The sequence below is a fragment of the Bradyrhizobium sp. IC4059 genome (assembly GCF_020193615.1).
Taxonomy (GTDB): Bacteria; Pseudomonadota; Alphaproteobacteria; order Rhizobiales; family Xanthobacteraceae; genus Bradyrhizobium; species Bradyrhizobium yuanmingense.
In genome coordinates, this window is record NZ_JADYVH010000006.1 from 108,463 (window position 1) to 328,882 (window position 220,420).

221 protein-coding genes, 6 tRNA genes and 4 pseudogenes (2 of these 231 running past the window's edge) are annotated in these 220,420 nt (G+C 65.1%); 117 read left to right on the top strand and 114 right to left on the bottom strand.

Annotation, left to right across the window (positions count from 1 at the left end):
* A protein-coding gene (gene purL / locus I6F12_RS19730; protein ID WP_225157062.1) for a phosphoribosylformylglycinamidine synthase subunit PurL crosses the window boundary here: on the top strand, positions 1 to 666 show its final stretch. It extends 1,545 nt beyond the left edge of the window; 666 of the gene's 2,211 nt are visible here — the last part of the coding sequence; the start codon falls outside the window, past its left edge; its stop codon occupies positions 664 to 666.
* Positions 667 to 792: 126 nt separating this feature from the next.
* Here purL and I6F12_RS19735 read toward each other — a convergent pair whose 3' ends face one another.
* Positions 793 to 1,980 carry an acyltransferase gene (locus I6F12_RS19735; RefSeq protein WP_225124752.1) on the bottom strand — a complete coding sequence of 396 codons (1,188 nt, stop codon included), beginning with the start codon at positions 1,978 to 1,980 and terminating at the stop codon, positions 793 to 795.
* 175 nt (positions 1,981 to 2,155) lie between these two features.
* On the opposite strand from I6F12_RS19735, the gene I6F12_RS19740 reads away from it, so the two are divergent.
* The gene (locus I6F12_RS19740; RefSeq protein ID WP_036012969.1) at positions 2,156 to 2,329 is read left to right on the top strand and encodes a DUF1328 domain-containing protein; all 174 of its coding nucleotides are present in this window, start codon (positions 2,156 to 2,158) and stop codon (positions 2,327 to 2,329) included.
* A 156-nt stretch (positions 2,330 to 2,485) separates the two neighbouring features.
* Here I6F12_RS19740 and I6F12_RS19745 read toward each other — a convergent pair whose 3' ends face one another.
* Positions 2,486 to 2,845: a DUF427 domain-containing protein gene (locus tag I6F12_RS19745; protein WP_036043505.1), complete on the bottom strand. Its 360-nt coding sequence runs from the start codon at positions 2,843 to 2,845 to the stop codon at positions 2,486 to 2,488.
* A 196-nt stretch (positions 2,846 to 3,041) separates the two neighbouring features.
* On the opposite strand from I6F12_RS19745, the gene I6F12_RS19750 reads away from it, so the two are divergent.
* Positions 3,042 to 3,278: a BolA family transcriptional regulator gene (locus tag I6F12_RS19750; RefSeq protein WP_036012929.1), complete on the top strand. Its 237-nt coding sequence runs from the start codon at positions 3,042 to 3,044 to the stop codon at positions 3,276 to 3,278.
* A 42-nt stretch (positions 3,279 to 3,320) separates the two neighbouring features.
* Positions 3,321 to 4,514, top strand: a complete 1,194-nt coding sequence (locus tag I6F12_RS19755) for a low temperature requirement protein A (RefSeq protein WP_036027841.1) — start codon at positions 3,321 to 3,323, stop codon at positions 4,512 to 4,514.
* Between the two features lie 9 nt (positions 4,515 to 4,523).
* On the opposite strand, the gene egtD is transcribed toward I6F12_RS19755, so the two are convergent.
* A complete protein-coding gene (egtD, locus tag I6F12_RS19760) occupies positions 4,524 to 5,495 on the bottom strand; it encodes an L-histidine N(alpha)-methyltransferase (protein WP_036027840.1) in 972 nt (323 codons plus the stop codon).
* A 48-nt stretch (positions 5,496 to 5,543) separates the two neighbouring features.
* Positions 5,544 to 6,839, bottom strand: coding sequence for an ergothioneine biosynthesis protein EgtB (gene egtB / locus I6F12_RS19765; protein ID WP_225157063.1), 1,296 nt, complete (start codon positions 6,837 to 6,839; stop codon positions 5,544 to 5,546).
* A 238-nt stretch (positions 6,840 to 7,077) separates the two neighbouring features.
* On the opposite strand from egtB, the gene grxD reads away from it, so the two are divergent.
* Genes grxD through I6F12_RS19785 form a run of 4 tightly spaced genes read left to right on the top strand, consistent with a single transcriptional unit; the run spans position 7,078 to position 10,553 of the window.
* Positions 7,078 to 7,404, top strand: coding sequence for a Grx4 family monothiol glutaredoxin (gene grxD / locus I6F12_RS19770; protein ID WP_018647423.1), 327 nt, complete (start codon positions 7,078 to 7,080; stop codon positions 7,402 to 7,404).
* 3 nt (positions 7,405 to 7,407) lie between these two features.
* On the top strand, positions 7,408 to 7,959 hold the full coding sequence (locus I6F12_RS19775) for an O-acetyl-ADP-ribose deacetylase (RefSeq protein ID WP_109143232.1): 552 nt from the start codon (positions 7,408 to 7,410) through the stop codon (positions 7,957 to 7,959).
* A gap of 46 nt (positions 7,960 to 8,005) precedes the next feature.
* Positions 8,006 to 9,292: a serine hydrolase domain-containing protein gene (locus I6F12_RS19780; RefSeq protein WP_225157064.1), complete on the top strand. Its 1,287-nt coding sequence runs from the start codon at positions 8,006 to 8,008 to the stop codon at positions 9,290 to 9,292.
* 1 nt (position 9,293) lies between these two features.
* Entirely contained in the window at positions 9,294 to 10,553 is a 1,260-nt protein-coding gene (locus I6F12_RS19785) for a serine hydrolase domain-containing protein (RefSeq protein WP_225157065.1), read from the top strand.
* Between the two features lie 112 nt (positions 10,554 to 10,665).
* Here the strand turns inward: I6F12_RS19785 and I6F12_RS19790 are convergent, their stop codons facing one another.
* From I6F12_RS19790 to I6F12_RS19825, 8 genes are all read right to left on the bottom strand, one after another.
* On the bottom strand, positions 10,666 to 11,733 hold the full coding sequence (locus I6F12_RS19790; protein WP_036027826.1) for a threonine aldolase family protein: 1,068 nt from the start codon (positions 11,731 to 11,733) through the stop codon (positions 10,666 to 10,668).
* Between the two features lie 62 nt (positions 11,734 to 11,795).
* Positions 11,796 to 12,011, bottom strand: a complete 216-nt coding sequence (locus I6F12_RS19795; protein ID WP_225132719.1) for a hypothetical protein — start codon at positions 12,009 to 12,011, stop codon at positions 11,796 to 11,798.
* Positions 12,012 to 12,082: 71 nt separating this feature from the next.
* Positions 12,083 to 12,700, bottom strand: a complete 618-nt coding sequence (gene rpsD, locus I6F12_RS19800) for a 30S ribosomal protein S4 (protein ID WP_036012915.1) — start codon at positions 12,698 to 12,700, stop codon at positions 12,083 to 12,085.
* A 222-nt stretch (positions 12,701 to 12,922) separates the two neighbouring features.
* Positions 12,923 to 13,690 (bottom strand): acyltransferase, encoded by a 768-nt coding sequence (locus I6F12_RS19805; RefSeq protein WP_036012914.1) that lies wholly within the window; start codon positions 13,688 to 13,690, stop codon positions 12,923 to 12,925.
* A gap of 221 nt (positions 13,691 to 13,911) precedes the next feature.
* Complete coding sequence (locus I6F12_RS19810) at positions 13,912 to 14,685, bottom strand: aldolase/citrate lyase family protein (RefSeq protein WP_225114211.1); 774 nt, start codon at positions 14,683 to 14,685, stop codon at positions 13,912 to 13,914.
* A gap of 61 nt (positions 14,686 to 14,746) precedes the next feature.
* Entirely contained in the window at positions 14,747 to 15,544 is a 798-nt protein-coding gene (gene murI, locus I6F12_RS19815) for a glutamate racemase (protein WP_036027824.1), read from the bottom strand.
* A gap of 136 nt (positions 15,545 to 15,680) precedes the next feature.
* Positions 15,681 to 16,487, bottom strand: a complete 807-nt coding sequence (locus I6F12_RS19820; protein WP_225114210.1) for a cyclic nucleotide-binding domain-containing protein — start codon at positions 16,485 to 16,487, stop codon at positions 15,681 to 15,683.
* 229 nt (positions 16,488 to 16,716) lie between these two features.
* The gene (locus I6F12_RS19825) at positions 16,717 to 17,796 is read right to left on the bottom strand and encodes a hypothetical protein (RefSeq protein WP_057029492.1); all 1,080 of its coding nucleotides are present in this window, start codon (positions 17,794 to 17,796) and stop codon (positions 16,717 to 16,719) included.
* Positions 17,797 to 18,022: 226 nt separating this feature from the next.
* Here I6F12_RS19825 and I6F12_RS19830 point away from each other — a divergent pair, with 226 nt between their 5' ends.
* The gene (locus I6F12_RS19830; protein ID WP_109143239.1) at positions 18,023 to 19,930 is read left to right on the top strand and encodes an acyl-CoA synthetase; all 1,908 of its coding nucleotides are present in this window, start codon (positions 18,023 to 18,025) and stop codon (positions 19,928 to 19,930) included.
* A gap of 168 nt (positions 19,931 to 20,098) precedes the next feature.
* Entirely contained in the window at positions 20,099 to 21,925 is a 1,827-nt protein-coding gene (locus tag I6F12_RS19835; protein WP_225157066.1) for a caspase family protein, read from the top strand.
* A 19-nt stretch (positions 21,926 to 21,944) separates the two neighbouring features.
* Here the strand turns inward: I6F12_RS19835 and I6F12_RS19840 are convergent, their stop codons facing one another.
* Both I6F12_RS19840 and purB read right to left on the bottom strand, forming a co-directional pair.
* Positions 21,945 to 23,117: a M20 aminoacylase family protein gene (locus I6F12_RS19840; protein ID WP_225157067.1), complete on the bottom strand. Its 1,173-nt coding sequence runs from the start codon at positions 23,115 to 23,117 to the stop codon at positions 21,945 to 21,947.
* A 168-nt stretch (positions 23,118 to 23,285) separates the two neighbouring features.
* Positions 23,286 to 24,593: an adenylosuccinate lyase gene (purB, locus tag I6F12_RS19845; protein ID WP_225157068.1), complete on the bottom strand. Its 1,308-nt coding sequence runs from the start codon at positions 24,591 to 24,593 to the stop codon at positions 23,286 to 23,288.
* Positions 24,594 to 25,156: 563 nt separating this feature from the next.
* Here purB and I6F12_RS19850 point away from each other — a divergent pair.
* Entirely contained in the window at positions 25,157 to 25,744 is a 588-nt protein-coding gene (locus tag I6F12_RS19850; protein ID WP_036012895.1) for a TetR family transcriptional regulator, read from the top strand.
* 451 nt (positions 25,745 to 26,195) lie between these two features.
* Here the strand turns inward: I6F12_RS19850 and I6F12_RS19855 are convergent, their stop codons facing one another.
* The gene (locus I6F12_RS19855) at positions 26,196 to 26,849 is read right to left on the bottom strand and encodes a response regulator transcription factor (RefSeq protein ID WP_036027820.1); all 654 of its coding nucleotides are present in this window, start codon (positions 26,847 to 26,849) and stop codon (positions 26,196 to 26,198) included.
* Between the two features lie 7 nt (positions 26,850 to 26,856).
* A complete protein-coding gene (locus I6F12_RS19860) occupies positions 26,857 to 28,227 on the bottom strand; it encodes a histidine kinase (protein ID WP_225157069.1) in 1,371 nt (456 codons plus the stop codon).
* Between the two features lie 198 nt (positions 28,228 to 28,425).
* Here I6F12_RS19860 and I6F12_RS19865 point away from each other — a divergent pair, with 198 nt between their 5' ends.
* From I6F12_RS19865 to I6F12_RS19885, 5 genes are all read left to right on the top strand, one after another.
* On the top strand, positions 28,426 to 29,196 hold the full coding sequence (locus tag I6F12_RS19865; RefSeq protein WP_036027818.1) for a MotA/TolQ/ExbB proton channel family protein: 771 nt from the start codon (positions 28,426 to 28,428) through the stop codon (positions 29,194 to 29,196).
* Complete coding sequence (locus I6F12_RS19870; protein ID WP_036043556.1) at positions 29,193 to 29,879, top strand: hypothetical protein; 687 nt, start codon at positions 29,193 to 29,195, stop codon at positions 29,877 to 29,879. Before I6F12_RS19865 ends, I6F12_RS19870 begins: the two co-directional genes overlap by 4 nt.
* Positions 29,872 to 30,477, top strand: a complete 606-nt coding sequence (locus I6F12_RS19875) for a hypothetical protein (protein WP_036027815.1) — start codon at positions 29,872 to 29,874, stop codon at positions 30,475 to 30,477. Before I6F12_RS19870 ends, I6F12_RS19875 begins: the two co-directional genes overlap by 8 nt.
* Before the next feature lie 118 nt (positions 30,478 to 30,595).
* On the top strand, positions 30,596 to 31,336 hold the full coding sequence (locus I6F12_RS19880; RefSeq protein WP_036043558.1) for a metallophosphoesterase family protein: 741 nt from the start codon (positions 30,596 to 30,598) through the stop codon (positions 31,334 to 31,336).
* Between the two features lie 3 nt (positions 31,337 to 31,339).
* Complete coding sequence (locus tag I6F12_RS19885) at positions 31,340 to 32,773, top strand: bifunctional serine/threonine-protein kinase/universal stress protein (RefSeq protein WP_225157070.1); 1,434 nt, start codon at positions 31,340 to 31,342, stop codon at positions 32,771 to 32,773.
* 27 nt (positions 32,774 to 32,800) lie between these two features.
* Here I6F12_RS19885 and I6F12_RS19890 read toward each other — a convergent pair whose 3' ends face one another.
* The 5 genes from I6F12_RS19890 to rpe form a co-directional block, all read right to left on the bottom strand.
* On the bottom strand, positions 32,801 to 32,989 hold the full coding sequence (locus I6F12_RS19890) for a hypothetical protein (protein WP_036012880.1): 189 nt from the start codon (positions 32,987 to 32,989) through the stop codon (positions 32,801 to 32,803).
* Positions 32,990 to 33,010: 21 nt separating this feature from the next.
* Positions 33,011 to 33,190 (bottom strand): hypothetical protein, encoded by a 180-nt coding sequence (locus I6F12_RS19895; protein ID WP_036012879.1) that lies wholly within the window; start codon positions 33,188 to 33,190, stop codon positions 33,011 to 33,013.
* 4 nt (positions 33,191 to 33,194) lie between these two features.
* The gene (locus I6F12_RS19900; protein ID WP_167361692.1) at positions 33,195 to 33,335 is read right to left on the bottom strand and encodes a hypothetical protein; all 141 of its coding nucleotides are present in this window, start codon (positions 33,333 to 33,335) and stop codon (positions 33,195 to 33,197) included.
* A gap of 90 nt (positions 33,336 to 33,425) precedes the next feature.
* Positions 33,426 to 34,025, bottom strand: a complete 600-nt coding sequence (locus I6F12_RS19905) for a hypothetical protein (protein ID WP_225114379.1) — start codon at positions 34,023 to 34,025, stop codon at positions 33,426 to 33,428.
* A 47-nt stretch (positions 34,026 to 34,072) separates the two neighbouring features.
* Positions 34,073 to 34,774, bottom strand: a complete 702-nt coding sequence (gene rpe, locus I6F12_RS19910) for a ribulose-phosphate 3-epimerase (RefSeq protein WP_036012875.1) — start codon at positions 34,772 to 34,774, stop codon at positions 34,073 to 34,075.
* A 254-nt stretch (positions 34,775 to 35,028) separates the two neighbouring features.
* Between rpe and I6F12_RS19915 the strand changes: the two genes are divergently transcribed.
* Positions 35,029 to 35,781, top strand: a complete 753-nt coding sequence (locus tag I6F12_RS19915; RefSeq protein WP_036012873.1) for an EF-hand domain-containing protein — start codon at positions 35,029 to 35,031, stop codon at positions 35,779 to 35,781.
* A gap of 13 nt (positions 35,782 to 35,794) precedes the next feature.
* Here the strand turns inward: I6F12_RS19915 and I6F12_RS19920 are convergent, their stop codons facing one another.
* Genes I6F12_RS19920 through I6F12_RS19930 form a run of 3 tightly spaced genes read right to left on the bottom strand, consistent with a single transcriptional unit; the run spans position 35,795 to position 39,923 of the window.
* Positions 35,795 to 36,007: a KTSC domain-containing protein gene (locus tag I6F12_RS19920; protein WP_225157071.1), complete on the bottom strand. Its 213-nt coding sequence runs from the start codon at positions 36,005 to 36,007 to the stop codon at positions 35,795 to 35,797.
* A gap of 48 nt (positions 36,008 to 36,055) precedes the next feature.
* Positions 36,056 to 37,054 (bottom strand): P1 family peptidase, encoded by a 999-nt coding sequence (locus I6F12_RS19925; RefSeq protein ID WP_225157072.1) that lies wholly within the window; start codon positions 37,052 to 37,054, stop codon positions 36,056 to 36,058.
* Between the two features lie 55 nt (positions 37,055 to 37,109).
* Positions 37,110 to 39,923, bottom strand: coding sequence for a PAS domain S-box protein (locus tag I6F12_RS19930; protein WP_036043571.1), 2,814 nt, complete (start codon positions 39,921 to 39,923; stop codon positions 37,110 to 37,112).
* A gap of 235 nt (positions 39,924 to 40,158) precedes the next feature.
* Between I6F12_RS19930 and I6F12_RS19935 the strand changes: the two genes are divergently transcribed.
* Positions 40,159 to 40,545 (top strand): response regulator, encoded by a 387-nt coding sequence (locus I6F12_RS19935; protein WP_225157073.1) that lies wholly within the window; start codon positions 40,159 to 40,161, stop codon positions 40,543 to 40,545.
* A 94-nt stretch (positions 40,546 to 40,639) separates the two neighbouring features.
* Here I6F12_RS19935 and I6F12_RS19940 read toward each other — a convergent pair whose 3' ends face one another.
* The 5 genes from I6F12_RS19940 to I6F12_RS19960 all read right to left on the bottom strand — a co-directional run bounded on the left by I6F12_RS19940 (position 40,640) and on the right by I6F12_RS19960 (position 45,723).
* Positions 40,640 to 41,758, bottom strand: a complete 1,119-nt coding sequence (locus I6F12_RS19940; RefSeq protein ID WP_036012868.1) for a branched-chain amino acid ABC transporter substrate-binding protein — start codon at positions 41,756 to 41,758, stop codon at positions 40,640 to 40,642.
* A 151-nt stretch (positions 41,759 to 41,909) separates the two neighbouring features.
* Complete coding sequence (locus tag I6F12_RS19945; protein ID WP_025037253.1) at positions 41,910 to 42,647, bottom strand: ABC transporter ATP-binding protein; 738 nt, start codon at positions 42,645 to 42,647, stop codon at positions 41,910 to 41,912.
* Positions 42,644 to 43,477 (bottom strand): ATP-binding cassette domain-containing protein, encoded by an 834-nt coding sequence (locus I6F12_RS19950; protein WP_036012867.1) that lies wholly within the window; start codon positions 43,475 to 43,477, stop codon positions 42,644 to 42,646. Before I6F12_RS19950 ends, I6F12_RS19945 begins: the two co-directional genes overlap by 4 nt.
* On the bottom strand, positions 43,474 to 44,793 hold the full coding sequence (livM, locus tag I6F12_RS19955; protein WP_225157074.1) for a high-affinity branched-chain amino acid ABC transporter permease LivM: 1,320 nt from the start codon (positions 44,791 to 44,793) through the stop codon (positions 43,474 to 43,476). The genes I6F12_RS19950 and livM overlap by 4 nt, the downstream gene beginning before the upstream one ends.
* A 12-nt stretch (positions 44,794 to 44,805) precedes the next feature.
* Positions 44,806 to 45,723, bottom strand: coding sequence for a branched-chain amino acid ABC transporter permease LivH (locus tag I6F12_RS19960; RefSeq protein WP_109143253.1), 918 nt, complete (start codon positions 45,721 to 45,723; stop codon positions 44,806 to 44,808).
* Positions 45,724 to 45,985: 262 nt separating this feature from the next.
* Here I6F12_RS19960 and I6F12_RS19965 point away from each other — a divergent pair, with 262 nt between their 5' ends.
* Together I6F12_RS19965 and I6F12_RS19970 are read left to right on the top strand one after the other, a co-directional pair.
* On the top strand, positions 45,986 to 46,147 hold the full coding sequence (locus tag I6F12_RS19965) for a hypothetical protein (protein ID WP_192893160.1): 162 nt from the start codon (positions 45,986 to 45,988) through the stop codon (positions 46,145 to 46,147).
* Between the two features lie 301 nt (positions 46,148 to 46,448).
* Positions 46,449 to 46,988: a hypothetical protein gene (locus tag I6F12_RS19970; RefSeq protein ID WP_225157075.1), complete on the top strand. Its 540-nt coding sequence runs from the start codon at positions 46,449 to 46,451 to the stop codon at positions 46,986 to 46,988.
* On the opposite strand, the gene I6F12_RS19975 is transcribed toward I6F12_RS19970, so the two are convergent.
* The 3 genes from I6F12_RS19975 to I6F12_RS19985 all read right to left on the bottom strand — a co-directional run bounded on the left by I6F12_RS19975 (position 46,950) and on the right by I6F12_RS19985 (position 49,606).
* Entirely contained in the window at positions 46,950 to 47,342 is a 393-nt protein-coding gene (locus tag I6F12_RS19975; RefSeq protein ID WP_024340834.1) for a carboxymuconolactone decarboxylase family protein, read from the bottom strand. The two genes, I6F12_RS19970 and I6F12_RS19975, sit on opposite strands and share 39 nt — an antisense overlap.
* A 110-nt stretch (positions 47,343 to 47,452) precedes the next feature.
* Entirely contained in the window at positions 47,453 to 48,235 is a 783-nt protein-coding gene (gene pcaD, locus I6F12_RS19980) for a 3-oxoadipate enol-lactonase (protein ID WP_225124767.1), read from the bottom strand.
* A 15-nt stretch (positions 48,236 to 48,250) separates the two neighbouring features.
* Positions 48,251 to 49,606: a 3-carboxy-cis,cis-muconate cycloisomerase gene (locus I6F12_RS19985; RefSeq protein WP_225157076.1), complete on the bottom strand. Its 1,356-nt coding sequence runs from the start codon at positions 49,604 to 49,606 to the stop codon at positions 48,251 to 48,253.
* Between the two features lie 172 nt (positions 49,607 to 49,778).
* On the opposite strand from I6F12_RS19985, the gene I6F12_RS19990 reads away from it, so the two are divergent.
* The 11 genes from I6F12_RS19990 (at position 49,779) to adhP (ending at position 58,886) form a co-directional block, all read left to right on the top strand.
* The gene (locus I6F12_RS19990) at positions 49,779 to 50,225 is read left to right on the top strand and encodes a carbon monoxide dehydrogenase subunit G (protein ID WP_036043583.1); all 447 of its coding nucleotides are present in this window, start codon (positions 49,779 to 49,781) and stop codon (positions 50,223 to 50,225) included.
* 149 nt (positions 50,226 to 50,374) lie between these two features.
* Positions 50,375 to 50,860, top strand: a complete 486-nt coding sequence (locus I6F12_RS19995; protein ID WP_014494194.1) for a (2Fe-2S)-binding protein — start codon at positions 50,375 to 50,377, stop codon at positions 50,858 to 50,860.
* 27 nt (positions 50,861 to 50,887) lie between these two features.
* Positions 50,888 to 51,694, top strand: coding sequence for a xanthine dehydrogenase family protein subunit M (locus I6F12_RS20000; RefSeq protein ID WP_036012847.1), 807 nt, complete (start codon positions 50,888 to 50,890; stop codon positions 51,692 to 51,694).
* Between the two features lie 62 nt (positions 51,695 to 51,756).
* The gene (locus tag I6F12_RS20005; protein ID WP_036027789.1) at positions 51,757 to 52,680 is read left to right on the top strand and encodes a MoxR family ATPase; all 924 of its coding nucleotides are present in this window, start codon (positions 51,757 to 51,759) and stop codon (positions 52,678 to 52,680) included.
* A 130-nt stretch (positions 52,681 to 52,810) separates the two neighbouring features.
* Positions 52,811 to 54,013 (top strand): VWA domain-containing protein, encoded by a 1,203-nt coding sequence (locus tag I6F12_RS20010; protein WP_057029512.1) that lies wholly within the window; start codon positions 52,811 to 52,813, stop codon positions 54,011 to 54,013.
* 10 nt (positions 54,014 to 54,023) lie between these two features.
* On the top strand, positions 54,024 to 54,347 hold the full coding sequence (locus I6F12_RS20015) for an XdhC family protein (RefSeq protein ID WP_025037240.1): 324 nt from the start codon (positions 54,024 to 54,026) through the stop codon (positions 54,345 to 54,347).
* A gap of 2 nt (positions 54,348 to 54,349) precedes the next feature.
* Positions 54,350 to 55,051 carry an XdhC family protein gene (locus tag I6F12_RS20020; protein WP_225124770.1) on the top strand — a complete coding sequence of 234 codons (702 nt, stop codon included), beginning with the start codon at positions 54,350 to 54,352 and terminating at the stop codon, positions 55,049 to 55,051.
* Positions 55,048 to 56,652 (top strand): molybdopterin-binding/glycosyltransferase family 2 protein, encoded by a 1,605-nt coding sequence (locus tag I6F12_RS20025; protein WP_225124772.1) that lies wholly within the window; start codon positions 55,048 to 55,050, stop codon positions 56,650 to 56,652. Before I6F12_RS20020 ends, I6F12_RS20025 begins: the two co-directional genes overlap by 4 nt.
* 203 nt (positions 56,653 to 56,855) lie before the next feature.
* A complete protein-coding gene (locus I6F12_RS20030) occupies positions 56,856 to 57,245 on the top strand; it encodes a DUF4189 domain-containing protein (RefSeq protein WP_057029515.1) in 390 nt (129 codons plus the stop codon).
* Between the two features lie 65 nt (positions 57,246 to 57,310).
* Positions 57,311 to 57,721 carry a DUF2000 family protein gene (locus I6F12_RS20035; protein WP_057029516.1) on the top strand — a complete coding sequence of 137 codons (411 nt, stop codon included), beginning with the start codon at positions 57,311 to 57,313 and terminating at the stop codon, positions 57,719 to 57,721.
* 139 nt (positions 57,722 to 57,860) lie between these two features.
* A complete protein-coding gene (gene adhP, locus I6F12_RS20040; RefSeq protein WP_225157077.1) occupies positions 57,861 to 58,886 on the top strand; it encodes an alcohol dehydrogenase AdhP in 1,026 nt (341 codons plus the stop codon).
* 67 nt (positions 58,887 to 58,953) lie between these two features.
* Here adhP and I6F12_RS20045 read toward each other — a convergent pair whose 3' ends face one another.
* The 3 genes from I6F12_RS20045 to I6F12_RS20055 are packed head-to-tail and all read right to left on the bottom strand — an operon-like array spanning position 58,954 to position 60,176.
* Positions 58,954 to 59,367, bottom strand: coding sequence for a GFA family protein (locus tag I6F12_RS20045; RefSeq protein WP_036012827.1), 414 nt, complete (start codon positions 59,365 to 59,367; stop codon positions 58,954 to 58,956).
* Between the two features lie 15 nt (positions 59,368 to 59,382).
* On the bottom strand, positions 59,383 to 59,844 hold the full coding sequence (locus I6F12_RS20050) for an SRPBCC domain-containing protein (protein WP_036027779.1): 462 nt from the start codon (positions 59,842 to 59,844) through the stop codon (positions 59,383 to 59,385).
* Positions 59,841 to 60,176, bottom strand: a complete 336-nt coding sequence (locus I6F12_RS20055) for a metalloregulator ArsR/SmtB family transcription factor (protein WP_036012825.1) — start codon at positions 60,174 to 60,176, stop codon at positions 59,841 to 59,843. The genes I6F12_RS20050 and I6F12_RS20055 overlap by 4 nt, the downstream gene beginning before the upstream one ends.
* Positions 60,177 to 60,284: 108 nt before the next feature.
* On the opposite strand from I6F12_RS20055, the gene I6F12_RS20060 reads away from it, so the two are divergent.
* The 6 genes from I6F12_RS20060 to I6F12_RS20085 all read left to right on the top strand — a co-directional run bounded on the left by I6F12_RS20060 (position 60,285) and on the right by I6F12_RS20085 (position 66,273).
* On the top strand, positions 60,285 to 60,980 hold the full coding sequence (locus I6F12_RS20060) for a TetR/AcrR family transcriptional regulator (RefSeq protein WP_225124775.1): 696 nt from the start codon (positions 60,285 to 60,287) through the stop codon (positions 60,978 to 60,980).
* Positions 60,977 to 61,780, top strand: a complete 804-nt coding sequence (locus I6F12_RS20065) for an efflux RND transporter periplasmic adaptor subunit (protein WP_036027776.1) — start codon at positions 60,977 to 60,979, stop codon at positions 61,778 to 61,780. Before I6F12_RS20060 ends, I6F12_RS20065 begins: the two co-directional genes overlap by 4 nt.
* Positions 61,777 to 62,709 (top strand): ABC transporter ATP-binding protein, encoded by a 933-nt coding sequence (locus I6F12_RS20070; RefSeq protein WP_036027774.1) that lies wholly within the window; start codon positions 61,777 to 61,779, stop codon positions 62,707 to 62,709. The genes I6F12_RS20065 and I6F12_RS20070 overlap by 4 nt, the downstream gene beginning before the upstream one ends.
* Complete coding sequence (locus tag I6F12_RS20075) at positions 62,706 to 63,869, top strand: ABC transporter permease (protein ID WP_036027772.1); 1,164 nt, start codon at positions 62,706 to 62,708, stop codon at positions 63,867 to 63,869. Before I6F12_RS20070 ends, I6F12_RS20075 begins: the two co-directional genes overlap by 4 nt.
* A 29-nt stretch (positions 63,870 to 63,898) precedes the next feature.
* Positions 63,899 to 65,206 (top strand): adenylate/guanylate cyclase domain-containing protein, encoded by a 1,308-nt coding sequence (locus I6F12_RS20080; protein WP_225124777.1) that lies wholly within the window; start codon positions 63,899 to 63,901, stop codon positions 65,204 to 65,206.
* Positions 65,207 to 65,358: 152 nt separating this feature from the next.
* Positions 65,359 to 66,273, top strand: coding sequence for a PhzF family phenazine biosynthesis protein (locus I6F12_RS20085; RefSeq protein ID WP_225124778.1), 915 nt, complete (start codon positions 65,359 to 65,361; stop codon positions 66,271 to 66,273).
* 136 nt (positions 66,274 to 66,409) lie between these two features.
* Here the strand turns inward: I6F12_RS20085 and I6F12_RS20090 are convergent, their stop codons facing one another.
* A complete protein-coding gene (locus I6F12_RS20090; protein ID WP_225124779.1) occupies positions 66,410 to 66,871 on the bottom strand; it encodes a DUF488 domain-containing protein in 462 nt (153 codons plus the stop codon).
* 7 nt (positions 66,872 to 66,878) lie between these two features.
* The gene (locus I6F12_RS20095) at positions 66,879 to 67,715 is read right to left on the bottom strand and encodes a DUF72 domain-containing protein (RefSeq protein WP_225114390.1); all 837 of its coding nucleotides are present in this window, start codon (positions 67,713 to 67,715) and stop codon (positions 66,879 to 66,881) included.
* Positions 67,716 to 67,813: 98 nt separating this feature from the next.
* Between I6F12_RS20095 and I6F12_RS20100 the strand changes: the two genes are divergently transcribed.
* From I6F12_RS20100 to I6F12_RS20115, 4 genes are all read left to right on the top strand, one after another.
* Positions 67,814 to 68,227 carry a hypothetical protein gene (locus I6F12_RS20100; RefSeq protein ID WP_225157078.1) on the top strand — a complete coding sequence of 138 codons (414 nt, stop codon included), beginning with the start codon at positions 67,814 to 67,816 and terminating at the stop codon, positions 68,225 to 68,227.
* Between the two features lie 113 nt (positions 68,228 to 68,340).
* Complete coding sequence (locus tag I6F12_RS20105) at positions 68,341 to 68,541, top strand: hypothetical protein (RefSeq protein ID WP_036027765.1); 201 nt, start codon at positions 68,341 to 68,343, stop codon at positions 68,539 to 68,541.
* A 242-nt stretch (positions 68,542 to 68,783) separates the two neighbouring features.
* Positions 68,784 to 69,911 carry a glycosyltransferase family 2 protein gene (locus tag I6F12_RS20110; protein ID WP_225124781.1) on the top strand — a complete coding sequence of 376 codons (1,128 nt, stop codon included), beginning with the start codon at positions 68,784 to 68,786 and terminating at the stop codon, positions 69,909 to 69,911.
* Between the two features lie 6 nt (positions 69,912 to 69,917).
* The gene (locus I6F12_RS20115) at positions 69,918 to 71,420 is read left to right on the top strand and encodes a glycosyltransferase family 39 protein (RefSeq protein ID WP_225124782.1); all 1,503 of its coding nucleotides are present in this window, start codon (positions 69,918 to 69,920) and stop codon (positions 71,418 to 71,420) included.
* Positions 71,421 to 71,424: 4 nt separating this feature from the next.
* On the opposite strand, the gene I6F12_RS20120 is transcribed toward I6F12_RS20115, so the two are convergent.
* On the bottom strand, positions 71,425 to 73,314 hold the full coding sequence (locus I6F12_RS20120; RefSeq protein WP_225124783.1) for an adenylate/guanylate cyclase domain-containing protein: 1,890 nt from the start codon (positions 73,312 to 73,314) through the stop codon (positions 71,425 to 71,427).
* Between the two features lie 56 nt (positions 73,315 to 73,370).
* Positions 73,371 to 73,895: a FecR domain-containing protein gene (locus I6F12_RS20125; RefSeq protein ID WP_036043640.1), complete on the bottom strand. Its 525-nt coding sequence runs from the start codon at positions 73,893 to 73,895 to the stop codon at positions 73,371 to 73,373.
* A gap of 658 nt (positions 73,896 to 74,553) precedes the next feature.
* Between I6F12_RS20125 and I6F12_RS20130 the strand changes: the two genes are divergently transcribed.
* On the top strand, positions 74,554 to 75,633 hold the full coding sequence (locus I6F12_RS20130) for a tlde1 domain-containing protein (protein WP_225124784.1): 1,080 nt from the start codon (positions 74,554 to 74,556) through the stop codon (positions 75,631 to 75,633).
* 7 nt (positions 75,634 to 75,640) lie between these two features.
* Here the strand turns inward: I6F12_RS20130 and I6F12_RS20135 are convergent, their stop codons facing one another.
* Positions 75,641 to 76,270, bottom strand: coding sequence for a glutathione binding-like protein (locus tag I6F12_RS20135; RefSeq protein ID WP_225114395.1), 630 nt, complete (start codon positions 76,268 to 76,270; stop codon positions 75,641 to 75,643).
* A gap of 13 nt (positions 76,271 to 76,283) precedes the next feature.
* Positions 76,284 to 76,877 carry a cysteine hydrolase family protein gene (locus tag I6F12_RS20140; protein ID WP_036012801.1) on the bottom strand — a complete coding sequence of 198 codons (594 nt, stop codon included), beginning with the start codon at positions 76,875 to 76,877 and terminating at the stop codon, positions 76,284 to 76,286.
* A 128-nt stretch (positions 76,878 to 77,005) separates the two neighbouring features.
* Here I6F12_RS20140 and I6F12_RS20145 point away from each other — a divergent pair, with 128 nt between their 5' ends.
* From I6F12_RS20145 to I6F12_RS20170, 6 genes are all read left to right on the top strand, one after another.
* The gene (locus tag I6F12_RS20145) at positions 77,006 to 77,845 is read left to right on the top strand and encodes a LysR family transcriptional regulator (RefSeq protein WP_225124785.1); all 840 of its coding nucleotides are present in this window, start codon (positions 77,006 to 77,008) and stop codon (positions 77,843 to 77,845) included.
* Positions 77,846 to 78,041: 196 nt separating this feature from the next.
* A tRNA-Phe gene (locus I6F12_RS20150) sits at positions 78,042 to 78,111 on the top strand.
* A gap of 4 nt (positions 78,112 to 78,115) precedes the next feature.
* Positions 78,116 to 78,181, top strand: a tRNA-Lys gene (locus tag I6F12_RS20155).
* 338 nt (positions 78,182 to 78,519) lie between these two features.
* On the top strand, positions 78,520 to 79,683 hold the full coding sequence (locus I6F12_RS20160; RefSeq protein ID WP_225157079.1) for a slipin family protein: 1,164 nt from the start codon (positions 78,520 to 78,522) through the stop codon (positions 79,681 to 79,683).
* Between the two features lie 161 nt (positions 79,684 to 79,844).
* On the top strand, positions 79,845 to 80,588 hold the full coding sequence (lepB, locus tag I6F12_RS20165) for a signal peptidase I (RefSeq protein ID WP_225124788.1): 744 nt from the start codon (positions 79,845 to 79,847) through the stop codon (positions 80,586 to 80,588).
* Positions 80,589 to 80,657: 69 nt separating this feature from the next.
* Complete coding sequence (locus I6F12_RS20170; RefSeq protein ID WP_225157080.1) at positions 80,658 to 80,945, top strand: GIY-YIG nuclease family protein; 288 nt, start codon at positions 80,658 to 80,660, stop codon at positions 80,943 to 80,945.
* Positions 80,946 to 81,276: 331 nt separating this feature from the next.
* On the opposite strand, the gene groL is transcribed toward I6F12_RS20170, so the two are convergent.
* Positions 81,277 to 82,917: a chaperonin GroEL gene (gene groL, locus I6F12_RS20175; RefSeq protein ID WP_057029537.1), complete on the bottom strand. Its 1,641-nt coding sequence runs from the start codon at positions 82,915 to 82,917 to the stop codon at positions 81,277 to 81,279.
* Between the two features lie 48 nt (positions 82,918 to 82,965).
* A complete protein-coding gene (locus I6F12_RS20180) occupies positions 82,966 to 83,280 on the bottom strand; it encodes a co-chaperone GroES (protein ID WP_025037205.1) in 315 nt (104 codons plus the stop codon).
* Positions 83,281 to 83,659: 379 nt separating this feature from the next.
* On the opposite strand from I6F12_RS20180, the gene I6F12_RS20185 reads away from it, so the two are divergent.
* The gene (locus I6F12_RS20185; RefSeq protein WP_036015394.1) at positions 83,660 to 83,947 is read left to right on the top strand and encodes an usg protein; all 288 of its coding nucleotides are present in this window, start codon (positions 83,660 to 83,662) and stop codon (positions 83,945 to 83,947) included.
* Between the two features lie 134 nt (positions 83,948 to 84,081).
* Here the strand turns inward: I6F12_RS20185 and I6F12_RS20190 are convergent, their stop codons facing one another.
* A complete protein-coding gene (locus I6F12_RS20190) occupies positions 84,082 to 86,211 on the bottom strand; it encodes a tetratricopeptide repeat protein (protein ID WP_225157081.1) in 2,130 nt (709 codons plus the stop codon).
* A gap of 290 nt (positions 86,212 to 86,501) precedes the next feature.
* Between I6F12_RS20190 and I6F12_RS20195 the strand changes: the two genes are divergently transcribed.
* Positions 86,502 to 87,029: a cupin domain-containing protein gene (locus I6F12_RS20195; RefSeq protein ID WP_036029806.1), complete on the top strand. Its 528-nt coding sequence runs from the start codon at positions 86,502 to 86,504 to the stop codon at positions 87,027 to 87,029.
* Positions 87,030 to 87,180: 151 nt separating this feature from the next.
* Complete coding sequence (locus I6F12_RS20200) at positions 87,181 to 88,380, top strand: rhomboid family intramembrane serine protease (protein WP_225157082.1); 1,200 nt, start codon at positions 87,181 to 87,183, stop codon at positions 88,378 to 88,380.
* Between the two features lie 120 nt (positions 88,381 to 88,500).
* On the opposite strand, the gene I6F12_RS20205 is transcribed toward I6F12_RS20200, so the two are convergent.
* On the bottom strand, positions 88,501 to 89,751 hold the full coding sequence (locus I6F12_RS20205; protein ID WP_225157083.1) for a nucleoside transporter C-terminal domain-containing protein: 1,251 nt from the start codon (positions 89,749 to 89,751) through the stop codon (positions 88,501 to 88,503).
* Between the two features lie 160 nt (positions 89,752 to 89,911).
* Here I6F12_RS20205 and I6F12_RS20210 point away from each other — a divergent pair, with 160 nt between their 5' ends.
* Entirely contained in the window at positions 89,912 to 91,150 is a 1,239-nt protein-coding gene (locus I6F12_RS20210) for an MFS transporter (RefSeq protein WP_036029811.1), read from the top strand.
* A gap of 240 nt (positions 91,151 to 91,390) precedes the next feature.
* Here I6F12_RS20210 and I6F12_RS20215 read toward each other — a convergent pair whose 3' ends face one another.
* The 6 genes from I6F12_RS20215 to I6F12_RS20240 all read right to left on the bottom strand — a co-directional run bounded on the left by I6F12_RS20215 (position 91,391) and on the right by I6F12_RS20240 (position 97,013).
* Positions 91,391 to 92,149, bottom strand: coding sequence for an SDR family oxidoreductase (locus I6F12_RS20215; protein WP_036029803.1), 759 nt, complete (start codon positions 92,147 to 92,149; stop codon positions 91,391 to 91,393).
* Between the two features lie 26 nt (positions 92,150 to 92,175).
* Complete coding sequence (locus I6F12_RS20220; protein WP_036015360.1) at positions 92,176 to 92,934, bottom strand: proteasome-type protease; 759 nt, start codon at positions 92,932 to 92,934, stop codon at positions 92,176 to 92,178.
* A 192-nt stretch (positions 92,935 to 93,126) separates the two neighbouring features.
* Positions 93,127 to 93,534: a carboxymuconolactone decarboxylase family protein gene (locus I6F12_RS20225; protein WP_225157084.1), complete on the bottom strand. Its 408-nt coding sequence runs from the start codon at positions 93,532 to 93,534 to the stop codon at positions 93,127 to 93,129.
* A 65-nt stretch (positions 93,535 to 93,599) separates the two neighbouring features.
* Positions 93,600 to 94,448, bottom strand: coding sequence for a transglutaminase family protein (locus I6F12_RS20230; RefSeq protein ID WP_036029799.1), 849 nt, complete (start codon positions 94,446 to 94,448; stop codon positions 93,600 to 93,602).
* A gap of 197 nt (positions 94,449 to 94,645) precedes the next feature.
* The gene (locus I6F12_RS20235; protein WP_036015356.1) at positions 94,646 to 95,590 is read right to left on the bottom strand and encodes an alpha-E domain-containing protein; all 945 of its coding nucleotides are present in this window, start codon (positions 95,588 to 95,590) and stop codon (positions 94,646 to 94,648) included.
* Between the two features lie 4 nt (positions 95,591 to 95,594).
* Positions 95,595 to 97,013, bottom strand: a complete 1,419-nt coding sequence (locus tag I6F12_RS20240) for a circularly permuted type 2 ATP-grasp protein (protein WP_036015353.1) — start codon at positions 97,011 to 97,013, stop codon at positions 95,595 to 95,597.
* A 278-nt stretch (positions 97,014 to 97,291) separates the two neighbouring features.
* On the opposite strand from I6F12_RS20240, the gene I6F12_RS20245 reads away from it, so the two are divergent.
* The 3 genes from I6F12_RS20245 (at position 97,292) to I6F12_RS20255 (ending at position 99,313) form a co-directional block, all read left to right on the top strand.
* Complete coding sequence (locus I6F12_RS20245) at positions 97,292 to 98,029, top strand: molybdopterin-binding protein (RefSeq protein WP_036046217.1); 738 nt, start codon at positions 97,292 to 97,294, stop codon at positions 98,027 to 98,029.
* A gap of 35 nt (positions 98,030 to 98,064) precedes the next feature.
* On the top strand, positions 98,065 to 98,592 hold the full coding sequence (gpt, locus tag I6F12_RS20250) for a xanthine phosphoribosyltransferase (protein ID WP_036015348.1): 528 nt from the start codon (positions 98,065 to 98,067) through the stop codon (positions 98,590 to 98,592).
* A 103-nt stretch (positions 98,593 to 98,695) separates the two neighbouring features.
* Entirely contained in the window at positions 98,696 to 99,313 is a 618-nt protein-coding gene (locus I6F12_RS20255; protein WP_225157085.1) for a hypothetical protein, read from the top strand.
* Positions 99,314 to 99,338: 25 nt separating this feature from the next.
* Here I6F12_RS20255 and I6F12_RS20260 read toward each other — a convergent pair whose 3' ends face one another.
* Positions 99,339 to 100,361: a methionine synthase gene (locus I6F12_RS20260; protein WP_225157086.1), complete on the bottom strand. Its 1,023-nt coding sequence runs from the start codon at positions 100,359 to 100,361 to the stop codon at positions 99,339 to 99,341.
* A gap of 118 nt (positions 100,362 to 100,479) precedes the next feature.
* On the opposite strand from I6F12_RS20260, the gene I6F12_RS20265 reads away from it, so the two are divergent.
* The 3 genes from I6F12_RS20265 (at position 100,480) to I6F12_RS20275 (ending at position 102,890) form a co-directional block, all read left to right on the top strand.
* Positions 100,480 to 101,181 carry a glutathione S-transferase N-terminal domain-containing protein gene (locus tag I6F12_RS20265; protein ID WP_225139803.1) on the top strand — a complete coding sequence of 234 codons (702 nt, stop codon included), beginning with the start codon at positions 100,480 to 100,482 and terminating at the stop codon, positions 101,179 to 101,181.
* Between the two features lie 126 nt (positions 101,182 to 101,307).
* Positions 101,308 to 101,916, top strand: a complete 609-nt coding sequence (locus I6F12_RS20270; protein WP_225157087.1) for a 2-hydroxychromene-2-carboxylate isomerase — start codon at positions 101,308 to 101,310, stop codon at positions 101,914 to 101,916.
* Positions 101,916 to 102,890 carry an NADPH:quinone oxidoreductase family protein gene (locus I6F12_RS20275; protein ID WP_225157088.1) on the top strand — a complete coding sequence of 325 codons (975 nt, stop codon included), beginning with the start codon at positions 101,916 to 101,918 and terminating at the stop codon, positions 102,888 to 102,890. Before I6F12_RS20270 ends, I6F12_RS20275 begins: the two co-directional genes overlap by 1 nt.
* On the opposite strand, the gene I6F12_RS20280 is transcribed toward I6F12_RS20275, so the two are convergent.
* From I6F12_RS20280 to I6F12_RS20320, 9 genes are all read right to left on the bottom strand, one after another.
* The gene (locus tag I6F12_RS20280; protein ID WP_225114408.1) at positions 102,879 to 103,325 is read right to left on the bottom strand and encodes a hypothetical protein; all 447 of its coding nucleotides are present in this window, start codon (positions 103,323 to 103,325) and stop codon (positions 102,879 to 102,881) included. The genes I6F12_RS20275 and I6F12_RS20280 overlap by 12 nt on opposite strands.
* A 137-nt stretch (positions 103,326 to 103,462) precedes the next feature.
* The gene (locus tag I6F12_RS20285) at positions 103,463 to 104,353 is read right to left on the bottom strand and encodes a crotonase/enoyl-CoA hydratase family protein (RefSeq protein ID WP_036045899.1); all 891 of its coding nucleotides are present in this window, start codon (positions 104,351 to 104,353) and stop codon (positions 103,463 to 103,465) included.
* Between the two features lie 157 nt (positions 104,354 to 104,510).
* A complete protein-coding gene (locus I6F12_RS20290) occupies positions 104,511 to 105,932 on the bottom strand; it encodes an amidase (RefSeq protein ID WP_225157089.1) in 1,422 nt (473 codons plus the stop codon).
* Positions 105,925 to 107,097: a M20 aminoacylase family protein gene (locus I6F12_RS20295; protein ID WP_036015333.1), complete on the bottom strand. Its 1,173-nt coding sequence runs from the start codon at positions 107,095 to 107,097 to the stop codon at positions 105,925 to 105,927. Before I6F12_RS20295 ends, I6F12_RS20290 begins: the two co-directional genes overlap by 8 nt.
* Positions 107,098 to 107,111: 14 nt before the next feature.
* Positions 107,112 to 108,617 (bottom strand): M81 family metallopeptidase, encoded by a 1,506-nt coding sequence (locus I6F12_RS20300; protein ID WP_225157090.1) that lies wholly within the window; start codon positions 108,615 to 108,617, stop codon positions 107,112 to 107,114.
* Positions 108,618 to 108,883: 266 nt separating this feature from the next.
* A complete protein-coding gene (locus I6F12_RS20305) occupies positions 108,884 to 110,533 on the bottom strand; it encodes a dipeptide ABC transporter ATP-binding protein (RefSeq protein WP_225124813.1) in 1,650 nt (549 codons plus the stop codon).
* Positions 110,534 to 110,662: 129 nt separating this feature from the next.
* A complete protein-coding gene (locus I6F12_RS20310; RefSeq protein ID WP_036029754.1) occupies positions 110,663 to 111,550 on the bottom strand; it encodes an ABC transporter permease in 888 nt (295 codons plus the stop codon).
* A gap of 18 nt (positions 111,551 to 111,568) precedes the next feature.
* On the bottom strand, positions 111,569 to 112,510 hold the full coding sequence (locus I6F12_RS20315; RefSeq protein ID WP_225114725.1) for an ABC transporter permease: 942 nt from the start codon (positions 112,508 to 112,510) through the stop codon (positions 111,569 to 111,571).
* A 221-nt stretch (positions 112,511 to 112,731) separates the two neighbouring features.
* A complete protein-coding gene (locus tag I6F12_RS20320; protein ID WP_036015323.1) occupies positions 112,732 to 113,862 on the bottom strand; it encodes a M20/M25/M40 family metallo-hydrolase in 1,131 nt (376 codons plus the stop codon).
* Positions 113,863 to 114,129: 267 nt separating this feature from the next.
* Here I6F12_RS20320 and I6F12_RS20325 point away from each other — a divergent pair, with 267 nt between their 5' ends.
* Positions 114,130 to 115,737, top strand: coding sequence for an ABC transporter substrate-binding protein (locus I6F12_RS20325; protein WP_036015319.1), 1,608 nt, complete (start codon positions 114,130 to 114,132; stop codon positions 115,735 to 115,737).
* A 381-nt stretch (positions 115,738 to 116,118) separates the two neighbouring features.
* Here I6F12_RS20325 and I6F12_RS20330 read toward each other — a convergent pair whose 3' ends face one another.
* On the bottom strand, positions 116,119 to 117,369 hold the full coding sequence (locus I6F12_RS20330) for a multidrug effflux MFS transporter (RefSeq protein ID WP_225157091.1): 1,251 nt from the start codon (positions 117,367 to 117,369) through the stop codon (positions 116,119 to 116,121).
* Positions 117,370 to 117,695: 326 nt separating this feature from the next.
* Here I6F12_RS20330 and I6F12_RS20335 point away from each other — a divergent pair, with 326 nt between their 5' ends.
* Positions 117,696 to 119,006: a hypothetical protein gene (locus I6F12_RS20335; protein WP_225157092.1), complete on the top strand. Its 1,311-nt coding sequence runs from the start codon at positions 117,696 to 117,698 to the stop codon at positions 119,004 to 119,006.
* A gap of 10 nt (positions 119,007 to 119,016) precedes the next feature.
* On the opposite strand, the gene I6F12_RS20340 is transcribed toward I6F12_RS20335, so the two are convergent.
* Positions 119,017 to 119,105 (bottom strand) — tRNA-Leu (locus tag I6F12_RS20340).
* Between the two features lie 173 nt (positions 119,106 to 119,278).
* Between I6F12_RS20340 and I6F12_RS20345 the strand changes: the two genes are divergently transcribed.
* On the top strand, positions 119,279 to 119,701 hold the full coding sequence (locus tag I6F12_RS20345) for a twin-arginine translocation pathway signal (protein ID WP_225157093.1): 423 nt from the start codon (positions 119,279 to 119,281) through the stop codon (positions 119,699 to 119,701).
* Positions 119,702 to 119,726: 25 nt separating this feature from the next.
* On the opposite strand, the gene I6F12_RS20350 is transcribed toward I6F12_RS20345, so the two are convergent.
* A complete protein-coding gene (locus I6F12_RS20350) occupies positions 119,727 to 120,929 on the bottom strand; it encodes an FAD-dependent monooxygenase (protein ID WP_225132671.1) in 1,203 nt (400 codons plus the stop codon).
* Positions 120,930 to 120,949: 20 nt separating this feature from the next.
* Entirely contained in the window at positions 120,950 to 121,195 is a 246-nt protein-coding gene (locus I6F12_RS20355; protein WP_008562814.1) for a zinc-finger domain-containing protein, read from the bottom strand.
* 307 nt (positions 121,196 to 121,502) lie between these two features.
* On the opposite strand from I6F12_RS20355, the gene I6F12_RS20360 reads away from it, so the two are divergent.
* Together I6F12_RS20360 and I6F12_RS20365 are read left to right on the top strand one after the other, a co-directional pair.
* Positions 121,503 to 122,639 (top strand): hypothetical protein, encoded by a 1,137-nt coding sequence (locus tag I6F12_RS20360; protein WP_225124824.1) that lies wholly within the window; start codon positions 121,503 to 121,505, stop codon positions 122,637 to 122,639.
* Positions 122,640 to 122,756: 117 nt separating this feature from the next.
* Positions 122,757 to 123,512 (top strand): alpha/beta hydrolase, encoded by a 756-nt coding sequence (locus I6F12_RS20365; RefSeq protein ID WP_225157094.1) that lies wholly within the window; start codon positions 122,757 to 122,759, stop codon positions 123,510 to 123,512.
* Between the two features lie 257 nt (positions 123,513 to 123,769).
* Here the strand turns inward: I6F12_RS20365 and I6F12_RS20370 are convergent, their stop codons facing one another.
* On the bottom strand, positions 123,770 to 124,837 hold the full coding sequence (locus I6F12_RS20370) for a tripartite tricarboxylate transporter substrate binding protein (protein ID WP_225157095.1): 1,068 nt from the start codon (positions 124,835 to 124,837) through the stop codon (positions 123,770 to 123,772).
* A 102-nt stretch (positions 124,838 to 124,939) separates the two neighbouring features.
* Here I6F12_RS20370 and I6F12_RS20375 point away from each other — a divergent pair, with 102 nt between their 5' ends.
* Positions 124,940 to 125,746, top strand: coding sequence for an IclR family transcriptional regulator C-terminal domain-containing protein (locus I6F12_RS20375; RefSeq protein WP_225157096.1), 807 nt, complete (start codon positions 124,940 to 124,942; stop codon positions 125,744 to 125,746).
* Between the two features lie 162 nt (positions 125,747 to 125,908).
* Here the strand turns inward: I6F12_RS20375 and I6F12_RS20380 are convergent, their stop codons facing one another.
* Positions 125,909 to 126,844, bottom strand: coding sequence for a LysR family transcriptional regulator (locus I6F12_RS20380; RefSeq protein ID WP_225157097.1), 936 nt, complete (start codon positions 126,842 to 126,844; stop codon positions 125,909 to 125,911).
* Between the two features lie 107 nt (positions 126,845 to 126,951).
* Here I6F12_RS20380 and I6F12_RS20385 point away from each other — a divergent pair, with 107 nt between their 5' ends.
* Positions 126,952 to 127,365, top strand: coding sequence for a hypothetical protein (locus I6F12_RS20385; RefSeq protein WP_225157098.1), 414 nt, complete (start codon positions 126,952 to 126,954; stop codon positions 127,363 to 127,365).
* A gap of 124 nt (positions 127,366 to 127,489) precedes the next feature.
* On the opposite strand, the gene I6F12_RS20390 is transcribed toward I6F12_RS20385, so the two are convergent.
* Positions 127,490 to 128,848, bottom strand: coding sequence for a hypothetical protein (locus I6F12_RS20390; protein WP_225157099.1), 1,359 nt, complete (start codon positions 128,846 to 128,848; stop codon positions 127,490 to 127,492).
* 274 nt (positions 128,849 to 129,122) lie between these two features.
* Here I6F12_RS20390 and cysE point away from each other — a divergent pair, with 274 nt between their 5' ends.
* The gene (gene cysE / locus I6F12_RS20395; protein ID WP_145640657.1) at positions 129,123 to 129,947 is read left to right on the top strand and encodes a serine O-acetyltransferase; all 825 of its coding nucleotides are present in this window, start codon (positions 129,123 to 129,125) and stop codon (positions 129,945 to 129,947) included.
* A 130-nt stretch (positions 129,948 to 130,077) separates the two neighbouring features.
* The gene (locus I6F12_RS20400) at positions 130,078 to 130,296 is read left to right on the top strand and encodes a DUF3126 family protein (protein ID WP_007602550.1); all 219 of its coding nucleotides are present in this window, start codon (positions 130,078 to 130,080) and stop codon (positions 130,294 to 130,296) included.
* A 263-nt stretch (positions 130,297 to 130,559) separates the two neighbouring features.
* Here I6F12_RS20400 and I6F12_RS20405 read toward each other — a convergent pair whose 3' ends face one another.
* Complete coding sequence (locus I6F12_RS20405; protein WP_225157100.1) at positions 130,560 to 132,377, bottom strand: caspase family protein; 1,818 nt, start codon at positions 132,375 to 132,377, stop codon at positions 130,560 to 130,562.
* A gap of 266 nt (positions 132,378 to 132,643) precedes the next feature.
* A complete protein-coding gene (locus tag I6F12_RS20410; protein WP_225147517.1) occupies positions 132,644 to 133,351 on the bottom strand; it encodes a hypothetical protein in 708 nt (235 codons plus the stop codon).
* 222 nt (positions 133,352 to 133,573) lie between these two features.
* On the opposite strand from I6F12_RS20410, the gene I6F12_RS20415 reads away from it, so the two are divergent.
* From I6F12_RS20415 to I6F12_RS20430, 4 genes are all read left to right on the top strand, one after another.
* Positions 133,574 to 133,903: a hypothetical protein gene (locus I6F12_RS20415; RefSeq protein ID WP_036015295.1), complete on the top strand. Its 330-nt coding sequence runs from the start codon at positions 133,574 to 133,576 to the stop codon at positions 133,901 to 133,903.
* Between the two features lie 85 nt (positions 133,904 to 133,988).
* A complete protein-coding gene (locus I6F12_RS20420; protein ID WP_225157101.1) occupies positions 133,989 to 134,519 on the top strand; it encodes a gamma carbonic anhydrase family protein in 531 nt (176 codons plus the stop codon).
* A gap of 133 nt (positions 134,520 to 134,652) precedes the next feature.
* On the top strand, positions 134,653 to 136,347 hold the full coding sequence (locus tag I6F12_RS20425; protein ID WP_225157102.1) for a PAS-domain containing protein: 1,695 nt from the start codon (positions 134,653 to 134,655) through the stop codon (positions 136,345 to 136,347).
* A gap of 141 nt (positions 136,348 to 136,488) precedes the next feature.
* Positions 136,489 to 136,863: a hypothetical protein gene (locus tag I6F12_RS20430; RefSeq protein ID WP_225147515.1), complete on the top strand. Its 375-nt coding sequence runs from the start codon at positions 136,489 to 136,491 to the stop codon at positions 136,861 to 136,863.
* Positions 136,864 to 137,043: 180 nt separating this feature from the next.
* Here I6F12_RS20430 and I6F12_RS20435 read toward each other — a convergent pair whose 3' ends face one another.
* The 6 genes from I6F12_RS20435 to I6F12_RS20460 all read right to left on the bottom strand — a co-directional run bounded on the left by I6F12_RS20435 (position 137,044) and on the right by I6F12_RS20460 (position 142,628).
* Positions 137,044 to 137,535 (bottom strand): hypothetical protein, encoded by a 492-nt coding sequence (locus I6F12_RS20435; protein ID WP_225157103.1) that lies wholly within the window; start codon positions 137,533 to 137,535, stop codon positions 137,044 to 137,046.
* 180 nt (positions 137,536 to 137,715) lie between these two features.
* The gene (locus I6F12_RS20440; protein WP_225157104.1) at positions 137,716 to 138,447 is read right to left on the bottom strand and encodes an aspartate/glutamate racemase family protein; all 732 of its coding nucleotides are present in this window, start codon (positions 138,445 to 138,447) and stop codon (positions 137,716 to 137,718) included.
* 21 nt (positions 138,448 to 138,468) lie between these two features.
* Positions 138,469 to 139,347, bottom strand: a complete 879-nt coding sequence (locus I6F12_RS20445) for an ABC transporter permease (protein WP_025037151.1) — start codon at positions 139,345 to 139,347, stop codon at positions 138,469 to 138,471.
* A gap of 3 nt (positions 139,348 to 139,350) precedes the next feature.
* Positions 139,351 to 140,304 (bottom strand): ABC transporter permease, encoded by a 954-nt coding sequence (locus I6F12_RS20450; RefSeq protein WP_036015279.1) that lies wholly within the window; start codon positions 140,302 to 140,304, stop codon positions 139,351 to 139,353.
* Positions 140,305 to 140,309: 5 nt separating this feature from the next.
* Positions 140,310 to 141,599: a PotD/PotF family extracellular solute-binding protein gene (locus I6F12_RS20455; RefSeq protein ID WP_225157105.1), complete on the bottom strand. Its 1,290-nt coding sequence runs from the start codon at positions 141,597 to 141,599 to the stop codon at positions 140,310 to 140,312.
* A gap of 42 nt (positions 141,600 to 141,641) precedes the next feature.
* Entirely contained in the window at positions 141,642 to 142,628 is a 987-nt protein-coding gene (locus tag I6F12_RS20460; protein ID WP_036015276.1) for an ABC transporter ATP-binding protein, read from the bottom strand.
* Between the two features lie 258 nt (positions 142,629 to 142,886).
* On the opposite strand from I6F12_RS20460, the gene I6F12_RS20465 reads away from it, so the two are divergent.
* A complete protein-coding gene (locus I6F12_RS20465) occupies positions 142,887 to 143,594 on the top strand; it encodes a GntR family transcriptional regulator (protein WP_036015275.1) in 708 nt (235 codons plus the stop codon).
* A 40-nt stretch (positions 143,595 to 143,634) separates the two neighbouring features.
* Here I6F12_RS20465 and I6F12_RS20470 read toward each other — a convergent pair whose 3' ends face one another.
* The 3 genes from I6F12_RS20470 to I6F12_RS20480 form a co-directional block, all read right to left on the bottom strand.
* On the bottom strand, positions 143,635 to 144,594 hold the full coding sequence (locus tag I6F12_RS20470; protein ID WP_085974787.1) for a tripartite tricarboxylate transporter substrate binding protein: 960 nt from the start codon (positions 144,592 to 144,594) through the stop codon (positions 143,635 to 143,637).
* Positions 144,595 to 144,716: 122 nt separating this feature from the next.
* The gene (locus I6F12_RS20475) at positions 144,717 to 145,532 is read right to left on the bottom strand and encodes a helix-turn-helix domain-containing protein (RefSeq protein WP_036015272.1); all 816 of its coding nucleotides are present in this window, start codon (positions 145,530 to 145,532) and stop codon (positions 144,717 to 144,719) included.
* A gap of 104 nt (positions 145,533 to 145,636) precedes the next feature.
* On the bottom strand, positions 145,637 to 145,864 hold the full coding sequence (locus I6F12_RS20480; RefSeq protein ID WP_036044010.1) for a hypothetical protein: 228 nt from the start codon (positions 145,862 to 145,864) through the stop codon (positions 145,637 to 145,639).
* 126 nt (positions 145,865 to 145,990) lie between these two features.
* Between I6F12_RS20480 and I6F12_RS20485 the strand changes: the two genes are divergently transcribed.
* Both I6F12_RS20485 and I6F12_RS20490 read left to right on the top strand, forming a co-directional pair.
* Positions 145,991 to 147,538, top strand: a complete 1,548-nt coding sequence (locus I6F12_RS20485; protein WP_225157106.1) for an FAD-dependent oxidoreductase — start codon at positions 145,991 to 145,993, stop codon at positions 147,536 to 147,538.
* A gap of 177 nt (positions 147,539 to 147,715) precedes the next feature.
* The gene (locus I6F12_RS20490) at positions 147,716 to 149,476 is read left to right on the top strand and encodes a CYTH and CHAD domain-containing protein (RefSeq protein WP_225157107.1); all 1,761 of its coding nucleotides are present in this window, start codon (positions 147,716 to 147,718) and stop codon (positions 149,474 to 149,476) included.
* Positions 149,477 to 149,594: 118 nt separating this feature from the next.
* On the opposite strand, the gene I6F12_RS20495 is transcribed toward I6F12_RS20490, so the two are convergent.
* The 4 genes from I6F12_RS20495 to I6F12_RS20510 form a co-directional block, all read right to left on the bottom strand.
* Complete coding sequence (locus I6F12_RS20495; RefSeq protein WP_225157108.1) at positions 149,595 to 150,221, bottom strand: transglutaminase-like cysteine peptidase; 627 nt, start codon at positions 150,219 to 150,221, stop codon at positions 149,595 to 149,597.
* Positions 150,222 to 150,551: 330 nt separating this feature from the next.
* Positions 150,552 to 151,163 carry a PilZ domain-containing protein gene (locus tag I6F12_RS20500; RefSeq protein ID WP_026312634.1) on the bottom strand — a complete coding sequence of 204 codons (612 nt, stop codon included), beginning with the start codon at positions 151,161 to 151,163 and terminating at the stop codon, positions 150,552 to 150,554.
* Between the two features lie 123 nt (positions 151,164 to 151,286).
* Complete coding sequence (locus tag I6F12_RS20505; protein ID WP_345944171.1) at positions 151,287 to 152,537, bottom strand: MFS transporter; 1,251 nt, start codon at positions 152,535 to 152,537, stop codon at positions 151,287 to 151,289.
* A gap of 267 nt (positions 152,538 to 152,804) precedes the next feature.
* The gene (locus tag I6F12_RS20510) at positions 152,805 to 153,743 is read right to left on the bottom strand and encodes an acyl-CoA desaturase (protein WP_225132654.1); all 939 of its coding nucleotides are present in this window, start codon (positions 153,741 to 153,743) and stop codon (positions 152,805 to 152,807) included.
* Positions 153,744 to 153,939: 196 nt separating this feature from the next.
* Here I6F12_RS20510 and I6F12_RS20515 point away from each other — a divergent pair, with 196 nt between their 5' ends.
* Entirely contained in the window at positions 153,940 to 155,091 is a 1,152-nt protein-coding gene (locus tag I6F12_RS20515) for a zinc-binding dehydrogenase (protein WP_225157109.1), read from the top strand.
* Positions 155,092 to 155,104: 13 nt separating this feature from the next.
* A pseudogene (locus tag I6F12_RS20520) lies at positions 155,105 to 155,538 on the top strand (VOC family protein).
* Positions 155,539 to 155,544: 6 nt separating this feature from the next.
* On the opposite strand, the gene I6F12_RS20525 reads toward I6F12_RS20520, so the two are convergent.
* Positions 155,545 to 156,285 (bottom strand): metallophosphoesterase family protein, encoded by a 741-nt coding sequence (locus I6F12_RS20525; RefSeq protein WP_036015251.1) that lies wholly within the window; start codon positions 156,283 to 156,285, stop codon positions 155,545 to 155,547.
* Positions 156,286 to 156,556: 271 nt separating this feature from the next.
* On the opposite strand from I6F12_RS20525, the gene I6F12_RS20530 reads away from it, so the two are divergent.
* The 3 genes from I6F12_RS20530 to I6F12_RS20540 all read left to right on the top strand — a co-directional run bounded on the left by I6F12_RS20530 (position 156,557) and on the right by I6F12_RS20540 (position 159,705).
* Complete coding sequence (locus I6F12_RS20530; protein WP_225157110.1) at positions 156,557 to 158,482, top strand: DEAD/DEAH box helicase; 1,926 nt, start codon at positions 156,557 to 156,559, stop codon at positions 158,480 to 158,482.
* A gap of 394 nt (positions 158,483 to 158,876) precedes the next feature.
* Positions 158,877 to 159,362, top strand: coding sequence for a phasin (locus I6F12_RS20535; protein WP_225157111.1), 486 nt, complete (start codon positions 158,877 to 158,879; stop codon positions 159,360 to 159,362).
* Positions 159,363 to 159,477: 115 nt separating this feature from the next.
* Positions 159,478 to 159,705: a hypothetical protein gene (locus tag I6F12_RS20540; protein ID WP_225115087.1), complete on the top strand. Its 228-nt coding sequence runs from the start codon at positions 159,478 to 159,480 to the stop codon at positions 159,703 to 159,705.
* 45 nt (positions 159,706 to 159,750) lie between these two features.
* Here the strand turns inward: I6F12_RS20540 and I6F12_RS20545 are convergent, their stop codons facing one another.
* The 3 genes from I6F12_RS20545 to I6F12_RS20555 all read right to left on the bottom strand — a co-directional run bounded on the left by I6F12_RS20545 (position 159,751) and on the right by I6F12_RS20555 (position 162,160).
* Positions 159,751 to 160,257 carry a GNAT family N-acetyltransferase gene (locus I6F12_RS20545; protein ID WP_225157112.1) on the bottom strand — a complete coding sequence of 169 codons (507 nt, stop codon included), beginning with the start codon at positions 160,255 to 160,257 and terminating at the stop codon, positions 159,751 to 159,753.
* Positions 160,258 to 160,336: 79 nt separating this feature from the next.
* Complete coding sequence (locus I6F12_RS20550) at positions 160,337 to 161,470, bottom strand: DJ-1/PfpI family protein (RefSeq protein WP_225157196.1); 1,134 nt, start codon at positions 161,468 to 161,470, stop codon at positions 160,337 to 160,339.
* A 135-nt stretch (positions 161,471 to 161,605) separates the two neighbouring features.
* The gene (locus I6F12_RS20555; protein ID WP_036029643.1) at positions 161,606 to 162,160 is read right to left on the bottom strand and encodes a PAS domain-containing protein; all 555 of its coding nucleotides are present in this window, start codon (positions 162,158 to 162,160) and stop codon (positions 161,606 to 161,608) included.
* A gap of 449 nt (positions 162,161 to 162,609) precedes the next feature.
* On the opposite strand from I6F12_RS20555, the gene I6F12_RS20560 reads away from it, so the two are divergent.
* Positions 162,610 to 163,428: a rhomboid family intramembrane serine protease gene (locus tag I6F12_RS20560; protein ID WP_036015285.1), complete on the top strand. Its 819-nt coding sequence runs from the start codon at positions 162,610 to 162,612 to the stop codon at positions 163,426 to 163,428.
* 188 nt (positions 163,429 to 163,616) lie between these two features.
* Positions 163,617 to 164,045 (top strand): CBS domain-containing protein, encoded by a 429-nt coding sequence (locus tag I6F12_RS20565; protein ID WP_036015240.1) that lies wholly within the window; start codon positions 163,617 to 163,619, stop codon positions 164,043 to 164,045.
* Here the strand turns inward: I6F12_RS20565 and I6F12_RS20570 are convergent, their stop codons facing one another.
* Positions 164,046 to 165,119, bottom strand: a complete 1,074-nt coding sequence (locus I6F12_RS20570) for a patatin-like phospholipase family protein (RefSeq protein WP_036015237.1) — start codon at positions 165,117 to 165,119, stop codon at positions 164,046 to 164,048.
* A 247-nt stretch (positions 165,120 to 165,366) separates the two neighbouring features.
* On the opposite strand from I6F12_RS20570, the gene I6F12_RS20575 reads away from it, so the two are divergent.
* From I6F12_RS20575 to I6F12_RS20585, 3 genes are all read left to right on the top strand, one after another.
* Complete coding sequence (locus I6F12_RS20575) at positions 165,367 to 166,440, top strand: hypothetical protein (RefSeq protein WP_036015235.1); 1,074 nt, start codon at positions 165,367 to 165,369, stop codon at positions 166,438 to 166,440.
* A 318-nt stretch (positions 166,441 to 166,758) separates the two neighbouring features.
* On the top strand, positions 166,759 to 166,998 hold the full coding sequence (locus I6F12_RS20580; RefSeq protein WP_225115011.1) for a hypothetical protein: 240 nt from the start codon (positions 166,759 to 166,761) through the stop codon (positions 166,996 to 166,998).
* 980 nt (positions 166,999 to 167,978) lie between these two features.
* Entirely contained in the window at positions 167,979 to 170,441 is a 2,463-nt protein-coding gene (locus tag I6F12_RS20585) for an EAL domain-containing protein (protein ID WP_036010486.1), read from the top strand.
* Here the strand turns inward: I6F12_RS20585 and I6F12_RS20590 are convergent.
* From I6F12_RS20590 to thrS, 3 genes are all read right to left on the bottom strand, one after another.
* On the bottom strand, positions 170,427 to 171,695 hold the full coding sequence (locus tag I6F12_RS20590) for a serine hydrolase domain-containing protein (protein WP_225139833.1): 1,269 nt from the start codon (positions 171,693 to 171,695) through the stop codon (positions 170,427 to 170,429). The two genes, I6F12_RS20585 and I6F12_RS20590, sit on opposite strands and share 15 nt — an antisense overlap.
* 64 nt (positions 171,696 to 171,759) lie before the next feature.
* Entirely contained in the window at positions 171,760 to 172,323 is a 564-nt protein-coding gene (locus I6F12_RS20595) for a nitroreductase (protein ID WP_036010490.1), read from the bottom strand.
* 92 nt (positions 172,324 to 172,415) lie between these two features.
* A complete protein-coding gene (gene thrS, locus I6F12_RS20600) occupies positions 172,416 to 174,458 on the bottom strand; it encodes a threonine--tRNA ligase (RefSeq protein WP_225157113.1) in 2,043 nt (680 codons plus the stop codon).
* Positions 174,459 to 174,645: 187 nt separating this feature from the next.
* Between thrS and I6F12_RS20605 the strand changes: the two genes are divergently transcribed.
* Together I6F12_RS20605 and I6F12_RS20610 are read left to right on the top strand one after the other, a co-directional pair.
* Positions 174,646 to 175,821: an MFS transporter gene (locus I6F12_RS20605; protein ID WP_225132641.1), complete on the top strand. Its 1,176-nt coding sequence runs from the start codon at positions 174,646 to 174,648 to the stop codon at positions 175,819 to 175,821.
* An 89-nt stretch (positions 175,822 to 175,910) separates the two neighbouring features.
* Positions 175,911 to 176,276, top strand: a complete 366-nt coding sequence (locus I6F12_RS20610) for a hypothetical protein (protein WP_225157114.1) — start codon at positions 175,911 to 175,913, stop codon at positions 176,274 to 176,276.
* A gap of 21 nt (positions 176,277 to 176,297) precedes the next feature.
* On the opposite strand, the gene I6F12_RS20615 is transcribed toward I6F12_RS20610, so the two are convergent.
* A complete protein-coding gene (locus I6F12_RS20615; protein WP_225157115.1) occupies positions 176,298 to 177,617 on the bottom strand; it encodes an alpha/beta hydrolase in 1,320 nt (439 codons plus the stop codon).
* Positions 177,618 to 177,977: 360 nt separating this feature from the next.
* On the opposite strand from I6F12_RS20615, the gene I6F12_RS20620 reads away from it, so the two are divergent.
* A complete protein-coding gene (locus I6F12_RS20620; RefSeq protein WP_109143312.1) occupies positions 177,978 to 179,345 on the top strand; it encodes an amino acid permease in 1,368 nt (455 codons plus the stop codon).
* Positions 179,346 to 179,347: 2 nt separating this feature from the next.
* Positions 179,348 to 180,562, top strand: coding sequence for a hypothetical protein (locus tag I6F12_RS20625; protein ID WP_225157116.1), 1,215 nt, complete (start codon positions 179,348 to 179,350; stop codon positions 180,560 to 180,562).
* Here the strand turns inward: I6F12_RS20625 and I6F12_RS20630 are convergent, their stop codons facing one another.
* Positions 180,563 to 180,769, bottom strand: a complete 207-nt coding sequence (locus I6F12_RS20630; RefSeq protein WP_225142720.1) for a hypothetical protein — start codon at positions 180,767 to 180,769, stop codon at positions 180,563 to 180,565.
* An 89-nt stretch (positions 180,770 to 180,858) separates the two neighbouring features.
* The gene (gene yidD, locus I6F12_RS20635) at positions 180,859 to 181,197 is read right to left on the bottom strand and encodes a membrane protein insertion efficiency factor YidD (protein ID WP_036010511.1); all 339 of its coding nucleotides are present in this window, start codon (positions 181,195 to 181,197) and stop codon (positions 180,859 to 180,861) included.
* 255 nt (positions 181,198 to 181,452) lie between these two features.
* On the opposite strand from yidD, the gene I6F12_RS20640 reads away from it, so the two are divergent.
* Entirely contained in the window at positions 181,453 to 182,349 is an 897-nt protein-coding gene (locus tag I6F12_RS20640; protein ID WP_036027720.1) for a hypothetical protein, read from the top strand.
* Positions 182,350 to 182,454: 105 nt separating this feature from the next.
* On the opposite strand, the gene I6F12_RS20645 is transcribed toward I6F12_RS20640, so the two are convergent.
* Positions 182,455 to 182,910 carry an iron-sulfur cluster assembly scaffold protein gene (locus I6F12_RS20645; protein ID WP_036044037.1) on the bottom strand — a complete coding sequence of 152 codons (456 nt, stop codon included), beginning with the start codon at positions 182,908 to 182,910 and terminating at the stop codon, positions 182,455 to 182,457.
* 252 nt (positions 182,911 to 183,162) lie between these two features.
* On the opposite strand from I6F12_RS20645, the gene folE reads away from it, so the two are divergent.
* From folE to I6F12_RS20665, 4 genes are all read left to right on the top strand, one after another.
* On the top strand, positions 183,163 to 183,855 hold the full coding sequence (gene folE, locus I6F12_RS20650) for a GTP cyclohydrolase I FolE (RefSeq protein WP_036027718.1): 693 nt from the start codon (positions 183,163 to 183,165) through the stop codon (positions 183,853 to 183,855).
* 27 nt (positions 183,856 to 183,882) lie between these two features.
* Entirely contained in the window at positions 183,883 to 184,305 is a 423-nt protein-coding gene (gene hisI / locus I6F12_RS20655) for a phosphoribosyl-AMP cyclohydrolase (protein WP_128264665.1), read from the top strand.
* A gap of 96 nt (positions 184,306 to 184,401) precedes the next feature.
* Entirely contained in the window at positions 184,402 to 185,475 is a 1,074-nt protein-coding gene (locus tag I6F12_RS20660) for a transglycosylase SLT domain-containing protein (protein ID WP_225157117.1), read from the top strand.
* Positions 185,476 to 185,802: 327 nt separating this feature from the next.
* Positions 185,803 to 186,978 (top strand): DUF2336 domain-containing protein, encoded by a 1,176-nt coding sequence (locus I6F12_RS20665; protein WP_225157118.1) that lies wholly within the window; start codon positions 185,803 to 185,805, stop codon positions 186,976 to 186,978.
* Between the two features lie 140 nt (positions 186,979 to 187,118).
* On the opposite strand, the gene I6F12_RS20670 is transcribed toward I6F12_RS20665, so the two are convergent.
* The 3 genes from I6F12_RS20670 to I6F12_RS20680 all read right to left on the bottom strand — a co-directional run bounded on the left by I6F12_RS20670 (position 187,119) and on the right by I6F12_RS20680 (position 189,143).
* Positions 187,119 to 187,697, bottom strand: coding sequence for an Hpt domain-containing protein (locus tag I6F12_RS20670; protein ID WP_225157119.1), 579 nt, complete (start codon positions 187,695 to 187,697; stop codon positions 187,119 to 187,121).
* A 28-nt stretch (positions 187,698 to 187,725) separates the two neighbouring features.
* Complete coding sequence (locus I6F12_RS20675; RefSeq protein WP_011088265.1) at positions 187,726 to 188,271, bottom strand: response regulator; 546 nt, start codon at positions 188,269 to 188,271, stop codon at positions 187,726 to 187,728.
* Positions 188,272 to 188,363: 92 nt separating this feature from the next.
* Entirely contained in the window at positions 188,364 to 189,143 is a 780-nt protein-coding gene (locus tag I6F12_RS20680) for an NAD kinase (protein WP_036010536.1), read from the bottom strand.
* 253 nt (positions 189,144 to 189,396) lie between these two features.
* Here I6F12_RS20680 and I6F12_RS20685 point away from each other — a divergent pair, with 253 nt between their 5' ends.
* Positions 189,397 to 190,965 carry a peptidase S10 gene (locus tag I6F12_RS20685; RefSeq protein ID WP_225157120.1) on the top strand — a complete coding sequence of 523 codons (1,569 nt, stop codon included), beginning with the start codon at positions 189,397 to 189,399 and terminating at the stop codon, positions 190,963 to 190,965.
* Here the strand turns inward: I6F12_RS20685 and I6F12_RS20690 are convergent.
* Together I6F12_RS20690 and I6F12_RS20695 are read right to left on the bottom strand one after the other, a co-directional pair.
* Complete coding sequence (locus tag I6F12_RS20690; RefSeq protein ID WP_225157121.1) at positions 190,952 to 192,340, bottom strand: serine hydrolase domain-containing protein; 1,389 nt, start codon at positions 192,338 to 192,340, stop codon at positions 190,952 to 190,954. The genes I6F12_RS20685 and I6F12_RS20690 overlap by 14 nt on opposite strands.
* 108 nt (positions 192,341 to 192,448) lie before the next feature.
* Complete coding sequence (locus I6F12_RS20695) at positions 192,449 to 192,991, bottom strand: tetratricopeptide repeat protein (RefSeq protein WP_036010542.1); 543 nt, start codon at positions 192,989 to 192,991, stop codon at positions 192,449 to 192,451.
* A 248-nt stretch (positions 192,992 to 193,239) separates the two neighbouring features.
* Between I6F12_RS20695 and I6F12_RS20700 the strand changes: the two genes are divergently transcribed.
* From I6F12_RS20700 to I6F12_RS20715, 4 genes are all read left to right on the top strand, one after another.
* On the top strand, positions 193,240 to 193,647 hold the full coding sequence (locus I6F12_RS20700) for a hypothetical protein (RefSeq protein WP_225157122.1): 408 nt from the start codon (positions 193,240 to 193,242) through the stop codon (positions 193,645 to 193,647).
* A 230-nt stretch (positions 193,648 to 193,877) separates the two neighbouring features.
* The gene (locus tag I6F12_RS20705; protein ID WP_036010577.1) at positions 193,878 to 194,273 is read left to right on the top strand and encodes a hypothetical protein; all 396 of its coding nucleotides are present in this window, start codon (positions 193,878 to 193,880) and stop codon (positions 194,271 to 194,273) included.
* Positions 194,274 to 194,534: 261 nt separating this feature from the next.
* Positions 194,535 to 195,239 carry an outer membrane protein gene (locus tag I6F12_RS20710; protein ID WP_036010580.1) on the top strand — a complete coding sequence of 235 codons (705 nt, stop codon included), beginning with the start codon at positions 194,535 to 194,537 and terminating at the stop codon, positions 195,237 to 195,239.
* A gap of 297 nt (positions 195,240 to 195,536) precedes the next feature.
* Positions 195,537 to 195,779: a DUF6719 family protein gene (locus I6F12_RS20715; protein WP_036010549.1), complete on the top strand. Its 243-nt coding sequence runs from the start codon at positions 195,537 to 195,539 to the stop codon at positions 195,777 to 195,779.
* Between the two features lie 27 nt (positions 195,780 to 195,806).
* On the opposite strand, the gene I6F12_RS20720 is transcribed toward I6F12_RS20715, so the two are convergent.
* Both I6F12_RS20720 and I6F12_RS20725 read right to left on the bottom strand, forming a co-directional pair.
* Positions 195,807 to 196,061, bottom strand: a complete 255-nt coding sequence (locus tag I6F12_RS20720) for a hypothetical protein (RefSeq protein ID WP_036010552.1) — start codon at positions 196,059 to 196,061, stop codon at positions 195,807 to 195,809.
* 312 nt (positions 196,062 to 196,373) lie between these two features.
* Positions 196,374 to 196,742 (bottom strand): hypothetical protein, encoded by a 369-nt coding sequence (locus tag I6F12_RS20725; protein ID WP_036010583.1) that lies wholly within the window; start codon positions 196,740 to 196,742, stop codon positions 196,374 to 196,376.
* Positions 196,743 to 196,841: 99 nt separating this feature from the next.
* Between I6F12_RS20725 and I6F12_RS20730 the strand changes: the two genes are divergently transcribed.
* Entirely contained in the window at positions 196,842 to 197,006 is a 165-nt protein-coding gene (locus tag I6F12_RS20730) for a hypothetical protein (RefSeq protein ID WP_167361680.1), read from the top strand.
* 43 nt (positions 197,007 to 197,049) lie between these two features.
* Here I6F12_RS20730 and I6F12_RS20735 read toward each other — a convergent pair whose 3' ends face one another.
* Entirely contained in the window at positions 197,050 to 197,253 is a 204-nt protein-coding gene (locus I6F12_RS20735) for a hypothetical protein (RefSeq protein WP_050991987.1), read from the bottom strand.
* A 320-nt stretch (positions 197,254 to 197,573) separates the two neighbouring features.
* Between I6F12_RS20735 and I6F12_RS20740 the strand changes: the two genes are divergently transcribed.
* The gene (locus I6F12_RS20740) at positions 197,574 to 198,293 is read left to right on the top strand and encodes a class I SAM-dependent methyltransferase (RefSeq protein WP_225157123.1); all 720 of its coding nucleotides are present in this window, start codon (positions 197,574 to 197,576) and stop codon (positions 198,291 to 198,293) included.
* Here the strand turns inward: I6F12_RS20740 and I6F12_RS20745 are convergent.
* Together I6F12_RS20745 and I6F12_RS20750 are read right to left on the bottom strand one after the other, a co-directional pair.
* Positions 198,281 to 198,355: transfer RNA gene (locus I6F12_RS20745), tRNA-Thr, on the bottom strand. The genes I6F12_RS20740 and I6F12_RS20745 overlap by 13 nt on opposite strands.
* 171 nt (positions 198,356 to 198,526) lie before the next feature.
* Positions 198,527 to 199,021, bottom strand: a complete 495-nt coding sequence (locus I6F12_RS20750; protein ID WP_225157124.1) for a hypothetical protein — start codon at positions 199,019 to 199,021, stop codon at positions 198,527 to 198,529.
* A gap of 281 nt (positions 199,022 to 199,302) precedes the next feature.
* Here I6F12_RS20750 and I6F12_RS20755 point away from each other — a divergent pair, with 281 nt between their 5' ends.
* Positions 199,303 to 199,785 carry a hypothetical protein gene (locus tag I6F12_RS20755; protein WP_109143325.1) on the top strand — a complete coding sequence of 161 codons (483 nt, stop codon included), beginning with the start codon at positions 199,303 to 199,305 and terminating at the stop codon, positions 199,783 to 199,785.
* Positions 199,786 to 199,826: 41 nt separating this feature from the next.
* A complete protein-coding gene (locus I6F12_RS20760; protein WP_225124867.1) occupies positions 199,827 to 200,339 on the top strand; it encodes a hypothetical protein in 513 nt (170 codons plus the stop codon).
* Positions 200,340 to 200,602: 263 nt separating this feature from the next.
* Here I6F12_RS20760 and rlmB read toward each other — a convergent pair whose 3' ends face one another.
* Complete coding sequence (gene rlmB, locus I6F12_RS20765; protein WP_225157125.1) at positions 200,603 to 201,433, bottom strand: 23S rRNA (guanosine(2251)-2'-O)-methyltransferase RlmB; 831 nt, start codon at positions 201,431 to 201,433, stop codon at positions 200,603 to 200,605.
* A 207-nt stretch (positions 201,434 to 201,640) separates the two neighbouring features.
* Between rlmB and I6F12_RS20770 the strand changes: the two genes are divergently transcribed.
* Positions 201,641 to 201,726 (top strand) — tRNA-Tyr (locus I6F12_RS20770).
* A gap of 126 nt (positions 201,727 to 201,852) precedes the next feature.
* Here I6F12_RS20770 and I6F12_RS20775 read toward each other — a convergent pair.
* The 3 genes from I6F12_RS20775 to I6F12_RS20785 form a co-directional block, all read right to left on the bottom strand.
* Positions 201,853 to 202,884 (bottom strand): LLM class flavin-dependent oxidoreductase, encoded by a 1,032-nt coding sequence (locus tag I6F12_RS20775; RefSeq protein WP_109143328.1) that lies wholly within the window; start codon positions 202,882 to 202,884, stop codon positions 201,853 to 201,855.
* Between the two features lie 95 nt (positions 202,885 to 202,979).
* Complete coding sequence (locus tag I6F12_RS20780) at positions 202,980 to 203,960, bottom strand: NADPH:quinone oxidoreductase family protein (RefSeq protein WP_225157126.1); 981 nt, start codon at positions 203,958 to 203,960, stop codon at positions 202,980 to 202,982.
* Between the two features lie 56 nt (positions 203,961 to 204,016).
* Positions 204,017 to 206,074: an ATP-dependent helicase gene (locus I6F12_RS20785; RefSeq protein ID WP_225157127.1), complete on the bottom strand. Its 2,058-nt coding sequence runs from the start codon at positions 206,072 to 206,074 to the stop codon at positions 204,017 to 204,019.
* 121 nt (positions 206,075 to 206,195) lie between these two features.
* Between I6F12_RS20785 and I6F12_RS20790 the strand changes: the two genes are divergently transcribed.
* Complete coding sequence (locus I6F12_RS20790; protein ID WP_036010860.1) at positions 206,196 to 206,789, top strand: TMEM175 family protein; 594 nt, start codon at positions 206,196 to 206,198, stop codon at positions 206,787 to 206,789.
* On the opposite strand, the gene I6F12_RS20795 is transcribed toward I6F12_RS20790, so the two are convergent.
* Complete coding sequence (locus I6F12_RS20795; RefSeq protein ID WP_036010863.1) at positions 206,756 to 207,130, bottom strand: YciI family protein; 375 nt, start codon at positions 207,128 to 207,130, stop codon at positions 206,756 to 206,758. The genes I6F12_RS20790 and I6F12_RS20795 overlap by 34 nt on opposite strands.
* 211 nt (positions 207,131 to 207,341) lie before the next feature.
* Between I6F12_RS20795 and I6F12_RS20800 the strand changes: the two genes are divergently transcribed.
* Complete coding sequence (locus I6F12_RS20800; protein ID WP_036027686.1) at positions 207,342 to 207,527, top strand: hypothetical protein; 186 nt, start codon at positions 207,342 to 207,344, stop codon at positions 207,525 to 207,527.
* Between the two features lie 27 nt (positions 207,528 to 207,554).
* Positions 207,555 to 207,816 (top strand): annotated as a pseudogene (locus I6F12_RS20805) (hypothetical protein).
* 11 nt (positions 207,817 to 207,827) lie between these two features.
* Here the strand turns inward: I6F12_RS20805 and I6F12_RS20810 are convergent.
* Positions 207,828 to 207,956 (bottom strand): annotated as a pseudogene (locus I6F12_RS20810) (ABC transporter substrate-binding protein); the annotation flags it as partial.
* Positions 207,957 to 208,409: 453 nt separating this feature from the next.
* Here I6F12_RS20810 and I6F12_RS20815 point away from each other — a divergent pair.
* Together I6F12_RS20815 and I6F12_RS20820 are read left to right on the top strand one after the other, a co-directional pair.
* Positions 208,410 to 210,155: pseudogene (locus I6F12_RS20815) on the top strand (ATP-binding protein); the annotation flags it as partial.
* Positions 210,156 to 210,484: 329 nt separating this feature from the next.
* Positions 210,485 to 210,558 (top strand) — tRNA-Gly (locus I6F12_RS20820).
* A 70-nt stretch (positions 210,559 to 210,628) separates the two neighbouring features.
* On the opposite strand, the gene I6F12_RS20825 is transcribed toward I6F12_RS20820, so the two are convergent.
* Both I6F12_RS20825 and I6F12_RS20830 read right to left on the bottom strand, forming a co-directional pair.
* Positions 210,629 to 210,823, bottom strand: a complete 195-nt coding sequence (locus tag I6F12_RS20825) for a hypothetical protein (protein WP_225157128.1) — start codon at positions 210,821 to 210,823, stop codon at positions 210,629 to 210,631.
* 88 nt (positions 210,824 to 210,911) lie between these two features.
* On the bottom strand, positions 210,912 to 211,775 hold the full coding sequence (locus I6F12_RS20830) for a formate/nitrite transporter family protein (RefSeq protein WP_225157129.1): 864 nt from the start codon (positions 211,773 to 211,775) through the stop codon (positions 210,912 to 210,914).
* A 164-nt stretch (positions 211,776 to 211,939) separates the two neighbouring features.
* Between I6F12_RS20830 and I6F12_RS20835 the strand changes: the two genes are divergently transcribed.
* The 8 genes from I6F12_RS20835 (at position 211,940) to I6F12_RS20870 (ending at position 218,613) form a co-directional block, all read left to right on the top strand.
* Positions 211,940 to 212,392, top strand: coding sequence for a DUF2231 domain-containing protein (locus I6F12_RS20835; RefSeq protein WP_225132621.1), 453 nt, complete (start codon positions 211,940 to 211,942; stop codon positions 212,390 to 212,392).
* A complete protein-coding gene (locus tag I6F12_RS20840; RefSeq protein ID WP_225157130.1) occupies positions 212,389 to 213,723 on the top strand; it encodes a sorbosone dehydrogenase family protein in 1,335 nt (444 codons plus the stop codon). Before I6F12_RS20835 ends, I6F12_RS20840 begins: the two co-directional genes overlap by 4 nt.
* 61 nt (positions 213,724 to 213,784) lie before the next feature.
* Positions 213,785 to 214,000, top strand: coding sequence for a hypothetical protein (locus tag I6F12_RS20845; RefSeq protein WP_036010879.1), 216 nt, complete (start codon positions 213,785 to 213,787; stop codon positions 213,998 to 214,000).
* 13 nt (positions 214,001 to 214,013) lie between these two features.
* Complete coding sequence (locus I6F12_RS20850; RefSeq protein ID WP_167361681.1) at positions 214,014 to 214,184, top strand: hypothetical protein; 171 nt, start codon at positions 214,014 to 214,016, stop codon at positions 214,182 to 214,184.
* A gap of 303 nt (positions 214,185 to 214,487) precedes the next feature.
* Positions 214,488 to 215,315, top strand: a complete 828-nt coding sequence (locus I6F12_RS20855) for a 3-keto-5-aminohexanoate cleavage protein (protein ID WP_225157131.1) — start codon at positions 214,488 to 214,490, stop codon at positions 215,313 to 215,315.
* Positions 215,316 to 215,446: 131 nt separating this feature from the next.
* The gene (locus I6F12_RS20860; protein ID WP_225157132.1) at positions 215,447 to 216,649 is read left to right on the top strand and encodes an MFS transporter; all 1,203 of its coding nucleotides are present in this window, start codon (positions 215,447 to 215,449) and stop codon (positions 216,647 to 216,649) included.
* A gap of 180 nt (positions 216,650 to 216,829) precedes the next feature.
* Positions 216,830 to 218,059: a CaiB/BaiF CoA-transferase family protein gene (locus I6F12_RS20865; protein WP_225157133.1), complete on the top strand. Its 1,230-nt coding sequence runs from the start codon at positions 216,830 to 216,832 to the stop codon at positions 218,057 to 218,059.
* A 338-nt stretch (positions 218,060 to 218,397) separates the two neighbouring features.
* Positions 218,398 to 218,613: a hypothetical protein gene (locus I6F12_RS20870; RefSeq protein ID WP_036010888.1), complete on the top strand. Its 216-nt coding sequence runs from the start codon at positions 218,398 to 218,400 to the stop codon at positions 218,611 to 218,613.
* A 303-nt stretch (positions 218,614 to 218,916) separates the two neighbouring features.
* Here I6F12_RS20870 and I6F12_RS20875 read toward each other — a convergent pair whose 3' ends face one another.
* A complete protein-coding gene (locus I6F12_RS20875; protein ID WP_036027671.1) occupies positions 218,917 to 219,579 on the bottom strand; it encodes a TetR/AcrR family transcriptional regulator in 663 nt (220 codons plus the stop codon).
* A gap of 208 nt (positions 219,580 to 219,787) precedes the next feature.
* Here I6F12_RS20875 and I6F12_RS20880 point away from each other — a divergent pair, with 208 nt between their 5' ends.
* A protein-coding gene (locus I6F12_RS20880) for an acyl-CoA dehydrogenase family protein (protein ID WP_036027669.1) crosses the window boundary here: on the top strand, positions 219,788 to 220,420 show its 5' portion. 603 nt of this gene lie beyond the right edge of the window; only the first 633 of its 1,236 coding nucleotides appear in the window; its start codon is at positions 219,788 to 219,790; its stop codon lies beyond the right edge, outside the window.

Sequence of the window (220,420 nt, forward strand, 5' to 3'; positions counted from 1 at the left end):
TCGGAAGCCTGCCGCACGCTCGACTTCCCGGTCGTGTCCGGCAACGTCTCGCTCTACAACGAGACCAATGGCCGCGCGATCCTGCCGACGCCCTCGATCGGCGGTGTCGGCCTGCTCGACGATTTCACCAAGTCGGCGTCGCTCGCCTTCAAGGCCGAGGGCGAGGCGATCCTTCTGATCGGCGAGACCCATGGCTGGCTCGGCCAGTCCGTCTATCTGCGCGACATCTGCGGCCGCGAGGAGGGCGCACCGCCGCCGGTCGATCTCGCCGCCGAGAAGCGCAACGGCGATTGCGTACGCGGCATGATCCATGCGGGCACCGCCACGGCCGTGCATGACCTTTCCGACGGCGGCCTCCTGATCGCGCTGGCCGAGATGGCGATGGCGGGCGGCATCGGCGCCAAGCTGCTGGCGGCGCCGACTGCGCTGGTGCCGCAGGCCTACTGGTTCGGCGAGGACCAGGCGCGCTATCTCGTCACCGTGCCGGAAACCGAAGCCGGCCGCGTGCTCGCCAAGATGCGCGGCTGCGAGGTGCCCTGCGTGCGGATCGGCACCACCGGCGGCGATGCCATCGCGATCGCCGGCGAGGCGCCGGTTACGATCGACAGCTTGCGCAAATCGTACGAGCGCTGGCTGCCGGAATATATGGGTGGGAAGGCGGCATAAGGCGCTGCCACAAATCAGATCTGTAGCCCGGATGGAGCGTAAGCGTAATCCGGGACCGCTATCACTTGTGGCGAGGTCCCGGATTGCGCTGCGCTCCATCCGGGCTACGGACCGAGAGACCGCGCCTCACAACACCTTCGACGCGCCCGGGATCTGCCGCAACGCTCGCGTCAGCGCCCAGCTCGCTGCGACAGTCAGGACGAACCCGACCGTGGCCTTGACGATCGCCGGCAGGTCATAGTCGAACAGCCAGTATTGCAGCCACAGCGCGATCGGATAGTGCACAAGGAACATGCCGAACGCGTCGCCCTGCATTGGATCGAGCAGCCTGGCTGAGCCTGATTGCTTGAATCTCTGGAAAAGGGCCAGGATCAGAAACATGATCGCCACGCTGAAGACGGTGAAGCAGATGGCATAAAGCGCTTCATACCAGTCCGGCAACGGCGACGGGTTGCCCAGTATTTCGCGCTTGATGAAGATCAGCCCCCACAACAGGCAATACGGAACGATCGCCAGGACCATCCAGTCCCAGCTGACCTTCGCCATGCGGCCGTCGACAGAGAGCAGCCCACGATCCATTTGCGCAACGCCGATGCCGGCACCGAAAAAGAAATAGGTCGCGTACAGCATCACGCGCCCGTGCTGGACCGAGAACGGCCCGAACTCGAACCAGCTGCTGTGTCCGTAGTGAACCAGCCCGGGAATGTAGAACGCGGCGGTGACCGCCAGCATGACCGCAAAGAACACGGCGGGCCGGCGGCGACCATGTAGCGAGAGGCGATTGATCGGATCGAGCAGGTTGGGTGACAGCCGGTACAAAAGGCAAGCAACCAGGTCGAAGGCGAACAAGACCCACAGGAACCAGATCGGCCCGCTCGGCCACGGGCCCTTCGTGACCATATTCCACCAGAATTCCGCAAAACCGATCTCGGGATGGTGCCGCAGGGAGATCGCGTAATAGGCGAGCGGAATGACTGTAAAGGCGCAGATCGCGAAGGGTAGGCCAAGCCGAAGCAGGCGATCTGCCAAATAGCTCCGGACTCCCTTCCGGGCGATGCCAGACCAGGCGAACAGTCCCGACAGGAAGAAGAACATCGCCATGAAGAAGCTGTCGGTGGCGAGCACGATCATGTCGAAGCCGAAGAAATAACTCGGATCGGTATGCCCGAAATAGGTATAGGGGATCACCGCGTGATGCAGCAGCACCACCAGAGTGAGGAAGGTGCGGGCGCGATCGATCGCCAGATTGCGCACCTTGCTCGTGGGCGCGGCATGCACCTCCGCGCCGATCGTCGCTGAATGTGACATCGTCATCGTGGCCGCCCCGATCCTGACCTCGGCTGGACTGTGCCGCCGGGAACTCGATTCAGCAAGGGCCGTTTGTTTCGGAGGTCGCCCCCGACTACCTCTAGGAACCAGTTCCTCGCAGCAATGTTAGCGTTCGCCGAAAACAGCGTAGGCCGTGAGACGCGGCAGTTCGGAGCTGGCGATGTCGATCCTGAAATGGGCCCTGATCTTCCTACTTGTCTCGATCGTGGCCGGCGTGCTCGGCTTCACCGGAATCTCGGCCGCCTCCGCCGATATCGCGCGCTTCCTGTTCTACGTCTTCGTGGCGATCTTCCTGGTGCTGCTGATACTGGGACTCACGATCTTCAGGACGTAGCTGATTCAGCCCTCTCCGCCGTCATGGCCAGGCTTGACCTGGCCATCCACGCCTTACCGCGTACAGAACGTGGATGCCCGGGCCTTCGCCTCGCCGGAGCGGCTTCGACCGCGCAGGCGGGACAAGCCCGGGCATGACGGTCGTGGGCTGCGGCGCTTATCCCACTTCCTCGATCTTCACCTTGTCCGGATAGAACGCGAGATGGCCTGAAATCTCCGTCATCGCGGGGAAGGGTGTCTCGTAGGTCCAGATCGCGTTGTCCAGCGTCTTGCCGTCGGCCTTGACGCTGTAATAGTTCGCGTCCCCCTTGTAGGGGCAATGGGTGACGCGGTCGGTACGCTCCAACAGGGCCATGTTGGCGTCCTCCCGCGGTACATATTGCACTGCCGGATATCTGGCCTCTTTCAAGGTCAGCGCCTTGCTGGTCTCGGCGATCACGATGTCGCCCGCCGTGACGCGGACGCGCCGGGGATTTGGGGTGATGGTGATCGGGTGGTCGGGCCCTGGAAGCTTCATGATTTCACGCCTTTTCGATCAATCTGCCGCGCGCGGCACTTTGTCGTGCCTTTGTCCTGATGGGATCAGGGATATAGTGCCGGAAAGCGTGACGTAGAAGGCCGTTCACGCTAAGTTTGACCTTGCCGGCGAGGGGACCCCCGGCAGCGATTCGATGATGAGGCTGTTTGCAGCCGAGATAAGGAGCAAGACCCGAATGCCCATGGACGCCCACGATATCGAGGCGATGATCAAGGCAGCGATCCCCGATGCCGAGGTGACCATCCGTGACCTCGCCGGCGACGGCGACCACTATGCCGCGACCGTGATCTCGGAATCCTTCCGTGGCAAATCGCGCGTCCAGCAGCACCAGATCGTCTACCAGTCCCTGCGTGGCCAGATGGGCGGCGTGCTGCACGCGCTGGCGCTGCAAACCGGCGTGCCAGGTAACTGACGAAGCTGCACCTGACCTGACCAGCGCCACGAGGGGACGATGATGGCTGCGGACAATCCGCACGGCGCGATGTTCCGCGTCATTGTGCCGAACCAGCACAGCCGCGTCACTTTCGTCGAGCTGTTCTTCGACCTTGTCTTCGTCTTCGCCGTCACGCAGATATCGCACACGCTGCTGCACCATTTCACGCCGCTCGGCGCCGTGCACGTCGCGGTGCTGTTTCTCGCGGTGTGGTGGCTGTGGGTTTTCACCGCCTGGGTTACCAACTGGCTCAATCCCGAGCTGACCCCGGTCCGGCTCCTGCTCTTTGCGATGATGTTGGGCGGCCTCGTGCTGTCGACCACGATCCCGACCGCCTTCGAGGGCCGTGGCCTGTGGTTCGCGATTGCCTATGCGGCCATGCAGGTGGGGCGTACCGCGTTCTGGCTGCTCGCAACGCCGCTGCATCGAACAGCGGTGCGGCATAACGCAATCCGCATCCTGACCTGGCTGTCGATCTCCGCGGCGTTGTGGATCGCGGGCGGCCTGGCCGAGGGCGAGAGGCGGCTATGGCTGTGGATCGCGGCGGTTACCTGGGAATACATCTCGCCGGCCGCGCGGTTCTGGGTGCCGAAGCTGGGCTTTTCTTCCGTTGAGGCCTGGGCGGTCGAAGGCGGCCATATGGCCGAGCGTTGCGGTCTATTCGTCATCATCGCGCTCGGCGAGGCCATTATCGTCAACGGCGCGACCTTCGCTGAACTGGAGTGGACCGCGAGCAACATTCTCGCCTTCGTCTCAGCGCTGGTCGGCGCCATCGCGATGTGGTGGATCTATTTCCACAAGGGCGCGGAGGCCGGCTTGGAGCGGATCTCGAAGTCAAGCGAGTCCGGCCGCCTGGCGCGGCTCGCCTACACCTATCTGCATATGCCGATCATCGCCGGCATCATCCTGACCGCGGTCTCGGACGAACTGGTGCTGAAGCATCCGTCCGGCCATTCCGACGTCCGCACGGTTCTGAGCACGATCGGCGGCCCGCTGGTGTTTCTGATCGGCACCATCCTGTTCAAGCACGCGGTCCGCGGCTTCCTCCAGCTTTCGCACGGCATCGGCATCATCCTGCTGCTGGTGCTGTGGTGGTTCGCGTCGGAACTGTCGCCGCTGTGGCTGTCAATGGCGACGAGCGCCATCTTAATCGTGGTGGCGGTGTGGGAGTCGGTGTCGCTGGGGTCGAAGGTGGAGGAGGCCGGGGAGCATTGAAGCCCGGCCTTACTCCGCGACCTCCAGCGCGTGCACCGAGAACATCTTCGCCGCATCCGTCCAGCTCTCGCGGACCCGCCAGCCCGCGCCCTGGGCCAGCGCGGCAAAACGCGCGATGCTGTATTTGTAGCTGTTCTCTGTGTGGATGCTCTCGCCCGGGCGGAACGAGAAGCTGGTGCCCAGCAGGCGCACGGTCTGGCTCTTCCTGCTGATCAGGTGCATCTCGATGCGGTGCCGCTCGCGGTTGTAGATCGCGCGATGGGTGAAGGCGGACAGGTCGAAATTGCCGCCGAGCTCGCGGTTGATGCGCACCAGCACATTGAGGTTGAAGCGCGCGGTGACGCCGGCCGCATCGTTATAGGCGTCGAAGAGGATCCGCTCGTCCTTCTCGAGATCGGCGCCGATGATCATCTGCGCGCCCTTGCCGAGGATCTTGCGCGCGCTTTTCAGGAAGGCCTGCGCTTCCTGCGGCTCGAAATTGCCGATGGTGGAGCCGGGGAAGAAGCCGACCTTCGGCATGGATGCAACCTGCTTGGGCAGCTCGAACGGCGTCGTGAAATCGGCCGCCACCGGATAGATGCCGAGCGCCGGGAAATCCCGCTTCAGGCCGCTCGCCTGTGCCTTCAGGAAGTCGCCGGAGATGTCGACGGGGACATAGGCTGCGAATTTGCAATGATCGAGCAGCAGGCGCACCTTCGTGGTCGCGCCGGCGCCGAACTCGACCAGCGCGGCGTGCTCCGGGATGATGCTTGCGATCTCGCTTCCGCGCTCCTTCAGGATCGATAGCTCGGTGCGCGTCGGATAATATTCCGGCAGCTTGGTGATCGCCTCGAACAGCTCCGATCCGGTCGCGTCGTAGAAGTATTTCGGCGACAGCTTTTTCGGCTGCTGCGAGAGGTCCTCGATGGCCTCGCGGGCAAAGGCGGTGGTCTGCTCGTCGGGAAGATGGGCCTCGGCCAAAGCGCTGGCGTGCACATTCATGATACTCTCCTGAACGCGCTGTCCGGCGCGCATCTGTCGTCGGAATACTTAGTCGTAATCGGCAAGCCGCAACCCGGTGAACTGCCAGCGGTGGTGCGGATAGAAGAAGTTGCGATAGGTGGTACGACTGTGGCCCTGCGGAGTTGCAAGCGAGGAGCCGCGCAGCACCAGCTGGTTGACCATGAACTTGCCGTTGTACTCGCCGAGCGCGCCTTCGACGGCGCGATAGCCGGGGTAGGGCGCGTAGGAGCTGCGGGTCCATTGCCAGACGAGGCCGAAGGCGTCGTTGAGCTGGCCAGCGCGGGCCGCGACCTCCCATTCCATCTCGGTCGGCAGGTGTTTTCCGGACCAGCGCGCGAACGCATCCGCTTCGTAATAGCTGATGTGGCAGACCGGCGCGTCCGGATCGACCGGCTTGAGGCCGGCCAGCGTCATCACCTGCCATGCGCCGTCGACCTCGCGCCAATAGCCGGGGGCTTGCCAGTCTTCCTTGCTGGCCGCGGCAAAGCCGTCCATCAGCCACAGGGTTGCGGTCCGGTAGCCGCCGTCCTGCATGAAGGCGAGCCACTCGGCATTGGTGACCAGATTGCGGGCGATCCTGACCGGACCGACCAGGGCGCGGTGCGCCGGCTTCTCGTTGTCGAAATGAAAGCCGTCGTCGACATGGCCGACGGTGTGGATGCCTTCGTTCAGCGTCAGCCAGTCATCGCCGCCGCGCGTTGCGGCCGGGAAGCGCCAGGCCGGGTCATACGCCGGATAGATCGGGTTCTGCGCAAAGGCATGCAGGATGTCGGTGAACATCAGCTCCTGATGCTGCTGCTCGTGATTGAGCCCGACCTCGACCAGCGGCGCGATTGCGCGGAGCTTGTCCGCGCCCGCCTCGCGGAAGAATTTGCTGACCGCCGTATCGACGTATTTGCGATAGGCGCCGACCTCGTCGGCGCTGGGGCGGGTGATGTCGCCGCGATGATTGCGAGCATGTCGCGGGCCGGCGCTGACGTAGTAGGAATTGAACAGGAACGCGAAATCGGGGTGGAAGGGCCGGTAGCCCGCAGCATGCTCGCCGAGCAGGAATTGCTCCCAGAACCAGGTCGTATGGGCCCGGTGCCATTTGGTCGGGCTGGCATCCGGCATGGACTGGATCTGCTGGTCCTCGGGCGACAGCGGTGCGGCCCGGCGTTCGGTCTCATTGCGGACAGTCGAGAACGACGCTTCCAGCCGCTGGGCGAGTTCGTCCTCGCGGGACGACGGTGACGAACGCAGGGAGGCCGTGGCTGAGGCTTGTTTCGTCACGTTTTTCTCCAGACAGGACAAGAGAACGTTGTTCGCACGACCCGGTTCCATGAACAGGGTTCGTCCTAGATAGGGGCTCCGTTACGGTATGAAAGTCCTCTGCGGCGATGATATTGATGTCATCAGCCTATGGACCCGGCTGGGGTCAATCCGGCCGCGGGGACCCGTCGCCGCCATTTTACTTTGGATGCACAACGGTTTGGGCTACATATATGGGCAGGTATCGGGTTAAATCGGCTGAGCCGGCCCGAAGCAATTGGTGAGGGCTCTGCCCCAGAAGGACACGGATATGAGCATCGCGGAATTCATCGACAATGAAGTGAAGTCGAACGACGTGGTTCTGTTCATGAAGGGGACGCCGCAATTTCCGCAGTGCGGTTTCTCCGGCCAGGTGGTCCAGATCCTCGACCATATCGGTGTCGGCTATAAGGGGCTCAACGTTCTCGAATCCGCCGAGCTGCGCAACGGCATCAAGGAATATTCGAACTGGCCGACCATCCCGCAGCTCTATGTGAAGGGCGAGTTCATCGGCGGCTGCGACATCGTCCGCGAGATGTTCCAGGCCGGCGAATTGCAGCAGCTCTTCTCCGAGAAGGGCGTCGTCGTCGCGGCCTGACACGTGACCGTGCTGACGCGCCGGATTGGCGGCGCGGAGCTCGAGGTCATCGTCGCTGATATCACCACACTCGGCGTTGACGCCATCGTCAACGCCGCGAACACGTCGCTCCTTGGCGGGGGCGGCGTGGATGGCGCGATCCATGACGCCGCTGGTCCCGAGCTTCTCGCCGAATGTCAGACGCTCGGGGGATGCCCGACCGGCGATGCCAAGATCACGAAGGGCTATCGTCTGCCCGCCCGATACGTGATCCATGCCGTCGGTCCGGTCTGGCACGGCGGCACTCGCGGCGAGGCGGCGGCACTTCGTTCCTGTTACCGCCGTGCGCTGGAGCTCTCCCAGGCCAATGGGCTGACTTCGCTGGCGTTCTCCGCGATCTCGACCGGCGTATATCGTTTTCCTGCCGACCAGGCGGCAAAGATCGCGGTCCATGCCGCCATCGAAGCCCTGCCTGCTGCGCCGCTGGTTGCGCACGTCATATTTTGTTGTTTCTCGGAGGCAAGCGCCGCCCTCCATTCGGATGTCTTGGCGCGGTACGGCAGCCCTTGTGCCTGATGACGCGGTCGGTACACTCCGAGGCGCCATGTTCCGGGGAGGGGATATGATTTCACAATTTGGACTGCGTGCGCTCGCCTGCGGCGCGTTGGTGTCGCTTGCCACGATCTCGCCGGCGCGCGCGGAGGGCACTTACGAGATTCCGGCCGGCGCACGTTTCAACCAGGAGAAGCTCGGCAGGATCACCGAGTTCTTCAAGAACGAGGTTGCGACGGGCAAGATCGCCGGTGCAAACGTGCTGATCCAGCAGCATGGCAAGCCGGTCTATCACGAAGTCTTCGGCGTTCAGGACGTGGTCAGCAAGGCTCCGATCACGGACAAGACCATCTTCCGCCTGTTCTCGATGACCAAGGCGATCACTGCGGTGGTCTCGATGCAATTGGTCGAGGAGGGCAAGATCAAGCTGGACGATCCCGTCTCGAAATACATTCCCTCCTTCGCCAATGTGAAGGTCGGTGTCGAGAAGAAGGCGGAGGACGGCACGAAATCGCTCGAGCTGGTGCCGCCGAAGCGGCCGATGACCGTGCACGATCTGATGACGCACACCTCGGGCATCACCTACGGCTTCTACGGCGACAGCCTGGTCCGCAAGGCCTATCGCGAGGCCAACATCTATGCCGGCGACTTCGATCTGGCGGAGTTCGCCGAACGCATCGCCAAGCTGCCGTTGCACAACCAGCCGGGCGCGCTCTGGCAATACGGCCACTCGACCGACGTGCTGGCGCGTGTGATGGAGGTCGCCGCCGGCAAGCCGCTGATCGACATCATGCGCGAGAAGCTGCTCGATCCTCTCGGCATGGTCGATACCGGCTTCTTGGTCACGGACCCCGCGAAGCAGAAGCTTCTGGCCCAGCCCGTGCCGAACGATGCCGATTTCCGCGTCGGCCGCATCAATGATCCGACGGTCGTCAAGAAGATCCAGTTCGCCAGCGGCGGCATGGTCACGACCATGGCGGATTACAGGCGCTTTTCGCAGATGCTGCTCAATGGCGGCAGTCTCGACGGCAAGACCATCCTCAAGCCCGAGACGTTCAAGCTGATGACCACTGATCAGGTCGGCCCCGGCTCCGGCGTCGAGCGCGACTATTTCTATTTCCCCGGCGACGGCTTTGGCTTCGGCCTTGGGCTTGCGGTCCGTACCGAGCCCGGCAATGCCAAGCCGCCGCCGCCCGGCAACCTCGGCGAACTCAAATGGGACGGCGCCTCCGGCTGCTATTTCGTGATCGACCCCAAGCAGGACATGTTCTTCGTGCTGCTGGAGCAGACCCCGAGCGAGCGCCAGCGCGTGCAGCGGACATTGAAGCAGCTGGTTTATGAAGCCATGGAGAAGTGACATGAACGGGCGCCGCGCGCTGTTCGCGGCGCTCGTTCTTTTGTTCGGCGCCGTAAGTGCGCGGGCGGGCTCGGAGGGCCGCGCGCACAGATTCACGCCCGAAGGCCTGGCAAAAGTCTCCGACTACATCAGGAATGAGATCGCGACCGGCAAATTTCCGGGAGCGATTCTGCTGCTCCAGCAACACGGCAAGCCGGTCTACTGCGAGAATTTCGGCGTCCGCGACGTCGCGACCCAACTTTCGATGAGTGCGGACACGATCTTCCGCCTCTATTCGATGACCAAGCCGATCACCTCGGTCCTGGCGATGATGCTGGTCGAGGAGGGTAAGCTTGCGATCAGCGATCCCGTCTCGAAATACATTCCGGCCTTTGCCGGCATGAAGGTCGGCGTCGAGAAGAAGGCCGAGGACGACAAGGTCTCGCTGGAGCTGGAGCCGCTCAACCGTCCGGTGACGATCGAGGATTTGATGCGGCATACCGCCGGGATTCCTTATGGCTATTATGGCGGGGACCTGGTGAACAAGCTCTACGCCGACGCCGGACTGTTCGACAGGAATTCGACCAATGCCGAATTCGTCGCGAAGATCACCGCGCTTCCGCTCGCCGAACAGCCCGGCACGATCTGGGACTACGGCCACTCCACCGACGTGCTCGGGCGCATCATCGAGGTGATCTCGGGGACATCGCTGCTCGAGTTCGCGAAGACGCGGCTGCTCGATCCACTCGGGATGAAGGACACGGCGTTCTACGTCGCCGATTCCGCCCAATGGCCGCGTATCGCCGAGCCGATGCCGCAGGATCGGGCGATCAGCCCGATCACGCAGGTTCGCGATATCAGGAAACCGCTGCGATGGGAGTCGGGCGGCGGCGGCCTCGTCGGCACGGTCGGCGATTATGCCCGCTTCTCGCAAATGCTGCTCAACGGCGGCACGCTTGAAGGTCGACGCTATTTGAAGCCGGAAACCATCGCCTTGATGGCGAGGGATCATATCGGTCCCGAAACCCGCGTCGAGCGCGACAAGCACTACTATCCGGGTGAGACCAGCGGCTACGGCCTCGGCTTCGCCGTACGTACCGCAGTGCCGCCGGGCACGAACTGGCCGCTTGGCGAATATCGCTGGGACGGCGTTGGCGGCACCTTCTTCTTCATCGATCCCGAAGACGACCTGTTCGGAATCTTCATGGTGCAGACCCCCTCGCAGCGCGGCCGGATCCAGCTCGAGCTGAAGACGCTGATCTATCAGGCCTTGGGGCGGTGAGACCTCTCCCCCTTTGCGTAGCCGGATGGAGCGAAGCGCAATCCGGGACGTCCTCACCGCGTGGATAGATCCCGGATTTCGCTGCGCTCCATCCGGGCTACGGGGCTGAGCTTTACGCCCCGCGCACGATCTCGCGCACGTACCCGATCGTCTCCTCGATCTGGCTCGCATTGACGTCCAGATGGGTGCAGGCGCGGATGCGGCCGTCCATCATCGCGAGCGTCACGCCGCGCTGACGGAGGGCCGAGACCATCTTGTCGCCGGGAATGCCGGCGCCGTCGGGCTTGAAGAACACGAGATTGGTCTCGGGCTCCTGCACCTCCATGCCCGAGATCTGCGACAGGCCGCGGGCGAGCGCGCGCGCATTGGCGTGGTCGTCGGCCAGGCGCTCGACGTGGTGGTCGAGAGCATAGATGCACGCTGCGGCGCAGATGCCGGCCTGCCGCATCGAGCCGCCGAGCCGCTGCTTCCACTGCCAGACCGCGTCGATGAAGGCGCGCGAGCCTGCGAGCACGCCGCCGATCGGTGCGCCCAGGCCCTTGGAGAAGTCGATCCAGGCCGAGTCCCAGCCCGCGGTCATGTCGCGTGGCGAGATGCCGCTCGCGACCGTGGCGTTGAGCAGGCGCGCGCCGTCCATATGGGTGACGAGGTCGTGCTGCCTGGCGATCGCGACGATCTCGTCGAGCACCGCCTTCTTCCAGATCGTGCCGCCGCCGATATTGGCGGTCTGCTCGACGCTGACGACGGTCTGCGGCGGCTGGTACCGCGTGCGCGGATGCAGCGCCTTGCGAAGAGTCTCCGGCGTGAACTGGCCATCGGGGCCCTTGAGCTGGGTGACCTGGAAGCCGCCGATTGCGGCATGCGCGCCGCCTTCGCGCGCGATGATATGCGCGGTCTCATGGGCGAGGATCTCGTCGCCGGGGCGGCAATGCACCAGCGTCGCGGTGACGTTGCACATCGTGCCCGAGGGCATGTAAACCGCAGCTTCCTTGCCGAGCAGATCGGCCACGCGCTCGCACAGCGCGTTCACGGTCGGATCGTCGCCGACCTGTTCGTCGCCGACTTCCGCCCGCGCCATCGCCTCCCGCATCCCTGCCGTCGGCTTGGTCTGCGTGTCCGAGAGCAGATTGATGCGCACCGGCGGCGCCTTGGGATCGACGGGGGGAGGGGTGTAGAGCATGGCGTGTCTCATCTCTAGTCGAACAATTGCGACGTATTGCGTGCGTGCCCCGATGACCTGTACTAGCCACGAGAACGTTGAGCGACGCGCTGTCGCGCGGCGAGGAGGATGTCGTCTGGCGTGTCTGCTGTGAAGATATTGCAATCGGGCAGAGCGAACAGCCCCTGATATCGGCAGATCTGCTCGGCGCGGGAGAGGGCCTCCCACGCGCGAAGCGCCGCTTCAGTCGGCGTTGCAGAAGGCAGAGTGTTGGCGAACTGGTCGGCCGCGCGAGACATCGATGACATGCTACCAAACAAAAAGGCCCCGGAGAACCGGAGCCTTTTGAATGTCGATCTGCCGAAACTTATCAGCGCGAATAGAATTCGACGACCAGATGCGGCTCCATCTGCACCGGGAACGGCACGTCGGAGAGGCCGGGGATGCGGGCGTACTTCGCGGTCATCTTGCCGTGGTCGACTTCGAGATAGTCGGGGACCTCGCGCTCGGGAAGCTGGCTGGCTTCGAGCACGTGGGCGAGCTGCTTGGAGGCTTCCTTGACCTCGACCACGTCGCCGACCTTGAGCTGATAGCTCGAAATGTTGACCTTGCGGCCGTTCACCTTGATGTGGCCGTGGTTGATGAACTGGCGTGCGGCGAAGATCGTGGAGACGAACTTGGCGCGGTACACGACCGCGTCGAGACGACGCTCCAGCAGGCCGATCAGGTTCTCGCCGGTGTCACCCTTGAGGCGGCTGGCCTCGACATAGATGCCGTGGAACTGACGCTCGGAGATGTTGGCGTAATAGCCCTTCAGCTTCTGCTTGGCGCGCAGCTGCACGCCGAAGTCGGAGAGCTTGCCCTTGCGGCGCTGGCCATGCTGGCCGGGGCCGTATTCGCGGCGGTTGACGGGACTCTTCGGGCGGCCCCAGATGTTCTGGCCCATACGGCGATCGATCTTGTACTTCGCCTCACTGCGCTTAGTCATCGCGTCCTCTTCAGGTCATGGTTTGAGGAAACGCGCCCTCCTGTGTGACGGGATGATCCCGGCACCGACAGGTCCGATCCCCAAAGCTTAAGGGAGAGGACCACGGGTCGCGAAACGCGTCGCGGGCCGAAATCGGCCCGCGAGCAGGCGGCTTTTAGGGGACTTTGGGGTTGGCTGTCAATTCTTTAGCCTGTCATTCCGGGACCTGCGACGACGGTATTCTTATGTCCTGACCGCCCGGACCGGCTTTGACCCCGCCGCCCGCAATTCGGCAGCAATTTCAGTGTTCAGGACCTGTTCCAGCCGGGTCAGGACCCGCGCGATCGGGGCGGCGTCGGTGACGCGGTGGTCCCAGCGGATCACGACATGGATGGTCTGATCTGGCTCGACCAGCCCATAGCTCAGGACAAAGGGGCCCGGCGTGATCGGGTGGAGCTCGCCGCCGCCGTAGGCGGCGACCGAGCTTACCGCAAAGCTGCCGAACCAGTTACCGCGCTGACGGCCGAAATTCAGACCGATGGCCAAGGACAGGCGCCGCAATGGCAAAGGCAGGCGGGTCGCCCGCATGATCTTGCGGTACATCGGAACATCCTCGATCGGGGCCGTCTTGCCGCGTCGGATTTCCGCATCGACTTCTGCCAGCGAAAGAGCCTCGGGACCCGCGATTCGCTGCAGCAGCACGCATTCCTCGCCATCCTCGACCCGCGCGATCGCGACCGTCGCCACGCTCTTTGGAAGCTCATACAGAGCCGGCCAGGGCCATTTGACGTAAAGGGTGCGCAGGATCGGCTCGTCCTTTGCAACCAGGGCGAAAGCCTTGACGAACATCGCGGCCCAGCCGGCGGGCGCGGCCGCGTCCGCGCGGGCCTCCAGCAGGGGGCGGATATTGAGCGAACGGGCCAATGAAACGAAAGGTACGCCCTTCGAGGCGTGCATGAGGTCGCAGATCACACGACGACGCAGCGAAATGGTCTTGGGCGTCCCGCGCATAGGCCTCCGGTTCCAAATCAAAAGATCAAAATATGTGCAACGAGCGGGGCCCGCCTGCTCGCTCTAGCACGAACCAACCCGCTTGGGGCCGGTCGGTTCGCCGCACCGAGCAGCGCCAAAGATGGACCCCCTTTAGACCAAAAAATCATCCATTTTCAATGATTTATATCTCGATCAGGCGCTCTTGGTCGCGTCGGTCGGTCATGCGTCGATCGGCCCGATCAGCGCCTGACCCCCTCGTAGGCCGCCATGATGCCGCGCTGGAACAGCGACCAGTCGAAGCCCAGCGCAATCGCGCGGTAGCCGCGGTCGATCAGCGCATTGGCCTGATCGGCGGTGCGCGCCACCCCGCCGATCGGCACCCCGCTCTTGAGGATGCCCGCCTCGGCGCGCGCGATCAGGTCCAGCAATTGCGGATCATCCATCTGGCCGCGCTTGTTGATGGAGGTGGCGAGATCGCCGGGACCGATGACCGCGACATCGATACCGGGCGTTGCCATGATCTCGTCGATGCGATTGACCGCGTCGACGTGCTCGATCGTGATCATGCAGATCATCTCGTCGTCGACAGAGGCCATGTAATCAGGCATCGACTGGCCCCAGCGGAACGGCGCGTGGAAGGGACCCCAGAGCCGATCGCCGCGCGGCGGGTAACGCACGCTGCGCACCGCTTTCTCGGCATCCGCGCGGCTCGTGATCATCGGGAAGTTGATGCCGAAGGCACCGATGTCCATCGGCGCTTTCGCCAGCCACGGCTCGTTGGCGGCGATCCGCACCAGAGGCGTGCACGGCGTGCCCGTGGTCGCGGCGATCATCGCGTGGGCTTCGGTCAATCCGATCGGGCCGTGCTCGAGATCGACGATGATCCAGTCGAGCGAGCGCGCCATGATCTGCACCATCTGCACGCTCGGGATGGTCGCGATCGCACCGAAGGCGGGGCGACCCTCGCGCCAGAGCTGGCGGAGGCGGTTCAGCGGCTTTGCGGGGACCGACATGGAAAGTCCTGCGGGACGATGGCGACGGCAAAGCCTAGCAGCGCGCCGCCAGTGCGCAAGCTCAGGCCACCGCGCGTCCGCCGAAGAACGGCGTCAGCGTGGCGCTGAGACCATGCACGCGGTTCGATGTAAAAATCATCTCGGCGCCGGACTGCGCGATGCCGCCGGTCGGCGGGCCGAGCAGGTCGGAGACGCGACGGGCGATCGCGGGCGCCGGATCGATCCAGTCGACCGGCCAGGGCGCGAGCTTCTTCATCCGGTCCAGCAGAAGCGGGTAGTGCGTGCAGGCGAGCACCACGGTGTCGGTGCGCGCGCTCGCATCCGAGGCGTCGCCGACGAAGCAGGGAGCGAGCTCGGCGAGGATGGCTTCGTCGCTGATCGGGCTACCGCCGAGCGCGGCTTCGGCCAGCGAAGCGAGCTCGGGCGAGCCGACCAGCGTCACCTCGCATCCTTGTGCGAAATCGCGGATCAGCGCCTTGGTGTACTCGCGCTTCACCGTGCCCTTGGTGCCGAGCACCGAAACGCGGCGGGTCCTGGACTGCGCACAGGCCGGCTTGATCGCCGGCACCGTGCCGACGAAGGCTACGGAATAGGCGGCGCGCAAGTGAGACAGGACCAGGGTGGAAGCCGTGTTGCAGGCGATGACGACGAGGTCTGGACTATGCCGGCCGATCAGCTCCCCCATCAGCGGCACGACGCGGGCGATGATCTCGTCCTCGCTGTGGTGGCCATAGGGGAAGAAGGCGTCGTCCGCGACATAGACGTAATGCGCGTCGGGCCGCGCCGCCACGACCTCGCGGAGCACCGTGAGCCCGCCAAGGCCGGAATCGAACACCAGGATCGTCGGAGAATTGGTCACGTCGCCACCCTAGCCCGGCATGGTTACCATTCGGTTTTTAGGGCGATTTTGCGGCGATCCCGCAAAGACCGGGGGGCGTCTCGTGTCACGGACGCGCTGCGTCATCATCCCCGGCGTCAGATCGGCCGCGCGGCGCTCACGCGATCCTGTTGGTGGTGGTCCCGCGCTCGGTTGCCAGCTGCTTCTGCAGGCGATCGATGTTCTGCAACAGGCGCTGGCTGGTCAGCACCAGGAAGTAATAGCCGAATTGCGGATCCTGGAAGTAGATCTCGAGCAGCCGGTCATAGGTGATGGTCAGCACCTGGCCGTCCTCGATGCATTCGACCGTCCCCGTGCGCCGGTTGTCCGGCGTGAGGAAGCCGAGCTCGCCCATCAGCGCCCCGGGCCCGATCTCGACGTTGATCTCCTTGACCAGGAACTTGCCGGTGACGGTGAGGAACATTTCGTTGGCTGGGTCACGCATCTTGAAGAGGATGTCGCCGCGCCGGTATCTGCGCTCGGTCATGAATGGCTTGAGCCATTCGATCGACATGTCCCCTTCGGCCGCATGGCGCGCCTTCTTGACCAGCTTCAGCATCTGCCGCAGGCGCAGCGCGTTGATCGGAAGCATCAGGAGATAGAGCAGGAACGTCGCGACGTTGGCGGAGAGCGCGCCGAAGAGAGCGAAGAACGCGCAGCCGATCATGTTGGCGACGCGCAGCGGCACCATTGTCCGCATCAAGAGGGTGGCGACGAAGAAGACCGCCCCGACCACGGCGAACAGATTGGCGAGCGTGATATTGTGGACGAAGATCTCCAGGAGCCGGTTGAAGATCGCCTCGTAGGTGACGCTGTCGGGATCGAGGCCCATCTGGACCAGGATTTTCGCGATCCTGAGGTTGTCCGTGGCCGCTTCAAGGATGCGGTCGAGGATCGACGAAATGTCTGCGCTGCCGGACGGCATGGTACTAACCCCACGTAAGGCATTCAGTCCTGGTCGGCACCCGTATAGCCGAAATCGAATGACGACCGCTTGAATGACGCTTCCGGCCATCGTGCCGCAAGGGGCAAATTTTAGCCTGATCGGGCGTTTCGGCAATTGCCCGTTGGTTGCGCGTCCGGCCGCGCAGGCCCGTGATTCGGGCCAGCCGTGCGGGCTTGAGCGTCGCTGACGGGCCCGAAGCGACCTTCGTTTACGGCTTGGCGGCGGGTTGCACGACCCGCTGCTCGACGAGGCCGAGCCGCCCCGGCAGAGAGCCGGCGCGCAGCAGCATGGCGACGCTGTTGGCCTCTTCCAGGGTGAAATTGCCGGAAATCTGGCCGGAGCCGCCGGTGATGGGCTCGCGGATCACGGGCGCGGAGATCACCTTGTCGTCGAGCACGATGGCAAAAGGCTTTCCGACATTCTCTGCCGTGATATGGGCGAAGCGCCGCGTGCCGCGGCCGTTGAAGCGGAACGATGCGATCGGCTCCTTGCTGTCGCCGGTCAATCCCGGGCCGGCATAGCTGATCTCGCCGCCCTCGAGGGCGCTGTCCTTGGCGACGAGATAAGGAAGCTTGTCCTTGAAGCCGAGCAGGACTTCCGTGCCCGCCGGCGGTGTGCCCGATTGCGCCTGCTCTGCGGACATCGAGAGGTCGATCAGGCGGAAGCCGACCTTGACCTTCCTGGCGAAGATCGCGGTGATTTGCTCGGGCTCCATCAATCCGGGCAGGAAGATGCGGATACGGTCCATTCCCTCGGGCTGGACGCTGGCGAGCTTGACGCCGGCGTCCTTGAGGCGCTGCTCGATCATGGCGATGGAATCTTCGACGAGATCGCGCAGCCGCGCGGCTGATGCGGCATCGGTCGGCGCGAGCCTGAGCAGCCCGTCGCCGGCGTCGGTGACGTTGAGCGCGTGTGTCGGCAACCCCTCCGCCGCCGCGACGAGCTTGCGCGTGAGCTGTTCGCGGCCTTTGCCGTCAGCGATCTTCACGTCGACGCCGCCGTCGCGGATCGCAAGTCCGGAGAACGCGATGCGGCCCTCGCGCAGAATCTTGTAGACGTCGTCGCGCAAATCCGTGACGACCGCCTCCCGCAAGGCATCGGTGTCGACCCTGTAGACGATCCGCGATCCGCCCAGCTTCTCCATCTTGTCGGCGATGAAGGCGGCGACCTTGACCCGCACCTTGTCGAGCTGGCTGTCGGCAAGCGAGGCACCGGGCAGGGCGATCGCGGATACCATTGTGAACGCAGCGACCAGCCGTGCGATCCGGTTCCGCAGGGGCGTCGTCATGATGACCTCGAGTCTTGCGGCAGGGCGCTGGCGAGTGAATTCAGTGGCAGTTCTTGGTCCCTCGATCAGGCGCAGAGGTTCAAGTGGCGCAGCCGGTAGGCAATGGACGAACGGCAAATCATCCATCATTCTGGTCCGGCTCGGCCGAACACGGCCGAGACCTCGCCGAACCAAACTGTCAAAAGATACGGCGGCGGGGACATGCATCTGAGGGAGGACGGAATTCATGGCGGGCATCCACGCGCTCGATCGGTTGATCGGCAACGACTATCCGGAACTGTTGACGGACGAGGAGGTCCGGGCCTTCGAGCAGGTCCCCTACGCCGACCGCGTCGCGGCCGAGAGCACCTATGACGCCATCAGGCTTGGTGCCGAGCGCAATCCCGACGGGGCGGCGATCCAGTTCCTGCAAAATGCCGATCCCGCCGACGCGCCGCTGGTCGTCACGCACCGCGATTTCATCGCGCGCGTCACCCAGGCCGCCAACATGTTTCACGCGCTCGGCGCCGAGAAGGGCGACGTCATCAGCTTCATGCTGCCCTTGGTGCCGGATGCGTTCGTCACTCTGTTCGGCGCCGAGGCCGCCGGCATCGCCAATCCCGTCAATCCGCTGCTCGAGCCGCACCAGCTCGCCGAAATCCTGGAAGCTGCGAACACCAAGATCCTGGTGGCGCTCGGGCCGATGCCGGGCACCGACATCTGGCAGAAGGTCGAGCAGATCCGCCCGCATCTGAAGCATCTGAAAGCCATCGTGCAGGTGTTCGGCGGCGGCGATCCGGCCAATGGCATCTTCGCCTTCAGCGACCTGATCAAGCAGCAGCCGTCGGATCGGCTGGTCAGCGGGCGCAAGATTCGCGGCAGCGACATCGCAGCCTATTTCCACACCGGCGGCACCACGGGTACGCCCAAGCTGGTGCGGCATACCCATGCCAACCAGGTCTATCAGGCCTGGGCACTCAATCTGCTGTTGAAGGGCAAGCCCGGCGCCAACCTGCTGTTCGGCATGCCGCTGTTTCACGTCGGTGGATCGCTGACCCAGGTGCTGACGACGCTGTCGGGCGGGGGCTCGCTGGTCGTGCTGTCGCCGAGCGGCTGGCGCAACCCGAATGCGGTGAAGAACATCTGGCAGCTCGTCGAGCGCTTCAAGCCCGAAGCGCTGTCGAGCGTGCCGACCGTGCTCGCCGCGACGCTCGCGGTGCCGCCGGGGAATGCGGATATCTCGAGCCTGAAATATGCGGCCGGCGGCGGCTCGGCGATTCCGGTCGCGGTCGGCTCGGCGATTCAGGAGACGCTGAAGCTGCCGGTGGTCGAGGTCTACGGCATGACCGAGACCTCGAGCGTGCACACGCTCGCTTATCCGGGCCGGCCGATCCGGCTCGGCTCGGTTGGCCTTCCCATGCCCTATGCGCGCGTGCGCATCGTGCAGCTCGACGCCGACGGCCGCCTGATCCGCGACTGCAAGCCGGACGAGATTGGTGTCGTCATCATGGCCGGGCCCGGCGTGTTCGGCGGCTATCTCAACGACGAGCACAACAAGGGTGCCTTCATCGACGGGGTCTGGGTCAATTCCGGCGATCTCGGCCGGCTCGATGCCGACGGCTATCTGTGGATCACCGGCCGCGCCAAGGATCTCGTGATCCGCGGCGGCCACAACATCGATCCGGCGCCGATCGAGGAGATCATGTTCCGCCATCCCGCCGTCGGCTTCGCCGCGGTGGTTGGCCAGCCCGACGCTTACGCCGGCGAACTGCCGGTGGGCTACGTGCAGTTGAAGCCGGGCGCAAAGGTCGAGCCGGGCGAGCTGGAGGCCTGGGTGCGCGAGCGCACGCCGGAGCGCGCCGCCGTACCGGTGCAGGTCATCCCGATCGATCCAATGCCGGTGACGGGCGTCGGTAAGGTGTTCAAGCCGCAGCTGCGCTGGGACGCGGCCGCGCGCGTGTTCACCAAGGTGCTGGCGCCGCTGGTCGAGCGCGGCATCGATTGCAAGGTGAAGGTCGGTCCGCACGGCAGCCACGGCTCGATCGCGACCGTGACGCTGACGGGCCTGCCGGCTGGGCAGCGCGAAGCGGTGGAGGGGGAGGTGCACGCACTGCTCGCACCCTTCGTGATGCGCCACGAGGTGGTGCAGGCGTAGGTCCGCGCCTGCGGGGCGAGGGCTGACTGCATTAGCTATAAGCCGCGATCGAGGCGTTTATGTGATGGGCCTCACATAGAAAAATTTGGCTTTCGTCGGCGCTCCGAATAGTCTCAGGAAATTGCATCCGAGGGGGCTGCAGTGATTCCGTTTCGGCTATTTGGTTTATTGATTTTTGCGACCTTACTGGCCTGCGGATCGGCACACGCCGATCGGCGGGTCGCGCTCGTCATCGGCAATTCCGCTTACAAGAGCGCGCCCAAGCTCACCAATCCCGCGAACGATGCCACGCTGATCGGCGGCATGTTCAAGAAGGCCGGCTTCGATTCCGTCGATGTCAGGCTGGATCTCAGTGCGAGCGAGATGCGGCGCATGTTGCGCGAGTTCGCCGGCAGGTCACGCGATGCGGACATGGCGGTGATCTACTATGCCGGCCACGGCATCGAGCTCGACGGCAACAATTATCTCATTCCGACCGACGCGACGCTGGAGACGGATGGCGACGTTCTCGACGAAACCATTCCTGTCGAGCGCGCATTGTTCGCGGTCGAGCCGGCCAAACAGCTGCGCCTGATCATCCTCGATGCCTGCCGCGATAACCCCTTTGCGAAGACGATGAAGCGCACGCTGGCCTCGCGGGCGATCGGACGCGGCCTCGCTAAGGTCGAGCCAACCAGCCCGAACACGATGATCGCCTTCGCCGCGAAGGCCGGCTCGACCGCATCCGACGGCGATTCTCGCAACAGTCCGTTTGCTGCCGCGCTGGTCGAGCACCTGCCGAAGCCGGGCCTCGATCTGCGCAAGGCGTTCGGCTTCGTGCGCGACGACGTGCTCAAGACCACCGGCTACAAGCAAGAGCCCTATGTCTATGGCTCGCTCGGCGGCGACGACGTGCCGCTCGTAATGAAGCCGGCCGCAACCGGTCCGCAGGCAAACCCTCAGGACGCGGTTCGCAGGGACTACGAGCTCGCGCTCCAGCTTGCGACGCGCGATGCCTGGGGAGCCTTTTTGGCGACCTATCCGGACGGCTTTTATGCCAGCCTCGCCAAGGGACAGTTGAACAAGATCGGTGCCGAAGAGACGCGTCTGGCTGCCGAGCAAAAGGCCAAGGCGGCCGAGCAGGAAAAGGCAAGGCTGATCGCCGAGCGCGCTCAGAAAGCCGAGCAGGAGAAGGCGGCTGCTGCTGCGAAGGCCGCTGAAGAGGCGCGAATCGCTGCGGAGAAGCAAAAGCAGATTGAACAGGCCAGGGCGGAAGCGGCCGAGCAGCAGCGCAAAGCTGCCGAGGCGGCGGCCGCGAAAGCGCTGGCCGAGAAACAGGCGGCAGAGAGGGCCAAGGCCGAGCTGGCGGCCAAGCAGGCCGCCGAGAAAGCGGAGCAGGCCGCCAAGCCGGCCGCCGATCGGCAGATGCCCGAAGTCGAGAACCAGAAAGTGGCTGCGCTCTCGCCCGGACCCACATCCACATTATCGGCGGCCGAGCTTTCCAAATCGGTACAAAGCGAACTGCGCCGCGTCGGTTGCCTGACCTCGTCTGCGGAAAGCGAGTGGAGCTCGGCCGCGCAGCGCTCGCTGACGCTGTTCAACAAATATTCCGGCACCAAGTTCGACGTGAAGCTGGCCAGCGTCGACGCACTCGATGCTTTGAAGGCCAAGCCGGGACGGGTTTGTCCGCTGGTGTGCAATTTCGGATTCAAGGCCGACGGCGACCAATGCGTGAAGATCACCTGCCGGGCCGGTTATCGTGTCAACGACGATAACGAATGCGAAAAGGTGCAGGAGAAGAAGCCGGTTGCGACGCGCGAGAATTCCAGACCGCGAGACGATGAGCGGAAGGCAAGCGAGTCCGCGCCGTCAAAACCGCAGGCGACCGGTCAGGTCTTTTGCAACAGTGCAGGGTGCCGGCCGGTCCGGCAGGGTTGTCGGCTCGAGACGTGGGGCAATAGGACTGCCGGCCAAACGGCCGGCGGCGGCACCAGCATGGTCGAAGTCTGCAACTGAGCTGGTGATTGCCCGCCTGCTACCCCGCAGGCATTCGTGTTTCCACCAGCCGCGCCCAGAACGAGGCGCCGTGACCCAGAATGTTGTCGTTGAAGACGTAAGCCGGGTGGTGACACTCGTTGCCGTCGCCCATGCCGACCAGCACCATCGCGCCGGGGCGTGCTTCCAGCATGAACGAAAAGTCCTCGGCGCCCATCATCGGGACGAACTTGTCGTTGACGCGCTCAGTGCCGACGATGTCGCGCGCGACGTCGGCGGCGAGTGCGGCCTCGCGGGCATGGTTCATCGTCACCGGATACATCCGCGTGTATTTCGTTTCGGCCGAGCCACCATAGGCGCGGGCGATGCTGTCGGCGACTTCGCCGATGCGGCGTTCGACGAGATCGCGCACTTCGGGGTCGAGCGTGCGCACGGTGCCGGCGAGCTCGGCGACCTCCGGGATGATGTTGAAGGCGGTGCCGGAGTGGAATTGCGTGATCGAGATGACGGCGGACTTCAACGGATCGACGTTGCGCGCCACGATCGATTGCAGGGCATTGACGATCTGCGAGCCGATCAGCACGCTGTCGACCGATTTGTGCGGACCGGCGCCGGCGTGGCCACCCTTGCCGCGGACGGTGATCTGGATGTTGTCGGAGGAGGCGAGCATCGCACCCGGCGTGGTGGCGAAATGGCCCTCGGGCAGGTTCGGCATGTTGTGCATGCCGTAGACCTCCTGGATGTTCCAGCGCGTCATCAGCCCGTCCTCGACCATGGCCTTGCCGCCGCCGCCGCCTTCCTCGGCGGGCTGAAAGATCATCACGGCCGTGCCGTCGAAATTGCGCGTCTCGGCAAGATATTTGGCCGCGCCCAGCAGCATCGCGGTGTGGCCGTCATGGCCGCAGGCGTGCATCTTGCCGGGCACCTTCGAGGCATAAGGCACGCCCGAGGTCTCCATGATCGGCAGCGCGTCCATGTCGGCGCGCAGGCCGATGGTCTTGCCGGAGGCCGACTTGCGGCCGCGGATCACGCCGACCACGCCGGTGCGGCCGATTCCCGTCACCACCTCGTCACAGCCGAATTCGCGCAAGCGATCGGCGACGATGCCGGCGGTGCGGTGGACTTCGTAGAGCAGCTCGGGGTTCTCGTGGAAGTCATGGCGCCAGGCGGCCATTTCGTCGGAGAGGGCGGCGACGCGGTTGACGATGGGCATGAGGTAATCCGTTTTCTGGTTGTCGTTTGTAGGGTGGGTTAGCCCCGTGGATGCGCAAGCGCATCCACTAGGCGTAACCCACCACGGTTTCCGTGGGAGCGAAAGAGGTGGGTTACGCCCAGCGGACTGCGCTTCGCGCAGGCCGCAAGGCTAACCCACCCTACGATCCTACGCTTCCCCGAACACGCGCCTGAAGATCGTGTCGACGTGCTTGAGGTGATAGCCGAGGTCGAACTGCTCCTCGATCTCGGCGTCGGTGAGATATGTCTTCACCTCACTGTCCTTCTTCAGCAGCTGGAGGAAGTCGCCTTCGCCGCGCCAGACCGGCATGGCGTTGCGCTGCACGAGCCTGTAGGCGTCCTCGCGGCTGGCGCCCTTCTGCGTCAGCGCCAGCAGCACGCGCTGCGAATGCACGAGGCCGCCGAGGCGGTCGAGGTTCTTTTGCATGTTGGCGGGATAGACCAGCAGCTTGTCGATCAGGCCGGCGAGGCGCACCAGCGCGAAGTCGAGCGTCACGGTGGCGTCCGGGCCCATCATGCGTTCGGCCGAGGAGTGCGAGATGTCGCGCTCGTGCCAGAGCACGACGTTCTCCAGTGCCGGCGTCACATAGGCGCGCACCATGCGGGAGAGGCCGGTGAGGTTCTCCGACAGCACCGGGTTGCGCTTGTGCGGCATGGCGGAGGAGCCCTTTTGTCCCTCCGAGAAGAACTCTTCGGCCTCGAGCACCTCGGTGCGCTGCATGTGGCGGATCTCCACGGCGATGCGCTCGATCGAGGAGGCGATCACGCCGAGGGTCGAGAAATACATCGCGTGACGGTCGCGCGGGATCACCTGGGTCGAGATCGGCTCCGGCACGAGTCCCATGGCCTTGGCGACATGCTCCTCGACGCGCGGATCGATCTGCGCGAAGGTGCCGACGGCGCCGGAGATCGCGCAGGTCGCGACCTCCTTGCGCGCCGCGATCAGACGGTCCTTGGCACGGGTGAATTCGGCATAGGCATAAGCGAGCTTGAGGCCGAAGGTGACGGGCTCGGCATGGATGCCGTGGCTGCGGCCGATAGTCGGCGTCATCTTGTGCTCGAAGGCGCGCTTCTTCAGCGCGGCCAGCACCTTGTCGAGGTCGGCGAGCAGCAGGTCGGCGGCGCGGGTGAGCTGGACGTTGAGGCAGGTATCGAGCACGTCGGAGGAGGTCATGCCCTGGTGCACGAAGCGCGCCTCGGGGCCGACGATCTCGGCGAGGTGGGTGAGGAAGGCGATGACGTCGTGCTTGGTCTCGCGCTCGATCTCGTCGATGCGGGCGACGTCGAAGATGGCGTCCTTGGCCTTGGCCCAGACCGTCCGGGCGGCCTCCTTGGGGATGGTCCCGAGCTCGGCGAGGGCGTCCGCCGCATGCGCCTCGATCTCGAACCAGATCTTGAACCGGGTCTGCGGCTCCCAGATCGAGGCCATTTCCGGGCGGGTGTAGCGGGGGATCATGGGGCGGCTCCAGGAAGGTGGGCGGGCGGTCCCGAGAACGGCGGCGCCGGCCAAAATGCTTTTTACGCCGTGATGTAACAGAGCAGGCAGGGCGAAACAAACGGTCTGGGCCCCGGAAGAAGGGCATCGCCGACCTTTCCACCGGACCGGCCGGCCGGGATGGCGGCGCTTGGCCGCAGATATTAACTGTCAATCACGGATCATTGACTGACAGATATTGAAATCTGTCAGCGAGACGTGTATATCCGTTCTCGGACGCTCCGATTGGGCGTCCCGCGACAAGCCCCGGGGAGCCCGACATCCGAGCCACGCTCGGATCGGAGGGCGGATTGAAGAGCGGGGACCGTGGACGAATGGAGACTTAGACAATGACGACCGAAATCCTCAATTTCACTGGCGTGATTGGGCATTGGCTCAATTTGCTGGTGGCGCGCCAGATCGCGGCGCAGGCTGCAAAACTGCCGCATTAAGGCATAGGCTTTCCGAAACGACCGGCCAGGGCGCTTCGGAAGCAGCCCTACTGTCGGAGTAAACTGAGCCCTGAACGGGAACATGGTGCTGGCATGAATGAAGCTGTTGTCTTGACGCCGGAGCGGATCCTCGAAGTCACCGAGGACGTGCTCAGGCGTTACGGACTTGCCAAGGCCACCGTGGTCGACGTTGCCCGTGCGCTCGATGTGAGCCACGGCAGCGTCTACCGTCATTTCCCCAGCAAGGCCTCGCTCCGCGAGGCCGTTGCCAAGCGCTGGCTGGACCGCATCGACGCCCCGCTGCTGGCGATCGCCAGGGAGCAGGGGTCGGCGCCCGACAGGCTCGACCGCTGGCTGCGCACGCTGTTCGCGGCCAAGCGTTCGCGTGTGCTCGACGATCCTGAAATGTTCGAGACTTATCTGACTCTGGCGCGTGAGGCCTGCGCGGCCGTCAAGTGCCACAAGGACACTATGATCGACCAGATCGCCGCGATCCTGACCGACGGCGTGCAGCAGGGCGAGTTCGCCGTGGGCGACGTCAAGGTGACCGCGCGCGCGATCTTCGATGCGACCGTCCGCTTCCACCATCCGGCCCATGCCGAGGAATGGAAGGACGCCGATCTCCCCGCGCGCCTCGATGCGACGCTGGCGCTGCTGCTGCGTGGGCTGAAGGCGGCCTAAGGCCGCAGAACCCGTTCAGCCCTGGGTGCTGTCAATCAACCTCGCGTTTTCTGGAGAGCGGCGCCGTCGCGGGGCAAGGGTGCGGATGCCGAATGTCTGCGCGTGTGGAAGGCAGGATCGGACGATGGCACGACCGGCGGACTATCCGGATAAGCGTTGACCGCGATTTCGACGGCATCCTTCGATCGCCTTCGAAGCCGGTAGAATGTCAGCTCCTGATCGAACATCGGGCAGCGAAAGTGGACGATGGCGGTGTCCGGCAGACGGCAAAGTTCGTCGATGAGCTCGCCTACTGTGATGATGGGGGGATGGTCGACTGCTTTGGGGTGACCCTTACTCATGACCCTTTACTCCTTGTCTGCCGTACTAACCGGAGCCGGATCGGAACCGTTCCAATTTCGTTCGGCAGATTGAGGATCGCGAGGGATGAGCCTGTGCGGCAGCTTTGCTGCTAGATCCTCGTCAGCCCGCAGGTCGCGGCGAGCCGCACCAGCTGCGCATCGGTGCGCGCGCCGGTCTTCGACTTGATCAGGTAGTGATAGTTCTGCACGGTCTTGACGCTGAGATTGAGATGCGCCGCGATCTCTTCGGTGGTGGCGCCGCCGGCGAACTGGCGCAAGATCTCGATCTCGCGCTCGCCCAACTGGTCCAGCACCGAGCCGGTCGGCGACAGGCTGTCCTCCGCCAGCACATGTGCGATGTCATCGCTCATGGCGCGCTCGCCGCGGGCGACGCTGCGAATGGCGTTCACGACCGCGGACGGCTCGCTGCTCTTGGTGACGAAGCCGGAGGCGCCAGCGCCGAAGGCCGCCTTCACTAGCACGGCCTCATTGTGCATGGTGAAGACGAGAATGCGCGCCCGCGGGCTGCGGGCGCGGATGTTGCGGATCGCCTCCAGCCCGCTCGCGCCGGGCATCGAAATGTCGAGCACGACCACGTCGGGGTCATGCGCCTTGAACGCGCCGTAGGCGTCGGCGGCGTTGTCGGCTTCCGCCACGACATGCAAATCGCCCTGGCTCTCCAGCACGCGCCGATAGCCTTGCCGCACGATCGGATGGTCGTCGACCAGCAGCACGGAGATGCCTGTTGCCGCCACCTCGTTCATCCCGGCCTCATGCAGCGAGCGGGATGGTCGCGGCAACGCTGAGGCCGCCGCGGGCGGGCAGGATCGACAGCGATCCGCCGGCCGCCGTGACGCGCTCGCGGATTCCGGTGAGGCCGAAGCCGGCCGATTGCGCGACGCGCTCCGCATCGCCGCCGCCGTCGTCCTCGACGCGGATCAGCAGCGCATCGTCCTCGCCGGCGCGCCGCTCGACACGGAGCGAGATCTCGCGCGCTGCACTGTGGCGCAGCGCGTTGGTCAGGCATTCCTGTGCGACTCGATAGGCCGTGGTGGCGGCCGGGCCGCTGATATCGGTGAGGTCGCCCCTGAGATCGAGCTGGATCGCCGGCCGCGCCGCGCTGTGCGAGCGCCAGCTGTCGACGAGATTGACCAGGCTCGCCTCGAGCCCGAGCTCCTCCGGCAGCGGATTGCGCAGCCGGTTCAGCGCGTCGCGCAGCGAGGCCATCAGATGGTGCGTCGCCTGCGAGATCATGCGCGCGTCCTGCGCGATCCCATCATCCTTGTGCTGCTTCGTACTCGCCGTCTCGATCGTGTTGGCGAAGGCGAGAATGGCGGATAGATTCTGCCCGAACTCGTCGTGCAGCTCGCGGGCGAGCGCGCGGCGCTCGTCGTCGCGGATCTCGATCAGGCGGCGCGTCAGCGCGGCGCGCTGCTCGGTCGCTTCCTCCAGCCGGCCGCCGAGCTCGCCGACGGCGCTGCCGATCATCGCCAGCTCCATCGAGCGGAAGCGCGGCAGCCTGGTGCGATATTGGCCGCGCGCCATGCGCTGAAGCGCGGTGACGATCGCGCGCGCCGGCGCCAGCGCGTGCGCGATGGCGAGCGAAGCAAGCAGGGCGATCGCCGCCGCCATCAGCAGCGCGACGTCGATGACGTTGAGGACGTAGTCCCAGGCGAGCGCGATCGCGGCGGCCGCATGGGGCGTCGCAACGACGGCGCCGGCGGCTGCGGCGCGGGGACTGACGGGCCGCACCACCTCGGCGTGGCTGCCGAGGAAGCTCGGCACGATGGCGGCGAACCAGCGCGGCGGCGTCTTGCCCAGCCCCTCGCTCTGGCCGCAGAGCGGCTTCTCGAAGGCCGCCGCGGGCTGGAACTCGACGCAGACGCCGGGCGAGATCAGCTTCATCGTCTCCAGCGTGCGCCACTCCGGAACCGGCAGGAGATGCTCGCGCGCCCTGCTGCTGCGCAACAACAGCTCGCGCCAATACAGCGCCTGAAGCGCCTGCGCGACCCGCTGGGCCGACGCCGCCGTCGCCCGATCGACGCTGCGATAGGCATCGAACGTGGCCCATACGGTCGCGGCTCCCAGGCACAGCGCTACGATTAGAAGCAGGCGAGCTACAAGCTGAAGCACGAGGCGCATGCGATCACCCCCGACGTTTGCTAAGGTCAGCCTAACAACGCCGCCGTGCCTTGCCAATCGCAGAACGCTAGGGATTGCAGCTCGGGCAAATTTCCCAAGCCGGATTGGGCATGGGTCTTTGGACCTGAAACGGCGGCTTTGATCTAATCGGTGAGGACACGTTGCAGGCCGGCGCCTGCAAGCCAGGAGCGGTGCAGCATGAGTTCGATAACGATTGGACCAATCGCAAGCCAGGCTGCCGATCCATCCGAGCGCAGCGCGCTGCTGTTCTGGATGATCTTCACCGGGCTGTCGATCTTCGCTGTCGTGCTGCTGTGGCGCTTCGGCCTGATTCACCTGATGCTGACCTCGGATCGCACCTACATTTCAGCGGTGATCGCGGCGCTCTACGTCCTCACCTGCGGCCACTGCTTCCTGCGGACCCGGGCCATCGCGCGGGAAGGGGCGGCGACGCGGCGCTGCCGCGCGGTGCTGTCGGCAGCGGGCGGCAGCAAGGCGCTCGATGCGAGCGCCGTGGCGCTGCCGCGCGGTCTGGTGCGCGACCACATCGAAAGCCTGGTGACCAAGGCCGCGGCGCAGGACTACCGGCCGGTCGACCAGACGCTGCTGCTACGTAATCTCGCCGATCGCTTGCGCGGCTCCAACGGGTTCGGCGCCTTCGTCTCCGATACGCTGATGAAGCTCGGTCTGCTCGGCACCATCATCGGCTTCATCATCATGCTGGCGCCGATCGCGGGGCTGGACGCCGCCGACAAGGTCGCGATGCGCTCCTCGATGGGCTTGATGAGCGACGGCATGGCGATCGCGATGTACACGACGCTGGCCGGCCTTGTCGGCTCGATCCTGATCCGCATCCAGTACTACATGCTCGACGCCGCGACCCAGCGGGTGTTCTCGGACGCGGTGGTGCTGACCGAGACCTATGTGACGCCGGTGCTGGAGCGCAAGGGTTCGGGAACGCCGTCATGATGGATGATTTCGGTCTCTATCCGCGCGAGGAGCCGTTCGACCCGCTGGGCGTGATGCTGTTCAAGGCGCTCCAGGTGATCGCCTTCCTGTTCTTCCTGGCGCTGCTGGCGGTCTCCCCCGACGCCAAGGACGGCAAGATCGATTCCAAGGCGGAGTTCATGATCACGCTGGACTGGCCGGACAACCACCCCGACGATCTCGACCTGTTCGTGCAGGATCCCGCCGGCAACATCGCCTGGTATCGCCACCGCGAGGCCGGCTTCCTCACGCTCGACCGCGACGACCGCGGCGGGGCCAACAATTTCATCATCGTCAACGGCAAGAAGATCGCCTCGCCGATCCGCGAGGAGATCGTCACCGTGCGTGGCATCCTCGCCGGCGAGTACGTCGTGAACGTCTCGCATTTCGTCGCCACCACGGGCGAGCCTGTGACGGCCAGTGTGAAGGTGCAGAAGCTCAATCCGACCGCGCAGGTGATCTTCGACAACAAGTTCACGCTCGACCACACCGGCGACGAGAAGACCGCGGTCCGATTCCGGATCGATGCGGAAGGCAAGGTCGTCGATGTCGATCAGCGGCCGAAATCGCTGTTGGAGACGTTCCGCAGCAGCTGGCGCAACGGCGGCGATCTCGATGCCAGGACCGGTGTGAGCAGGAACGCTACGAGGGTACGCCGTGAGTAACCTGCAAACGGTCATCCTGACGCTATCGGTCGCGTATGCCGTCATCGGCGCGCTGCTGCTGGTCGTTCTGGTCTATGCGCGGCTGCACTGGTCGCTGAAGGCGGTCGCCGTGGTCGTGACCAGCACCTTCTACATCGTCAGCTTCACCGAAATGCGCGGCCTGCTCGGTTGGGCCAGCACGGAGCGGCTGCCGACCACCTTCAAGCTGCTGAAGGCCCGCATCGTCGAGCCGCATTCGCTTGAGGGCGATCCCGGCTCGATCTATCTCTGGGTCGAGGCGCTGGACGAGGACAATCGCCCGAGCGGCATCCCGCGCGCTTTTCGTGTGCCGTACAATGACCGGCTGGCCGACAAGACCCACGCCGCCGAGAACGAGATCGCGGCCGGACATCCGCAAGGAGGGCGCGCGGCGGATTTCGGCGGCGGCGACGGCAGCCTGATCGACTTGGTTCGAGAATATGTGACGCCGAAGACCATCCTGGAGACCAGCGGCGGCGATTCCTCGACCGGCGAGTTCACTGCGCCGCCGGCCGGTGCCCAGGACGCGGTATTCACGCCGATTCCGCCGCCCCGGATGCCGCCCAAGGACGAGCAATAGGCCCATCACCATCACTGCAGAGCAGCGCTGGCAAACGGCCCAGTGCTGGCGCATCCTGTTGACCTCCCTCAATTTGGCCTCATCGGCCCCGAATAAGAATCTGAGGGGTGGAGGGTGCGTGCTTCTCGCTGTCTTCTCGGATATCCATGGCAACAGGCAGGCGTTCGAGGCCTGCCTGAAGATCGCGCGTGCGAAGGGCGCGGAGGGCATCGTCCTGCTCGGCGACTTCGTCGGCTATGGCGCCGATCCGGAATGGGTGGTGGACACCGCGATGGAGCTGGTCGCGCAGGGCGCCGTCGCGGTGCGCGGCAATCATGACCAGGCGATCAATTCCACGGCCGAGACGATGAACGCCGAGGCGCAGATCGCGATCGAATGGACCCGCGGCCGCCTCGACACGGCGCAGCGGCGGTTTCTGGCCGAATTGCCGATGCAGGTGGAGGACGATGGCCGCCTGTTCGTGCATGCGGAAGCCTCGCATCCCCAGCGCTGGCACTATGTCCGCTCGACCGTGGACGCCGCCAAGAGCCTGATTGCGACACGGGCCCACGTCACCTTTTGCGGCCACATCCACAGGCCGGCGCTCTATTCGATGTCGGTCACGGCGAAGATGACGAGCTTCGTGCCGAAGACCGACGTCCCCGTGCAGCTCCTGCGCGGACGGCAATGGCTCGCCGTGCTCGGCTCGGTCGGCCAGCCCCGCGACGGCGATCCGTCGGCGGCCTTCGTGCTGTTCGACACCGAGTCGTGCCAGATCACCTATTGCCGCGCGCCCTATGACGTCGAGACCGCAGCGAGCAGGATCCGCGACAACGGCCTGCCGCCTTGGCTTGCCGACCGCTTGTTGCAGGGGCGCTGACGGATGCCCAAACCCCTGGTCAAGTCAGGCGCGGAGATCGACGGTTTTACGATCGGCGAATGCGTTCATGCCGGCGGCATGGCGACGCTGTGGACCGTCACCCATCCCGGCATCGACGTGCCCTCGCTGATGAAGATCCCGCGGGTGTCGGAGGGCGAGGACGCCGCCGCGATCGTCTCCTTCGAGATGGAGATGATGATCCTGCCGCGGCTGGCGGGGCCGCACGTGCCGGCCTGCTTCGGCACCGGTGATTTCGCCCGCCAAGCCTATGTCGTGATCGAGCGCATTCCAGGTGCCACGCTGTACAAGCGGCTCCCCGACCTGCCGCTGCCCTATGACGAGGCGCGGCAGCTCGTCGCCAGGATCGCCACGGCGCTTGCGGATCTGCACCGGCAGAACGTGATCCACCACGACATCAAGCCGAGCAGCATCATGTTCCGCGAGAGCGGCGAAGCGGTGCTGATCGACTACGGCCTGTCGCATCACAACCACCTGCCGGACCTGTTGCAGGAGGAATTCCGCCTGCCTTACGGCACCGCGCCCTATATGGCACCCGAGCGGCTGCTCGGGGTGCGCGACGATCCGCGCAGCGATGTGTTTTCGCTCGGCGTGCTGCTCTATTTCTTCACCACCGGCGAGCGGCCGTTCGGCGAGGGCGAGACGCTGCGGGCGATGCGGCGCCGGCTGTGGCGCGATCCGCATCCGCCGCGGAAGCTTCGTGCGGATTATCCGCCCTGGCTTCAGGAGGTGGTGTTGCGCTGTCTGGAGATCGAGCCGGTGTGGCGCTATCCGACCGCGGCCCAGCTTGCCTTCGATCTCGCTTATCCGGACCAGGTCAAGCTCACCGCGCGCTCGGAGCGGGTGAAGCGCGATTCCCTCGGCATCGCCTGGCGCCGGCGCTTCAACCAGGGTGTCATGGCGCCGCGCGCGAAATCGGATGTCGCAGCCCAGATCGCATCGAGCCCGATCCTCGCCGTTGCGCTCGACATGGCGGAGGGCGCTCCGGAGCTGAACGAGGCGCTGCGCGTGACCACCCAGCGCATCCTCGCCACCTTGCCCTCGGCGCGGCTTGCCTGCGTCAACGTGCTCAAGCTGAACCGGATTGCGATCGATCGGACGTTGGACGAGCAGGGCTCCAACAAGCATATCGATCGTCTGGTCGCGCTCAGGCATTGGGCAACGCCGCTCAAGCTGGACGAGAGCCGGCTGTCGGCTCATGTGCTGGAGGCGGTCGATCCCGCCGCCGCGATCCTGGAGTTTGCCAAGGCCAACCAGGTCGACCACGTCATCATCGGCGCGCGACAGAGCTCGTTCCGGCGCATGCTGCTCGGCAGCGTGTCGGCCAAGGTGGCCTCGGAGGCGAGCTGCACCGTCACCGTGGTGCGGCCGCCGCGATTGGCGGGGGACGGCGGCGGGCCGGAGGCCGGCGAAGGTTAGGCCGGCCGGGGCGATTTGCGGGCCGGATCAGGCCGCGTGGACGGCAAACGCGCGCTTGCGGCGGATCGGCCAGGAGAATTGCGGTCCCGGCTCGCCGTGATCGGCGCTGCCGCCGAAATACTGGATGATCTCGCGGCAGGGCTCGCAATTGAACAGGTTACGCGACGCGGACGCCTTGGTCATTTCCTTCAGGCAGTTCGGGCAATGCGGTTTCATGGGCGGTCCGGAAAAGAGGTCTTAGTGTCGGCGCGGCGAGCCAAGCGAACGGTCGAGGTCCGAATTGTCGAGCCCGGCATCGTCGTCCAGCGTGCCATCGGCGCGCTCGAGGCGGCCGAAGAAATAATCGAGGCTCGGATGCGGGCGCCGTGGAATCCGGCACCGGCGCTTCGGCTGACGCCTCACGAGTGCGATCTGCATGACGTCAGCCTCTGGTGCGGTCGCGGCGGATGTTGCGGGCCGGACGTGCCGGGGCCTCGACCGGTCCGGCCGAGGGACCGAACACCACAAACGCACTGAAACCAATCCACAACGCCACGCCAGTCCAAACCAGGGTCGTCGTCATGATGTGCTCCCGCGAAAACAGGCAGGAATCACTTGCAATGATTTGCGCGAATCAGTGAAGTCCGGATGAGTACGGACCAAGGCTACAATTTTAAGCTTTGCGCCTTGCAGAACCCGTGGAAGCCGCAGTTCTTCCCGCGTGCGACCGACGTACTTTGCCGGTGCGCGCATGATCGAGGATATCCCGGATGCGCCTTGCGTCTCGAACACAGCGAAACCCATAGCGCCCGGTGTAGTCGGTATCGGGCGAACGGGTCGAGCGCCCTGACGCAAAGTTCAGGTGGCCGACGCCGCCGCCGATGTCGAGGATTTCGAACACTTCATCCATGGCGTCGAACGAAGTAGCGGTCACGCTGCGTCTGCTCCAGGCCGTGCGCACGATCAGCGCGCGGCGGTCGGTGATCACATAAAGCGTCTGCAGGTCTTGCAGCAGCATCACGAACGGAGCTGCAATCATCCCAACTCCAATCATTGCCAGAGGTTGGGTCGCTTGGTCGATCCAATCGTTGCTGACGGCGATGACGGTCAGCAACAACCAGGGAAATCCGATCCACCAGAGAAATCGCCACATTGTCGCGTTGGCGATGGCGTCGGGCTGCCCCTGCCAGACCACTTGCTCTCCATCCTGAAGGGACTCGGCGAGAAGACGAAGCAGGCCGGCAGTAAACGGAGTGGCGCGGAGTTTATCCATTCCACTTGGTCGTAGCGGCCGCGGCTCCGGTTCGGATAGCGATGGTCTCAGATCGCCTCGCCGCGTGCCCCAAGTGCCGCGTTGCGGATCGCGGCGATGTTGGTCTTGTAGGCCTCCTGCGTGCCGCCTTTGAACACCGAGGTGCCCGCGACGAAAGCGTTGGCGCCGGCCGCGGCGAGCGCACCCGCAACATCGGGGCCGACGCCGCCGTCGACCTCGATGTCGATCGGGCGGCCCGCAACCATCGCGCGGATGTCCCGGATCTTGTTGATCGCGGAGGGGATGAAGGCCTGGCCGCCGAAGCCGGGATTGACCGACATCACCAGCACGAGGTCGACGAGGTCGAGGACGTATTCGAGCGCGCTGATCGGCGTCGCCGGATTGAGCGAGACGCCGGCCTTCTTGCCGAGCGCGCGGATCGCCTGGAGCGAGCGGTGCAAATGCGGACCTGCCTCCGCGTGCACGGTGACGTGGTCGCAGCCGGCCTTCGCGAAGGCCTCGAGATAGGGATCGCAGGGCGAGATCATCAGATGCGCGTCGAAGATCTTCTTGGTGTGCGGGCGCATCGCCCTGATGACGTCAGGACCGTAGGAGATGTTCGGAACGAAGTGCCCGTCCATCACGTCGAGATGGATCCAGTCGGCGCCGGCGGCGTCGACGCTGCGCACCTCCTCGCCGAGCTTCGAGAAATCCGAGGCCAGGATCGAGGGCGCGATGGCCAGGGGGCGGGGGGCGAAAGCTTGGGTCATGGCGCGTTTTCCCGGGGCGGACGGACGACGAATGGCCTCGCCTAACATGGGCTCTTGTGGCGGGCAATGCAGAAGGGGCGCGCTTCCTGTGGGCGGAAATTTCTGCCGCCGGCGGCATGAATTGCCGATGTTCCCGCGGCCTGCACGACCCGACGGATGCGGAATTCGTTGAGCTTTTCGCGATGGCACGGCGCTTGCTGACTTCAGCCGCAGAACATTGGTCGCGGCATGCCGCATCCTGTTGGAGTTGTGCAATGTTGTTCGCCCTTGGTGCGGTATCGAGCGCGCTCGACGCGATCCAGTCGCTGACAAACGCGAAATCGTCGTCGGCGGCGCACAAGACCGGCTCCTCGCAGAGCGCGCCGACCAATCCGTTCGCAATCGACAGCGGCAGCAGCAGCACGACCGGCGCGACCTCGTCGGTCAATGCAGGTAAGTATCCGCAGATTTCGGCGGAGACGATGAATGCGCTGTTCGCGGCGCAGGGCCAGTCGGCCAACGGCACATCCTCGTCGTCGAAGGGCCGGGAGGCTGCGCTGAAGGATCTGTTCTCGCAGATCGACGCTGACGCCGACGGCAAGATCACCAAGTCCGAGTTCGAGGACGCGCTCGGCGCGGGCGGCACCAACCTGGCCCAGGCCGACGATGTGTTCTCGAAGATGGACGCGAATGCGGATGGCAGCGTCAATCTCGGCGAGATGACGAAGGCGCTGAGGGGCGGTCACGGCCGTGATCACGCGGAAGGCGCGGACGATGGCTCGGATTCCTCGTCGCAATCCAGCCGCGGCTCGACGTCGACCACGACGACCAATGCCGACGGCTCGACCACCACCACCGTCACCTATGCCGACGGCTTCAAGATGTCGACCACGGTGCCGGGCGCCGCCAGCTCGTCGAATGCGAAAGGTGGCGGAAATTCGCCTTATGATTGGTTCGGGCAGATGATGCAGCGCCAGGCCCAGGCTACTGCGGGATCAGCAGCTTCATCGATGTCGATCAGCGTGTGAGCACATCCCGAAGCTAACCGGCAGGTTCGTGCGTGATGTCACGACAGGCATAGCGGTCGCGGATCTCGCGATTGAAGAACGTTCCTTTTGCGCGCGCATCCCTGAACGCAGCAGCGATCTCGGGCGGAACATCCTCATAGACATAGAGGCGCCCGCTGACGAACGTCACCTTCAGTTCGCGTCTCTCTGGCGCATAGCGAAAAAAGCGGATCACGGAAGAGGGCATGGCCGCACACCTTGTCCGCCGGGTAACGCTTGGGTGACGGTTTCGTTTCTAGCCGAACCGGTCCTTCCAAGCCGCCTGCGCGCCCGGAAACGGTAGGGCCGTCGCGCTGTAGACGCCGCGGGCGATCGCGCGGGCGACCACGTTGGCGGCGATCGTGCCGAGCTCGGTGAGGCCAACCAGCGGCTCGATCGGCGTTTCGCAGGTGGCGGCGGCGAACAGCACGTCGCCGTCGGTCGGCGCATGCACCGGATAGATCGCGCGGGCGAAGCCGGTATGCGCGATCATCGCCAGCCGCTTGGCCTGGGGCTTGGTCAGCGCCGCGTTGGTCACGACGGCGCCGATGGTGGTGTTCTCGCGCGCGCTCGCGGCAGGACCGCCCTTGATGCGCATGCGGAGCATGTCCTCGGTGAACTTGTCCGGCAGGCCGCGTCCACCGAATTCGCCGTCCACTTCGAACGGCGCCGCCCAGAACCACGGGCCATTGCCGACGGTGACGCTGCCCACGGCGTTGACGGCGACGATCGCCGCGACCTTGATTCCGCTTGGCGTCGCGGCCGATGCCGAGCCGAGCCCGCCCTTGAACGTCGCGGTGGTGGCGCCGAAGCCGGCGCCGGCGCTGCCAAGCGCGAAATCCGCGCTGGTGGCGGCAGTCGCCGCGGCATAGCCGAGGTCGCGATACGGCGAGAAGCGTCCCCAGGCCTTGTCGCCGCCATTGAGCAGGTCGAACAGGATCGCCCCCGGCACGATCGGGATCAGCGCTTCGCGAACCCGGTGGCCGCGGCCCTGCTCGGCGAGCCAGGCCTGCACGCCGCCGCCGGTGTCGAGGCCGAAGGCCGAGCCGCCCGACAGCGCGATGGCGTCGACGCGCTCGACCGTGTTGGCGAGATCGAGCAGTGCATCCTCGCGCGTGCCGGGGCCGCCGCCGCGCACGTCGATCGCGGCGATCGCAGGAGAATCGAAGATGATCGCGGTCGCACCGGAACCGACTTTCGGATCTTCGGCGTGGCCGACCCGGACGCCGGCGATATCGGTGAGAAGGTTCTTCAAGGCGGCCTCGTGTTTGAGAATTCACGATCTGCGATAGCGCAGCAATGCCGCAGGCTCAACCGGCGAGTGCGGTCCTCAGCATCTTGGCGAGCTCGGACTTGCGGTAGGGCTTGGCCAGCAGCAGCACGCCGGAATCGAGCCGGCCGTGATGGACGATGGCGTTCTCGGTGTAGCCCGAGGTGAACAGCGTCTTCAGGTCGGGGCGGCGCTTGTGGGCTTCGTCGGCCAGCTGGCGGCCATTCATGTTGCCGGGCATGATGATGTCGGTGAACAGCAGGTCGATGGTCTCGTCGCTGTCGATGATATTGAGCGCCTCGGCGCCGTTGGCGGCCTCGAGCGCGGTATAGCCGAGGCTCTTGACCTGCGTCACGACATACTGCCGCACCAAGGCATCGTCCTCGACGATCAGGATCTTCTCGTTACCGCCGGTGATTGGCGCATTCTGGAGCGATTCGAACTCGGTCTCCTGCACACCCGTCGAGCGCGGCAGGTAGATCTTCACGCTCGTGCCGTGGCCTTCCTCACTGTAGATCTTGATGTGCCCGCCCGATTGCTTGACGAAGCCGAACACCATGCTGAGCCCGAGGCCAGTGCCCTTGCCAACCTCCTTGGTCGTGAAGAAGGGATCGAACACCCGGTCGATCAGCTCGGCAGGGATTCCGGTGCCGGTGTCGCTGACCGCGATCATCACGTAATTGCCGGCAACGACGTCGGGGTTCATGCTGGCATAGCCGTCGTCGAGGAAGATGTTGCGGGTCTCCAGGACCAGGGTGCCGCCCTCGGGCATGGCGTCGCGCGCGTTCAGCGCGAGATTGAGGATCGCGGTGGAGAGCTGGCCCGGGTCGACCAGTGTCGGCCAGGCATCCTCGGTGAGCTGCGGCATGATGGTGATCTGCTCGCCGAGCGTCGGATGCAAGAGCTTGGCGGCTTCGAGCGCCAGTGCGTTGACGTCGATCTCGCGCGGCTGCAGCGGCTGCTTGCGGGCGAAGGCGAGCAGGTGCTTGGTCAGCTGCGCGCCGCGCTCGGCGGCGTCGTCGATCAGCTTGGTGATCGCGGCAAGATCGGGCCGGTCGGCGACCGCGTCGCTGAGAATGCCGATCGTGCCCGTGATCACGGTCAGCACGTTGTTGAAGTCGTGGGCGACGCCGCCGGTCAATTGGCCGATCGAGTCCATTTTCTGGACCTGCCGGAGCTGGGCTTCGGCGGCCTGCTTGTCGGTGAGGTCGCGGCCGATGAAGAAGTGGCGTTTCACCGGCTCGGACCAGGTGCCCATCCAGTTCAGCGTGACCTCGTGACCGTCGTAATGGTAGTAGCGCGCCTCGAAGCTGCGCTTGACCGCGCCGCGACGGGCCGCGCGCATCTCGCTCCGCGTCTTCTCGAGATCGTCGGGATGGATGAACTCGATCGCGCTGTGCCCGACCATGTCCTCGGGGCTGTAGCCGAGAATGTTCTGCACGCTCGGGCTGACCTGGACGAAATTGCCGTAGCCGTCGGTGACCAGGATCAGGTCCTGCGATGTCTCGAAAATCCGCTGGCGTTCCTCGGTCTCGCGGCGCAGCTTCTCTCTAGCCTGCTTTTCTTCCGTGATGTCATGGGCGATCTTGGAAGCGCCGATGATCTCTCCATCGTCGGTCCGCAGCGGCGAGACGTTCAGGACGACGTCGAGCGGGCGGCCGTCTTTGCGGATTCGGACCGTCTCGTGCTGGGCGATCGATTCATTGCTGGCGATCTGGTTGAGGGTGCTTCTGATCTCGCCCTTGCGATCCGGCGGCACGATGATGTCGATCGGCTTGCCGACGGCCTCGGCGGCGGAGTAGCCGAATAGGTTTTCGGCGGCCTTGTTCCAGCTGGTGATGATGCCGTCGAGCGACTTGGTGATGATCGCGTCATTGGAGGATTCGACCACGGCGCCGTACAGCGCGAGGCGCTTGCCGAAATAGTCGCGTTGCGAGGCCGATTGCTGGCGCAGCTTTCCGACGAGGCCCACTGTATGCGCCTGGAGGCGGACATTCTCGATCAGAAGCACCGCGAGCACGAAGGTCGCCGCGGCGAGGCCGTAGAGCCGGCCGGCATAGAATCCGAGATCGAAGCGCGCGACGTTGACGATCGCCGACAGAGCGATGTCGAACAGCCAGGCGCACATGACCACCATCAGCCAGATGTCGATCACCGTATGCGGCCTGCGGAACCAGAGCGAGACCAGCGCGGCAAAGCTCAGCGACCACACGAAGGACACGACGCCGATCATGGTCGCCGTGTAGCGGCCCTCGCTCAACAGGACCGGCAACAGATCGTGCTGCGCGGTGACGATCCAGGCGAAGACCGCCATCGCGGCGACGACGCCGAGCCCGCAGGCATAAATCGCGGTGCTTACCGCGCCGCGGATCCGGGGCCCACCGTCTTTCTCCTTCAGCCAGGCATATGCCATCACGCAGAGCGGAAAGCCGGCGTGCCAGATCATGTAGAGCCACACCGTGGTCTGTCGGCCCGCGCCCAGGAGTCCGGTCGGGGTGAACAGCCCTGGGAAGGTGAGGGCATGAACCAGCGCCGCCGCGGCGGTGAAGAGATAGCCGCTGGCGAGCCACAGCAGCGCGCGGGTGCGCAGGATCGCAAATTGCGACAGCAGCAGCACTGCCGTGACGATGTCGCTCACGGCCAGCGCGGATTGATAGCTGGCGACGAAGGCTGGCACCGGCAGGAGCGGGGTACCGGCGAAGGGCACGGCTGCGGCGAACAGGAGCGAGGACACACCGACAATCGTCAATGCTGCAGTGCGGTCGGCCGACGTGGCCGGCAGGGTCGACAGAAATGTGCTTCGGTCGATCGGCGCAGGCACGTCCATTTCGCGCGAGTCGATGGGCTTGAGCATCTCCGCTAGTCTCATTCGCCGGCAGTCCGTTCATCGTAGCGGGTTCTGCGCGCAGGTGGTCACGGAACCGGTTTACGACTCAACCGAGGGTTACAGCTTACCTAATTTCGGTGAGAGCACGGAACAGGGATTGGTAAGGGGCACTTTACTGGGCGGTGTCATAATGCCCTGCCGCTGCGGCCGGTTCCAGGCTTGAAACAGGCGATTTTGATTTCGAGATCGGGAGTTTGCCCCCATGCCCCGCGTTCTCATCATCGACGACCAGAAGGACGTCCGCGCGATGGTGGCGATCGTGCTTCGGGTCAACCATTTCGAGGTCGTGGAGGCCGAAACCGGCGCGGCGGGGCTGAAGGCCTTTGCGGAAAGCCGCTTTGACGCGGCGATTGTGGACATCTTCCTCGGTGATACCAGCGGCGTCGACGTCATCACCGTCTTGCGCGAACGCGCGCCGGCGCTGCCGGTGATTGCGGTATCCGGGGTGACGGCACTCGATTTCATGGACCAATCGCCCCACCTCGCCAACGTGGTCGGCCTGCAAAAGCCGTTTCGGCCGAACGATCTGCTGCAGGCCCTACGGAAGGCCCAGGCCGCGGCCGGCGGCGAGATTTCGGCCGCGGTCTGACCGGCAAAAGAACGCCCCGGCAAGCCGGGGCGTGGTCGCGATGGCGGGAGCTTTCGGGGGATCGCTGATCGGGATCCCCGAAGAGCATTCTCGATCAAGAGCCCTTGGCGCCGAGCTCGGCGTAATTGCCCTTGGCGTCCCACTTGTAGACGACATAGTCGATCTGCTTGAGGTCGCCCTTGGCGTCAATTTCGATCGGGCCGAGCACCGTGTCCCACTTGCCGGCCTTGATGGTCTCCATGACCTTCTTGGCGTCGGTGGTGCCGGCCTTCTTGACCGCCTGAGTCCAGACCTGCAGCGCAGCGTAGGTATAGAGCGTATAGCCTTCCGGATCGATGCCCTTGGCCTTGAACGCCTCGACGATCTTCTTCGCGGTCGGCTTGTTGCGCGGGTCGGGACCGAAGGTGAACAGCGTGCCTTCGCCGGCGGGACCGGTGATGGAGGCGTACTCCTTGTCGGCGAGCGCGTCGCCCGACATCAGCACCGTCTTCATGCCCTGATCGCGCATCTGGCGGAGGATGAGGCCGGCTTCCTGATGGTAACCGCCGACATAGACGAGCTCGACATTGTCCTTCTTCAGGCGCGAGACGATCGCGTTGAAGTCCTTGTCGCCCTTGTTGTAGGATTCGTACATCTTCTCGGTGATGCCGGCCTTGTTGAGCGCCTTCTTGGTCTCGTCGGCAAGACCCTTGCCGTAAGTGGTCTTGTCGTTGAGGATCGCGATGTTCTTGCCCTTGTAGTTCTTGGCGATGTACTGCGCGGCGATCAGGCCCTGCTGGTCGTCGCGGCCGCAGACTCGCGCCACGTTCCACAGCTTGCGCTCGGTGAAGAGCGGGTTGGTCGAAGCCGGGGTGATTTGCAGGACGTTGCCGTCCGCATAGGCTTCAGAGGCCGGGATCGAAGACGACGAGCAGAAATGGCCGGCGACGAACGGGATCTTGGCGCCGGCGATCTTTTCCGCGATCGAGCGGGCCTGTTTCGGATCGCAGGCGTCGTCCTCGGCGTTGAGCGCGAGCTTCTTGCCGTTGACGCCACCGGCGGCGTTGATGTCGGCGACGGCCATCTCGGCGCCGTTCTTCATCTGGCGGCCGAAGGCGGACTCGCCGCCGGTCATCGGGCCTGCGACTGCGACGGTGACATCCTGCGCGAATGCCGCGCTCGATAGCGCGAGCGATGCGCCGAATGCCAGACCGATGAGCTTCAGTGATTTCATGAGATACCTCGCGGGTGGTCGCCTGTGGAAGTTGCCGGGCATGCCCGGTTCAAACCGGCGCCATTCTTGAATGAATTCGAGGAGAAGTCACCGGCAAAATACGGGCATACGCCAAGATATCTAGCCGCATTCTCGCGCAGGGCGGGGCCGGTCAGTGCCGGCCGCCTTCCAGATAAGCGGCGCGGATTTCGGGGCGCTGCAGCAATTCGGCGCCGCTGCCGGCCAGCGTGATCAGGCCGTTGACCATGACATAGCCGCGATGGGCCAGCTTGAGGGCGTGGTTGGCGTTCTGCTCGACGATCAGCACGGTCAGGCCGTCCTGCCGGTTCAGCGTGCGGATGGCGTCGAAAATCTGCCGCGCGATCAGCGGGGCGAGCCCCAGCGAGGGTTCATCGAGCAGGAGCAGGCGAGGGCGGCTCATCAAGGCGCGGCCGATCGCCAGCATCTGCTGCTCGCCGCCGGACAGGGTTCCGCCGCGCTGGGCGAAACGTTCCTTCAGGCGGGGAAACAGGGCGAACACGCGCTCGAGCGTGCTCTCCCGTTCCGCCGGCGTGCTCTCGGTGACGTCGGCCCCCATCTGGAGGTTCTCGGCGACGCTCATGCGCGGGAAGATGCGACGGCCTTCGGGCGACTGCGCGATGCGCAAATGGGCGATCTCGTGGGTCGGGACGGCCGTGATGTCCTTGCCCTCGTACAGGATCTGCCCGGCGCGGGCGCGCGGCTTGCCGAAGATCGTCATCATCAGCGTCGACTTGCCGGCGCCGTTGGCGCCGATCAGCGCCACGATCTCGCCGGAATTGATGTCGACGTCGACGCCCTTCAAGGCCTCGATCTTGCCGTAGGCCGCGCGCAGGCCCCGGATCGCGAGCAGGGGGGATGCCGCCGTCACGATCCGCTCTCCATGACGGCCATGGCCTCTTCCTCGTCGGCGCCGAGATAGGCGGCGATCACCTTGGGATCGTCGCGCACCTCGCGCGGCGTGCCTTGTGCGATCTTCACCCCGTGATCCATCACCACGATGTGGTCGGAGATCTCCATCACCACCGACATGTCATGCTCGATCAGGAGGATCGACGTTCCCAGGTCGTTGCGGATCGAAAGCAGGAGCTCGTTCAACGCGGCGCTCTCTCGCGCGTTGAGGCCGGCAGCCGGTTCGTCGAGGCACAGCAGTGCGGGCTCGGTGCACATCGCGCGCGCGATCTCGAGGCGGCGCTGATCGCCATAGGCGAGATTGCCGGCGGCGTCGTCCGCGCGGTCCAGCAGGTTGACCCGCTTCAGCCAGTCGGAGGCGAGATCAATCGCGCGCTTTTCTGCGTCGCGATAGGCGGGCGCGCCGACAAGGCCGAGCAAGGTGAAGCCCGAGGCGCGCATCAGCATGTTGTGCTGCGCCACCATCAGGTTTTCGAGCACGGTCATCCCGGGAAACAGGCGGATGTTCTGGAACGTGCGCGCGACCTTGGCCTGTTTGGCGATACGGAAGTCATTGAGCCGCTGGAGCGCGATTTCCTTGCCGTCATCGTGGGTGAGGCGGATGGCGCCGCCGGTCGGCTTGTAGAAGCCGGTGATGCAGTTGAACACCGTGGTCTTGCCGGCGCCGTTCGGCCCGATCAGCGCGGTGATCTTCTTCCGCTCGGCGGCGAACGAGAGATCCTGCACGGCGACGATGCCGCCGAAGCGCATCGTCAGCCGGTCGACGCTGAGGATCTTGTCGCCGCTCATCCGTGTCCTTCCTTGACGAGGTCGGAGGAGATGGCCTGCGCCTTCTTCAGATAAACGGTCGGCGCGCGATGGCCGACCAGGCCGCGTGGCCGCCAGATCATGATCAGCACCATGGCCCAGCCGAACACCAGCATACGATAGGTCTCGAGGCCGCGGAACAGCTCGAAGCCGCCGATCATCGCCAGCGCGGCGAGCGCGACGCCCAGCTGCGAGCCCATGCCGCCGAGCACGACGATGGCGAGCACCAGCGCCGATTCCTGGAAGGTAAAGGATTCCGGGCTGATGAAGCCCTGGCGGGTGGCGAAGAACGCACCGGCGAAGCCGCCGAACATGGCGCCGGTCGCAAATGCCGTGAGCTTGGTCGTCGTGGTGTTGATGCCGAGCGCGCGGCAGGCGACCTCGTCCTCGCGCAAGGCTTCCCAGGCACGCCCGATCGGCAGCCGGCGCAGGCGGATCGTCGCCCAATTGGTGAGCAGCGCCAGCGCCAGGATCAGATAGAACAGGAAGACGATACGGTGGGTCGCCGAGTACTCGATGCCGAGCTTGTTGGCCAGCCCATCGTCAGTGTTGCTCAGCGGAATGCCGAACAGGGTCGGACGCGGAATACCGGACACGCCGTTTGGTCCCCCGGTCAGATCCTGCCAGTTGATCAGGACGAGGCGGATGATCTCGCCGAAGGCGAGCGTCACGATGGCGAGGTAGTCGCCGCGCAGGCGCAGCACGGGGAAGCCGAGCAGCACGCCCCAGAACGCGGCGAGGATGCCGGCGAGCGGCAGGCAAATCCAGAACGACCAGCCGAAATTGGTGGCGAGCAGCGCGTAGGAATAGGCGCCGACGGCATAGAACGCGACGTAGCCGAGATCGAGCAGGCCGGCGAGCCCGACCACAACGTTGAGGCCCCAGCCCAGCATCACATAAGTGAGCACGAGAATGGCGAGGTCGAGAATGTAGCGCTGGTTATAGAAGATCACGGGCACCAGCAGCGTGAAGATCAGCAGCGCGGGCGCAAGGTAGCGGCCGACCAGCGACACGCCCTTCTGCAACGCTGGCGGCACCAGCCTCTCGGTGCCGGCCGGGCCGATCCATTGCCTGAGCAGCTCGATCACGATCGAGCCGCCGAACACCGCGGCGACGAGGGAGGCGAGCTCGCCGAATCGCGTCCAATAGGTGAGCTGGCCGTCGGAGCCCGCCTCGGTGCGGACGCCCACCATCAGCGAAAACAGCACCAGCGCGATCACTGCGTTGATGACGGCGGTCTTGAGGAGAGCGGGGAGGCTCGTTGCAGGTTTGGTCGTGTGGGTGGAGGGTGCTGTCACGCGGCCGGTCCGTCAGACTTTCTCGACTTCGGGACGGCCGAGCAGGCCGGTCGGCATGAAGATCAGCACGACGATCAGGATCGAGAACGCCGCGACGTCCTTGTATTCGACCGAGAAATAGGCCGACCAGAGCGTCTCGATCAGGCCGATCAAAAGCCCCCCGAGCATGGCGCCTGGCAGCGAGCCGATGCCGCCGAGCACGGCGGCGGTGAAGGCCTTGATGCCGGCGACGAAGCCCATGAAGAAGTCGACCAGGCCGTAATAGAGCAGGTACATCAGGCCCGCCACGGCGGCGAGCGCCGCGCCGATCACGAAAGTCATGGAGATGGTGCGGTCGACGTCGACGCCGAGCAGCGCCGCCATGGTCTGATCCTGCTCGCAGGCGCGCATGTCGCGGCCGAGCCGGGTGCTCGACACCAGCCAGGTGAAGATCGCCAGCAGCACGATGGTGGTAATGACCACCATGATCTGAATGTTGGAGAGCTGGATCACGAAGCCCTCCTGGCTCTCGTGCAGCGTGTAGCCGCCGGTGATGAAGGGCGGGATCGGCTTGACGCGGGCGCCTTGCGCCACTTGCGAATAGTTCGTCAGCACGAACGACATGCCGATGGCCGACAGCATCGGGGCGAGGCGGAAGGAATGGCGGAGCGGCCGGTAGGCGATACGCTCGATGGTCCAGCCATAGAGCGCCGTGATCGCCATCGACACCAGCAGCACTACGAGCAGGATCAGGGGAATGGCCGTGAGGCCGAGCGAGATCAGGATCAGGAAGGTGATGAGGGCGATGAAGCCTCCGATCATGAAGACGTCGCCATGGGCGAAGTTGATCATGCCGACGATGCCGTAGACCATCGTGTAGCCGATCGCGATCAGGCCGTAGATCGAGCCGAGCACGAGACCGTTGATGAGCTGCTGGGCGAAATAATCCATAAGCTGCCGTACCCAAACTTGACGCGGCTCAAAGGGAGCTCTTGCAGAGAGTTCTTGGGCCCCGGCAGCCCTTGAGCATTTGGGTTTTGTAACAGGAGGGAACTGGCGGCTGCAACTGGCCCGGTCTCCACCTTAAGGCTTGTACAGAGATCATTTCGGCGCCGGGTTCCCTGGGTCCTACGAGGAACCCGGTTCCCGAGGCAACCAAAGTGGATGCCGGCCGTTGTCTCCCCTCTGACGTCCAACAAGGGAGTTTCCCCGAATGACGAAGCAGCAGAACCAGAATCCGGGTCAGCAGAATCAGAATCCCGGCCAGCGCAATCCGCAGCAGGGTGGTGGCCAGAAACCCGGACAGCAGCAGCAGGACCCGCGCCAGGGCGATCGCCCGGGCCAGCAGCAGGGCGGCCAGCGCGACCAGGAATAGCGAGTTTGGGAGCCCAGGAGTGAGGAGAGGCCCCGCCGGAAGGCGGGGCCTTTTTTCTTGGGGCAATCGTTTGCCCGTCATTCCGGGATGGTGCGTCAGCAGCAGGCCCGGAATCTCGAGATTCTCAGATGCGCAATTGCGCACCATAGTTCGGCTCCTGCGAGCCGCCCCGGAATGACGAAAGCGGGCGGGCAGTTAAGGTAAACAAAGGGTTTAAATTGCCGCCACAGTCTGATGCGAGTTAGCTCAGGCATGGCCGCCGCCTTCGATCGAAGGCTCGGCAAACCAGGCGGGAAGCGGCATGTTCAGGAATTGGCGGATCGGCTCGGTCAACGGCGCGCTGCTGGGGGCCTATTTCATTCCCGTCTGGAGCCTCATAGCCTTCAGCATCATTGTCGCGCCCGTGCGCGGCCTCTACGAGCGGCCGAGCGTCGCGGTGGCGCTGTACCTGAGCGACCATCTGCAGATGGCGGGCATGGACACGGTGCGTGCCGCCTGGCTGCTGGCGCTCGGAAGGCTGACCGTGGTGGCGTTCTTTGCGATCTACCTCGTGCTGCTCTGCATTCCCCGCACCCGTAAGGGCGGCGGCAGTGACGAGGCGCTCGGGATTGCGCTGGCGATCGGCAGCCTGATCTCCTTTGCCAGCATGGTGATGGCCTCGAAGGTCGGCGAGATGGCCGCGCTTCGGCTCCACGCCACCGAGCTCCTGATGCTGCTCGGTGCCGCCGTCGTGCTCGTGATCGAGAAGCCGGAGGCAGCGTCGAAGGCGGCCGAGGTCGCCGCACCGCCGAATCTTCAGCCTCTAGGTCTTGAGCAGGCCGAGCTCCTGCACAATCGCTGAGGCTTCCTTGACGGCGTGGTTCGCCGCCGGCACGCCGCAATAGATCGCCTGCTGCAGCAGGATCTCCTTGATGTCGTCGGGCGTGAAGCCGCCCTCGGCCAGCGCCGCACGCACGTGCAGGCGGAATTCGTCCCATTGCCCGAGCGCGACCATGGTGCCGATCACCAGCACGCGCCGCGTGCGCTCGTCGAAATGCGGCCGCGTCCAGATCTCGCCCCAGGCGTAGCGGGTGATCAGGTCCTGGAAGTCGGTGTTGAAGGCATTGCGGTTCGCGATCGACTTGTCGACCCAGGCATTGCCCAGCACCTTGCGGCGCACATTCATGCCGGCATCGCGGCGCTTCTGGTCGTCCATTCTGTTCCTCCTCTTTCGTCATTGCGAGCGCAGCGAAGCAATCCAGAAATGTGTCCGCGGAGACGGACTGGATTGCTTCGTCGCTACGCTCCTCGCAATGACGGTTGTTGCTAGCGCTGCGTCAGGAACCCCACCACCGCATCCGTGAACGCATGCGGCTGCTCGACGTTCGAAATGTGCGCGGCGTCGATGATCGTCATGCTGGCGCCGGGAATGCTGGAGCGGATCAATTCGGCCGCCGAGATCGGCGTCGCCACGTCGTGGCGGCCGGCGATCACGAGCGTCGGACTCTTGATTTTCGGCAGCAGCGCGCGCTGGTCGAGCGTCGACAGCGCCTCGCAGCAGGCGAGATAGCCCTCGACAGGCGAGGCGAGCAGCATCGACTTCATCTTCGCGGTGATCGCAGGCTCGCGCTCGCGGAAATCCTGGGTGAGCCAGCCCGCGATCACGGCATCGGCGACGGCGGCGATGCCGCCCTCCTTTACCGCCTTGATGCGGTTGTGCCAGTTAGTTGGATCGGGATAGTAGCAGGACGTGTTGGCGAGGATCAGCTTGCCGAACCTTTCGGGCGCATTGGCGCCGAGCCATTGCCCGACCATGCCGCCCATCGACAGGCCGCACCAATGCACCTTCTCGATGTTGAGGTCGTCGAGAATCGCGAGCACGTCGCGGCCGAACCGCTCCATCGTGTAGGGGCCAGGCGGGACGTTCGACTTGCCGTGGCCGCGGCGATCGTAGCGGATGACACGGAACACCTGCGTCAGCGCCTTCATCTGCGGCTCCCACATCTGCAGCGTGCAGCCGAGCGAGTTCGACAGCATCAAGGTCGGCCCGCCGTCGCGGCCCTCGACGGAGACGTTGAGCAGGCATCCGTCGGCATCGATCATGGGCATGCGGCGTCTCCGTTCTTAATCTTGATCGAGGTTGTCGAGCAGCCGGTCGATCAGCGCCTGTGACGCCCCTTGATAGGCCATCGGCTCGAACAATGCCGCAATTTTTTCCGGCGAAAGGTGCGCGATGACTTGCGAATCGGCCGACAGCACCTCGCGCAGATGCTTCTTCTCGGCGACGGCACGCTTGCTCGCGGCCTCGACGAGATGATGCGCGTTGCTCTTGCCGATGGCTTCGGCGAGCGCGAAGGTGACGGCCTCGGCCATGATCAAGCCATGCGTCGCATCGAGATTGCGGAGCATGCGCGCTGCATCGACCTCGAGACCCTCGGCGATGTCGACGACGGCAGCCAGCGCGCCTGATGTGACCAGCATCAATTGCGGCAGCGTCGGCCATTCCGCGTGCCAGGGGCCGGCACTGCGTTCGTGGTCCTGCACCTGGGCGGCGAAGATCGTCGCGGCGAGCTGCGGGGCCATGGTGGCAGAGCCCAGCGCGCTTGCGGCGGCGACCGGGTTGCGCTTGTGCGGCATGGTCGAGGAGCCGCCGCGGCCTTCGCCGGCGGGCTCGAACGCTTCGGCGACGTCGGTCTGCATCAGCAGCGAGACGTCGCGCGCGATCTTGCCGCAGCTGCCGGCGAGAATGGCGAAGCAGGATGCGGCCTCGGCGATGCGGTCGCGATGGGTATGCCAGGGCGCCTCGGGCAGCGGCAGGTCGAGCTCCTGCGCCAGCCGTTCGGCCACCGCGAGCCCCTTGTCGCCGAGCGCAGCGAGCGTGCCGGCAGCGCCACCGAATTGCAGCGCGAGGCCCTCGCGGGAGAGCCGCCGCAGGCGGCAGCGGGCGCGGGCAAGGCTCGAGGCGTATTCGGCGGCCTTCAGCCCGAACGGCATCGGCAGCGCATGCTGGAGCCAGGTCCGCGCCACCATCGGGGTGTTGCGATGGCTGCGCGCCAGCGCGGCAAAGCCCTTGATGGCACGGCTGAGGTCGGCATCCAGCGCCGCGATGCCGGCGCGAAGCATCAGCATGGTCGCGGTGTCGATGACGTCCTGGCTGGTCGCGCCCCAATGCACGTAGCGCGCGGCCTCCGCGTCATTCTTGCCAACATTGGCGGTCAGCATCTTGACCAGGGGAATCGCGAGATTGCCCGACCGCGTCGCGGCCTCGGCCAGTGCGGCCATGTCGAAGCCATCGGCCTTGCACGCCGCCTCGATTGGTCCGATGGCGGATGCGGGAATCACCGCACTGGCCGCCTCGGCCCGTGCCAAGGCTGCCTCGAAATCGAGCATGTTCTGCAAGGTCGACCGATCGTCGCAGACCACGCGCATGGCGGCGCTCGACAGCATCGGTGCGAGCAGGGGGGAGATGGATGTGCTCATGTTGCGCGCGACCTAATCATCATGGCCCGGCCGTGCCAATCCCCCACCGCCCGCACACGTCATTTTGCAGTTGCGAATATGCATTGCACGTGACCGGGCGCCGGCCTTTTCTTTGCCGCGCCGCTGCGTTACTTGATCAGCACTATAGTTACGCGATCCGGGAGGCACCCTCATGGCCATGACGATGAACGGCGAAGTCCAGCTTGCAGCGCCGCGCGAGGCCGTGTGGGCCAAGCTCAACGATCCCGAGGTGCTGAAGGCCTGCATCCCCGGCTGCGAGGAGCTGGAGAAGACCGACGACGGCGGCTTCCGCGCGACGGCGAAGATGAAGGTCGGGCCGGTGTCGGCGCGCTTCAAGGGCAAGGTCACGCTGTCCGATCTCGACCCGCCGAACGGCTACAAGATCTCCGGTGAGGGCGAGGGCGGGGTGGCCGGATTCGCCAAGGGCGGCGCGACCGTCAAGCTCGCCGAGAAGGACGGCGGCACGCTGCTCTCCTACGACGTCGAGGCGCAGATCGGCGGCAAGTTGGCGCAGCTCGGCCAGCGCCTCATCAACGGCGCCGCCAAGAAGCTTGCCGATGAGTTTTTCGCGAACTTCGCCAAGGCCGTACAGGGCTGAAGGTCCAATACCTTTAGGGTAGCGCCTTCGGCATGGCGCCTTGCGCCCGGGGCGATGTTGCCCCGGGGCATAATGGCCCATATGATGGGTTGGAATAATTATAAGAACCGCTTCGACGGGACCCGTCGGGGTGCTGACAGAGAGTGCTTATGGCAAAAATCTCCCTCATCGTGAACGGCAATCCAGTCACCGCCAATGTCGATCCCCGCACGCTCCTGGTGCAATTCCTGCGCGAGAATCTGCGGCTGACCGGCACCCATGTCGGCTGCGACACCTCGCAGTGCGGCGCCTGCGTCGTGCATCTCGACGGCAAGGCCGTGAAGTCCTGCACCACGCTTGCGGTGATGGCCGATGGCCACGAGGTCAAGACGATCGAGGGGCTGGCTGCGGACGGCGCGCCGCTGCATCCGATGCAGGAGGCCTTCCGCGAGCACCATGGCCTGCAGTGCGGCTTCTGCACGCCCGGCATGATCATGACTGCGATCGACATCGTGCACCGCAAGGGCCACGAGCTCGACGACCACACCATTCGCGAGGAGCTCGAAGGCAATCTCTGCCGCTGCACGGGCTACCAGAACATCGTCGCCTCGATCTCCGCCGGCGCGAAGGCGATGGCCAAATCCGACCTCGCGTAACGCGCCTCCCGCGATCAGGACATACAGATGTACGAATTCAAATATCATCGCCCTGGGACCGTTCGCCAGGCGGCCAACCTCCTGGTGAAGAACGAGGACGCCAAGGTGATCGCCGGCGGCCACACGCTGATTCCCGTCATGAAGCAGCGCCTCGCCAGTCCCCCGCATCTGGTCGACCTCTCCCACATCGAGGGGCTCAATGCGATCGAGATGAAGGGCCGCTCGCTCGTGATCGGCGCCACCGCCAAGCATGCCGAGGTCGCGACCTCCGCCATCGTCGGTGAAGCCATTCCGGCGCTGGCGAATCTCGCCGGCGGCATTGGCGATCCCGCCGTGCGTCACAAGGGCACGATCGGCGGCTCGCTCGCCAACAACGATCCGACTGCCGATTATCCGGCCGCGGTGCTCGCGCTCGGGGCCACCATCGTCACCAACAAGCGCCGCCTCAAGGCGGAAGAGTTCTTCCAGGGCCTGTTCACGACCGCGCTCGAAGCGGATGAGATCATCACCAAGGTGATGTTCCCGCTGCCGAAGAAGGCCGCCTATGTCAAGTTCCGCAACCAGGCCTCGCGCTATGCGCTTGTCGGGGTGTTCGTGGCGCGGCGTCCTTCGGACGTGCGCGTTGCCGTCACCGGTGCGGGCTCCGAAGGCGTGTTCCGCGTCACCGCATTCGAGGAAGCCTTGAAGAAGCGCTTCGCCTCGAAGGCGCTGGAGGGCATCGCGGTACCGGCCGAAGGCCTCAACAGCGACATCCACGGCAGCGCCGAATACCGCGCGCATCTCATCGGCGTGCTGACGCGGCGCGCCGTCGATGCCGCCAATGCCAAGGAATGAGCTGACCTCATTCCTCGGTCCAGACCTGTCCCCGGTGAGGGCGAAGCGAGACTGGCTTTTTCATGACTTCAGCGGCTACTTCTTCCGGTGCTTTGCCGGCATCGGTCGATGCGATGCTCGAACTCCTGACGTCGCGCGGCTATCTCGCTGAGCGCTCGCTGGCGACGGTGACGTATCTGTCGCTGCGTATGGGCCGACCGCTGTTCCTGGAAGGTGAGGCCGGCGTCGGCAAGACCGAGATCGCTAAGGTGCTCTCGGCGGCGCTGGGGCGGAAGCTGATCCGCCTGCAGTGCTATGAAGGCCTCGACGTCTCCTCCGCGGTGTATGAGTGGAACAGCGCGTCGCAGATGATCGCGATCCGGATGGCGGAAGCCGCGGGCGACACCGATCGCGATCAGCTTTCGAGCGATATCTTCGCCGACCGCTACATGATCAAGCGGCCGCTGCTCCAGGCGCTGGAGCCTGATGTCGCCGGTCCGCCGGTGCTGCTGATCGACGAGCTCGACCGTGCCGACGAGGCGTTCGAAGCCTACCTGCTCGAAATCCTCAGTGACTTCCAGGTGACCATCCCTGAGTTCGGCACCGTGAAGGCGCCGCATCCGCCGATCGTCATCATCACCTCCAACCGTACCCGCGAGATCCACGACGCGCTGAAGCGGCGCTGCCTCTATCACTGGGTCGACTATCCCGCTGCCGAGCGCGAGCTCGCGATCGTCAAGACACGTGTGCCCGGCATCTCCGCCAAGCTGTCGCAGCAGGTCGTGCGCTTCGTGCAGGCACTGCGCAACCAGGACTTCTACAAGTCGCCGGGCGTTGCCGAGACCATCGACTGGGCCACCGCGCTGTCGGAGCTCGATGCCCGCTCACTGACCCCGCAAGTGGTCGGCGACACGCTGGGCGCGCTGCTCAAGTACCAGGACGACATCACCCGCATGCAGGGCGACACGCTGCAGAAGGTGCTGAAGGACGCGACGAGCGAGAATTGATCTCGCGCGTCATTCCGGGGCGCGCGTTAGCGCGAACCCGGAATCCATCGGCCGCAGAGTTGGTGGATGAATGGATTCCGGGCTCGATGCTGCGCATCGCCCCGGAATGACGACCGAGGGTGCTGAACCAATGGCCATCAACCACCTTGCTCCCGAAAAGACCGAGCAATTCGCCGACAACATCGTGGGCTTCGCACGCGCGCTGCGTGCGGCCGGCCTGCCGGTCGGGCCGGGCGCTGTCATCGATGCCATGAGCGCGCTGCAGGTGATCGACATCGGCAGCCGATCCGACGTCTTCACCACGCTGGAGGCGATCTTCGTCAAGCGCCATGAGCATGCGCTGATCTTCAAGCAGGCTTTCAACCTGTTCTTCCGCGCCTCGGAAGAATGGAAGCACATGCTGGATTCGGTGCCGCTGCCGGACGAGGCCAAGAAGAAGCCCCAGGCCGGCGCCCGCCGCGTCCAGGAGGCGATGGCGCAGCCTCGCATGACCGAGACGCCGCAGCACCAGGAGCAGGATCTGCGCCTGTCGGTCTCCGACAAGGAGATCCTGCAGAAGAAGGATTTTGCGCAGATGAGCGCGGCGGAGATCGCCGAGGCGCTCCGTGCCATCGAGCGGATGAGGTTGCCGCAGGCCGAGCTCTTGACGCGCCGGCGCCGGCCCGATGCGCGCGGCCTGCGCCTCGACCTCCGCCGCACGCTGCGCGCCTCCTTGCGCACCGGCGGCGACATCATCGACATCCATCGCCTCGGGCGCATCGAGAAGCCGGCGCCGATCGTGGCGCTGCTCGACATCTCGGGCTCGATGAGCGAATACACCCGTCTGTTCCTGCACTTCCTGCATGCGATCACGGATGCTCGAAAGCGCGTTTCGGTGTTCCTGTTCGGCACCCGCTTGACGAATGTCACCCGTGCGCTGCGCCAGCGCGATCCCGACGAGGCGCTGGCGAGCTGCTCGGCCTCGGTCGAGGATTGGGCCGGCGGCACCCGCATCTCGGCCTCGCTGCACAACTTCAACAAATTGTGGGCGCGCCGGGTGCTGAGCCAGGGCGCCATCGTGCTCCTGATCTCCGACGGGCTGGAGCGGGAGGCCGATTCCAAGCTCGCCTTCGAGATGGACCGGCTGCACCGGTCCTGCCGGCGGCTGATCTGGCTGAACCCGCTGCTGCGGTTTGGCGGCTTCGAGGCCAAGGCGCAGGGCATCAAAATGATGCTCCCCCACGTTGACGAATTCCGCCCGGTACATAATTTGAGTTCGATCCAGGAGCTGATCACGACGCTCTCCCAGCCGCTGCCGCCGCATCACCGCAGCCTGATCCGCTCCGCAGCTTGAGAGGCCAGCCATGCTCGATCGCGACGAGGACATCCTGAAGGCGGCGGAGGACTGGCAGAAGGCCGGCCGTGGCGTCGCACTGGCGACAGTGGTGGAAACCTGGGGCTCGGCGCCGCGCCCGGCGGGCTCGAGCCTCGTTATCAACGACGAAGGCACGTTCTTGGGGTCCGTCTCCGGCGGCTGCGTCGAGGGCGCGGTGGTTACGGAGGCCATGGATGTGATCCAGAGCGGCAAGCCGAAGATGCTGGAGTTCGGCGTCGCCGACGAGACCGCCTGGAACGTTGGGCTGTCCTGCGGCGGCACCATCCGCGTCTTCGTCGAGAAGGTCGGTTAGCCGTGAAGCTCGACATCCTGCACGAACTCAATGCCGAACGCGCCGCGCGCCGGCCGGTCATCCTGGTGACGGACACCGAGAGCGGCGAGCAGCGGCTGGTGAAGGCGAAGGATTTCGCCGGGGATCCGCTGCGCGCCGAGCTGGAGAAGCAGCTTCGCATGGGCAAGAGCACCAGTGTCGAGGCCGGCGGCAAGAAGCTGTTTCTCAACGTCTACGCCCCGACGGCAAAGCTCGTCATCATCGGCGCGGTCCATATCAGCCAGGCGCTCGCGCCGCTGGCGCGCTCGCTCGGCTATGACGTCACCGTGGTCGATCCGCGCACGGCCTTTGCGAGCCCCGAGCGCTTTCCCGACATTCCGTTGATCGCCGAATGGCCTGATACTGCGCTGCCGCCGCTTAATGTCGATGCCTACACCGCGTTCGTGGCGGTGACGCACGATCCCAAGATCGACGACCCCGCGCTGCTGCACGCCTTCGAGCGCAACTGCTTCTATATCGGCGCGCTCGGCTCGCGAAAGACGCATGCCAAGCGTGGCGACCGGTTGCGGGCGCAAGGCGCCAAGGAAAGCGACATCGCGCGCATCCACGCGCCCATTGGGCTAGCGATCGGCGCGGTCTCGCCGTCCGAGATCGCGGTGGCGATCATGGCCGAGATCACGGCCGTGCTTCGGCTGCCTCCCAAGGAAAAAGAAGAAGCGGCATGAAGTTCGGCCCGGCGAGACCCAGGGATGCGATTGGCGGGGTGACCGTCCACACCCTGCGCCAGGGATCGCTGGTGCTGAAGAAGGGCACGACGATCGGACCTGCCGAGGTCGAGGCGCTGGAGCGCGCCGGCATCAAGGACATCGTCGTGGTGCGCATGGAGGCGGGCGACGTCTCCGAGGACGTTGCCGCCGCCAGCATCGCGCTCGCCATCGGCGGCGAGGGCATCCATGTCGAGCGCGCTTTCACCGGCCGTGCCAATCTGTTCGCCGCGCGAGCGGGCGTGCTGGTGATCGATCGCGCCGCGGTCGACCGCATCAACAACATCGACGAAGCCATCACCTTTGCCACGCTCGCCGCCTACAAGCCGGTAGTCGAGGGCGAGATGGTCGGAACCGTCAAGATCATCCCGTTCGGCGTCGAGGCGAGTTTGCGCGATGCCGCGGTGAAGGCGGCGGGCAAGGACGTGCTGAAGGTCGCGCCTTACGTGATCAAGCGCGTCGGCGTGGTCTCGACGCTGCTGCCGGGCCTGTCCACCAAGGTGATCGACAAGACGCTGCGCGTCACTGCCGAACGGCTGGCGCCAGCCGGCGCCAGCATCATCGCCGAGCGCCGGGTCCCGCACGAGGAGCAGGCGCTGTCGGCCGCGATCAAGGAATTGCTCGGCCTCGGCGCCGAGCTCGTGATCGTGTTCGGTGCATCCGCGATCGCTGACCGCCGCGACGTGATTCCGGCGGCCGTCACCGGAATCGGCGGCGAGATCGAGCATTTCGGCATGCCGGTCGACCCCGGAAATCTCCTGCTGATCGCCCGCGCCGGCGAGGTGCCGGTGCTGGGCGCGCCGGGCTGCGCGCGCTCGCCGGTCGAGAACGGTTTTGACTGGGTCTTAATGCGGCTTCTCGCCGGCATCAAGGTGACCCGCTCCGAGCTGATGGGCATGGGCGTCGGCGGCCTCTTGATGGAGATCGTGACGCGGCCGCAGCCGCGCGCCAAGCCGGAGACCGAGGGCAACCGCCAGGTCGCGGCCATCGTGCTCGCGGCGGGACGCTCGACCCGGATGGGCGGGCCGAACAAGCTGCTCGCCGAGCTCGACGGCAAGAAGCTGGTGCGCCTCGCGACCGAGCAGGCGCTGGCCTCTAGGGCATCCGAGGTGATCGTCGTCACCGGCCATCAGGCCGAGCTCGTCGAGCAGGCGCTACAAGGCCTGAAGGTGACATTCGTCCGCAATCCGGACTTCGCCGGCGGCATCGCCAGTTCGGTGAAGGCCGGCATCGTCGCCGTTCCCGAGACCTGCGATGGCGCCGTCGTGTGTCTCGGCGACATGCCGCTGATCGACGCCGGCCTGATCGACAGGCTGATCGACAGTTTCGCGCCCGACCGCGGCAATCTCATCGTCGTTCCCGTCAGCGAGGGCCGCCGCGGCAACCCCGTGCTGTGGTCGCGCCGCTTCTTCAAGGAGCTGATGACGCTCGACGGCGACGTCGGCGCGCGGCATCTGATCGCCAAGCACACTGAAGCCGTCGCCGAGGTGCCCGTCGACGGCGAGAGCGCCTTCCTCGACATCGACACGCCGCAGGCGCTGGAGGCGGCACGGCGGGGCTGAAGATGCGTAGGGCGGATTAGCCGAAGGCGTAATCCGCCGCTGTGTTTCTCCGCGGAAACAAAAGAGGCGGATTACGCTTCGCTAATCCGCCCTACGGGACTACGGCATCCTCCAAGCCTGCCGATTTCAACCACCCGTTCACCATCTGGAAACGACCGCCGCTTAGAGTTGCCGCCACCTGCCTTGGGGGGAGGGGTTTTTCCATGGCTTCGAACGTCGTCGCGCGCCGTTGCGCGATGTTTTTCCTTGCGCTGTCCGTTTTTGCATCCGGCGCGCGCCATATGACAGAAGCCCAGGCCGCCGGCGCTTTCGCGGTCGGCAAGTGCGGCGCTTATGGCCAGGCCTATGATTATGGCCACGAGGACGAGGCCCGCGCCGCCGCGCAGAAGCAGTGCAAGGGCGATTGCACCACCATGACGATGAAGCGCGCCTGCGCTGCGATGTCGGTCGATATGACCAATCCCTGCGGCGCCTACGGCTATGCCGTCAAGCCGAATATTTCCGCCTCGCTCAACGCCGCTACGCGCGAATGCTACAAATACGGCGGCAAGGAATGCGTGATCCGCGCCTGGGCCTGTGACGCCAAGGGGTGATTTTCTCTTGCTGTCGTGATCGGGCGTTGCGTAGCATCGCCAGGGAATGACAGTGGAAGGCATACATGCAGTTCGACACCAAGATCGCGGTCGTGATCCGTACCGATCTTCAGGCCTGGCAGAAGCTGAACGTAGCCTCCTTCCTCACCAGCGGCATCGCCGCGGCCTTTCCGGAATGCATCGGCGAAGCCTATGAGGACGCCTCGGGCACGAAGTATCATGCACTGATCGGCCAACCGATCCTGATCTATGGCGCCGACGGTCCGGCGCTGTCGCGCGCGCTGGACCGCGCGCTCGCCCGCAACGTCAAGGCGGCGGTCTATACCGAAGACATGTTCAAGACGACACATGATGCCGCCAACCGCGAGGCGGTGAGGGCGGTTGCGCGTAGCGACCTCAATCTCGTCGGCATTGCGATGCGCGCCGAGCGGAAGGTGATCGACAAGATCGTCGACGGTCTCAAGTTCCATAGCTGACAGATCGAGAGCATCGCGCGGCGTCATCGGGGTGTCATGATGGACCCGCCCTTGCGCAAACATTGTGCTTTTTGACTCTCGTCAAGGGTGCGCCGGGCGGCGTCGCTATTCTGCTTCACAAAGCACAAGGAGCAGACCGATGCCGACCATGAAAGCCGCAATCGTCAAGCAATTCGGCAAACCGCTGGTGATCGAGGACGTGCCGGTGCCGCAGCCCGGTCCGGGCGAGGTTCTGGTCAAGGTCAAGGCCTGCGGCGTCTGTCACACCGATCTGCACGCCACCTCCGGCGACTGGCCGGTGAAGCCGGTGCCGCCCTTCATCCCCGGCCATGAAGCCGCCGGCATCGTCGCCGCGCTCGGGCCCGGCGTGAAGAATCTGAAAGTCGGCGATGCCGTCGGCGTCGCCTGGCTGCACGACGCCTGCATGTCGTGCGAATATTGCGAGACCGGCTGGGAGACGCTGTGCGAGCACCAGCACAACACCGGCTACAGCGTCAACGGCGGCTTTGCCGAATATGTCATCGCTTCGGCCGCGTTCGCCGCCAAGCTGCCGGCGACGATCGATTTCGCGGCCATCGCGCCGATCCTCTGCGCTGGGGTCACCACCTACAAGGGATTGAAGGAAACCGAGGCCAAGCCCGGCGAGTGGGTCGTGATCTCCGGAATCGGCGGGCTCGGCCATGTCGCGATCCAATACGCCAAGGCGATGGGGCTGAAGGTCGCCGCGGTTGATATCGCCGAGGACAAGTTGGAGCTGGCGCGTGAAACCGGTGCCGATCTCGCGGTCAACGCGCTGGCGGATGGTGCAGTGGAGAAGGTGCTGACGGCGAGTGGGGGAGGCGCGCATGGCGTGCTGGTGACGGCGGTGTCGACTGCTGCATTCGCTCAGGCGCTCAAGATGGTGCGTCGCAAGGGCACTGTCAGCCTCGTCGGCCTGCCGCCGGGCGAATTCCCGACACCGATCTTCGACGTCGTGCTCAAGCGCATCACCGTGCGCGGCTCCATCGTCGGCACGAGGCGTGACCTCGACGAAGCCATCGCGTTCGCCGCCGACGGCAAGGTCAAGGCCGAGGTGACCAAGGTGCCGCTCGCAGCGATCAACGACGTCTTCGACCGGATGACGGCCGGCAAGATCGACGGTCGCATGGTGCTGGATTTTGGCTAAAGCGTTTTCGAGCGAAGTGGACACCGGTTCGCGTTAAGAAAACGCGTCAAAACAAGAATCTGGCGCTTTACCCTGGCGGCATGCCGTCGAACTTCACCAGGCCAGGGTCGAGAGGATCCCACTCATGACCGCGCGCGGCGAAGGTCACCGCCTGCGGCCTGTAGCGGGCGGGCTCGTCGAGGCTTGCCGCCCGGATCGTGAACACGTCAGGCTGCGCCGCGAAGGTCATGTAGACAGCTACGCCGCATTGTGTGCAGAAGCCGCGGGTCTTCACCTTGCCGTTGTCGGCGACCATGTCCCAGTGCCTGGCATCGCCCGTCAGCGTGACGCCGGCGCGCGCGAAGGTCGCGTACGAGCCATGGCCGCTGCCGCTTTCCCGCTGGCAGTCGCGGCATTGGCAGTGATTGCTGAAGAGGGGCTCCCCTTCAATCGAATAGCGGATCGCGCCGCAGGCGCAGCCGCCGGTATAGGGCTTCTCCACCGCAATATCTCCCACTCAACCTTCGCCGCTGATCTCGTCGAGCTTGCGAACGACCTTCTTCCAGCCGCCGCTCATCACCGTGTAGGCCGACTCGTTCCTGGGCAGGACGAAGCCCGCATGCACGAGGCGGATCCGCGTGCCGGCTTCGACCGGGGTGAGGGACCAGGTCACGACGGTGTCGAGCGGGGCGCCATAGCCGGTGTTGCGCTCGTCGCCGCCTTTCCAGGCGTAGACGAGGCGGCTGAAAGCCACGACCTCCAGAACCCGGCAATGGATCACGCCGTCCCAGTTGCCCCCCGGGGTGGTCTGGAAGGTGAAGGCCTTGCCTTCGACGGCTTCGAAGCCGGTCGGCTGCATCAGCCAGCGCCCGATCAGCTGTCCGCTGGTCAGCGCCTTCCAGATCGTCTGGGCTGTGTGAGGGAAGACCTCGTCGATGACGATGTCTCTTGTGTCGGCTTTCAACGCGGCAGCACTCACGGGTCGATCTCCTTCAAGAGGTCACGCAGGTTCCGGAAACGCTCGCGCCAGAAGACGCCGTAATGGTCCATCCAGGTGACCAGCGGCTCGAGTCCCTGCGGCGCGGCGCGGTAATAGACGTTGCGGCCCTCGGCGCGCTCGGCGACGAGGCCCGCTTGCTTCAACGATTTCAGGTGTTGCGAGACGGCTCCTTGCGTGACGCCGCTGCCGCGCGTCAGCTCGGCGACGCTGATCTCTTTGCTCTCGAACACACGCTCGAACACGGCGCGGCGGGTCGGATCGGCAAGGGCGCGCATCACGGTGGTGACGGGGTTTGGGGTGGCTTCGATCATGCCATCAAATTAGCGGATACTAATGCATTAGTCAACACTAATTCGTCTGGACAGTCGCCGCCCCCGCGCGCTCTTGACTATGACTGACCAGTCAGTCATATATATCGAATGACGAAGAAGCCGACCAAAGCCGCCTTGCCCTCCGCCGCTCCCACCGGAGCGAACGACCCTGGGACTGCTGGCCCCGATGCAGCGCCTGCCTCGAACCGCGCCTCGCGTGCGGCGGAGCGGCGTGCGGCGATCGTGGAGGCGGCGATGGAGGAGTTCATCGCGCGCGGCTTTGCCGCCACCAGGCTCGACGACATCGCCAAGCGCGCCGGCGTCGCCAAGGGCACGATCTACCTGCACTTCAAGGACAAGGAATCGATGTTCGAGGAGCTGGTGCGCATCGTCATCGTTCCCGTGGTCGCACGGCTTACCACGCTGCCGCCGCCGGCAGGCTCGGTGCGCGACCTCATCGAGACGTTCGCCGGCAACTTCCTGAAGGAGGTGATCGGCACGAGACGGGGCGATCTGGTGCGTCTGATCGTGGCGGAGGGGCCGCGCTTTCCGTCCGTCGCCGACTTCTACTACCGCGAGGTGGTCTCGCGCGGGATCACTGCCATGCGCGCGCTGATCGAGCTCGGCATCGCCCGCGGCGAGATCCGGCAGAAGGACCTCGCGCACTATCCACAGATCCTGGTCGCGCCCGCGATGATCGCCGTGATCTGGCAGAGCCTGTTTGCGCGGCATGCGCCGCTCGACGCGCAGGAGATGCTGCGCGTTCATCTCGATTTGATTTTTGGCGAACGGAGGACGACATGAGGTCGTCGCAAGTGATTTCTTTCTTGGCATTGGTCCTTGTGCTCGCAACTGGGCTTGCGGGGTGCAAGGAGAAGCGCGATCCCGGCTTCCAGGGCTGGGTCGAGGCCGACATGATCTTCGTCAGTCCGGACGAAGCCGGGCGCGTCACCAAGCTCAATGTCCGCGAAGGCGACGAGGTCAAGGTCGGCGATCACCTCTATTCCGTCGATGACGATCTCCAGCTTGCCGACCTCAACCAGCAGAAGGCGACGCTTGCGAATGCGCAGCAGACCTATGACCGTGCGGCCTCGCTGAACAAGACCGGTTCGGGCACGCAGGCCAATCTCGATTCCGCCGTGTCCGCCTTGCGCGTCGCGGAGGCGCGGGTGGCGACCTCGGAGACGCGGATGGCGCGGCGCAAGGGCTTTGCGCCGGTCGCCGGCACCATCCAGCAGATCTATTTCCGCGAAGGCGAGATGGTGGCGGCGCAGCGGCCGGTGCTCTCGATCATGCCGCCCGGCAACATGAAGCTGCGCTTCTTCGTGCCGGAGACCGAGCTGCCGAAGCTCGCGATCGGCGACACGGTGCGTGTCTCCTGTGACAATTGCGCCGCCGACCTCACCGCGAAGATCTACTTCATCGCGACCTCGGCCGAATACACGCCGCCCGTCATCTACAGCCTCGAAGAGCGCAACAAGCTGGTCTATCTGATCCAGGCGCGACCCTCGCGGCCCGATGCCTTGCGCGTCGGACAGCCGATCGATATCCACCTCAATCCCAAAACTCCTGAGACCAAGACACCGGTGGCGGACAAGCGATGAGCAACGGCAACGGCATCGCAATCGACGTCAAGGGCCTGACCAAGTCATTCGGCGGCCGCGAGGTCGTGCACGATCTGTCGATGCAGGTGAAGCGCGGCTCGATCTACGGCTTCCTCGGTCCCAACGGCTCGGGCAAGACCACCACCATCCGCATCCTCTGCGGCCTGCTGACGCCCGACAGCGGCGAGGGCACCTGTCTCGGCTATGACATCCGCCGCGATGCCGAGAAGATCAAGCGCCAGGTCGGCTACATGACCCAGCGCTTCAGCCTGTACCAGGACCTCTCGGTGCGTGAGAACCTCGAATTCGTGGCGCGGCTCTATGGCCTCGCTGACGCGCGCGGCGCCGCGCGCGACATGATCAAGCGGCTCGGGCTCTCGGGGCGGGAGGAGCAGCTCGCCGGCGAGCTCTCGGGCGGCTGGAAGCAGCGGCTGGCGCTCGGGGCCTGCACGCTGCCCAATCCACAATTGTTGCTGCTGGACGAGCCGACCGCCGGCGTCGATCCCAAGGCGCGGCGCGATTTCTGGAACGAGATCCATGCGCTGGCCGCCGAGGGCCTCACGGTGCTGGTCTCGACCCATTACATGGACGAGGCCGAGCGCTGCCACGAGATCGCCTACATCGCCTACGGCTATCTGCTGGCGCACGGCACGGTGGAGGAGGTCATCGCGAAATCCGCGCTGACGACCTATACCGTCACGGGCGACGACCTGAACGAGCTTGGCGCGGCGCTCACGGGCAAGCCCGGGATCGACATGGTGGCGCCGTTCGGCACTTCGCTGCATGTTTCCGGCCGCGACGTCCCGGCGCTCGAAGCCAGCATCGCGCCCTGGCGCGAGAGAGGCGGCCTGCACTGGCAGAAGTCCAAGCCCTCGCTCGAAGACGTGTTCATCGAGCTGATGGGACGCTCCAAGGACAATTTCCAATGAGCGCGGTAGAACATCCCGAACCACGGCGCGAAATCCGCGAGCGCTTCGGCTTCCTGCGGCGTTCCTACGCTATGCTGGTCAAGGAGTTCATCCAGCTGAGGCGCGACCGCGTCTCGTTCGCGATGATCGTGATGCTGCCGGTGATGCAGCTGATGCTGTTCGGCTATGCCATCAACACCACGCCGCGTCATCTGCCGAGCGCGGTGCTGCTCCAGGAGGATTCCGATCTCGCCCGCTCGGTGCTGAAGGCGCTGGAGAACACCAAATATTTCCGCTTCCTCTACGAGGTTCACGACGTCGACGATTTCGACAACCTCCTGAAGTCCGGCAAGGTGCTGTTCGGGGTCGAGATCCCGCGCGGCTTCGAGCGGGCGGTGCGGCGCGGCGACAGGCCGGCGCTGCTGGTCGCGGCCGACGCCACCGATCCGGTCGCCGCAAGCGCTGCGCTCGGCTCGCTCGGCATGATCGTGCAGACCGCGCTCGCGCACGATCTCTATATCGGCGAGCCCCCGGAGATGCCGTTCGAGATCCGCGCCCACGCCCGCTACAATCCGGCCGCGAATTCCAGCCTCAATATCGTGCCAGGCCTCGTCGGCACCATCCTCACCATGACCATGCTGATCTTCACCGCGCTCTCGGTCACGCGCGAGGTCGAACGCGGCACCATGGAGAGCCTGTTGTCGATGCCGATCAAGCCGATCGAGGTGATGTTCGGCAAGATCGTGCCCTACGTGCTGGTCGGCTTCGTCCAGGCCTTCCTGATCATCAGCATCGGTGTCGGCCTGTTCGGCGTGCCCGTGCTCGGCAATCTCGTCCTGCTGGCGCTGCTGTCGACGCTGTTCATCACCACCAATCTGGCGGTCGGCTACACCATCTCGACGCTGGTTCAGAACCAGCTCCAGGCCATGCAGATGTCGATGATGTTCTTCCTGCCGAGCATTCTGCTCTCCGGCTTCATGTTCCCGTTCGCAGGCATGCCGGCCTGGGCGCAATATCTCGGCGAATGCCTGCCGCTGACCCATTATTTGCGGATCGTCCGCGCCATCATGCTGAAGGGCGCGACCATGGAGAATTTGCGCTTCGATACGCTGGCTCTGGCGGCCCTGATGCTGCTCGCCATGACCGTCGCGGTGACGCGCTTCCGCCGCACGCTGGATTGAGGCACAATACCCCGGAATCGAGGGGCGGAATGGCCAAGTTTGCGAGCAGGAAGACGCGGCAGCATGCCGTCTTGTCGGAGGACTTCGAGCGCGAGCTGACGCGGGAGGTGCTGCGCACCGAGCTGTTGCGGGTCCGGGCGCTGATCGCGACCGGCTGCGTCATGACGCTGTTCCTCACCGCGATCTATCTGATCGACCCCGCCGTGGTGAACCGGGTCTGGCGCGGCACCGAAGGGTTCGCCGAAGTCTACGGCCTGCTCGTCGGGTTCATTTTGTTCGAGGTCTGGGTCCACACCCAGATCAGGAAGAACCTCCGCCTCGATCGCGACGTGCCGGTGGCCAGGCGCTATATCGGCACGCTGATCGAGACGTCGCTGCCAACCGTGATCCTCATCCTGCAGATCCGGACCATGGGCGCGACCCAGGCCCTCGGCTTTGCCGTGCCGCTGATGTATTTCATTTTCGTCATCCTCTCGACGCTGCGGCTCGATTTCTGGCTCTCGACCTTCACCGGCTTCGTCGCTGCTGCCGAGCTGTTCGTGGTCGCACTGGTCTACGATCCCTCGAGCAGCGTCGGCGAGCCCCAGCTCTATTTTCACGCGGTCCGCAGCACCATCATCCTGATCTGCGGCGTGCTCGCCGGCGCCGTCGGCGCGCAATTGCGCCGGCAGTTCGCCGCGAGCATCGCGGCCGCCACCGCGCGCGACAGGGTCACCAATCTGTTCGGCCAGCACGTCTCGCCGCAGGTGGTGGAGCGGCTGATGACGGCGGGAACGGGCGCTAGCGGCGACGTCCGCCGCGTCGCGGTGATGTTCGTCGATTTCCGCGGCTTCACGGCCGGTGCGCAGTCGCGCAGTCCGCAGGAGGTGGTCGACCGGCTCGACAGCGCCTTCGCCGTCCTGGTCGACATTCTCGACCGCCAGGGCGGCATTGTGAACAAGTTTCTCGGTGACGGTTTCCTCGCGCTGTTCGGCGCGCCGCTGGAAGCATCCGATGCCGCGCACCGCGCGGTCGCCGCCGGCCGCGAGATGCTCCGGGCAATGGACCGCATCAACGCAGAGAGCAGCTGGCCGCTGCGGATCGGCATTGGCATCCATTTCGGCGAGGTCGTCGCCGGCAATATCGGCTCGCCCCGGCGCAAGGAATACACGGTCATCGGCGATACCGTGAACTTCGCCTCGCGACTCGAGGCGCTGAACAAGGATTTCGGCTCGCAGCTCTTGATCTCGGCGTCCGTGCGCGAGGCGCTGGGAGCCGACGGCAGCGATGCCGTCGCGCTCGGCGAGGTCGAGGTGCGCGGCTACGAGCAGAAAGTACCGGTGTTTCAGCTGGGGTAATGTGCATCACACATCGGCGCGCGCAGTTCACTTTCATCCAAGCGATTGCTCCGATTGCACTCGATTTTGGGGCATGACGAGCGATGTTTTCGGCTTGTAGAGTGCTGCGCGATGCGGCCGGTCGCGGCCGCGACTTGCATGCGGAAGTGACGATGCAGCGCCGCTACATCACCGTCGACGTGTTCACCGACCGCACCTTCGGCGGCAACCAGCTCGCTGTGGTGCTCGATGCCGGCGGGCTGACGACGCAGCAGATGCAGGCGATCGCGACCGAGTTCAATTATTCCGAGACCACTTTCGTGCTGCCGCCGCGCGACAGGGCCAACGACGCCGAGGTGCGCATCTTCACGCCGGTGCAGGAGATCGCCTTTGCGGGCCATCCCAATGTCGGCACCGCCTTCGTGCTGGCCTCGATGGCGAAGGAGCCGAAGCCACGCCTGCTGTTCGAGGAGAAGGCCGGGTTGGTCCCGGTCGAGATCGTGCGAGAGCAGGGCAGGGTGATCAGAACCGAGCTCACCGCGCCGCAGCCGCTGCAGCGGCTCTCAACGCTGTCAACAGCGGAAGCCGCGAGCTGCATCTCGCTCGTTGCCGACGACATCAAGACCGACAATCACGAGCCGCAGATTGTCACCGTCGGAAACGCGTTTCTGGTGATGGAGCTGCATTCGCGCGAGGCGCTGAAGCGGGCCCGGCCCGATGCTGCGGCCTTTGGCAAGGTCTTGCCGCGCGATGGTGCCCGCGCGGTGTGGTTCTATACGCGCGATGTGCCGGCGGCGGAGGCGCCTTGCGAGCGACAGGCGCGCATGTTCATGCGCGGTGCCAGCGGCCTCGTCGAGGATCCCGCCACCGGCAGCGCCACGGTTGCCGCCGCCGCGCTGTTCGCCGATCTCGATCCCGCGCGCGATTGTGAGCTCAAGCTCACACTCGGCCAGGGTTTTGACATGGGTCGTCCAAGCATCCTCTCGACCCGCGTACGCAAGCAGGACGGCAAAATTGTATCCGCTCACGTCGGCGGCGCTTGCGTGCAGATGATGAAGGGGACGTTCCGGCTGGCGGGGGAGGGGTAACTTGTCATTCCGGGGCGCGCGTAGCGCGAACCCGGAATCCATCTAGCCGCAGTGTTGGTGGAGGAATGGATTCTCAGGTGCGCAATTGCGCACCATAGTTCGCGCCAAGAGGCGCGCCCCGGAATGACGGCGACAACTACACCTGCCGCCCAGCCAAATTCTTCACCGCAACCCCATCGCGCTCCTCGATGATCTCCGCGATCATCTGGCGGTGGCAGTGGGTGTGGTCGCGCTCGTAGCAGAGCAGGCACACCGGGCCGGCCGTTTTCACCAGCGCAGAAAGCTCGTCCATCTCTTCCCTCGCCTGCGGCGTCTTCAGGTGCTTGGAGAAGATCTTCTCCAGCACGTCGTATTGACCGCTGCGGGCGGCGAGGCGGCCTTCCTTCGGCGTGCCGAGCGCGGCGAGATGGACATAGCCGATGCCGCGCTCGTCGAGGCCCGCCGCAAGCTGCTTCTTGGAAAAGCCCGGCCGACGCGACGACGTCACCGCGCGCACGTCGACCACGAGCTTGACGCCGGCCTGTTCCAGCTCGTCCAGCACGGCCTTCGGCGGTGTCTGCTCATAGCCGATGGTGAAGAGCTTCTTCGCCTTTGCCATGGGACCCTCAACTCACCCGTGCGATCAGTTCCATGGCGCCGTGCGGTGCGCGCACCTTGCCCTCGTGGATGACGTAAGCGAACACGTCGCGCGGCTCCTTCTTCGGCTTGGCCTTGTCAACCTTCGGGAGATCGTCGGGTTCACCGCCCGAAGCCCAGTCCTGGAAGCGCTCGGCCCAGGCGTCGAGCTGCTTTGGCGGATAGCAGGTCTTGATCTCGTCATTGCCCTTCTGCAGCCGCGCGTAGACGAAATCGCCGGCGACATCTGCGATGGCGGGATATTTGCCGTGCTCGGCGAAAACCACGGGCGTCTCGAACTCGCGGATCAGCGCCACGAAGTCCGGCGTGCAGAAGCTGTCATGGCGCACTTCCACGACATGGCGCAGCGCGCGCCCCTCGAGCTTGCGCGGCAACAGCTCCAGGAACTTGCCGAAATCGGCGCCATCGAACTTCTTCGTCGGCGCAAACTGCCACAGCACCGGCCCGAGATGATCGCCGAGTTCCAGCACGCCGGAATCGTAGAACCGCTTGATGGAATCGCCGGCCTCCGCGAGCACGCGGCGGTTGGTCGCGAAGCGCGGTCCCTTCACCGAGAACACGAAACCGTCAGGCACCTCGCTCGCCCATTTGCGAAAGCTCTCCGGCTTCTGCGAGCCGTAATAGGTGCCGTTGATCTCGATCGAGGTCAGCTTCGAGGCGGCATAGGACAGCTCCTTCGCCTGCGCCAGCTTCTCCGGATAGAACACGCCGCGCCAGGGCTCGAAGGTCCAGCCGCCGATACCGATGAAGATGTTGCCGGATTTTTTGGACGCAGTTTTTGCTTTGGCCACGGGAGGATCTCGCATCGACGGGGAGGGATCTCATCCTAATCAAACCAGATGTGATTGGCCAGTTGGCCGGTCCGGTCTAAGCTCGCGACGGGCCCGCGAAGAAGGAGAACAAGATGCGGATGCTGCTGGTGGGGGGCGCGCTCGTCATGATGACATCTGCTGCCATGACAAGTTCTGCCGTGGCGGATGACGACGTCACGAAGGGCGCGCAGAAGCTCGCTCAGCAGGGCCGCGACGACTATTGGCATTGCCTCGCGCGGGAATATTCGCGCGAGTCCAATCAGGGCCTGTCGGAGCAGGATTTCGGCCGCTCGGTTGCCGGAGCCTGTCCGTCGGAGCGGCAATATTACCGGGTCACGCTGCTCGATTATCTCACCACGCAATATCCTGATATCGATGCCGGCGCTCATCTCGCCACCGCGAACAGAGCGGTGGAGGCGGCGCAGAAGGACATCGTGATGGCCTTCGTCAAGCACCGGCCGCCCCAGAAGTACCCCAGAAGTAGGGGAGTGGCGAATCGCGAATAGGGCGACAAGGCAGGCCATGCTCATTCGCCACTCGCCATTCGCGATTCGCCCTGGGCCTTCCAGTCGCGCGCTCATCCATGGTATCAGTGAGCCCGTCTGGAGCTGGAACTTGCATGTCGTCTGAGTCGGTGGGTGGCATTCTGGGGGCGATCGTCGCGGCGGTCGTCCTTGCGGTTGCCGTCGTGTTCGGGCCGATCGGCCAGTACGGCAAGCCGCCCAAGCCGGCGAAGGCCGAGCCGGCGGCGGCGGCACCCGCAGCCCCGGTCGCGCCCGCGCCGCGCGGGCCGGTCATCCGGGAAGTGCCCAACCAATAGGGGTCTGAAAATCGGATTTCCGCCCCCTTGCGGAACGCTTTTGCCATTCCCATCTAGCTTCTAACGGCGACGTTGAGCGTAAAGACCTCCGTCGCTGGAACGACCTTGGAATAGCTTAAGGCTTGCGCCGGATGTACGCGCGGCCCGCCGTTCCGGGGTCGTTGGCATTTTAGGCCCCTTTTCGGCCCTTCCCCAGACCCCCGGCTTGGCAGCGCAGGATGCGGCGGATATACGCTGCCGTCATGAACGAAGCGATCAGACCGGGCATCGACAACCAAGCCCACGAGGGGCCGGAACTGTCGGTCATCGTCCCAACTTTCAACGAGCGCGACAACGTCACCGTGCTGTACCGGCGCCTCGAGGCGACGCTCGCCAACGTCGTCTGGGAAGTCGTGTTCGTCGATGACAATTCGCCCGACGGCACCTGGGATGTCGTGCGCGAGTTGGCCCAGCGCGACAGCCGGGTGCGCTGCGTCCGCCGCATCGGCCGCCGCGGCCTGTCGGGCGCCTGCATCGAGGGCATCCTTGCCTCCAGCGCGCCCTATGTGGCCGTGATCGATGCCGACCTCCAGCACGACGAGACGCAGTTGCCCAAGATGCTGCTCTTGCTCGCGAGCGATCAGGCCGACCTCGTCGTCGGCAGCCGCTACATCGAGGGCTACAAGAGCGAAGGCTTCAACAGGCAGCGCGCCGGCGCCAGCGCGCTCGCGACCGAGGTCGCCAAGAAGATGCTGCGGGTCGAGATTGCCGATCCCATGAGCGGCTTCTTCATGATCCGCCGCGACCGCTTCGAGCAGCTCGCGCCAAAACTCTCCGTGCACGGCTTCAAGATCCTGCTCGACATCGTCGCGACCGCGCATGGCAGCTTGCGGGCGGTCGAGATTCCCTACACCTTCGGCGCCCGCCAGCACGGCGAGAGCAAGCTCGATTCCATGGTCGCGCTCGACTTCCTCGGCCTCGTCTTCGCCAAGCTGACCAACGACATCGTCTCGCTGCGCTTCATCCTGTTTGCGATGGTCGGCGGCATCGGCCTCGTGGTGCACCTGACCACGCTGTTCATCGCGCTTCGCCTGTTCAACGTGCCGTTCCCGGAGGCGCAGGCCGCCGGCGCCATCGTCGCCATGACCAGCAACTTCATCCTCAACAACTTCCTCACCTATCGCGACCAGCGGCTGAAGGGCTTTGCGCTGCTGCGCGGCCTGATCGCCTTCTACATCGTGTGCAGCGTCGGCCTGCTCGCCAATGTCGGCGTCGCCTTCTCGGTCTACGACCAGGAGCCGATCTGGTGGCTGGCCGGCCTGGCCGGCGCGTTGATGGGCGTGGTGTGGAACTACGCGATGTCCGGACTGTTCGTCTGGCGCAAGAAATAGCGCGTGATGGGCGGGGCCGACGCGCGGATCGTCCGCAACACCGCGCTGCTGATTTTTGCACTCGTCGCGTTCCGGCTGGTCGCGGCCGCGTTCACGCCGATCACGTTCGACGAAGCCTATTACTGGATGTGGTCGAAGAGCCTCGCCGGGGGCTATTACGACCACCCGCCCATGGTCGCCTATGTGATCCGCGCCGGCACCATGATCGCGGGCGATACCGAGCTCGGCGTCCGCCTCGTCTCGATTCTGCTCGCGCTGCCGATGAGCTATGCGGTCTATCGCTCCGCCGCAATTCTGTTCGGCGGGGTGCGTGTGGCCGCGACCAGCGCCATCCTGCTCAACGTGACGCTGCTGGCTTCCGTCGGCACGCTGATCGTCACGCCCGATGCGCCGCTGCTGGTCGCCTCCAGCTTCGTGCTGTTCTTTCTCGCCAAGGTGCTGGAGACCGGACGCGGCGCCTGGTGGCTCGCGGTCGGCGCCGCCGTCGGCGCGGCGCTATTGTCGAAATACACCGCGATGTTCTTTGGCGCCGCGATCCTGATCTGGCTCGCTTGCGTGCCGAAGCTGCGGCGCTGGTTCCTCTCGCCCTGGCCCTATCTCGGCGGCCTCGTGGCGCTGGCACTGTTCTCGCCGGTGATCCTCTGGAACGCCGACCATCAATGGGTCTCGTTCGCAAAGCAGCTCGGCCGCGCCAGGATCGAGGACTTCCGCCCCGTCTTCATCGCCGAGCTGATCCCGACCCAGATCGCGTTCGCAACCCCGCTGGTCTTCATCCTCGGCGCCATGGGCCTGCATGCGCTGACCTGGCAGCGCGTCGGCGCGCTGCCCTCGCGCGTGCTGATCGAGACGATGTTCTGGACCATCGTCGTCTATTTCGTCTGGCATTCGCTGCATGCGCGCGTCGAGGCCAACTGGTTCGCGCCGGTGTATCCGCCGTTCGTCATAGCCGCGGCCGCCGCGGCCAATCTTGCGCAATGGAAGCCGCGTCAGCGGCGCCTCGTCGACGTTTGCCTGCGCTGGGCCGCGCCTGTGGGCATCGTCATGTTTGCCGCCTTGATCGTGCAGGCCAATACCGGCTGGTTGTCCGGATATCGCCGCGATGCCACCGTGCGCAGTGTCGGTGTCGGCTGGCGCGAGCTCGCGGCCGGAATCGAAGCGGTGCGCGCGCGCAGTGGCGCCACCTGCGTGCTGGCGCAGGATTACGGCACCACGAGCTGGCTCGCATTCTATCTGCCGCGCGGCACCTGCGTCGCGCAGCAAAGCCAGCGCATCCGCTGGGTCAACATGGCCGAACCCGATCCCAAGCTGCTCGCAGGCAAGCTGCTCTATGTCGACGAGCTGCGCGCCGACGGTCATCCTGCCCTCAATGCTCTCTTTGCAAAGGTGACGCAGGTGGCGCAATTGCAGCGCAAGCGCGGGCCGCTCGTGGTCGAGACCTACGGCATCGACCTGCTGGAAGGCGCCAAGGGCGAGGTGCTGGACCGCTCGCCGCCGCCGGAAGCGCGGTAGCGCCTTAATCAATCATCTCGGCCTTGTCAGCATCCTGCCCCGGCCCATCGCGATCGCGCCAGAACCAGACGGTCACGACGCCGGAACGGCCGCGGACCCGGGCGAGCAGGGGGCCGGACAGAACACCGTCGGGCGCGCCCTGGAAGTCGGCCGCATCCAGCAGCGTGTCGCTCAGCGCAAGGCGCGCATCGTTCTGGGCGGCAATCTCCATCAGCCGGCTTGCGACGTTGACGGTGTCGCCCGTCGCCGTGATGTGCTGATGGCTTTCGCCGAGTCGCGAGGCGACGATCGGGCCGCAATGCGCGCCGATCTTGTAGCCGAGCTGACCCGCGATCGCCGGCGGAAGCGAGGCGATCCAGCGTGCGAGGCCGCGATGCAGATCGACCGCGCATTTCAGCGCGCGCGCCGAATCGTCGGGCATGGCGCGCGGCAGCCCGAACAGGATCATGGCGCCGTCGCCGAGAAAGCCCGTGATCATGCCGCCGCAATCGATCGCGATCCGGTCGATCAGCGCATGAAACGCCTTCAGAATATCCGTGAGCTCGTCCGGATCGATCCGCTCGCTCAAACCGGTGAAACCGGAGAGATCGACGAACACCACGGCTGCATCCTGCCGCACCGGCTTCGACAGGAAGTTCGGATCTCGCGAGAGCCAATCCCGCAGCGCCGGAGCCTGGAATTGCGCAAGCGACCTGCTCTTAGCGGCGAAATATTGCGTGCGGCGGCCTCCGGCCCACAGCTGCACGCCGGCAAAGACCGCAACCGGCGGCACGGCGGCGGCGAGCGTGGTCGCGGCGTTCAGCCAGACGCCGTGCGTGAACGCGAACAGGTTGAGCCCGGCCCAGGCGATCATCACCGCGGCCGCCGCCATGGTGCCGAGTGCGATGCGCCGCCAGGCGAGCAGGCCGACCAGCAGCACCGGCAGCAGGATCGCCGTGAGCGCGTCGGCAATGCGGACGCGGTGGTCACGCAGGATGGCGTCGCCGGCGACGAGATGCGTGATTGCGGTCGAGACCACCTCGACGCCGGGCATCAGGGAATCGAACGGCGTCGGATAGAAGTCGCCGCCGCCGGCGACGGAGGCGCCGATCACGACGATCCGGTTCTCGATGGCCGCGCGATCGAGCGTGCCGTCGAAGATGCTCTGTGCGCTGACGGTACGGATGGTGCGGCGCGGGCCGTAATAGGTGATCGGCAATGCCAGATTGCTGTCGGTCGGCACCACGCGATCGCCGAGCATGAGATGGCCCGGCGCGACGGTCAGCGGCTCGTCGAGCGCGCGCGCCGCAACGCGCAACGGAAACGACAGCTCGACCTTGTCGCGGGTCCGGAACAGCATCGGCACCGAGAGCGGCGAGCCCGATTGCCCGGTCGCGACGTTGACGATGCCGACCTCGGCGTGATCGGCGAATGCGGGCAATGGCTGCAGGAAGCGCTCGGCCTCCGGCAGCACGGCCAGCGGACCTTCGCTGCTGGGTGACACGGTTTCGCTGGCCGAGGGGAAGATCGCGGCGGCGGCGAGCACCATGCGGCCGGTGGCCAATGTGTTGGCCAGCGTCGCATCGCCGATCGCGGCGCTGCGGTCGACCAGCAGCAGGTCGATCGCCACGACCTTCGGCTTAAACTGCACGATGGTATCGACCACGCGGGCAAGATCGGCGCGCGGCAGTGGATAGGTGCCGCCGCGCTTCACCACCGTGTCGTCGATCGCAACGATGGTGACGAAATCCGGCGGACGCCGCACGCCGCGCGCCTGCGTCCGCCAATCCGTCAACGTGGCTTCGAGGCGGTCCAGGAAGCGCAGATGGCCGTGGGCGTGCGTGGCATAGATGCCCGCGCCCCACAGCGCGGTGAGGACGAGTGCCACCAGGATCTGAACGCGTCGGCTGCGCATGCGGTCTTGCAATCGTATAATCCAAATCTCATGGGCCGGGCCTTGCCGGCCCCGGCTCATTGCCCGAGTCTGGCCATGAGCGCGTCGACGCGCGGCTGGCCCCAGGTCTTGACCGTCAACGGGCCGGTTGGCTCGACATCGACGCCTTCCCCGGGTCCAAGCACGACGCCGCGTCCACGAGCCCTGCGGCTCACGCCGACCCGGCCGTCTGCGACGAACACGGAAGTCTTGGTGTCGGCGACATCGACCGCCCATTTCGTGCCGCGTACTGCGGCAATCGCTTGCGGCGTCAGCACCTTGAAGGGATTGCCGCGCGGCTTCTTGGGCACCTCGATCAGCAGCGCTTTGCTGCTCAACTCCACGGAGTCTATATGTCCGTCGCGGTTGGCGTCCTTAAGTTCAAATCTGGCGCCGTTTTCCGCAACGATGGTGATGCCGTTGTCGCAGCGCCAGGTCTGCGTCCCGGCAGCCGACGGCGATGCCGTGCAGCCCGCATTCGCCGCAGGCTGCGCAGTCGCAGATCCGATCAACAGAAACGACCCCGCCAGGGCGAAAAACCCCGCGCGCGCAATCCCTCTCATGCCAGCCTCCGTTTGCGTGCTCGGCACAGCTCAGGGCAGGATGATACGGTACCGTATCACGCGCAGAGGCTGCTGAAAAGTGCCGAGGTGGGAGCTATTTTCTCGCACCCGCGATGTCCAGAACCGAGGCGATCAACTTTCAATCACGGCGCCGTGCCGCGGTGCCCGGCGCGTCATGAGCATGCACCGTTGTCGCGCGGCCGACGAGGCCCAATCCGACGCGTCGCCCACCAGCCTCGCGCAACGCTGGCGCGTTACGTTCGGGGGCAGTGGAGGGCCACGAAAATGACGTTCTCAAGTGCGTCATGGATGTGGCCGCAGACGTCCGCAGAGCCTGCTGAACCGGCCGAGAATTATAGTTAACAGACCCGACTAAGTCCGTAGTTCTGCGGGCGTTTTTCTCAAAACGGGACAGCGTTAACGAGTCGCCGCAGATCCGCCCGAACTTAATCCGCATTTAACTAAAAGTCGCCTTAATGACGCTCCGACCCTCTGCGAGATGCTGTTCCCGGATCGTGACCAGCGGCACTTCGAAGGGGGACAGAGTGACACCGTCCTGGACGCAAGGCGAATGAGTACGAGTATCGCTGCGCAGAGTAACGCGGCACGGAAGTCCAAGAATTTCTCGAAGAATAATTCGCGGAAATCTTCCCGGAAAATGATCACGATCAATTGGCTTGGCGCCGCGGCGATCGGCTGCGCCGTGGTGGGCGCCGGCTGGACCATCCACAGCAACATCTTCGGCGCGAGCGTCTATCCGACCGTCGGCAGCAGCGGCTACGACGAGCCGGTGATCAAGCGCGCGCCCAAGGTGGCGCTGCGCGAGGCCGGCGAGGCCATCAAGGAAACCTTCGCGCTGCTGCCCGACCGCCTCCAGGTCGCAGCTCCGATCTCGCGCGAGATGTTCAACGAGCGCTTTGCCGCGGCCGCAACGCAGGGCGTGCCGTCGAATGCCACAAGCGCCGCACCCCCGGCGCAGGTCGTTGCGGTGGCCAAAGACGCCCCGAAGCAGGGCGTGATCGCGAAGGTCGCGGAGGCGCTGAAGCCGGCGGCCAAGGGCGCCGACAACGCCGCGGACAAGACCAAGCGCGCGCCGGCTGCCCAGCTGCAACTCGCCTCGGCCGACCCGGCCGAGATCGTGCCGGCGCCTGAAGCCAAGCAAAAATCCTTTGCCGATCGCGCCAAGGCCGCGGTGATGTCGATCACCGCTCCGCGCCAGGCGATGGTGGAAAAGCTGTGGGGCAAGCGCGAAGCGTCCGGCGGGCTGCTCGCCTACGCCTCGGCCGATGCCAGCATCACTGCGTCCATCGCCCCGAAGGAGCAGAACCCGATGTTCGGCGGCGCTCCGCCTTATGAGCGGGACACCGCGGTCTACGACATCACGGCCAAGATGGTGTATCTGCCCGACGGCACCAGGCTCGAGGCGCATTCCGGCCTTGGCGCCAATCGCGACGATCCGGACTCCCGCCGCCTGCGCATGCGCGGCGTGACGCCGCCGCACATCTACACGCTGAAGCCGCGCGAGGCGCTGTTCCACGGCGTGCCGGCGCTGCGCCTCACCCCGATCGGCGGCGAGAGCGCGATCTATGGCCGCGACGGCCTGCTCGCCCACACCTTCATGCTCGGGCCGGGCGGCGATTCCAACGGCTGCGTGTCGTTCAAGGACTATTACGCGTTCCTCGACGCCTACCGCAACAAGGGCATCCGCAAGCTCGCGGTGCTGGCGCGGGTGCAGTGAGGCGAGCTCAGGCCGCAACGGTCTTGCGCAGCGCCATCTCGGTCGCGATCGCGCGCCGGACCGCGGGGCGGGCCTGCATGCGTTCGAGATAGGCCGCGAGCGGTGGCCATTGCGCGATGTCGATCCCTGCCGGACGGAGCAGAAGCAAGGTCCAGGTGAGATGGGCATCGGCCACGGTGAAGGCGTCGCCGACGAGGAATTCGCGGCCCGCCAGATGCGCTGCCGGCACCGACAATGTCTGCATGATCCTCGCGCGCGGCTTGGCCAGCGAGCCGTCGTCCTTGTACCAGAAGGTTGGAAACAGGAACGCCTTGTGGATCTCGGCGCCGACGAAGCTCAGCCATTCCTGCAGGCGATAACGATCGATGTCGCCGGGCCGCGGCGCAAGGCGTGCCTCCGGCTTCACATCGGCGATGTATTGCAGCACCGCTGCGCTTTCCGTCAGCCGCTCGCCGTTCTCCAGCACCAGGACCGGCACCGCGCCCTTCGGTGACACCTCACGGAAGTCGCGGCCGTCGTCCACGAGCCGCTTGGTCCAGATATGGGCGAGGTGATACTGCGCCTCGATTCCGGCCTCCAGCAACGCGATGTGGCTCGAGAGCGAGCAGGCCATCGGAAAGAAGTAGAGCTGCAGCATCGGGAAGGTCTCCTCAGGTCAGCACGTCGCTCTGCGCGATGATCGCGAAGCGGTCGGACAATTCGGCCAGAGCGACCTCGTGAACGATTCTCGCCGGCAGCGTGCCGCCGCGCCCATCGGGAAGATCGCGGGTGGCGCAGGCGTCGGCCGCGATCGTCGTGCGCAGGCCGAGATCGAGCGCGGCGCGCGCGGTCGAAGACACGCACATATGCGTCATGAACCCTGCGAGCACGATGTTCTTGCGTCCGGTCGCGGCCAGCCGGGCCTGCAGGTCGGTGCCGGCGAAGGCATTCGGCAGCGCCTTCTCGATCACGGGCTCGGTCGCGAGTGGCGTCAGGCGTTCGACGATCGCGCCGCGCGCCGCCTCGCGGTCGAACAGGCCGCCGGCGCGGCCCTTGTGCGCGACGTGGAAGATCGCAGCTCCGCTCTCCCGTGCGCGCGCGAGCAGGCGCGCAGCCGCGGCGATCGCCGCTTGCGCCTCGGGCAGGGCGATGGGGCCGGCGCAATATTCGTTCTGGATGTCGATCAGAACGAGGCATGTCTCGTTGAGCTTGGGCGGATCGAGATCGGCGCCGGCGAGTTCGAGCAGCGTCTTTGGAGCGGTCATGCCGTCAGGCTTTCGTGAATTCGGATGCTTCGACACTAGCGCAGCAGCAGCCTGCCATTGTGCAGGACTATTGCAGCTGATGGCTGCGAATTTGCAGGTAGCGTGCGGCGCCTGCTAGGCTCGCCCCGATGAATTGGGACGATCTGCGCATCATCGCCGCGGTCAGGGACGAGGGCACCTATGCCGGCGCCAGCGCGCGGCTGCGCATCGACGAGACCACCGTCGGCCGCAGGCTTGCGCGCATCCAGCGCGATCTCGGCGTGAAGCTGTTCGATGCGGTGGACGGCGTGCGGCGGCCGACGCGCCAGTGCGAGGCGGTGCTCGCGCATGTCGGTGCGATGGCCGCGCATGCGGCGGCGATCGACCGCATCAAGGAGGGCCAGGCCGGCCCGGTCGGGCGGCTGCGCATCGCCTCGACAAATGCGGTCGCCGAGGAGCTGCTGGCGCCGCATGCGAGCAGCTTCCTGCGCGATCATCCGGGGCTGACGCTGCAATTCCTCACCGCGAGCGGCAACGTCAAGTTCTCGCGCTGGCAGGCCGATCTCGCCATCCGCCTGCGCAAGCCGGAGAAGGGGGACTTCACCATCTCCAAGCTCGGCGACGTCAGGCTGTACTTCTTCGAGCCCGCGGACCGCGGCGGCCGCGAGCCCGTTGCGTGCGTCTATCCGGACGAGCTCGACGCGATCCCGGAAGCGCAGTTCTTACGTGCGAAGCGGCTGACCAACATGCGCTGCATCACCGACAATATCCGCATCATCCGCACCATGATCCAGTCGCATCTGGCCATCGGCGTGCTGCCCGAGCACAGCTGCGCACCCCTGCTCGCCGACCGCAGCCTGCGCGCCACCCTGCTGCCGAAGCGCCGCGACGTCTGGCTGCTCGTGCAGAACCACCTCAAGCGCGATCCCGCGACACGCGTGACGATCGCGTGGGTGAGGGCGTGCTTCCAGGACAGTGCGCGCAAATGATGCCGCATATCGCCGCGATCATCGCGCCACGCTGCGCACGCTGCGACGAAAAAACTTCACCCGCCCCCTTGCAACCCGAACGTGCCTGGTCTATTAGCGCCGTCCTTCGCTAGGCCATGGGTTCGGGCTCGCTGAGATCCCGACTGGCGCGGGCCGGGTCTTGCCGGTTTCGTGTTCCGCCGAATGAAGGAGAAACGCAGGACGTAGCTCATGGAGAGCGTCGGGTTGAACACCCGAAGGCATCGGTTCGATTCCGGTCTCTTGCACAAAGGATAGCTCAGTTTGGTAGAGCAGATGACTTTTACTCATCGGGTCGCGGGTTCGAATCCCGCTCCAGCGCTCCGTCTCAGCGTGAAACGCTGATACCTCTGACGAGGACCGGACGCGCGCTTCAGTCGCGGTCCGGCCGTTTTGCCGCAAGGCTTTCCGTCCGAACCTAGACACTGTGAGACCGGCTTTGCGCCGCGGGTAGATACCGCTTGCGCTGATGCCGGGTGGCTCCGCACGGCCGCGCGACACGTCTCGCGCGATCGCGCGCGTGCGCCCGTCGTCATGCAAGCTCAAGCCCCGGCCCGCCGATTTCGCGGGAAGCGTCGTCCGCGTCCTCACGTCCTTTGCAGGTGTAACCCGCTATCCGGCCGCGCTCGGCCGGAGGCAACTGAAGGAGGCGTGCCATGACTTTGAACAAGACTTGGCATTTGCTGATGCTGAACGTGACGGTGAAGGATGGCGAGCGTGCGTTGCTGACGCGCAACGGGCAGCTCGTGCGCGTGCTCGCGCCCGGCAAGCATCGCCTGTTCGATCCCCTGCACGAGCTGAAGGTCGAGGTGCTCGACGTGGTCCGCAGCGAATTTCCTGCGGAGCGCTACGCAGTGCTGAAGGCCGCGCGGCCTGACCTTGCCGCCGAGCTGTTCGAGGCGGTCGAGACCAAGGCGGACGAGATCGCCATCGTCAGCCTCGACGGCCGGCCCGTGCATCTGATGACGCCTTGGCAGGTGCGCGTCTACTGGAAGGTCGCAACGCGCATCGATGTCGAGCGCATCGATGTGTCCAGCGACGTCAGGGTCGACGCGCGGCACCTCACCATGATCGAGCGCAGCCGCTCGACCGTCATGAGCGAGTCTGTGGTCGAGAACCACGAAGCGGGCCTGCTCTATGTCGAGGGCCGGCTCGTGGAGCGGCTCGCGCCCGGCCGGCACGCCTTCTGGACCGTCGGCCGCAAGATCGAGGTGAAGCGCCTCGATCTGCGGCCCCAGGCGGTCGAGATCACCGCGCAGGAGATGCTGACCAAGGATCGCATCGCGCTGCGGGTGACGCTGACGGCGTTCCGCCGCATCGTCGATCCCGAGCGCACGGTGGCGACCGTGCCCGACGTGGATGCGTGGCTGTACCGCCTGGTGCAGTTCGCGATCCGCGAGGCGGTGGCGGGCCGGACGCTGGACGAGGTGCTGTCTGCGAAGGCGGCGCTGGATGCGGAGCTGCGCGACTATGTGCGTGCACGCGTCGCGGTATCAGGCGTGGAGGTGACCGAGCTCGGCGTCAAGGACGTGATCCTGCCCGGCGAGATCCGGGAGCTGGTGAACAAGGTGGTGGAGGCGGAGCGGGTCGCGAAGGCGAACCTGATCCGCCGGCAGGAGGAGACCGCGGCGACGCGTTCGCTCCTGAACACTGCCCGCCTGATGGAGGAGAACCCCCTGCTGCTTCGGCTCAAGGAGCTGGAGTCGCTGGAGCGGCTGGTCGAGAAGGTCGGCCGCATCGACCTCCATGCCGGTGAAGGCCAGGGCCTCGATGCCCTCCTGACCCGGCTCGTGCGTCTGAAGGCGCACGAGAGTGCATGAACCGAAGGGCCGCCCACGGGCGGCCCTTCACATCGGCGTTGCTGCCGTCTGCGATGAACGCGATCGGCGCGAGGCGCGACCAAATTTGAGCTCGTCGGGGATTGAGCGCGCTCGCAGGTTGCGTCATCTTGGGGCCGCAACGTCTTGATCAGGGAAGGCCCATGACCGTTCTTCAGGAATCGATCCGCCCCGCGGCACGATCCAGCGACTGGAAGGCGATCGTCGTCCTGATCCTCATGATCCCGGTGCTGTGGTCGCCGGTGATCCTGTTTCGCTTCGTCCTGTATCAGCCGTTCAACATTCCGTCCGGTTCGATGACACCGGCGCTGATGGTCGGCGACTACGTCTTCGCCGCGAAATACGCTTACGGGTATGGCCGCTATTCCCTCCCATTCGCGTCGTCCTGGATCTCGGGCCGCATCCTCGCCGCCGATCCCGAATACGGGGATATCGTGGTATTCCGGACGGCGAAGGACAGTTCTGCCGACTACGTCAAACGCGTCGTCGGCCTGCCCGGAGACCGCATCCAGATGCGGCAGGGCCGGCTCATCCTCAACGGCCGCCCGGTGACCCGCGTCGCCCTGGAGGCGACATTTGCCGGCGACGCCTGCGGTGTCGACGACCGCGCCGCCGTCAAGCGCTGGCGCGAGACGCTGCCGAGCGGCGCGTCCTATGTGACCTACGACTGCCTCGACAACGGCTATCTCGACAACACAGACGTCTTCACCGTGCCGCCGGGCCACATCTTCGTGCTCGGCGACAACCGCGACAATTCCACCGACAGCCGCATGTCGACATTCGGCTTCGTCCCGATGGACAATCTCATCGGCAAGGTGACGCGGATCTTCTGGTCGCTCGACGAAGACGGCGAGCCGCGCTTCGAGCGGCTCGGGAAGGTGGAGTGAGGCTTGCTCCGTCATTCCGGGGCGGCGCGCAGCGCCGAGCCCGGAATCCATAATCACAGGCGGACGGGAATGGCCTACTATGTCTACATCCTTGCGAGCAAGAAACACGGCACGCTCTACATCGGCGTGACCAACGACCTGGTGCGCCGCGTGTATCAGCACAGAACGAAGACCGTCCCCGGCGTCACGAGCAAGTACGGCGTCGACAAGCTCGTCTTGTTCGAAATCTACGACGATGCCGTGAGCGCCATCGCCCGCGAGAAGGAGCTCAAGAAATGGCGGCGCGACTGGAAGACGCGTCTCATCGAGGAGCAGAACCCGAACTGGGATGATCTCTATTCGGGGATCGCCAAATGAGGTTCATTCTGCACTCCTTGTCATTCCGGGGCGGCGCGCAGCGCCGAGCCCGGAATCCATAACCACAGCCAGATGGAATGGCCCGCTATGCCTGTCGCCCGTAAGAAGGGGTGCAAGAAGTGGCAGTGGGACTGGAGGACTCAGTAGTCGAGGATCGGAATTTGGACTGCGCTGATCTCCATTCCGGGATAACCAACTGAATTTCGTGGTTATGGATTCCGGGCTCGCGCCCAAGAGGGGCGCGCCCCGGAATGACGTGCTCCCCAAAAAAACAAAAACCCCGGCATCGCTGCCGGGGTTTCGCATTTCGTCGTTTGCCTGAGAGGCTGGATCAGAAGTCCATGCCGCCCATGCCGCCGCCCGGAGGCATCGCGGGGCCGGCGCCGCCCTTCTTGGGCAGCTCGGCGACCATGGCTTCCGTGGTGATCAGGAGCGCAGCCACGGAGGCAGCGTTCTGGATCGCGGTACGGACCACCTTGGTCGGGTCGATGATGCCCTTCTTGACGAGGTCGGCATATTCGCCGGTCTGGGAGTCGAAGCCGTAATTGTAGGCCTTGTTCTCCAGGATCTTGCCGACGATCACCGAGCCGTCTTCACCGGCGTTGATCGCGATCTGGCGAGCGGGGGCCGACAGCGCCTTGCGCACGATCTCGACGCCGGTCTTCTGGTCGTCGTTCTTGGTGCGCAGACCCTTGAGCTGCTCGGAGGCACGGAGCAGGGCGACGCCGCCGCCCGGGACGATGCCTTCTTCCACGGCCGCGCGGGTCGCATGCATCGCGTCATCAACGCGATCCTTGCGCTCCTTCACCTCGACCTCGGTCGCGCCGCCGACGCGGATCACCGCGACGCCGCCCGCGAGCTTGGCGAGACGCTCCTGGAGCTTCTCACGGTCGTAGTCCGAGGTGGTCTCCTCGATCTGCGCCTTGATCTGGGCCACGCGCGCCTCGATGTCGGCCTTCTTGCCGGCGCCGTTGACGATCGTGGTGTTCTCCTTGTCGATCATCACCTTCTTGGCGCGACCGAGCATGTTGAGCGTGACGTTCTCGAGCTTGATGCCGAGATCTTCCGAGATCGCCTGGCCGCCGGTCAGGATCGCGATGTCCTGCAGCATGGCCTTGCGGCGATCGCCGAAGCCCGGAGCCTTGACGGCCGCGACCTTGAGGCCGCCGCGCAGGCGGTTCACGACGAGGGTCGCAAGCGCTTCGCCTTCGACGTCCTCGGCGACGATGACCAGCGGCTTGCCGGTCTGCACCACGGCCTCGAGCAGTGGCAGCAGCTCGTTCAGCGAGGAGAGCTTCTTCTCGTTGATGAGGATGTAGGCGTCGTCCATCTCAACGCGCATCTTGTCGGCGTTGGTGACGAAGTAGGGCGAGATGTAGCCGCGGTCGAACTGCATGCCCTCGACCACGTCGAGCTCGGTCTCGAGCGACTTGGCTTCCTCGACGGTGATGACGCCCTCGTTGCCGACCTTCTTCATGGCGTCGGCGAGGAACTTGCCGATTTCGGCATCGCCGTTGGCCGAGATGGTGCCGACCTGGGCGATCTCGTCGTTCGAGGTGACCTTCTTCGAGTTCTTCTCGAGGTCGGCCACGACGGCTTCGACCGCGAGGTCGATGCCGCGCTTGAGGTCCATCGGGTTCATGCCGGCGGCGACCGACTTGGCGCCTTCCTTCACGATCGCCTGGGCGAGCACGGTGGCGGTGGTGGTGCCGTCGCCGGCCGCGTCAGCGGACTTGGAGGCGACTTCGCGCACCATCTGCGCGCCCATGTTCTCGAACTTGTCGTCGAGCTCGATCTCCTTGGCGACGGTGACGCCGTCCTTGGTGATGCGGGGAGCGCCGAACGACTTGTCGAGCACAACGTTGCGGCCCTTCGGACCGAGCGTGACCTTCACCGCATTGGCGAGAACGTCGACGCCGCGCAGCATCTTGTCGCGCGCTTCAACCGAGAATTTGACTTCTTTGGCTGCCATCTGGAGTTTTCCTTAGGTGAGTTTGACTGGAGGGGAGGAGAGGGGCTCTTAAGCCGCCTTCTTCTTGGACTCGCTGACTTCGAGAACGCCCATCACGTCGCTCTCCTTCATGATCAGCAGGTCCTGGCCGTCGATCTTGACCTCGGTGCCGGACCACTTGCCGAACAGCACGCGGTCGCCGACCTTCAGGTCGATCGGGATCAGCTTGCCAGCTTCGTCGCGGCCACCGGGACCAACGGCGACGACTTCGCCCTGGGAGGGCTTTTCCTTGGCAGTGTCGGGAATGATGATGCCGCCAGCGGTCTTCTCTTCTGCGTCGATGCGCTTGACCACGACGCGGTCGTGAAGCGGACGGAATTTCATGCAGTCCTCCTAAGCAATTGCACGTGTTGAGGATTTGGAGATTGTTAGCAGTCGTTGCCCGTGAGTGCTAGCACGGGCGAGCCTGAAATAGGACAGGAATTTTGCGGGAGCAAGGGTTTGTAGCAGAAAAATTAGCAGCCGAAAGCGCGGACTGCCAGAAACCCCTCGCCATCGTTAACCGGGCAGCCGTGACCGTATTAGCACGGAGTCGTCTCTGCTGCTAAAGCATTGAATTTCAACAGCTTGTTAAACTTTTGGGCTTGAGATGAGTTGTCAGTTTGCGTCACATTTCTCGTCTGTGAGCGCATCGTTTCCGGGTGGCTCCCCGGGGCACGGACCAAGCCACTCGCCGAATGCGCTCCTGCAAAGGAGGTTTGGCATGGGACTGCGCGTTGGGGGCGTTTCCGAGGAATTCCGGAAACAGATGCTGGGCTACGGGCTGACGACGGCACAAATTCTCTATCGGATGCCGGATCATCCCTCGCTGCTCCAGACCTATGTCTGGCAGAACTACGACATGTTTCCGAAATTCCCCGCGCTCACCGATTTCCTGGCGTTCTGGCAGGAGAAGCTCGACGGTCCCCTCCATTCGGTGACGGTGGCGCATTCCAAGCTGATCAAGCCGGCCGAGCTCCGCGCCGTTGACGGCGTGTTCCGCCTGCATTGAGGCCGCGTAGGGTGGATTAGCCTGCGGCGGCGCGACGCGCTGCCGCTGGCGTAATCCACCTCGTTTCTCTCCGCGTGCCGAAACAGAAACGGTGGATTACGCCTTCGGCTAATCCACCCTACGAGATCACGCAATCAGACGCCGCCGCTGCAATAACGCGTCCACATCGCGCGATAGGCCGCGTCCACCGCGCGTGCATATGAGACGGGGTTGCCCGCGGCCGCGGCGTTGATCGTTGCGGGCAACTCGCGGCGCAACTTGTCGAGCTCGCCGATCTCGGCCGCGCGGCTGGCCGCGATCTCGACATAGGCCTCCTCGCTGTCGGCGACCCAGTCCGGCAGGCCAAGTGCGGTGAGGATGGCGCCGGCAGCGCGGCCGGGCAGGCTGTTGCCGAGCTTCGCCACCACGGGCACGCCCATCTGCAGGGCTTCCCATGTGCTGACGCCGCCGTTCTGCGGAAACGGATCGAGGGCAATATCGATGCGATTGAACGATGCCAGATGCTCGTCCCGCAACGTGGCCCCGAGCAGATCGACGCGTTCGGCCGGCAATCGGCAAGCCGCAAATCGCGCCAGCAGCTCGTCGCGGACCAGCTGGTCGTCGAGAGCCACGTCCTTGATCAACAGTCGCGAGCCCGGCACCCGCTCGAGGATCCTGGACCAGACTGCCGCCGCCTCGTCCGAGATCTTGCTGATGCGGTTGAAGACACCGAACGTGACGAAGCCGTTCGAGAGTGCCGGCGTCTTGCCCTGCGCAATCCCGGCCGGCAGCGGCGCCAGCGTCACGAAGCACGGCAGGTCGACCACCGTCTCTGCAAACAGATGCCGAACGTCGTGCGGAATCCCGACCGGATCCGAGAACAGATAGTCGATCGTCGGCAGCCCGGTGCCGGTGCCGTGGCCCCAGCCGTGCGCCTGGATCGGCGCCGGCTTGCGCGCAAATACGCCGAGGCGATTTCCTTTTGTATGGCCGGACAGATCGATCAGGATATCGATGCGATCGTCGCGAATCTGGGCGGCGAGGCGATCGTCGCTCCATTGCGAGGCGTCACGCCAGCGATCGGCGATGCCTTGAAATTCGCGTGTCGTCGCGTCCTCCTTCGCCGAGCACGAGTAGCACACGATCTCGAACTGGGCGCGGTCATGGTGTTGCAGGACGGGCTTGAAGATGAACGCAGCCGAATGCGCGTTGAAGTCCGACGAGACGTAGCCAAGCACCAGGCGGCGATCCGGATCGCGGCCGTTGTCATGCGGTGCCGCCGCTTCTGAAGCGATTCTCGCGCCGATCCGCTCCCACCATACGCGTCGCGCCTGCTGATGCCGCTCGACGCTGGCGTCCGGCACAAAATCGAGCGTGAAGATCTTGCTCGAGATCGCGCTCTCGAGATCGGGCCTGATATCGAGGGCTCTGTCGAAACTGGCGAGGGCTTCGTCGACCCGGCCTAGTCCGGCAAGACAAAGGCCCAGCACCAGATGAGCCTGATCGGAATCGGGCGCGATCGCGAGCGCCTTCTCGCAATCGGATAGTGCCTGGGCCACCTGCCGGGTCTGAAGCAAGACATTGGCGCGCCAAAGCCATCCGTTCACGTCGTCAGGGGCGAGGGCGATTGCCCGGTTGCAATCCGCCATGGCCTCGTCGAATCGCTGCAGCTCCCGGAGTGCCACGGCGCGGTTCGCCAGCGCCGCCGCATAGTCGGGCTTGATCGCGAGCGCGCGGTTCAGGCTTGCAAGAGCCTTGTCGTAGTTGCGCAGACGGCAGAGCGTGGAGCCGCGGCCGTTGTGGGCTTCGGCGAGGTTTGCGTCGACGGCGAGCGCCCGATCGTAGCTGTCGAGCGCTTCCTGGTAGCGATCCAGGGCCGCGCTCGCGTTCCCGAGATTGGAGAGAGCGAGGGCGTAGTTGGGCCGCAAGGCGAGCGCCTTGCGATAGCTCTCGCGGGCATCATTGTGACGTTTCAGCCCGTTCAGCGCGACGCCCAGGCTCATATGGGCTTCGGCCGATCGCGGATCGACGACAACCGCCCGGCTCAGCAGGCTCTCGGCCTGCTGATAATTCCCGGCATCGGACTCCAACGCGCCGAGCATATGCAGCGCGATGAATTGATTGGGCGCGATCTGCAGGAGCTGGCGATAGGCAGCCTTGGCCTCGAGCAGGCGGCCCTTCTTGTGCAATTCGAGCGCTTGCCCGAGCAAGGGCAGCACGTCGGCCTTTTGCCGCTTCTGAAGCCGGGCATTTTGAAATGCACGCTGACCGACATTGCTGCCCATGAATCAATTCCCCGGATGTCCCGGGCGAGACTAGTTCAGCGCGAGAACGAAGACGAGACGACCCCCGCCCGCCACGCCAGCTTGGGGCAAGCTACGAAGCGATGCGGTGATCGCGTGATTGGCCTCAGCCTCTTACCCTCCAGGGGAGGGTCCTGGAGGGGGAGGGTGACAGCGCGGATGCGGCACTACTCAACACGACCAGGTCTGCGATTGCTGCCTCGCCCACGACTGGATAAGCTGACCTTCAAGCCATACCGCGCGACGGCGGCTCAGAAACAGGGAGGCAGACAATGGCCAAGCAAAAGGCATCGAGGCCCGCATTGAAGACCGCGGTGAAGAAGCGGAGTGGCGCCAAGGCGGCGGCGCGATCCTCGGCACGCAAGGCCGTGAAGGCGAAGGCGCGCACTGCCGCTGCGAAAAAGCCCGCACGTCCGAAGCAGCGCATCGCCGTCAGCCATCACCGCGAGGAAGACTTCAAGGCCGACGGCCTGCGCGCCTACGCGAAGTATCGCGATCTCGGCATCGGCGAGGCGACCCATGGCCTCGCGCAGGCGCATGTGATCCGCCTGCAAGGTCCCTGCAACCCGGCCGAGGTGTCCAAGCTCCACTATCACGACGTCGAATTCCAGATGGTCTACGTGCTCAAGGGCTGGGTGAAGACCTATATGGACGGGCAGGGCGAGACCTTGATGCAGCAAGGCAGCGCTTGGACCCAGCCGCCGAAGATCAGACACATGATCCTGGACTATTCGGACGACGTGGAGCTGCTGGAGGTGATCCTCCCCGCTGAGTTCAAGACGGTGGAGCTGAAGGCGTAAGCGCAACTCTCGATCGCTAAAATGCGGTCGATCCGAGAAACCGGGCGGTCAGCAATCGGGATGATTTCGGCCGCCCCGCAAGCCTGGTGCTAACCAGTCGAAAATACCTCTCGCGTCAACTCAAGGCTGTGTCAACGCGGGAAATGCTTTCATGGCGACCAACACTTTTGGCCGACGCGGCACCGTAGCGCCAGCTCCAAGAGCATCGTTTCAAGCCGCCGCCGCGCCGGTCGCCATAGAGAAGCCCTCGTCCAGCGAGGAGACGCTTTTTGCCGACAACAAGCTTCTGGCCGACATCCCCTTCCTCACCATCGGCCTGATCTTCGGTCTGCTCCTGATCTTCGTTCTGCAGCGTAGTCTCGCCATCGACATCGCGCGGGACGGCGACATTGATGTGCGCTCGCTGATCGCTCAGGGGGCGTCCGGCTACGATCTCGTCGTCGGGAGGGGAGAGTGGTGGCGAATCGGCCTTGCGCCGCTTCTGCATGGCAGCGGGTGGCACCTCGTGAGCAACTGCGTGGCGCTGTTCATCGTCGGCGTCAGGCTGGAGTCGCTGATCGGCCGCGGCTGGTTTGCTTTGATCTTCGTTGCCAGTGCATTGGCCGGAGAGGCCGGCTCGCTGCTGGGCAACGGTCCCGGCACGGTCGGCGTCGGTGCGTCCGGCGCCATCACCGGGCTGATCGCCGCGCTGTTCGTGGCGAGCTTCGATCCCGAAGCGGACGCCGATCAGACCATATCGAGGCTGAAGACGTCGCTGTTCTTCGGTGTTCCCGCACTGCTGCCAATGGCCTTTGGCGCTTCCGGCAACGTCAACTATTACGCCCACGCAGGCGGTGCGGTGGCCGGCGCCGCGCTCGCCGTCACGCCGTGGCTCGCCTTCTGGTCCTATGACAGCCTGCCGCGGAGCGCGAGCATGACCTTGCTGGCAGGATCCATCGGATCTCTCATCTGCGCCGGCTTCGCCGCCGCGCATTATTCGGCCTACATGGCCGATGCCGCGCACTATATCCGCGCCTCTGAAGTGCCGATGAAGGGCGACGAGATGGCCAGCCGGTCGCTCGATCTCGTTAGCCGCTACCCGAAAGACGCGCGGGCTCACGTCTACCGTGCTGTCTTCTTCCTGGAACAAGCGGATATCAATGCCGCCGAGAGGGAAGCGCAAACCGCCATGTCGCTCGCAGCTTCGGACGTGGCGGGTGGGCCGGTGCGCTCCGGGGCGCAGGGCTTGATGGCGGTGTTGCTGTGGGTGCAGGGGCGAACCAGCGAGGCAAACGCCATGGCGGCCGAGCCTTGCCGCGCCAAGATGCCTGAGGTGCGTCGCATCCTGCAGAAGTCGAAATTGTGCGGTTGAGGCAAAGATTCTCGCCGCCGTCATTGCGAGGAGCTCTTGCGACGAAGCAATCCAGACTGTCTCCGCGGACGCATGTCTGGATTGCTTCGCTTCGCTCGCAATGACGCGTGGAAAGAGAGCCTACGCCAACACCCCCACCACCGCTCCCATCAGGCACGTCGTGAGCGTCCCCGACACGATCGACTTCAGCCCCAGCGCATTGATCTCCTCGCGCCGCTCCGGTGCCATCACCCCTAAGCCGCCGATCATGATGCCGAGGCTGGCGAAATTGGCGAAGCCGCACATCGCATAGAGCATGATCAGGCGCGAGCGCGGATCGAGCGTATCGGGCGGCAGCTTCGAGAAGTCGACATAGGCGATCAATTCGTTCAGCACGGTCTTGGTGCCCATCAGGCTGCCGGCGGTGATCGCTTGATCCCACGGCAGCCCCATCAGCCAGCACACCGGCGCCATGACGAGGGCGAGCAGCCGCTGCAGCGAGATCGCGGCGCCGCCGACGTGCGGGAGCAGGCCGAGGATGGCGTTGACGAGATAGACCAGCGCCACCAGCACCAGCAGCATCGCGACGATGTTGATCAGCAGCTCGATGCCCGCGCTGGTGCCTTTCACGATCGCGTCCATCGTGCTGGCGACCTCCATCTGCGGATCCTCCAGCGCGCCGCCGGTGCGCTTGTCGGAGGTTTCAGGGACCATGATCAGGCTGACCAGGATCGCCGCCGGCGCGCCGAGCACGGAGGCGATGACGAAATGCGCGGCGGCGTCGGGAATGAGCGGCGCCAGCAGCGTCGCATATAGGACCAGCACGGTGCCGGCGATGCCGGCCATGCCGCCGGTCATGACCAGGAACAACTCGCTGCGCGTCATCTGTGCCAGATACGGCCGCACGAACAGCGGTGCCTCGACCATGCCGAGGAAGATGTTGGCGGCGGTCGAAAGCCCGACGGCGCCGCCGACGCCGAGGGTGCGCTCCAAGAGCCAGGCCATGCCGCGGACGATCGGCGGCAGCACGCGCCAATAGAACATCAGCGTCGTGAGCACGCTCATGACCAGCACGATCGGCAGTGCCTGGAACGCCAGGATGAAGTCCGCGCCTGGCGCCTTCAGGTCGAAGGGCAGGGGTCCGCCGCCGATATAGCCGAACACGAAGGCGGAGCCGGCCCGCGAGGCCGCCGAGATCGCGCCGACCGCGTCGTTGATGGCGCCGAAGGCATGGGCGACGACCGGCAGCTTCAGCAGCACGAGGGCGGTGACGAAGGTCGCGGCGAGGCCGATCGCCGCCTGGCGCAGCGACACCGCGCGCCGATTCTCCGCCAGCGCGAAGGCGATCAGCAGCAATGCGAAAATGCCGAGTGCAGATTGCAGGCGCAGCATGATGTCTCAAGCCCCTCGATGATTATGGCCGCCCATGCGTTGCAAAGGCAATGCCGGGAGCAGCCGGGAACGACCAGTGTTGACAAGCGGGGCCACCTCGGCCACCCCGGGGGCCTTCGATATCGAGGGAAAGAGCGGTCCGAGCGTGACCGAAGAGGCGATGCCAGAGCAGCCAATATCCGGACATCGACCGGTCACCGCCGGTGAGCTCCTCCGCCATCCCGCTTTCCTGTTCTTCCTGCTCTCGCGCAGCCTGTCGCGCTTCTCCAGCCAGATCGCGGCCGTCGCGATCGGCTGGCAGATCTACGATCTCACCGGCTCGGCGTTCGACCTCGGGATGGTTGGTCTCGTCCAGTTCCTGCCCACCGCGCTTCTGGTGTTCGTCGCCGGCCACGCCGCCGATCGCTACGAGCGCAAGCGCGTCGTCCAGCTCTGCCAGCTGGTGGAGGCCGCGACCGCGCTCTATCTCGGGGCCATCACCTATCTCGGCGCGGTCAGCGAAGTGCAGATCTTCATCGCGACTTTCCTGCTCGGAATCGCCGGCGCGTTCGAGAGCCCGACCACGGCGGCGCTGCTGCCGCTGATCGCGCCGCAGGGCTCGCTCCAGCGCGCCACTGCCGTCTCCAGTGGGGCGGCGCAGGTCGCGACCATCACGGGACCTGCGCTCGGCGGCATCGCCTATGCGGTCGCCCCGCACCTTGCCTATGCCGTGATGGTCCTGTTCTGGGTCTTGGGGATGATCTTGACCGGCTTCATCCGGCCGCGCCCGCAGGCGATCGCGAGGGAGGGGATGGACTCGGACAACATCTTCGCCGGCGTCCGCTTCATTCGCAGCAACCCGGCGATCCTCGGGACCATCTCGCTCGATTTGTTCGCCGTGCTGTTCGGCGGCGTCACGGCGCTGCTGCCGATCTATGCCCGCGACATCCTCCAGACCGGCCCGGTCGGGTTAGGCGTGCTGCGCGCCGCGCCTGCGGTCGGTGCCTTGCTGATGACCATGGTGCTGGCGCGCCACGCGATCTCCCGGCATGTGGGCCTCCGCATGTTCCAGGCCGTGATCGTGTTCGGCCTCGCCACCATCGTGTTCGCGCTGTCGTCCTGGATGTGGCTGTCGGTGCTGTCGCTTGCAATCCTCGGTGCGGCCGACACGATCAGCGTCGTGATCCGCTTCTCGCTGGTGCAGCTGTCGACACCCGACGAGATGCGCGGCCGCGTCGGCGCGGTGAACTTCCTGTTCATCAACGCCTCGAACCAGCTCGGCCAGTTCGAGAGCGGAGTGGCAGCCGCGCTGCTCGGCGCCATGCCTGCCGCCGTGCTCGGCGGCGTCGCCACCGTCGCAGTGGCGCTGCTCTGGATGAAGCTGTTTCCAGCCCTGCGCAAGGTGGAGAGCCTGGAGTAGGTCCTCCGCTCTCTCAACGTCATTGCGAGGAGCTCGCGACAAAATTGCGTAGCAATTTTGCGCTGGTGCGACGAAGCAATCCAGAATCTCACCGCGGCGGCAGCCTGGATTGCTTCGCTGCGCTCGCAATGACGATTGTTGAGATGGCGTGGGGACTTAACTCGCGTCACGCCCGCAGCCCGGCAGCAGCAGGCGCCTCTTGACGCCTACTGTGCATGGGGTTGTTTTCGCGCTTTTTGTTCAGCCCCGCCCGACGAACGGCATCTTGGTCGCCATCACCGTCATGGTCAGCACGTTGGCATCGAGCGGCAGGCTGGCCATGTAGGCCACGGCATCGCCGACTGCTTTCGCGTCCATGCGCGGCTCGTGCTTGGTGGTGCCGTCGGGCTGCAGCACGCCGGGGCCGTTGACCATGCGGTCGGTCATCGGGGTTGCGGCATTGCCGATGTCGACCTGGCCGACGGCGATGTCGTACATGCGGCCGTCGAGATTGCTGGCCTTGGTGAGGCCGGTGATGGCGTGCTTGGTCGAGGTGTAGGCCGCCGAGAATGGCCGCGGCGCGTGCGCCGAGATCGAGCCGTTGTTGATGATGCGGCCGCCGCGCGGGGTCTGATCCTTCATGATGCGGAAGGCGTGCTGGGTGCACAGGAACGGGCCGGTGAGGTTGGTGTTCACGACGGCCTGCCATTGCTCGAGGCTGAGATCCTCGAAGTTGACGGCCGGCGCGCCCATGCCGGCATTGTTGAAGAGCACGTCGAGCCGGCCGTAGGTCGCCTTCACCTTGTCGAACAGCGCGGCGATGGAGTCCGGCTTGGTCATGTCGGCGGTGACGCAGAGGCTTTTTCCCGCGGGACCGAGCTTTGCCGTCTCCTCGAGCATGTCGAGCCGGCGGCCTGTGAGCACCACGGTGAAGCCGGTGTTCATCAGCGCCAGCGACGCCGCGCGCCCGACGCCGGTGCCGGCGCCCGTCACCAATGCGATCTTTTTCGCTTCACTCATCGTTTCCTGCCTTTTCTCTTCTGCTGTCAGGTTTTGGGTTCTTTGTCGTTCTTGTAGGGCGGGCGCGGAATGTTCTGATGCGCCGCGCGCAAGGCCGCCGACCAGCGCGAGCGCAGGTCGTGGAAATAGGGCTCGCCTGCCTCGATGCGGTGGTTGAGATCGGCCTCGCAGGCATCGTTGCGCACCACCAGCACGTCGATCGGCAGGCCGACGCCGAGATTCGAGCGCATCGTCGAGTCCATCGAGATCAGGCCGGTCTTCAGCGCCTCATAGAGCTCGACGTCGTAATGCATGGCACGGTCGAGCACCGGCTTGCCGTATTTGTGCTCGCCGATCTGCAGGTACGGCGTGTCGGTGGTGCACTCGATGAAATTGCCAGCGGTGTAGACCATGAACAGGCGCATCCGCGCGCCCTTGATCTGGCCGCCGAACAGGAAGGAGACGTCGAAGGACACGTCCTCGGATTTCAGCGCCGGCCCTTCGGTGGCATGCACCGCCCGGATCGCCCGGCCGATGCGCTGGGCGGCCTGGAACATGGTCGGCGCGTTCATCAGCGTCTCGATCTCGCCCGTATTGGGATCTTCGAGGCCCTCGGTCAGCGTCGACAGCACCGACTGGCTGATGGCGAGGTTGCCGGCACTGGCGATCGCCATGATGCGCTCGCCGGGCTTGGAGAAGATGTGCAGCTTGCGGAAGGTCGAGACGTTGTCGAGGCCGGCATTGGTGCGGGTATCGGCGATCATCACCAGACCGTCCCGAACCAGGATTCCGCAGCAATAGGTCATTTCCAGTCCCCGAACGCGTTTGCGCGGAATTACTAGCCAATTTCAAGGGCCGCTCCAACCCCCGATTAAGCCCGTCATTCCGGGGCGCGACGAAGTCGCGAGCCCGGAATCCATTCCTCCACCAACTCTGCGACCAGATGGATTCCGGGTTCGCGCTACGCGCGCCCCGGAATGACGGTGCGAGACGGCAAGCTAGTCAGCTGCGTCGACCAGAAACGCCTCATCAACCGGCACGCCGAGCGCCGTCACCAGCCGGTTGGTCTCCGCGGCCATGCCGACGATGGCGAGCAGCTCCCCATATTCGGCCTCACTCATGCCCTTGGCCTGTGCCGCGGCCGTGTGGGAGTGGATGCAATAGCTGCAGCCGTGTGCGATCGAGACCGCGACGTAGAGCATTTCCTTGACCTTGGGATCGAGCGCGCCGGGAGCCATCACCTCCTTGATGCTCTCCCAGGTCCGCCGCAGCGTCTTCGGATCATGGGCCAGCGCGCGCCAGAAATTGTTGACGAAGTCCGATTTCCGCACTTTACGGATGTCGTCGAAAACGGCTCGCGCTTCGGCCGAGAGTTCATCATCCGAAAGCAGTTTCACAGTCGCCATGGCTACCTCGCGGGTTGATCCGATCCCGCGATTGTAGCACGCCGAATGTGTTCGGCTGGCGGCTCCTAGCTCTGCCGCTGGGACTGCGATTGCGACTGCCCGCCGCGGCCGGCCTGTTCGACCTTCACCGCCACCGTCAGCGTTTCCGTGCCGCCGCCGTAGCGCGTGCCGCGCACCGGGGCCGCGCCGAGATAGTCGAGCCCGATCGCGAGGCGGACATGCGCGTCGGTGGCGCAGATGCTGTTGGCGGGATCGAAGCCGACCCAGCCGAGATCGGGCACGTAAGCCTCTGCCCAGGCATGGCCGGCGTCTTGGTGCACCGTGTCGTCCGCACGCAGGAAATGCCCGGAGACGAAGCGCGCCGGCACGCCGCCGGCGCGGGCGCAGGCGATGAAGATGTGCGCGTAGTCCTGGCAGACCCCGCGCTTGAGCGTGAACGCCTCCGCTGCGGACGTGCCGCTGTTGGTCGGGTCCTCGTCGAACGTCATGTGATCGGCCACCTGCGTCATCAGCGTGTGCAGGAAGCCCAGCGTGTCGCTCTCGGCCTCGCTGCGCAACTGGCGCGCGACCGCCGTCATCGCCGGATTGACCGAGGTGAGGTCGGTGACGCGCAGGAACATGCCGGGGGGAAAGCGCTCATCGCTGCCACGCAGCACGCCGCCGGTGTCGTGGGTCTCGATCAGCCCTTCGGCAATGATCTGGATGTCGCCGACGGGCCCGCAGGACAGCACGTGGGTGACGTTGCCGAACGCGTCCTCATGCATGTCGAGCTTGGTGTCGGTGGAGACGTCGATCTGCCATTCCGCGACGTATTGCCCGTCATGGCTGCCCGGCGTCATGCGCAGGATCTGGATCACGCTGGTGGCCGGCGGCTCGTAGCGATAGGTCGTGGTGTGCTGGATTCGCAGGCGCATGGTGGACCGTGTCGTTTGTTGTAAGGCGTGACTGCCGTCGCAAAGAAGCTCGTCATGCCCGGGCTTGTCCCGGGGCATCCACGTTCTTCCTCGTCGCGCAAAAGCAAGAACGTGGATGGCCGGGACATCTAGCGCGAAGACGCGCTTCGCGCTTTTGCCCGGCCATGACAATATCCCCTGTCGTCAGTCGAGCGACATTAGATCAAATACTGCTTCGTGATGATTTCGCCCAGCCTGGAATTGTCCGCGATGAATTCCTGAATGAATTCATGCACGCCATGCTGGAAAATGTCGTTCATGTTGCTGTGTTCCAGCCGGTTGCGGATGCCGCGGGCGTGGCGCTGGGCCGGGCCCTGGCGGCCATAGGCGACGCCGATCTGGTCGAGGTTGCGCACGAGGTTGCCGTAGCAGCTGGCGAGCGAGCGCGGCAGCGTGTCGTTGAGGATCAGGAGGTCCGCGATCAGCCAGGGCTTCAGCGTCTCGCGATAGACCCAGTGATAAGCCGTCAGCGCCGAGACCGAGCGCAGGATCGAGCTCCACTGGTAGAAGTCGAGCGGCCCGCCGACATGCTCCTCCTCGGGCAGCAGCACGTGATACTTCACGTCGAGGATGCGCGCGGTGTTGTCGGCGCGCTCAAGGTGCACGCCCATGCGCGAGAACCAATAGGCGTCGTTGCGCAGCATGGTCCGATAGGCCGAGCCGTCGAAACGCAGCGAGGTCTCCTGCACGAAGCGCAGGAATTTTGCGAGGTCCTCGCGCGTCGAGGTGCCCTTGCTCCACACCGCCTGAAGCTCGATCCAGGCCGAGTTGATGGTGTCCCACATCTCGCTGGTGAGGGCCGTGCGCACCGAGCGCGAGTTCAGCCGCGCCGCTTCGATACAGTTTCGGATCGAGGACGGGTTGTTCTGGGAGAACGAGAGATACTCGACGACGTTGTGCTCGTTGGCTTCCTCATAGGCCTGATAGAAGCTCGCGGCGACCCCGGCCGTGAGCAGCGCCGAATCCCATTCATTGGTCTTGCCGATATAGGCGGCGGGAAGCGCGGTGACGCGCAGCGTCGCATCGATGGTGCGCGCGAGATATTCGGCCCGTTCGACGTAGCGGGCGAGCCAGTAGAGGTTTTCGGCGGTACGCGACAGCATCTCTCTACTCGTCCAGAATCCAGGTGTCCTTGGTGCCGCCGCCCTGGCTCGAGTTCACCACCAGGGAGCCTTCCTTGAGCGCGACGCGGGTGAGCCCGCCCGGCACGATGGTCGTGCTCTTGCTGCCCGTGAGCACGAAGGGGCGAAGATCGACGTGACGTGGAGCGAGGCCCGACGCCGTGCAGGTCGGGCAGGTCGAGAGCGCCAGGGTCGGCTGGGCGATGAAACCTTCCGGCTCGCGCTTGAGCTTGTCGCGGAACGCTTCGATCGTCGCCTTGGTCGCGGCGGGGCCGATCAGCATGCCGTAGCCGCCGGAGCCGTGCACTTCCTTGACGACGAGCTCACTTAGATTGTCCAGCACATAAGCGAGGTCCTTCGGCTCGCGGCAGCGCCAGGTCGGCACGTTCTTTAGGATCGGCTCCTCGCCGAGATAGAATTTCACGATGTCGGGCATGTAGGAGTAGATCGCCTTGTCGTCGGCGATGCCGGTGCCGACGGCGTTGGCGAGCGTGATGTTACCGGCCGCGTAGGCCGACATCAGTCCGGGCACGCCGAGCACCGAATCGGGACGGAAGGTGAGGGGATCGAGGAAGTCGTCGTCGACGCGCCGATAGATCACGTCGACCCGCTTCAGCCCTTCCGTCGTCCGCATGAACACTTCGTTGTTCTTGACGACGAGGTCGCGGCCTTCGACCAGCTCGATGCCGAGCTTGTCGGCGAGGAAGGAGTGCTCGTAATAGGCCGAATTGTAGACGCCCGGGGTGAGCAGCGCCACCGTCGGCTCGCCGGAGGCGCTTTGCGGCGCGACCGAGCGGAGCGCTGCGAGCAGCTCGTCCGGATAGCGCTCGACCGGCGCCACCCGGTGGCGGGCGAACAGATCCGGAAACAGCCGCATCATGATCTCGCGGTTTTCCAGCATGTAGGACACGCCCGACGGCGTGCGGGCGTTGTCCTCCAGCACGATGAAGTCCTCGGCGTCGACCCGGACGATGTCGATGCCGGCGATGTGCACGTAGACGTCGTGCGGCACCTGCTGGCCGTTCATCTCGGGCCGGAACACCGGGTTCTGGAAGATCAGATCGTCGGGCACGATGTCGGCGCGGAGGATGTCGCGGCCGTGATAGATGTCGCGCAGGAACATGTTGAGCGCGCGCACGCGTTGCTTCAGGCCCTTCTCCAGCCGCGCCCATTCCTTGCCGGACATGATCCGCGGAATCACGTCGAAGGGGATCAGGCGCTCGGTGGACTCGGAATCGCCGTAGACCGCGAAGGTGATGCCGATCCGGCGAAACAGCAGCTCAGCTTCCTGGCGGCGATATTCGAGCGCCTCGGGAGGCGTCTCCTTGAGCCAGCGCGCCAGCTCCTGATAGGCGGGGCGGAGGTCCCCGCCGGGAATGTTCATTTCGTCAAACGCGACTGCCATAGATCCCGACTTGTCTCCCCAGGCGTTGCGCCATGCGCCAGTTCGCGTCGGCCTTGATGAGACCGCAACGTCCTGTGGCCATGCGTCAACAGTGCATGACTTTCATGTGGTAGCAAGGGCCGGGCCAGCGCGATAAGCATGGAGAGGGGGCATTTGCCGGCGACGGCCGGCGGCGTGCCTGAAAAAATGGCTGAAGACTGCTTATTTCAGAAGCAAAACCGCGTGACTTCAACGCGTTACCTCGGCAAAGTCGGCGTCACAGGTGAGGGACTTAAGGCATGAGCGAGATCGTCACGGCGGGCATTCTGGTCATCGGAGACGAAATCCTGTCCGGCCGGACCAAGGACAAGAATATCGGCTTCATCGCCGAATACCTGACCAATATCGGCATCGACCTGAAGGAGGTCCGCATCGTCTCCGACGACGAGCCGGATATCATCGCTGCACTGGATGCATTGCGGCATCGCTACACCTACGTCTTCACCACAGGCGGCATCGGGCCGACTCATGACGACATCACCGCTGATGCCGTGGCCAAGGCGTTCGGCGTCGGTATCGACCATCACCCGGAGGTCGTCGCCCGCTTCCGCGAGCGCTGGAGCGAGCAGGACCTCAACGAGGCCCGGCTGCGCATGGCCCGCATCCCCGACGGCGCCGAGCTGATCCAGAGCGCGACCATCCTCGCCCCCGGCTTCAAGATCGGCAACGTCATCGTCATGGCCGGCGTGCCCTCGATCATGCAGGCGATGATGGACATCGTCTCGCCCAAACTGAAGTCGGGCGTGCGCATGCTGTCGGACTCGGTCCGCGCCAATGCGCGCGAGGGCGACATCGGCGGCCCGCTGCGGGCGATCGCCGCCGCCCATCCCGACACCATCATCGGCAGCTATCCCTTCATGGACGAGGAGCAGAAGCCCAACACCAATCTGGTGGTGCGCTCGCGCGATCCCGAGAAGCTCGCGGCGGCAATGGCCGCGGTGAAGGAAATGCTGGCGGGATTGAACGTCAACCGCTAGCAGGAATTGCCGGACGAGATTGCAGGAGATAGGCGATGGCTGGTGAAGCACCGGAACTGAGTGCGCAGGAGCGGGCAGGCAAGGCCTTCCCCGTCTCGTGGGACCAGTTCCACCGGGATTGCCGGGCGCTGACCTGGCGGCTCAACGAGGTCGGTCCGTTCCATGCGGTGATTGCGATCACCCGCGGCGGCCTGGTGCCCGCCGCGATCGTGGCGCGCGAGTTAGGGGTGCGCGTCATCGATACGGTCTGCGTCGCCAGCTACGACCACAACAAGCAGGGCGAGCTCCAGGTGCTCAAGGGCATTTCCGAGGCGACCATGACGCTCGGCGGCGGCACCGGCAAGGGCCTGTTGATCGTCGATGACCTCGTCGATACCGGCAAGACCGGCAGGATGGTGCGCGAGATGCTGCCCGATGCGCATTTCGCCACCGTCTACGCCAAGCCGATGGGACGCCCGCTGGTCGACACTTTCATCACCGAAGTCTCGCAGGACACCTGGATCTTCTTCCCCTGGGACACAGCACTGTCCTACCACCCGCCGCTGCGCGACGGCGCGGCGTGATCGTCATTGCGAGCGAAGCGAAGCAATCCAGAAATGTATCCGCGGAGGCAGCCTGGATTGCTTCGTCGCGAAGGGCTCCTCGCAATGACGGGTTGAGACACCGATGCCCCTGCAAAACCGCGTCACACCCACCGGCGAGATCATCGCCACCCCACACCGCGGCCTGTTCACCGGCAATCGCGGCATCATCCACGATCCCGCGACGAAGACGCTGTTGAAGAAGCGCTGGTCGACGCCGGCCTGGATCACATGCCTGTGCGAATTCCGCGGCTGGCGGCGGCCGGTGATGGCGCGGCGGAGCTGGACCGAGCTGTTCTTTCTCGACGAAGCCACCGCCTTTGCTGCCGGACATCGCCCATGCTTCTTCTGCCGGCGTGACGATGCCCACCGGTTTCGCGCGGCATGGGAGAGGGGAAACGGCGCAAGCAAGGTGAGCGCAAAGTCGATGGACGCAAAGCTGCACCTGGAGCGTCTGGATCACGGCCGTAAGCGCCTGCACCCACTGCGAGGGCCGCTCGCAGACTTACCCGATGGCGTGATGGTGCAGCAGGGCGAGCAGAGCTATCTTGTGACGAAAGGCCGGCCGCTGCTTTGGTCGCCAGCCGGCTATGCCCGTACCGAGCACGAACTGTCGAGTGCGATGCTGCTGACGCCTCCATCCACATTACGGGCGTTCAGCGCCGGATATCGACCGGCGTTGCATCCGACCGCTCCGGACTAGCCGAGCGACCTGCGGATCACCGCCATCACCCCAGCCTCTCGCGCGCCAGCGCCGCGCCGGCGCCGAGCGCCATCAGCTTGGCTTCGGCGATCTCGCGCCGCATCGGCGCCATGCCGCAATTGGTAGTGGCGATGATGTTGCTCTTGGGCACGAAATGCGACACCGCCTCGATCACCTTCACGACGTCCTCGGCGGTCTCCACCATGTCGCTGGCGACGTCGATCACGCCGGCCTGCACGATCTTGTTCTTCAGCAGCGCGAGCAGGTCGAGCGGCACCTTGGAATTGCGGCACTCGATCGCGACCTGCTGGATCGGGCTTGCGTCGATGGCCGGAAAGATCTGCTCGTATTGCCGCCATTGGCTGCCGAGCGTCTCCTTCCAGTCCGTATTGGCCTTGATGCCGTAGCCGTAGCAGATGTGCACGGCGGTGGCGCAGGCGAGGCCCTGTGCGGCGCGCTCCAGCGCCTTGATGCCCCAATCGTTGACCTCGTCCATGTAGACGTTGAAGGCGGGCTCGTCGAATTGCACGAGATCGACGCCGTCGGCCTGCAAGGCCCTGGCTTCCTCGTTCAAGAGCTCGGCGAAGGCAAAGGCCATCTTGACCCGGTCGCCATAGTAGCGGTCGGCAATGGTGTCGATGATCGTCATCGGGCCGGGCAGGGTGAATTTCAGCTGCTTCCTGGTGTGCGTGCGCGCGACGCGCGCCTCGAAGGCATGGACGCGGTCCTTCAGCCGCAGCGGCGCGACCACCTGCGGCACCATCGCCTTGTAGCGGTCTTTCCGGATGCCCATCTCGACCTTGTGGGCGAAATCGATGCCCTCGATCTTCTCCAGGAAACCGTGCACGAAGTGCTGCCGGGCCTGCTCGCCTTCGGTGACGATGTCGATGCCGGCGTCCTCCTGGAGCTTCAGCCAGATCAGCGTCGCATCGCGCTTGGCGCGGAGCAACTCGTCGCCTTCGGACTTCCAGGGCGCCCAGAGCATGTTCGGCTCGGCGAGCCATTCCGGCTTCGGCAAGGAGCCGGCGATCGTGGTTGGAAACAGCATGGCGGCCCTCCCGGCAGATTGTTGCGCCCCTTCCTGCCATGTCCTAACGTCGAGGTACAGAACAACAAAAGTCGTCATTGGCTGGCGGCAGCGATAGGGACGGCGCAAGGGAAGGCCCATGATCGACCTCTATTACGCGCCGACGCCGAACGGCTGGAAAATCTCGATCATGCTGGAGGAGCTCGGGCTTCCCTATCGGGTGATCCCCGTGAACATCCGCGCCGGCGAGCAGTTCAATCCTGAGTTCCTGGCGATCTCTCCGAACAACCGCATTCCCGCGATCGTCGACCACGAGCCCGCTGATGGCGGCGCGCCGTTCTCGGCGTTCGAGACCGGCGCGATCCTGATCTATCTCGCGGAGAAGACCAGCCGCTTCCTGCCCGCCGATTGGCGCGGCCGCTCCAGCACGATCCAATGGGTGATGTGGCAGATGGCGGGCCTCGGGCCGATGCTCGGTCAGCACGGCCATTTCGCGCTCTATGCGGCCGAGAAGATCCCTTACGCAATCGAGCGCTATCGCGACGAGGCGGCGCGGCTCTACGGCGTGCTCGATTGCCAATTGGCCAGGACCGGCGCCTATGTCGCCGGCGACTATTCCATCGCCGACATCGCCTGCTTCCCCTGGACCATGACCCACAAGGCGCAGGGTTTTACGCTCGACGACTATCCCAATGTGAAACGCTGGTATGCCGAGGTCCGGGCAAGGCCGCAGGTGCAGGCGGGGCTTGCGATCGGAAAATTCGTGAAAGAGCCGTTCGACGAGGAATCACGCAAGATCATGTTCGGGCAACGGGCTAAGGAAGTGCTGGGAAGGAAGTGACTCGTCATTCCGGGACGCGCGAAGCGCGAACCCGGAATCCATCAGGCAGCGTACCGAGAGGCGAAATGGATTCCGGGCTCGCGCCAAAGGGGGCGCGCCCCGGAATGACAGCAAAAAGGAACCCCCATGATCGAATTCTTCTTCGACTGCTCCAGCCCCTGGACCTATCTCGCCTTCCACAACATCCAACCGCTCGCCAAGGAGTTCGGAGCCGACATCACCTGGCGGCCGATCCTGGTCGGCGGCATCTTCAATTCGGTCAATCCGAGCGTCTACGCGCAGCGCGAGAAGCCGGTGCCGCTGAAGGCGCGCTACATGAAGAAGGACCTCGCCGACTGGGCACGTTCGGCGGGTCTTCCCATCAAGATGCCACCGACGGTGTTCCCGGTGAACAGCGTCAAGGTGATGCGCGGCTGCCTCTGGCTCGGTCAGGACATGGTGCCGTTCGCGACATCAGTGTTCGAGGCCTATTGGGGCGAGGACAAGGACATCTCGCAGGACGCGGTGCTTGCGGAGATCTGCAGGAGGGTCGGCATCGACGAGCAGAAGTTCTTCGCCGGTATTGCCGAGCAGGGCATCAAGGACCAGCTCAAGGCCAATACCGAGGAGGTCATCGCGCGCGGCGGCTTCGGCTCGCCGACGATCTTCGTGAACAAGACCGACATGTATTTCGGCAATGACCGCCTGCCGCTGATCCGCGAAGCGCTTTTGCGCAGCAAGGCGAGCGCGGCCTGATGGTGCGCGCCGTCGTCTGCCGCGAACTCGGCGCGCCCGAGCGTTTGCTGTTGGAGGAGTTTCCGTCGCGCGCGCTGAGGCCGGGCGAGGTGCGCGTCGCCATCCGCGCCGCCGGGCTGAACTTCCCCGACGTGCTGATGGCCGCCGGCGAATACCAGCTCAAGCCGGAGCTGCCGTTCACGCCGGGCATGGAAGCGGCCGGCGACGTCACCGAGGTGGCATCGGAGGCAAGCGGCGTTGCCGTCGGCGACAAGGTCATCGTGAAGATGCGCTTTGGTGCCTTCACGGATGAAGCGGTGGTGATGCCGTCGCAGCTCACTCCCATGCCGTCCACCTTCGACTATGCGGAGGCTGCCACCTATCTCGCCGGCCACGGCACGGCCTATCACGCGCTGATCGATCGCGGCCGGGTCGCGCCGGGCGAGGTGCTGCTGGTCCACGGTGCCGGCGGCGGCGTCGGCCTTGCCGCCGTCGAGATCGGCAAGATGCTGGGCGCGACCGTGATCGCGACCGCCTCCAGCGACGAGAAGCTCGGAATCGCGAAATCGCGCGGCGCCGATCATCTCATCCGCTACGACCGCGAGCCGTTCCGCGATGCCGTCAAGCGCATCACCGACGGCCGCGGCGCCGACGTCGTGTTCGACCCCGTCGGTGGCGAGGTCTTTGAAGACTCGATGCGCTGCATCGCCTGGGGCGCGCGGCTCCTGGTGATCGGCTTCACCGGCGGCATCGGCTCGGCCAAGACCAATCTGTTGCTGATCAAGGGCGCCAGCGTGCTCGGCGTACGCGCCGGCGAAGCGGTGCGGAAGAATCCTGCGCTCGGCGAGGTCCGCCTGAAGGCGCTTTTGCAATGGGCGGAGGAGGGCAAGCTGCGCCCCAACGTCTCGCACCGCCTGCCGCTTAAGGACTATGCGAAGGCGATGCGGTTGTTGCTCGACCGCAAGGCGATCGGACGCGTCGCGCTACTGATGTGACGTCCGCGCGACGGTGTCGCGGCCGCCCGGCGCATAGCCGAGGCAGGTCCGCACGATCTGGCCGCAGACGGCGTCACGCGCATTTCCGATGTCGGTATTCCCGGCATATTGCACCTCGGTGACCTTGCCGCGAGCAAAGCGCAACTGCACGCGACAATAGCCCGACGGCGCCTGGCCTCCGATATTCAGGCCGGGCGGAAGCGTGAGCGTGGGCGGCGCGATGCCGCCGGGAGGGCTCGCCGCGTGCTCGTACATCCAGATCTCGCCCGAACCGTCCTTGGCGGTTCCGGCCGGCAGGCCGGCGCACATGCGGATCGCCGACTGGTCGAGACCGATCAAGCTGGCTCGTCCGCGCTGCGCCCACTCGGCGTCCTGCTCGGCACAGCCGGCAAGGACGAGTGGCGCGAGAGCCGCCATTCGCAGGCAAAGTTGCATCGGCATCGCTTCCCTGTGCGATGCGAACGATAGCGCAAGGTGGTTTTGCGATGCAGCAGGCCTGTCGACCGACTGTCCATGCGCACTTGGCATGGATCAAACAGCCGAGTTGCGCGTTAAGGCGCGCTACGCGCTCGTCACTTGTACTCGCGCTCCGTCCACCACGGGAAGTAATCCGGCATGTCGGTGGACACCTTGTTCTTGAAGTGCGCGGGACGCTTCTCCAGGAACGACACCACGCCTTCCTTGACGTCGTCCGAGCGGCCGCGGGCGTAGATGCCGCGGCTGTCGACCTTGTGGGCTTCCATTGGATCGTCGGCGCCCATCATGCGCCACATCATCTGGCGGATCAGCGCGACCGACACCGGCGCGGTCTTTGCCGCAAACTCCTTGGCGAGCGCTCGGGCGGTCGGCAGCAGATCATCGGGGGCCACGACCTTGCTGACGAGGCGGCCCGCAAGCGCTTCCTGCGCCGGGAAGACACGGCCCGAATAGCACCATTCCAGCGCCTGCGAGATGCCGACGATGCGCGGCAGGAACCAGCTCGAGGCCGCCTCGGGCACGATGCCGCGCTGGGAGAACACGAAGCCGAAGCGCGCGGCCTCTGAGGCGATGCGGATGTCCATCGCGAGCTGCATGGTGACGCCGATGCCGACGGCCGGGCCGTTCACCGCCGCGATCACGGGCTTGAGGCATTTGAAGATGCGCAACGTCACTTGGCCGCCGCCGTCACGCACCTGCGGGTCGCTATAGTCGACCTTGCCGTCGGCAAAACGCTTGACCGGCCCGCGCCGCGCGTCGCGATCGAACGTGTCGGCACCGGAGGAGAGATCGGCGCCCGCGCAAAAGCCGCGGCCGGCGCCGGTGACGATGATGGCGCGGACGTTATCATCCTTGTCGGCGGTGTCGAACGCGTCGATCAGTTCGGCTTGCATCTGCGCGTTGAAGGCGTTGAGCTTGTCGGGCCGGTTCAACGTGATGGTGAGGATCTGATCGGCGACCTCGTACTTGATGGTCTCATACGCCATGGTGGTTTCCTCTTCCTTGGTTCTTTGTCCGTCTGTCTAGCACGTCATTCCGGGGCGCGCGAAGCGCGAGCCCGGAATCCATTTCTCCACACTCCTTGCGGATGAATGGATTCCGGGCTTGCGCCAAGAGGGCGCAACCCGGAATGACGACGGTGCGTTATTGGGCCGGCGGCTTCGGCCAGGGCCGCTGCGGGCCGCGCAGACCTTCGAAGGCCTTGGCCATGCCGAGCACGCCGATGTCGTCGAAGCGGCGGCCGACGATCTGCACGCCGATGGGAAAACCCTTGGTGTCGAAGCCGCCGTTGAGGGAGATCGCCGGGTTCTCCGACATATTCCACGGCACGGTATAGGCGATGTGCTCGAACGGCTTCATGGGATCGTTGGTCGGCGACGCCCATTCCGCCGGAAAGTTCACGTTCGGCGCGGTCGGCGAGATCACATAGTCCAGCTCGCAAAAGAGCTTCGCCGCAGCCGCGCGGATCGCCATGGTCTGGTTGAAGCCGCGGATGACGTCGACGCCCGAGAGCTTGGCCCCGGACTCGCCCCACTTGAAGATATAGGGCAGCACCTTGGCCTGCTCGGCCGGCGTCAGCTTGGACAGATCGTCCCACATCCGCGCGCGCCAGAAATTGTCGAGACCGTCGAGCATCTCGCGCGTGAGGATGCCGTCGACCTCGGTGACGACGCTGCCTGCGGACTCGAATGCCTTCGCGGCCTTCACTGCGACCTCGCGCACCGGCTTCTCCAGCGCCAGGCCGCAGCCGGGATCGAGCATCAACCCGATGCGTAGTTTTCGCGGAGATTTCTCCAGCCCCTTCCAGTTCAGCAGCTCGGCCGGCAGGCTCATGCCGTCGCGGCGGTCGGGCTTTGCGATCGCGCTCATCATCAGCGCGCAATCGTCGACCGTGCGGGTCATCGGGCCGGCGACACGGCCGACATAGGTGGGGTCGATCGGCACCCGGCCAAAACTCGGCTTCAGGCCGACGAGGCCGCACCAGCCGGCGGGCAGGCGAACCGAGCCGCCGATATCGGTGCCGAGATGCAAGGGCCCGTAGCCGGCCGCGGCGGCGGCGCCTGCGCCGGCGCTGGAGCCGCCCGGGTTCTTGCTGAGATCCCACGGGTTGCGCGCGAGCGCATGGAACGAGGAGAGCCCGGAGGACAGCATGCCGTAATCGGGCATGGTGGTCTTGGCGAAGATGATGCTGCCGGCCTCACGCAGCCGCGCAGCGGGCGGCGCGTCCTTCTCGGCCGGCACGAGCTTGACGCTGGCTGCCCCCAGCGGCACCGGCACGCCCTTGGTCGCGATGTTGTCCTTCACCGTCACGGGCACGCCGTCGAGCGGCCCGGAGGGCTCGCCGCCGGTCCAGCGCGCGGTCGAGGCCTTTGCGGCCTCGCGCGCGGCATCGGGGTCGAACGCATAGAGCGCCTTCAGATGCGGTTCCCACGCCGCGACATGCGCGAGCACGTCCTCCAGCACCTCGCTCGGCGAGAACTGCTTGGCACGATAACCCGCGATCAGGTCGACCGCGGACAGATCGTGCAGCGAGGTGACCGCTTCCTCGACGCTCTTTTTATGCATTGCCACCCACCGGCATGCGCGTCTCGACGATGCGGGCGAACATGCTGGCACCGATCGGCAGGATCTTGTCGTCGAGCACGAAGCCGGGATTGTGCACGGGCACCGAGCCGTCATGGCCGACCCAGAAGTAAGCGCCGGGAATCGTCTCCAGCATGTCGGCGAAATCCTCGCTGCCCATCTTCGGCTGGATGCGGGTGATCACGTTGGCGGGATCGACGATGGTGCGCGCGACCTCCTCGACCACCTTGGACTGCTCGACCTGGTTGACCAGAACGCCGAACGTGTCGCGGATGTCGGCTTCGATCGTGCACTGATAGGCGGCGGCGATGCCGGCGCAGATGGTGCGGATGCGCTCGGCGATCAGGGCGCGGACTTCGTTCGAGAAGGTGCGGATGGTGCCGCACAGATGCGCATCGCCCGGAATGACGTTGTAAGCCGAGCCGGCATGGATCTGGGTGATCGAGATCACCGCGGCTTGCAGCGGGTCGACGTTGCGGCTGACGATGGTCTGGATCGCCTGCGCCAGTGTGGTCGCAATGACAACCGCGTCCTTGGAGCGCTCGGGCATCGCGCCATGCGCGCCGTAGCCGGTGATGCGCAGGTCGAAGAAGTCGGCACTGGCCATGGCCGGGCCCGGCAGGATCGCGATCTCGCCATGGTTGAGGTCGGGCGCGTTGTGCAGGCCGTAGAGCTCGTCGCAGGGAAATTTCTCGAACAGCCCGTCCTTGATCATGGCGCGGGCGCCGCCGAGGCCTTCCTCGGCCGGCTGGAAGATCAGATGCACGGTGCCGTCGAAATTCCGGGTCTCGGCGAGATAGCGCGCGGTGCCGAGCAGCATGGTGGTGTGGCCGTCATGGCCGCAGCCGTGGAAGCGGCCGGGGATCTTCGAGCTCCACTTCAGATTGGTGTTCTCTTCCATCGGCAGCGCGTCCATGTCGGCGCGCAGCCCGATGCGCTTGCTGCCGGTGCCCTTGCCCTTGATGACGCCGATCACGCCGGTGCCGCCGAGGCCGCGATGCACTTCGATGCCCCAGCTCTTCAGCTTGTCGGCGACGATGCCGGAGGTGCGCACTTCCTCGAAGCCGATCTCGGGATGGGCGTGGAGGTCGCGCCTGATTGCGGTGAGCTCGTCGGCGTAGCCGTCGATGCGATCGATCGTGGGCATGTGGTCCTGTCCGGTTAGCGTGAGGGAGGCGTGAATACGGGGCCGTTCGGCTTGATGCGGATGCCCGGGCGCAGGCGCGTCCAGGGTAGCGAAGCGGTGTCGGCCGGCATCGCACCGGGCGCGGCACAGATCATCAGCTTCTCGGCGATCGGCTCGAAATCGGCGCGGAAATGCACCGAGCTCTTGTTGACCAGGATTTTCTGTTCGGTCGGCTCGATGCCGACATAGCGGTACATCGCCTGGTCGGCGAGCTGGGCCTTGTGCGAAGAGACGACGATGCGGACATCGCCGATGCGCAAGGCTGCGGACGGGCCCATCTCCATCTCGCGGCCGCCGTAATAGGGACCGGGCGCGATGAAGCGGCCGTCCGAGAGCTGCTCGACCACGAAGGTCTCGCTATAGGGCTCGTCGCCGGGGATGCCGGACTTGCCGCCGAGCGACAGCGTCACGGTGGCGCCGACGCCGGCTGCGTGCGCGGCCTTGGCCGATTCCGGATCGTAGATCGCGCCGGTTGCGGCACTCGCCTTGTTGCGCACCAGCGCGCGCAGCATGCCCGTGGTGTCGGAATCGCCGCCGGCGCCCGGATTGTCCTGGGTGTCGGCGATGATGATCGGCTTGCGCGCGCCCTTGGCAAGTTCCATGGCGTGGCGCACGCCGTCGTCGGGCGTCCAGATCTTGCCGTCGAAATCGTTCTCGTGGCTTTCGATCAGCTTCAGAAGCGCGTCGGCCGCACGATCGGCGTCGTGTTGCGTCTTGCCGTAGGCGAACACGCTGGGGCCGCAGTCGCGGAAATCGGCGGCGGGAAAACCGGGCGCGAAAGAGAGGGTGGGAACGGCATCGCTCTCCAGCGCGGCGAGTCTTTCGTAGATGCCTTTGGTGGGCTGGTCGTTGGTGCATTGCCAGCTGATCGGGATCAGGAATGGCAATTGCCGGAAGGCCTTTGCGAAGCGCTGCTTCGTCTGCAGCAGCAGCGCGAGATGGCGCGCGCAGGCGCGGCCGGTCTCGGCCATGTCGACATGCGGATAGGTGCGGTAGGCGATCAGCGCGTCGGCATGCTCCATCATCTCGGGCGTGACGTTGGCGTGGAGATCGAGGCTGGTGACCAGCGGAACATCCTTACCGATGACGCGGCGCACGCGCGCCAAGATCTCGCCTTCGCCGTCGTCGAGATGCTCGGTCACCATCGCGCCGTGCAGGTCGAGATAGACGGCGTCGATCGGGCCGGCGGCGGCGATGCCGTCGACCATGACCTTCACGATGCGCTCGAATGCGTCTTCGGTGACATGCGCCGACGGGCTCGCGCCGCAGGCGATGGTCGGAATGAGTTCCCAGCGGTTCGCCTCGGCGCTGTCGACGAAACCGGCGAGCCCGACATTGATGCGGCGCATCACCTTCAACACGTCGGCACCTTCAGTCATCGCCGGCCAGCCGCCGCCATGCTGGAAGTCCGCGAATGTCGCCTTCGTCGGAGCGAAGGTGTTGGTCTCGTGCAGGAAGCCGCCGACGGCAATACGTGTCATTCAGTTCAGTCCCGATTGAAAGTGCGCGACGTTAGCCTTGCCCTTGCGAGGAGGGCAAGGTGAGGAAGCACTCGCGACGTGCATAGGGTCAAGACGATTTGGGAATGCTGCGCCCCATACTCCGCCGTCATTCCGGGGCGCGCCCTCTTGGGCGCGAGCCCGGAATCCATCGTGCGACAGAGTCCGCGGCTAAATGGATTCTCAGGTGCGCAATTGCGCACCATAGCTCATCGCTTCGCGATGCCCCGGAATGACAGAGGAGAGAGCTACAGTGTCGCCCCCACGCCCTCGGCCACCGGCCTGAAGTTCGCAAAATCCCAACCCCGCCCGGGCGCCGCATCCAGCAGCGCCTTGGTGTAGGCCTCCTTAGGATGCGTCAGCACTTCGGCGGCCGGTCCCTGTTCCACGACGCGGCCGTGCTGCATCACCACCACCTCGTCGCAGATCTGGGCTGCGACACGCAAATCGTGGGTGATGAACAGGATGGCGATGCCGAGCCGCTTCTGGATCTCGTCCAGGAGCTCCAGCACCTGCGCCTGCACCGAGACGTCGAGCGCGGAGACCGCTTCATCCGCGACCAGCACGTCCGGATCGAGCGCGAGCGCCCGGGCGATCGCGATGCGCTGGCGCTGGCCGCCGGAGAATTGGTGCGGATAGCGCGACACTGCATCCGGCGGCAGGCCAACCAGCTCGAGCAACTCGCGCGCCCGCTTCATCGCGTCGGCGTGCGCCACGCCGTAATTGACCGGGCCTTCGGCGATGCTCTCGCCGACGGTGACGCGCGGATTGAGCGAACGATAGGGATCCTGGAATACGATCTGGATCTTCTGCCGATGCGGCTGCAACAGGCGGCGCGAGATGTCGGCGATCTCGCGGCCGGCGAGGCGCACGCCGCCGGAAGTCGGATCGATCAGGCGCACGATGCAGCGCGCAACCGTCGACTTGCCCGAGCCGCTTTCGCCGACGATGCCGAGCGTGCGGCCCTTGCGCAGGGTCAACGTGACCTTGTCGGCAGCGACGACCTCGCGGCCTTTGCCGAAGAAGGCGCGCTCCTTGTAGACCTTGCCGAGCTCGTTGGCCTCCAGCACCACGGGCTCGCGGGTTTCCTCGCGCGGCGGGCGCGGCACCAGGCTCGGCACCGAGGAGAGCAGGTTGCGGGTGTATTCCATGGTCGGATTGCGCAGCACGGTCTCGAGCGGACCGGTCTCGACCAGGCGGCCCTGCCGCATCACCGCGACGCGATCGGCAATCTCGGCCACCACGCCCATGTCGTGCGTGATGAACAGCACGGCGGTGCCGTGATCGCGCTGGAGCTCGCGGATCAGGGACAGGATCTGCTTCTGCGTGGTGACGTCGAGCGCGGTGGTCGGCTCGTCGGCAATGAGCAGCTTCGGCTCCAGCACCAGCGCCATCGCGATCATGATGCGCTGGCGCTGGCCGCCGGAGAGACGGTGCGGGTAGGAGGCGAAGATGCGCTCGACCTGGGGCAGGTGGACCTGCTCCATCATGTCGAGAATGCGCTTCCTGCGCGCTTTGGCATCGAGTTTGGTGTGGGCGCGGAGCACCTCGTCGATCTGGCGGCCGACCGGAACCACCGGATTGAGCGCGGTCATCGGCTCCTGGAAGATCATCGCCATCTTGGTCGCGCGCAGCTGGCGCAGGCGGCGGTCGGTGGCGGTGAGCAGCTCCTCGCCGACCAGCTTCACGCTGCCGCCGGTTGGCACCAGGGTGCCCTTCGGCAACAGGCCCATCGTGGTGAGCGAGGTCACCGACTTGCCCGAGCCGCTCTCGCCGACGAGGCACAGCGTCTCGCGCTCGCGCACCTGGATCGAGATGCCGTCGATGATGTTGGCGCCTTTCGGCTGCTTGCCGATGGAGACGACGAGATTGTTGATGTCGAGGATGGTGTCGGTCACGTCAATTCTCTCCGTCATTCCGGGGCGCGACAAAGTCGCGAGCCCGGAATCCATCGGGCCGCAGCACGCGTGGTGAAATGGATTCCGGGCTCGCGCTACGCGCGCCCCGGAATGACAACGCTACTCGCATCACTTCCCCTCCCGCTGCTTCATGCGCGGATCGAGGGCGTCGCGGGCGGCGTCGCCGATCAGGTTGATGCTGAGGATGGCGATGGAGAGCAGCAGGCCCGGCCAGAAGATCAGCGATGGCTTGATCTGGAAGTACTGGCGGCCCTCGGCCATGATGTTGCCCCAGGTCGGCGTCTCCGGCGAGATGCCGGCGCCGAGGAAGGAGAGGATCGCCTCGGTCAGGATGGCGCTGGCGCAGATATAGGTGCCCTGGACGATTAGCGGCGCGATCGTGTTCGGCATCAGGTGGCGCCACATGATCTTCGGCAGGCTCGAGCCGACCGAGATCGCGGCCTCGACGTAAGGCTCCTCGCGCGCCGACAGCACGACCGAGCGGACCAGGCGTGCAACGCGCGGAATCTCGGGGATCGTGATCGCGATCAGCACGGTCCAGAGGCTGGCGCCGGACAGCGACACCACGGCGATCGCGAGCAGGATGCTCGGCATTGCCATCAGGCCGTCCATGACGCGCATCATCACGGAATCGACCAGCTTGAAGAAGCCGGAGACGAGGCCGATCGCCAGCCCGATGGCGATCGACAGGATCGCCGCACCGATGCCGATCAGAAGCGAGATGCGGCCGCCATAGATCACGCGCGACAACACGTCGCGGCCGTAGGCGTCGGTGCCGAGCAGGAACTGTGCGGAAGATGGCTTGAGCCGCTGCGACGGGGCGAGCTGGATCGGATCATGCGGCGCGATCAGCGGCGCGAGGATCGAGACCACCACGATCAGCGCGAGCAGGCACGTCGCGGTGGCGATGATCGGGGTCGAGGTGAGGAATCCGAATCGCGGCCGCAGCGGCGACGTGATCGGAATGGAGGACTGGGGAAGGGTATCGACCGACATTTTGTTCTTGTCCTTGCCTCAGTACCGGATCCGGGGATCGAGCAGGGTGTAGGCGACGTCGATGAGAAGATTGACGACGACGTAGATCAGCGAGGTCAGCAGGATCATCGCCTGGATCACCGGATAGTCGCGCGCCAGCACCGCGTCGACGGTGAGACGCCCGATGCCGGGGATGTTGAACACGCTCTCGGTGACGACGACGCCGGAGATCAAGAGCGCAAAGCCGGTGCCGATCACGGTGATCACGGGCACGGCGGCGTTGCGCAGAGCATGGCGCATCATCACCGCAACCTCGTTGATGCCCTTCGCGCGCGCCGTTCGCACGTAGTCTTCGCCGAGCACGTCGAGCATCGCCGCACGCGTCATGCGCGCGATCAGTGCGACGTAGATGAAGGACAGCGCGCAGGTCGGCAGGATCATGCGCTCGAAGAACGGACCGAAGCCGTTGAAGATGCTACGGAAGCCCTGCACCGGCACCCAGCGCAGCTCGATCGCGAAGACCTGGATGAGGACATAGCCGACCACGAAAACCGGCACCGAGAAGCCGAGCACGGACAGACCCATCACGAAACGGTCGATCCAGGTGCCGTGCTTCCACGCCGCGATCACCCCCAAGGGAACTGCGACGACGACGGCGAGGATGATGGTGCACAACGCGATCGAGATCGACGGCTCGACGCGCTGGCCGATCATCTTCATCACCGGCAAATTGGAGATCAGCGACGTCCCGAGGTCGCCGTGCAGCAGCTTGTTCACCCAGGTGACGAACTGCACGATCAGCGGCTCGTTGAGGCCGAGCGATTCGCGGATGCGCTCCAGCCGTTCCGGGGTCGCGTTGTCGCCGGCGAGGATCGCGGCGGGATCGCCGGGGGTGAGGCGGAGCAGGAGGAAAACGAACAGCGCGACCACGCCCATCACGGGCACGGCGGCGAGAATTCGGCGAAGGAGATATCCGAGCAAGTTGGATCCGTCAGTTTAGAGTCAAATTGGGCAGGGCTCTTCGGCCAGCCTGCCATCAGCCTAACATTTCAGCAATTCCCGTGCCACGAGGGCCACAGTTTTTGCGGTGCAGCCAATCTTCGTAGGGTGGGCAAAGCGGAGCGTGCCCACCTGCTTTCGGTCGGGAAAACGGTGGGCACGGCGCTTTGCGCCTTTTGCCCACCTACGGGATCGCTTCGCGATCACTCCAGCGTCGCCAGCAGCCCCGCCATCAGCCGTCCTCGCTCAGCGAGACTCTCGACTTCGATATACTCTTCGAGCGTGTGGACATTGCCGCCGCGCACACCGAGGCCGTCGAGCGTGGGGATTCCCATCGCGCCGGTGAAGTTGCCGTCCGAGCCGCCGCCGGAGCTTGCATGCGGTAATTCCATGCCGAGAGATTTGGCAATGCCGCGGGCCTTCTCGTACAGCGCCATGGTGCCGGCATTGGGCTCCCAGACCGGCCGCGTCACGCCGCGCGTGACCTTGAAGCTGACGTCGTTGCTGGTGCCGGACAACGCCAGCATCCGCTCGACGCCGCGGTCGAGATCGGCCTGGCGCTTGGCCATGGAGAGCGCCTCGCCCGTCGCCGTGGTAGCAACGCAATTGACCCATTGGCCGCCATGCACGACGCCGACCGAGAAGGTGCAGTCCTCCGTCGTCATGGCGTCGATCGCGAGGATCTGTCGCGCCATCTCGCGGATCGCCGAGCGTCCCGAGGACAGCGTCGCGCCGGCGTGGCTCGGCCGGCCCGTCGCTTCGAGGTTGAAGCGTGCGATGGCGTAACGTCCGGTGGTGACGCCGTTGTCGGCGCGGCCGGGCTCCGGCACCAGCACGTATTTGTTGCGCGCGGCTTCCGCCTCGATGATGTCGCGCGTGGAGGGCGTGCCGACTTCCTCATCCGGCGTGAACAGCACGGTGATCGGCAATGGGGTCGTGAACGAGGCGCGTGCCAGCTGGCGGATGGCTTCCAGCGAGAGGTAGTTGCCGCCCTTCATGTCGTAGATGCCGGGGCCATAGCACTTGTTGCCCTCGCGCCGCCATTTCAGCTTCTCGATGGTGCCGACCGGGTGGACGGTATCCATGTGCCCGGCGATCAGGATGCCGGGCTCGCCCTGCTTCGGATGGGGGAAACGCGCGCGGATGACCCCGCCGAAGCCCTGGCGGCCGGCGATGCGCTCGATCGTCGCACCCATGATCGCCATATCTCGCGCTGCGATATCGAGCATGCGGTCCACGGCACCGGCATCCCAGGTGGGGCTTTCGCATTCGATCCAGCCGCGCAGGCCTTCGAGCATGGCCTCGGAATCAAAGGGAAGATTGGCAGGATTCATCTCAATGTCTCTCAAGCTTGGAAAGATGGAACGCGCATTGCATTGGCGCGGACGGGACAAGCGGAGGGTGTTGTAGAGCCAAACCGATCTTTGTGGAGCCCGTGCGCGCGCCGCAAGGGCTTGCACCGAAACCGGATTGACGCGCTTCACCCTGTCTGCAAGTCTCGAAAGACGAAGGCATTGCATGAGGTTAGTTCGCCCAACGAACGAACCTCATGCTCAACCAATAACCTGCCTTTGAACAGTTTCACGTCAGGAGAACTTTCTATGTTCCACTTCATGCGCCGGGGGCCTCGCGCGTTCGCCTCCACACTTGCGCTGTCGGTCGTCGCGCTTTCGACCGCGCTGGCCTCGCCGGTGCTCGCGGCCGGCAAGACTCTCACGGCGGTGCTGCATTCGGATTTGCGCATCATCGATCCGATCTTCACCACGGCCTACATCACGCGTGACCACGGCTACATGGTTTACGACACGCTGGTGGCCACCGACTCGAATTTCAAGGTCCAGCCGCAGATGGCGGACTGGAAGGTCTCCGACGACAAGCTCACCTACACGTTCACGCTGCGCGACGGCCTGAAGTGGCATGACGGTGCGCCGGTGACGGCGGAGGACTGCGTCGCTTCGCTGAAGCGCTGGGCTGCGGTCGACGGCATGGGACAGAAGCTCATGGACTTCACCGCCAGCATCGAGGCGACCGACCCCAAGACCATCACGCTGAAGCTGAAGGAGCCCTACGGCCTGGTGCTCGACTCCATCGGCAAGCCGTCCTCGCGCGTCGCCTTCATGATGCCGAAGCGCCTTGCGGAGACGCCGCCGGACAAGCAGATCCCCGAGCAGATCGGCTCTGGTCCGTTCAAGTTCGTGCAGGGCGAATTCCAGCCCGGCGTGAAGGCGGTCTACGTCAAGAACACTGACTACGTGCCGCGCAAGGAGCCGGCGAGCTGGACCTCCGGCGGCAAGGTGGTGAAGGTGGACCGCGTCGAGTGGATCACCATGCCGGACTCGCAGACCGCGGTGAACGCGCTGCAGTCGGGCGACATCGATTTCATGGAGAACCTGCCGTTCGACATGCTGCCGGTGCTGGAAGGCAACAAGGAGCTCACCATCGAGGTTCTGAACAAGTTCGGCTTCCAGACGCTCGGCCGGATGAACTTTCTGCATCCGCCGTTCGACAACGTGAAGGTGCGGCGTGCTGCCTTGCTGGCCCTGAACCAGAAGGACGTGCTCGACGCGCTGGTCGGCAACGCCAAATATCAGAAGATCTGCGGCGCGTTCTTCATTTGCGACACGCCGCTCGCAACCGATGCGGGCTCCGAGACCCTGGTCAAGGGGAACGGCATGGCGCAAGCCAAGAAGGCGCTCGCCGAGTCCGGCTATGACGGCACGCCGATCGTCATCATGGCCCCTGGCGACGTCACGACGCTGAAGGCGCAGCCGATCGTTTCGGCCCAGCTGCTGCGCGAGGCCGGCTTCAAGGTCGACCTTCAGGCGACCGACTGGCAGACGGTGGTGAGCCGCCGCGCCAGCCAGAAGCCGCCGAAGGAAGGTGGCTGGAACATGTTCTTCACCAACTGGGTCGCGGCCGACGTGTCCAACCCGATCGCCAATCTCTCGATCGGCGGCCAGGGCAAGAAGGGCTGGTTCGGCTGGGCGGAGGACGCCAAGATCGAGCAGCTCAAGGACGCTTTCGTCCGCGCGGCCTCGGTCGACGATCAGAAGAAGATCGCCGCCGACATCCAGAAGCAGGCCTATGAGCAGGTGATCTACATTCCGCTGGGGCAGTATCTCATCCCGAGCGGCTGGCGCAAATCGCTGACGGGCGTGCTCGACGGCCCCGCGACGCCGGTGTTCTGGAACATCGACAAGAAGGAATAAAGCATGATCCGGAAAAGTGCGAAGCGGTTTTCCGGAAAGATCATGCGCAAACAACAACCTAAAGCGCGATGACGATCATCCGAATCTCATCGCGCTTTACGCGCCGCGCGCCTTGCAGGTAAATACGAACGGCGCCGCAGTTTCCTGCGGCGCCGTTTTCTATGAGGAGGTCTGTGATCGCGCTCGTCTAGCAGTGGCTGTCGCGCAGCTGCTCGAGCCCTTCACTCACGAATGCCAAGCTCGAGTCCATTCGTTCATCGGAACGAGGCTGCGAAATCGGCCGTTCGATCTCGGACGCGGGCTGATCCGATCTGTTCTCTTGTTCCATCTCGCCAATCCTCTGAATTGCTGCAGTACAACATCGCGAGGGGCGGGAAGTTCCTAGCTGATCGGGCGATGATGCGGCCTGAACAGCCGCCCTTTCTCCACCACCAGCACGATCGCGAGCGCGGCGAGCGTCGACAGGAAGAAGCCGATCGAGAACGGCAGCAGCGTGCCGTCGAAGCTCTGCCCGATTGCCATGCCGACCACGATCCCGATCAGCGTGGTGATCGAGCCGTACAGCGAGGAGGCGGTGCCGGCGATGTGGCCCTGCGGTTCCATCGCCAGCGCGGTGAAGTTGGCGACCATCATGCCGAACGAGAACATCATCAGGGCCGAGAGCACCATGAACAAGGCGAGCGACAGCACGCCGAGGCTTTCCGTCAGCAGCATCACGCCGGCCACGGCCGTGTAGAGCGTCAGCGCGCCGTGCGAGATCACGCGCATGCCGATCCGGCCGACCAGCCTCGCATTGAGGAAGCCGGCGATGGCTGTGCCGGCGGCAATCGCGGCGAAAGCCAGCGGGAAATATTGGCCGAGATGATAGATGCCGGTGAAGACCTGCTGGGCGCAGAAGACATAGGCGAACAGCGCGCCGATGACGCTGCCGGCGGCGGTGGCATAGCCGACGGTCTGGCGATGGGTCAGGGTCTGCCGGAATGCCGAGAGCACGTCGGAGGGCGCCAGCGACCTGCGCTTCGACTCGGGAAGCGTCTCGGGCAGCCGCAGCACGCACCATGCGAGCGCGAGCAGGCCGTAGAGCATCAGCACCACGAAGATGCCGCGCCACGCCGTCACCAGCAGCACCGCCTGTCCGAACGAGGGCGCGACCACGGGCACCGCGATGAAGATCATCATGGCGAGCGACATCACGCTCGCCATGATGCGGCCGACATAGCAGTCGCGCACGATCGAGGTCGCGATCACGCGCGTCGCCGCGGTGCCGAGCCCCTGGAGCGCACGCGCCAGCAGCAGCGTCTCGAACGAGGGGGCAATGACCGCCAGCACGCTCGCCACCGCATAGACCGCCATGCCGCCGAGCAGCACCGGTCGGCGCCCGAAGCGGTCCGACAGGGGACCCATGACGAACTGACCGGCGCCGAAGCCGATCAGGAAGGTCGACAGCACCAGTTGCAGATGGTTCTCGACGGGAATCTTGAAGGCGGCGCCGATATTGGGCAGCGCCGGCAGCATCATGTCCATCGCGAGCGGATTCAGCGCCATGATGGACGCGATCACGATGACGAATTCCGGAAAACCCATTGGGCGGTGTCCCGAGGACACCCAACCGTCGGCATTGACGTCGGACAAGAAGCTTACCCCTGCAATCAAGCGAGTTATCTAGGCCCGATGCTGCGTTGCACAACCCATGTTTCGGGATGGCTGGCAGGCGGAGCAGGAGCGGTCAAAAACGGGTGAGGGCCCGTCGCCGGCCTGATGGGCCATCCGGGACCTCGTCGCCGCGCACATCGAAGCGTTTTCCAAGCCGCGTCGTTGGAGGGCTGGGCCTGCAACCAGGGATTCACCATAAGATCGGGCGCGGCACGCCGGGGAGATGAATCGGCAACCCGTCCTGTCCATTGTCGCTGGAGCGGCTGCCGCAACGGCGCCGCGAGAAGCCAAACAGGGTATCGCCCGTGTCCGACATATCAGGTGCAGCACGATGGTTCGCGCCTGCGGCCAAGGCTGCCAGGCGCAACGTCTGGCTTGCCGGCGTGGTCACGCTGACCGCGCTGCTGGTGCTCGGTAATCTCGCCAACGATGCCGCGCTCGACCTGCCCTATGGCTGGGACGTCCGGGTCAATTGCGCGGCGGTCGATGCGCATGCCGACGGGCTCGATCCCTACTTCGTCAAGAACCTGAAGGGCACCACCTATTCTTATCCCTATCTGCCGGCGACGCTGGACGTCTTCCGTCCCCTCTGCGGGGGCGGCGTTCTGCTCGATCATTACCGAAGCATCTTTCTCGTCCTCGCCGTGCTCTGCGCGCTGCTTCTGCCCGGCCTTGGCCGGACGCGTGCCAGCGCGCGCGATGCTGGCTTGAAGGTGCTCTGCGCGCTCGGCGCGTTCGTCGGTTTCGAATTCGTGGTGGCGTCGGGGAATTTTGCGCTGCTGAGCGGAGTGCTGACCGCGATCGCGCTGAAGCTCCTGCTACGCCCGCTCGCATCCGAACAGAATTCGAACTTTTCCTCGCGCCTCGCCGGCGCGGCGCTGCTCGGCCTCGTGACCTCGTTCAAGCTGGTGTTCGTCCCGGTGCTGGCGGCGCTCTATTTCCTGCCGCTGCCGCGTGGCCGCAAGCTGGCCTTGATCGCGGTGGCCGCGTTCGCCTTCGCGTTGCCGCTCGCGCTGTCGCGCTTGCTGTATCCCGATCTGTTCGCGAGCTGGCTGCTCGCGATCGCAGGACAAATTCCCGGTCAGCATGCCGTCGGTCTCGTGGAGACCAATCCGTCGCTGTTGCTGCTGGCGCGCGACCTCATGGCCCAGGCCGGCTTCGGTGACGGCAAGCCGTCGATGTTGGCGGCCTACGCGTTCGCGGCACTCGCGCTCGTGCTCGTGCCGTTCGCGCTGTCCGTCCTGCGCGCGGCCGCGAGCGGACCGGTGCGCGAAGGGGCATCGTTCCTGACGCAGCTCGATCGCTGGCTGATGGATCACCCGCGCACGGGCATGCGCATCACGGTGCTCGCCATGTTCGCGCTCTATCTCAGCTCGCCGCGTCTGAAGGAATATGCCTTCTTCGAGCTCGCGCTTCTTGCCGCGATCCTTATCGTCGATCTTCCGTCCCTGGCGCTCGCCGCCATCCTCGGCATCGGCCTCGCCTTTCCGGCACTGGTCTCGCTTCTGGGCGCGCCGATCGAGGGCACCTTCATCCTCCTCGTCATCGCGCTGATCTGCTTCTGGATCGTGCTGCTCGATTTCCGCGCAGAGCCCGAGCGCCTCGAGCAAGGGTGATACAAGCTAGTGGTGCGGGCAGCCGGGGTCGAACCGGCACAGCGCTTGCGCACCGAGGGATTTTAAGTCCCTTGCGTCTACCAATTCCGCCATGCCCGCTTGATCCAACGAGATCAAACACTTAAGTCCGTTCCGGCGGTCTGGAATTGGCGCGTTTCGCCGCCGGAGGGACGGTTCTTCCTTAAGCGAGCCGGGGGCGCAAGGCAAAGCCTCAATCCGGACATCTGTTGCTGCTTTAGGCATTCTCAATCCACGGGGGCTATTCATCCGGCATGGCTGCTTCGTTTTCCTTTTCGCTGCGCGGCTTTGGCGCGCTGTTCGCGCTGCTTGCGGCTGGCCTCGCGCTGTCCGGCTGCGCCGGCGTGAGCGAGACGATCGCACCGGCCTTTGCCGATCCCGCCAAATACGAATTGTACGACTGCAAGCAGCTTGAGACCGAGCGCAAGGACCTCGCCAAGCGCACCGCCGATCTGCAGCGGCTGATGGAGAAGGCCGAGACCGGGGCCGGCGGCGCCGTCGTGTCCGAACTCGCTTATCGCAACGATTATATCGCCGTGCGCGGGCAGGTCCAATTGGCCGAGGATGCCTGGCGCCGCAACAGATGCCGGGAGACGCCGCCCGAGGCGCCGCCGCCTCCGGCATCGCCCGCGGCCAGCGCCAAATCCGCGTCGCAATCCGGCAAAGCGGCCCGCTGAGGCGCCGCGCCGGCGGCGCGCCGCATCAAGGCCGCCAGCCGTAGATCCAGTCCTGTCGCGCCAGCATGCGCTGCGGGCCGAGCGCGCGGATCGCAAGATCGCGTGCGAGCGCGAGCGGCCCATTGAGATGATAGATGCGGCCCTGCTGCCGCGCGGTCCGCTGCACCCGCCGCACCCGCGCCTGGCGGGCACGGCCGTATTGCGTCAGCGCGGCGGCAACCGCTTTGCTGCTCTCGGCGGCCTCCAGGCTCAAATGCCGGGCGAGCACGGCGGCATCCTCGATCGCCATGCCGGCCCCTTGGGCTGCGAACGGCAGCATCGCGTGCACGGCATCGCCGAGCAGCGCCACCGAACCTTTGCTCCAGGGGCAGCCGTCCGGCACGCCGAACAGCGCCCATTTGCGCCAGCTGTCGACCGCGGCGAGCAGCATCCGCGCCGCCGGCGGCCAGCGCGGGCCGGCAAAGGCGTCCATCACCTCGCTGATATCGCCGGGCGTGCTCCAGCCCGGCCGGTTCCAGGTGCCCGGCAGCACCGCGACCACGTTGATCTGGCGCCCGCCCGCAATGGGATAGGCGACCAGATGGGCGTTCGGTCCCATCCAGAGCTGCACCCGGCGCGCGGTATAGTCCTTCGGCAATTGCGTGGCATCGAGCGTGCCGCGCCAGGCGATCAGGCCGGAAAAGCGCGGCTGCACCTCGGGAAACAGATGCTGGCGCACCGTCGACCAGATGCCGTCGGCGCCGATCAGCGCGCTGGCGAGATCGCTGCGGCGGATCGTGCCGCTGCGATGGACCACGGTCAGGCCCTTGGCGTGAGGCGCGACGTCCTCGAAGGTCGCGCCCAGCTTCAGGTCGATGTCGGGATGGTCGGCGACGGCGCCGGCGAGGGCCGCTTGCAGGTCGGCACGGTGCACCACCCAATAGGGCGCTCCGGCGCGCAGCGAGGCGGCTTCGCCGAGCGGCATGCGCAGCAGCTCGCCGCCGACGCGCGCGCTCATGATCGAGAGCGCTTCCGGGGTGACGGCGCGCAGCTTGAGGCGTTCGGTGAGGCCGAGCTCGACCAGCACGCGGCTGGCATTGGGCGAGAGCTGCAGGCCGGCGCCGACCTCCTCGAGGCGTTCGGCCTTCTCCAGCACGACGATGCGGAAGCCGCGGGCGGCGAGCGCGAGCGCGGCCGTCAGGCCACCGATGCCGGCACCGGCGACGACGATCGTTCGGGAGAGCGCCACCCCTTAACCGATGGACGCGGTCAGGCCACCTTGTCCTTCAGCACACATTCCGGCGGGCGGGCTTCGCCGGGCTTCAGGTCGGCCGCGAAGCGGTACAGCGTCGAGCAATAGGGGCAGATGATCTCGTTGTCGTTGCCGAGGTCGAGGAAGACGTGCGGATGGTCGAACGGAGGATTGGCGCCCACGCACATGAACTCTTGCGAGCCGATCTCGATGACGGGGACACCGGCATCGTTATGGAAGTGCGGGACGACATGGTCGGACATCGAAGTTCATCCTGGAGTGGCAATGGCGGCAGATACAATCACGAACTTACGCGGCATCTTTGAGGCGCTGCGGACCATACTGGCGGGTACAGGTGATTGCTAGTCCAGCGGAACCGAAAAGCTTCGCAAGCGCCCCATGCTCATTTGCTCATGCAAATTCGACACAATCTTGCGCGCCTAGAGAAGCCCTTCTTTCGTCGGGGACGTTGTGTCGCAATTTTGGCATACTATCTCTGTGGTTGCGTGAAACCGGGACGAAAGACGTAGTGTTCCGCGCAAGCGATCTCAGGGCATCCGGGCTTTCCACATGAAGTGGCTGCGAATCAGTACGGCGTTGGCGGGAATGGCCGTGTGCGGCTTCGTGCTCGCGCAGGTGGCGCCGCATGCCCGCGAGGCCGGCGCGATCCTGGCCGCCCAGGATGATCCGGTCGCGCTCTCCGAGCTGAAGCTCGATGCACTGCTCCGGCACAACGACCGCCTGGTTCAGGACAATATCGAGGCCGCGCTCGCGGCCGGCGATGCCGATCTCGCCGACAGTTTCGTCACGCTGGCGCGCGAGCGCAACATCGCGCTTCCCGACGACCTCTTGAGCCGCGTCGCTGATGCCGTGAAAGCGGAGAATTCCACCGCGCATTTCGCCAAGCGCTTCGCCACGGGTCTCGTCACCGGCAACGCGGACGATGTCGCCAGCTTGTCCGGGACCGTGGCCGGCGATCTCTTCGTGTTCGGCGACATCAGAGACGTGGTGCGCGAAGGCAAGCACCTCGCCATGGGCGAGGACACCGACCGCCTCGTGCTCTCCCTTGCGGCGGCCGGCCTTGCGGTGACGGCGGCAACCTACATCTCCGTCGGCGGTGCCGCGCCGGTGCGCGCAGGACTGACGCTGGTGAAGGATGCGCGCAAGCTCGGACGGCTCGGCGAGGGGCTCGCCGCATGGGCCGGCCGGTCCGCGCGCGAGGTCGTCGATGCGCCGATGCTGCGGAACGCGGTGGCATCGGGCTCGGTGCTGCGCCCTGGCCAGACCGTGAGCGCGATCAAGGCCGCGTTCCGGGCCGAGAAGGCCGGTGCGCTGGTCCGGCTCGGCAAGGACGTCACGCGCGTCGCCGGAAAGACCGGCACGCGCGGGGCCATGGATACGCTCCGCATCGCCGAGGGCCCCAAGGACGTCGCGCGCGCCGTGCGGCTTGCGGAAGCGCAAGGCGGCAAGACGCGCGCGATCATCAAGCTGCTCGGCCGCGGCGCGCTGCTGCTCGTCGGCGGCGCGTTCGATCTGGCGATGTGGCTGTTTGGCGCGGTCGTGACGCTGTTCGGCCTGCTCTCCTCCATCAAGGCGACCACCGAGCGCCTGACCCAGGCCTGGTGCGATCGCAGGCGAGCGCGGCGGCTGCGCCGCGCGCAGATGGCGGCCGATGCTGCTTTGGCCAACGCGGCCGCGACGGCCTGAGGCGCGATCCGCCTCGGGCTATTGTTTGAGCATGATGTTGCCGGAAAACCGCTGCACACTTTGCCGGATCGTGCTCTAAGATCGCGTCATTCCCCTCAACACCTCACGGAACTGCTGATGCCGAGCTTTCACAACGGCGCCGTTGAAATTGCCTATCTCGACGAAGGCGAGGGCGATCCGATCATCCTGGTGCACGGCTTTGCCTCCAGCAAGAACGTGAACTGGGTCTATCCGACCTGGGTGTCGGAGCTGCGCAAGAACGGACGCCGCGTCATCGCGCTCGACAATCGCGGCCATGGCGAGAGCGCAAAGCTCTACGAACCCGCGCAATATTCTATACCCGTGATGGCCGGCGACGTGCTCGCACTGATGGATCACCTCGCCATCCCGCAGGCCGACATCATGGGCTATTCGATGGGCGGGCGGATGACGGCCTGGCTCTCCCTCAACGAGCCGCAGCGCCTGCGCTCGGCGATCCTCGGCGGCATCGGCATCGGCGGCCTGATCGAGGGCAGCGGTCCCGGCGAGAACGTCGCCAAGGCGCTGGAGGCGCCCGCGCTGGACGACGTCACCGATCCCGTCGGCCGCACGTTTCGCGCGTTCGCCGACCAGACCCGCTCCGACCGCCGCGCGCTCGCCGCGTGCCTCCGCGGCACGCGCGATCTCATGACGAGACAGCAGGCCGCGCGCATCGAGGTGCCGGTGCTGATCGCGGTCGGCAGCGCCGACGATGTCGCAGGAAGCGCCAGCGCGCTCGGCGCGATCATACCGGGTTCCGAAGTGCTCGATATTCCCAATCGCGACCACATGCGTGCAGTCGGCGACAAGGTTTACAAGACCGGCGTGCTCGATTTCCTGTCACGCCGCGGCTGAGGCGATCTTGGCTGAGGCGATTAGGTCGTTGCGCGATTATCCTGAAATGTCCCACCACAGGTGGGCCATCTGAGTGACTGCCAACGCCATCATGCGCAGATATCTGGCGTCTGCTAAGGGCCCTGATGAGACGAGACGTCGGCTCGAAGCTGGTAGGATAGGAACGTCGGCAAAGGGCCAGAAACTGACGTTCAGCATAATCATCACAGCAAGCTTCTGCTGCATTTCACATTTGGACTATGCCGACCATTCGACAGTCACTCGGGCATCTTGATTCCTGCCTCCTTCACGACCTTGCCCCAGTGCGCCATCTGCGACTTGATGTGCGCGCCGAACTCGGCAGGCGTACCGCCGGCCGGCTCCGCCGCGATTTTCGCGAATGCTTCGCGCACGCTCGGCTTCGCCAAGGTCTTGTTGGTAGCCTCATTCAACCGGGCGATGAACGCTTCGGGCGTTCCGCTCTTCACTACAAAACCGATCCAGTCCGCGATAACCAGCTCCGGAAATCCCTCCTCGACGACGGTGGGGACGTCTTTTATGGCCTCCATGCGCACTGGCGCCGTAACGGCAAGCGCCTTGAGTTTGCCGGAGGCAATCAGGTCGAGAACAGGCAATGGCGTGACGAACTGATACTGATTGGTACCATTGAGGAGATCCCCGATCGCCTGCGGCAGGGCGCGGTAGGGAACGTGGGTTACGCGCACGCCAGTCTGCAGCCTGAATTGTTCCCCGACGAGATGTGCTGGCGTGCCGATCCCTCCCGATGAGTACGTGACCTTGTCGGGCTGGCTTTTCAGCAAGGCGACAAGCTCCTTCATCGACTTGGCGGATACCGACGGATTAGCAACCAGCACGTGATTTGCCGTCATGATCTTGATAACCGGTGCAAAATCGGTGTCATGACGAAAAGCTGCGTTGGGCAGCAGTGCGGGAGCGGCGGAGGCGCCGAGTGTAAAAGCCAGGATGGAGTGTCCATCCGCCGGTTGCTTGAGAACTTCGCCGGCCGCAATCGTCCCGCTGCCCCCGGGTTTATTCTCGACGACAATTCGCCAGCCCTCGCTCTGCACCAGTTCGTTAGCGATGATACGGGTGATGATGTCCGGCGGCGCGCCAGCCCCGCCTCCGACGAAGATGCGGATCATGCCTGACGGGTAGGACTGCGCGCTCGCGCATTGGCCTATTGCTGTCAGGCTCACTGCCAGCACAACACGCGCCCACAAACGGACGCCATTAAATGCCGCTAACGCCATCTCATCCTCCTCGGCCACTGCCGGATGTTCGCAAGGATTGAGCTTCACTCGGACGGAAGCCACGGAATTCGGCAACGGTTCCGCCAGGCGGAACAGCCCATTCCGCTCTCCGGAACGCTGGACTCCGGGGCGCTGAACGGGAAAACTGGCTGGGCTGACGGACGACGGGAACGGGCCATGCCAAAAGTCGAAACGATCAGGGGATTGGAGCGGGGACTGCAAGTCCTCAAGTTTCTCCACACGGAGCCAATTTCGTCGCTGCACGACATCCATATGGCGACGGCGATATCGAAACCCAGCCTGCTGCGCATCCTCAATACGCTTGAGCAGGCGGGCGTGGTCGCGAGGCGCCTCGCCGATGGTCGCTACCGGCTCAGCGCGTTCACCGACGTGGCACGAAAGCGAGATCGGCACGACCGCGTCTCCGAGGCAGCGGCGCCCGTGATGGCCGAGCTATGCCGCAAAGTGAAGTGGCCGTCCGACCTGTTCGTTCCGGCCGGCAACTGCATGGAACGACGCGAGACAAGCTTTCCGCACAGTCCGTTCGTGCTGCTTGGGCATACTAGCCGGGTCGGTGGACGCGTGGGGTGGTTGATGACGGCAGTCGGCCGCGCTTACCTGGCGTGGTGTCCGGAAAAGGAGCGGCAGGCCACGTTGCGCCTGCTCCACAATTCCAGCAACCCGGAGGATTGGCTCGCGCGCGACCCGAGAAAGCTCGAGCGAATTCTAACCGAGGTGCGGCAGCGGGGTTACGCGACTCGCGACTCAAGCTATGTGGCAGGCCGATACGCGGAAAGCCCGGCTGACGACGGAGCAGCCGCTATCGCCGTCCCGCTGTTCGATGGCAGGCGTGTTCACGGCGCGCTCAATTTTCGCTGGATCAGGAGCGCGTTCACGGTGGAGGAATTCGCCGCCCGGCACCTTGCCGACCTGCAGGACGCTGCGCGCGAGATCCTGGGCTCACTTCAGAGCCGTAAAAGGTAGCTAACCTTGTGCGTGTATGATGGAGCAGTCCGCTATGGTCACGAGCGGACAAATCGGCGGACATCGCGGAAGTCGGCCATGGGCCAGGAGGGGGCTCGCCTACTAATCCCTAGCACCTTTAGCTCAGTTTCCCGGCGCCTCAATTCGGTGACGACCGCTGCCTCATACCGCCTTGTCGCTGAACGCGGCGGGAAGCGTGTTGAGGAATGACATGACGCGCTGCGTGCGCAGGGGCGGGCGGCGGCCCGAGGTGCGCAGCATCCAAAGGGGTTCCCCAGGCGCGCGCCAGGGCGCCATCACTTCGACCAGTCGGCCGGCGCGAAGGTCTTCGCCAACGAGCCACGATGGCCCCCAGCCGACCCCGAACCCGTTCGTCAACAAAGCGAGCGAAGCGTGCGCGTCGTCGCAAATGTGCTTGGGTTTGGGCGTGACGCGAATGGGTCCTTTGCCGCGCGGGTCGGCGAAGCGCCAGGTCAGGATCTGACCGCTTGCGGGATTGCGGAAGCCGACGTGGTCGTGCGCGGAGAGCTCAAAGGGAGTGGCCGGCGCGCCGCGCGCTTTCAGATAGGCAGGCGAGGCGCAAGCGATCCAGGAGAAGGTGCAAAGCCGCCGCGCCTGATGGCCGGGCGCGCGGTCGAGCGGCCCTGTGCGGATCGCGACGTCGACGCCTTCCGCCGCGAGATCGAGTATCTCGTTGCGGAATTTGACCTCGATCTCGATTTCCGGCCGTTCCCGCAGGAACGCGGGCAGTCGCGGCAGGATGCAGGCGCGCGCGAACGAGGCGGGGGCGGTCACGCGCACCCGTCCGCCATCGTCGCGCGCGACTTCGCCGAGTGCGGATTGGACACGGGCGAGACTTTCGGCCAGCGCGCGTCCCGCCGTCATCAGCCTGTCGCCCTCTTCGGTCAGCGCCAACGAATGGGTGGAGCGATGCAAGAGCCGCAATCCGTGAGCCTGTTCGAAGCGGGCGACCGCCTTGGACATCGCCGATGTGGTCGTCCCCGCCCGCCGCGCGGCTTCGGCGAAGGAGCCTGCCTCGACCACGCGGACGAAGGCGAGGAGGCGCGAGAGATCGGGAGGCAAAGTCGTTGTGGACATGAAGTCCACATAATCATGGCCGTGCAGTCACTACAAGCGCCGGCCTCGAACGGCTAAGCAGGGAGCGTCAGCACGCATTCTGCGGCGCTGGAAACGCGGGAAGTCCCATGAACCTCGTCGAAATCACGCTGCAAGCCCTCGACGCCGCCGAGCGCGCGATCCCACCCGGCCAGCCGGTTTATATGCTCAATCTGCTGCGCTACCGCGCGCAGGCGCGTTACGAGGACGGCTTTGACGCCGCGCCCTGCTCGGGCCGCGAAGCCTTTCATGAACGCTACAGGCCGGCATTCCGGCGTCTGGCGGCCGGTAAGCCGATCGCGCCGATGTGTTCCGGGCCGATCCTCGCGAGCCTCGTCGGCTCGCCGGGCGAACGCTGGGACGAAGCGGCGATCAATGAATACGGTGATTTCGCCACCTTCCGCTCGATCGTCGACACCGAGACTTACCGGCGCGAAGTCGCGCCACATCGGCACGCGGCGCTCGAGGAATTCCGCCTGTTCGCGCTGGCCAAGGCGACGTGAAATGACGACATTGCGGTCACCTCGAAAAGACGAGGCGCGTGCTCAGGTCGTCCGAAAAGTCATACGCGATAGCCCTGCGCTAGCGGGAGAGGGGCGTATCTCGTTGTCGCGATCAAACCAAAGTTCATTCCGCTTTGGCATCATCGCCCCAACGCCGCGCCAGCGCCATCAGCACCACGAACGTCGCAACCCACACCATCCGCGCGCCGTAGCGGTCGTGGGGCCCTGAGATCACGCCGCAGATGAAGGCGTTGCCGAGCAGGGCCAGCGTCACGGTCGCCGCCAGCAGCGTCAGATCGTCCAGCCGGCGGTTCGCCAGCGCATGGCCGAGCAGCGCGAGCAGCGCCAGCATCGAGGCCAGCGCGACGGGGACATGCAGCCAGTTCACGACATCGAAATTGACACCCCAGTTCTGCTGCCGCGCCGCGCGCATCGGAACGGCCTGTGCGGGGATGTAGCGCTCGATGATGCCGCGGGTGTGCGGGATCCAGCCGTTGGTGCCTTCGCCGGTCGCCACGTGCAGCAATTGCTGCCCCATCGCGCGGAGTGCCGCGCCTGCCTGCCAGGCCGGATAATCCTTCAGCGACTGCACGACGATGATGCCCATCTCCTCATTCATGCCTGCAAAACGGCCGAGCGTGTTGAACACGCTCTTGCCCCACAGGAATTCGTCGGCGCTCGCCGGCAGCTCGTTGCGGTAGGGGCAGAGCTTGTAGCGTTCGCGCGGGCAACGGTCGTTGAGATATTGCGCAACGATGCCGTCCTGCATCATGCGGCCGAAGGCGACGCCGTAGCCGCCGGGCGTCCAGGCCAGCTTGCCGGACAGCGCATAATTCGCGGACACCAGCATCAGACCGCCCGCAACGATGGTGAGGCTCGCTTGCGTCAACCCGGCGAGCGGCAGCCGCCCGCCCACGAAGGGCCGCACCATCCAGCCGGCGACGCAGAGCCCGAGCAGCACGCCCAGCGTGGCGCTGTGGGTCGCGGCGGCAAAGGCGGAGAAGACGAACATCGCGATCTTCTCGAGCGCCGAGGTGCGGCTTGCGCCGACCACCAACAGGAACAGCGACAGCACCGCGAGCCCGGCAAAGATGTCGGTGAGCAGCATGCTCGCAAGCCAGGGCAACGCGGTCGACAGCATCAGGGAGAGGCTGATCGCGACGAAGCGGAAGGTCTGCATCAAGCCCAGCACGCGAAGCGTGAGCTGCAGCAGCCATAGCGTCGCCAGCGACTGGGCGGCGAGGTTGATCCAGAAGCCGAAACCCTCGCCATAGTGCAAATAGAGGCCGAACACCGTGGAGCGGCTGGGGACGAGATAGCCCTCGTACCAGCGCGCGAGATAGCCGCCGGTATCCCATTGCAACAGCGGATAGCCGTTCCAGACCGCCGGCGCGATCATCAGGAGGGGCAGGGCCATTGCGGCCAGCCGCAGCCAAAAAGAGCCCGCGGCGCGCGCGCGCAGTTGATCGGTGGTGATGGTCAAATCGGCTCTGCCCCCGCTCGGATCATGCCCGCAATAACGGTTGGAGGCGAATTCACCAATAGTTTGACGCCGCCCGGCTTGAATTTGGCGAAACTCTGACCACCTTGAGCCGACCTTGCCGCTCGGGGCGTCAGAAGAAAGTCTTGTTTATCAATGGCTTGGCTTGCTCTCCGAGGCAAGGCACTGTTCACTCTCAGGCAAGCCCGTCAGGACTTTGTCGCCTAGACTGTGCTATAGAGCCAACAAAATCAGCCAATTCGAAAGAGCAGATCCCATGGCAGTGCATCAGGTCAATCCGGGAGGAAAGCTCGCATCGCTCGATCCGATCTGGGACCGGATCCGCAGCGAAGCGGAGGACATCGTCCGCCGCGAGCCGGAGCTTGCGACCTTCATCTATTCGGCGGTGCTGCATCACGGCCGGCTGGAGGATTCGGTGGTCCACCGCGTCGCCGACCGGCTCGATCATTCCGCGCTGTCGGGCGACCTGGTGCGCCAGGCCTATATCGAGGCGCTGCGCGACGACCCCGATCTCGGCAACGCCTTCCGCGCCGACCTCGTCGCCGTCTACGACCGTGATCCCGCGACCTCGCGCTTCATCGATCCCTTGCTCTACTTCAAGGGCTTTCATGCCATCCAGACCCATCGCCTCGCGCACTGGCTCTATCTGAAGGGCCGCAAGGATTTCGCCTATTACCTTCAGAGCCGATCCTCGGCGGTGTTCCAGACCGACATCAATCCCGCCGCGCGCATCGGCCGCGGCATCTTCCTCGACCACGCCACCGGCTTCGTCTGCGGCGAGACGGCTGTGATCGAGGACGACGTCTCGATTCTGCACGGCGTCACGCTCGGCGGCACCGGCAAGGAGAACGAGGACCGTCACCCGAAGATTCGCCACGGTGTGCTGATCGGCGCCGGCGCGAAAATTCTCGGCAACATCGAGATCGGCCATTGCGCGCGCATCGCCGCCGGTTCGGTCGTCGTCAAGCCGGTGCCGCACAACGTCACGGTCGCGGGCGTCCCGGCCAAGATCGTCGGCGAGGCCGGCTGCGCCGAGCCGTCGCGCACCATGGATCAGATGATCAACGCGATGGGGCTCTGAGAGAGCCTTGTTGCTGCGAAGGGTCGGATTCTCCGGCCCTTTTCTTCGCCAAATTCTTTGACAATTCGTGCTGGCGGTTCGCCGCATCTCGTCCTAAAACCCGCCGACCATTTTCGATCGGAGACTTGCCGTGGACGTCAAAGAAGTCAGAAAGTTAGATGCGTATCTGAAGCGCGTATTCGGCAATCCCAAGATCCGCGTCGTGCCGCGGCCGAAGAAGGACGATTCTGCCGAGGTCTATATCGGCGAGGAATTCATCGGCGTGCTCTTCGTCGACGACGAGGACGACGATCGCTCGTTCCAGTTCCAGATGGCGATCCTCGAGGACGACCTGGTCGATCAGGAATAGTTTATCCTCGTCCTTGCGAGCGCAGCGACATTTTCGACGTGTGCGGCGCTCTTTCGTGTCCCGGACGCACTGCAACGCCATCGGCGTTGCGACGCAGAGCCGGAACCCAGAAGCCCACGACGCAGTCGGCACCATGGGCCCCGGCTCAGCAGCGCACCGTCGAAGAGACGCTGCGCCCCGACCAGGGCACGCAGCGAGAATACCACGACGTCATTGCGAGCGCAGCGAAGCGTCCCAGAGCAGGACTTGCCTGGCACGCGTCTTCAATTGCAGACTTCGACACTTCTGTAGCCGCTGCCACTGCTTGTTGTTTCAAGGCGACAGCCTGATCGAACCGGACGACAGATTCCACTGGAACAGACCATTTGACCAGACGACTGCGGCTTCGCGGGTGCAGCTTCGGTTTGCTTGCGCTCCGTGTCTCGCTTTTTGGCATCCTCGCGGGCCGCGACCGGCTTCTTGTCCTGCACCTTCTCGCATTCATTGTCGTCGTTGATGCGATAGCCGGCGCGGCACGCGATCTTGACGCAGGTATCGCCGTCCGCCTTGAAGCCCCGATTGCACACCAGCGGGCAGACCCGGCCCGGCTTGGACTTGATCATGTCGAGCGCCTCGAAGCTCGCGAGCTTGGGGTCGAGCTTCGTTCCCGCATATTGGTTGAACAGCGTCAGTGAGCGCTGTGATGACGCATTCCAGTCGCCGTCGGCGGCGACGGCCAGACAACCGACGCGACGGAGCTCCGACTGAACCAGCTTGGCGGTTTCCAGCGGCGAGAGCGAGGGCGCCGATTGAGCAGGGGCCAGGGCCGCGACCTTCTGCTCAGCGTCACGCTGAGCCTTCTCTTTGGCGGCTAGCTCAGCCGCTGCCTTTTCGCTGGCGATCTTTTCGGCCAGCGCCTTTTCGGCAGCCTGCTTGTCGGCCAGTGCCTTGGCAGCTGCTTCTGCATCTTTCCTGCGCTGCTCGGTGGCCGCCGCCTTGGCCTCTTCGATCTGCTTGGCCTTCTCCGCGGCGATCCGAGCATCTTCGGCAGCCTTGGCCGCTGCTGCGGCTTTCTCCTGCTCGGCCTTCTTGGCCCGTTCGGCGGCGAGCCTTGCCTTCTCCTCCTCGGCCAGCCGCGCCTTCTCGGCCGCGGCAGCGCGGGCGTCTTCGGCGGAAATCCGGTTGAGTTGAGCCTTGGCGAGGTCGGTATAGAAGCCGCTCGGATAACGATTGAGGAATGCGGTCCAAACGTCGCGCGTGCCGAGCTGGAGCGCCAATTCATAGTCGCGCCGGATGTCGCTATCAGGGTTGGCTTGAGGCCCGGTCGCGGCCGGCTTGGCCGCAACCAGGGCCACGTCGTCACCGCCGAGCGAGCCGTACACAAATGGCTCCTGCTTATAGCCAGTATTCTTGAGCACGTCGTCGCGCACGAAGCCGAACGCCTTGCGCAGATCGAGCCCGGGCGTTGGCAGGCGTTCGACGAGAGCCGCCGCGAACGGGCTGTTCTTGGAGTCGCCATCGGACGCCGTCGAGCCCGCTTTGGCGGCGAAGGCAATCATAGTGTTTGGGCTGGTCGGCTCGACCTTGGCAAGGCCGCGGCCGATAGCACGCGAGGCGATGGTACGTTTCATCGTCTTGGCAAACGGGTTGTCGCGACATGCATCGAGGATGATCAGGCGCAGCTGCTTTGCGGGTTCGACCGCGAACAGCGCGCGGTCCAGCGCTATCGTTTCGTCCAGCACGTCGCTGTCGGTCTCCAGCGTCGCGTCGGTCGGGATCAGATAGTTGACACCATCCAGTTCGATGCCATGACCGGCGTAATAAACCACCGCGACCCCAGCATCCCGCGCCTTGCCGCCGAAGTCACGCAGCGCCCGACGCATCTCCGAACCGTTGAGGTCGAGCTTGATGTCGACGGTATCGAACCCGGCCTTCCTGAACATGCCGCCGACCAGGGTGGCATCGTTCGCCGGGTTCGCCAGCCGCGCCACGTTCTTGTAGGCCGAGTTGCCCATCACCAGCGCGACGCGCTTCTCAGCCAGCGCCGGGCCCGCTCCCACGCAGATCGCAAACATCAACAAAACAAACAGCCGAAGCCGCATTCCAGCCCCCGAATGCAATAGCGTCAGATTATTCGCAGCATGGCCAATCGCAATCTGTGCTCAGTGATATCAGTCACACATCCATGCGCCATCCGGGCAACCCCGTGCCAGGCATCACGGCCATCATGCCCTGTTTTGGCCCGATGGGTCAATCGTTATTCGAAAAAAACGAAAAGACTCGATGCTGCCAACGCTTGGCTACTGTGCATGGGGTTGTTTTCGATTTTTTGGTTTGGAGGCTCCAGCCTACAGTAAGCCGACCGCCCTTAGCCACGCGGCCCGCGCAGCTGCGCGGTCAGCCTCTCCATCGCCTCCGCCACTTCGCGCCACTGCGACAGCCAGCTGCGTGGAAAGCGGAAGGTGAGGTCGGCGCCGCCGACGCGGCGCTCGGAGAGGCACATGCCGGGGGTGGCGGCATCGCGCGTGCAGCGCGCGGTGAGCGCGGGGCTCGCAGCCGAATAGAGGTCCTCGCTGCCGTAGGGCGTGTCGGTGCGGAACATGCGCATCGTCAGGCCGTCCGCTGGGCTTGCCGCGGCCGGGTCGAGATAGCGCGGATAGATCGTGGCCGTGCGCTGCTCGGGCGAGAGCGCATCGTGATGGGCGGCGATCGACAGGAAGATGCGGTCGATCGACTGCAGCGCCGCCTCCGCCGTGTCGGAGGTGACGTGCTTGGGCGCGCCGGGCGGCTCCAGCGAGGGATAGAGGAAGTCGAGATCGATGCGCTCCTGCGGCCCCGAGTGCCGCTGGATCTTCATCCGGATCGCGGTCACCGGCAGGTTGAACAACGTGCCGCCGACGCTCACCGGCAGCTTGTCCGGCGCGTTCGCGCCCCGGCTGCCCCAGGTCGGCCACAGCAGGTAGGCGACGAGCGCGACAGCTGCGACCGCCGCCGCGCCGCCGAGCACGATCGGCACGACATGCGCCCGGGTGCGCGTGCGGGGGGACCTGAGGGGAGCTGCCGAGAACAATGCCATGAATTGTGCGAGGTCGACCGGAGGTCGGCCGATGGCCGACGAATCAGCGGCGAATATGCCATGCGACGGCGCTTTCGCGCAGCGTTCCCGGCCGCTTGGATCGGGACGGCCCCTGCATGGGACGGCCGGCCGCGTTAACCTTTCCTTAGGGATAATGTAGCGTTAACGGGTTCTGTTTGTCACAGGAAGGCACGCGCGTTGTGTAAGGGCGGAGCACTTCCGATGACACCTGAAGCTCTCAACACCTTCTTCTCGATCGGCATCGGTTTCGCGCTCGCGGGCGCGCTCGTGAACGGATACCAGGCGCTGGCGCAGCGGCCCGCCGGCTTCGGCCTGCTGCAGGACGGCGTGGCCCCGAAAACCTTCGCGGCAGTTCCCTTCCTGGTGTTCGCCGCGCCCTTCATCATCATGCGCAACACGCTGCGCGGCGTGCGGGTGGAAAGCCGCCGCATGGAATTCGTGATGATGGCGACCGTCATCGCTGCCTTTTGGAGCATGATGAGCGGCACCTTCTTCCTGATGACGCTGCGCGCCGCCGGCCTTCTGGTCTGATCCGAAGTGCCTCGAGCGCGGCCGGCCCTTTGCGTCGCGGCTGCCGTTTGGCTATGCCAATCGTCAACGCGACAGGAGACAGCCAATGGCCATCTACGAGCTCGACGGGCAGGCGCCCGACCTTCCCGCCGACGGCAATTATTTCATCGCCGAGACCGCGACCGTGATCGGCCGGGTGCGCTTGAAGCCGGGCGCGAGCGTCTGGTTCGGCGCGGTGCTGCGCGGCGACAATGAGTGGATCGAGGTCGGCGAGGGCGCCAATGTGCAGGACGGCTCGACCTGCCACACCGATCTCGGCTTTCCGCTTGTCATCGGCAAGAATTGCACGGTCGGCCACAACGTCATCCTGCACGGCTGCACCATCGAGGAGGGCGCGCTGATCGGCATGGGCTCGATCGTGATGAACGGGGCAAAGATCGGCCGCAACAGCATCGTCGGCGCCGGCTCCGTCATCACCGAGGGCAAGGAGTTCCCCGAACGCTCGCTGATCATCGGCTCGCCGGCCCGCGTGATTCGCACGCTCGACGACGCTCAGGTGCAGAAGATGGGGAGCGCGGCCCGGTTCTACGTGGCCAACGGTCCGCGCTTCAAGCAGGGCCTGAAGCGGATCGGCTGACCGGCCCGCCCGGCCGGGCTTCGCCCCAGCCGGGCCACGGCTCGATACCGTAAGAATACAGGTTGGTGCTTTAATCCTCTGCTAGCGCGATCACGCTTATCATCCAGCGTTTTCAACCAGGAGGAGCGGCGCCATGGGAGCTGCGGCGCTGGAATCCGGCCTCGGTGCCGGAACCAAATTCTTGAAGAAATTGGTCCGTTTCGTGCGCGGCGCCGACACGCTGACCGTTGCGGAGAAGGTCTACAGCATCGCCGCCTTTCTCGCGATCGTCACCACTTTCCTGCTGGTGATGTCGGTCCAGTCAGTGCGCCTGCAGACGACGTATCGCCACCTGCATGCCACCTCCGCCGACGCGGCGGTCGGCGTCGGGCGCATCAACGCCCTGATCTACGCCGTCGTGATGGAATCGCGCGGCATCTACATGTCCGCCGATCGTGCCGCGATGAAGCAGTTCGCGGACGGGCTGGTGCGGCGCAACCGCGAGCTCGCCGAGGCCGTGAATAGCATGGAGCGCACGGTGGGCGACGACGACGCCGAGCTGTTCTCTTCCTTCCGCCAGCGCATCCAGCAATTCATCGACTTCCGCCAGGAGCTGGTGCGCCGCGGCGTCGAGATCAGCCCGGCCGCGGCCCGCGAGTGGGGCGACAACGACGCCAATCGCACCCTGCGCAGCAAGCTCAACAGCGATCTCGAAGCGCTCGAGCGCATCTACGAACAGCGCGCCCGCGAGGCGGACGAACTCGCCGACAGCCACCGCTACGCAGCCGCCTATCTGTTCGCGCTGGGGCTCGTGGCGCTGATGCTCGCGGCGTTGAACGTCGTCGTCATGCGGAACTCGGTGGTCGGCGCGCTCGCCGATATCACGCAGGCGACCGACCGGATCGCGCAGGGCGACGTCAAGAGCGAGGTGCCGCATCTGCGCCGTCACGACGAGATCGGGCGCCTTGCGCGCGCGGTGCAGAATTTCCGTGACGCGGTGGCGCGCATCTTCGAGCTCGAGGAGCTCGAGCTCGGCACTGCGCAGGCGCGCGACGCGGCGATGACCGAGCGCGACAAGTTCAACAACAAGTACCAGGCCAAGAAGTGGCAGCTTTCGGCAGCGATCAACAACATGCCGCAGGGGCTGATCATGCTCGACGGCAAGGCCAATGTGGTCGCGATGAACGCCAATTACCGCAGGATCTACAATCTGCCTGAGACGATCCAGACCGGGTCAAGTCTCGAGGAGATCCTCCAGCACAGGGTCGAGAGCGGATTGTTCAGCGGCGACGTCACGAAATACGTCGCGGCGGTGCTCGACCGCATCGCCAAACGCCAGCCGACGTCGTACGAGATCGCGCTGAACGACGGCCGCATCATCAAGATCTACGAGCGCCCGATGGACGGCGGCGGCTGGGTGTCGGTGCAGGAGGACGTCACCGAACAGCGCCACCGCGAACGCATTCTCCAACGGATGGAGCGCTTTCTCGCCACTATCATCGAGAACGTGGCCGAGGGCATCATCGCCAAGGACGCGCGCAATCTGCGCTACGTCTTCGTCAACAAGGCCGCCGAGAAGATGATCGGCATGTCGCGCGGCGAGATCATCGGCAAGACGGCGCGGGAATTGTTCTCCGTGGAGGCTGCCGAATTGATCGAGCGGCGCGACCAGCAGTTGCTCGCACAGCGGCAGCAGCTCGAGCCGATCATCGATACCATCGACAATCCCGTCCGCGGGCGCCGCGTCATCTGCGCCCGCCGCATCCAGGTGGGGGGCGCCGGTGAGGAGTCCCACATGTTCGTGACCATGGTCGAGGATCGGACGGAACGGCCGGCAGCGGCGGCATAGCGGCCGGCGGCAGCTCGCATCTGCCGCGGGCTGCCGATGCTCGCGCGGAAGTGAGACAGTGTGGCTGTCACGAATGACCGACTGACGGTAGCTTGGTCCTGCTTTGAAGCGTGGAGCAACCTCCACGCGGAGGATCGAGTGATGTTACGCAGGATGATGATGACGGCGCTGGCCGTGGCGGCGGTCGGGCTGTCGGCGCCACAAAAGGCCGAGGCGGGCGGCGGTTTCGGACGTGGTGGAGGCTTTCACGGCGGTGGCTTCCATGGTGGCGGCTTCCATGGCTGGGGGCACCGTCATTGGCATGGCGGCGGCTTCTGGCCAGGGATCGGGATCGGGGTGGGTCTCGCCGGCGCCGGCTACTACGGCGGTTATTACGGCTACGGCTACCCCTATTACGGCGGCCCCACCTATTATGGCGTCGGCTACAACGACGGTTATGGCGGCTGCTACGTCGTGCGCAAGCGCGTCATGACCCCGTCGGGATGGCGCTACCGCCAAGTCGACGTCTGCGAGTGAGGCGAAATAGCTGTTAAAAAACAAGGTCGTTGACGCAGTATACCGTCAACGACCTTGCCAGCCCCGGATATTGAAATCGGCTCACGCCATCCGGTAACGGCGAGCATCGCGCGGAATCATACCGGCGAATGTGATCCAGTTCACAAGTGGCGAAAATAAAGTTCCCGCACCGTGCCCGGCTCAGCCGCCCGAGCGCTTGCGTGCGCTGGCGTGGCGGTGCCGCGCCGGTTTCCTGCGGGTAACCGATGGAGTCTCGACCTCAGTCGCCCGTGCGCTGGCAAAGGACTGCCGCAAGCCGTCGATGGATTCGTTCAAGGCCGTAACCTGCTCCGACAGGCGCTTGGTGTCGGCCTGTTGCGCCGCCAGCAGCCGCTTCATCGTCTGAAGCTGGTCCTGCACCACCTGGAGCTGGTCGATCGATTCCTGCTGGGTCGCCTCCAGCCCCTTCGTCTTCTCGACCAGCTGCTCGGAGGCCTGGGCGGTGCGGGCCTGAAGCTGCCGCGAGGCCACCACCCGGTCGCTCTCGGGGGCGGCACCGGTATAGGCCCGCAAGATTGCGATCGACGTCACGCCCGCGATCAGCAGCAGGAGGGCTGCAGCAGTCAGCGCGATCGGCTGGGCGCCAAGGCGAAGGAGGGTGTTGGACGGCCTGTCCTGGGCGAGATCGATCATCGCTGACAAAACCCAAATTGAAACTTGGTGAGTGGCGAAGACCGGCAACCCAGAGGGGTCACCGGGGCGTCCCGAAAGCCTTACGTTTCGGCAAGGAATGGGACCAAAAAGAGGCTGAGCGGCAAAAAACCAGTGATCAGCGGCTCTTGCAGCCCGGGAGCGCCGCACAGGGGGCAGGGATCAAGGCTGAAATTGCGAGAACGGCCCGGAATAGCTCTTTGCGCGCGGTGCCGCATAGGGCCCGAGCCGGGAGGTCCTCAGTCCAAGTCGCACCAGTGATTCCGCCAGCGTCACCGCGGCCGCGACGCCGTCGACCACGGGAAGGCCGTGCGTCGCGGCGAGCTCGCCTGCGAGATCGGCCATGCCGGCGCAGCCGAGCACGATCGCTTCTGCCCGGTCGTCACGGATGGCGGCGGTGATCTCCGCCGAGATCTTGCCGAGCGCATCAATGTTGCGCTCTTCGAGCGCCAGCACGGGGACCTCGGCGGCACGGACGCGGGCACAGCGTTCGGCCAGGCCGTACTTGCGCAGATTGTGCTCGAGCGGCACGATGGAGACGCCGAGCGTGGTCACCACGGCAAAGCGCGCCGCGATCAGGCTCGCGAGGTGGAAGCCGGCCTCGCCGATGCCGATCACCGGCGCCTTGGCGGCGGCACGCGCGGCATCCAGGCCGGTGTCGTCGAAGCAGGCGATGATGTGTGCGTCCGCGCCGTCGCGATCGGCCTCGCGGATGCAGCCGAGCATGCCGGGCACCGCGAAAGCTTCGTCGTAAAACCCCTCGATCGAGACCGGGCCCATCGCCGGCTGACGCGCATCGATCACGGTGCCCGCGAGGGCAACGCTGCGCGCGGCAGCGGCGATCTTCGCCGTCATCGACGCGGTTGTGTTGGGATTGACGACGTGAAGCCGCATCAGAACAGACGAGTCCTTATCTCAGACGAGTCCCTTGCCGGCGTCCGAGCCCTTGGCCGCCTGCCGCTTGTTGAGCACGTGAATGGTGCCGAGCGCAAGCGTGATGACAGTGAACGAGACCGCCGAGATCACGGTGCCGAGCGCGTAGATGTCGGGGTTGGTCACGGTGGTGGTGAGGCCTTGAAGATCCAGCGGCAACGTGTTCACGGCGCCGATCGCCTGGCTGGAGCGTGCGAGCTCGTCCCAGGACAGCGTGAAGCCGAACAGGCCGATGCCGATCACCGAGGGCAGGATGATCGGCAGCACGACATGACGAAAGGTCTGCCACGGTGTCGCGCCGAGATCGCGCGCGGCCTCTTCCAGCCGCGGATCGAAGCGGTTGAAGATCGCGAACATGATGAGCAGCCCGAACGGCAGCGTCCAGGTCAGGTGCGCGCCGAGCCCGGACGTCAGCAGGCCCATCGAGGTCTCGAAATTCTCGTTCCAATGCGCCTTGATCAGGTCGTCGATGATGCGGAACTCGAGCGAGATGCCGAGCGAGGTGATGATCGAGGGCACGATGAGGCTGGCGATCGCCGAGTAGAACAGGATGCTCTGCGCCTTGAACTTGCGCCGGAACGCCATGCCGGCGGCGACCGACAGCACGACGGTGACGATCATCACGACGATGCCGAGCAGCAGCGAGCGGCGGAAGGCGGCACCGAGATCGACGATGCCGGTGCCCTGGAACAATTTTGCGATCCAGAAGGTCGATACGCCGTTCATCGGGAAGGTGAGGCCGCCCTGCGGCCCCTGGAACGACAGCACGTAGATCGCGATCATCGGCCCATAGAGAAACAGCACATAGGCCGCGAAGAAGATCGCGAGCACGTAGAACGAGCGCGGGCGTCCTTCCTTCATGCTCTAGAGCTCCTTCTTGATGTCGACGATGCGCGACATCATGGTGATGATCAGGAAGGTGATCGCGAGCAGGATCACGGCATTGGCTGCGGCGGCGGGGAATTGCAGCGCGTTGACCCGCGTCTCGATGATCTTGCCGGCGGCGGCGATCTGCTGGCCGCCCATCACGCCGATGGTGATGAAGTCGCCCATCACGATGGTGATGACGAAGATCGAGCCGATCACGATGCCGGGCTTGGCCAGCGGAATGATGACGTTGACGAGGGTCTGGAAACCGCTGGCGCCGGCATCATAGGCGGCCTCGATCAGCGACTTGTCGATGCGCACCATCGAGTTGAAGATCGGCACCACCATGAAGAAGGTGAAGAGGTGCACCAGTGCCAGCACCACGGAGAATTCGGAGAACAGCAGCCATTCCACGGGATGGTTGATCAGGCCCGTCTTCATCAGGCCGGTGTTCACCAGGCCGTTGCGGCCGAGCAGCGGGATCCAGGCGATCATGCGGATCACGTTGGAGGTCCAGAACGGGATCGTGCACAGCAGCGACAAGCCCATCTGCCAGGTCTTGGACTTGACGTGGAAGGCGAGGAAGTAGGCGACCCAGAAGCCGACGAAGAGGGTGATGGCCCAGACCAGGAAGCAGAGCTTCAGCGTCTTCAGATAGGTCTTGGCGATGGTGCAGAGCTCAGGGAGCTGCGCGATGCAGCCTTCGAACGTGTCGGTGTAGCCGCGGCCGGAGAAAGCCGGCAGCAGCTGGTATTCGTTATAGTCCCAGAACGAGACGATGACGACGAAGACGAGCGGAATGAGGAAGAACGCGAGAAACACCAGCATCATCGGCCCGGCCTGGAGCCAGGAGATGAAGGACGGCGACAGGCGCGTCGGCTTTGCGGCGCGCGCTGTGCCCGACCCCGGGATCAAGCCCGGGGCTGCCTGTTGCAGGACCTCTTCCGACATGTCCGTTACGCCGCGATGAACTCGTTCCACTTGCGGACCATGTAGTCGTTCTCGTCCATCACGGCGTTCCAGCACGCGACCCCGCCCATGCGATCCTCGTAGGAGCCGCCGTCACGCACCGCGCCGGCCTTTTCCAGCAGCGAGCCGTCCGGCGCCTTGATGTCCATCTCGGCCGGTTTGCCTTCCATCCAGTAGGCCCATTCGTAGGGCTCCATGTGCGCCTTCGCAGTGGAGAGCACGGCGGAGTAATAGCCCTGGCGGTTGAGATAGGCGCCGGCAAAGCCCGACAGGAACCAGTTCACGAATTCATAGGCCCATTCGAGCTTGGCACCCGAGACGCCCTTCGACACGCAGAAGCCGGAAGCCCAGGACCGGTAGCCTTCCTTCAGCGGCTGGAAGGTGCAGGGGATGCCCATCGAGCGCACCTTGGTAACCGCCGGTGACCACATCGACTGAATCACGGTCTCGCCCGAGGCCATCAGGTTGACGCTCTCGTTGAAGTCCTTCCAGAAGGCGCGGAACTGGCCGGCCTTCTTGGCCTCGGTCATCACCTTCATGGTGAGATCGATCTCTTCCTTGGTCATGTTGCCCTTGTCGGCATATTTGTACTTGCCGGAGGCTTCCACGACCATGGCGGCATCCATGATGCCGATCGAGGGGATGTTGAGGATCGAGGCCTTGCCCTTGAACTCGGGGTTGAGCAGCTCGGCCCAGGTGCTGATCGGGCGCTTGATCAGGTCGGGGCGGATGCCGAGCGTGTCGGCGTTGTAGACGGTCGGGATCAGCGTGACGAATTCGGTCGCCGACGTCGCGAACTTCTTGGAGTCCTTGCCTTCGAGATAGAGCACCTTCCAGGGCGCGGTGCCCTGGCCGCCGATCTTCTTGCCGCCGGGCGTCTCGCCCTTGGTGAAGACGGGCGTGATGTTGCCGAACTCCTTGATCTTCTTGGCGTCGAGCGCAAGGATGTTGCCCGACGGCACCAGCTTCTTCAGGGAGAAATATTCGGTATCAAGCACGTCGAAGGAATTCGGCTGGGTCATCACGCGCTTGGTGACGTCGTCCGTGGTTGCGGTGATGTATTCGATCTTGATACCAGTGTCCTTCAGGCATTGCTTGGCGATGTCGTCGCCCTCGTTCACGGCCGTGCCGAGATAGCGGAGCACCTTCGCATCGGCCGACTTCACGTAAGGAAAGCCGGTGATCGCGCCGGAGCCGGCGGCGAGGCCGGCGAGACCCGCGGTGCCCTTCAATAGCGTGCGGCGGCTGACGCCGGTCTTCCTGGTCGTCTCGGTCATTTCGCTCACTCCTCTGTGTTGCGCATTCCGTGGTGAAGGGTGCTATTGCAGGCGTTGCGCCTTGGCGGGATCCCAGGTCGCCAGCACGCGATCGCCCGGACGGAACGGATGCACGTCGAAGGCGGCCTCGGGAACGTGGGAGAACAGGGCGGTGCCGTCGTCGAGCGTGAGCGAGACGGCGATGTAGGAGCCCTGGTACTCGGTCTGGGTCAGCAACGCCGGCGCGCCGAAGGCGCCGTCGACGAACGGCACGATGCCGAGCTGATCGGCGCGAACGGCGATGAGATTGCCGGCGTCGCTGAGCACGTTGTGGCCGCCGATGAATCGGGCCACGAATTCGGTGCGGGGACGATGGAAGATGTCGCGCGCCGTGCCCTGCTGCTCGATCCTGCCGTGGTTCATCACCACGATGTGGTCGGCGAGGGCCATCGCCTCTTCCTGGCCGTGGGTAACCTGGATGAAGCTGATGCCGAGCTCGCGCTGCAGCCGCTTCAGCTCGCCGCGCATCTTGACGCGCAGGAACGGATCGAGCGCCGAGAGCGGCTCGTCGAGCAGGAGGATCTGCGGCTCGGTGATCAGCGCGCGCGCGAGCGCGACGCGCTGCTGCTGGCCGCCGGAGAGCTGCGCCGGAAGACGGCCTGCATATTGGCTCATCGCGACCAGCTCGAGCAATTCGCCGGCGCGCTTGTGCCGCGTCGGCTTGTCGATGCCGCGCATCTTCAGGGCGAAGGCGACGTTGTCGAGCACGGAGAGGTGCGGAAACAGAGCGTAGGACTGGAACATCATCGCGGTGCCGCGCTTGGCGGGCTCGAGGTCGGTGACGTTCTGCGCGCCGAGGATGATGTCGCCTTCGCTGACCGCCTCGTGACCTGCGATCATGCGCAGCGTCGAGGTCTTGCCGCAGCCGGAGGGGCCGAGCAGGCAGCAATAGGTGCCGGCCGGGATCTTCAGGTTGACGTTGTCAACGGCCAGCGTGGCGTCGTAGCGCTTGGTGACGGCGACCAGTTCGAGAGCGGCGGGAATGGCCATGGCGTGTCCGAGGAGGGGCGTTGCGTCCCGCCTCTCTCCGCAAGGTCCGTGCCAACAGCCCGCGACGATGCGAATTTCAAAAACTGTGCAGCGGAGTCAGATCGTTAGATCGATTCCGTCCCAATTTGTCGGGCCGTCACCCGTGCAGCCAGCTGCACACAAAACGGGCGAAGATTGTATAAAGTTTCGCCTGTGATTGGATACAGCTCGTCGACTAACATTGCAGGCCGAACGTTCGTCGATCGAGCCCTCACAATCATGGCCGCCAAGACCCGCCAGAAATCCGATGCGCCAGATGCGATCGATCGCGTCAGCCGTATCCGGGAGGGTGTGACTGCCGCGATCCTCGAGCATCGCCTGCTGCCCGGCACCAAGCTCGGGGAGGACGAGATCGGCGACATCTACGGCGCGAGCCGGACGCTGGTGCGCTCAGCGCTGCAGCAGCTTGCGCATGAGGGCATCGTCAACATCGAGAAGAATCGCGGCGCTTTCGTTGCGCGCCCGACGCCGGCTGATGCCCGCGAGGTGTTCGAGGCGCGGCGCCTGATCGAGCCCAGCATCGTGGACCGCGCCATTGACGCGGTCTCGCCGGCCTGGCTCGATCGCCTGCAGCACCATCTCACGGAAGAACGCGAGGCCGAGTTGCGCGGCGATGCCCGCGCCTCGGTGCGGCTCTCCGGCGAGTTTCATCGTCTCGTCGCCGAGATGAGCGGCCACAGCATCTATCTCGGCTTCCTGAAGGAGCTGATCGCGCGCTCCTCGCTCATCATCCTGCTCTACCGCCGTCACGACACGCCCGCGTGCGGCACCGATCATCATGCCGGGATCGCCGCCGCGATCCGCAAGCGCGACAAGGCGCGCGCCGGCGCCTTGATGCTGTCGCACCTGAACGAGATCGAGGCGGAGCTGTTCCTGAAGGATCCCGCCGCCGACGAATTGCGGCTGGCGGACGTGCTGGGGGCGTGAGAAGGGCGTCGCCAGCGCACGGGATCGGCGGGTCCGGACGCTATTGTGGCTCCAATCCGAGATTCTTGATCGACTCCAGCCAGACCGGCCCTTCTTTTTCGTAGAGGGCGACCGAGGATGCGCGGTCCATTGCCGGCGCATCGACCCCGAAGGCCTCCAGCAGCTTCTGGACACGCTCGGTCTTGCCGCCTTCGACCATGAGCTTGGCGAGCAGCTCGATCCGGTCGGGCGGCGTCGCAGCGGGCGCCACCAGGGTCGTGAAGCTGGTCAGCTGGAAGACCTTGCCGGTGACCCCCTGCTCGGTGAACGTCTTGGTGTCCGGCAGCTTCTTCATGCGAACCAGTGACGGAACAGCGATCGCGCGGCCGACGCCGGTATCAAGGACCGGAAGCGCGGCTTGGTAGCTGCCGGTCGCGGCCTGGATGACGCCGGCCGCCAGGTCCTGCCACATCGGCGCTTCGCCGCGGTAATGCACGATGGAGATGTCGAGGCCGTATTGGCGATTGAGCTCGGCGATCGCGATGTGCGCGAACGAACCGATCCCATACGACCCGGCCGTGACCTTGTTGCGGCGCGCATAGGCGACGAAATCTTCGATGGACTTTGCACCGGTAGCGGAATGGACGACCAGCGGCAGATGACCCGATGGCGTCATCGCGACGATCGTGAAATCCTTGTCCGGATCGTAGGCGAGCGACTTCAGCAGCAGCCGGTTTCCGAGCAGCGTGGACGAGATCGTGTACATCAGCGTATGGCCGTCCGCCGGCGAATCCTTGACCGATTGGGCTGCCAGCGCGCCGCTCGCTCCCGTCTTGTTTTCAACGACGACCGGCTGTCCGAGCTTCTGAGAGATGTAATCGCCATAGGCGCGGGCGAACGCATCGGTGATGCCGCCGGCGGGCGTCGACACGACGATCTTGATTGCTTTGGTCGGCCAGGCTTCGGCCGCAGCCCCGTCAGCCGTGGCCAGCACCAGGCCTGCAATTGCAGCGCCCAGCATTGCGACGAATGTCCTCACTTGCCCCCCCGGTTTTGTTGCGTCTTTGGGCGCCCTTTGGCCGCCGGGCAGAGATGTCACACGAGCAGAGTCAAATACAAACAACATTTCATTGTGTGAAATGGCTAGCTCTTGGCGGCCGCGGACGGGCCTGCCGCAGCAAGCCTGGCGCTGAGCGTCTCGGCCAGTGCGGAGGCGACTTTCTTCATCTGAGGCACGAAGCGCCTGAGACCTTCCTCGGTGCTGACGGCCTCGCGCAGCATCATCACGTTCATGCTTGCGAACAGGCGGTTCGGAACAGCGACGGGAACGCCGATCGCCCAGACGGCGCCGCCGAAGATGCGGCGGCTGTAGCTCTCGTCCATCACTGCGAATCCAGCTTTCCGGATCGCGCGCAGCACCTTGGTGAGTTTGGCGGGATTGCGGGCGAGGTCGTTCCAGGGCTCCGGGCTGAGGGCAAGGCGCGCCGCGATGCGCTCCTGCTCGGCCGGCTCGCAAAATGCCAAATAGGCGCGCCCCATCGAGGTGCCCAGCACGGGAAAGCGAAAACCCGGCGGACGGTAGAAGAGCAGCGAACCGCCGATCCGGGTCGTATGCGCGATCACCATGGATTCCTCGTCGAGCACGGCCACGTCCGAGGGCCACTGAATCTGTTGGCGAAACTTGTTGAGCATCGGTTCGGCGATACCGCCGATCCAATTGGGTTCGTCGTAGCCGGCGCTGAGCAGGAGCGCCCGTCCGGTCGGGGCATAGCTGGGCGGCTCGGCGCGTCGCACCACATATCCTTCATGCTCCAGCGTTTCGAGCATGCGGACGATTGTTGCCTTGTTGAGGCCCGTCGCCTTATGCAGCGAGCCTACGGTCGATTGCCGTTCCTGGTTGATGACGCGCAGGACCTCGAGGCCTCTCGACAACGCGATAACGGGACGGAACGAGGGCATGGCAGCTCTTTGTGAGGACCGTGCCGCTAGTCAATGATGTAATCGCCGGATCAGTCAACAGGCCCGACTCCCGGCCGGGACTTGGACGGTGCCGCATCGGCTCCTCAGCGACCGAGTTCGCTTTCGGCGGCAAGCTGCCCCTCTGCCGTGATCTCGTATTCGCCGTCGTGCTTGGTCATCCATCCTGACCTGACCATCTCTCGTGCAAGCTGTATCGAGCAGATCGGATGATTGCCGCCCGGGTGATACAGCCTGTCGTTGCGGACGAGCAGGTGCCCGTACAATCGCGCCTGGCGCAGCGCCCTGCGCATCCCCGGTGATGGACTTTTCATGCCGGTTCAAGCGCGAGCACGATGAAGGTTCCTAATGAATGCGGCCATCTCATCGGCGTTTCGTTCGATAGCGCACATAGGAACCGTCATTCTGCTGCATCGTTTGCTCTTCCGAGGAGTAGCGCCATGAATGTACGGGATGAGCACACGTGGTCCCTCTGGATGGACGTATCTGTCGCCGAAGCTCCGGTGCTGTCGAGTACGGTCGGCGTGGACGTTGCCGTGGTCGGCTCCGGAATAGCCGGGCTTTCGGTCGCATATGAACTTGCTTGCCGTGGACGTTCGGTCGCAGTGATCGATCGCGGCCGCATCGGCAGCGGGATGACGGCGCGCACCACGGCGCATCTGGCGACCGCGCTTGATGATGGTTATGATGCGTTTGTGCGAGTCCGCGGCCCTGACTGTGCGCGGCGTTACTATCAGAGCGTCGCTGCCGCGATCGATCGCGTCGAGGCCATCCAAGGCGCCGAGCACATCGATTGCGGTTTTAAGCGCGTCGATGGCTATTGGGTACTGGCATCCGGAACGTCCGCATCCGAGCTGGATAGTGAATTGGACTGCTGTCGCAAGCTGCAGATTCCTGTCGAAAATTGCATTAATCCGACACCATTCCATGACAGGGGTCAGACGCGTTCGCTGCGCTTTCCGCGCCAGGCGCGCCTGCATCCGACTAAATATCTCGCCGGTCTGGCGAGCGCACTGCAGCGCCGGGGCGCCCAGCTCTATGCCGACACCTGCGTCGAGAGCATCCAGCAACGCCAGGGTAGCATGGTCGTCACCACCGCCTCAGGCTACGAGGTTCACGCCGCCGACGTGGTGGTTGCGACCAACTCGCCCGTCAATGTTCAGGTGGCGATCCACACCAAGCAGGCGCCTTACCGCACATATGCGCTCGCCGCGAAGATTGCCGCGGGCGCCATGGAGGATGCGCTCTATTGGGATACGCTCGATCCTTATCATTATGTCCGCCTCCACCCGTTATCTGCCGACGAGGACATCGTGATCATCGGCGGCGAAGATCACAAGTCGGGTGAGGCGAATGATGGTGCACAACGCCTTGACGCGCTTGAGCGCTGGGCGCGCGAGCGGTTGCCGGATTTGCGCGAGGTCACCCATCGGTGGTCGGGTCAGGTGCTGGAGCCGGTCGATTTCGCCGGCTTCATCGGCCGCAGCCCCGGCGAGGAGCATGTATTCGTTGTCAGCGGCGATTCCGGGCAGGGGATCACCAACGGGCTCGTGGCCGGCATGCTGATCGCGGATCTCATCACCAGCGGCGCAAGTGCCTGGGAGGACGTCTACGCTCCGTCGCGGAAGATTCAAAGGAACATCGGCGAGTTCATCAGCGAGAACATCACCCCTATCAAGAATTTCGCGGAGTATCTCACCGCAAGTGAAATCGCGAGCGCTGAACAACTGCGGCCCGGCGAGGGGCGCCTCTTCCGAAGCGGCCTGAAGAAGATCGCGGCGTGCCGGGACCGAAGCGGACATTTGCATTTGCATTCGGCGAGCTGCACCCATTTGGGCTGCGTCGTGCACTGGAACTCACTCGAACAGTGCTGGGACTGCCCATGTCACGGATCGCAGTTTGCACCCGATGGCACCGCGCTCAACGGCCCGGCGGTTTCCCCGCTCGGCGAGGCTGAAAAGCCGGCCAATCTTGAAGCGGCAGAATGAGCGGCATCTCTCGGCGTGTCGTGGTCAGGCTTTAAGGGGGCTTGGGCCGGCTGCTGCAGCTTTTACCTGGCGAGCTACATGTGAATCATGATGCGCGCCGATCTGATGTGACTATTCCTCGCAGGCTGTACAGGCTATATCCCTGTCGCCTGTCATTGAACTGTCATGTTACCGCAAATGCTAAAGTCAGATGCTGCGCCGGCTCGCAAGACTCCGGGCGCGCCGGAAGCCAATCCTTCTGTTGGGAACACCAAGAGAACGCAGCTCCTCACTGGCTTGCCGGGGCAACGCGAGGACGTCAGCGTGGAACCCGCGACGGTCGAGGAGCGCGCTGCCATTGAGCAGACGCCATCGCAGGACGTGACGCCCGCGCCGAGCCCGACCCAGCCCGCATCTCCCGCCGCCGAAATCGAGCTCAAGCTGCTCGTTGGTGCCGATCGCATGGCGCATTTCGGCGCAGCGCCCGTCATCGCGGCGAACGCACGCAACAAGGGCACGCGCAAACGTCTCAAATCCGTCTACTACGACACGCCCGAGCGGGCGCTTCGTCGCGCCGGCCTGAGCTTGCGCGTCCGCCAGAGCGGCACGCGTTTCGTGCAAACCGTGAAGACCGAGGTTGCGGACGATCCGTTGCGTCGCGGCGAATGGGAAGCAAGCGTGCCTTCGCTTGCGCCCGATCTCGCTTTGGCGATGCCGTTCATTCCCGAGAAGATTCGCGAGCGACTCAAAGCGCAGCCGCTCGAAGCGGTGTTCACGGCCGATGTGCATCGTCACACGCGCATCATAGACCTGCCATCCGGCACGGTCGAGGTCGCCTGCGACCAGGGCGAGCTGACGGCCGGTGACCGGTCGGTTCCTGTCAGCGAGATCGAGCTGGAGCTGAAGAGCGGCAGCACGAGCGTGATCTACGAGATCGCCCTGCGCCTTGCGGAGCACGGAACGGTGAAGCCGTCCATCCGCAGCAAGTCGGCGCGCGGCTTCGATCTTGCCGCGGACCTGCCGCCGTCGGCTCGCCGGCCGCGCAAGCTTCGTCTCGATCCCTCCGTGACGCTCGACGAAGCCTTCGCGACCATCTTGCGCACCTGCTTCCTTCACCTGCTGCAATCGCTGCCGGCGGCCGAGGACGGCCGCAATCCGGAAGGCGTGCATCAGCTGCGCGTCTCGCTGCGCCGGCTGCGATCCGCGCTCGACCTGATGCGTTCGGTCGGCGCGCTCAGCAATCTCGAGGCGCTGCGTTCGGAGGCCAAATGGCTGGCGCAAGGCCTGTCCGCCGCGCGCGACTGGGACGTGTTCCAGCTCGACACCTTGCCGGCGATCGCAAGAGCCTGTCCTTCGGTCGCGGGCTTCGATGCGCTTGGGCGGGCCGCGGCTCAGCGTCAGGCGGAAGCCTATCGCAGCGCCCGCCACGCGCTCGATGATCGCCGCTGCGCGCTCTTCCTGATCGGCCTCGGCGGTTGGATCGAGACGCGCGGCTGGCGCAACGGCGTCGCGCCCGAAGAACTCGGCCGGCTCGCCGAGCCCGCCCTCAATTTCGCGCAGCGCGTCCTATCGGAACAGCACGCGAAGGTGCTCAAGCGCGGCCGCCGCTTCAAGTCGCTGACGGTCGACGAGCTGCACCGCGTGCGGCTCGCCACCAAGCGGCTGCGCTATCTCAGCGAGTTCCTGCTGCCGCTGTACGAGGATCGCAAGTCCGCGCGAAAATTCGCGCGCCGGCTCGCCGGCTTGCAGGAGGAGCTCGGCGTCTTCAACGACATGGCGGTGACGGCCTCGTTGCTCGACGGGCTCGGCGCTGACGATCGCGACAGCGCCATTGCGGCGGCCGCGATCGCCGGCTGGCAGGCGCGGGCATCGATCGGCGTGCAGCAGGGCTTGCAGGATAGCTGGCGGGATTTTGCCGCCGCACGCGTGCCCTGGTCGCGCCAGGGCCAGCAGAGCTGATCGCGCTTTCCCAAAAAAGTTGCGGCCAGCCATTGGGGGATGGCTGGCCGCGCGCGAACCGGTCTGGGACGGGGAGGGGTGGGGATGTGACCGGGTCGCGTAACCTGTTGTCTCGTTCCTACGGATCTTTCGCGCTGGCGGTGGAGACCGCCGGCTTGGTATCGCCCAGCGAGACCCAGACGTTGGGATCGCTCTGCGACTGGCGCTTGACGAAGCGGTAGCCGGTCTCCGTCCAGGCGAGGACGTTCTCGTTCTGATTGTCGAGAATGAACTCGCCCTTGTCGGTCTTCACCGTCAGCACCGCGTGGCCTTCGCCTTTCTTGTCGCGCACCACGGTGATGAGCAGGGCCTGGCGCGGCCAGCCGGCATCCATCAGCATCTTGCGCTTCAACAGCACGTAGTCTTCACAGTCGCCGTAACCGTCTGACGGCAGCGACCACTTCTCGATCACGCCCCAGTGCTCCTGGTCGGTCAGAGGCTTGACGGTCTCGTTGACCCAGCGATTGACCTTGACGAGGTCGCGCCATGCGGCCTGCGACATCACGATGTCGCGCGGCTGCAGCGGTGCGCCCTGGCACTGGGTAGTATTGTCCGCGCAGAACTCGACCCAGCCGATCGGCGCACGCGTGGTGTCGCCGAGGCTCGCGTAGAGCAGACGGCCTTCGCCGGCCTGCGCTGCCGCGCTGATCCCGAAGAGCATGGCGGCCAGCGCCAGTCCCTTCCCCCGTCCCCTGAAGTCAAACATTGCGGCCCCCGTTTCTTGTTGGGACCACATTTCGCACGGAGCTTTTGAGTTGCCGCTAAGTCGGCCAAGTCAAGTCGAGACGAATGCAAGTAAAAGGCGCGGCGAATTCGATCTATACTTGAATAGAATTCGCGTAAAATTGGATATGACTGCAATTGATTCAAATTTTATCTATTAACGCGGAAGCGCTGGGAGGAGCGTTGTTTGCGCTCATCTGCAGCCCCTCCGTTAACCGCTGGCCATTCGCCGCGGGACATGAAAAAGGCGGCGTCCGCATCGCGGAAGCCGCCTTCGAGCCTGGAAATATGGAGGTTTTCGCGTCCTTGCGCTTTACCGCGCGGTAACGCTCTCTTCGAGTGTCTCCGCCGGCTGCTCGTGCATGAACTCCAGCGCGAAGCCGTCCTCGAGGTTTCGGACCACGCGGCCCTGGACCCGGCCGAGCAGAACCGTCGATTTTAGCGGTGGCCGGTTCTCGGCAGCGATCGCCGCGCCCGACAGCGAGAGGTCGATGATGCGGCAGGTCATCTTGGTGCCGTCCTCGAGCGTCAGCACCGCGATCGGGTTGCGCGGCACGATACGGTCGTGGCGGCGGTCCTCCGGCAGATTGAGGATGTCGCGGTTGGCGAGCCAGGTCAGCTGCGCGGCGAGCTTGTCGCGCTTGCGCGGCGTCGCACCGATGGTCATGGCGAAGCCGTTGTCGATGATCCGGGTGATCTTGCCCTCGACGCGGCCGATATGGTCGAGATAGGCGACCACGCGGTCGCCGACATTGCCGATGCCGGGGGCGAGCAAGGCGAGGCCGCCCGGCGACATGTTGATCACCTGGCAGGGGAATTCCCGGCGGTCCGGCAGCATGTAGCGGCCGAGCAGGTGCACCTTCACCCGCTGGAAGCGCCTGCGCTCCTCGGCGGCCGGAAGAAATTTTTTGTTCGCCAACGCCATTTCCAACACCCGACCCCCGCCCGGGCGGAGTCCTTGCGACCCTAAGGTGCACAGGGTTAATGCCGCGTTAGGATCGGGCGCGCTGGACACGGACAGACACGATGCGCTCGAAAAGCCACACCTTCAGGCGGGGCTCGGCTTCCTCGCGGCGCGCCCATAAAGCAGGCACAGCAGCGCCAGCAGCACGGCGGCCGACAAGCCGAGCGACCAGTGGATGCCGATCGCCGCGCCTGCCACCCCGACCGTGATGCCGCTGAAGGCGCGCATGCCGAGCCCGGCCATGTTGTAGAGGCCGACGACGCGGCCGCGGATGTCGTGCGGGGCGTTCAGCTGCACCAGCGCCTGCGCCATGGTGTTGAAGGAGAGCTCGAAGAAGCCCGCGAAGAACAATAGCGCGATCGCGACCGGATAGACCGGCACGAGCGCGAAGCCGAGCAGCGCCACGCTCCACAGCATCGCCAGCGTGATCGCGGTGCGCGGGGTGCCCTTCAGCCGTCCCCAGGATTCCAGCGCGATGCCGGCCAGCAATGCGCCGGCCGCGTCCGCGGCGAGCAGCACGCTGTAGGAGACGCCGGGATCGCCATGGCCGAGATCGCCGGCATAGCCCGGCATCTGGGCGTGATAGGCGTTGCCGATCATGAAGGAGGTGAGGCCGGCGAGCCACGTCATCGCCGACAGCACGGGCTGGGTGCCGATCGCGCGGATGGTGAGCACGATGTCGGCGAGGCCGCGCACCGCGAAGCGGCGCGCCGCCACGCTCTTGTCCCTGATCGGGGCCCAGAACAGCCAGAGCAGCATCGGCAGATAGAACAGCGTGTTGAAGATGATGCCGTGCGAGGGACCGAGCGTCAGCATGATGAGCCCGCCCACCGCAGGTCCGACCAGGATGCCGAGATAGCGCGCCATCGCGTTCAGCCGCACCGCGCTCGGCAGGTCGGCCGGGCCGACCAGGTCGTAGAGCAAGAGCTGGTTCGGCGTCTGCCAGAGCACGCCGGCGCAGCCATGGATCACCAGAAGCAGCATCGCGTGCCACATCTGGATCGTATCGGTCAGGAAGAAGAAGCCCCAACCGGCGGAGGCGACGATGAACAGCAGCATGCCGCACTGGATGATGCGGCGCGGATCAAACCGGTCGGCGAGGCCGCCGACCGCGACGGAGAACAGCAGGAACGGCAGCCAGTGCGACAGCACGGCAAACCCGCCCAGCGTCGGCGAATGGAATTTCTGGAACACCACCCAATAGCTGATCACATGCTCGATATTGTCGGCCATCATCGCCAGCACGTAAGAGGCGAACTGGAGACGGTAGGGCACGGACCTCATCGCCGCGAACGATCCGGACGCGGCCACGGGATTCTGGGGAAGGGGATTCACGGGATGACCTGAGGTGAGACTCGTGGCGAGTTACACGCTCGCCGGCCGGCGCTCAAGACAATTGGGCGTGCTGGAACAGCAGCCATGCATGCTTGCCACGAGGCCCGTGATCTCAGATGCAAGCCTTGTGAGCTCCGCCTCGCTCTCGTCGAGCCGGGGCAGCGACGCAATCCAGACTGCCCCTGTTGAGGGATTCTGGATTGCTTCGTCGCAACAGCTCCTCGCAATGACGGCGCCTGTAGTGCATCGACGTCACCATCGCGATCATCACGCAGCATCGGCGACCCCATCGTCCCGTTTCGCCTCGGTCAATCGCCGCAAGCCGGGCCGCTCCGGCAGGTTGTGCGGCGTCCTGACATTCCAGACCAACCCGATCGCTTCGAGTGATCGGATCAGCCACCAGCCGGGATCGACCTGTCCCGGCAAAAGTCCGAGCTTCGCCGAGCCCGGATAGGCGTGATGGTTGTTGTGCCAGTTCTCGCCCATGCTGATCAGCGCGGCGAGGCGGACATTGTAGCCTTGGGCCGCGACGCCATCGACGCTCCAGATCTGATCGCCGCTTGTGTGGGAGAAGTGGCCGACCAGCCAGTGGCCGGTGACGCAGACGCTGACGCGCACGCAAATGCCCCAGACCAGCCAGTCCAGCCCGCCGATTGCAAAGAAGAGGAGGGCCCAGGGCAATTGCTGCAACATCCATGTGCGTTCGATGAAGGCATAGAACCGGTCACTGGCAAGCGGCGGCTCGAGCCGGAATCTTGGCGGATGGCGCAGCACCAGCCGGCAATGCAATTGCCACCAGGCATCGCGCCAGAAGCCGGCGCCGTGGCGGGAATATTCATGGCACGCGGGCTGGCGCTGCGCCCAGTCGCGGAAATCGTGCAGGCGGATCATGCCGAACGGCCCGGCCATGCCGACGAGCGTGCCGAGATAGACGAAGAGATGTTCCAGCCAGAGTGGGCAGTCGTAGCTCGCATGGATCAGCTTGCGGTGCATGCCGACGGAGTGCCCTGCGCAGAGCGTGACGGCGCTCGCTGCGAGGAAGAGTGCGAATGCCGACCAGGAGAAGCAGAGCGGCGCGAGCGCGATGGCGGCCGTCGTCATGCCCGCGAGCCACAGCGACTTCTGCGGCGCCCATTGCACATATCCGTCTACCGGATCGGTGTCAGAGGCGACAAAAATTCGTTCCGAACCCGGTCGCAAATCCATGTGATGATCCCGGCTGACCGCGGCGCGAGGAGCCGCGCAGGTCCGAAGCAGGCATCGCTCCGGCACACGCAGCCTGCTCACACAACTGCGGCGTGTCAACGCGCCGCGTTGGTATTTCCAATGTCGCAGGGCTGTCATAGGTTGATCGCAGGCCCGCACGATCAAAACACAACAAGCGGGCAGCGAGGAAACAGCCATGCAACAAATCCGCGTCTGCACCCACGCAGGTCCCGGCTCGGAGCCCGTGATCCGCACCGTGCCGTGGCCGAAGGTCGGCCGCAAGGCTGCGCTGATCAAGGTCGGCGCCTGCGGGGTTTGCGGCACCGATCTCCATATCCTCAAGGGGCACTGGCCGAAGCCGCTGCCCTGGCCGTTCACGCTGGGACACGAGCTCGGCGGCGTCATCGTCGAATGCGGCGACGAGTTCACCGAAGATTTCATGAGCAAGCCGCTCAAAGTTGGATCGAAAGTGATGATCCCGCCCTTGATGCCGTGCGGCCGCTGCTACTATTGCATCCACTATCCGCAAACCGCGAACAAATGCCTGACGCCGGTCTATTACGGCCGCTATCTCGGCTTCGACAAGGCGCCGCATTTGTGGGGCGGCTGGGCCGAATATGTCTATGTCGATCTCGACATGCTGCCGGGCACCAAGATCTACAAGCTGCCGGACGACATGTCGTTGCGCCTGGGTGCGCTGTCGGAGCCGCTGACCTCCTGCATTCGGGCCTTCAATCGTGCGACCCGCGCCGGCGGATTCAGCTGGGGCGACACCGTGGTGATCCAGGGCTCCGGCCCGATCGGCATTCTGGCGGTCGCGGCCGCCAGGGAGATGGGAGCAGGGCGCGTAATCTGCGTCGGCGCGCCGGAGGAGCCGCGGCTCAAGCTGGCGCGTGAGTTCGGCGCCGAGGCGACCGTGAACATCGAGGAGCTGAAATCACCGCAGGATCGCATTGCGCGCGTCCGCGAGATCGTCGGCGGCTTCGGCGCCGATCTCGTGATGGACTGCTCGGGCCACCCCTCAGCCGGCCCCGAAGGCATCGAGATGCTGCGCGACGGCGGCACCTATGTCGAGATGGGCCAGTTCACCGACGCCGGCTCGATCGAGACCTCCTGGCACCGCATCTGCACCAAGGACCTCAACGTGCTGGGGTCGTGGGGCTTCACCGGCAACGACCTCCCGCTCGGCGTCGACATGCTCTACCGCACGCGCGACAAATATCCTTGGGCGAAGATGCAGACGATTTACCCTTTCACGGAAGCAGGCGTCGCGCAGGCGGTGAAGGACGCGGTGGCGATGAAGACGGTGAAGTCGACGATCGTGCCGTGGCCGGAGCTGGTGGAGTAAGAACGTAGCCGAGATGAGCGACCAAATGAAAAACGAAGAGACGGCCGACCCAAACCGGAGCTCCCCCTTCAACGCCATCCGCGCGATCGACTACACCGTCATCTTCGTGCGCGACATGGCGGCGTGCGCTGCTTCTACGAAGACGTCCTCGCGTTCCCGCTCTCGCGCGAGCTGTCGCCGAACTGGATCGAGTACGGCCTCGGCAGCAACACGTTGGTGCTGGCAAGGCCGAGCCGCACCGCCAGCGATGCACCGACGCCAGCGGGCAGCGCCTCGCTGCAGCTGGCCTTCAAGGTCTCTGCTGCAGAGGTCGACGCGTGCGCCGATGAACTCGTGCGGCAAGGCGTGGCGCTGCTGTCACCGCCGACCAACCAGCCCTTCGGCCATCGCACGCTGTTCTTCCGCGATCCCGACGGGAATCTGCTGGAGGTGTACGCCGAGATCTGAGAAATTCTATTTGACGTATCCCGACAACATGGCGTGCGCCCAGTCCGGACGGTTGTTGGCGAGCGCGCGCGCCGAGGCGGCCTCCCAGTCGTATTCGAGGGCCAGCAGCTCGACCTGCCAGCCCCTTTTGCCCTTGGTGAGGATCGCGTAGCGGGCGTGAGGCGAGCGGTGTTCCAGTTTCGCGGCAAAGGGAATGTCAGCGAAAACAGGGCATCCGACGCTGCCGGGATTGAGGACCAGACATTCGCGCGGCCCGTGAACGACGGCCGGGCGGTGGCTATGGCCACACAGCACCACGCGCGCCGCCGGCTCGCTCGCAAGGCGTGCTTCCAGCACGTCGCGGCGTGCCGGCACGAAGCGGCCGTCGTCGAGTGCGTCCTCCAGCAGGCACGCCGTATCGCTGTCGGGCGTGCCATGGCAGGCCAGGATGCCGTCGTCCAGTCGCAGCTGGGAGGGCAGGTTGTGAAGTGCACGACGCTGCTCTGCAGTCAGTGCGTTGCGCGCAAACAGACCTGCCGGCGAGAGCTTGTCGTCCGGAAACTCCTCGATCCAGCGATCATGATTTCCGCGCACGGTCGGCAACGCCAGCGATTGGAGGAATTCGAACGTTTCCCTCGGCCACAACGGGCTGGTGACGCAGTCGCCGAGGTTGACTATCCGATCGACGCCCCGCGTCTTGATATCCGCCAGCACCGCCTCCAGCGCGGCGAGATTGCCGTGGATGTCGGAAATGACCGCCAATCGCATCTTTATTCCCCATATCGCCAGACGTGAGCGTGGCTCGGCTATAGGCCGATCCCGCCGCGCTAAGGTTAATCGAGCTGGCCGCAAAAATCCGCTGCAAGCTTCAGGCGCGGCTCGTCGTCAAGCCATGCATCACGGCTATGGTGATTTCCGGGCGCTTGGCGTAAAGAGCGCCCAGATCAAATCAGCGTGCGGTCGGGCCGTTTGCCGCGCACGCAGCTCGGGGCGCCGGTTCACCGTTTGCGCGCCTGAATCAAACAAGGTTTCCCATCTCGTGTCTCTTCCGGCCCTGACCCCGCCGCTCGCCCGCGCTTTGGCCGAGCGGAACTATGATTCACTGACGCCCGTCCAGCTCGCGGTGCTCGCCCATGAAGCCACCAGCCGCGACCTCCTGGTCTCGGCCCAGACCGGTTCCGGCAAGACCGTCGCTTACGGCTTGGCCATCGCAAAGAACATCCTCGATGACGCCGAGCAGTTCGCACCAGCGGCCGCGCCGCTCGCCTTGATCGTGGCGCCGACCCGCGAACTCGCGCTCCAGGTTCAGCGCGAGCTGGCCTGGCTCTATGGGCATGCCGGCGGGCGTGTCGTCTCTTGCGTTGGCGGCATGGATCCGCGGCGCGAGCAGCGCGAGCTCGCCGCCGGCGCGCATATCGTCGTCGGCACCCCCGGGCGTCTGTGCGATCATCTGCGGCGCGGCCGTCTCGACATTTCCGAGCTCGCCGCGGTTGTGCTCGACGAAGCCGACGAGATGCTCAATCTCGGCTTTCGCGAGGACATGGAATTCATCCTCGAGACCACGCCGCAGACGCGCCGCACCTTGCTGTTCTCGGCGACGTTTCCGCGCGGCATCGTCGCGCTGGCGCGGCAATATCAGCGCGACGCCTTCCGGATCGAGGTCGCCGGCGACGAGGGCGGCCACGCCGATATCGAATACCGCGCGATCCGCATCGCGCCCGCCGACGTCGAGCATGCCGTCGTCAACGTGCTGCGCTTCTACGAGGCGCCGAGCGCGCTGGTGTTCTGCAGCACGCGCGATGCTGTCAGGCATTTGCAAGCCGCGCTCCTGGAGCGCGGCTTTTCGGTGGTCGCGCTGTCGGGTGAATTGACGCAGAACGAACGCACCCTGGCGCTGCAGTCGCTACGCGACGGGCGCGCCCGCGTCTGCGTTGCGACCGACGTTGCCGCCCGCGGCATCGACCTGCCGAGCCTCGACCTCGTCATCCATGCCGATTTGCCCAACGACGCCGAGGTCTTGCAGCATCGCTCGGGCCGCACCGGGCGCGCGGGCCGGAAGGGGACGAGCGTCCTGCTGGTGCCGCCCGCGCGGCGGCGGCGCGCCGAGCTGCTGCTCGATCTCGCAGGGGTCGACGCGGTCTGGGGCACGGCGCCGCAGGCGGAAGACATCCGCAAGCTCGATCATGCGCGCATGAAGGACGTGCTGTTCACGGAGGAGACTGGTCCCGACGATCTGGCTTTGGCGCAATCGCTATTGGCCGAGCGCTCGGCCGAGGACATCGCCGCCGCGCTCGCGCGGCTTTATCGCGCGCGGCTGCCGTCGCCCGAGGACATCATCGATCCCGGCGAGCGAAGCGGCAGGCCGGAACGCGGGCGTGATAGGTCCGAACAGGGCGAGGACCGCGCCAAGCCGCGGTCGAAGGCTGGGAAATCCTCGAAGCACGCCATGGCGGATGGCAGCGTCTGGTTTCGCGCCGCCATCGGGCGCCGCAAGAACGCGGAAGCGCGCTGGCTGCTGCCGATGATCTGTCGCCGCGGCGGCATCGACAAGCGCGACATCGGCGCCATCAGGATCATGGACACCACCACCGAGTTCGAGATCTCCCAGCGGGTCGCCGAATCCTTTGCGGCAAAGATCAAGCGTCCCGACAAGGAAGACAGCATCCGGATCGAGCCGATGACGGATGCGCCGGACCGGCAAGAAGCTCCTCAGGAGCGCCCCCGCGCGCCGCAGCGCGAGGCCGGCGCTCATCATGAACGGCGCGAGGATCGCCCGCGCGAGGCGAGTGGATTCAAGTCGCGCAGCAAGCCTCAGGGCGAGCGCGCGTCGAAATTCGGTGATGCGCGTTCTTTCGGAAAGAAAAAGAAGCACAAGAACAAGCCCGGCCATGCAGAGCCTTCGGTCACGCCGTGGCCTGCGAAGGGCGCGCCCGAGAAAAATGCGAAGAAGAAGCGTCGGGGCTGATCTGCCGCTTTCCGGCCCCGGCCAGACTAACGCCGCCGAAGGCTCGCGCGGTGCGCTATGGCGCAATCAATCAGTAACATGGTGCCATCCGGACGCGCCTGCGAGCCCGCGCCTTCTCGAGTTGGCAGAATCCTTTTCGGCAAACTCAAAGCGGCAAGAGCGGCGCCTGCGGCGAGGCGTCGCTTGAATCGAATTTAATCAAGTCGAGAGTCTGAAAGCGAACTGAAGGTCCGATCCTGGTTGGTCATAGTTGGCATCGGCAGGGGGGCGAGAGCAGCTCATCAGCAGCATCCCTCCATTTTGAGAGTAGGGGCACTGGTTTCCCGGTGCGGCCCGCACCCGGGAGCTTCTGAGAGTCTTCAATCCAACATCTGGTTTCGCGTGAAAGGATGGAATGACGATGCATGATGCCACTGTGAAAGCCGAGACGAATGCCACTCCCGCGGGTGGGAATGGTGGTGCAAGGCTCAAGTTCGACGTGCCGTTTTTCAATATCCAGGAGATCTTCGGCGATCTTGCCGAGCAGGGCGCCGCGCGGGCCAAGGCAAATCTCGAGCAGATGAAGGCGGCTTCCGAGGAGATCACCGACGCTTTCCGCGAAGCCTGTGCGACCAATGCCACGCGTGCCGCCGACTACGGCACCAAGGTCATCGAAATATCGAAAATCAATACCAGCTCCACCCTGGAATTCCTGTCCCAGCTCGCCGATGCAAGGTCGTTTGCGGATGTCGTGAACCTCTCCACCACCCACACCCGCAGGACCTTTGAAATGGCTTCCGGGCATAACCGGGAGCTTTGGGACCTTGCCCAGAAGGTTGCGACCGAGACGGCCGAGCCGATCAAGAAGAGCTTCAACCGGGTTCTGCACAGGGCAGCTTGAATCGAGGCTATCGGCCGCGTGAATCGGCGGACGAGCGTCTTCGCCAGAAGAGACGCCGTCCGGCTGATGACGGCGACGCCTTTCCGTGAAGGGATGCCGAGCTGGAGGAAATCAGATGGGTATGGTGATGATCAAGTGCCCGGAAACGGGCCGAGCCATTTCGACCGGCATCGAGATGGACCGCGAACGATTTCGGTGCAGTGCAGTGTTCTTCTCTCGCACCTATTGCGAGATGTGTGCGGCAACGCACGAGTGGTTTGCCAAGGAGGCCTGGGTCTACGAAACGGGAAGTCCGGGGGTAGGCAGTCGTTCCGCGCGGGGGCGGCGTGAAGAAGCAGCCTGACGGCGTCCTGCGAAGCAATCCGATCAATTTGCCCGGGGACGGGCATTACGTCGCGGCGAGGTCGCGCAGCATGTAGGTCGCGCCGTCGCCGTAGGATGCGAGCTTTGCGTGCAACTCGGCGTCCGCCGTCACGGTCCGAAAGCCGACGCGTTCCCATAGCGGCGGCGTGCCGTAGACCGAGACCAGCGCGAGCGTTCTGATGCGTGATGCACGCGCCAGCTTCTCGATATCACCGACATAAGCGCGCACGACGCCGCCGCGGAACTCCGGCAATACCGCGACGTCGTGGATGTAGAGACAGTCGGCGCGATCGGGCAATGCTTGCAGAAAGCCGTCGAGCGGCGGAATTCGGTACCGCATCCAGGGATGTGCCAGTCCGTAGCCGATGATGCCCTGGTCCGTATCGAGCACGCCGCAGCCGTCCGGGCAAAGCCTGATCTTCTCCGCCAGCACCTCTTCGCGTTCGGGCAACGCCGGATGGATGCGTGCCGCAATCGCGCTGATCGCAGGAAGGTCGGAGGCGCGCGCGGGACGCCAATGCGGCTTGCTCATGTCGATCCGTCGTTCCGTGGTGTCCTTCCAATCTATTCCGCCGCGGCGATGCGCGCAGCGGGAAAGATCCTGGCGGTCGTTATCGCGGATATTCCAGCTGCATCGCCACGAAGTCGGCCGTGCGTGCTCCGTAGCGCGTCTCGATCGCGCGCAGCGTTTCGTCCAGCGCCCGCGCCGGCGGCGAGGCGCCGGAATCCGGCACGGCCTGCTCCGCCGGCCAGCTCCCGGCAATGCGGTCCGGCAGGATGCGAAGACCGCTGCGGCTGGTCCGCGCCTCTGCCGTGGCGGCGAAGGTGAGGGCGCGCGAGCGGTAGGTGCGCGACCACGCATCGGCGATCAGGGCGAGCGAGACCTCGTCGACATCAGGAGTCAACGCGATGCCGAGTTGCTCGCGCTTCCAGAATGCGAGCGTGTTTGCGATCGCCGTCAGCGCGAAGGGGCGTGTGAAGCTGAACGCGTCGCTGCGGTGGCGTGCGTCCCATCGCGCAAGGCCGACGTCGCCGGCGACCGCCTCGGCCTTGGCGCGGCCGGCGATCGCCTCGATCAAGGTCAGGGCCATCGGCATGGATGCGGTGATGCCAGTGGTCGTCGCGACGCCCTGGTCGACGACCAGCCTGCGGTCCGCCGCGTAGCGGATCGTCGAATGCTTCTTCAGATCGCCCACGGAATACCAATGCGTCGTGGCCCGCTTGCCGTCGAGCAGCCCGGTGTTGGCAACAACCGTGGCACCGACGCACACGCCGATCACGATCGCGCCCTTGCCGGCTTGGCTCCTGATCCAGTGCAAGACCGTTGCGTCGTCGTCGCGGCTCATCGCCGGCACGATGACGTAGTCGGCGCCATCGGGGTGCGCGGCATCGAACTCGGCGATGGTCGCATGCGGCTGCACCTTGAGGGCGGGATAGAGCGTGACGGGCCCTGGCTGCGTCGACAAGGTGAGGACGTCGGCAATGTCGGCGCGGGCGAGAATGCCGTAGGGCATCAGGTAATCGGTGGTCTCGCTCATGTCGTTGATGCCGACGATGGCGATTAAGGGGCGCTTGCGTTTCGGCGGTTTCAGCGCCGCCAGGGTCGATTCGGTTTCGTCTCTGGAAATCGCAGGCGCGGGTCCCGAGGCTGGCGCGGCGGGCAGCAGGAGCAGCCAGGTCGCGCCGATCCCTGCCAGCAATGTCATGCCGCCGAGGGCAGTCCACGCCAGATTGCGCCAGCTCATCATGATGTCACCCGCTCGTCTCACGCGGCGCGGAAGCTATCCGGTCGCATCGACGTCAGGAATGACGCAAATCCGGCAAAAACGGTCACGCTGCGCGACGATCCATCGCAGGATCGCCGCACGTCTGCAGGGGCTCTATCGCAGCCCCTCATACACCATCAGCCCGCGCGCGATCTGCAATTTGCGGATGGCGCGCGGCAGGAGTTTCTCCGGCTGGTGCAGGTAGCGCCAGGAAGTGAGGGTGAAGGCGGACAACGTGCCGCATTCGTCGTCGAACGGCGCGAGCACGCCGGTGACGCTGACCGGCGTATGCGGGCGGGCGTTGAAGGGCAGCAGCAGGAGCTCCAGATGCGCCTTGCTGCCGTCCTCGCGCGCGGCGGTGACGCCGGCGATCGCGCCCAGCGTCTCGTCGGCGACGATCGTCGTGATCTCCTCGATCTCGCTGCGGCTTGCTTCTGTGAACAGCGCCGCAAAGCTGCGGTCCTTGAGGTCGGTTCCTGCGAGCGCGCAGACGCGCGTGCCGGCGACGCGGAACGGGAAGCCGAGGTTCGGCTCGCAGGACAGCACGAAGATGTCGCCGAGCAGGCCGCGGACCGCGGCCGGGTCGATGTCGGCCCGGTCAGGAGCCCGTGCAGTGCCGCGCTTCTTGTCCCAATACGCGAAGAATGCGCGGCTCGACGGATGTTTCATGACTGAACGCTCGCCCCGGGGTGCAACCTCGAAGGGACAGACTTGTCCCGCTTCAGTGCACCCGCGATCCCTTCTGTTGTTGTGCAGGAGGGGATTTGCAGCGTCCATGCCGCCGGCGCGTTTTCAGGCTTCTTGGGCCGGCCTTTACGCCGTTAACGTTAAATTAACTATGAGCTTCGTGCCGGCCGCGCGCCTGCTATGGTGACCGCGGTCGCAAGCCTCGCCGCTTTTCTCCAGGTTCTCGGCGGGGCCTGTACAGGGCGTCAAACAGTTTGGTCACGGGCCGCGGGGAGGGGTGGGGATACGCCTTGTCTCTCCGGCCACCGGAAGACCGACACGGACAGGCAGGGCTTCGGCCCTGCCTTTTCCTTTTGTGCACTTGCGCAGGGACGGCAAAGGCGCCTATCTCCAAGTCTGTCGCCCCGATGTCGCCCGAAAGCGAAGCTGCCTTGGATTCCCCGCAAGATTCGTCGCCGCAAGGTCCTGAGCCGGGCCCGCCGGCCGTCGTGGAGGCTCCGCGCGAGCCGATCCTGACGCTGCCTCCGGCGCTGACCGCCTATATCCTGCTGCTGGCGGTGATCCATCTGCACGTGCTGCTACCGCCCGAGCTCGAGAACTGGACCATCGACGTCTTCGGCTTCATCCCGAAGCGCTACGATTCCTCGCTGCTCAATCTGCAGATCCCGGGCGGGGCGGGGGCGAAGGTCTGGACCTTCGTCACCTATTCGCTGCTGCACGCCAATCTGACCCATCTCGGCTTCAACGTGCTGTGGCTCTTGCCGTTCGGCAGCGCGTTGGCGCGGCGTTTCGGCACCGTCAGGTTCTTCGTCTTCCTGGCCGTGACGGCGGCGGCCGGCGCGCTCGCCCATCTCATCACCCATGAGCATGCGGTGGCGCCGATGATCGGCGCCTCGGCCTCGGTGTCGGGCGCGATGGCGGCCGCAATCCGCTTTGCCTTCGTCCGCGGCAGCTTCCTGTCGTTCAGCCGATCGGATGCCGATACCGCCGCGAAAGTTCCGGCGCTGCCGCTGTCCCGCGCGCTCCGCGACGGGCGGGTGGTCGGCTTCCTCGCCGTCTGGTTCGGCATCAACATCATCTTCGGCGTGGGCGCGATCGGGGTCGATGCGGAAACCACGAGCGTGGCCTGGCAGGCGCATATCGGCGGCTTCTTCGCCGGCCTGTTGCTGTTCGCGCTGTTCGATCCCGTGCCGCGCGTGCGAAGCGATGCTGCGGATGCGTCATCACGGGACGTTTCAGACCGTATCTGAAGCGGCGCTTGCGACGCGGCCCGAATTCATCCATCATTCCCGCGAAGAATGTTCCGAAGCGACACGTCCTTAGCGACGATGCTTCGCAAAGCGCACGAGCGTGAAACCGGCGCTGTAACTGTTAGTTGAAGACTCGCGAACAAGTCCGAACCGCCAAAGGCGGACGGCTCGGATTCAGGGAGGCGACGATGACGGTACGTTCCATTCTGAACACCAAGGGCCACCAGATCATGAGCGTCGAGCCCGATGCCAAGCTGGCGGACGCGATCAAGCTGCTCGGCGAGAAGAAGATCGGCGCGGTGCTGGTGATGAGTCAGAGCCGGCTCGAGGGCATCCTGTCGGAGCGCGACATTGTGCGCGTGCTCGGCGAGCGCGGCGCCGGCGTGCTGGAGGCGCCGGTCTCGGAGGTGATGACCCGCAAGGTCGTGACCTGCAAGGAGACCGACACCGTCGCCGAGCTCATGGAGATGATGACGACCGGCAAGTTCCGTCATCTGCCCGTCATCGACAACGGCAAGGTGGTCGGCCTGATCTCGATCGGCGACATCGTCAAGCGCCGCGTCCAGGAATACGAGAGCGAGCAGGAAGCCCTGCGCGACTACATCAAGACTGCCTGATCAGGCCAAGTCTCCCGCTTTCGGCTCGTCCGCTTTCGGCGCGATGCCCGCGGGCGCCGGCGCCAGCACGTGGATCGCCTCCTGGATGGACTCCAGTGCACGCTCCGCAGCGCGCGTGCCATGTGCGATCAGGTCTTCGGAGCGGTGGAAGTCGAACCAGCCGAACTGGCCGACCCGCGGCGTGATCAGCATGTCGGGCGGATCGCCGGCGAGACGGGCGCGGGTGATGCGGTCCTGCATGATGTTGAAGGCGTCCACCATCACCGAGGAGATGCCGGGCCGGCCGTTACCGCCGAAGAACTCGCGCTTCATCGTCTTCTCGGGCGAGAACAGGCGCGGGAAGCGCCGCTTCGCCGTCGGCTCCTCGGCCACCGGTACGACCGGGGCGGGCACTGCGCCGTGCGAATAGATCGTGGTGGAATGGGTGAAGATGTCGCTGGAAAGATTTGCGGCGATGACGATTTCGGCGCCGAGCGCGCGGGCGGCCGAGACCGGCACCGGGTTCACCAGCGCGCCGTCGACCAGCCAGCGGTCGCCGATCAGCACGGGCGCGAAGATGCCGGGCAGGGCGTATGAGGCGCGCATGGCATCGACCACGCGGCCGCGCGTCAGCCAGATCTCGTGGCCGGTGCGAACCTCGGTCGCGACGCTCGCGAACTTGATGGGCAGGTCCTCGATCAGGATCTGCCCGATCGCCTCCTCGAGCCGGGTCGCGAGCTTCTCGCCACCGAGCAGGCCGGAGCCGTTGAGACGGATATCGAGATAGCCGAGAATGTTGCGCATCCCTTGCAGGCTGCGCCCCCATTCCTCGAACGTATCGAGCCGGCCGGCCGCGTGGAGGCCGCCGACCACGGCGCCGATTGACGTGCCGACCACGACATCGGGCACGATTCCATTGGCAATCAGGGTCCTCAGGATTCCGATATGGGCAAAGCCGCGCGCCGCGCCGCCGCCGAGGGCAAGGCCGATCACCGGCCGGCGGATGCTGCCCAGGCCAACTTTTTCGCCGACTTTTTCGCCCACTTTCTCGCCGTTCGAGCCGTTCGCGCCCCGGCCTTTCAATCTGTCCAGCACCGAAACTCTCCTACGCCGGGCCAGCCCGCATCGTCAGACTAGGCATCGCACTTGCGCTCCGCCAGATCAGGCGCGAAGCATGGTTTATGCCGCTTTGGAAAGGGCACGGGGCAGGAATATGGCGAGGGCCGGTTGCCACGGGACTAATCACGCAGCCGTCAAGCCGGTTCCACCGAAGGTCCAGGGCCGTATTTCCTGGGGTTTCAGAGGCTTGAATTTGCCGCGTTTTCGGTGAAAAGCAGGAAGCATGACACGCGGGGGTGACGGCATCGGCGGATGGCGGCGCAGCAGCAGGCTGCTGCCGGCGCTCGTCCTTGCCGTATGCCTCTTGACTTCCGGCCGAAATGCCGCCCAGGCGCAGCTTTTCTCGGATCGTCCGCCGCCGGTACCGCCGGCCTCGGTGCCCGACCCAGGCAACGCTGTCAGCCTGGCGCCGCCCTCCGGGCTGGGCGCGGGACCGCCAAGCCTGCCGCCGACCCTGATGCAGCCGGCGACCCCGAGCATGCCACCGCCCGCTGTCTCGACCGTGCCGCCCGCCGCCCCGCTGAATGCGGCCGTGCCCGGACAGGGCGTGCTGTCGCTGACGGCGAAGTACGGCAAGGACTCGGCCCCGATCACCAGCGGCCTGGTCTGGCGCGTGTTTGCCGACCGGCCCGACGAGAACGGCACCTTCAAGCTGATCCGCGAGGACCGCAGCGGGACGCCGAACATCGTGCTGCCGCCCGGCAATTATGTCGTCCACGTCGCCTTCGGCCTCGTCAGCGCGGTGCGCACCGTCAGCCTGAAGTCCGAGACCAATCGCGAATCCTTCGTGCTGCCGGCCGGCGGCCTGCGCATCGAGGGCCGCGTCGGCACCAGCCGCATTCCGCAGAACCAGATCTCATTCGCGATCTACAAGGGCAGCCAGTTCGAATCCGGCGAGCGCGCTTCCCTGGTGCCGAACGTCGCCGCCGGCGACGTCGTGCTGATCCCGGAGGGCACCTATTACATCGTCTCCAACTACGGCGATGCCAATTCGGTGGTGCGCTCGGACATCCGCGTCCAGGCCGGCAAGCTCACCGACGTCACCATCACCCACCGCGCCGCCGTCATCACGCTCAAGCTGGTCAGCGACAGGGGCGGCGAGGCGCTCGCCAACACCGCCTGGTCGGTGCTGACCCCCGGCGGCGACGTCATCAAGGAATCGATCGGCGCGTTCCCGCGCGTCGTGCTGTCCGAAGGCGAGTACCGCGCCATCGCCAAGAACGAGGGCAAGGTCTACGAGCGCGGATTCAACGTCGTCAACGGCGTCGACGGCGAAGTCGAGGTCATCGCGCGCTAAGGGCAGCCGGCGGCGAGAGGCTCCGGCACGACGATTCTCATCGCGCGCACGGATGTGCATCTTCTGTTACCGTCACCGTCAGTGGGTTTCTGCCAGGTAACCTCGGACCCCTCTCTGTGTTCTGTTGTGAACACTGGTAGCGTCATCATTACGTGCAGGGGCCAGCAAACACCGGCGGCATCGGCTTATTCCAGCAGCAGCGCGTCTTGCTTACGATCGTGGACGGTACGTATTTCCGATAATCAATTTTATTCTCTTTCCATCCTGCTGCGCTATATGTCTGGCGTCCGTCCAACGGGGGGAAGCCGGAGCAGGCTCATGCCTTGCAGGACCGGCATGGAGCAGGGGACCAGGCTTGTCGACATGTTCGAAGTGATCCTCACCAGGCGCAAGCGGTTCGGCTGGCGGTGGCAGGTGTGCGACCAGTCCGGCAAGATATTTGCCGACGGCTTCGAGCGCACGCGCCCGTCCGCCAAATATCAGGGCGAACGCGCGTTGTTCTTCCTGCTGTCCCAGGCCTATTTGCGCAACCGCTCGGCGGCCTCCAGCGAGGATTAGCGGGGTAGGCCACCATCCCTTGCGTTGCCCGACGGGCAAAACACGCGAGCGCTAGGTCAACGCACGCGGCCCAAAATATTTCGCTTTACCGAAATTCGGAAATCGCGTATGTGTCGCGCAACCCGGCCCAAGGAAGAGGGGCGTATCGCGATCGTCACGAACGCGGGCCGGGAGGCGGTGGACGCTGATGGCGTTGGCGCGAAAGGGTTTGCAGGGCGGAGAGCCGTGAGCAAAGACCTCGCGCATACGACCGGTGTCATCGGCGTACGGCAAAATCGTGTGGTCCTGGCGCCCGGGGTCTGTGCGCCAAGTCTTGTGGTGATGTTGCGGCCCAACCGGGCAAGCGCATCAGCCATCCGCGGGGCGACGGGGGCAATAGTGCATCGCTCCCCGGGGAGAGCACGACATAAGCCGTAAAGCCACTGCGCAGGGAAGGCCGGATGTTTGGCTTCACCTGTATGCCGCTGTGCAAATTCTTCGTTGCCACCTTTCGCACAGTGGACCGTGGGTGCCCGGCCGGCACCCGGTCTTCCCTGCGCCCTCTTTCGATTGAGGGTGGGACGACAGGCAAAGCTCGGGCGAGAAATGCCGCGAGGATGCGGAAGCGTGTCCGCGAGCGAAATGCGAATTGAAGAACGGCGCTGCCCACCACACACTCCGTCATTGCGAGCGCAGCGAAGCAATCCAGGAAGGCATCCGCGGAAAGATTCTGGATTGCTTCGCTGCGCTCACGGTGTTGAGGCAGGTGCGCGCCAAAGCTCCGCTCTCGGGCCCGGCTCTGCGCCGCATCGCTTGCGCGCCGCGCTGTGTCCGGGACACGAGGGCAGCTTCGCGCAACCGTCACAGTCTCTAACGCCCACTAACCAACACCTGACTTAAAACTGTCATAATCGCTGAATGGAACCCGCGCCTGCGCGCTTTTTACACGTCGTTAAGCGCGCCTGCATTGGATGCGGCGGGAAAGTGCGTTGGGGACTGCAATGACTGCCGCGAAGAAGATGCCGGGAAAACCGGCCGCCGAAATGTTCGACGACATCCCGGTGCTTCAGCGCAAATGGCGTGCGGCGTTGAAGCCGGGCGAGCGGTTGCCGCGTTACGAGGACGTCATGCTCGGCAGTCTCGGACGGCTCGCCGACCACATCGCGCTCTTGAAGAACGATGGCGTGCTCGAACTGTCGCGCAGCGGACGCTACGTGCAGAAATGGCTCGGCGAGGAGCGCTGGGACATTCCCCTAGCCGAGCTGTCGCCCGATTGCGCCACGGCGCTGTCGGAAGCGGCGGCGAGCGCGCTGGCGGCCGGACGGCCGCACCGGGCGAGCGCGCATTGCGTGCGCGACGGCATGGTCAGGACCTACGACGTGCTGGCGCTGCCGACGTCCTCGCGCTGGGGCGCGACGCTGATCGGCGCCTATGTCAACGAGCGCGGCGCGCAATACAATCTCCTCGACGCCATCTTTTCCGCGACCGACGACGCCGTGGTCTCGCTGGCGACGCTGCGCGATGCCGCCGGCAAGCCGTTCGACCTTCAGGTCGTGCACCACAACAAGAGCGCGGGCGAGCTGCTGAAGGTTGCGGGCGCAAGCCTGTTGTGGCGGCGGATCGGCGAAGGCGGCACGCTGCTGGCTTTCCCCGAGGTGATGGAATTCCTGCTCAAGGCCGTTTCGGGCAGCCGCTGCGAGCAGCTCGAGCTGGAGAGCGAGGGACGCTACCTCAGGCTCAGCGCCACGGCCTTTGCCGACGTGGTCTCGCTGACCATCTCCGATGTCACCGTCCTGAAGCGGCGCGATGCCTCGTTCCGCCTCCTGTTCGACAACAATCCAATGCCGATGTGGGTGTTCGACGCAGAGACCAAGGAGTTCCTCAGCGTCAACGACGCCGCGGTCCAGCATTACGGCTACAGCCGCGCGACCTTCCTGCGCATGAAGCTGCACGAGATATGGCCGGAGGACGAGTGGGACAGCCACGCCGCGGCGCTGGAGCGCCTCGGCGACGCCTACCACTCCTCGCGCAATTGGCGACACTTGCGCGCCGACGGCAGCGAGATCGAGGTGCTCACCTTCGGCCGTCGCGTCGCCTTCGACGAGCGCGACGGCTATCTGGTGGCGGTGGTCGACATCACCGAACGACGCAAGGCCGAAGCGCGCATCGCCTATATGGCCCATCATGACGGGCTCACCGACCTGCCGAACCGCGAGCACTTCCAGGAGCGCCTGAAGCAGGCGCTGGACCAGGCCGCGGGAAAACGGGTCGGCGTGCTCTACATCGATCTTGACCTGTTCAAGAACATCAACGATTCCTTCGGTCATCCGGTGGGCGATCGCCTGTTGAAGCAGGTCGCCGAGCGCCTGACCATAGCGGTCCGCGGCACCAATCTCGCCGCGCGGCTCGGCGGCGATGAGTTCGCCGTCATCTTGGCTGCCGACGTCTCGCCGAACGAGGCTAGCGCCTGTGCCTCCCTGCTGATCGACATGCTCAAGGCACCTTACGACGTCGACGGACAGGAGATGGTGATCGGCGCGAGCGTTGGCATCGCGCTGTCGCCGGGCGATGGCACCACGCCGGAGGAGTTGATGCGCAATGCCGACATGGCGCTGTACCGGGCCAAGGCCGACGGCGGCGGCGTGCACCACTTCTTCGAGCGTGAGATGGACCTCCAGGCGCAGAGGCGTCGCGACATGGAGCTGGATCTGCGCCGGGCGTTCGCCAACGGCGAGTTCGAGCTGCACTATCAGCCGCTGGTGTCGATCGCCTCCGACCGCATCTCCGGCTTCGAGTCGCTGCTGCGCTGGCGTCATCCGGACAAGGGCATGATCTCGCCCGCGGAGTTCATCCCCGTCGCCGAAGACATCGGCCTGATCACCCAGCTCGGCGAATGGGTGCTGCGCGAAGCCTGCACCGAGGCGGTGAAATGGCCCGTCGACGTCAAGGTCGCCGTTAACCTGTCGCCGGCACAATTCCGCAGCCGCAACCTGGTCCAGGTCGTGATCTCGGCCCTGGCGCAGTCCGGCCTGTCGCCGAAGCGGCTCGAGCTCGAGATCACCGAGTCGATTTTTCTGGCCGAGACCGACGCCAATGTCGCCACCTTGCACCAGTTGCGCGAGCTCGGCGTCGGCATTTCCATGGACGATTTCGGCACCGGCTATTCCAGCCTGAGCTATCTCCGCAGCTTTCCGTTCGACAAGATCAAGATCGACCGCTCCTTCGTCAAGGATCTGGCTGAGCGGCCCGACTGCGGTGCGATCGTGCGCGCGATCTCGGGTTTGGGGCGCAGCCTCAACATCACCACGACCGCGGAGGGCGTGGAGACCGAGGATCAGCTCGACTGGCTGCGCGCCGAAGGCTGCAACGAGGTGCAGGGATTTCTGTTCAGCGCCGCGCGGCCGGCGGCCGAGATCGGAAAGCTCCTCGCCGATTTCGGCCAGCGCACCTCACGGGCGGCGTAACGCGGGCGGATAGCAATCGTAGACCAGCGCCTTGAACGCGGGGGTGATGCGGCCGCGCTCGTTCTGGGTCTGCTGCATCATGACGTAGACCATGTCGAGCTTGGGATCGACGCCGAAATAGGTGCCGCTCCCCGAGTCCCATTTCAATTCGCCGAGCGAGCCCGGCGGCGGCGGTTTTGCATTGCCGGGATCGGTGCGCACCGCAAGGCCGTAGCCGTAGCCGAAGCCGTCGCCTGGAAAATAGAAATAGTCGCGTCCGACGCCGGAGCCCGGCCCGATCTGATCGGTCGTCATGGCCTTGAACGCGGCGGGGCTGAGATAGCGCCTGCCCTCGAGCTCGCCGCCGTTGAGCAGCATCTGCGAGAAGCGCTGATAGTCGGTGATGGTCGAGAGGAGGCCGCCGCCGCCCGACTGCCATTCTGGATGGTCCAGGCGGTCGCGCTCGCCGGCGAGCAGGATTGAGTCGCTCGGCAGCGGCCGCGCCATCCGCGCCAGCTCGTCCTCGGTCGCGAGCGTAAATTTGGTGCTGTTCATGCCGAGCGGATCGAAGATGCGGGCTTTCAGGAAGTCGTACAGCGTCTGGCCCGAGATGATCTCGATGACGCTGCCGAGCACGTCGGTGGAATGGCCGTAGCGCCACAGCGTTCCGGGCTGCCGCGCCAGCGGCAGCTTGGCGATGCGATCGGCGAATTCCCTGTTGTCGAAATGGCCCGCGAAAATGTTGGCCATCTTGTAGGCGTGCTCGACCCATTCGCTGCCGATGTAATCGTAGCTGATGCCCGAAGTATGCCGCAGCAGATCCTCGATGTTGACGGGGCGGTCCGGTGGGTCGAGGTCCAGCTCGACCGTGCCGCCTGGTAGGGTCACCTCGCGGCCCACCTTGGTCTCGGCGAACAGCGGGACGTATTTCGAGACGGGGTCGGTCAGCGCAAGCTTGCCGTCGTCGATCAGCATCATCGCGCCAAGGCACGTGATCGGCTTGGTCATGGAGTGGATGGCAAAGATCGTGTCCGGCGTCATCGCGACGCCGCTCCTGGTGTCGCGCACGCCGAAGCACTTCAGATAGACCGGCTTGCCGTGTTGCTGAACCAGGATCACCGCGCCCGGCAGGCGGCCGCTTGCCACCTCGTTGTCGAAGAATGCCGTGATGCGGTCGAGGCCGTCGGGCGAGGGGGCGGGGATGTCCGCGGCCCGGCTTCGCGCCATCGTGCCGGCGAGCATCGCGGCCCCGACCAGAAATTCACGGCGTCTCATCCGCACCTTCCTCCCTCGGCGGGATCAAAGCCGCAAGAGGCTCGATGCGTCAACACAACATCGATTAAAATCGCGTCACGATGTCCGAAAGTGACGGGCGCGGACGGTCTTCGTTCGGCTTGGTCGGCGTGCCGATATGAATGAAGCCGGCGAGCTTCTCATCCGGCTTGAGGCCGAGGCCGTCGAGCACGTCGCGGTCGAAAGAGAACCAGCCGGTCAGCCAGCAGGCGCCGTAGCCGAGTGCGGTGGCGGCGGTGACGATGTTCATGGCGCTGGCGCCCGCCGACAATTCCTGCTCGAACGCCGGCACCTTCGGATGCGGCTTGGTGAAGCTGACGATGCCGATCACCAGCGGTGCGTCCATTAGGCGCTTGCGCTCGGTCTCGACGTCGGCCGCCGGCGCGCCCGGATTCTTCCTGGCGAAGACCCGCGCGATCACCTCGCCGGCACGTAGCCGGGCCTCGCCCTCGAAGATGATGAAGCGCCACGGCGCGAGCTTGCCGTGATCCGGCACGCGCGCCCCGATGGTGAGGATGGTCTCGAGCTCGGCCGCCGACGGGCCGGGCCCCGTCATCTCGCGCGGCTTGACCGAGCGGCGGGTCTTCAGGAGTTCGATGGCATCGGGCACTGCGATATCCTCTTCAAATGGTCGGCGGGCGTGCCATGCCCAGATAAGCATGCACGCCCGCAACCGGAAGCGAATTTAGATCGATTTCAGGATCAAGCGGCGCCGCGCATTCGCTTCACATCCGGCGGCGTCGCCTCGTCGACCAGGGCGGCGATCGCCTCGGCCGTGGTCATCACCTTCTGGCCGTCGCTGCCGAGCCGGCGGACCGAGACCGAATGCGTCTCAGCCTCTTTTTTGCCGACCACAAGCAGGGCCGGGATCTTGGCCAGCGAGTGCTCGCGGACCTTGTAGTTGATCTTTTCGTTGCGCAGGTCGATCTCGACCCGAAGCCCGGCGCGCCGCGCCTGCTCCAGCACCACCTTGGCGTATTCGTCGCCTTCCGAGGTGATGGTGGTGACAACCGCCTGCACCGGCGAGAGCCAGAGCGGGAAGTTGCCGGCATAGTGCTCGATCAGGATGCCGATATAGCGCTCCATCGAGCCGCAGATCGCGCGGTGCACCATCACCGGCGGTTTCTTGCCGCCGTCATGGTCGATGTAGAAGGCGCCGAACCGCTCCGGCAGGTTGAAGTCGACCTGCGTGGTGCCGCACTGCCAGTCGCGACCGATGGCATCGCGCAGAACGTATTCGAACTTCGGCCCATAGAACGCGCCTTCGCCCGGATTGATCTCGGTCTTGATGTGATTGTTCTGCGACTGGATCTCGCGCAGCACCGTCGCCATTACGCGCTCGGCGTGATCCCACATCGCATCGGTGCCGACGCGTTTCTCCGGCCGGGTCGAGAGCTTCACCGTGAGGTCGCCGGTGAAGCCGAAATCGGCATAGGTCGACAGGATCAGATCGTTGATCTTCAGGCACTCCTCGGCGAGCTGATCCTCGGTGCAGAAGATGTGCGCGTCGTCCTGGGTGAAGCCGCGCACGCGCATCAGGCCGTGCATGGCGCCGGAGGGCTCGTAGCGGTGCACCACGCCGAACTCAGCGAGGCGCAAGGGCAGGTCCCGATAGCTCTTCAGGCCGTGCTTGAAGATCTGGACGTGGCCAGGGCAGTTCATCGGCTTGAGCGCAAACCAGCGCTTGTCCTCGGCCTCGTCGCCGGCCGATTGCGCCGCGAACATGTTCTCGCGATACCAGCCCCAATGGCCCGAGGTCTCCCACAGCACCTTGTCGAGGATCTGCGGCGCGTTGACCTCGTTGTAGTCGCCGGAGAGGCGCCGGCGCATATAGGCGATCAGCTGCTGGAAGATGGTCCAGCCTTTCGGATGCCAGAACACGACGCCCGGACCTTCCTCCTGGAAGTGGAAGAGGTCGAGCTCGCGCCCGAGCTTGCGATGGTCGCGCTTCTCGGCTTCCTCGATCTGCTTCAGGTAAGCGTCGAGGTCCTCCTGCTTGGCGAAGGCCGTGCCGTAGATGCGGGTCAGCATCGGGTTGTTGGAATCGCCGCGCCAATAAGCGCCGGCCACCTTCATCAGCTTGAAGGCGCCTCCGACCTTGCCGGTCGAGGTCATGTGCGGACCGCGGCACAGGTCGAACCAGTCGCCCTGGTAGTAGATCTTGATCGGCTCGGTGCCGGGAATGGCGTCGACCAGCTCGACCTTGAAGGCCTCGCCCTTGTCGCGGAACACCTGCTTGGTCTTTTCGCGGTCCCAGACTTCCTTGGTGAAAGGCTTGTCGCGCGCGATGATCTCGCGCATCTTCTTCTCGATCGCGGCAAAGTCTTCCGGCGTGAACGGCTCGTTGCGGAAGAAGTCGTAATAGAAGCCGTTCTCGATCACGGGGCCGATCGTGACCTGGGTTCCCGGCCACAGCGTCTGCACCGCTTCCGCCAGCACGTGTGCGCAGTCGTGCCGGATCAATTCGAGCGCGCGCGGGTCGTCGCGATTGACGAGCTCGATTCCAGCGTCGGCCTCGATCGGATCGTTGAGATCGGCAAGCGTGCCGTCGAGCGCCATGGCGACCGTGCGCTTGGCCAGCGACGGCGAGATGCCCTTGGCGATATCGAGGCCGGTGATGCCCTTGTCGAACTGGCGCTTGGCGCCGTCGGGGAAGGTGAGGGTGACTTTGGCGGCGGGGGTCACGGGCTTCAAATTGGAGAGGCTGTACTGGAAGCCGGACTCGGATTTGGGCTGGTCGGACATTGCTTTTCTCCTGGGGCTCACTCCTGCGAACGAGCGCAGGTAAGCGGGAACGAGCGATATATCAGGCGATTCGGCCTGCGCAATCCGGCATTTCCAAGAAAGTGGCGCGCAAAACCCGGGGCGGAGCCAGCAACTATTTCACGTTGTACCCTTTAACCGGTCGCAGGCCGCCGCTACATGCGTTTGCATGAAAAGCGCCCCAGCCGCCGGCCGTTTCGCGCCAACCGCCCTGATGCTCGGCAATCTCGTGACCGGCTGCTCGGTCTTGGCACCGGCGGGCATGCTGCCGGAATTGTCGGCGGGGCTCGGGATCAGCATCCACGCGGCCGGGCTCCTGATCACCTTCGGCGCGGTGACGCTGTGCGTCGGCTCGCCGCTGACGGCGTGGCTGACCAGCCGCATCGAACGGCGGATCCTGCTCGCCACGACGCTGGCGGTGCTCGCACTCGGCAATCTCGCCTCCGCGTTTGCGCCCGATTACACCAGCCTGCTGATCATTCGGCTCGCGATGCTCGCAGTCGGCTCGCTCTATACGCCGCAGGCCGCCGGCACGGCTGCGCTGATCGTGCCGGCGGAACGGCGCGGCAGCACCATTGCGTACCTCTTCCTCGGCTGGTCGCTCGCAGCCGCCGTCGGCCTGCCGCTCATCACCTTTATCGCCAGCCGCTACGGCTGGCGCGCGGCCTATGGCGGGGTCGGCGCGCTCGGCTGCGTCAGCTTGCTGCTGTTGCTGCTGCGTCTGCCGGCGGGCCTGCAGGGCGCACCGGTCGATCTGAAGACATGGGCCGCCGTCGGCCGAAGCAGGACGATCCTGCTGCTGCTCGCGATCACGATGCTGCAAATGTCGGGGCAGTTCGTCGTGTTCACCTATATGGGCCCGCTGCTCAACAAGCTCACTGGCGCCGGCCCCGATGCGATCGGCTTGGTCTTCGCGCTGTACGGGATCTGCGGCTTCCTCGGCGTCGTCGTCGCCACCCGCATCGTCGACACTGCGGGGCCCTATCGCACCTCGTTGCTGTTCACCTGCCTGCTGCTTGCCGGGATGAGCGGGTGGGCCCTCGGCGCCGGCTCGCTCGTCATGATGGCGGGCGCGGTGACGATCTGGGGCCTTGGCTTCGCCTCGACCAATTCGATGCAGCAGGTGCGGCTGGTCGCGGCTGCGCCGCCGCTGGCGTCGGCCACCGTCGCCCTCAACACATCCGTCCTCTATATCGGCCAGGCGGTCGGCTCCGCGGTCGGCGGCTTGCTGTTCGCCCGCGAGCTCCTGCACACGCTCGGCTTCGTCGCGGTCGGTTTCGTCGTGCTGGCACTGATCCTGGTGGTCGTGACCCGGCCCAGGCGGGCGGCTGCCGCCACCGCCTGAACGCAGCAGGTCGTGCGCGCAAGGCGCTTGGCAAACCTCGCGCGGGAGCGGTAGAAGGCCGGCGTGGGGATCAAAGAGAGTTGACTGAGATGAGGATGATTCTGGCGGTCGCCGCGGTGCTCTATTCAGCCTCCGCATTTGCGCAGACCGAGAAGCCACCCATGGTGGGGGACAAGCCGCTGGTGCAGGTCAAGAAGAAAGGCGCCAAGGAGGCTGTCGCCGCTCCAAAGGGCAAGCCGCAATCGATCGCGGTCCGCCTCCAGACCTGCCTCGAAATCGACGACGGCACCAAGGATCGCCTCAACTGCTACGACGCCGTGATCCCGCCGGCGCCGAAGCCGAAGCCGGCCAAGGCCAAGGGCTATGCCGACTGCCGCTTCTTCAAGGAAGAGGACGAGCGGCTGGCCTGCTTCAACGGCTTTGCCGAGAGCATTCCGAAGCTGCCCAGGAACTGATATTGGGAACTGATATCCCGGCTAGGGATTTGTGGAGGCGACGCGCGTCAGCGCGAGCGACGGCGTCGCCGCCATCTTCACCAGCACGTCCTTGAGCGGATCGCGCGTCCAAGCGCGGGTGACATAGTCGCGATGGGTGATGCCCTCGCCGGTCTCCACGAATACCACGCTGCCGGGTCGTAGCGGCCCGTCCATGTCCTCGGCGACGCTGATGCCCTTCTGGCGGAGCATGCTCATCAGCTCGCGGTCGCGCCGCGCGGTGTGGCGGGTGTAGGCGCTGACGAAGAAGCCGGAACGGTGGCTCTCGATCCAGGACGCGAATTTGTCCATCTCGCCATAGACGGCATCGAGCAGCACCACGCCGCGCACGCGGTCGCTGATGCCACCGACCTCGAGGCTCCACGCCGTCGGCAGGAAGCCGCCGCTATAGGCGACGATCACGATCGGCATGTTGGCGAAGGCGCGCGCGCTGTTGGGATCGCCGGTGAGGCGCGCAAGATGGTCGGCCGATTCCGCCATGAAGCGCTTGAAGCCGCCCGGCTGCCAGAATTTTCCGGCGCTGGAATCGGCGGCGTCGACCGCCATCTGCGGCGCAAGCAGGATCGCATTGGCGCCGGAATCGGTGACCTGTTTCGGCACCATCTGCCGGTCGCGGACGTCGCGCTCGAGCGTTGCGCCATTGCCGTGGAAGAACACCACGATCGCGCCCGGCTTGCGCAGGTCGAAATGCTCGGGCACGTGCACCAGCACGCGGCTGTCGCTGTAGGTCTCGTCCTGCCAGTAGACGCGGCCGGAATAGCTGCGGTGGCCGCGGCGGTCGCCTTTGGAAATGTTGAGGAAGGGCGCGTCGGAGGCGGGATTGTTGCCGAAATAGGGAAAGGCCGACGACTTCATGCTGACGAGTGTCGTCAGATCCTCGCGGGCGGGGCGCTTGTACGGCACTTGCGGCTCGAGCGAGGCCACTTTGTAGGGCGCCTGCTCCGGCTGAGGCTGCACGGCGCGCTTGGGCGAGAAGTCCGACATCTGCCGCTGCAGGAAGCTCTCACTCGCCGAGGGAAAGCGCTCCCTAAACTGCGGGGCAGGGAAGCGATCCTCGAACGTGTCGCCGCTTGCCACGCGCGCGTTCGAACTCTGCGAATTGGTCTTGGCGACCACCTGGACATTCGCCTGGGAGTTCGCCGCCAGCGCCGCCGGATCCGGCGCCTTGCCGCATTGAACCAGCGTCAGCGACAACGGCATCATGACTGAGATCAGACCGGCCCGGAGCGCACGATCATGCCGACCGGACATTGTCCGATCGGCACGATCATCAGCTCTCAGTTTAGGAGCGGCCCCGGCCATCCACCCATGACCCCAAAGTCACGACCCAAGTCTTACGTCCCAGGTCACACGTCCAAGTCACACGTCCATCGGCAAACTTGAAACAATTGAGCCGACTGGCGTTTAGGCGACGTTAAGCGTCCGGAGAAACTTCCCCACATCCGGAACGCTCGAAAGGACCATGCAATCGTGTCCTGATTGTGGGGGAGCGGAACGGACAATCCCGGGTGCATCCAGAGACATCGTCCAAAGAAGCGCCTAGGCGGTGGTCAGGTACCTACCTCCGTTGCCTCATTTAACCCTTGTTAACCCTGCTTGAATTGACTGGGCCAAAGTGCACGATCGGCCCATTAGGCGAAGCGCCTGAGGTTAAGGACCCCGATGACGGCATCAGATGCGGGTACCCCGCCCTGGACGGACCGGCTGACCGGGAGGGGGGCCGGGGTCTCCGTTCCGGTCGCCACCGCCATCGTCGTCGCCGACATGATCGGGGTCGGCGTCTTCACCAGCCTCGGCTTCCAGGTCAAGGACATCCCGTCCGGCTTCTCGATCCTGCTGCTCTGGACGGTCGGCGGCGTCGTCGCGCTGTGCGGTGTGTTCGCGTACAGCGAGTTGGGCGCGATGTTTCCGCGCTCGAGCGGCGAGTACAATTTCCTCGGCCGTGCCTATCACCCGGCCTTCGGCTTCCTCGCCGGCTGGGTGTCGGCCACGGTCGGCTTCGCGGCGCCGGTCGCGCTCGCCGCGATGGCGTTCGGGGAATATGCCAAGTCGGTCGTACCCGATCTGCCGGCGATTCCGCTCGCCATCGGCGTGGTGTGGCTGGTTTCGCTGGTGCAACTGACCGGCGTCAGGCACTCATCCACGTTCCAGTTGATCTCGACCGTCCTCAAGGTCGTGCTGATCGTCGGCTTCCTGGTCGCCGGCTTCGTCATCGCCGTGCCGCAGCCGATCAGCTTCACGCCGCAGCCCGGCGATATCGCTCACATCGTCAGCGCGCCGTTCGCCATCGGGCTCGTCTTTGTGATGTATTCGTTCTCGGGCTGGAATGCCGCCACCTACATCATCGGCGAGATGAAGACGCCGCAACGGAACCTGCCGCGCGCGCTGCTCGCGGGCACGCTGATCGTGCTCGTGCTGTATGTCGCGCTGAACGCGGTATTTCTCCATTCGGCGCCGGTCAGCGCGCTCGCCGGCCAGCTCGACGTCGCCAGTGTCGCCGGCACGGCGATCTTCGGCACCCTCGGCGGTCGGATCGTCGGCGCCATGATTTGCTTCGGTCTGATCTCTTCGATCAGCGCGATGATGTGGATCGGCCCGCGCGTGATGATGACGATGGGGGAGGACATTCCCGCCTTGCGCGTTTTCTCCAAGCGGTCCGTGAGCGGCGCGCCGGCCTATGCCATCCTGTTCCAACTGGCCATCGCCAATCTTCTGTTGTTCACGCGCAGCTTCGAGGCGGTGCTCGATTTCATCCAGTTCGCGCTGTTGTTCTGCTCGTTCTTCACGGTCGCAGGCGTCATCAAGCTGCGTATCACCGATCCCGATCTGCCGCGGCCCTATCGCGCCTGGGGATACCCGTTCACGCCGCTCGTGTTTCTGCTCGTGACCGCGTTCATGATGTACTACCTTCTGACGGAGCGGCCGCTTCAGTCGCTGTCGGGAATGCTCGTCATGCTCTCCGGCCTTTTGATTTACGCTGTTTTCCGCAGGCGGCCCGTCGTCGCTGCCGCATCACCGCATCGCGAATAGACATGCTCCGCCCCCTGAGAATTGCGGCCGTTGCTTTCGTCCTCCTGGCTGCGGCCGTCTCGTCCGCGCGTGCCGCAGACGTCACCTTCGATGACACGGCGCGCTTCCTTGCGGGCATGCAGCCTTCGGCGGACTCGCCGCTGGTGCCGCTCACCAGGGACCCGGCCTGGCAGCGTCACGCCAAATTCTTCGACGGCGCCTTCGCTCAGCTCGAGCAGCGTCAGCTCTCGAAGATCCGCAGCTGGGCCGACCTCAATCTGGCCGCGCCCCGACCGACCATGTTCTACTTGTTCAGCGGCCCCGATTTCCTCTACGCCGACGCCTTCCATTCCAAGGCCAGCACCTACGTGCTCGGCGCGCTGGAGCCGGTCGGTGCGGTGCCCGATTTGACGCGGCTGCCGCGTGGTTCGGTCGGCGCTGCGCTCTACAACGTCGAACGCTCGCTCGGCTCGATCCTGAGCTTCTCGTTCTTCATCACCAAGCAGATGAAGGTCGACCTGAGCGCCAACCAGGTCAACGGCACCCTGCCGATCCTCTATGTCTTCCTCGCCCGCTCCGGCAAGACCATCCGCAACGTCGAGATGATCGCGCTCGACGACAAGGGCGGGCTACATGTCGGCGGCGACAATCCCGGACGGAACGCGACGCGCGGCGTCCGCATCAGCTTTGCCGGCAGCGACGGGGAAGCGCGTACGCTGTATTATTTCGCAACCGACCTCTCAAATTCCGGCGCACGTGCCACGGGCTTCCTGAAATTCTGCGAGACGCTCGGGCCCGGCAACAGCCTGCTCAAGAGTGCGTCCTACCTGTTGCACTCCGGCAATTTCACCGTCGCACGCGACTGGTTGCTCGCCAACAGCGCCACCATCATCCAGGACGATTCCGGCATTCCGCTTGCGAACTACAATGCACGGCAATGGCGGTTCTTCCCGTTCGGCCGCTATCTTGGTCCCATCGACGAATTCCCCGGCCGCTACCAGGAGCGCTACGCCGAGCTGTTCACGCGCGCCCAGCCGATCGATTTCGGCGTCGGCTATCGCTGGCGCATGCGTGAATCGAATTTGCTGCTGGCGGTGAAGGTGCCGGGCAGCGAGACCGCACCGGCTGCAGAGACCACTTCGGCCGCCGAGCCGGCGCCAAAGCCGCCGCGCCCGAAGCGGCTACGACCGCCGGAGTCGATCCCTCCATCACAGGGACGGTTCTACTGGTTCCGGTGACTACCAATGCACGCTCTGGCTCGGCACGATGAACGTCGTCGTGCTCGGCTGTGTCGCAAGGCTCCTCTCAAGATACCAGCCTGAGCCGAGGACGAGCGCAAGCAAAGCGATGATGGCGAGCAGGTCGATGGTTCTTGGATCGTGCGCCCTGTGATCGAGATTCGGACCGGGCTTAGCGTGAAAATGCGGGCTGATTTTCCAGCGCATTGTTGTTTCCTCCCGTGGGGAGCATCAAGACAACGCGGGCGGAAAGTCTAAGGTTCCGGTCAGGGCGGCGCTGTTCAGAGCACCGCAGGTCAGGACGCGTTAACTCCGCGCCAGCGGCCATAGCGCCAGGGGAGATACCAGCGTGCGCCTTTGGGCGCCGTGAGAGGCACGTTGTCGATGCCGGACGTGCCGAAGGGATGGCAACGGAGCAGGCGCGCGAGCGTCATCCAGCCGCCGGCCCACAGCCCGAACCGTTCGATTGCCTCATCGCCATAGACGGAGCAGGTCGGCAGGTGCCGGCAATTGTAACCGACCAGAGGTGACAGCGTGTGGCGATACAGCCAGATCAGTGCACGGCCGAATCTGCGCGGCAGCCGGAGCACACCATCGACGGAACTGGAACAGCGCTGGCAGGCTGAATGCTTCATGTGCGTTGTGCTGCGATGTTGAGCGAAGCTTTGCCCGGTTCCGGTGCAGGGAACCATAAGTTGTTGTTTCCACGCCATATTTTGCGTGTTTTTTGGGAGCAGTGCAGCAAGTATCTGTGGACGATCTGTATTCGCCCGGATACCATTTTTATGACGGTCGTGTGTAGAAACATACGCCTGTATGATGGACTCAGGTAGCGCCACCGGGGATTGTTTGGGGACCTTGGGGCTTTGGGGCTTGGGGAAGGAACCAGATTGAGACTTCTGAACTCCCTTAAACTTCGCGGCTGGTTGCTGGTGGGAACCGCCGTCTGCGGAGTCGCGCTGGCTGGCGCTGTCGCAACATTCGGATCGTCGGCCCGCGCCGGCGCTGCCCTCGAAGAGCGCAAGCTGCCGATGAAGTTCAGCTGGGTCGCCTGCGAGCCGAACTGCCGCGGCTGGATCAGCGCGGTCGGCATCATCACCGCCGATACGCCCAAAGAATTCGAAGAGTTTTCGCGCGGCCGCCAGCTCGGCGGCGCCACCGTAGTGCTCGATTCCAGCGGCGGCTCCGTCAATGACGCGATCACGCTCGGCCGGCGCTTCCGCAATCTCGGGCTTTTGACCACGGTCGGCGTGAGCCTCCGCGGCGGGCCGTCGACACGGCCGGCCGTCGCGCCGGAAGCGTATTGCGAATCCATGTGCGCCTTCCTGCTGCTGGCCGGCAAGAAGCGTTACGTGCCGGAAGCCGCTCATGTCCGGGTTCACCAGATCTGGATGGGCGACCGCGCCGATGATGCCAAGGCGGCGAGCTATAGCGCGCAGGACCTGATGATCGTGGAGCGCGACATCGGCCGCCTCGCCAAATACACCTTCGATATGGGTGGCGCCGGGGATCTGTTGTCGCTTGCGCTCAGCGTCCCGCCTTGGGAGGACCTGCACGAGCTCGATGCCGGCGAGCTCAAGCTCACCAATCTGGTTACGACCGATCTCGTGGCTGACGTGCTCCCGCACGTGGATATCTCGGCGCCGGCAATGGCGGAGCTTGCACCGAAGACGCAGGCGAGGTTCGGCGCGGAACCGGAGCAGGCTTCCAAGTCGACCAAGACGGCGGAAGCCCTGGTGCCGACCGGTAGTGTTGCCACACCGGCTGCTGCGGCGGCGCCGAAGTAAGCTCTTAAATCTCGGTAGTCATCCCGGGGCGCGCGTCAGCGCGAAGCTTGGTGAGCAAGTGCGTACCTGGGGTGCGCAAGTTCGCCCGGAATGACGGAGAGGGGGTCAGCCTTGCGCTGCGGCCGGCTGCTTGGTTCTGGCCTCGATCTGGCCGATGGCATCAACCACGGCATCGAAGGTGAGAAGCGTCGAGGCATGGCGCGCCTTGTAGTCGCGGACCGGCTCGAGGAACTTGATCTCCTCCCATTTTCCTTGAGGAGGCGCACCATTCTCCTTCAGCATCTTGCGAACGGTTTCGCGTAACTCACGGAGTTCGCTCGCAGTCGAGCCGACCACGTGACTTGCCATGATGGATGAAGAGGCCTGGCCCAAAGCGCAGGCCTTCACGTCATGGGCGAAGTCGGTGACGGTATCCCCGTTCATCTTAAGATCGACCTTCACGGTCGAGCCGCACAGCTTGGAATGGGCGGTGGCGGAGGCATCGGGGTCCGCCAACCGTCCGAGCCGCGGAATATTCCCGGCCAGCTCGATGATCCGCTTGTTGTAAATGTCGTTCAGCATGTGATGGAGTCCAACGCGTCACACCCGCTTCCAAGCCGGATCGGCCTTGGCGGGCGCCGCCCACGGTCCTATATAGGGGCGGAACTGGTGGAAAAACAGTCCGGGGATGCGGTGGCGGTGATCCAGATCTAGGCTGCCGGCGTTGTGACCTCGGGACTTTTGCACCGAAACTGTTCTGTTCAGGCGTCCGGCGGCTTGGCCGCCCCGTCTGCCGGTGACACTCCGGCCGTTAGGCCGTCGAACGGAGAAGATATGGACGCTGCAATCAAATCCATCCGCCCGGGTAAGCCCTCCGACCGGCAGCCCGAGAACCGCCCGGCCGAGCTTGATCCTGCCGAATTCCTCGCGGCCGCCGTCCGCGCCGACCAGCCGCGTCCCGCGCGCGCCGAGGCGGAAGCGGCGGTGAAGACGCTGCTCGCCTATATCGGCGAGAACACCGAGCGCGAGGGCCTGCTCGACACGCCGCGCCGCGTCGTCGAGGCTTTCGACGAGCTCTATCAGGGCTACCACCAGTGCCCGGCCGAGGTGCTCGACCGCACCTTCGGCGAGACGGCGGGCTATGACGATTTCGTCCTGGTGCGCGACATCGAGTTCACCTCGCAATGCGAGCACCACATGATGCCGTTCTACGGCAAGGCGCACATCGCCTATACGCCGGTGGAGCGCGTCGTCGGCCTGTCCAAGCTGGCCCGCCTGACCGACATTTTCGCCCGCCGGCTCCAGACCCAGGAGCACCTGACCGCGCAGATCGCCGCCGCGATCGACGAGGTCCTCAAGCCTCGCGGCGTTGCCGTGCTGATCGAGGCCGAGCATACCTGCATGTCGGTGCGCGGCGTCGCCAAGCATGGCGCCTCTACTTTCACCAGCCGCTTCACCGGCATGTTCCGCGACAATCCGGCGGAGCAGGCCCGTTTCCTGTCCCTGGTGCGAGGCACGACGCGCTGACCTCGCGACAAACCGGCGAGAGTTGCTGTGTCCGCTCATTCCCATGAGATCGAGGAGGGCCTCGCCTTCCTGCCCAGATTTGATGCCGCTGGCCTCGTGACGGTCGTCGCCACCGACGTCGCCACCGGCGACGTGCTGATGGTCGCGCACATGAACGAGGAGGCGCTGCGCAAGACCATTGCGACCGGCGAAGCCTGGTATTTCAGCCGCTCGCGCAATGCGTTGTGGCGAAAAGGTGAGACGTCGGGTCAGACCCAGCGCGTGGTCGAGATGCGCACCGATTGCGATCAGGATGCGGTCTGGATCCGCATCGAGCAGATCGGCGCGGCCTGCCATACCGGCCGGCGGTCGTGCTTCTACCGCAAGGTCGAGGCCGAGGGCGGGGGAGCGAGATTGGTCTTCACTGAGGCGGACCGGCTGTTCGATCCGAACGACGTTTACAGGAAGTAGCAGCCTGGCATTCCGGGTTCGCGCTGTCGCATGCCCCGGAATGACGCGGAGCGTCAGTTAACCCCGCCTTAACCATACCTGTCCCACGGTGAGACGATGGGCGCCGAATTGCCGGCGTCGCTCAGCGCCGCGCGGGGCGGGCCCTCCACCATGTCGATCGACAGTTTCAGTGCCACGCAGACGGCCGGCCTTGATCCGTCGCGCGCGCGTGTCGCCGGTGCGATCAAGCAGGCCTCGAACGTCACAGGCGTCAGCTTCCAGTACATGCTGACCACGGCCAAGATGGAATCGGACTTCAATCCGACGGCCGCCGCCACCACCTCGTCCGCGCAGGGGCTCTACCAGTTCATCGACCAGACCTGGCTCGGTACGGTGAAGGAAGCGGGTGCCCAGCTCGGCTATGGCAGCTACGCCGACGCCATCACCAGGACGTCATCGGGGACCTACACCGTCGACGATCCCGTCAAGAAGCGGTCGATCATGAAGCTGCGCGACGATCCCGAAGCCGCTTCCGCCATGGCCGCGGCGCTGACGCAGTCGAACAGCTTCAAGCTCACCGGCCTGCTCGGGCGCAGGCCGAGCGACAGCGAACTCTACATGGCCCATTTCATGGGCGTCCGCGGCGCGGCGAAATTGATCGCCAATGCCGAGGACAATCCGCAAGCCGTCGGCGCGCGGCTGTTTCCCAACGCGGCGGCCGCCAACCGCCCGATCTTCTACGCCAAGGACGGCCGCGCCCGCAGCGTCTCCGAGGTCTATTCGGTCCTGGACAGCCGCTATGCCAGCGCGGCCAATTCAAAGGTAACCCGCAGCGCGATGGCGATGTATGGCGCCACGCCTTCGACCACGCAGGTCGCGAGTGCCAATGCAGTGGTGCCCACTGCGCCTGTCGTGGACAACGCCGCCTATCTCCAGACCTTCCCGAATGCCCGCACAGTGACGCCCGTCAGCGCGACGTCGTCGACACATGTCGCGGACAATCCGACGGGCACGCCGGTGTTTCGTTCGATCTATCAACCCGGCGATGCCACGCAGCCGGTCTCGACCACGGTGCAGAAACTATGGGGCAACAATGCCTCGCTCACCTCGGTCGCCTCAGTGACGCCGGACGTGCGGCCGCCGCAACCGCTCGATCTCTTCAGCGATCGCAGCGGCACGTTCTCGAGCTAGCTTCGCTCTTGCTCCGGACGCCGCGTTACGTCCGTGCACAAGATCGAGACTGTGTGCGCAGCTGCGTCAACACCGTCATTGCGAGCGCAGCGAAGCAATCCAGAATCTCTCCGCGGATACAGTCCTGGATTGCTTCGCTGCGCTCGCAATGACGGAGGATCAGCGAGAGCTCGTCGCGTGTGCCGCGCGTGGCGGCTTTGTTCCCTTAACAAATCATCAACAAAACCAGCCAGTTATGGTGAACGCTTTGTTAAGCGTCGTGGTTTATTTTGTGTTGCAGGTGACGAGCGTCATCGTTTTTCGTTTGTTGTGTAAGCCGGAAGCAGCATGATTGTTCGGCAGTTCATTCATTGGATCAGGACGGCGCCCGCAGGCGAGCGGGCCGAGGCAACACGGGCGCTGGCCCGGGCCTGGCTGATCTCGGACCTTTCTGCAGACGATCGCATCGCCGCCGAAGGCGCGCTTCTGATGCTGCTCGATGATGCCTCGCCGCTGGTCCGGCAGGCGATGGCCGAAGCCTTTGCCCGCAGCCTCGATGCGCCGGCCGCAATCGTGCGGGCGCTGTCGGCCGATCAGCCGACGGTCGCGCTGCCGGTGCTCGAACATTCCCCGCTCTTGATCGACGCCGATCTCGTCGACATCGTCGCGACCGGCGGCGAGGAGGTGCAATGCGCAGTCGCGCGCCGCATCGCATTGCCGGTGTCGGTGTGCGCCGCGATCGCCGAAGTCGGCTGCGCGGCTGCCGCGCTGGAGCTGATCGAGAATCCCCATGCCGAGCTCGCCCCGTTCTCCTGGGACCGGATCGTCGAGCGTCATGGCCATCTAGCCGCGATCCGCGAGGCGATGCTGGTGCTGGAGGATCTGCCGGCTGCAACGCGTGCTGCGCTGGTGGCAAAGCTCTCCGAGACGCTGGCGCAATTCGTCGTGGCGCGGAACTGGCTGAGCGCCGACCGCGCCGACCGCATCACCATCGAGGCGCGCGACCGCTCAACCATGAACATCGCGGCGCGCTCGCGCGGCGATGACATGCAGGGCCTGGTCCGGCATTTGCGCATCACCGGCCAGCTGACCGCGGGCCTGATCCTGCGCGCATTGCTGTCGGGCAATCTGGGCTTGTTCGATGCGGCACTCGCCGAACTCGCCGATCTGCCGCTGGCGCGCGTCTCGGCGCTGCTGCACGAGCGCGGCGGCAACAGCGTGCACGCGCTGCTCCGTCGCGCCGGGCTTCCGGAGGCGACGTTTGCGGCGTTCCAGGTCGCGCTCGATGCCTGCCACGAGCAGGGCTTCGTCGATAGCGACGACGGCGCGGCGCGGCTGCGCCGGCGCATGGTCGAGCGCGTGCTCACCCATTGCGAGTCCGATCGCGGCGCCACCGAGCCGCTGATGGTCCTGCTGCGCCGCTTCGCCACTGAATCCGCGCGCGAAGAGGCACGGCTGTTCTGCGACGAGATTGTCGCGGATGATGTGGTCGATCCGCTCTATGACGATCTGATTGCGGCGTAGTTCGAAGCTCGCGACAAGGCGGGCCGGAAGAGAGACAGGCTCCGTCATTGCGAGCGCAGCGAAGCAATCGAGAATCCCTCCGCGGGGACAGTCTGGATTGCTTCGCTGCGCTCGCAATGACGAGAGGAGAGAGTTCGGCCTTATTCCGCCGGCGCGATGCTCGGCGCCAGGATCACCTCGAGATGCTCGGGGCGGTCGCGGTTGACGTAGGCAAGATAATCATCGGCGACCTTGCGCAGGCGGCGGCTGAGCTCGGCCGAGACGCTGATCCTGTCCAGCCTGGTGTTCTCGTGCACGATGGCGAGAATGGCGTTGATGTGGTGCGTGAACAGCTCGGCCGGCACCTTTTCCAGGTCAGGCGCGTGCTCGATGACGAGGCACAGGCTTTCGGCGATGCCTGCGGCTGAAGGAAAGCCGAATGTCGCCGCATCCCCCTTGATGTCATGCGCGGCGTGAAACAGCTCGTCGCGCAGTTTCTTCGTGAAGCCGTCGTTCTGCACGGCCGTCCAGGCGGCGGACAGTCGCTGGGCCTCGATCGCCATCCAGTCCTTGAATTCGCCGGAGAGGCTCGCGAGCGCCTGCTCGGCGCGGGCGACCGGGTCGTCGAGGTCTTTTTCTTCGACGCGGCGCAGGACCTTGCGCAGCGGATTGGGCTGCGTGATGACTTGGTGCGTGGCGAAGGCCTTGACCTCGATGTCCTTTGCGCTGTTCTTCGCCATGATGCCTGCCTCGTCTGAAGCGGTTGCGCTAGATGGTGGAGCGGGCCTTGTCGAGCAGCGAGGGCTGCTGCAGCACCTCGTGCTTTTCGCCGACGCGGCGCTCCGGGCCCATATAGGCGGAGTTGGTGTTGCGGCGCCGGTCGGGGCCGAAATAGGTCTTGGTCTTGATGAAGGGGCGGGGATTGGCGACGACGTTGAGGATGCGCTGATAGAGCCCCTTGGCCGAGATCGGCTTGGCCAGAAATTCGGTGACGCCGGCATCGCGCGCGACCGTGACGCGACGTTTCTCCGAATGTCCGGTCAGCATGATGATCGGTGCATAGGGATTGCCCTTGGATTCCGGCTGCCGGATCATCTGCGCGAGCTCGAGCCCGTCGAAGATCGGCATGGCCCAGTCGGTGATGACGATGTCGGGCACGTAATGGCTGTACATTTCGAGCGCCGTGGCGCCGTCCTCGGCCTCATAGACCTCGCGCGCGCCGAACGAATGCAGCAGCGTCCGCAGGATGCGGCGCATGTGCGGATTGTCGTCGCAGACGAGGAAGCGCAGCTTGTTGAAGTCGATACGGAACATGACGCCCGGGCCAAAAGCGGGTCAACCTTCGTTAACCATATCGTGCCGGGAGTTAACGAAGGGTTGCGGCCAGGGGTGGGCCGGCAGGACACTCAGTAGCCGAACTGCTCCCGCAGGATACGCTCTTCCAGGCTGTGGCCAGGGTCGAACAGCATCCGCATCGAGATGCTCTTGTCCGAAAGCACTTCGACGCGCCGGACCCTGCGCACCTCCTCGTGGTCGGCGACCGCTGCGACGGGGCGCTTGTCGTCTTCCAGCACCTCGATCACGACATAGGCGGTATTGGGCAGGAGGGCGCCGCGCCAGCGCCGCGGCCGGAAGGCGCTGATTGGCGTCAGCGCCAGCAGGGCGGCGTTGATTGGGAGGATGGGTCCTTGGGCGGAGAGGTTATAGGCCGTCGAGCCTGCCGGCGTCGCGACGATAATGCCATCGGCGATCAGCTCCGGCATGCGTTCGCGCTCGTCGATAAGTATCCGCAAGCGCGCCGCCTGGGAGGTCTGGCGGAATAAGTAGACCTCGTTGATGGCGTGGTGCAGGTGAACGCGGTCGTTGACGTCGGTCGCGCGCATCAGGAGCGGATTGATCTCGGATTCATGCGCCGTCTCGAGCCGTTGGCGCAGATCATGCGTCGAGTACTCGTTCATCAGGAAGCCGACCGTGCCGCGGTGCATGCCGTAAATCGGCTTTCCCGTACGCATATGGTGGTGCAGCGTCTGCAGCATCAGCCCATCGCCGCCGAGTGCGACGACCACGTCGGCCTCATCGGGATCGCAATTGCCATAGTCCCTGGTCAGCTGGCCAAAGGCGGCTTGCGCCTCGTTGCTCGGGCTGGCGACGAAGGCGATCCGGTCGTATCGCGCAGGCTTGGTCATGGCTTCTCGGCAGGGCCGCTGGGTCGAGGAAGGTTCCGCCGGGCTCGTCTATACGAGGTAGGCCCGTATTGTCGAGGATGACCGCCCACCAAAGCTAATGGGGACGGTCCAACCGGACTTAAGCACAGAACCGGGCAATTTGAACCCGGCCGGCCGCTTCAGGGCCCGCACCGCCAATGATTCCCCAAACCGTCGTAATTTGGCGCTACCTTTCTGACTCCCCGGCGGTCACGGCCGGACACGGAGGATGATCATGGTCACGACTTTGCCGGCGCTCCGCCGCGCGGGCCTGGTGTTGGCGGTGTCGGCTTTCGCGTTCGTCGGCCTTGCACACGCAGATGATGCGCCGCAGCCGCGCTCCGAGGCGGCCGCGCCGGCCGGACAGAAGGGGGGCCGCGGCGGTGGCGCACAAGGCGCGCCGCAGACGTCGTCGTCCGCGGCCGAGCCGCACCGTCTGCCGCCGGATTCGACCACGAAACAGACGCTCGATCTGCCCGGCCGGACCCTCAACTTCACGGCCACCGCCGGGTCGATCCGCGTGTTCGATGGCAAAGGCGAGCCGTTGGCCGACATCGCCTATACGTCCTACCAGCTCGACGGTGCCGAGCGCGCCACGCGTCCGGTGACGTTCCTGTTCAACGGCGGGCCCGGTGCGTCCTCGGCCTGGCTTCAGTTCGGCGCGGCCGGGCCGTGGCGGTTGCCGCTCGATGGCGAGGCCCTGTCGCCGTCGGCCTCGCCCGAGGTGAAGCCCAATGCGGAGACCTGGCTCGACTTCACCGATCTCGTCTTCATCGACCCCGTCAGCACCGGCTACAGCCGCTTCGTGGCGAGCGGCGAGGATGCCCGCAAATCGTTCTACTCCGTCGATGGCGACGCCAACTCGATCGCGCTCGTGATCCGCCGCTGGCTCGAAAAGCACGAGCGGCTGACTTCGCCGAAATACGTCGCCGGCGAAAGCTATGGCGGCATTCGCGGCCCCAAGGTCTTGCGCCAGTTGCAGCTCCAGCACGGCGTCGGCGTCAGGGGCTTGATCCTGGTCTCGCCGCTCCTGGATTTCCGCGAGTTCACCGGCACGAGCCTCCTGCAATATGTCGCGACGCTGCCGAGCTACGTGGCAGTGGCGCGCGAAGCCAAACGTCCGGTCAAGCGTGCCGACCTCGCCGACGTCGAGGCTTACGCGCGCGGCGAATTCCTGACCGATCTCGTCAGGGGCGAGGCGGACAAGGAGGCAACCACGCGTCTGGCCGACAAGGTCGCCGAACTCACCGGCATCGACCAGGCGGTGAGCCGCCGCCTCGCCGGCCGCTTCGACGTCGGTGAATTCCGCCGCGAATTCGACCGCAAGAACGGCAAGGTGACCGGACGCTACGATGCCTCGGTGCGCGGCTTCGATCCCTATCCGAATTCGAGCAGCTCGCGCTTCGGCGATCCCTCCGGCGATCCGCTCCAGGCACCGCTGACGAGCGCCGCGGTCGACGTGCTCTCGCGCAAGCTCAACTGGCGGCCCGGCGGCTCATATGAAGTCCTGAACGGTGCCGTCGAAGGGCAATGGGATTTCGGCCGCGGCATCAACCCGCCGCAATCGGTTTCCGAGCTGCGCCAGATCCTCGCCACCGATGCGAAGCTGAACGTGCTGGTCACGCACGGCCTGTTCGATCTCGCCACGCCCTATTTCGCAACGAGGCGGGTGCTCGACCAGCTGCCGGCCTTCGTGACGCAGCGCGTGAAGTTCGTGGTCTATCCCGGCGGCCACATGTTCTATTCGCGCGACGGATCGCGGCAGGCGTTCCGAAGCGAGGTCGAGGCGCTCATTCGGGAGTAGGCCGGCGCTTGCGCGGCGGATACCGGCGCGCGATCTCGCGTGCGACGACTTTTTTTGGCTTCACGTTCGCGCCGGCAATCCAGATGTCGCTGACCTTGCCGCGCTTGTCACGGACCCGGCGCACCGGCTCGCCGTGGCTGGAATAGCCGGCAGCCCAGGCGAGCTTGCCGGTGTCGCGGCCGGTCACTTCGATTTCGGCGGCATCCATAAACGGGTTGTTGAACTGCGGGTTGGCGACGAGCACGCGGTTGCCGGCGGGGACGAGATCGGTCGCGCCCCAGATCGTCCACCAGCGCCCGGTCCAGTCGCGCACGCGCCGGTCGGGGGCGCCGCGGGTCTGGAAGACGCGCAGGATCTGCATCGCGCCGTCCATCCAGAACGGCGCCGCGCCGTCGATCGAGTTGCTGAGGATGCTGATTGCAAGCTCGCAAGCGGGAATGGAGCAGGTCCGCGAGATATAGCCCTGGAAGCCGCCGCCATGGCCGAACCAGTCCCAGCCATCGGTCTTGCCGGCATTGACGCCCAAGCCGTAATAGGCCTCGAAGCTCTGCGGGATGCGCCAATGGTTTCGCGTCATCTCGCGGCGGCTGGCGACCGACAGCACGCTCTTCTTCGCGTTGGGCGCCAGCTGCGCGAAGAAGCGGGCGGTGTCGGCGGCGGTGGCGACGAAGCCTGCGGCAGATGCCATTGCATGGGCGGGATTGTCGCCCGGGATCACGCAACGCTCGCCAAAGGGCACCCTGCGCGTGTGGCCGCGCGCGAACGCTGCGCCCTTGGGAAACGGTGCGTCAGGCTCCGTCTCGCGCAGGCCGGCGGGCGCAATGATCTCGCGCTTGATCCAGACGGAGTAGGGCTCCTTCGCAACAGCCTCGATCACGAGGCCGAGCAGGCCAAAGCCGTGATTGGAATATTTGAAGCGTGTGCCGGAGTCGATCGCGGTCGGCAGCTTCAATTCTGCAAGCAGCTCCTTGGCATCGAGATAGGGGCGGCTGTCGATGAACTGGCCGGAATCGGCGCCGTCGCGCGTCAGCCCCGCGCTGTGCGACAGCACTTGCGCGATCGTGGTCTCGGCGACGCGCCGATCAAGGCCGCCGACATATCGGCCGACATGGTCGTCGAGCCGGAGCTTGCCCTGCTCGCGCAGCTTCATGATGCCGGCCGAGGTGAAGCTCTTGGAGTGCGAGGCGATGCGGAAGCGATGGCGCGGGGTGAGCTTCTCGCCGGTGTCGAGATTGGCGAGGCCGAACGCATGCTCGGCGACGACCTCGCCGCGATGAGCGAAAGCCACGATGACGCCCGGCTGCTGGATCGTCGTCAGCTGGTATTCGATCCAGGAGCCGATGTAGTCGATCGCGGATCGCAGCCACGTATCCATTGCGCTACCGGTTTGCGAGGGAGGTCGGTGCGAAAGCTAGCCGAGAAAGCAGAACGGGCACAACCTGAAAGGTTGTGCCCGTTCGCGTCGTTCGAAGATGCGATGCCTTCAGTAGACGAGCGTCGCGCCGGTCGGCTTGTCGAGCGCTTCGGCCAGCGAGCGATATTCCGAGCTGCCGGTGCCGGCGAGCGAGGCGATCTTGTCGAGGTGGTATTGCGCCTGCTCGCGGTTGCCCTGCTCGAGCTGCCAGAGGCCGTAATATTGCCAGGTGCGGACGTGGTTCGGATCGTCCTTCAGCGCCAGCTCATAATAGGCCTTCGACGACTGGTAGTCGCCGAGCTTGCGATAGGAGTAGCCGATCAGGTTGGCGACGTCCGCGACGTCGTTGCGCTTGAGCGACTTCAGCTGGTCGATCGCGCCCCTGTAATCGTGCTTGTCGTAGATCGCGGCGTAGGCGGTGCGGTAGGCCGCGAGGAATTTGGGGTCGCTGACGGAAGAGCTCTTCTTCTTGCCCTTCTTGGTCGAGGTGTCCGATTTCGGCGGCGACGAAGGGTCGTCGCCGGCGGCGGCATACGCGCTGGACAGCACCGGCGCGGCCGCCAGTGTCATAGCGACGAGTCCCGGCACAACGAGCATTGAGAGTTTGCGCATCTAAGTTCTCCGGTATGGAACGTGGCGATCCTACACGATTGCCCGAAGACCGGAACACCTCTCGGGCAAAAACATTCCCGCGTCGCACGATCTATTCGCCCGGCCGTGGATGACAAACGTGTCATCGAGATGAACGGAAGCCTGCAAGGGGCTTCAGATTGGGTTCAGTGCACCCCGCTTATGTTCCTTCCCACGATCGATGGGGGCGAGAGGGCGCCGCCTGATGATCCTTCCAAGAGGAGACCACCATGTTGAAGACCATTTCTGCAGCCTTGCTCGCAACCTCCGTGATCGCAGCCCCGGCGTTCGCCGCCGAGGCCGGCAAGACCACCACAGCCGCGCCCGTGATCAAGGCCGACCAGAGCCAGACCAAGGCGGCGACCACTGCCGCAAATCCGGAACCCGGCGTCAAGGCCGACGCCAAGACCGACGCCAAGACGGACGTGAAGACGACGGACGCGAAGGCTTCCGATGTCAAGACGGACGCCAAGGTGGATGGCAAGTCGAAGGCAATGGACGCCAATGCCGCGGTCACCACCGACCAGCACAAGAGCGTGAGCAAGCATCGCCATCACGACAAGCAGGTCACGGCCAAGGAGTCGCAGAAGGCGCAGCCGGATGTGACCAAGCCCGCGACGTCTGACAAGCGCAACTGACGACTGATCGCGCGCGGCGGCATCCCTGGCATTGCCCGCCGCCGCGCGCGGACGTCAGGCCCGGCCCGTTGCCACGCCTCGGGCGGAAGCCCGAGATGTCGGCGGCTGGCCGGTGCGCTGTTTGCGCCGCTGCAAGCGAATTCCCTTCATCCCGGCTTGGGGCTAGAACGTCTCCTGATCTGTTCGAGCGGAGAGCGGGGCCTGTGGGGCGATTGGCGAGATGTGCGGTGATCCTGGCGTTGCCGCTGGCGCTTGCGGCATGTTTCGGCAGCGACAGTGACCGTCCGACTTTCATGGGCGGGACCCAGGCCGGCGGGCCGCAGCCGTTTCCCGACAATTTCCGGAACGACACGGTGGCGTTGATGCGGGCCTACCTCAACAATCCGGTCGGCGTGCGCAATGCCGCCATGGCCGAGCCGGTGCAGCGCGAGGTCGGCGGCCGGCAGTTCTATGTGAGCTGCCTGCACTTCACCCCGCGCGAGACGGATGGGAGCTACAAGGGCATGCGCGAGCGGGCCGTGATCTTCGTCAACGGCCGGGCGGACCGCGTGGTCGACCAGACCAGCGATCTCTGCGCCGGTGCGGTTTACGCACCGTTTCCGGAACTGGAAAAGATGACGCGGTAGCGCAAAGGCAGCCTTTATCGCCCGGTGTTAGACAGAAGGAGCCGGAGCCGCTGGATCACATTTCGGCGAGCTTTGAACGGGGTGGTTTCGTCTTGCGACAAATCGTGGCGGCGGCCTTGCGCAGCCGAATTGACGGAACAAATTCGTGTTGTTGCCACGCCGTCACAGTCACGAACGATCAACGTTCCGGCATTGCCGCGAAGCAACCCAATTCACGCCACGTTGTTTCCCGAGTGTCGTAATGAAAGAACGGGGATGATCATGAAGTCGATCTTGCTGGGTGCAGCAGCTCTGCTGGCGCTGGTTGCGCCGGCCGCAGCGGCCGACATGCAGCCGCGCGCCTATACCAAGGCTCCGGTCACGCCGCCGCAGGTGATCTATAACTGGACCGGTTTCTATATCGGTGGCCATCTCGGCGGCGCGTTTGCCGGCGACAACAGCTTCCAGTCGAGCGACGCGCGTTTCCTGGGCGGCGTGCAGGGCGGCTTCGACTACCAGTTCGCGCCCAACTGGGTGGTGGGTATCGAGGCCCAGTATTCCTGGCTGCCGACCAACAACAATGGCGCCATCTTCCCGCTGGGCACGCAGGTGACATCCAACACCGACCAGATCGGGTCGGTGACCGGTCGCATCGGTTACACCTGGGGACCGACGCTGCTTTACGCCAAGGGCGGTTATGCCTGGCGGAATAACGGCCTTGGCGTGAACATCGCCGGGGTGCCGCAGGCCTTCACCACCACCGGCAACAACAAGGACGGCTATACGGTCGGCGCCGGCCTCGAATACATGTTCGCGCCGAACTGGTCGGCCAAGGCCGAGTATCAATATTACAATTTCGGCAGCACGACCTTCACCTCCGGCCCGGCTGACATCGTCGGCGTTCGTGGCCGGGAGGACGAGCATACCGTCAAGGCCGGGGTGAACTATCGCTTCGGCTGGGGCGGCCCGGCCGCCTCGCGGTACTGACGGTCAGCGCCGACCCAAGATCTGAAGATCCAAGACCTGAAGATCCAAGACCTGAACATCAAGACCTGACAAAGGCCGGCTCCGCCGGCCTTTCGTTTGCCGGCCTGCCGCCTCCGGCGCCTGCTTTCTTTGCATTCCGTGAACCATTTGGCGCGTCATTTGCTTGCAAACGATGCTGGCGCGCCTTCTCACGCGCGTCATGGGGCTGGCGTAAAGCAAAAATAATTTTTGCGGTTTACGGAACTCGCGCTCCGGAACGCGTTATATGACAATTACCGGGCAGGTGGGACGACGGACATGCGTATCTTGGTGTCGGCAGTGGTGCTCTCGTTCTTCGGCTGCCTGCCGTGCTCTGCACAGACAATCCTCAGATCCGAGCCTCTGATGTTGGCACCGTACGAAGTTGCCTTCGTCAAGGACGCTTCATGTCCGTCGGGCAAGGTCATGAAGGTCACCGGCGCCATCCGCGGGCTGCACCGCCGCAAGGCCTGCGTGACTATGCCGGGCGAGCAAGCCTCGCTTGTGGCGGCCACCCCCTGAGCTTTCGCTCCGGCTCCGTGCCGGAGCTCAGGAATTCAGCTCGAGCTCCATTCTGGACTGCCGATCGGCCTCCGCCTTGTTCTTGGCGGGGTCCTCGCCTTGAGCCGCCTGGCACGGCTCGATCTTGTAATCATTGTCGAGCACCCGGCGCGGTCCCGGCCGCTCGTCGTCCGCCGTCACGTCCACGACGAGACCACTCCGCTCGGCGAGCTTCCAGACGTCGGCCTCGCTCGGATAGGACTTGCTGATTTGGGCGTCATTGCAGAAGAGGGCGTAGGGCATGCATCCCGACTCCAGGAATGCCCGTTAACGAGCTTACGGGGGGAGGGTTCCGGCCACCCGCCCGATCACGCGCCCGTGATCGTCGTGGACGGCCCTTGAGTCCTTAACGAGTCCTGAATCCCGGAAAAAAGAATCCCTGGGACTCTTCGGCCGGAATCAGCGGATGTTTTCGGCCATGACGAGCGACCTGAACACATCCTGCGGGCACATGCTCCTGCCGCTCACGCTGGCGCTGTTCGGCGCCTGCGCGGCCAATCTCTGGCTGGTCTGGTCGTGGTTGTAGGGTCCTGGCTGTAGGGCCCTGGCCGGGCCTTATTCGGCCGGCGGACCTGAGGCGTCGCGGATGGCTGCACGCAATTTGGTCAGGGTCGCCGCACAATATTCCTCACGTTCGCGCTCGAAGCGCTCCTGGTGCTTGCGGAAATTGGCGATGCGGGCCTGCATCTCGGCACGGAATTCGCCGCTCGTCCGCGTCGGCAGAGGCGCGGGCCGCGGCGGAAAGGGGGCTTGCGGCGGTTCGATCTCGACGGTGACCGCCTCCACGGTGACGATCTCCATCGCGACGGCCGGGCCAGATGCGGGCGCCTCCGGCTGAAGGACGTCATCCTTCCTGCCGGTCACCGATTGGACGAAAGCCAGCGTCTGCGCGATCAGTGCGTCGCGCTCCCTGATCCATTTCATGATCCACCTCAGCCGCGCGTATTCCAGCAAAGCGGCTGCTTCGAATCAAGGCTGTTTGCAAGGGTTGCATATTTTTCCCGGTAGCCCGACACTGGGCAGATGGATGCATCGAAAGAAAGACCGAACGAGGCGGAGGGCCTGAGGCTCATCCGCGCGTTCCTGACGCTGCCGCCCGACAAGCGGGCGGAGGTGATCGCGTTTGTCGAGGAATTGGCGCGTGTCCACGGCCGGCCCGAGGAGGGCGCCAAGGCCTCGCCGAGGTGAGCAAGGCCTCGCCGAGGTGAGCAAGGCCTGGCCGAGGTGAGCGCTACCGCTCGCGCGGATTGACGTTGGGCTCGAACGGCGCGCCGACCACCCGAACCGGGATCTGAGCTGGCGTGCGCGGAGTGGGGTCGATCACGGCTCTATCGGCGACCAGCTTATCGGGCGCCCGCCCCGGCGCCGGCTCGAACAGCGCCAACGTCCCGGCCACGGCGCTACAGCACAGCGTCACCGTCGCCAGCAGAATCATGTTTCGGTTTTCTTCCCGGATCCGCATGCGCTGACAACGGCTGGCGCCGGAGCCGGTTCCGGGCCGGCGATTTTCGATGCGAAAACGGGGGGCTTTAGATCGCGCCTAGTGCGACAGCACAAGGCCGAGCGCAAGCACGAAAAGCATGGCCGTCGTGACGACGGCCGTCACCGCGCCGGCGACGATCTTGGCCTTCTCTTTGGGCGTGGTGGAGCGCATCGTCTCGACGAGACGAATGACATGCGTAGGTTCGCTGCCAGGCAATTTCGAACAGTTCGGCCGGATTGTATAGTGTACCCGCGCCGCAAAAGGCTCGCCCAATGACCGCCGATCGTCCCCCCGTGCTTGCGCACGAACGCTTCGTTGCCGACCGTGACAATTTCTCAGGGCTGGATCTCGCCGCGCGGTTCGCGCGGATCGAGCGGACCAACCTCTGGGGCGCGGCCACTTCGGTGTCCGGCCTCGGCTCGGAGGATGTCGCCACAGCCGCAATCCAGCAGGCGCTGCCTGCATTGCTGCAACGGCTCGGCGCGCGCTCGCTGCTCGATGCGCCCTGCGGCGATGCAGGTTGGATCGGCCGGCTCAAGCTCGATGTCGATTACACCGGCATCGACATCGTACCGTCGCTGATCGATGCAAACCGCCGGCGTGTCGCAGCTGACGGTTCGTCCGGTCGGTTTCTCGTTGCTGACATCACGCGCGATGAGCTGCCGCACGCCGACGTCATTCTCTGCCGGGATTGCCTGGTGCATTTGAGCTTTGCGAACATCTATCGCGCGCTCGCGCAATTTCGGATGAGCGGCGCGCGCTTCCTGCTCGTCACGACCTTTCCGGAGTGGGACGACAATCACGATTGCGAGGATGGCGACTGGCGCGCGCTCAACATGGAGAAAGCGCCGTTCGGCTGGCCGGCACCGCAGGCAGTGATCGACGAGCGTTGCGAGGAGGGCGGTGGCGGCTGGCGCGACAAGAGCCTCGGGCTCTGGCGGCTGGATGAGCTGCCGGAGAATAGCTTCGCGTCAGAAGCTGGTGCCGGCTGAGGGGATTGAACCCCCGACCTTCGGTTTACAAAACCGCTGCTCTACCGCTGAGCTAAGCCGGCGATGCCTCAAGAGGCAGGGCAGAGCTCGGCTCGCGCCGGGCCCCGTCTACCCGTGCGCGCCGCAATACCAGACTTAATCGGAAAGTGCCAGAACCGGCAGGTCGTCGTCGCAGGACGTGAATCGGGCGGCCGCGCGGGCCGCCCGATGTGTCGCGTTCGGCTCAAGCCGGCTTACTGGCAGAGCTGCCGGCGGCCGTCTGCGCCCTTGAAGTACGTGCCGGGCGTACAGACGAAGCCGTTGCGCTGGGCATAGGTGCGCCTGTCCCAGCTACGATTGTCCCAGCCGCGGTCCCACGAATTGTCATAGGCGTAGGAATTGTCCCAACCTCGGAATGGGGCGGTGGCAATCGCGCCGGCGGTGCCGATCGCGGCGCCCGCGACGCCGGCCGCCGTCCCGACAGCGCCCGCCGCAACGTCGGTCGGCCAGAAGCCAGTGGGGCTTCTGTTCCAGTCGTTATTCCAGTCGCGGTTGGTCTGGCGATAGGTCGCGCGGCGGTGGCGGTAGCCGCTCTCGGTGGTGGCCTGTCCCGGTCCGAAGGTCTGGCAATTGGCGTTCGGGAATTGCGCCGAGCAGCGGCCCTGATTGGTGACGACGGTCTGCGCCATGGCAGAGCCTGCCAGCATGGTCGCTGCGATCGCCGTGGCCCCGAGAAGCTTGATGGTCATGGTTGTTCGCTCCCATTTTGTTGACAGGAGCTAAACGCTGACGGCGCAGGACGTTCCGATGCAACCTTGGGATTTTTCGGATGCGAGCCGTCAAACCGATGTGAGCAGTACGCTGTTCCAGCCGCGCGGTTCCGCGCCGTTAACGCTTCACTAGCTCGCCGTGCAACATTTGAGCGGCGCGCAATCCTTGCACGTTAGGCTTACCGGAATTTGGTGAGCAGGCCTTAACTCTCTCTGCGTCGCGATCGGTTAGGTTGCGCCCGGATAACCGGGGTCTCCTCATGCGTGCCGTGGCGCTCGCCGCCTTTCTGATCGGACTGCCTGCAACCGCGTTTGCAGCCGGCTTCGAGATCGTCGTTCCCGGCCGTCCCGGCGTGCCAGTAATCATCAACAACATCGATGCGTCCTACGCCGTCGTCGAGGGCACCTGGGGCCTCGGCAAGGGCCAGCAGGTGCAGCCCACGATCTATGGCGGACGCTATATCGCCGAGCGGCAGCCCGACAACGTCGGCCATTATTATCCGACGCTGGGCCTGCGGCCAGGCTACGGCCGGCTCGAGGTCGAGCCGCCGGCGAACCGCAAATTGCCCAAGCCCGCCGAGAGCTACCACCAGAGCTGGGGTGCCTCGTCCGCGCCGCTGCCGGCGCAGATGGATCCGCCCGTCGATCCGCCGCCGGTGATCTACGCGCCCGAGATCAACGACCGTCCTCGGCCCCCGCGGCCGCGGCCGCGCACAGAGATACCCGGCAGGCCGCCGGGTTGAGAAACGTGAAAACCAAAAACGGAAATCAACAGGAGAGAGTAATGCGTCAAATGATTTCGGGACTGGTCGCGGCAACTGCCGTGATGTTCGCCGCCACCGTGCCGGCCGCGGCCTGCGGCTTCAGCACATGCGCGCCCGTTGCGCCGGTCTATGCCGGCTGCAACACCGGATGCGGCGGATATGGTTATGGCTACGGCTACGGCTACGGCGCCTATGAGCGTCTCGCCGAGCCGACCACGCAGTATTATTACGTCAACCAGGGTCCGACCTATACCGGTCCGGGCGCCTTCGCGCCGTACCCGACCTATCGCGAGGACGCGGTCGTCGCGCCCGCCAATTACGGCTATGGCTATGGCTATCGTGCCGCTGCGGTCGCGCCGCCGGCCGCTTATCCCTATCGCCGCCCGTACTTCCGTCCCTATCGCTACGGCTACGGTCCCCGCTACGGCTATCTGCCGCGCGTTCACTACGGCCATGCTCACCGCTACGGCTACGCCCACCGCCATGCGCCGCGCTATTATGGCGGTCACCGCGTGCTGCGCCGCTATTACTGATCTCTGATCGGTTGAGATTTGCGAAGCGCCCGTTCGCGTGATGCGGACGGGCGTTTTGCTTTCTCTTCAAAACAACCCCATGCACAGTAGCCGGGAACAGTGAAATCAAGGACTTGAAGCGCAATGTGCCCGAGATGAGCGAGCATCGCTCATTAGCTCATTGTTCGAACCCCAAATTTCGGAAAAACAGAGACTTAGATTGATCCGTCGGGCAAAACAAGCGTAGTCTAGCAATCGTCCGGATATGCGCGGCGCCTAAAGCGCTAGCGCTTCATCAGCCCCAGCCGGCTCGCGCCGACATAGAGCGAGAGTACGGCCGCATTCGAGACGTTGAGGCTCTTGATCTCGCCGGGCATGTCGAGCCGCGCCACGACGCTGCAGGTCTCGCGCGTCAATTGCCGCAAGCCTTTGCCTTCGGCGCCGAGCACCAGCGCGAGCGGCTCGCGCAGTGTGACGTTCGAGAGGTCCTCGGTACCTTCGCTGTCGAGACCGACGGTCTGGAAGCCGCGCTCGTTCAACGCCGTTAAGGCGCGGGCGAGATTTTGCACCGTGACGACAGGCACAAGCTCCAGCGCGCCGGAGGCGGCCTTGGCGAGCACGCCCGTCGCCTCGGGGCTGTGACGCGCGGTGATCACGATCGCCTTCACCGCGAAGGCCGCTGCAGAGCGCAGAATTGCGCCGACATTGTGCGGATCGGTGATCTGGTCGAGCACCAGCACCATGCCTTCCTGCTTGAGCGTCTCGATGTCCGGCGAGGGCAGGGGATCGGCCTCGGCGAGCAGGCCCTGATGCACGGCGTCGGGCGAGAGCAGGCGGTCGATCTCCTGGGGACGGACGATCTCGGGCGCGATGCGGGTCGCGATGTTTTCGTCCGCCAGCCGCCGCGCGGCGTTCTCGGTTAGCGTCAGCTTGCGGATCCGCCGCTGCGGGTTGGCGAGGGCCATGGTGACGGTGTGCCAGCCATAGAGAATGACGGGCCCGTCGGGGTGCGAATCGCGTTCGCGCCAAGCCGGCCGGCCGGTCGATTTCCCTGGTTTGTTGAAGGGCTTAGCCCCCCTGCGGGGGCCCCTCGGGGCGAATTTTTTGTCCTTCATGGGCTCGCTTGTGTCACGGGGACCCCAATATGGCAATTTGAGTGGCTTCGAGGGCGATTTTAGCTGCTTGCCTCGGTTGACTTTGCCCCACCGCTTCGCCCATAAACGCGCCCGGTCGCGCCCCGATACGGGTTGCCGCGGCCTTCACGTTCCATGGCCGTCTTCGGTCCGCCGGCAAGGTCCGGCCCGATTGTGCTGCCGTCGAGCGGGGGAGTGTCCCGAGTGGCAAAGGGAGCTGACTGTAAATCAGCCGCCTCATGGCTTCGCAGGTTCGAGTCCTGCCTCCCCCACCAGCCTTCGCTCGCTTCGCGAGCTACGGCTAGGCGAGCCAGCATAAGTGTTCGTGGCGCGAAGTGAGCGAAGGCTGTCGCGCCGTAGCCGCAGGGCGTAGGCGGACCGAGACGGTCTCGAAAGCACGCTTACCCCATCATCTCCCGCACCATCGGCACCACCTTCCGCCCGTAGAGCTCGATGCTCCGCATCAGCTTCTCGTGCGGCAATGGCCCCGCCGAATACTTCAACTGAAACCGCGAAAGCCCGAGCGCCTTTGCGGTCTTCGCGATCTTGCGCGCCACCGTTTCCGGCGAGCCGACATAGAGGGAGCCGTGCTCGGCCTCATGGACGAACTCGTCGCGTCCCATCGGGGGCCAGCCTCGCTCCTTGCCGATGCGGTCGCGCATCGCCTTGTAATCGGGCCACAGCTCCTCGCGTGCCTGCGCGTCGGTCTCGGCGACGAAGCCCGGCGAATGCACGCCGATCGGCTGGGCCGGGCGGCCGAACTCCCTGAAGGCCCGATGATAGAGCTCGACATAGGGCGCAAAGCGCGCGGGATCGCCGCCGATGATCGCCAGCATCAAGGGCAGATCGTAATGCGCGGCGCGCACCACCGATTGCGGACTGCCGCCGACGCCGATCCAGGTTTTCAGCTTGCCGTTCTCGACCGGCGGATAGACCAGCTGATCTTTCAGCGGCGGGCGCAGCTTGCCTTGCCAGGTGACCGGCTGCTGCGACAAGAGCGCGGCGAACAGATCGAGCTTCTCCTCGAACAGCTCTTCATATTTGCGCAGGTCGAAGCCGAACAGCGGGAAGGATTCGGTGAACGAGCCGCGGCCGAGGATCACCTCGGCGCGTCCGTTCGAGACCGCATCCAGCGTGGCAAAGCGCTGGAACACGCGGATGGGATCGTCCGAAGACAGCACCGTCACGGCCGAGCCGAGATGGATGCGCCTGGTGCGCGATGCGATCGCCGCGAGCACGGTCTCCGGCGAGGAGATCGCGAAATCGGCGCGGTGATGCTCGCCGAGACCGATGAAATCGAGACCGAGCTCGTCCGCCAGCACCGCTTCGTCGACCACGTTGCGGATCACCTGCGCATGCGGAATCATGTCGCCGGACGCATCTCTTGTGACGTCGCCAAAGGTATCCAGTCCGAATTCGAGCGGTGGGGTCATCGATCAGGTCTCTGTGGGAGGATCGGCCACATCTAAGGGACCGCAGCCCGGTCACAAGCGCACGTGCGGAAATGCTCGGTTTCCGTTTGTGGATCTTATCGCCCGATGCGCAACACCATCTTGCCGAGCGCAGCGCGCGTCTGCATCGTCTTGAATGCCGCGCGGAAATCCTCGAAGGCGAAGACTTGGCCGACCACGGGCTTCAACTGGCCATCGGCAAGCCAGTCCGTCAATTGTGACATCAGGCGCTTCTGCACATCGGGCTCGCGCGTTGGAATCTGCGCGAGATCGACACCGAGCAAGGCGCCGCCTTTCAGAAGCGGCAGATTGAACGGCAGCGCGGGAATGGCGCCGGCGGCAAAGCCGACCACGAGATGGCGTCCGCGCGAGGCGATGGATCGAAATGCCTGCACCGAGATTTCGCCGCCAACGGGATCGAAGATCACGTCCGCGCCACGTCCTGCCGTCAACTCCTTGAGCGTGTCGCGCCAGCCGGCCTGCGTATAGTCGATCACCGCATCGGCGCCATGCGCCTGCGCAAACTCGCGCTTCTCTGGTGTTGATGCAGCCGCGATGACGCGAGCGCCGAGCAGCTTTCCAATCTGGACGGCCGCAATCCCAGTGCCGCCGGCGGCACCCAGCACGAGAAGCTGCTCGCCTGCGGCCAGCGAAGCGCGCGCGCCCAGCGCATAAAGGGCCGTCAGGTAATTGGCGCGAAACGAGGCGGCGACCTCGGCTGCGACGCCATCCGGCAGGGGATGGACCGCTTCAGGCCTGACGACGATCTCCTCGGCAAGCGCGCCCGAGCGCGTCATCCCCATCACGCGCATGCCGGGCTGGTAGCCGCCCGGTGCGCCGGGCGCGTCCGTCACCACACCCGCGAATTCCGTGCCGGGAATGAAGGGCAGGGGGTCCTTGGTCTGGTAGCGTCCCTCGATCTTCAGGCCGTCGACGAAGCCAATCCCGGCAGCTTCCACCCGGATGCGCAGCTGTCCCGCCTCCATGGACGGAGGCGGTACGTCCTTCAGCTCGATCTGATCGATGGGGGCGTATTGCTCGACGACAACGGCTTTCATGTCGGACCTCTGTTGTTCCAGTTATCCTGACAGGTCTCGACACTAGCCTCTTGTGTCTACCGCCACATCCCGCGCATCCTTGCCCCGATGTCGATCTTCGGCCCCTGCGCCGCGGTGCGCGCGGCACCGCTTGCTGCCTTCGGCCAGGCGGTGCGCTCGAACAGGTAGACCAATTGCTCCGGGATGAACCGGGTGCGCGAGGCGTAGACGTGGCGGTCGCCCCTGGCGGCCTGACCGTGCACGAAGAAGCGCTGCGGCACGACGAGATGCAGATCGTCCTTGGCGCGCGTCATCGCGACATAGAGCAGGCGGCGCTCCTCCTCGATCTCGGCGCTGGTGCCGGCGCCGAGATCGGACGGCATGCAGCCGTCGACGACGTTGAGCACGAACACCGATTTCCACTCCTGGCCCTTGGCGGAGTGGATGGTGGAGAGGATCAGGTAGTCCTCGTCGCGCAGGGGTGGCCCTGATTTGTCGCTGGTCGCATCCGGCGGATCGAGCGTGAGCTCGGTCAGGAATTTCTCGCGAGAGGCATAGCCGCTCGCGATCTGCTCGAGTTGCATCAGATCGGCGCGGCGCGTCTCGGCATCCTCGTGCATGCGGTCGAGATGCGGCTCGTACCAGAGCCGCACCCGTTCGAGATCGACGGGCCATTCCGAATAGCGCAAGTTTTCGACCGTGCGGACGAAACAGGTCCAGTCCTCGCCGGTGCGCGCCGGCCCCGGCAGCCGGCCGAGCGCGGCAAGCGGGTCGGTGCTCTCCGCCATCTGGTCCAGCACGCGCTGTGCGGTCGCAGGCCCGATACCCGGCAGCAGGTGCAGGATGCGAAAGCCGGCGACGCGGTCGCGCGGATTCTCGGCGAAGCGCAACACGGCCAGCACGTCCTTGACATGCGCGGCATCGAGGAATTTCAGGCCGCCGAACTTGACGAAGGGGATGTTGCGGCGGGTCAGCTCGATCTCCAGCGGACCCGAATGCGAGGAGGTGCGGAACAGCACCGCCTGGTGCTTGAGCAGCGCGCCTTGCTCGCGGTTCGCCAGCACCGCCTCGACGATGTAGCGCGCCTGGTCGGCCTCGTCGTGCACGGTGACGAGCTGCGGCTTCTGACCTGAGGTGCGGTCGGTCCAGAGGTTCTTGGTGAAGCGCTCGCGGGCGAGGCCGATCACGCCGTTCGCCGCCGACAGCACCGCCTGCGTCGAGCGGTAATTGCGGTCGAGCGTGATCATCTCCGCGCGCGGCGAGAAGCTCTGCGGAAAGTCCAGGATGTTGCGCACGGTGGCGGCGCGAAACGAATAGATCGACTGCGCGTCGTCGCCGACCACGGTGAGGCCGCGGCCGTCGGGCTTGAGCGCCAAGAGGATCGAGGATTGCAGACGGTTGGTGTCCTGATATTCGTCGACCAGCACGTGGTCGAAGCGGCCGCCGATTTCTTCGGCGATCAGCGCATCGCTCATCATCTGCGACCAGTACAGCAGCAGATCGTCGTAATCGAGCACGTGCTGGGCCTGCTTGGCCTCGACATAGGCGGCGAACAGACCCTTCAGCTCGGCGGCCCAGCCCGCGCACCAGGGAAAATGCTGGGCGAGCACCTTCTCGATCTCCATCTCGGCATTGACGCAGCGGGAATAGATCGACAGGCAGGTGCCCTTGGCCGGAAAGCGGCTCTCGGTCTTCGACAGGCCGCGCTCGTGCCGGACCAGGTTCATCAGGTCGGCAGAATCCTCGCGGTCATGGATGGTGAAGGCGGGATCGACCCCGATCCGCTCGGCATATTCGCGCAACAGCCGCGCGCCGATGCCGTGGAAGGTGCCGGCCCAGGTCAGCGCATCGCGCATGATCGCGGCGTTGTTCTCGCCGAGCACCTTGCGCGCGATGCGCTCGACCCTTCCGGCCATCTCCGCCGCCGCGCGTCGGGAGAACGTCATCAGCAGGATGCGGCGGGGATCGGCGCCTGCGACGATCAGATGCGCGACGCGGTGGGCGAGCGTGTTGGTCTTGCCGGAGCCGGCACCGGCGATGACGAGCAGGGGACCGCCCACGATGGCCCCTTCGGCCACGCCATGCTCGACGGCGCGGCGCTGCTCCGCATTGAGCGTGTCCAGATATGTCGCCACGAATCGCCCCGGTGAAAGGATGAGACTCGGCGATCCCGGCGCGAATCGCAATGCGGCTGGACGGAACTGGAATTAGGATTTAGGGGAAGATGGCCCTTTGGTTCCAGCACCCCATGGCGAGATGACCGAGCTCAAGCCCGAACAATTCGAGATGCGGCGGCTGGAATCGCTCAGCAACACCATTTTCGGCGTCGCCATGACGCTGCTGGCCTACGACCTGCCGAAGGCGGCAGTGTTCAGTGGCGCACCCGACTGGAACGATCTCGCGCGGGTGTATTCCGGCAAGCTTGCCGGCTTCGCGCTCAGCTTCATCATCGCCGGGGTGTTCTGGATCAGCCATCACCGCCGGCTGGCACGTCAGCCCGTCGGCAGCCGCGGCATGGTGGTCCTCAACCTTTTCTTCCTGCTCTCGATCGTGCTGCTGCCGGTCACCAATGGGCTCTACACCAACTACGCCATGAGCAGCGCGGTGGCGGTGCTCTACGGCCTGCACCTGACCACGATCGGCGGCCTCAATGCCTTGCTGTGGTGGACCATCCTGCGCGGCTGGGGCCGCGAGATCATGGCTTCGCTGTTTCCGGTCGCCGTGTTCATCCCGGGCACCATCGTTGCGGCGTTTGCGCCGCATATCGCGCCCTACATCTGGTGTTTTGCCTTTGGCGGCCTACTGATCCAGCGCTTCTATGTCGCGCCGAACCCATCGGCCGGCACGTAAAGCTTGACCGGGCGGATCTCGTACACCGCCGTCGGATTGACCGCGCGCAGCTTCCGCGCCGCTTCGATCGCCTCCTCCTCGGTGGCGCATTGCATCAAGTGGAAGCCGAGAAGCTGCTCCTTGGTCTCGGCAAACGGCCCGTCCAGCACCATTCCCGCGCCGGGGCCGCGCAAGGTCCGGGCCTTGCGGGTCTCATCCAGCCGGGCCGCCGGACCAAACTGCCCGCTGGCCCGCAGCGGCGCCTGAACCTCGATGACCTTGGCGACGACCGCGGCGTCCTGCTCCGCCGTCCAGGACAGGACCTCGTCTTCCACGTGATAGGCCAGGATGGCGTACAGCATCGTCACCTCGTTCTTTTCTGCTTTTGTTTCTGCGCAAGTCCTGAGGACGTGGCACGGCGGCCCGTGCCGACACTTCCGAAGCAAAATATTGCGTGGCCCGCAAGCGGCGAAACCGTCCTGAAACCCGATTGCGTCCTCGCCGATGTGAACGCCGCCGGAACTGGTCGCGACTGATGGACCATAAACAACAAGTTCTTTGCTGGAGGCGGCAATGTCGGGTCATACCATCAAGATCATCTGCGACGCGCGGCGGGCAGGGCAGTCGGAGCCGGCCGATCTGCACGACCAGGCCGGCCATCACCGCTATTACGGCAGCTCGGCCGAGAACGGCGGCGAGCGGATCGTCGAAAGCCGGCGCGGCAAACGGCGGCGCGTGTTCAACATCTTCGGCTTCTGAAGCCTTGCGGCGAGGCCGGCGTTCGAAATGGACGTTCTGCAGATATCGATCGCGGCGATGCCGTTCCTGCTCGCGCTGATGAGCCGGACCTCCAAGGCCATCGTCCCGTGCCTTCTGACCAGAGGTTATGTTTGAGCATGATCTTTTCGGAAAACCGCTACAAACTTTTCCGGATCATGCTCTGGTCACGGTGCTGCTCGGCGAGGAACCGCACCGCGCGGTCGTGGCCTGGTGCGTCGGCATGCTGATCGCCGCCGTCGCGCTGCGCGAGCGGCTTCGCGCCGGCTGACGCCGTATTCGTCATTGCCCGCTCAAGACCTGCTTGACCAGCGCCTCGCGCAGCGAGGCCAGCTCGCCGCTCGCCTGCATCTGGGCGATGACCTTGCCGACCTCAGGCACCAGATCGCGATGACGTTCATGCAGGTAGTGGTTGCAGGCGATGCGCGCCAGCCGGATCGTGTCCTGCGCCAACGCAGGGTCAGTGGCGAGCAGCGACAGGCAGGCGACGGCTAGCCGCCAAAGTTGGCGCCTGCACACCCGGTCGCAACGATCATTGCGCGCTCGTCCCGCGAGCCATACCGGACTTTCACCGATGACATTTTAGCACGAGCAGTGATAATTTGCCCAGCAGTGCCGCTGCGGGGGCGGAAGACGTGACTTGCCGACTTCGAGCTCGCGGGCCGACGGGACGTCGCTTGCATCGGGTGACGAGACGGGCGCGTCTCAGCCCATGGATTGCTCGAGACTGCAACCGCTCGACCGCAGCAGCGAGCCGCCATTTCGGGAACATGGTGCATGGCCAACGCAGCTGACGAGGACGCCAAGCGCAGCCACGCCATCGCGCCGACGGCGGCGAAGCCTGGTCTGACCGACATCGAGACGCTTGCGGCCATCGCCGAGTACGTCAGCAAATACAGCCTGACCCGGCCCTCACCGCCGTTACGCCTGGAGCGCCGGCCGCCCTCCGATGCCGACGAGCTGGACAAGGTGATCGAGGCTTTCAACGCGATGTGCGCGAACCTCCAGCAGGCCTATGGCGAGCTGCGCGAGGCCAATGCCAATCTCGAGCGCGATTTGACCATCCGCCGGCGCGCCGAAGCGGAGGCGCGGGCGAGCGAAGAGCGTTTCCGCGACTATGCCGAAACCGCGTCCGACTGGTTCTGGGAAACCGGGCCGGACCACTGCTTCACCTATCTCTCTGACCGGGTGATTGCCTTCGGAATGGATCCCAAAGTGCGGATCGGCACGCGTCGCATCGATACTGCGCTCGATCGGGATACCGAGGCCGAGAAATGGCGCGCGCATCTGGCGACGCTGGACCGTCACGAGCCGTTCCGCAAATTCGAGTATCGCGGACGCGACACGCGCGGGCGGATGCATCATTTCAGCGTCAACGGCAAGCCGGTTTTCGACTACGATGGACGCTTCCTCGGCTACCGCGGCTCCGCGACCGACCTCACCGCGCAGCACGAGATCGAGGAGCGGCTGCGTCAGTCCCAGAAGATGGACGCGATCGGCCAGCTCACCGGCGGCGTGGCGCACGATTTCAACAACGTGCTCACGGTTATCACCGGTACGATCGAGATCATCCAGGAGGGGCTTGCGGACAAGCCCGAGCTGGCCGCGATCGCGCAATTGATCGATGATGCGGCCGCGCGCGGAGCGGAGATCACCTCGCAACTCCTGACCTTCGCGCGCCGCCAGCCGCTGGAGCCGCGCGAGATCGACGTCAACGCGCTCGTGGTCGAGACCGCGAAGCTGCTGAGGCCGATGCTCGGCGAGCAAATCGAGATCGAGACGCGGCTCGCCGACGAGGCCTGGTCCGCGATGGTGGATCCGTCGCAGCTGTCCTCCGCGATCGTCAACCTCGCCGTCAATGCGCGCGACGCGATGCCGGGCGGCGGCAAGCTCACCCTCGAAACCGCGAACCGCGAGCTCGACGGCACGGGGACCGCTGGTGAGGGCGTGCGCGGCGCCTTCGTGATGGTTGCAGTCGGCGACACCGGTCACGGCATTCCGGCCGATATCCGCGAGCGTGTTTTCGAGCCGTTCTTCACCACCAAGGGGGTCGGCCGCGGCACCGGTCTGGGGCTGAGCATGGTCTACGGCTTTGCCCGCCAGAGCGGCGGCACTGTTGCGATCGAAAGCGAGGAGGGGCGCGGCACCGTGATGCGGCTGTTCCTGCCGCGGGCAAAGGGCGAGGCGGTGGCCAGGACGGCGCCGGTTCAAGCGCCCGCCACGGCGCGCGGGCGGGAGACGATACTCGTGGTGGAGGACGATCCGCTGGTCCAAGGCTATGTCATCGCGCAACTCGGCGGCCTCGGCTACCGCACGCTCGCTGCGAGCGACGGCGCGTCCGCGCTGGCGCTGGTCGACCAAGGTGCCCGATTCGATCTGCTGTTCACGGACATCATCATGCCCGGCGGCATGAACGGGCATGAATTGGCCGAAGCCGTCAGGCTCCGCCGGCCGGGCGTGAGGGTGCTCTACACCTCCGGCTATACCGACAACACCATCGTCCACGACGGACATCTCGATCCCGGCGTGGCGCTGCTGTTCAAGCCATACCGCAAGGCGGAGCTGTCGCAGAAGATTCGCGAGGTGCTTGCCGGCGAGCCCCCCGTCTGACCCGCGCCGACAGACGAAAAAGGCGCGGCGGGGAGGCCCCGTCGCGCCCGATTTCTTGCTCGCTGGTCCAGGGCTGAGAGCGCCCCGATGCCAAGCCCTACTCGAAGCCTAGCGGGCGATCCCAGCGAGGTGACAGCGCTTGAGATAAGACACTGGATCACCTCCTTTCGTTGGTTTCGGAAGTCTTCAATATAGGCGGCGATCCCGCCGCTGTTAAGGGGCGGCGGGTCCGCAGGAACCCGGGTCGTTCGCAAGGCCGCCGAAGACGCCGGAAAGCGACCTCCTGGGCAGTTGAGACCGCAGCCCGGCCGTGTTAGGGAGCCCCCAACGCGGGTGTAGCTCAATGGTAGAGCAGCAGCCTTCCAAGCTGAATACGAGGGTTCGATTCCCTTCACCCGCTCCAGAACCTGTTGGACGCGATATCCCAGTAGGGCGTTTCCTCGATAGCCGCCCGTGGCTTGACGGCCGATCAGCTATTCCTCGTCCCGTCGCTCGCGTTCCTTCCGTGCGCGATCGACCGCGCCGCCTCGAGGCTGTCCGCTGACCTTCACGCCGGGGAGATGATCGACCTTGTCGGCCTCGTCGCCGCGCTGAAGTTCGCAATCAATGATGTCGCGTGATCCTTCGGCCGGTTCCTTGTCGAATGGGCTCTTGCTCTCGATGCGCATGAATGATCCTGCTTGACCGCGTTGATTGCTAAGGCAAACCCAGCTCGGCGCTATCGTTCCTGTCCAAAGCAGCCGCTTCGTGCAGGCTCTATCCCCTGTGGCCATCGATTTCGGCGGCGACCTGTCCGTAGTTCAGCAGCGCAACCAGGGTCGTTCCGCCGATAATATTGCCGAGTAGCGTGGGTATGAAGAAGTCGGAGGTATATTGGCTGAACGAGGCCAGGCCGCTCTGCACCAGAAAGGCGCACTCGATCGAACCCGCGACGATGTGCAAGAACTGGCCGAGTGCGACCACATAGGTCATCACTACGATGATGTGTGCGCGCGAGCCTTTGGTAGCCGGAAGAAGCCAGGCCATCGAGGCGATCAGCCAGCCGGCGAAGATGGCCCTGACGAAGGTGCTTGAGAACGTCCCCTCGATCGTCGGCCGGCTGAGATCGATGAAGGCGTCCACGATGCGAGGTTCGAAGATGCTGGTGCGAGCGAGCACGGAGGCGGCCGCCCAGGTCCCTGCGATATTCGAGGCGAGAACCAGGATCCAGAGCTTGAGCACGCTTGCCAAGGTGCCGAGATCCCTGTTGTGCAACAGCGGCAGGATCGGTGTCAGCGTGTTCTCGGTGAAGAGCTGTTGTCGTCCCAGCACGACGACCAGGAAGCCGACGGTGTAGCCGAGCGGAGCAACCAGGCGGCGGGTCGCCTCATCCGAGATCAGCGCATGCAACTCGCCCTGAACGATTAGCGACAGGCTTATCGAAAGGCCGGCGGCAAAACCGGACAGCACGATGGCCCACCATCGCCGCTCCAGCTCCTGCTCGCCTTCGGCGCGGATCGTCTCATGGATCAGCGCGGCGCTTGGCCTGCTCTGGGATTCGATCTGCCTGGTCTGGCGCCGCGACACGCCGTCGAGCTTGGATGCTGGGTTGAATGAGGCGCCGTCGCCAGACTGATCCACGCTGCGGTCTCCGAAAGGCTGATCCAGTCAAGACTTCCGGATGTCCCATTCAGTTCCCCTTGCGCGGTGCAGCCTCGCTCCAGGCGCGATGCAGCACGCGGAGGAACCTTCGCCATGAGCGGGAGTTCGCCGTGGGGGCAAGGGCGAAAGTCACGAGGCCAACCGTGCAAGACGACGTGCGCGTGCGTTCCACCGCGCAGATCGCGGGTCATCCGATTCATCCGATGCTGGTGCCGATCCCGATCACGTGTTTCGTCGGGGCGCTGCTGACCGACATCGCCTATGTCGCCAGTGCCGAGATCATGTGGGCGAATTTTTCGGCCTGGCTGCTGCTCGCCGGAATCGTCTTCGGCGTGCTGGCGGCGATCGTGGGCCTGATCGACTTCCTCGGCAATCGGCTGGTGCGGGCGCAGGCGCCGGCCTGGCCGCATCTGATCGGCAATGTCGTGGTGCTGATCCTTTCGATGGTCAATCTGATGATCCACATGCGCGATGGCTGGACTTCGGTGTGGCCGAGCGGGCTCGCCTTGTCCGCGCTCACAGTGCTGATCCTGCCGATCACGGGGTGGCTCGGCTGGGCTCTTGTCTATCGCCACGGCGTGGGAGTTGCACGATGATATCTGCGATGATCCGCGCGCTGTTGTGCGCGTCGCTGCTGGGGCTGGCCGGCTGCAATGACGGCAGCGGCGATCCCAACGCGCAGGTCGGCGCCAATCCGGCACTTCCCGAAATCCAGCAATATCTGCTGCCGCCGGTCCACATTGCCCGCATCGTCGGCTGGAAGAAGGACGAGACGCCGACGGTCGCGCAGGGCCTGCAGGCCAAGGCCTTCGCCACCGGCCTGCAGCACCCGCGCTCGCTCTACGTTCTCCCCAATGGCGACGTGCTGGTGGTGGAATCCAAGGCGCCGAAAGGCGCTCCGATCAAGCGGCCCAAGGAACTCGTGATGGGCGTCATCCAGTCCTGGGCGACCTCCGGCGGCGACAGCGGCGCGAGCAACCGCATCACGCTGCTGCGCGACAGCAACGGGGATGGCGTGCCGGAGACGCAAAGCGTCTTCCTCGACCATCTCAACTCGCCGTTCGGCGTCGCGCTGGTCGGCAACGATCTCTATGTCGCCAACACCGACGCCATCGTCAGATATCCCTACACCGAAGGGGACACGAAGATCACCGCGCCGGGCACGGTGCTGACGCCGCTGCCGGGCGGTCCGATCAACCATCACTGGACCAAGAGCCTGGTCGCCAGCCCCGACGGCTCGAAGCTCTACGCCGGCGTCGGCTCCAACAGCAACGCTGCCGAGAGGGGCATGGAGGCCGAGCACAATCGCGCCGCCATCCTCGAGGTCGATCGCGCCAGCGGCCGCTGGCGCGTGTTCGCAAGCGGCCTGCGCAATCCCAACGGCCTCAGCTTCGAGCCGCAGACCGGTGCACTCTGGGCGGTGGTCAACGAGCGCGACGAGCTCGGTCCCGATCTCGTGCCTGATTACATGACCTCGGTGAAGGACGGCGGCTTCTACGGCTGGCCCTACAGCTATTTCGGCCAGCACGTCGATCCCCGCGTCAAGCCGGAGCGGCCGGATCTCGTCGCCAGGGCGATCGTGCCGGACTACGCGCTGAGCTCGCATGTCGCCCCGCTCGGGCTCGCCTTCAACACCGGCACCAGCCTGCCGGCCGGCTATCGCGGCGGCGCCTTCGTTGGCGAGCACGGCAGTTGGAACAGGCAGGTGCTGAGCGGCTACAAGGTCGTGTTCGTGCCGTTCACGGACGGCAAGCCGAGCGGCCCGCCGCAGGACGTCGTCAGCGGGTTCCTCAACAGCGACAATAAGGCGCGCGGCCGCCCCGTTGGTGTTGCCATCGACAAGACCGGCGCGCTTCTGGTTGCGGACGACAGCGGCAACACGGTCTGGCGAGTGAGCGCGACCCATCCGCAGCTGACGCAACGTTAAGCGCGCAGGCGCGTTGTCGTGCAGACCTTTTCTCTGAAATCTAGAGCCAGGAGTTTGGACAATGGGCCTTGCGCAATATGCCATCGTGCCGGTGCGGGACGAATGGGGCGTGCTGCACGACGGCGACGTCAAGAACACCTACGCCACCAAGGAAGCCGCGTTCGAGTCCGCAGTCGCCGCCGCATCCCTCGCGCTGCGTGAGGGACATGAAGTTCAGGTCAGCGTGCCCGGCCGCGAGGCGGGAGGCAACGCGCTCGGCGTCCGGGACAACGCTTGAGAAGGAAGACGCGATGACCAAGCCCCGTGAGCCCAACGGCGTCGAGCCATCCCGCTCCGAGGACGACATCCAGCGCGACCAGCTCGGCCCGCGCGGCGTGCCGGGCGCGCCCGATCCGGCCAAGATGACGCCGCAGCGCGAGAAGAAGACGCCGAAGCACGTGGATCCCGGCCACACCGCGTGAGGGGCTCCGCTGCGGCCAACCGACCAGACGATCAATCGCCCGCGGCGGGCGGCACTCCTCCGTCATTTCCGTAGCGGCCTTTGAATCGAGGTAGTCGCCTCATCGAGGTAGTCGCCTCGAGGTCATCGCGCGCGCCGCCGCCAGCCGCACGGCTACAGCAGGCCGGGCGACCGCAGTTCCGACCTGATTCAGACGAAAAGGCCCTGTCGCTGCGATCGACGGATGTTGCGGCGACAGGGTTTCACTTGTAGCAAGACTGGCCGAACGTTATGCGCGCGAGCGCGAAGATCATGAGGTCGCTGGATGAACCCCGCTGTCATTGCCGTCGCCATCACCGGCTCCGTTCCGCGCAAGAAGGACAATCCGGCGGTGCCGATCCTGCCCTCGGAGCAGATCGAATCGACGCACCAGGCCTTCGAGGCGGGCGCCACGCTTGCGCATATCCACGTCCGCAACGACGACGAGACGCCGTCCTCCGATCCCGAGCGTTTTGCCCAGGTGCAGGAGGGGATCAAAAAGCATTGTCCTGATATGATCGTCCAGTTCTCGACCGGCGGGCGTGGCCGCGATCCCTCGGCGCGCGGATCGGCGCTCTACCTCAAGCCCGACATGGCCTCGCTCTCCACGGGATCGGTGAACTTTCCGACCATCGTCTACGAGAACAGCGCCGCGCTGGTCGAGACGCTCGCCACTAGCATGAAGACGAACGGCATCCGGCCGGAAATCGAGATCTTCGATCTGTCGCATCTGCATGGCGCCCGCCGCCTGATCGATGCGGGCCTCATCGACGCGCGTCCGCACGTGCAGTTCGTCATGGGCGTCAAGAACGCGATGCCGGCGGACGAGCATGTGCTCGACATTCTCCTGGGCGAGCTCAGGCGGCTGATCCCGAAGGCAACCTGGACCGCAGCCGGAATCGGCCGTCATCAGGCCGAGGTCATGGGGTGGGCGCTCGCCCGAGGGGCGGACGCGGTCCGCACCGGGCTCGAGGACAATATCCGCATCGACAAGACGCGCCTTGCTGCCAGCAACGCCGAGCTCGTGACCTTGGCCTGCGAGGCGGTCGCGCGCCACGGCCGGCGCGTTGCGACCGCGGCTGAGGCGCGATCGCTGCTCGGCATCGCAGGGTAAGCGGCTTCCTCGTCCTGACATGCTCCCGGCTGCCGCCTGCCATTCGGCGGCCGGCGTTCCCGTGCGCCGTTTCTCCGAGTAGACAGATGCTACAGGCGTACTCGGCGCCTGCCGGGCGGGCGACGTTTGGAATGCAGTTCTTGAAATCCGACCGCAGGCTGATCGGCGTGCTGCTGGTGCTTGCCATCACGCAGTTGGTCGGATGGGGCACGATCGGGCTTCCCGCCGTCGTCGGGCGCGAACTCGCCGCCGATCTCGGCATGAGCCTGCCGGCGGTGTTCGCCGGAACGTCCGTTCTCTACGTCTCGATGGGGTTGTGCGGCCCGTTGCTCGCCAAGTCGTTTGCGCGGCATGGCGCGCGGACGGTGATGATGGTCGGCACGATTGTGACGGCGCCTGGCTTCGTGCTGCTGTCGCTGGCGCAAGAGCCGGTATTATACTTCGCCGCCTGGATCGTGCTCGGCATCGCCGGCAGCGCCACGCTGTCGACCGGCGCCTATATCATGCTGAACGAGATTGCGGGGCGGCAGGCCAAGAACGCGATCGGTGCGCTGATGCTGGTGACGGGCCTGTCCAGCAGCATCTTCTGGCCGACGACCTCGTTCCTGAGCGGTCACCTCGGCTGGCGGGGGACGTGTCTGGTCTATGCGGCGATGATGCTCCTCGTCAGCCTTCCGCTCTATGCGTTCTGCGCGCCGCGCCGACAGATCGCAAGGGACGAAGGCGCCGCGCCGGCCACGCGGTCGCCGCCGCCCGCGATTGCGCGGAGCACGTTCGGTCTCGTCGTCGCCGCGATCACGCTGAACGCCTTCGTCAATTTCGGCGTCAGTGCGATCCTGATCGAGCTGTTGCGGGCAGAGGGGCTGGCGCCGGCTCAGGCGCTTTTGTTCGGCTCCATGCTGGGCGTGATCCAGGTCAGCGCTCGCGGACTGGATTTCCTCGGCGGCGGACGATGGGACGGCATCACGACGGGGCTCGTCGCCGGCAGCGCCTTGCCGGTGGCCATGCTGCTGCTGATGACGGGCGAGGGTGCCACCTGGGCGGTGGCGGTCTTCATCCTGCTCTATGGCGCCGGCAGCGGCGCGATGGCGGTGGCGCGGGCGACCATCCCGCTGGTGTTCTACGACCAGGCCGAGTTCGCCAAAGCGATGTCGATGATCGCGCTGCCGCTCAACTTGGCCTCCGCGATATCGCCGCCGCTCCTCGTCGGCCTGCTCACGGCGTTCGGCAGCCGCGGCGCGCTCGGCCTCACGCTGGTGTTCTCCTGCGCGACGGTGCTGATCCTCGTTCTGCTCGCTCGGCGCCGGCCGCGGCTGCCGGTTGTTGTGACCTGAGCCGATCACGCAATCTTCGCCGCGCGGAAAGTTGCTGACGGCGACGACCTCCGGTCCGGCCGGAGATAGCCGTATGCCGCCAGTGCAGTGCTCAGGGCGCGAAAATGGTGGTATCGGCAGGGAGCGCGGCCTCGCGATCCCGCCGCCGCGCCAAGATCCAGTTCTCCGGAGGAAATCGACATGTCTGCCCTGCCGCTCTCAGGCATCAAGATCCTTGACCTCACCCGCGTGCTGGCCGGGCCGCTGTCGGCCCAGATGCTGGGCGATCTCGGCGCCGAGGTGATCAAGATCGAGCGGCCCGGCACCGGCGACGACGCGCGCGCCTTCGGCCCGCCTTACCTGACCGACCCCGAGGGCAAGGCCAACAACAACAATTCGTTCTACCTCTGCGCCAATCGCAACAAGAAGTCGGTCACCGTCAACATCGCCAAGCCCGAAGGGCAGGCGATCGTCCGCGAGCTCGCCAAGGATGCCGACGTCTTCATGGAGAATTACAAGGTCGGCGACCTCAAGCGTTACGGCCTCGACTACGAGACCATCAAGGCGATCAATCCCGGCATCATCTATTGCTCGGTGACCGGCTTCGGCCAGACCGGCCCCTATGCGCCGCGCGCCGGCTACGACGCCATCCTGCAGGCGATGGGCGGCCTGATGAGCGTCACCGGCCATATCGACGGCGAGCCGGGCGAGGGCCCGATGAAGGTCGGCCCGTCGATCGTCGACTACATGACCGGCATGAACGCCTCGATCGGCATTCTCTCGGCGCTCTACCATCGCGACGCCAGGGGCGGGCAGGGACAGCACATCGACGTCTGCCTATTCGATACGGTGATCGCATCGCTGTCGCACTGGCTGCAAATCTATCTCGTCAACGGCAAGATCCCACCGCGCCGCGGCACCTGGGGCAATGGCGGCATGCCGGCCGGCGTGTTCCGCTGCACCGACGGCGAGCTGATGGTCGTGGTCGGCAATGACGGCCAGTTTCAGCGCACCTGCGCCGTGCTCGGCGCGCCCGAGCTCGCAAGCGATCCGCGCTTCGTCAAGAACAACGACCGCGTCGTGCACGGCAAGGAGATCATGGCGATCTTCGCCGGCCTGTTCCTGAAGCAAAAGGTAGCCTACTGGCTGGAGAAGCTGGAGGAGGCGGGGGTGCCCTCAGGGCCGATCAACAATTTCGAGCAGGTGTTCTCCGACCCGCACGTCCAGTCGCGCGGCATGCGCGTGAAGGTCAACCATCCCTTCGAGCCCGATCTGTCGCTGGTCCGCAACGCGCTGACGCTCTCGGAGACCCCGATCAAGGACTACCGCGCCCCGCCGCTTCTGGGCGAGCACACCCAGGAGGTGCTCGGCGGCAAGCTCGGCTATGATGCCGGCAAGATCGAGCAGCTGAAGGCGCAGGGCATCATCTAGATTCGACGAAGCGGCGCCGGCTTTCCCTCTCCCCTTGTGGGAGAGGGTGGCTCGCCGCAAAGCGGCGAGACGGGTGAGGGGTTCTCTCCGCGTGCAAAGCTGCAGTCGAGTTCGTCGAGAGAACCCCTCATCCGGCGCTTCGCGCCACCTTCTCCCACAAGGGGAGAAGGGAAGAGGGCCGCGCTTGTGGAAACGGCGAGAAAATCGGGGCGCCATGCCGGGGCTTGCGTGAAGCTTGCCCGCAATCCCCAGCTAATCCCGGTCCGTAGTCGCACAGGCTTCCGCTTTGCCTCCGACTCTGATTCGATCTCTCCACTTGAGTTCGGGGAGGGAAGTGAATGTCCTACACGATCGGGTTCCAGGCCAAGGACCAGAAGGCCATTCTGGCGACCGAGGCGGCCACCGCCAATCAGGCCGTCGCCATCATTGCCGCGCTGCGGCAGAGCGCTGACGAGATCAAGTTCATCCGCTCGCCGCAGGAAGGCGAGATGGGCATCGAAATGCTGCTGCTGCTCGCCAAGGAAGAGGCCGAGGAGATGCCGCAGCGGGCGTAGTCCCGCCCACCAATCATTCTTCGACCAGATCGACTGCATCGCCTGTTGTGAGGTGAATGGCGCTGACTTCACCTCTCCCCGCTTGCGGGGAGAGGTCGGATCGCCTCGGCGATGCGAAAGCATCGTCCGGTGCAATCCGGGTGAGGGGGTACAGGTCTCCCCGAAGACCGCACGTGTGGAGAGAGGCCCCTCACCCCAACCCCTCTCAGCGCGAGCAAAGCTCGTCGCGGCCCCGTAAGAACGGGGCGAGGGAGCGCACCGCGAATGCAGCTTCCAGCTCCGTACCGTCAACGCCCATCTGCGCTAACGCGCCGCCACCTTTGAAGAGACCTTCGGCTCCATCCGTCCCGCCGTCAGCGCCATCGTCGCCACGCTGACGACGCGCGTGACCACATCCTCGACGTCGTCGAGGTCGCATTTGCCCTCCGAAAGCTTGGTCAGCCGCTCGCTCTCACGGATGGTGTGATGCGCCATGGCGAGCGCGAAGTTGAGGCCCCAATAGATATCGACGTCACTGCGGTCGGGCAGCGACCGCCGCATCGCGCCGACGAATTTGCGCAAATGGTCGATCTCGCGGTTCTTGATGCGCCGGATCGGCGGCACGGATTCGATCGAGGCGCGGATCATGAAGCGCGCGGCGGTCGAGCGCTGGTTCTCCGGCCCCAGGCAGCCGCGCAAGGTCGGCCCGACCAACGCGCGCAGGATGACCTCGATCGGCGCGCGGCCGCCGCCTTGCTCCTCCGCCGCCTTCAACTCGTGCAGGCGCTCGCGGTTGGTGGCGATCGACCGCGTGACAAACAGTTCCGCGATCAGCTCGTCCTTTGAGCCGAAATGATAGTTCACCGCGGCGAGGTTGACGCCCGCCTCCGCGACGATGTCGCGCAGCGTCACGTCGCCGAAGCCGCGATCGGCATAGAGCCGCTCGGCGGCGGCGAGAATGGCAGACCTCGTATGATCGCTGGCCATGGATGCCCTCGGGGAGGGGAGTTGCAATTCAAACAGTTGTATGAAACTATCGTTTGAAGGTCGGGAAAAGTCAATCCGCAATCGGGACTCGTTCGCAACTGCAGCCGGGTTTCGACAGGTCCGCAAGGACGCGCATTCGCGCTTGCGGGCCGCGCAAAGCGGGAGGACAGTCCGGCGCAAAAGGACCAGTGAGAGAGAGGAGCGTCGCATGGACTTCGATATGTCGCCCAAGCAAAAGGAATGGCTCGACCGCGTGCGGTCCTTCATGGCCAAGCACGTGCGCCCGGCGGTGCCGATCTACGATCAGCAGGACAAGAGCGGCGACCGCTGGAAGGTGATCCCTGTTCTCGAGGACCTCAAGAAGAAGGCGAAGGCCGAAGGCCTCTGGAACATGTTCATGCCGCCGTCCGAGCATGAGGACGATGAATTCCGCGGCGCGGGACTGACCAATCTCGAATACGCGCTTTTGTCGGAAGAAATGGGCCGCATCACCTGGGCCTCGGAAGTGTTCAATTGTTCCGCGCCCGACACCGGCAACATGGAAGTGTTCATCCGCTACGGCACCAAGGAGCAGAAGCGGAAATGGCTGCGGCCGCTGATGGACGGTGAGATCCGCTCCGCCTTCCTGATGACGGAGCCGGCGGTGGCCTCGTCCGACGCCACCAACATCGAGACCCGCATCGAGCGCGACGGCGACCATTACGTCATCAACGGCCGCAAATGGTGGTCGTCCGGCGTCGGCGATCCCCGCTGCAAGATCGCGATCCTGATGGGCAAGACCGATTTCAAGGCCGCCAAGCACCAGCAGCAGTCGCAGATCCTGGTTCCGCTCGACACGCCC

Bases quoted from the DNA above. Each gene is read 5' to 3' on its own strand.
- I6F12_RS19735 (WP_225124752.1), bottom strand. From the start codon at position 1,980: ATGACGATGTCACATTCAGCGACGATCGGCGCGGAGGTGCATGCCGCG.
- I6F12_RS19740 (WP_036012969.1), top strand. From the start codon at position 2,156: ATGTCGATCCTGAAATGGGCCCTGATCTTCCTACTTGTCTCGATCGTG.
- I6F12_RS19745 (WP_036043505.1), bottom strand. From the start codon at position 2,845: ATGAAGCTTCCAGGGCCCGACCACCCGATCACCATCACCCCAAATCCC.
- I6F12_RS19750 (WP_036012929.1), top strand. From the start codon at position 3,042: ATGCCCATGGACGCCCACGATATCGAGGCGATGATCAAGGCAGCGATC.
- I6F12_RS19755 (WP_036027841.1), top strand. From the start codon at position 3,321: ATGGCTGCGGACAATCCGCACGGCGCGATGTTCCGCGTCATTGTGCCG.
- egtD (WP_036027840.1), bottom strand. From the start codon at position 5,495: ATGAATGTGCACGCCAGCGCTTTGGCCGAGGCCCATCTTCCCGACGAG.
- egtB (WP_225157063.1), bottom strand. From the start codon at position 6,839: ATGGAACCGGGTCGTGCGAACAACGTTCTCTTGTCCTGTCTGGAGAAA.
- grxD (WP_018647423.1), top strand. From the start codon at position 7,078: ATGAGCATCGCGGAATTCATCGACAATGAAGTGAAGTCGAACGACGTG.
- I6F12_RS19780 (WP_225157064.1), top strand. From the start codon at position 8,006: ATGATTTCACAATTTGGACTGCGTGCGCTCGCCTGCGGCGCGTTGGTG.
- I6F12_RS19785 (WP_225157065.1), top strand. From the start codon at position 9,294: ATGAACGGGCGCCGCGCGCTGTTCGCGGCGCTCGTTCTTTTGTTCGGC.
- I6F12_RS19790 (WP_036027826.1), bottom strand. From the start codon at position 11,733: ATGCTCTACACCCCTCCCCCCGTCGATCCCAAGGCGCCGCCGGTGCGC.
- I6F12_RS19795 (WP_225132719.1), bottom strand. From the start codon at position 12,011: ATGTCTCGCGCGGCCGACCAGTTCGCCAACACTCTGCCTTCTGCAACG.
- rpsD (WP_036012915.1), bottom strand. From the start codon at position 12,700: ATGACTAAGCGCAGTGAGGCGAAGTACAAGATCGATCGCCGTATGGGC.
- I6F12_RS19805 (WP_036012914.1), bottom strand. From the start codon at position 13,690: ATGCGCGGGACGCCCAAGACCATTTCGCTGCGTCGTCGTGTGATCTGC.
- I6F12_RS19810 (WP_225114211.1), bottom strand. From the start codon at position 14,685: ATGTCGGTCCCCGCAAAGCCGCTGAACCGCCTCCGCCAGCTCTGGCGC.
- I6F12_RS19820 (WP_225114210.1), bottom strand. From the start codon at position 16,487: ATGCCGTCCGGCAGCGCAGACATTTCGTCGATCCTCGACCGCATCCTT.
- I6F12_RS19825 (WP_057029492.1), bottom strand. From the start codon at position 17,796: ATGACGACGCCCCTGCGGAACCGGATCGCACGGCTGGTCGCTGCGTTC.
- I6F12_RS19830 (WP_109143239.1), top strand. From the start codon at position 18,023: ATGGCGGGCATCCACGCGCTCGATCGGTTGATCGGCAACGACTATCCG.
- I6F12_RS19840 (WP_225157067.1), bottom strand. From the start codon at position 23,117: ATGCCCATCGTCAACCGCGTCGCCGCCCTCTCCGACGAAATGGCCGCC.
- purB (WP_225157068.1), bottom strand. From the start codon at position 24,593: ATGATCCCCCGCTACACCCGCCCGGAAATGGCCTCGATCTGGGAGCCG.
- I6F12_RS19850 (WP_036012895.1), top strand. From the start codon at position 25,157: ATGAATGAAGCTGTTGTCTTGACGCCGGAGCGGATCCTCGAAGTCACC.
- I6F12_RS19855 (WP_036027820.1), bottom strand. From the start codon at position 26,849: ATGAACGAGGTGGCGGCAACAGGCATCTCCGTGCTGCTGGTCGACGAC.
- I6F12_RS19860 (WP_225157069.1), bottom strand. From the start codon at position 28,227: ATGCGCCTCGTGCTTCAGCTTGTAGCTCGCCTGCTTCTAATCGTAGCG.
- I6F12_RS19865 (WP_036027818.1), top strand. From the start codon at position 28,426: ATGAGTTCGATAACGATTGGACCAATCGCAAGCCAGGCTGCCGATCCA.
- I6F12_RS19870 (WP_036043556.1), top strand. From the start codon at position 29,193: ATGATGGATGATTTCGGTCTCTATCCGCGCGAGGAGCCGTTCGACCCG.
- I6F12_RS19885 (WP_225157070.1), top strand. From the start codon at position 31,340: ATGCCCAAACCCCTGGTCAAGTCAGGCGCGGAGATCGACGGTTTTACG.
- I6F12_RS19890 (WP_036012880.1), bottom strand. From the start codon at position 32,989: ATGAAACCGCATTGCCCGAACTGCCTGAAGGAAATGACCAAGGCGTCC.
- I6F12_RS19895 (WP_036012879.1), bottom strand. From the start codon at position 33,190: ATGCAGATCGCACTCGTGAGGCGTCAGCCGAAGCGCCGGTGCCGGATT.
- I6F12_RS19900 (WP_167361692.1), bottom strand. From the start codon at position 33,335: ATGACGACGACCCTGGTTTGGACTGGCGTGGCGTTGTGGATTGGTTTC.
- I6F12_RS19905 (WP_225114379.1), bottom strand. From the start codon at position 34,025: ATGGATAAACTCCGCGCCACTCCGTTTACTGCCGGCCTGCTTCGTCTT.
- rpe (WP_036012875.1), bottom strand. From the start codon at position 34,774: ATGACCCAAGCTTTCGCCCCCCGCCCCCTGGCCATCGCGCCCTCGATC.
- I6F12_RS19915 (WP_036012873.1), top strand. From the start codon at position 35,029: ATGTTGTTCGCCCTTGGTGCGGTATCGAGCGCGCTCGACGCGATCCAG.
- I6F12_RS19920 (WP_225157071.1), bottom strand. From the start codon at position 36,007: ATGCCCTCTTCCGTGATCCGCTTTTTTCGCTATGCGCCAGAGAGACGC.
- I6F12_RS19930 (WP_036043571.1), bottom strand. From the start codon at position 39,923: ATGCTCAAGCCCATCGACTCGCGCGAAATGGACGTGCCTGCGCCGATC.
- I6F12_RS19935 (WP_225157073.1), top strand. From the start codon at position 40,159: ATGCCCCGCGTTCTCATCATCGACGACCAGAAGGACGTCCGCGCGATG.
- I6F12_RS19940 (WP_036012868.1), bottom strand. From the start codon at position 41,758: ATGAAATCACTGAAGCTCATCGGTCTGGCATTCGGCGCATCGCTCGCG.
- I6F12_RS19950 (WP_036012867.1), bottom strand. From the start codon at position 43,477: ATGAGCGGCGACAAGATCCTCAGCGTCGACCGGCTGACGATGCGCTTC.
- I6F12_RS19960 (WP_109143253.1), bottom strand. From the start codon at position 45,723: ATGGATTATTTCGCCCAGCAGCTCATCAACGGTCTCGTGCTCGGCTCG.
- I6F12_RS19965 (WP_192893160.1), top strand. From the start codon at position 45,986: ATGACGAAGCAGCAGAACCAGAATCCGGGTCAGCAGAATCAGAATCCC.
- I6F12_RS19970 (WP_225157075.1), top strand. From the start codon at position 46,449: ATGTTCAGGAATTGGCGGATCGGCTCGGTCAACGGCGCGCTGCTGGGG.
- I6F12_RS19975 (WP_024340834.1), bottom strand. From the start codon at position 47,342: ATGGACGACCAGAAGCGCCGCGATGCCGGCATGAATGTGCGCCGCAAG.
- pcaD (WP_225124767.1), bottom strand. From the start codon at position 48,235: ATGCCCATGATCGATGCCGACGGATGCCTGCTCAACGTCTCCGTCGAG.
- I6F12_RS19985 (WP_225157076.1), bottom strand. From the start codon at position 49,606: ATGAGCACATCCATCTCCCCCCTGCTCGCACCGATGCTGTCGAGCGCC.
- I6F12_RS19990 (WP_036043583.1), top strand. From the start codon at position 49,779: ATGGCCATGACGATGAACGGCGAAGTCCAGCTTGCAGCGCCGCGCGAG.
- I6F12_RS19995 (WP_014494194.1), top strand. From the start codon at position 50,375: ATGGCAAAAATCTCCCTCATCGTGAACGGCAATCCAGTCACCGCCAAT.
- I6F12_RS20000 (WP_036012847.1), top strand. From the start codon at position 50,888: ATGTACGAATTCAAATATCATCGCCCTGGGACCGTTCGCCAGGCGGCC.
- I6F12_RS20005 (WP_036027789.1), top strand. From the start codon at position 51,757: ATGACTTCAGCGGCTACTTCTTCCGGTGCTTTGCCGGCATCGGTCGAT.
- I6F12_RS20010 (WP_057029512.1), top strand. From the start codon at position 52,811: ATGGCCATCAACCACCTTGCTCCCGAAAAGACCGAGCAATTCGCCGAC.
- I6F12_RS20015 (WP_025037240.1), top strand. From the start codon at position 54,024: ATGCTCGATCGCGACGAGGACATCCTGAAGGCGGCGGAGGACTGGCAG.
- I6F12_RS20025 (WP_225124772.1), top strand. From the start codon at position 55,048: ATGAAGTTCGGCCCGGCGAGACCCAGGGATGCGATTGGCGGGGTGACC.
- I6F12_RS20030 (WP_057029515.1), top strand. From the start codon at position 56,856: ATGGCTTCGAACGTCGTCGCGCGCCGTTGCGCGATGTTTTTCCTTGCG.
- I6F12_RS20035 (WP_057029516.1), top strand. From the start codon at position 57,311: ATGCAGTTCGACACCAAGATCGCGGTCGTGATCCGTACCGATCTTCAG.
- adhP (WP_225157077.1), top strand. From the start codon at position 57,861: ATGCCGACCATGAAAGCCGCAATCGTCAAGCAATTCGGCAAACCGCTG.
- I6F12_RS20055 (WP_036012825.1), bottom strand. From the start codon at position 60,176: ATGATCGAAGCCACCCCAAACCCCGTCACCACCGTGATGCGCGCCCTT.
- I6F12_RS20060 (WP_225124775.1), top strand. From the start codon at position 60,285: ATGACGAAGAAGCCGACCAAAGCCGCCTTGCCCTCCGCCGCTCCCACC.
- I6F12_RS20065 (WP_036027776.1), top strand. From the start codon at position 60,977: ATGAGGTCGTCGCAAGTGATTTCTTTCTTGGCATTGGTCCTTGTGCTC.
- I6F12_RS20070 (WP_036027774.1), top strand. From the start codon at position 61,777: ATGAGCAACGGCAACGGCATCGCAATCGACGTCAAGGGCCTGACCAAG.
- I6F12_RS20075 (WP_036027772.1), top strand. From the start codon at position 62,706: ATGAGCGCGGTAGAACATCCCGAACCACGGCGCGAAATCCGCGAGCGC.
- I6F12_RS20080 (WP_225124777.1), top strand. From the start codon at position 63,899: ATGGCCAAGTTTGCGAGCAGGAAGACGCGGCAGCATGCCGTCTTGTCG.
- I6F12_RS20085 (WP_225124778.1), top strand. From the start codon at position 65,359: ATGCAGCGCCGCTACATCACCGTCGACGTGTTCACCGACCGCACCTTC.
- I6F12_RS20090 (WP_225124779.1), bottom strand. From the start codon at position 66,871: ATGGCAAAGGCGAAGAAGCTCTTCACCATCGGCTATGAGCAGACACCG.
- I6F12_RS20095 (WP_225114390.1), bottom strand. From the start codon at position 67,715: ATGCGAGATCCTCCCGTGGCCAAAGCAAAAACTGCGTCCAAAAAATCC.
- I6F12_RS20100 (WP_225157078.1), top strand. From the start codon at position 67,814: ATGCGGATGCTGCTGGTGGGGGGCGCGCTCGTCATGATGACATCTGCT.
- I6F12_RS20105 (WP_036027765.1), top strand. From the start codon at position 68,341: ATGTCGTCTGAGTCGGTGGGTGGCATTCTGGGGGCGATCGTCGCGGCG.
- I6F12_RS20110 (WP_225124781.1), top strand. From the start codon at position 68,784: ATGAACGAAGCGATCAGACCGGGCATCGACAACCAAGCCCACGAGGGG.
- I6F12_RS20115 (WP_225124782.1), top strand. From the start codon at position 69,918: ATGGGCGGGGCCGACGCGCGGATCGTCCGCAACACCGCGCTGCTGATT.
- I6F12_RS20120 (WP_225124783.1), bottom strand. From the start codon at position 73,314: ATGCGCAGCCGACGCGTTCAGATCCTGGTGGCACTCGTCCTCACCGCG.
- I6F12_RS20125 (WP_036043640.1), bottom strand. From the start codon at position 73,895: ATGAGAGGGATTGCGCGCGCGGGGTTTTTCGCCCTGGCGGGGTCGTTT.
- I6F12_RS20130 (WP_225124784.1), top strand. From the start codon at position 74,554: ATGATCACGATCAATTGGCTTGGCGCCGCGGCGATCGGCTGCGCCGTG.
- I6F12_RS20135 (WP_225114395.1), bottom strand. From the start codon at position 76,270: ATGCTGCAGCTCTACTTCTTTCCGATGGCCTGCTCGCTCTCGAGCCAC.
- I6F12_RS20140 (WP_036012801.1), bottom strand. From the start codon at position 76,877: ATGACCGCTCCAAAGACGCTGCTCGAACTCGCCGGCGCCGATCTCGAT.
- I6F12_RS20145 (WP_225124785.1), top strand. From the start codon at position 77,006: ATGAATTGGGACGATCTGCGCATCATCGCCGCGGTCAGGGACGAGGGC.
- I6F12_RS20160 (WP_225157079.1), top strand. From the start codon at position 78,520: ATGACTTTGAACAAGACTTGGCATTTGCTGATGCTGAACGTGACGGTG.
- lepB (WP_225124788.1), top strand. From the start codon at position 79,845: ATGACCGTTCTTCAGGAATCGATCCGCCCCGCGGCACGATCCAGCGAC.
- I6F12_RS20170 (WP_225157080.1), top strand. From the start codon at position 80,658: ATGGCCTACTATGTCTACATCCTTGCGAGCAAGAAACACGGCACGCTC.
- groL (WP_057029537.1), bottom strand. From the start codon at position 82,917: ATGGCAGCCAAAGAAGTCAAATTCTCGGTTGAAGCGCGCGACAAGATG.
- I6F12_RS20180 (WP_025037205.1), bottom strand. From the start codon at position 83,280: ATGAAATTCCGTCCGCTTCACGACCGCGTCGTGGTCAAGCGCATCGAC.
- I6F12_RS20185 (WP_036015394.1), top strand. From the start codon at position 83,660: ATGGGACTGCGCGTTGGGGGCGTTTCCGAGGAATTCCGGAAACAGATG.
- I6F12_RS20190 (WP_225157081.1), bottom strand. From the start codon at position 86,211: ATGGGCAGCAATGTCGGTCAGCGTGCATTTCAAAATGCCCGGCTTCAG.
- I6F12_RS20195 (WP_036029806.1), top strand. From the start codon at position 86,502: ATGGCCAAGCAAAAGGCATCGAGGCCCGCATTGAAGACCGCGGTGAAG.
- I6F12_RS20200 (WP_225157082.1), top strand. From the start codon at position 87,181: ATGGCGACCAACACTTTTGGCCGACGCGGCACCGTAGCGCCAGCTCCA.
- I6F12_RS20205 (WP_225157083.1), bottom strand. From the start codon at position 89,751: ATGCTGCGCCTGCAATCTGCACTCGGCATTTTCGCATTGCTGCTGATC.
- I6F12_RS20210 (WP_036029811.1), top strand. From the start codon at position 89,912: ATGCCAGAGCAGCCAATATCCGGACATCGACCGGTCACCGCCGGTGAG.
- I6F12_RS20215 (WP_036029803.1), bottom strand. From the start codon at position 92,149: ATGAGTGAAGCGAAAAAGATCGCATTGGTGACGGGCGCCGGCACCGGC.
- I6F12_RS20220 (WP_036015360.1), bottom strand. From the start codon at position 92,934: ATGACCTATTGCTGCGGAATCCTGGTTCGGGACGGTCTGGTGATGATC.
- I6F12_RS20225 (WP_225157084.1), bottom strand. From the start codon at position 93,534: ATGGCGACTGTGAAACTGCTTTCGGATGATGAACTCTCGGCCGAAGCG.
- I6F12_RS20230 (WP_036029799.1), bottom strand. From the start codon at position 94,448: ATGCGCCTGCGAATCCAGCACACCACGACCTATCGCTACGAGCCGCCG.
- I6F12_RS20235 (WP_036015356.1), bottom strand. From the start codon at position 95,590: ATGCTGTCGCGTACCGCCGAAAACCTCTACTGGCTCGCCCGCTACGTC.
- I6F12_RS20240 (WP_036015353.1), bottom strand. From the start codon at position 97,013: ATGGCAGTCGCGTTTGACGAAATGAACATTCCCGGCGGGGACCTCCGC.
- I6F12_RS20245 (WP_036046217.1), top strand. From the start codon at position 97,292: ATGAGCGAGATCGTCACGGCGGGCATTCTGGTCATCGGAGACGAAATC.
- gpt (WP_036015348.1), top strand. From the start codon at position 98,065: ATGGCTGGTGAAGCACCGGAACTGAGTGCGCAGGAGCGGGCAGGCAAG.
- I6F12_RS20255 (WP_225157085.1), top strand. From the start codon at position 98,696: ATGCCCCTGCAAAACCGCGTCACACCCACCGGCGAGATCATCGCCACC.
- I6F12_RS20260 (WP_225157086.1), bottom strand. From the start codon at position 100,361: ATGCTGTTTCCAACCACGATCGCCGGCTCCTTGCCGAAGCCGGAATGG.
- I6F12_RS20265 (WP_225139803.1), top strand. From the start codon at position 100,480: ATGATCGACCTCTATTACGCGCCGACGCCGAACGGCTGGAAAATCTCG.
- I6F12_RS20270 (WP_225157087.1), top strand. From the start codon at position 101,308: ATGATCGAATTCTTCTTCGACTGCTCCAGCCCCTGGACCTATCTCGCC.
- I6F12_RS20275 (WP_225157088.1), top strand. From the start codon at position 101,916: ATGGTGCGCGCCGTCGTCTGCCGCGAACTCGGCGCGCCCGAGCGTTTG.
- I6F12_RS20280 (WP_225114408.1), bottom strand. From the start codon at position 103,325: ATGCAACTTTGCCTGCGAATGGCGGCTCTCGCGCCACTCGTCCTTGCC.
- I6F12_RS20285 (WP_036045899.1), bottom strand. From the start codon at position 104,353: ATGGCGTATGAGACCATCAAGTACGAGGTCGCCGATCAGATCCTCACC.
- I6F12_RS20290 (WP_225157089.1), bottom strand. From the start codon at position 105,932: ATGCATAAAAAGAGCGTCGAGGAAGCGGTCACCTCGCTGCACGATCTG.
- I6F12_RS20295 (WP_036015333.1), bottom strand. From the start codon at position 107,097: ATGCCCACGATCGATCGCATCGACGGCTACGCCGACGAGCTCACCGCA.
- I6F12_RS20300 (WP_225157090.1), bottom strand. From the start codon at position 108,617: ATGACACGTATTGCCGTCGGCGGCTTCCTGCACGAGACCAACACCTTC.
- I6F12_RS20310 (WP_036029754.1), bottom strand. From the start codon at position 111,550: ATGTCGGTCGATACCCTTCCCCAGTCCTCCATTCCGATCACGTCGCCG.
- I6F12_RS20320 (WP_036015323.1), bottom strand. From the start codon at position 113,862: ATGAATCCTGCCAATCTTCCCTTTGATTCCGAGGCCATGCTCGAAGGC.
- I6F12_RS20325 (WP_036015319.1), top strand. From the start codon at position 114,130: ATGTTCCACTTCATGCGCCGGGGGCCTCGCGCGTTCGCCTCCACACTT.
- I6F12_RS20345 (WP_225157093.1), top strand. From the start codon at position 119,279: ATGGCTGCTTCGTTTTCCTTTTCGCTGCGCGGCTTTGGCGCGCTGTTC.
- I6F12_RS20355 (WP_008562814.1), bottom strand. From the start codon at position 121,195: ATGTCCGACCATGTCGTCCCGCACTTCCATAACGATGCCGGTGTCCCC.
- I6F12_RS20360 (WP_225124824.1), top strand. From the start codon at position 121,503: ATGAAGTGGCTGCGAATCAGTACGGCGTTGGCGGGAATGGCCGTGTGC.
- I6F12_RS20365 (WP_225157094.1), top strand. From the start codon at position 122,757: ATGCCGAGCTTTCACAACGGCGCCGTTGAAATTGCCTATCTCGACGAA.
- I6F12_RS20375 (WP_225157096.1), top strand. From the start codon at position 124,940: ATGCCAAAAGTCGAAACGATCAGGGGATTGGAGCGGGGACTGCAAGTC.
- I6F12_RS20380 (WP_225157097.1), bottom strand. From the start codon at position 126,844: ATGTCCACAACGACTTTGCCTCCCGATCTCTCGCGCCTCCTCGCCTTC.
- I6F12_RS20385 (WP_225157098.1), top strand. From the start codon at position 126,952: ATGAACCTCGTCGAAATCACGCTGCAAGCCCTCGACGCCGCCGAGCGC.
- cysE (WP_145640657.1), top strand. From the start codon at position 129,123: ATGGCAGTGCATCAGGTCAATCCGGGAGGAAAGCTCGCATCGCTCGAT.
- I6F12_RS20405 (WP_225157100.1), bottom strand. From the start codon at position 132,377: ATGCGGCTTCGGCTGTTTGTTTTGTTGATGTTTGCGATCTGCGTGGGA.
- I6F12_RS20410 (WP_225147517.1), bottom strand. From the start codon at position 133,351: ATGGCATTGTTCTCGGCAGCTCCCCTCAGGTCCCCCCGCACGCGCACC.
- I6F12_RS20415 (WP_036015295.1), top strand. From the start codon at position 133,574: ATGACACCTGAAGCTCTCAACACCTTCTTCTCGATCGGCATCGGTTTC.
- I6F12_RS20420 (WP_225157101.1), top strand. From the start codon at position 133,989: ATGGCCATCTACGAGCTCGACGGGCAGGCGCCCGACCTTCCCGCCGAC.
- I6F12_RS20425 (WP_225157102.1), top strand. From the start codon at position 134,653: ATGGGAGCTGCGGCGCTGGAATCCGGCCTCGGTGCCGGAACCAAATTC.
- I6F12_RS20430 (WP_225147515.1), top strand. From the start codon at position 136,489: ATGTTACGCAGGATGATGATGACGGCGCTGGCCGTGGCGGCGGTCGGG.
- I6F12_RS20435 (WP_225157103.1), bottom strand. From the start codon at position 137,535: ATGATCGATCTCGCCCAGGACAGGCCGTCCAACACCCTCCTTCGCCTT.
- I6F12_RS20440 (WP_225157104.1), bottom strand. From the start codon at position 138,447: ATGCGGCTTCACGTCGTCAATCCCAACACAACCGCGTCGATGACGGCG.
- I6F12_RS20445 (WP_025037151.1), bottom strand. From the start codon at position 139,347: ATGAAGGAAGGACGCCCGCGCTCGTTCTACGTGCTCGCGATCTTCTTC.
- I6F12_RS20450 (WP_036015279.1), bottom strand. From the start codon at position 140,304: ATGTCGGAAGAGGTCCTGCAACAGGCAGCCCCGGGCTTGATCCCGGGG.
- I6F12_RS20455 (WP_225157105.1), bottom strand. From the start codon at position 141,599: ATGACCGAGACGACCAGGAAGACCGGCGTCAGCCGCCGCACGCTATTG.
- I6F12_RS20460 (WP_036015276.1), bottom strand. From the start codon at position 142,628: ATGGCCATTCCCGCCGCTCTCGAACTGGTCGCCGTCACCAAGCGCTAC.
- I6F12_RS20465 (WP_036015275.1), top strand. From the start codon at position 142,887: ATGGCCGCCAAGACCCGCCAGAAATCCGATGCGCCAGATGCGATCGAT.
- I6F12_RS20470 (WP_085974787.1), bottom strand. From the start codon at position 144,594: ATGCTGGGCGCTGCAATTGCAGGCCTGGTGCTGGCCACGGCTGACGGG.
- I6F12_RS20475 (WP_036015272.1), bottom strand. From the start codon at position 145,532: ATGCCCTCGTTCCGTCCCGTTATCGCGTTGTCGAGAGGCCTCGAGGTC.
- I6F12_RS20480 (WP_036044010.1), bottom strand. From the start codon at position 145,864: ATGAAAAGTCCATCACCGGGGATGCGCAGGGCGCTGCGCCAGGCGCGA.
- I6F12_RS20485 (WP_225157106.1), top strand. From the start codon at position 145,991: ATGAATGTACGGGATGAGCACACGTGGTCCCTCTGGATGGACGTATCT.
- I6F12_RS20490 (WP_225157107.1), top strand. From the start codon at position 147,716: ATGCTAAAGTCAGATGCTGCGCCGGCTCGCAAGACTCCGGGCGCGCCG.
- I6F12_RS20495 (WP_225157108.1), bottom strand. From the start codon at position 150,221: ATGTTTGACTTCAGGGGACGGGGGAAGGGACTGGCGCTGGCCGCCATG.
- I6F12_RS20500 (WP_026312634.1), bottom strand. From the start codon at position 151,163: ATGGCGTTGGCGAACAAAAAATTTCTTCCGGCCGCCGAGGAGCGCAGG.
- I6F12_RS20510 (WP_225132654.1), bottom strand. From the start codon at position 153,743: ATGGATTTGCGACCGGGTTCGGAACGAATTTTTGTCGCCTCTGACACC.
- I6F12_RS20515 (WP_225157109.1), top strand. From the start codon at position 153,940: ATGCAACAAATCCGCGTCTGCACCCACGCAGGTCCCGGCTCGGAGCCC.
- I6F12_RS20525 (WP_036015251.1), bottom strand. From the start codon at position 156,285: ATGCGATTGGCGGTCATTTCCGACATCCACGGCAATCTCGCCGCGCTG.
- I6F12_RS20535 (WP_225157111.1), top strand. From the start codon at position 158,877: ATGACGATGCATGATGCCACTGTGAAAGCCGAGACGAATGCCACTCCC.
- I6F12_RS20540 (WP_225115087.1), top strand. From the start codon at position 159,478: ATGGGTATGGTGATGATCAAGTGCCCGGAAACGGGCCGAGCCATTTCG.
- I6F12_RS20545 (WP_225157112.1), bottom strand. From the start codon at position 160,257: ATGAGCAAGCCGCATTGGCGTCCCGCGCGCGCCTCCGACCTTCCTGCG.
- I6F12_RS20550 (WP_225157196.1), bottom strand. From the start codon at position 161,470: ATGAGCTGGCGCAATCTGGCGTGGACTGCCCTCGGCGGCATGACATTG.
- I6F12_RS20555 (WP_036029643.1), bottom strand. From the start codon at position 162,160: ATGAAACATCCGTCGAGCCGCGCATTCTTCGCGTATTGGGACAAGAAG.
- I6F12_RS20565 (WP_036015240.1), top strand. From the start codon at position 163,617: ATGACGGTACGTTCCATTCTGAACACCAAGGGCCACCAGATCATGAGC.
- I6F12_RS20575 (WP_036015235.1), top strand. From the start codon at position 165,367: ATGACACGCGGGGGTGACGGCATCGGCGGATGGCGGCGCAGCAGCAGG.
- I6F12_RS20580 (WP_225115011.1), top strand. From the start codon at position 166,759: ATGCCTTGCAGGACCGGCATGGAGCAGGGGACCAGGCTTGTCGACATG.
- I6F12_RS20585 (WP_036010486.1), top strand. From the start codon at position 167,979: ATGACTGCCGCGAAGAAGATGCCGGGAAAACCGGCCGCCGAAATGTTC.
- I6F12_RS20590 (WP_225139833.1), bottom strand. From the start codon at position 171,695: ATGAGACGCCGTGAATTTCTGGTCGGGGCCGCGATGCTCGCCGGCACG.
- thrS (WP_225157113.1), bottom strand. From the start codon at position 174,458: ATGTCCGACCAGCCCAAATCCGAGTCCGGCTTCCAGTACAGCCTCTCC.
- I6F12_RS20605 (WP_225132641.1), top strand. From the start codon at position 174,646: ATGAAAAGCGCCCCAGCCGCCGGCCGTTTCGCGCCAACCGCCCTGATG.
- I6F12_RS20610 (WP_225157114.1), top strand. From the start codon at position 175,911: ATGAGGATGATTCTGGCGGTCGCCGCGGTGCTCTATTCAGCCTCCGCA.
- I6F12_RS20615 (WP_225157115.1), bottom strand. From the start codon at position 177,617: ATGGCCGGGGCCGCTCCTAAACTGAGAGCTGATGATCGTGCCGATCGG.
- I6F12_RS20620 (WP_109143312.1), top strand. From the start codon at position 177,978: ATGACGGCATCAGATGCGGGTACCCCGCCCTGGACGGACCGGCTGACC.
- I6F12_RS20625 (WP_225157116.1), top strand. From the start codon at position 179,348: ATGCTCCGCCCCCTGAGAATTGCGGCCGTTGCTTTCGTCCTCCTGGCT.
- I6F12_RS20630 (WP_225142720.1), bottom strand. From the start codon at position 180,769: ATGCGCTGGAAAATCAGCCCGCATTTTCACGCTAAGCCCGGTCCGAAT.
- yidD (WP_036010511.1), bottom strand. From the start codon at position 181,197: ATGAAGCATTCAGCCTGCCAGCGCTGTTCCAGTTCCGTCGATGGTGTG.
- I6F12_RS20645 (WP_036044037.1), bottom strand. From the start codon at position 182,910: ATGCTGAACGACATTTACAACAAGCGGATCATCGAGCTGGCCGGGAAT.
- folE (WP_036027718.1), top strand. From the start codon at position 183,163: ATGGACGCTGCAATCAAATCCATCCGCCCGGGTAAGCCCTCCGACCGG.
- I6F12_RS20660 (WP_225157117.1), top strand. From the start codon at position 184,402: ATGGGCGCCGAATTGCCGGCGTCGCTCAGCGCCGCGCGGGGCGGGCCC.
- I6F12_RS20665 (WP_225157118.1), top strand. From the start codon at position 185,803: ATGATTGTTCGGCAGTTCATTCATTGGATCAGGACGGCGCCCGCAGGC.
- I6F12_RS20670 (WP_225157119.1), bottom strand. From the start codon at position 187,697: ATGGCGAAGAACAGCGCAAAGGACATCGAGGTCAAGGCCTTCGCCACG.
- I6F12_RS20675 (WP_011088265.1), bottom strand. From the start codon at position 188,271: ATGTTCCGTATCGACTTCAACAAGCTGCGCTTCCTCGTCTGCGACGAC.
- I6F12_RS20680 (WP_036010536.1), bottom strand. From the start codon at position 189,143: ATGACCAAGCCTGCGCGATACGACCGGATCGCCTTCGTCGCCAGCCCG.
- I6F12_RS20685 (WP_225157120.1), top strand. From the start codon at position 189,397: ATGGTCACGACTTTGCCGGCGCTCCGCCGCGCGGGCCTGGTGTTGGCG.
- I6F12_RS20690 (WP_225157121.1), bottom strand. From the start codon at position 192,340: ATGGATACGTGGCTGCGATCCGCGATCGACTACATCGGCTCCTGGATC.
- I6F12_RS20695 (WP_036010542.1), bottom strand. From the start codon at position 192,991: ATGCGCAAACTCTCAATGCTCGTTGTGCCGGGACTCGTCGCTATGACA.
- I6F12_RS20700 (WP_225157122.1), top strand. From the start codon at position 193,240: ATGTTGAAGACCATTTCTGCAGCCTTGCTCGCAACCTCCGTGATCGCA.
- I6F12_RS20710 (WP_036010580.1), top strand. From the start codon at position 194,535: ATGAAGTCGATCTTGCTGGGTGCAGCAGCTCTGCTGGCGCTGGTTGCG.
- I6F12_RS20715 (WP_036010549.1), top strand. From the start codon at position 195,537: ATGCGTATCTTGGTGTCGGCAGTGGTGCTCTCGTTCTTCGGCTGCCTG.
- I6F12_RS20720 (WP_036010552.1), bottom strand. From the start codon at position 196,061: ATGCCCTACGCCCTCTTCTGCAATGACGCCCAAATCAGCAAGTCCTAT.
- I6F12_RS20725 (WP_036010583.1), bottom strand. From the start codon at position 196,742: ATGAAATGGATCAGGGAGCGCGACGCACTGATCGCGCAGACGCTGGCT.
- I6F12_RS20730 (WP_167361680.1), top strand. From the start codon at position 196,842: ATGGATGCATCGAAAGAAAGACCGAACGAGGCGGAGGGCCTGAGGCTC.
- I6F12_RS20735 (WP_050991987.1), bottom strand. From the start codon at position 197,253: ATGATTCTGCTGGCGACGGTGACGCTGTGCTGTAGCGCCGTGGCCGGG.
- I6F12_RS20740 (WP_225157123.1), top strand. From the start codon at position 197,574: ATGACCGCCGATCGTCCCCCCGTGCTTGCGCACGAACGCTTCGTTGCC.
- I6F12_RS20750 (WP_225157124.1), bottom strand. From the start codon at position 199,021: ATGACCATCAAGCTTCTCGGGGCCACGGCGATCGCAGCGACCATGCTG.
- I6F12_RS20755 (WP_109143325.1), top strand. From the start codon at position 199,303: ATGCGTGCCGTGGCGCTCGCCGCCTTTCTGATCGGACTGCCTGCAACC.
- I6F12_RS20760 (WP_225124867.1), top strand. From the start codon at position 199,827: ATGCGTCAAATGATTTCGGGACTGGTCGCGGCAACTGCCGTGATGTTC.
- rlmB (WP_225157125.1), bottom strand. From the start codon at position 201,433: ATGAAGGACAAAAAATTCGCCCCGAGGGGCCCCCGCAGGGGGGCTAAG.
- I6F12_RS20775 (WP_109143328.1), bottom strand. From the start codon at position 202,884: ATGACCCCACCGCTCGAATTCGGACTGGATACCTTTGGCGACGTCACA.
- I6F12_RS20780 (WP_225157126.1), bottom strand. From the start codon at position 203,960: ATGAAAGCCGTTGTCGTCGAGCAATACGCCCCCATCGATCAGATCGAG.
- I6F12_RS20790 (WP_036010860.1), top strand. From the start codon at position 206,196: ATGACCGAGCTCAAGCCCGAACAATTCGAGATGCGGCGGCTGGAATCG.
- I6F12_RS20795 (WP_036010863.1), bottom strand. From the start codon at position 207,130: ATGCTGTACGCCATCCTGGCCTATCACGTGGAAGACGAGGTCCTGTCC.
- I6F12_RS20800 (WP_036027686.1), top strand. From the start codon at position 207,342: ATGTCGGGTCATACCATCAAGATCATCTGCGACGCGCGGCGGGCAGGG.
- I6F12_RS20825 (WP_225157128.1), bottom strand. From the start codon at position 210,823: ATGCGCATCGAGAGCAAGAGCCCATTCGACAAGGAACCGGCCGAAGGA.
- I6F12_RS20840 (WP_225157130.1), top strand. From the start codon at position 212,389: ATGATATCTGCGATGATCCGCGCGCTGTTGTGCGCGTCGCTGCTGGGG.
- I6F12_RS20845 (WP_036010879.1), top strand. From the start codon at position 213,785: ATGGGCCTTGCGCAATATGCCATCGTGCCGGTGCGGGACGAATGGGGC.
- I6F12_RS20850 (WP_167361681.1), top strand. From the start codon at position 214,014: ATGACCAAGCCCCGTGAGCCCAACGGCGTCGAGCCATCCCGCTCCGAG.
- I6F12_RS20855 (WP_225157131.1), top strand. From the start codon at position 214,488: ATGAACCCCGCTGTCATTGCCGTCGCCATCACCGGCTCCGTTCCGCGC.
- I6F12_RS20860 (WP_225157132.1), top strand. From the start codon at position 215,447: ATGCAGTTCTTGAAATCCGACCGCAGGCTGATCGGCGTGCTGCTGGTG.
- I6F12_RS20865 (WP_225157133.1), top strand. From the start codon at position 216,830: ATGTCTGCCCTGCCGCTCTCAGGCATCAAGATCCTTGACCTCACCCGC.
- I6F12_RS20870 (WP_036010888.1), top strand. From the start codon at position 218,398: ATGTCCTACACGATCGGGTTCCAGGCCAAGGACCAGAAGGCCATTCTG.
- I6F12_RS20875 (WP_036027671.1), bottom strand. From the start codon at position 219,579: ATGGCCAGCGATCATACGAGGTCTGCCATTCTCGCCGCCGCCGAGCGG.